Origin of the sequence: Paludibaculum fermentans (genome assembly GCF_051172195.1) — a bacterium.
Taxonomy (GTDB): Bacteria; Acidobacteriota; Terriglobia; order Bryobacterales; family Bryobacteraceae; genus Paludibaculum; species Paludibaculum fermentans_A.
In genome coordinates, this window is record NZ_JBPJAQ010000001.1 from 928325 (window position 1) to 1159010 (window position 230686).

Here is a 230686-nt window from a genome sequence, read left to right on the forward strand (position 1 = left end):
TGGGCGGCGACGAGGGCGGTGGGGTGTTCGGCTTTGGCGGAGGTGACGCGGCGCGCGGGGAAGGTGGCGTGGACGATGCAGGCGCCCTGCCAGATCTTCATGTTCTCGCGGCCGGTCTGCTGCTTCACATAGTTGCCGAGGTTGATATCGGGCAGGAAGAGAATGGGCTGGCTGGCCGGGATGGAGTTGACGACCTGCACGGCGTTGCGCGAGGTGCAGAGGATGTCGCTCTCGGCCTTCACCTCGACGGAGGTGTTGATGTAGCTGACGATGGCGTGGTCCGGGTGGCGGTGTTTCCAGGCTTTGAGCTGATCGGCGGGGCAGGAGTCGACCAGACTGCAGCCGGCCTCGCGGTCGGGTACGACGACGATGCGATCGGGGTTGAGGACCTTCGCCGTTTCGGCCATGAACCAGACGCCGCAGAAGGCGATGACGTCCCCTTCGAACTGTTGAGCCTTCCGGGCGAGTTCCAGGCTATCGCCGATGGAGTCGGCCAGTTCCTGGATTTCAGATTCCTGGTAGTGGTGCGCGAGGAGGATTGCCTTGCGGTCGCGCTTCAGATCCAGGATCTCTTCCGCAATGGTTTTGGTTGCCAGCATGGGCGTAATCTGACTTTATTGTATCAACGGGGCTGGCGGCGCACAGGGCAAGCGCCGGCGAGACAGGGCCGGTGTATACGCGAAATAAAACGATACGACATTTAGGAGAGATTCGGAGTGGTGCGCGTGCGCCGCTAAAGAGGACAGCGGTGTCCTAAGAGTGGGACATTCTGTCCGCATTGCCCGTGTCTAGATCGTGTGTCTGGCGAGTACTATACATATAAATCAATAACTTACACCAATCTTGAGATAGGCCAACATGGCCAGGAACGTGCGGTAATTCTGGCATGAGTGCCACTCCTTTGCGTGTCGTTGTGATTGCCCCGCATGCGGCCATGGCCTCGGAACTCCGCGCCCGATTTATAGAGGAGGTAGGATTCGAGGTGGTCACGGTCCTCGGGTCCTATCCGGGTGCGGAGAGGCTGCGGCTGACGCTGGATCATTTCCAGGCGGACTCTTTGTACATGCAATGTGATGATCTGCCGGCGTCGATGGCGTTGTTGCAGAGGCTGCAGGGGATTGAGTTCCGGGGACCGGTGGTGGCTTGCGCGATGAGGCACCAGCCGGACGCGGTGATCGATCTGCTGCGCAGCGGCGCTTTCGATTATCTGCACATGCCGTTGGACGAGTTTTCGTTTCGGGAAGTGGCGGCGCGGGTGGAAAGCCGATGTCCGCGCAATTCAGAGAGTTTTCTCCAGAGTGGCGCCCGGGTTGTGGGTTTTACGAGCAGTAAACCCGGCTCTGGCGCCACAACCCTTGCCACGCAGGCGGCGTTTGCGTTGCGGCGCGGCAGCGGGCGGCGGGTATTGTCGATCGACTTGAATGTTCTGTCGGGCACGACCTCGGGCTGGGCGGAGTCCATGGTGCATCCGTTTGATGTGGTGGACGCGGTGGCGGCGCTGCCGGCGGGCCGGCGGTGCTTCCGCGAAGTGATCCAGTTCAATGGGGTGAGCATGTTGCCGGCTCCGGCGATTCCGGAGGCGGACTCGGTGCCGGTGGACGCGTTGCGCTCGTTGTTGGAGATGGCGCGGCAGTGTTTCGATTGGGTGGTGGTGGATTTGCCGTGTGCGGCGTCGCCGGAGACGCTGGGGGCGGCGGCGCTGATGGATGACGTGGTGGTGGTGACGACTCCGGAGCTGGCAAGTTTGAATACGCTGCAGAGGAATACGCAGTTGCTGTATGGGGCGGGGGTGGAACCGGCCTCGCTGCATGTTGCCCTGAACCGGACTTCGAAGCGGGACCCGTTGCAGCCGGAGGCGATTTCAGCGGCTTTGAAGATGCACCTGTCGTGGGTACTGCCGAATGATTATTTCAGTTTGCAGGCAGCGGGCCAGTTGGGATTGACGGGGGAGAGTGCGCTGGCGCTGGCGGTGCGGAAGATGGCTACGGATTTCTGCGGGACGCCGAAGGTGCAGGGGATGGCGGGCGATGGGCTGGCTGGGGAAGTGAGTTTGGCTGTGGCGGGGTAGGGCTGCGGGTTTGGGGGTTTGGGTGGGGGAGTACGGTTGGGTATCCGCTCTCTTACGATCGCGGCTCCGTTTGCGGTGCGGCTCCGTTTGCGGTGCGGCTCCGTTTGCGGGTGGGGTTAGTGCTTTTCGATGTCGCGGTGGGCGACTTTGGTGGCGTAACCGGCTTTGGCCAGGCGCTTGTTGATATCCTCTGCCATCATCACCGACCGGTGCTGGCCTCCCGTACAACCTATTGAAATGGTCAGGTAGCTCTTGCCTTCGGCGGTGTAGTGGGGCATGAGGTAGAGCAGGAGGCTGGAGATGCGCTCCATGAACTCGACGGTCTGGGGAAAACTGCGGATGTAGCGGGCGACTCCGGCGTTTTTGCCGGTGAGGTTCTTGAACTCCGGGATGTAGTTGGGGTTCGGCAGGAACCGGACGTCGAAGACGAGATCGCTTTCCGGCGGAACACCGTGGCGGAAGCCGAAGCTCATGACGTAGACGCGGAGCTTGGCTTCTTCGGAGGCTCCGAAGTTCTCGATGATGCGTTTGCGGAGCTGGTGGACGTTGAGCTCAGTGGTGTTGATGACGTGATCGGCCAGGGCCCGGATGGGCTCCAGGGTACGGCGTTCGGAGCGCACGTTGCGGAGGACGCTGCGGTCACCGCCGAGGGGATGGGGGCGGCGGGTTTCGCTGTAGCGGCGGACGAGCGAGTCGTCATCGGCGTCGAGGAAGATGAGGCGCGTGGAGATGCTGCGCCGGATTTTTGCGAACACCTCGGGAAATTGCTGGAGTTGTTCGCGTTCCCGGATGTCGACGACGAGGGCGGCGCGCCGGATGTTGGGCGAGTCGCGGGTGAGTTCGGCGAATTTCGGTATGAGGCCGAGGGGGAGATTATCGACGGAATAGTAGCCGTGATCCTCCAGAGTTTTGAGGACAGTACCTTTGCCCGAGCCGCTGAGACCGGTGATGATCACCAGTTCGGGCTGTTGATCCCGTTTCGGTTTCTCTCCCACTCGTCCTTACTTAACCCCTTGTTTCTAAGGCCTAAGCCTCGACCAGGTCCACTTTTCCGTCGCGGCGGCGGATGAGGACGCTCACCTTGTCGGTCTCGGAGTCGCGATAGACCATGTAGTCGCGATCCTCTTCCATGGCGATCATTGCTTCGTCCACGGTCATGGGTTTGCCGCTGGATTTGCCGTTCGCCTTCACAATTTTAGAAGGCTTGGATTTCACCGGCTTGGCTTTGCTGACCTTGGCCAGCGGTTTGGCGGCCGCCGCGAGGACGAGCGGTTCAGCGATTTCGGCGGCGGTGCGTTTGGTGCCGTCGCGTTTGGTATCGCGCCATTTTTCGCGATTCTTGAGGGCCTGTTTCTCGACCTTATCCACAGCTTCCATGGTGGCCGTGAACTGATCGGTTGCCGCTCCGGCGCCGACCAGCGTGTGGTCATAGAAGTTGACACGTACCTCCGCGTGCTGCAAGTGGCGTTGGACGCTCAAGATGACTTGAGCTTCCTTTTCGCCACGGCGCTCCAAAAGCTTGGAGAGCCGTGAGAACGCCACGGCGAGCTTACGCTCCTGCGACGGATTCAGCTTGTCCTGCTTGCCAGTAAAAGTGATTTTCATGGCCGTGCCTTTCTCCTTCGCCCATTCATCGATCGCGGGAGGACGAAACTATAGGCTAGTTTCGGACCCGGCGATGGTGGGTGGAGGGAATCTTCATATCCTCGCGGTATTTGGCCACCGTACGGCGCGTAACCTGGATGCCCTGAGCCTGGAGCTTAGCGGCAATCTGGTCGTCGGTGAGAGGTTTGGCGGAGTCTTCTTCCTCAATCATTTTCTTCACCATGCGCTTTAAGGTCTGCAGCGGGATGCCGCCGCCCGAAGGACCCTGCACGGCCTCTGAAAAGAAGAATCTCAATTCAAAGACACCTTGCGGGGTGTGGGCGTACTTGCCGGCAACCGCCCGGCTGACCGTCGAGGGGTGGACGCCGATTTCTTCAGCGACGTCCTTGATCATCATGGGCCGCAGTTCGTCGATGCCTTCTTCGAGGAATTCGGACTGGCGGCGCACGATGCTCTGGCAGACCTTCAGGATGGTCTGCTTGCGTTGTTCGATATTGCGGATGAGCTGGAGAGCCGACTGGAAGCGCTCTTTGATGTAGTTGCGGGTATCCTTGTCGGGTTCCTGCTCGCGATCGAGGAGACGGCGGTAGCCGCCATTCAACCGCAATTGGGGGAGGTCTTCGTCGCTGATCTGGATGACGTAGTCGTCGCCATCCTTAAAGATATAGACGTCCGGTTCGACCTGGCGGGCGCCGGGGCCGGAGTAGCGGATGCCGGGCTTGGGGTCGAGGTGGCGGATGACCTCGAGGGCGATCTGGATGTGCTCGATGGGGCGGCCGAGGAGGCGGGCGAGTTCCTTGACGCTTTTGGACTCGACGAGCTTGAGGTGATCCTTGACGATCTGCCAGGCGACGCCGTCGCGGCCGTTGCGGCTTTCGATCTGGAGCAGGAGGCACTCCTGGAGGGAGCGCGCGGCGATGCCGGCGGGTTCCAGGCACTGGACTTCTTCGAGGGCGGCCTCGAGGCTGTCCATGGTGTAGCCTTCGGTCTCGGCGATTTCGTCGAGGGAGATGCAAAGGTAGCCGGTGTCGTCAAGATTCCCGATGATGGCGTCGGCGGCATCCCGGACTTCCGGATCCATGACGAGCAGGGCCAGTTGCTGGCGGAGGTGCTCCGTGAGGGTGACGGGGGAGGAGAGGAACGTCTCGAACGAGGGTTTGTCTGAGTCCTCGGAGGCGGGTGAGCGGAAGCCGGGATCCATCCACTCGTCGAAGTAGTTGCCGAAGTCGATCTGTTCGAAGGGATCGACGGCCTGGGCGGCGTCGGTGGAGACCTGGGTGTCGTAGTCGGAGGCGGCCTGGGCGGCGGGCTCGGCGCTTTCGGGGGCGTCGAAGCCGTCGGACTCGCCCTCGTAAGTGGCGGCGGCGGCGTCCTTGGTGACCTGGAGCACGGCCGCGTCGGACGGCGCCGGATCGCGTTCCAGTTCCAGCAGCGACTGTACTTCGGCAGGGGTCAGGTCTTCCCCGATCTCCCCTGTGTCTTCCAACACGGGGTTTTCGGCGATTTCCTGGGCGATCATTTCACGCAGTTCCAGCCGGTTCAACTGGAGTACCGTCACCATCTGGACAAGCCCAGGGGTGAGGATCTGTTTCTGCTTGACCGCGAGCTGAAGTCTCGGAGAGAGCAGGCTCATCTGAACCTCATCATAGCGCAGAGCCCCGGTATGTCCAGCCTTTTCGCCCGGCCGGGGAGGCGGCTAGGAGCCGAGCTCGAAGCCTTCGCCGAGGTAGATGCGGCGGACGTCGGGATCCATGGCAAGAGCGGAAGGGGTGCCGGCGCGGAAGATGCGGCCGTTGTTGATGATGTAGGCACGGTCAGTGACGGCCAGCGTTTCCCGTACGTTATGGTCAGTGATCAGGATGCCGATGCCGTTCCTGCGGAGGTCGGAGATGATGCGCTGGAGTTCGAGGACCTGGATGGGATCGATGCCGGAGAAAGGTTCGTCGAGGAGCAGAAATTGGGGATTGATGGCGAGGGAGCGGGCGATTTCGACGCGCCGCCGTTCGCCGCCGGAGAGCATGTAGCCCTTGTTCTTGCGGACGTGTTCGAGGCCCATCTGCTCCATGAGGAGTTCGAGGCGTTCGCGGCGTTCGCGGCCGGAGATGGGCAGGGTTTCGAGGATGGCGAGGAGGTTCTCCTCGACGGAGAGCTTGCGAAAGACGGAGGCTTCCTGGGGCAGGTAGCTGATGCCGACGCGCGCGCGCTCGTACATGGCGAGCGGCGTGATCTCCTGATTTTCCAGATAGATGCGGCCGGAGTCGGGGCTGACGAGGCCGACGATCATATAGAACGATGTCGTTTTGCCGGCGCCATTGGGACCCAGCAGGCCGACGACTTCGCCCATCTCCACGGAGACCGAGACGCTGTCGACGACCCGGCGGCCACGATAGGTTTTCGAGATCTCTTCGGTACGAAGCGTGCGGCGCAGGTCGCCGTTTCCGTTGATGCCCACTACCTGTATTATCCACGAAGGTCCGGCAAAAGACTCATCCCATTGACGAGTTGACGTTTGCGGCGAGCGGTTACTTCTTCTTTTCGTTGCGGTTGACGCGGCTGACGGACTGGCCGGAGCCGGTATTGTCGACGGTGAGTTTGTCCTGGCGGGAGTACCAGATGATTTCGTTGCCGCGCGTGGTGCCCTTTTTGGAGTCCACGACGACGGGGGCTCCGCCATTGAGGATGATTTTGTCCTCATCGAGGTAGTACTCGCCGTGCTCGCCATTGCCGGTGCGGGTGCGGCCGGGGCTGCGCTGGACCATCTCGACTTTCCCGTCAGCAAACATGTGGTCGAGCTTGGTCTCGTCGCCGCCGTCCTTCGAAGGCTCGACCTCGAACCAGGCGCGGAGCTGGCTGGATTTCACGTTAAGGTCGGGGCGATCGAGGGTGACTCCGCCGGTGTAGGTGGCGAGTTTGGTCTTGTCGTTGTAGACCATGGCGGGCGCCTTGACGACGGTGAAGACGTTGGCTTTCTTCTTTTTGGCGGCGGCCGCGGCGTCGGCTTCGCCGCGCTGGTCGGGCAGTTCGCTGATGACGTCGCCGGTGGCCTCGAGCGTTTTGGCGGTCTTATCGATGAAGATCTCCCTGGCCTGGAGGCGGCTGCTGGCCTGCCACATGATGGCGTTGCCGGAGTAGTGGATCTTCTGATTCTTCTCCTGGGTCGTCATTTTGGCGGCGCGGGCCTGCAGTGGTTCCTTGGCCGAGAGCATGCCTTCGCTGGTGTCCTTCTTATCAGGCAGGCGGGTGGAGGAGACGTTGCCGGTGGCGGTCATATCGCCGGATTTCTGGTCCAGCAGGATCTGGTCGGCGGCGGTGGAGCCGGTCTCGTCCCACATGCGGCCGCGTCCATCGAGGGTGATGAGCTCCTTGTCGGCATCCATGATGGCCTTGTCGGCGGTGGCGCGGCGGGTGCCTTCCTCGTACTCGAAGTTGTTCCACTGCTCGAGGCGGGACATCTGGCCGGTCTTGGGGTCGAATTCGGCCTGGAGATCCTGGCTCCTGGTCAGGGTGATGACGGGCTTCTTCAGTTTGTCGTTCGGCTTGGGATCGGACTCGGTGCGGGTGTTGACCTTGACGGAGCGGAATTTCTCGATGGCATTGTCGGGGCCGTAGTCGATCCAGATGCGCTCGCCATTCATGATGCGGTGGCGGTCGCCCTTCTTGGCGGCGAGGAACTCGACCTGGCCGGGCGCGAGGGTTTCCACCTTATCAATCTCCTTGCCGCCGGGCCGCATATTGAGATCGATTGCTTCGCTGGTGAGGATGCGGGCGCCGCGGGGTGGAGCTCCCGGCTTCTGGGCAGCCTGGGACTCGACACGAGCCCGGCCGCGCGCGAGGACGTGTTTGAGGGTGCTGCCGTCGTCCTGACTCTTGCTGCCTTCGCCCGGGACGTCGAAGTCCATGTCGAAGCGATTGGCGGTGACGGTGGTCTTGCCGTTGGGGCTGGTGGAGACGAGTTTGGCATTCTCCGAGGCATCGAGTTTCTGGAGCTCGGCCTTGGGTGTGAAGTACATGTTCAGGAAGTCGGCCTCGTACTCGACGAGGCGGGTGGGCATCTGGTCGCGGCCGACGGCGGACTTGGCTTCGACGTGGTCGAGGAGGCCCTGCTTGAGTTTGACGACGGTGTCCTTGGCGTCGAGGGTAAAGCCGGCGCGCTGGAGCTTGGCGTAGGGCGAGAGGAAGATGTCGGTGGTCACCTCGTTATAAGTGAGGGTGCCTGACTCGAGGTGCATAGGCGGCTTTTTGTCGTCCTTGCCGCGCCAGTCCAGTTTCACCTCGGACTTCATGAAGAGGATGCGATTGGAGGGGTCGTAGGTAGCACCGACGCATTCGCCGTTGCCCTGGTCGAATTCAAAGGTTGCCGCGCGTTCGGTATTGACCTTGGACGACTTGACGTCGAGGGTGACGCCGGAGGTGCGGATTTTGAGGAGGCGGCCGGAGGGGGCGCCATCGACGCCGATGTTCGTAGTGATTTCGACTTCGCCTTCGGAGTACATGAGGCCGCCCTGCTGATCGAGGGAGGCGCGTTTGCTTTTGACGAGGTCGTACTTGGCGCCGGTCTTGTCGTGGATCTCCATCTCGAGGTCTTCAAAGAGGATGGCCGGCGGGTCCTTGATCTGCTGCATGTGTTTGGAGCGGATTTTGAGGCGGGTTTTGTCGCCGGAGGTTTTCTCCCATTCCCAGGCTGGGGAATCGAAAGCGGTATTGGCGGGGAGGGGGGCGGAGGTGTGGGGGCGGTTCTTGCGGATCACCTTGCGCTGGGCGATGAAGATGAAGGAGACGACGCCGATGATGGAGACGATGGCGAGCAGGATCAGCCAGCGGGCTCGCCGGAGCATGCATTCAGCATAGCATTTTGGGGTTGGGGGGAACGGGCTGCGGGGCGAAGATCAGGATATTAGTGTACGACGCTAAGATTTTCTTCCAGCCGCTTCGCGTTATAGCCTCGATCAGTGTTTGCAATGGGTTGCGATGCAATTTTATTTGGTTTGTTTTCATATATTTACACAAAGTTATTGTCACTCTTCGGCGGATTGTGCTAATAATGGTCTCGGTGATCGATCCACCTTGGATCGGCAAATCCAATACTCCCCATTGAGTCGAAACCAACGGAGGTTTTGAGAGCTATGCAAATCCGTCCCCTCTATGACCGGCTGGTAGTGCGCCGGATTGAGAATCAGGAAACGGTGTTGAACGGGATTATCATCCCGGACTCGGCCAAAGAAAAGCCTCAGGAAGCGGAAGTCATGGCAGCTGGCCGTGGCAAGCGTCTGGAAGACGGCACAGTTGTGCCGTTGGACGTGAAGGTCGGCGACCGGATCCTCTTTGGCAAGTACTCCGGCAGCGACATCAAGATTGATGGCCAGGAATATCTGATCCTCCGCGAAGACGAAGTACTGGGCATTCTCGACCCGGTTGCGGTGACCGCGTAAGCGGTTCGCGAGTCTAGCTGGATTCACAGGGCAGACCTACAAGGAGATTAAAGAATGGCAGCGAAACAGGTTGTATATAGCGAGAATGCGCGCCAGGCGATCCTGCGCGGCGTCAACCAGTTGGCCGACGCAGTAAAGGTTACGCTCGGCCCGAAGGGCCGCAACGTGGTCCTGGAGAAGAAGTTCGGCGGGCCGACGATCACCAAGGACGGCGTGACCGTCGCGAAGGAGATCGAGCTCAAGGATCCGCTGGAGAACATGGGCGCCCAGATGGTGCGCGAAGTGGCGTCGAAGACGTCGGACGTGGCTGGTGACGGCACGACGACGGCGACGATTCTGGCGCAGTCGATCTTCCGGGAAGGCGTGAAGGCCGTGGCGGCCGGTGCGAACCCGATGGCGCTGAAGCGCGGCATTGAGAAGGCCGTGGAAGCGGTTGTGGCGCAGGTTCTGTCGCAGGCGAAGCCCATCTCGGGTGAGATGATCGCGCAGGTTGGCACGATTTCGGCGAACGGCGACACGGAAATCGGCGAAAAGATCGCGGAAGCGATGCAGAAGGTCGGCAAGGACGGCGTGATCACCGTCGAAGAGTCGAAGACGATGCACACGGAGTTGTTGACCGTGGACGGCATGCAGTTCGACCGCGGCTATCTGTCCCCTTACTTCATCACCGACCCGGAGCGCATGGAAGCTGTTCTCGAGGATCCGTTCATCCTGATCCACGAGAAGAAGATCAGCAACATGAAGGACCTGCTGCCCGTTCTGGAGCAGATTGCGCGCGGCGGCCGTCCGCTGATCATCATTGCGGAAGAAGTGGAAGGCGAAGCGCTGGCCACCCTCGTGGTGAACAAGCTCCGCGGCACCCTGAACGTTTGCGCAGTGAAGGCTCCTGGCTTCGGCGATCGCCGCAAGTCGATGTTGGAAGACATCGCGATCCTCACTGGCGGCAAGGCGATCATGGAAGAGACCGGCATCAAGCTGGAAGGCGTTCGTCTGGAAGACCTCGGCCGTGCGAAGCGCATCACCGTGGACAAGGACAACACGACCATCGTTGACGGCGCCGGCGACCAGAAGAGCATCGAAGGCCGGATCAAGCAGCTGCGTGCGCAGATCGAAGAGACCACGTCCGACTACGACCGCGAGAAGCTCCAGGAACGCCTGGCGAAGCTCGCAGGCGGCGTCGCTGTGATCAAGGTTGGCGCGGCGACTGAGACGGAAATGAAGGAAAAGAAGGCCCGTGTCGAGGACGCTCTCCACGCCACGCGCGCCGCTGTGGAAGAGGGCATTGTCGCCGGCGGCGGCGTGGCCCTGCTCCGTGCCGGCAAGGTCCTGGACAGCCTGAAGGGTGAGGGTGACGAGCAGATCGGCATCAACATCATTCGTCGTGCGACGGAAGAACCGGTCCGCCAGATCACCGGCAACGCCGGTTTTGAAGGCGCGATCGTGGTGGGCAAGATCAACTCGGTCAGCGATGTGAACTACGGCTTCAACGCCGCCACTGGTGAGTACCAGGATCTGGTGGAAGCCGGCGTCATCGACCCGGCGAAGGTCACGCGCACCGCTCTGCAGAACGCGGCGTCCGTCAGCGGCCTGATGCTGACGACGGAAGCCCTGATCTGCGAGATCCCCGAGAAGAAGGCTGCTCCGGCCCCCGGCGGCGGTCACGGCCCCGAGATGGACTACTAAAAAGTAGCCCGCTCTTCATCGAGCCTCAAAAGGCCCGCAGCTCCGTACGGAGACTGCGGGCTTTTTGTTTTCAGCAACATAGGGAGTGTGGCAGAACACCACGATCGGCTGATGGGTGTGTGGCGAACCTGGACAGTGCGAATGGGTATTAATGGTTTTCTATCGCCATTTCGGACTTTCCTATGATAAACTCCCTTACGGCTGATACTTTCCTTTTCCTGGAACGTTTAGCGGAAGGGAAGCTTAGTATGCTTTCAAACTCTCGCAAGAAGATCATCTTTTCCCTGGGCAGCGTAGTCCTCGTCGCCGCCGCCCTTTCCGCGGATCGCCCACAAGCGCTCCGCCCCACCGACAAGGCCTTCTACGCCGATCAGGCGATGGTAAACTTCGTCCGGCCTGGTTTCAACGTGGCCATCACGAAGGCGGAACTGGCCGCGGACGGCACGCTGAAGGCCTGGGTCAAACTGACCGACTCCAAGGGAGCCGGCCTGGATCGGGCGGGCCTGGTGACACCTGGCACGGTGAGTGTCAGTTTCCTATCCGGCTACATTCCAGCCGATCAGTCGCAATACACCTCTTACATCACGCGCACCCGCACGGGCGCGGCGGGCACGGTCACCCAGGCTACGGGTGAAAACAACGGCACGTGGACGCCGATTGCGGATGGTGAATATACCTACACATTCGCCAACAAGGTTCCGGCTTCGGCGGACCGTACGCTGACGCACACCGTGGGCGCTTATGGCTCGCGCAATCTGGACGAGTTTGAGATGGGCCGGTTCTATTCCGACGCCACGTACAACTTTGTGCCGGCGGGCGGGGCAGTTACGAAGGTTCGTGACGTCATCCGGACGGCGAGCTGCAACCGGTGCCACGATCCGCTGGGCTTGCATGGCGGCTCGCGGCGCAGTGTGGAAGTCTGCAACATGTGCCACACGCAGCAGACGCCGGACTCGGCGACGGGCAGGACGACGGACATGAAGGTGTTCATTCACAAGATTCACTACGCAGCGAATCTGCCGAGTGTGAAGACCGGCACTCCGTATGTTGTGGCGGGGCATGACTATTCGGACGTCGGTTTCCCGGCTCCGGCGATGGCGTGCAAAGTCTGCCACGAGCCCAAGAGCGTGGCGGGCGCCACGCAGGCAGACAACTGGTCGACGAAGCCTTCGCGGGCGGCGTGCGGATCGTGCCATGACGACGTGAATTTCGCCACGGGCGAGAACCACGTGGGGTTGCCGCAGTTCACGGACAACCAGTGCGCAACGTGCCACATCCAGAAGGGCGAGATCGACTTTGACGCCTCCATCACCGGTGCGCATATGATTCCGGTGGAATCCTCGCTGATCGCGGGCGTGGTGTTCTCGATTGATTCCGCGGCCGACGTGAAGCCGGGCAGCCACCCCACGGTGACTTTCACCTTGAAGGACAAGCAGGGTGCGCCGGTGGACATCAAGACGATGAGCAGCCTGCGCATTTACATGGGCGGGCCGACGTCGGATGTGACGGGCTACGTTCGGGAAGATGTGCTGAAGGCAGTTGGACCGGGCAACGGCGTCTATAACTGGACCTTCGCGGGCATCATTCCGGACACGGCCAAGGGCAGCTGGCAGTTCGGCATTGAGGGCTATCGCACGACGATCGTCCTGGCCGGCACGCAGAAGCAGCGGACGATCCGCGACTACGGCATGAACAAGATGTTCTATGCTTCGCTCGACGGTTCGGCGGCCACGCCGCGCCGCACGGTGGCGACCAGCGCCACCTGCAACCGTTGCCACTACTCGCTGGAATTCCACGGCGGGAACCGCAACGAACTGCAGATGTGCACGTTCTGCCACAACCCGAATCTGACCGAGGGGACGAATGCCGAGAGCTTCAACCTGACGAACATGGTTCACACGTTCCATGCCGAGAAGGTTCGTTATCCCGGCAACATCCGCGACTGCAACCAGTGCCATGTGGGCAACTCTCAGTTCCCCGCCCTGGACGAAGGCCTGCAGCCGGTGAAGAACGGCCTGGGCGCAGTGAATCCCGCGCCGCCGACGGCGAATGCGTGCAACTCGTGCCACAACACGACTGCCGCGTGGTCGCATACGCAAGCCAACACGACGGCTCTCGGCGAGAGCTGCTCAGTGTGCCATGGCGCAACGTCCGAGTTTTCTGTTAGCAAGGTGCACGCACAGTAGTCATAGCAGCGTACACCGCTCCTCCAGGCCCGCCTCCCCAAGCTCGGGGGGCGGGCCTTTTTTCGTGGCCGAGGGGTGGCCCAGCGGGACTCTAGAACATTTTGGACATTTTTTGTTTGCGGAACTGACGCAAAGCGCGTAGAATGGGGACGTTAGGTAGTACTTTACCGCTCTTTTCCGTTAATTCTCCTAGATAGGGGCCCACTCCGCCTCATCTTCTTCTAGCCGCCGGCCACTGCGCCAAACAGTGGCCGGCTCTTTTGTTTTTGGGCCTACACCAATCCCACGAGAGCTTCGACGTGAGCCGTTACGCCAGCCGCCAAGCCGGCCAGGCTATAGCCGCCTTCCAGGAGGCTCACCACGCGGCCGTGAGCGGACAAATCAGCGATCTCCAGGATGATGGAGGTGAGTTCGCGGAAGTCGTCGTCCTTGAGCAGGAAGCGGCCGAGGGGATCGCCTTTGCGCGAATCGAAGCCGGCGGAGATGAGGACGAGGTCGGGCTTGTAGGCGGCCATGGCGGGCAGAAGTTTGCGGCGGAAGGCGCCGACGATCTCAGCGTGCCCGGCGCCGGCGTGAAACGGGCAATTCATGGTGGTGCCTTTGCCGGAGCCGCTGCCGATCTCGTCGAAGGCTCCGGTGCCGGGATACCAGGGCGACTGGTGGGTGCTGAAAAAGAAGATGCCGGGATCCTCGTAGAAGATGTCCTGGGTGCCGTTGCCGTGGTGGACGTCCCAGTCGACGATGAGGACGCGATCGACGCCGTGGACTTTGCGGGCGTGGCGGGCGGCGAGGGCGACGTTATTAAAGATGCAAAAGCCCATGCCGCGCGAGGAGGTGGCATGGTGTCCAGGCGGGCGGACGGCGGCGAAGGCGTTGGAGACCTGGCCGGTCATCACGGCATCCACGGCGGCAAAGGCGGCGCCGGCGGCCAGCATCGCCACATCGAGTGACTTTTCAGAGAGACCGGTGTCGCCGGTACTGAGGGCTGGGGAGTGGCGAGCGATGTCGTGGCGGACGGTGGAGAGGTAGGCGCGGGTGTGACAGAGGAGCAAGTCCTCTTCCCCGGCCATGCGGCCAGGCAGGTGTTTCAGACGTCCGGCGAGTTCACCCTGCTGGAGGGCCTTCTTCAGGGCGCGGTAGCGGTCAGGTGATTCAGGGTGGGTGGGACCGGGGTCGTGCAGGAGGAAAGCGGAGTCGAACACCAGGCCGGTCGAGCGGGGCTCGCCGTGTCTCTGAAGAGGCATAACCCACATTCTCCCAGAACGGCGGGTTGCCGCAGGCGCATGATTGGTGATTCAATTGCGGATGTATAGGTCTGAATAAATCCTTTCCGCCGCCGGGAACAACCCGCCCACGCCGCTCGTATGAAAGACAGGAAGGCAGATTCGGCAGTGAGCGCAGTACTTGAACCCGAAGTGCAGGCAGCCATGGACAAGGCTGAGGCAAAACCCCGCAGGAGGCACCCGGGCCGGACGATGCATCCGGGCGAGTTTCTGGCCGATCTTGCGGCCCAGACCTTCGCCAACCTGCGCCGCAACAAGCTACGCAGTTTTCTCACCTTGTTCGGTATCGCGTGGGGCATAGCGTCGCTGGTGCTGATGTCCGCGCTGGGCGATGGGTTCCGCCAGGGCCAGCGCAAGAACATGGCGCAGATCGGCGACAACATTGTCTTCGTATACGGCGGGGTGACGGAAGAGCAGGCGGGCGGGCAGCGCGCGGGACGGCGGATTTCCCTGTATCAGCGCGATCTCGACATCCTGCGGGCGAACTGTCCGGCGGTGCAGGTGCTTTCCGCGGAACACAAAACCTACCAGGTGCCCGCGCGTACGTCGACGAACGCGGGCCGGTTCCTGTCGCTGGGCGTGAATCCGGACTATTTGAAGCTGCGCAATCTGCCGGTGGAAATCGGCCGGGCGGTGAGCCAGACGGATGTCGATGACGGGCGGCGGGTGGCGGTGCTGGGGTCGAGTGTACGGAAGCAGTTGTTCGAGAAGAACAAGGCTCCGCTGGGGGAGCGGTTCTATTTGAACAACTATCCGTACGAAGTGATCGGGGTGATGAGCGAGAAGGACCAGAACAGCTCGTATGACGGCTGGGACAACGACAAGATCCTGATCCCGACCAGTGCGCTGCTGCGGGACATGCCGCCGAGCCGCAAGGTGTATGCGGAAGGCCGCGTGGACGGGTTCCTGTACCGGCCGGTGGATGTGGCGCGGTGGGAAGAGGCGCAGGCGCAGGTGCGCGGCACGTTGGGGCGGTTGTATCACTTCGAGCCTACGGACAAGGGTGCGCTGCGGGTGTTCGATTCGATCGAGAGCGCGCAGATGTTCGATTCGATCTTCAATGCCGGTGAGATTTTCCTGGCCGTGGTTTCGCTGGTCACGCTGTCGCTGGGCGGCGTGGGTGTGATGAACACGATGATGATGGCGGTTTCGGAGCGGACGAACGAGATCGGCCTGAAGAAGGCGTTGGGCGCGACAAGCCAGCGGATCCTGCTGGATTTCTTCCTGGAGGGCCTGTTCCTGGCGATCCTGAGCGGGGTGGGCGGCCTGCTGCTGGTTTGGGGGCTGTCGAGCCTGGTGAATTCGCTGCCGATGCCGGCGATGTTCTCGGGGCTGCCGATTCACTGGCGTGTGCTGGCGTTTGCGACCCTGGCGCTGGGCCTGGTGGCGGTAGGCTCCTCGCTGCCTCCGGCGCGGCGGGCGGCGGCGATGACTCCAGTGGAAGCACTGCGCCACGAAAGGTAAGCCATGACCTGGCGATTCATCTTTACAGAAGCCTGGGCCGCTTTGCGCTTTCACCGCCAGCGGACGATGTTCACGACGCTGAGCCTGGCGTGGGGCGTTACGTGTTTCGTGATTCTGATCAGTTATGGCAAGGGCTTTGAGCAGGCGCTGGTGAAGGCGTTTCAGGCGGTGGGTCAGGATCTGGTGCTGACGATGGGCGGCCAGACGAGCGAGCAGGCGGGCGGGATGCGGACCGGGCGGCGGGTGCGGCTGGAACTGGCCGATGCGGCGCTGGTGAGAGAGGCCGTGCCGCTGGTGGAGAACCTGTCGCCGGAGATCATGCGCAATGGCGTCAAGGCGCAGTACCGCGGGCGGGAGAAGGAAGTGTCGATTCGCGCGGTGTGGCCCGAGTACGACATTGTCCGGAATATCAAGATCACCGACGGGCGCTGGCTGAATGAGGACGACCGACAACATCAATACCGCGTGGCGATACTTGGGGCCAAGGTGGCGACGGAGTTATTCGGCGGGGCTCCTGCGGTGAATGAGGATGTCATCCTCAATGGGATCCACTTCACCGTGATTGGCGTGATGGACAACAAGCTGCAGATCGCGAACTACAACCGCAGCGACAACCAGTGCATCTTCATTCCGTACGACAGTTTCAACGTATTCGGGGATACGAAGTATCCATGGTTCCTGGTGTGGAAGCCGGCGACTCCGGATTCGCGGGAGCGGGCGATCAAGATGGTGCGGGCCAAGCTGGCGGAGATCCACCGTTTCTCGCCCACCGATGAGAAAGCCGTGGAAATTCTGGCGTTCTCGAAGTTCATGTCCATTGTGACGGGCATGTCGCTGGCAGTGCAGCTGCTGCTGGGTTTTGTGGGGGCGCTGACGCTGGCGATTGGCGGGGTGGGTTTGGCAAACATCATGCTGGCCTCGGTGATCGACCGGACGCGGGAGATCGGGATGATCAAGGCGCTGGGTGGGTTGCGGTCGATGGTGTTGAAGCAGTTTCTGGTGGAGGCGTGCCTGATTGTGGCGGCGGGCGGAGCGTTGGGGATTGGCCTGGGGATCCTGGCGACGAGGTTGATCGGGTCGATGCCGTTCCTGGGCCCGGCGTTCAAGGACACGACGGGGGCGGGCGATATCTATCTCCACATCAGCGGTGCATCGATCCTGATCTCAACGGGCGTGCTGCTGGTGGTGGGCCTGATCGCCGGACTGGTGCCGGCGATCAAGGCCTCGAAGCTGGATCCAATTGAAGCGCTGCACTACGAGTAACGGCTAGTTGGGGAGCTTGGCGCTCTGGTGGGCGACGAGCTGCCAGTTGGCTCCGCGCTTTTGGAAGATGTGCAGGAATGACAGGTGGGCCGGGTTGTCCTTGCCGGCAGAGACTGTCAGGACCTGGGCGCGGCAGATGGTGATGGCGGTGTCCTTCGAGAGGACCTGGACCTTGAGTTGGTCGTGGTCGACCTTCACATACTTGGCTTCGCCGGTCTTCAGCTTGCCGATGTAGGTGGCCTTGGTGTCGACGGCTCCGGTGGAGTGGGTGTAGGTGAGATCGTCGCCAAGCGTCTTTTCGAGCAGGGCGTAATCGTTGGTGGTGACGCCTTTGGCCCAGGCGCGTTCGGCGGCTTCGACGGCCTTGGCTGCGTCGTCGGCGCAGAAGGCGGGCACGGCCAGCAGGACGAGGGAAATCAGGATCGTTTTCAGCATGTCGCCGATCATCATATCCGATTTCCGGTTAGCCAGCCGGTCCGTGCCCGCGCCTGTTTACAGCGGGATGGTCAGAGTGAGCAAGCCTCCATACTGGATGCCCCCACTCTTTTGCGGGCCGACGTTGCCCTGCAGGCCGATGGTGGCCTTTTTGGTCTGGTAGCTGGCGCCCAGGGTGCCGTTAACCGCGTTGTTCTGGTACATGGCGCCGACACCGATGTTGAACTTGCCGTTGGCGATGGTGCCGTCGTAGCCCAATTTGAGTCCCAGGTTTACCTCGTGGGTCTGGGGCTTGCCATTTCCGGTGAGGGTGACGCTGACCGGGCCGGACTTGACGACCGCGGAGCCTTCCACTTCCTGCACGAGCTGGCCTTTGGCGAGCACTCCGAGCTTGAGGTCGACGCTGACCTTCTCCCACTTCTTGCCGGCGGAGATGCGGGCGCCGAGGATGCGGGCGTCGGGCTGGAACTTCCAGAGGCCCGCTTTGAGGCTGAGGGAGCCGATCTGCAGGACCTCGAACTCTTTGCCCTGGAGAGGGTCGAGAGCCATGTTCACGACGGGGCCGCCGGTTTTGGTGATGTAGAGGACGCTGGCGGTGCCGACGATGAGGGCGGCTCCGACGACGTAGAGGATCTTCTTGTTTTTGTCGACCCAGACGCCGAGGGTGGACGATCCGGCGGCGGTCTTGAAGCCTTCGACTCCGGCTTCCAGTTTCTTGTACTCGGAGGTCTTCTTGATCTGTTCCAGCAGATTGTCGGCCGCGGCATCCTTAATACCGGTTCCGAGGGCTTCCAGCAGTTTCTGGCTGTCGGCTGGCGTGAGGGCAACGCCGCCGGAAGCCTGTTTGCCCTTGGCGAAATCGAGCAGGGTCTTTTTGATGGAGTCCTGCACCGGCGGACTTTGCAGGGCCTGTGCCAGTTGGGTGGGGAGTTTAGGTAGCTCGGCATCGACGAGGTCGAAGGCGAGAACGATTACCTGGTTGGCGGCATCAATGGGGTCAGATTTTCCATCTGCCATGGGTGTATTCCTCCAATGCGTACAGTCAGCAAAGAATGGGAAAGCGGCCGGCAAACGGGTCTGCGCCCGCAACTGCCTTCGAGGCCGCTCCCAACTGTACGAATGGTACACCGCGGGGGAGAAATCTCTAATTCGGTGTTTGTTCCCACCCTGGCGGCGGACGGCTAGTCTGTGAGCTTTTCGGGCATGTCGGCCAGGACGAAGCCGAGGACGGCGAGGGCGGCGATGTTCTGGCGGAACTCCTGGGGATCGATTTTGTCGAGGGTATCGGCGTCGGTATGGTGCCACTCGAAGTAGCGCTGGCCGCTGGAGCGATGGGCGATGCCGGGGACGCCGTCGCGCATGATGGGGCCGATGTCGGCTCCGCCGCCACCGCGGGTGATGCTATCCGCGCCGACGGGCTTGAGCAGGGCGCCGATCTGTTGCATGCGTTCCATGGCGCGCACCATGACCTCTTCACTGGCGCCCTGGATGGAGAGGCCGAAGCCGGCTGGCTTTTCGGCTCCGCCGTCCATCTCGATGGCCGCTACGTGGTTTTTGGCGGTGGCGCCGGCCCATTCGCGATAGGCCTGGCCGCCGCGGCTGCCGTTCTCCTCGTTGGTCCAGAGGCAAATGCGCAGGGTACGGCGGGGCTTGAGGCCTAACTGGTGGGCGAGCATGATGGCCTGCCAGCAGGCGACGCAGCCGCTGCCATCGTCCTGGGCGCCCTGGCCGACGTCCCAGGAGTCGATGTGGCCGCCCATTACGACGATCTCTTCCGGTTTCTCGCGTCCGGGGATTTCGCCGATGACATTAGCGGAGTCGGCATCGGGCAGGGTCCTGGCTTCCATCTTGAGCCGGACGCGGATTTTGACGCCCTGCTGGTAGAGGCGGTGCATGCGCAGCGCGTCCTCGACGGTGACGGAGGCGGTGGGGATCTTCGGGACGCCCTCGGTGTAGATCATCTGGCCGGTGTGGGGGGAGCGGAGGCTGACGGGGGTGACGCTGCGGACGAGGGCAGCGACGGCGCCGAGTTTCGCGGCGCGAGAGGCTCCAGCGGCGCGATAGGCGACGGAGCGGCCATAGCCCTGCCAGGCCTGGTTGTAGAGAACGATTTTGCCGCGGACCTTTTCCGCGCCGAGCTGCTCGAGCTCGTCGAAGGTGGAGACCACGACGACCTCGGCGGTGATGCCTTCGGGCGGGGTGGCGACGCTGCCGCCCAGGCCGAGCATGAAGAGCTTCGACTCCAGGGGCTCGATCATCCAGGCGCTCTCTTCGCCGCGGACCCAATGCGGGACCTTCACCAGGGGCGTTTTGATGTTCTGGAGGCCTTCGCGCTTCATTTCGGCGGCGCTCCACTCGATGGCGCGGGTGAGGGACGGGGATCCGGCCAGGCGGTTGCCGATGCGGTCACAGAGGTACATCATCTTCTTCCAGCCACCGTCGTCGGCCTGTGCCGCCGCAATGAGACGGGCCGCCGCACTGCCGTAGAGTTCGGTCAGGTTGGGGCGTCCCTGTGCGAAGGCAGCTATCGCCGGGGTGAGGGAAAGAAAGGTTCTTCTGTGCATGGGGAGAAAACACGCATTGTCGCACAACCTGTGCAGCGGTCCGGACTCTCAGGCATCCTAAGAGTGCGATGCCACAATACAACGCCATTCTTGTCCTCAGCTTCGGCGGGCCGGAAAAGCCGGAAGACGTCATGCCGTTCCTGGAGAATGTGCTGCGGGGGCGCAATGTGCCGCGGCCGCGGTTGCTGCAGGTGGCGGAGCACTACTACCACTTCGGCGGGCGCAGTCCGATCAACGATCAGTGCAGGGCGCTGATTGCGGCATTGCAGGGGGAACTGGACGCGCACGGGCCGAAGCTGCCCATCTACTGGGGCAATCGGAACTGGCATCCGATGCTGGAAGATACGATGCGGCAGATGGCGGAGGACGGGATCCAGAGGGCGATCGTCTTCATTACGTCGGCGTACAGCTCATATTCGGCGTGCCGCCAATATATGGAAGACATCGAGCGGGCGCGGCAGGCGGTGGGCGAGAAGGCTCCGGTGTTTGACAAGCTGCGGCATTTCCACAACCACCCGGGGTTCACAGGACCGAATGCGGAGAGCCTGCGGGCGGCGCTGGAACAATTGCCGGGGGCGCAGGTGTTGTTCACAGCTCATTCCATCCCGCTGGAGATGGCACGGACGTCGAAGTATGTCGCGCAATTGGAGGAGGCGGCCGGGCTGATTGCCGGGCAGGCTGGACATCCGGAGTGGCGACTGGTGTACCAGAGCCGCAGCGGCGCGCCGCACCAGCCGTGGCTGGAGCCCGACATCCTGGACGCGTTGAAGGAAGTGAAGGCGGCCGGGGCGGAGAGCGTGATCGTCGCGCCGATCGGGTTCATCTCCGATCACATGGAAGTTCTATACGACCTCGATTATGAAGCCAGGATGAGGGCGGATGAGCTGGGGCTACAGATGGTGCGGGCGGCGACGGTGGGTACGCATCCGGCCTTCATCGGAATGATCCGGGCGCTGATTGCGGAACGCGCGGAAGGTCGCCTGGAAGCGGACCCGTGCCGTCAAGATTGTTGTCCTGCACCGATCCGGGGCTCCGGTTTTACGGCGATTTCGGCTACGCCGTACTCTGGCGAGCCGACGCCGGCAGAGTCCGGTAAACGGCCTCCGCGCGGCTGAGCGCGGTCTCGACGTTCTCGCAGATATTCTCTTCGCCGACGTGGCGTTCAAACTCGGCGCGCTTGATCATGCGTTGGGGCTGCCAGGGGGCGCCGCAGAGGATGAGGACGCGGCCGCTGTCGTGCAGTTTATCGGCGAGCAACTCGAGGGCCTGGAGGCCGGTAGCGTCGATGGCGGTCATGTTCCGGAGACGGAGGATGACCACCGGCGGCAGGTCTTCAATGGGCGAGGTGACTTCATCCAGTTTGTCGGTGCTGCCGAAAAGGAACGGTCCGTGGATGCGGAAAATGGCGGCGTAGGAGGGGATCTCCTTGTCCTGGAGGATGTGCTGCCAGCCCTGTTTGAGATAGTCGGCGGTGACCTTCGAGACGGTAGTGGTGAGGGCGACGCGGCTGATGAAGACGAGGGCGGCGAGGATCATGCCGAACTCGACGGCGACGGTCAGGTCGGCAAAGACGGTCAGCAGGAATGTCAGGGCCCAGACGGAGACGTCACGTTTGCCGAGTTTGAGGATCTCCGGGATCTCGCCCCACTCGCCCATGTTGTAGGCAACGATGAACAGGATGGCGGCCAGGGCAGCCAGCGGGATGTTCTTGGCCAGCGGAGCGGCGACGAGGAGAACCATCAGCAGGGTGAGGGCGTGGATGATGCCGGCGACGGGGGTTTTGGCGCCGCTGCGGATGCTGGTGGCGGTGCGGGCGATGGCTCCGGTGGCGGGGAGGCCGCCGAAGAGCGGGGAGATGATGTTGGCGACACCCTGGGCGAAGAGTTCCGTGTTGGGGTTGTGCTTGTCCTTGGTCATGCGGTCAGCCACGACGGCGGAGAGCAGGCTCTCGATGGAGCCGAGCATGGCTACGGTGATGGCGGGGCTGAGGAGCTGCCGCACGTATTTCCAGTGAAACTCGGGGATCTGGAAGGTCGGCAGACCGCTGGGGATTCCGCCAAACCGCGTGCCGATAGTTTCCACGTTCAGATTGAGGAGGGAGACGGCGACGGTGGCTCCGAACAGGGCAACGATGGTGCCCGGAACCCGGGGAATGAACTTAACAAAAAAGAGAATCACGCACAGGGAGATGACGCCGATGGCGGTCTCCTGCACGGAGAAAGTGCTGGCGTGGGTGGCCAGCGCTTCCATTTTCTCGATGAACTCGCCGGGCACTTTGTCGAGCTTCAGGCCGAAGAAGTCCTTGATCTGGGTGCTGGCGATGAGCAGGGCGATGCCATTGGTGAAGCCGACGACGATGGGGCGGGGGATGAACTTGACCGCGGTGCCCATACCGGTGACGCCCAGGATGACCAGCAGGACTCCGGCCATCATGGTGCAGGTGAAGAGGCCGTCGACACCGTACTTCGCGACGATGCCGGCCACCACTACAACGAAGGCACCGGTGGGGCCACCAATCTGGGTGTTGGATCCGCCCAGGAAGGAGATGAGAAACCCGGTAACGACCGCGCAGTAAATTCCTGCCTGGGGGGATAATCCCGAGGCAATGGAGAACGCCATCGCCAGGGGCAAGGCTACCAATCCGACTGTCACACCGGCGATCAGGTCGGACGCGAACGTCTTAGCGTTGTAATCCTTCAGGCATTGAAAAGATCGAGGGAACCACGGCTGCACACTACCATTGTAGCAACCGGCTTATTCTTTACTAGTTTGTATTGTTTCATGGGCGGGAGCGGCGGGCCCGCAGGATCCTGATGGGGGGCTTGAGGGTCTGCCCTTCGGCGGGAGCCTGTTGGATTTTGCGGACAACTTCCATGCCGGAGACGACGCGGCCGAAGGCGGCGAAGCCCTGGCCGTCGGGGTTGCGCATGCCGCCGAAATCGAGGGCGGGCTGGTCGCCGAGGCAGAGGAAAAAGTCGGAGGTGGCGGTATCGGGGCGGTCGCGGGCCATGGAGATGGCGCCGTCGACGTGTTTCAGGCCTGACTGATTGGTACGTTCCAGCGGGATGGGTTTGGCCTGGGGGATGCGGCGGCCTGGCTGCGTGCCGCCCTGGATCACTTCGATGCGGATCTTATTGCCGGGCTGGTTGTCGAGGCGGACGGTGCGGTGGAAGAGGCCGCCATCGTAGGCGCCGGCGTCGACGTACTGGAGGAAGTTGGCGCTGGTGACGGGTGCGTTCTTCAGATCGAGCTGAACTTCGATGGTTCCGAGTTCGGTCTCGAGCACGACGCGCGCGGTTTGGGCGGGCAGCGTGGACGCCAGAAGGGCCAGGAATAGAAGGGTACGCACGCCGTTATTGTAGACCCGCCGCCAGCCCGCTACGCCTGAGTGCGACAATGAAGGCGTCCCATGCAAGACACATTCAACGTAAAATTCGAAACCACCAAGGGTGACTTTGTCATCCAGGTGAACAAGGAATGGGCTCCCCTCGGTGTGGAGCGGTTCCACTCACTCGTCACCTCCGGCTACTTCGACGGGGCCAAGTTCTTCCGCGTCCTGCCCGGCTTTGTGGTCCAGTTCGGTCTTGCGGCCGATCCGCAGGCGGCCAAGTCGATTCCCACCGCGAGCATCAAGGACGATCCGGTGCGTAGCTCCAACACGAAGGGCACGATCACCTTTGCGACCGCGGGGCCGAACACGCGCACGACGCAGGTGTTCATCAACCTGGGAGACAATCCGCGCCTGGACGGGATGGGATTTGCTCCGTTCGGGCAAGTGACCGAAGGAATGGATATTGTCGAGCAGCTCTACTCCGGCTATGGAGAAGGGGCGCCGCACGGCAATGGTCCGGACCAGGGCCGGGTGCGGATGTACGGCAACGAGTATCTGGACGCCAACTTCCCGAAGTTGGACGGCATCAAGAAGGCAACTGTCAGCGAGTAAGCAACCGACCCTGGGGAGGGACCGTGAAGCTGCACATCACCAATGGCGACAGTGTTGTTGGGACGTTGCAGGATTCATTTCCGGGCGACACGATCCTTCCCTGGCGGGACGTCCTGCACGATGGACCCGTCCCGGCAGGTCGTCCGCTCTCCGAATTCTCGGCCGTGCGAGCGCACTTTCTGGCGGCGGAGTCCGGACTGCCATATGCGCAGGTTCTGTCCGAATTCCAGGAGCGCGACGGGCTGCTGGCGCGATATGCGGAGTTTGACGAAACGGTCCTGTGGTTCGAGCACGATCTGTACGATCAGCTCCAACTCATCCAGATTCTCGACTGGTTCGCGACGCAGGCCGCTGATGCGCCGAACCTGCGGCTGATCCAGGCGGATGACTACCTGGGGCGCATGGAGCCCGCCCACTTCACCGAGCTCTATCCCGCCCGCCAGGCGGTTTCCGCGGCGCAGCTCAGCCTGGCATCGGCTGCCTGGCTGGCCGTTCGCTCAGCCGATCCGGCGGAGTTGGAGCCGTTGCTCGTGCCGAACACGGAGCTGCCGTTCCTGGCTGCCGCGCTCACGCGTCTTTGCGAAGAGTATCCCTGGACGACGGACGGCTTGTCGCGGACGCAGCGGACGATCCGCGAGTTGAAGAACCAGGGCATTACGGATCGCGCCGATCTCTTCACGGCCTTCACACGGCAGGAGGAAGCGATCTGGATGGGCGACTGGTCGTTCTTCCGGGTGCTGGACGGCGAGCCGCCGCGCGGCACCGGATGGCAGTGGAACGCTACTCTACGGCGTTTCGAATCTCACCCTTCATAAAGCAGCTGAACTTCTCAGAAGGCACGCGCAGGCCGATGCAGAACTCGCCGAACAGGGCGTAGACTGCGCTGACCTCATCGAAGCGCATCTCGTAGATGAGCTGCTTGAACGGGACGGGCGATTCCGCGAAGAGGTCGACGGCCCATTCCCAGTTGTCGAGGCCGATGGAGCCGGAGATGACCTGCTTGACGACACCGCCGTATTTGCGGCCGATCATGCCGTGCTCGTGCATCATCTTCTGACGGTCGGCGAACGGCACCTGATACCAGTTCTTGTCTTCGCCGCGCTTGCGGTCCATGGGATAGAAACAGAGGTAGCGCGATTCAGGGATCTCGGGCGCCAGGCGGCCGGCCATGGCCCTGCGCTGGCGGTCGAGCACTTCAGCCGAGGCGGACTCCCATTCGGGGGTGCCGGGCTCGATGCCGCGTTCCTTCAAATCGTCGTGGATCTTGCGGGTGGACTCGTAGAGGCCTAGTTCGACGATGCTGAGGTAAGAGTTCGAGACGTCAAGGAACTCGCTGAGCCGGAGGAGCTGCACCTGCGACTGCGCTTCCAGCAGTCCGACGAAATCCCTCCGGTAGTGGAGCAGCATCAGATCGCCCTTATGGCCCAGCAGGGCGTAGGCCGCCGACTGCTCGCCGCCTTCGGCGCCTTCCTGCATGGTCAGCCACTCTGACCACTCGTGCACGATGGCGGCGCGCGTCTGCCCGTCGAGAGCGCGCCACTCGTCCCAGCGCACATGGAACATCTGGTGCAGGACGGACGCGCCTTCCAGTGTGAAGGGGACGATGGGATTACTCATAGCTCTACCAGCTTACAGTGACCGGGAAATCGAGCCAAGGCGGCTATTCCACCAGGGCGGCGGCGATGCGGCGCTCGAGTTCGTCCTGGGGGATGGCGGTACTGACAAACAACTCCTGCCGGGCGCCGGCGGAGAGGGCAATGGCCTTCCAGCCGTTCTGGGTGGGGACGGTGACGCGAATCTTCACTGCGCCGCGAGCATCCCGGACGGGTTTGATGACGCCAGGGATGATGCTGCGGATGTCGTCGTGGGCGAGCAGGCGCTCGAGCACGGGCCGCAATCCATCGATAATGCTGTGCTCGATCTTGAGCTTGTTGTGGCTGGTACGCAGGCGCATCTGGACTACTTAAACCTCTTGCGGTAGAGGAAGTCCATGGCGAATGTTCCATTTTCATCCTTGACCGCGACCACGGACCATTGTTTGTTCAAATCCCACTCGACGCGCACGATCTGCTGCTGCGACCGGCTGAGGTTCGTGATGTAGGTGAGCGTGATGTCGCGTGAAATGGACTGTTCCACGGAGAGGCGCGCCTGCGGGAGGTTTTCGACACCGGTGAAGTTGGGGTCGATGCGGATACGGCTGGAGCCGAAGAAGCGCTCGACCCGGCTGGAGACGCCGGCACTCAAAGCGCCGCCCAGCAGGGAGTTGGGGGTGTTCTCCATGACGTTCTGGTTGCGGATGCTCTGGGAGGCGGTGACCGAACTGGAGGTGGATTCCGGCTGGCGGCCGACGGTGAGCAGGGCGACGATTTCCGAAGACTGCAGCGGCGGTTCAGAGCGGTAGGTGAAGTTGAGGCGGCTGAGCGGGCCGTTCACGTTGATGTAGACAGTGATGCCGCGGATGCGGGTTTCGAGGTCGAGATCGATCTGGGGCTGGACGACGGCGGTGTTGTAGAACAGGATTTCGCCGCGCGAGACGGTGTAGCGGTTGCCGAAGAACTGGATGCCGCCCTGGCTGGATTTCACGCTGCCCAAGAGGATGGGTTTGGCCGGGCTGCCGCGCAGGCGGAGGTCGGCTTCGGTCTGCAGATCCTGGGTATAGCTGCTCTGGAAGACCGCGTCGGGCGTGGTCCGGATGCGGACGTCGAACTGCAGATTGCGGAGGAAGTCGTGCTGCGACGCGGCCGAGGGGATGGGATTGCCTGAGCCGCCGACGATGCTGGCCAGGTCACTGCCGCTGCTGAAGCCGGAGCGTTGGATGGTGATGGAGCCGGCCAGCAGACTGCGGAAGGTGGAACCGGTGAGCGTCAAAGCCGCGTCCAGCGTGGTGCTCACGCCTTCGGGGTAGCGGACCCGGACATTGGTGGCTGTGGCCTGCAAGCGGTAAGTGAGTTCCTGCCCGGCGACACCGACGAAGCCGTTTACCGAAAACTTGCCGCCACCCGTCTGGCCGCTGAGCTGTTCAATATTGGCGCGGTTCTTTTCGAAGTAGACGGTGCCGGTGGCGTTCTCCACGCCGTTCGGCAGGTCCTTGAGGAAGAACGAGGCTTTCTGGATGGTCATGCGCCCGCTCAACTGGGGATCGGAAGCGGTGCCGCGGACGGAGGCATCGATTTCCGCCACTCCGGTTGAGACGAGATCGGGCCGGAAGCTGCCCAGGATTGCGAGATTGGCTGAGCCCTTGACGTTCAGGTTCCAGGGATTCTTGGCCGGGAAGTTGTAAGAACCGGAGAGCGCCAGGCTGGTATCCAGGGCCTTGACGACGGCCGATTTGAAACGGGCTGAGTTCCCATCCACTTCGATCACGAGCGGGCCGTCGTTGCGCAGCGTCAAGTCGTTGGTGTCGACCTGCGTCTCCAGGGACTGTGTTTCGCGCGGGCGCACCTGGAGGGTTTTGACTGTGAGGACAGCCGAGCCTTTGCGCGGATCAGCCAGCGGGGCCTGCCAGGCCATGGAGCCCTCAATGAAGCCGCGCGCGGGCCAGGGTTCATCCTTGGAGGGGTCGGGCGAAGTGGAGAGCAGATCCTTAATGAGGCGGAAGGGCAGGCGCGGGGAACGCAAGGCGCCTTTGGACGCGTAGTCGCCGGAGAGCTGGATGGTGGCATCGCCTTCCACTTTGCTGCCGGGCAGGTTCAGGCTGGCGGTGACGGTGAGTTGGCCGTTGGAGGTGGTGCCGTTGAGGATCAACTCGCCCAGTTGACGGCCGCCGATATGGAGTCCGCGCACGGCCAGTGCACCGTCGAGCGACCGCAGGAGGGGCGTTCCGTTTTCGAGACTCACCCGCGTCCGCAATTCCGACCGGACTTCGCCGTCGAGCCCGGGCCGCAGCGCCATGGCGTTTTCTGAGTCCCGCAACTGCAGCCCGCTGGTCTGCATCGTGAGGTTGAGCTCGCCGGCCCGGAAATTGGCGCTGGGGTGCTGGTACTGGCCGGCGAGCGAAAGGTGGATCTGATCGAAGTCCGCCGCGCCCTGCAGCGCACCACCAGGTTTCAATTGCAGGTTGCCGGCGATTCGGTCGAACTTTTCCACGCCCCAATTGAAGCCGGTCAAGGTGAAGTTCAGTGAGCCGACAGGCTGCCCCAGCGTACCGGTGAGCGTCACCGCGCCGGCCAGGCTGCCCTGTGGTTGCGCGGTGAGCTTGGCCAACTGCAGCAAATCCGCAAGGCTGGCGTTCTTGAGTTCCAGGCTGCTGTCGAGGGAGCTGCCGGAATCCGGCGTCCAGTTCCTGAGGCCCAAGGCCAGGCGACCGTTCGTCACAGCCTCGTTGCGCCGCAATTCCAGCCCGGTGAGTTCGAGGCGATCGCGGGAGAGCTGGAAGTCGGCACCTGCCTGCTGGAACAGGACCGACTCATAGACCACGTTGACCATGGATGCACGGCCCTGAATCCGCGGGTCGTTGAGGGGTCCGCTGACGAGTGCATTCACGCGCGCCTCACCATTCTGCAGGCTCAACGGCAGCCGGTAGCCATCCTCCCTCAGCAGCAAGCCGAGGATGGGATCCAGGTCGTGCAGTCGCGATGCAAAGAGCCCCACTTCCAGCCGTTCGCCCAGCGTGCCCTGGAAGTTGACGCGGGCGGACTGCGTTTCGAGGTGGGAGGCACCCAGGTCGAGTTTGCCACTATCCTGCGTCCAGGCGGCCTCAATGCGGCCTGATACGGGCAGGTCGCCCGCTTTCGGCTCGACGTCGAGTGCCGCTTTGGCCAGCACATGGGCCACACCGGTGCCGGTTATTTCGCCAGACACTTCGACGGGTCCGTGCAGGTTGCCGTTCCAGGCGTAGGGCTGATCGAGCACGGCCGACTGCACCAGATCCAGCGCCAGTTGGGTCAATTCGCCTTGCAGGCGGAAGCGCTTCCAATCGATTAGTTCGCCGGAGCCATTCCAGGCGCCATAAGGACTTCGGACGCCGAGGCCGGTGAGGGTGAGCCGGGCGGGGGTGAGTTCAAAATGGGACGCAGCACCGACGTTTCTGAGCCGGAGGCCCTTAGCCGTGTAGCCGGCTTGCTCCAGGCGGAGGTTGCCTTGCACCAGGGGGCTGCGGTCCGGGCCAAAGTACGCGATGCCCTCCGCCACCGCGAAGCCTTCCTGGATGGGATTATTTGGCACATCCCTCATCAGCACAGAGGTCTTGAACTTCAGCTCGCCCGAAAGCCGTTTGAAGTCCCTGAGCGGCCCGGAGGCTTCCAGCCAGGAGTCGCCCAGGCTGAGCCGGGCGTGTTCAATTTCCAGCTGATTGGCTTCCAGCAGGGCGGTGGCGTCCAGTTGGGGAGCCAGACCTTCGGGAAGCCGCAGCGCACGGGCCGAGAGTGCGACCTTGTAGCGCGGCTTCACCATGTCGTAGGTGAGCGTTGCGTTCAACCCTTCCGCTACAACCGAGAAGGGAATGGCCTTGGAGTCGAACTCCAGCAGCCCGTCGCGCACGTTCAGCTTCCCGATCTTGAGTGCGATGAGATCCTGGACCGCATTGCCGCCGGTCTTCTGCAATTTGGGCTCGGGCAGATTGGTGGTTCCATCCTGCGCGACGTAGATATGGATGCGGGGCTTTTCCACGGTCAAGTCGTTCAAGCGGACATCGCGGCCCAGCCAGGACAGGACAGTGAGTCCCAACTGAATGCGGTCGGCTTGGAAGAGCGGCGCCTGGTCCCTGGCTTCTTTCCCGCGCAGGACGAACTCGCCGGTGCGGGCCGTCATGGTGCCTAAATCAAAGTCGAACGAGGTGATCGTCGCGCGGCCGCCGGAGGCTCGTTCCACCTCTTCGATGATGGAAGCGCGCAGTTTCTCTCGCAACCAGTCGCTGCGCAGGATCAGCGCGACACCGCCGGCCAGCCCCACCAGCAGCAGGGCGACCGTCGCGAGGATCCACTTCCAGCGCCGTCTCATGGCTTGGACTCCGTGCCCAGGACGGGCTCGAAATAGCGTACTTTGACGGTCGCCCGCATCTGCGACAGCCACTGGTCGACTGCCTGGTTGGTCTTGCGCAGCATCAGCACCTGGGAGACCTGATCCCGCACGTCATCCAGCGGAGGCACGGGCGCATCGGGAGCCCGGCGGCGGAACTGCGGCACGAATTCATCGGTGTAGTACTTCTTGATCTCGTCGTCGCTGATCTGGATGCCGGGCGAGAACCGGAAGTCGATAAAGCGAGTGACACTGATGCGCCACAACACCTCTTCGGTAAAGTCGTCTTCGTTGAAGCCGTAGCGGGCCAAAAGGGCCTCGTACTGCGCCTGGGTCAGGTTCCGTTGCTTGATAAAGTCCTGGATTCGGGATTCGGCTTCGGCGCGGGTGGGTGCGGCATAGCGGCTGAGCTCGATTTCGCGGTGGATGAGAGCCTGATCGATGAGCCGGTCGGCCGCCTTGCGGCGTGCAGCGGGAGTGTCTTCCAGCGGGCTGTTGTCGGCCAGGGCCAGGATCCGCAGGTGCCGCCGGATGGCGCTGAGCGTGACCACCTGCTGGCCGGCAGCCGCGGCTACACGATCGAGCACCACCCGTTCAGCCCGCAGGCTGCCGGCCAGCACCAGAATCGCTAGGGTGCGTCTCAGCATGGCGTTAGAATGCCTGTCCGATGGAAAAATGCCATTGGAAGCGGCTCACTCGCTGCGGCACGTTGTATTGCCCCGTGCCATTGATCAGATCGTCGCGGCTGCCCGAAAATCCTACGAACTTGGGGGTGTTCGGAGCATACGCCAAATCCAGCCGCAGGGGCCCCACTGGCGTCTTGATGCGGAAGCCGAAGCCCATGGCCTGCACCGTATAGTCGAAGTCCTGCTGATTCTTCTGGCGGAAGCGGAACGAGATTTCGTCGAAGGACGAGAACACGTTGCCCATGTCGTGGAAGAGCACGCCGCTGACGTTGGTGCCGATGAGGGGGAAGCGCAATTCGTGCTGGAAGAAGAGAAACGCCGCTCCGCCGATGGGGTAGCCGGTGACGAGATCCCGCGGTCCGGCCTGATTGTCAGGGAAGCCGCGATGGGTGGAGGCGCCGCCGGCGTAGAAGTTTTCGGGCAGGGGCACGGGTTCGTTATCCAGGTTGTGGAGCCAGCCGAAGGAGGTGGTCCGGGCGATGACGACTTCGCGCCGTAAGGGGTGGTAAGTGGAGTTCTTCGCCACGAGGCGGAAGTAGTTCGTGCTGGTGGCGGAGAACGGGACGGCGTAGCCCGCGTCGAGCGTGTTGTAGAAGCCGCGGCGCGCGTCCAGCGGGTCGTCACGATGGTCCTGAATGAAGGACGCCGAGGCCGCGATGGTCTTGACGGGCTGAGAATAGATTGGGATCAGGGTCGGGTCAATCCGGAGCGAGTTTTTGTCAATGAAGACGAAGCGCGCCGTGGCGCGGTATTGCATCGTGATCCCGCGGCTGACCTTCTGGCCGAGCTGCACGGAGCTCTCAGAACGGTTGGAAGTGTAGGTGCGTACGTCGCGTGAACGGTCGACGAGCGAGCTGAAGGTGAGGTTGAAATTCTCGTTCCCGAGAAACTGCGGCGCCAGGTAACTGGCGAGCAGGCGCTGTTGGATGCTGGAGACGCGGATGGTGGCGCTGGCGGTGTGCGCCAGGCCGAAGATGTTCGAGCGGGTGAGACCGATCTGGCCGCGGGGCGAGAAGCCGGAAGCACCGGCCGGAGCATCGAAGCTGCTGCCACCGCCGATGCGGCCGAACTCCGCACCGAAGCCGAGGTTCAAGGAGTACTTCTTGGCTTCTTCCACCTGCAGCAGGACGTACTTGTCGCGCTCGCGTCCATCGGGGTTCTGGACGGCCACGTCGACTTTGGCGAAGATCCCGAGGTCGTACAACCGGCGCTGTGTTTCCACGATGCTGCCTTGCGACAACGGCTGCCCGGGGGCGACCGCCAGGCGGTGGTTGACGAGGTCGGGCCGGGTGGCCTTCAAGCCGCTGACCAGGATGTCCCGCACAAAATTGCGGCGGCCTTCCGTGACGGCGTATTTGAGCTTGATGCGGTTGGGTTCGTCGGCTACAACGACGGAGGCATCGAAGGTGGCATCCGGATAACCATTGTTGAAGTACCAGTTGAGGACGTTGTCGCGGTCGGCGGCCACGCTCGACACGGAATAGGGCTGGCCGGGTGTCGAGGAGAGAAAGGCCTTGATGACATCGAGGAGTTGGAGGTCGACACCCGTCAGCTCCAGGTCGGTGACGAACCACTGACTGCCTTCCGTGATGTCCAGGGAGACACCGAGATCGGTCGCTTTCCCCTTATATCCACGCTCGACGATCGCTTTGACTTCGGCGTCCCGGAAACCGTTGGAGCGGTAGAGATCCAGGATAGACGCTTCGTCCTGCTCCATCAGGTTCTGGCTGAACTGGCCGCGGCGATAGCGGGGGAAGCGGGCGGGCATCATCTGCAGCCGCTCGCGGATTGTCTGTTGATCGAAGTACTTATTCCCGCTGAGAGCCAGGTGCACCAGGCGGTAGCGCCGGCCCTTCTGGATCCGGAACTGGATGGTCTGGGCGCCATCGGGCGTGGGATCAGCCAGGGAATAGGTCACCTTGGCGTCGTAGAAGCCCTGAGCCTCAAAGTAGCGCTCCAGGTTCATCTGGCCTTCCAGCAGCAGTTCGCGGTCGACAGTACGCTCCTGATAGATGGGCAGCAGCCTGCGAAGCTGGCCCTTCGAGATCTTGGCGCCCTCGGTCTTGACGAAAACGCTTGGACCGGCATGGATGAGGAAGTGCGGAGTGACGGTGACGGATTTCGGATCGTAATCGACCGAGGCGATGCGGATGGTGGCCTGGAGGTGCTCGGTCTTCAGGTAGGCATCGCGCATCTTCTCCACGGCACGCTGGATGCGGCGGCCGTCCATGTCCTTCCAACCGCGTAGTCCATACCAGCGCTGGAAATTCGTCAGCCGGATCAGCTTCTTCTCGCTCATCGCCGGCTCGCCCTCGAAGATGGGCCTGGCCAGTTTGGCGCGGGGGCCGGGGTCGATGTAGAACCGGATGTCGGTCTCTTCTGTCTCTGGCCGCGAGGCGGTTTCGTGCCGGATGGTGGCGACATAGAAGCCGTTGTTGCGGAGGACCTCCTGCAGGCTGGTCTCCGCGCCGGGCAGCAGGCTGTCATCGAAGGGGTCGCCCAAGCCGAGTTTGGTAGCGTTGGTCAACTGCGCCGGGTTGGGTGGCTCAGGCACGCCCTCGACGGTGACCCGGCTGACGAAGAAAGCGGCGGTTGTGACAAAGGTAACCTGAACGCCGGCCCCCTTCGCCTCACCTTCGGCCACAATATCGACATACCGGCCACTGGTCCATAGGCGTTCGATAGCCTTACTCAGCGGCACTTCGGAGAGCGTATCGCCAGGCTTCAGGCTAATTAGCAGCGCAAGTTGTTCTTTGGTAAGAGGTTGCTTCTCTGGTTCGAATCGGATCGAATCAATCGTCTTGCCGTAAAATGCCGACAGGTCGTCGTTGCCCCACATTGGAGCCGCACCCGCCAACAGACACGTCAGCAATGCCGTCCAGAGCCCAGGCTGATTCACACACTGTCATCTTAACAGCCTTGGTTGCTAGGATTTTGAGTGATGACTGATTCCGAGCGCGACCGCTATAGCCGACAGATCCTGCTGCCCGGCATTGGCGCCCCAGGACAACAACTGCTGCTCGACGCCTGTGTCGCCGTGATTGGTTGCGGAGCCCTGGGCGCGTTTCACGCCGGAGCGCTGGCCCGGGCAGGTGTCGGCCGCATTCTGCTGGTCGATCGTGACTTCGTTGAACTCAGCAACCTGCAACGCCAGTGGCTTTACGAGGAGTCGGACGCCCGCGATGCGCTGCCGAAGGCGGTAGCCGCCGCGCGCGCGATTGGCCGCATCAATTCCGGCGTACGGGCCGAGCCCCTGGTGGATGACCTGACTGCCGGAAACATTCAGGACCTGTTACAGCCCGCGTCCCTGATCCTGGACGGCACGGACAACTTCGAGACCCGGTATCTGCTGAACGACTACGCCGTGGATCGCGGAATTCCGTGGATTTACGGTGGAGCCGTAGGGACCTACGGCCTGGCAATGCCAATCCTGCCTGGCCGCTCGGCGTGCTTCGAGTGCATCTATCCAGAGCCGCCGGCGGGGGCGCAACCGACCTGCGATACAGCGGGGGTGCTGAATACGATCACGAGCCTGGTGGCGTCATGGCAGGTCTCACTCGCCCTGCGCCTGCTCTGCGGGCTGGATGTAGAGCCGCGGATTTCGACCTTCGACGCCTGGACGGGCGTAGTCCGCCAAGTGTCGATGCCCGCGGCGGATCCCGCCTGTCCGGCCTGCGGCGGTGAACGGACCTGCCGCCATCTGCATGGGGAGGATCGGATCCCGATCAGCCTGTGCGGGCGGAACGCGGTGCAGATTCATGACCTCCGCCGCCCGCTGGACCTGGATGCCCTGGCCGCGAGCCTGGCGCCGCTGGGACAGGTCCGGTCGAATGGGTTCGCCTTGCGCTTTGTCGTGCCACCCTACGAGATGACGATCTTCCCGGATGGCCGGGCGATCATTAAGGGGACACAGGATCCGGGCCTGGCACGGAGCCTGTATTCCCGCTACATCGGCAACTGATTGGCCGGCAGGCAAGTACGAGGTAAGATAGAAACTGCGGGCGGTTAGCTCAGCTGGTTAGAGCGCCTGCCTTACAAGCAGGAAGTCGGGGGTTCAAGTCCCTCACCGCCCACCATACCTGATTGATTCCAGATTAGTTGCGTCTACCCAATACGAAATTTGCTTCGTGCCACGCCCCAATCGCGGTACGTGTAGTCAGGGTCCAACCGGCCACGGGTCTCAGCGCAGCCCGGCCCCTGCGCGTTCGTGGTGACATTGAAAGCCAGTTCCTGCACGCTGCACACCGCACTCCGCCGGCAGGCTGGTTTCGAGGATGTAAGGATCTCGTGTGAGAGGCCAGGAAGCCGCCCGATTCGCTACCGCCGCTTCGAGTTCCCGGCCAGTCAACACAAAGCCGTTCTGGTCGAGCGCGAGGTGGCCTCGCAACCAATCGGTGCGAGGAGATGCCCCCGCCATGACAAAGACGTGCTGGATCGGATGCCGGGACCTTCCGCCTGTAGCCTTGTCGGTCCATTCGACCCACTTCAGCCGGCTATCGCCGCCAAGGGCCGAGATCTCCGTCTCGAGGTGAACCTCAATGTCAGGATTCGAGGCGATCCGCTGAAGCAGATAACGGGACATATCCCACCACATTGCGCGCGATCATCACCTTCGCTCCGAATTCCTGTGCCCGGTGCCTGCGCTGTCCACGGAACGCCCCTGAGTCAATCTGCCGACTTTCCGCGGCTGCGGCTCGCCCTGCTCAGTGGCAGGCAGCTAGCGGGATCCAGGGGCCATTGCCACGCGGCGGATGAGCGGGATGAGGGCTTCGCCAAGCCGGCTCTTTTCCAGGATCGCCACCGCGCCGGCCTTCAGCGCTTCCAGTCCGGACCGGTCCAGCTCATAGGCAACGAGTCCAATGACGGGGATGCGCGCGGCATCGCGGGATAACTGTTGGATCAAACTGATGCCGGCCGTGCCGGGCGGATCGACGTCAATGAGCACAATGTCCGGAGGACTTGCCCCGATGAGGACCAGTCCCGCTTCCGACGTGGCGGCGGATCCGGCTAGCAGCATATCGGGCTGCGTGCGGATGAGTGCGGCAACTCCTTCGAGCAGTAACGCATTGCGGTCGACGATGAAGACGCGGATCAACTCACCCAATACTACCCGGCTGCCAACGGAATCGAACAGCCAGATTCCGGGAGTCTGCGATCCCCTGAAATCAGGTGTTGCGCAGCGTCATCGCAGATGAATGATGCCGCGCTGGGCTGCGACGATCGCGGCTGCTGTGCGGTCATTCACATTGAGCTTTGAGAGGATGTTCTTCATGTGGCCCTGTACGGTTTCTTCGCTGATCCCGAGCTCGGCGGCGATCTCTTTGTTGCGCATGCCCCCAGCTACCTGGCGAAGCACCTCCACTTCCCGCGGAGTCAGGGAGGACAGCGTCACACGGTCAGCGAGTTTCCGAGCCGTATCGGGCGGGATCGGGCGGCCACCGGCATGTACATCGCGAATGATGCGAAGCAATTCTGCTTCTGGCGTCTCTTTGGGGACGAACGTAACGGCGCCGAACTGGAGGGCGCGATAGACGTCCTCATCGCCACGGAGGGCGGAGTACACGATGATCCTGGCGGTGGGAAATTCTTTGCGGATGTCCTGAATGGTCTCGAGCCCGCCGGTTTCGCCCTCGAGGCCGAGATCCATCAGCGTGACATCCGGGCGCGAGGTCCGGAACGCTTCGACGGCTTCCTTGCGTGAACCGGCAGAGGCCACGACTTCCACGTCAGGCTCAGGGCTCAAAACGGCTTCCAAGCCTTTGCGAATAGCCGGATGATCGTCGACGACGAGAATGCGAATGAGTTCCGAAGACATCCCAGTGTTACGCGGTAGGCACCGCCGTTTCGATCATTGTCCCACGTCCGGGGCTGCTCGTCACGGTTGTGACGCCTCCCACCTGGGCGGCACGCTCGCGCATCGTGGCGAGGCCGAAATGACCGGGGCGTTCGCCCGCAGCGCCCTCGAATCCGCAACCGTTATCCGAAATGACAAGCCGGATGGCACGGCTTTCGAAGATCAGGCGGGCCTCGATCTCAGTCGCACGGGCATGTTGGGCGGCGTTGCTGATGCCTTCACGCGCGATGCGCAAAAGCTGCAGCGCGATCTGTTGCGATATGGGGCGCGGCGCGCCTTCGACCTCGAAATTGAATCGTGCCGACTTGCCGGCTGTGAGCTGCGCGCCCGATTCCCGGATGGATGCCGAGAGGTCCCCAATCTCGGCGTCGGCCGATCGCAGGTCCCAGACGGATTGTCGCGCCTCGCGCAGACAGAATTCCGCCTGCTCCTTTAGACTGGCGAGCCGCTCCCTGGCCGTCTCGGGCGCGGTGACGACCTTCGTCAGTCCACCGATCTGGAGGGACAATCCTGTGATGTTCTGGATGAGAGTATCGTGCAGTTCGCGCGCGACGCGGGTCCGCTCGCCCACACGCTCATCAATGAGGATGCGTGTCCGGTGCTCGATCACACGGAGCCGCCAGCCGTAGGCGCCCGCAAGTCCTGCCACCAGAACCAAGCCGGCAAATACCTCGAACCAGATTGTCTGATACCAGGCCGGCTGGATGTACACCTCGACGGTCGCGCTGTTTTCACTCCACAATTCGTCGGCTCCGGCGGCAAGACGAAATCGATACCAGCCTGGCGCAAGATTGGTGTAGACCGCCTCATGTGTGTCGGTGGGCTCACTCCAGGCACTGTCGAAGCCGTCCAATCGATACCGGAAGCGCAGCCGTTCAGGAGCGGGCAGATACACGCCGCCAAACTGAAATACGACACGACGCCGCTCAGGCAATACGCGAACGGAGGGAGCCAGCGGGATTTCCGATCCGTCGGCGGAGATCGCTTCGATGCGGGCTGAGGGCGGAATCGTCCGCTGGGCCAGGCGCGCAGGGTCGACTGCGAACAATCCGGCCACTGTTGAGATCCAGACCCTGCCGCTTGAATCGGTGGCAATCGATCGGTCCCGCGGGGTGACTTCCGTGGAAACAAGTCCATCCGCGGCTCCGTACTCGACTACGTCGCTATCATCCACTGAGTCGCTGGTCAGGCGCTCGCGGCGGATGCGGAGTACATGGTTCGCTGTAGCGATCCAAAGCCAGCCAAAACGGTCCTCGGTGATACCGAAGACACGATCCCGCAGGAGTCGCGGGACCGTTCGGAGCGGCCTGACAGAGCCCGCCCGAATCGCTACCGGACCGGCATCCGTACCGGCCCAGACAATGCCGCCTGAATCCTGGAACACACAGCGCACCGTGTTTGTGGGCAAGCCGTCTTTCGTGGTGAGCGTCCGCCAGCGGCCATTCGCAAAAGTGCTGAGGCCATCGGCGGTACTGAACCAGACTGTTCCGTCCGCACTCTCGGCGATGGAGGAGACGGAGTTCGACGCCAGTCCGTCCGCGACGGTGTAGTTCGTCAGGTGCCCGTTCGACAAGCGGCTCACGCCGGCGGTCAACGTGGCGGCCCAGACCGCATCGGTGCGGTCGACATGCAGGCCGAAGACGGTATTCTCCGGCAACCCATCGCGCGACGTCCACCACTGCGTCGTTCCTTCAGCACCGATGCGGGCCACTCCGCGGTCACGGGTTGCGACCCACAGCCCGGCACCCCGGGAGCTGATGGAGTACACCACAGCTTCGCGAACACCAGGTTGGGTGACTGGGGTCAGCCTGTCCTTGTCGATGCGCACCAGGCCGCCAGATAGAGGCGCGAACCAGGCGGCTCCAACCGGATCCGCGTAAATCGCGCCGCCCGGCAGGGGCAGTCGCATGCTGAAGATGCGCGGCGAGAGACGATCGAGTCCGCCCGTGCTGCCAACCCAGATGCTGCCATGGCGGTCCTCCCCCAGTGTTCGCACCCCGTGGATGGACGCATCAGCGTGAACCGTGCCGGAGGGATCGATTTGGAGGAGCATCCGGTCGGTGCCGATCCAGACGTTCGACTCCCGGTCCACCAGCAGCGCGGAGGCCTGAACCCGGGGCACCACCGTTTCGAAGGTTCCTCCGCTCCACCGGGCCACGCCCCTGTCGGTGGCGATCCAGAGACTCTTTCCGAGGACAGCGAGCGCATTTATACGCTGGCCCGGGAGTCCGGGACCGGCGGCGATAGCACGGCCGCGCTCGAGAAAGTGCAGCCCGGAATCGCGCGTCCCCACCCAGATGCGGCCGCCGGACTTCTGGGCGATGGCGATGATCGGGGAAGACGGCAGGTCAGCGGGCGCGGCGACCGTTGTGAAACTTCCCTTCTCAAAGCGCATCAGGCCATTCACGATGCCGGACATCAGCATCGTGCCGCCATTGCCCCGGGACATTGTGGTCACCGCCATTTCCCGGGGCCGGACGGAATACAGCGGCTGGTCGAACGCGCGGTGCCGCTGCTGCAGAAGGCGGCGATCGCGCAACAGCACCCAGATGTCTCCGCCTTCGTCAGATTGGAGGCCCAGCACCGTCCCAAGCTCCGCCAGGTCGCCAGGAGCGGCATAGACCGGCCGAAAGGTCATGCCATCGAAGCGGAACACACCCCTGCGCGTGCCGATCCAGAGCGAGCCGTCGCTGGCCTGTGCCACAGCCAGGACGTCCTGTTCCGGCAAGCCGCGGTCTGTGCCCCAATGCGTCCGGGAATAACCGGCGGCCAGCGAGCCGTCATCCTGGGCGGGCGCCGGCAGGATTCCAGTCAGCGCCAATACGGCTGACGCTGCGAGCCGTGGTCTCACGGAAAGAACTCGAATGATTCGATGACGACTTCGGCGCCGTGCTCGAGGCGAGTCGGGCCGCGCTGGAAGTCGTAGAAGTTGATCCTTAGTTTTTCATCTCCTGGGCGGGCCACGCCCGAGGTGAAAACACGGGTGAAGACCAGGGGGCCGTTCTCACCGCGGAGTGTGCGGAAAACCGCCTTGCCCGGAGTCCATTCCAGCAGGTGCGTCAAGACCCCGCCCGGCGCCGCGAACGTGACCGTATTGCTCTCAATCCATCCGGGCTGAAGCACGTAGCGCGCATTCGGCGCTCGGAGTTCGCCCCAACGGCTGATCTCAATGTCCATCTCGCGATGGTTCTGCTCCCCGGAAGCGGCTTCCCATGTGTACATGGCGAGCACGGCGGCAGGTTCCAGTTGGGAGATGTCGCGGACAACAAAACGGTAGGTCCCGTAGCCAAGGCTGCGCCTGAGAATGATCTGGGCGCAGGTGAAACTGCCCGGAGTCCCGGCGATCCGAAGGTGCAGAGCCTGTTTCTCGTCGGTAAAGGCGTTGGCGGGATCGTATAGATTCCGGCCTCCGCGGTCGTTGGGCGCGGCCCGGACATCCCAGTCGTAGCCGCCGAAATGGACCGTGTTGTGGACGGCCTGTTTGGAGCGGTCGCCGCCAATAGAGGCGATGGCAACAATCGACCCGCCCGCCACAGGCAGCGTCTCAAAGGACAACGGGGGACGGTAGTCGGGTGTCACCAGGGCGGCGGCATACTCGGTTCCGAGGTGTGTCGGGCTGACCCACGTATTGTCTTTGCGAATTGCGGTGAACGGGCGGTCGAACTCGGGCTGGACCCACCAGCCTTCGCTCTTGGCGAATAGCACGATCCGCTGCCCGGGTTGAGCGCCAGTGACGCGACCCTCAATGGTCAGCATCAGGTCTGGTCCCCCACGGTCAGCGGGCGGAACTCGTGTGAACTCGATGTGGGGCCGGTCCCCTCCAGTGTCCCTGGAGCATCCGTGGACAAACGCCGCCGCGGCTGTGACAAGGGCAGTCCGGCGCGTCAGCAGGTAATGCGCGCCCGTTGGAGACGGAACACTCCGCATTTTCAGATAGCGTAGCAGGATACGGCCAAAAGTGCACTAGTTAGTACGGTTTGCCGGCAGGCGGTCTGCGCGGGGTATGGTCAACCAGCGGCCAACGTCCGATGACCCGGTCCAAAGCCCGCGGCGCCGGCGGCGGGACGAGGCTGGCGGTGACTCCCCCGCTATCAGTGTGAATGTAGCCCCGCCGATCGGGTGGTCAAGATCCACCGGGAATGGGGTTGGTCCCGAACGGGATCGGCTCCAAACTGGCATTCAGAGAGAAACCAAACCAGTCCAATTGGACACGGAACAAGGAGGGATCAACCTGTGATGATGAATCCGACCATGCCGGGAAAATTACACGAGGAGATCGTTGGCCGTAGTCCAGCCTTTGTAAATGTGCTGAATCAGATCCCCATCATCGCCAAGAGCGATTCAGTGACATTGATTCAGGGCGAAACCGGAACTGGCAAGGAGGTCATCGCCGCGGCGATACACGACCAAAGTGCCCGCAGTAACGGACCGTTCGTCAAACTGAACTGTGCCGCTATTCCTGGCTCCCTGCTGGAGAGCGAGCTCTTCGGCCACGAACGAGGAGCCTTCACCGGCGCGGTCAATCAGAGCAAAGGACGCTTCCAACGTGCTGATCGGGGCACCCTCTTCCTGGATGAAATTGGCGACCTGCCGCTGGAGCTTCAACCCAAACTCCTGCGCGCTCTGCAGGAGCAGGAGGTCGAGCCCCTGGGCGGCGGCCGCACCGTTCGCGTGGACGTACGTGTGGTCGCTGCTACGAATCAGGATCTCGCGCGGCTAGTCTCCTTGAAGCAGTTCCGCGCGGATCTGTACTACCGGCTAAACGTAATCCCCATCTACCTGCCTGCTCTGCGCGAACGCTCCAGCGACATCCCGGAACTGGTGGAGTACTTTGTCACGAAGTTCTCGGCGCGTCTCAACAAACCCAAGCTCAGCGTCCCGGAGGAAGTGATGGAGCTTCTGAAGCATCACGAATGGCCGGGCAATATTCGCGAGTTACAGAATTTCGTCGAACGGGCCGTCGTCATGTCGTGCGGACCGGTGCTCCGGCCATCCCTGGCGGACCTGCAGCGGATGACACACGTGGAATCAGCGGCGGAGTGCCAGACACTGGCCGCTGCTGAGCGGGAGCACATCATGGACATTCTGAACCAGACAGGCTGGTTGGTCGGCGGACAGGGTGGGGCGGCCTCCCGGCTCGGCCTGCCCCGAACCACGCTCATTCACAAGATGCGCAAGTTGGGGATCGAAACGCGGCGCTCGCCATCGCCTCGACGGGTGCAGAATGATCCGCCCCCGGCCAGCCGGGCGATCGCAGTTGCGGCCGCCTCGATTCTCTAGCGGGCGCGGCCCGCTTTGCGGAGATGAGACGAGGAGGATCGCTCCTGGCCTCGTATTGTTCTAGCGCTGTCCAAGCGCTGCCAGGACAGCCTCCGGGCGAATCGGCGTATGCCGGATCCGAGCACCTGTGGCCGCAAAGATCGCATTTCCAATCGCAGGAGCAACGGCTGTCGTGGCGGGCTCGCCAAGCCCCACCGGGCCTTCTGTGCTGGGAAGAAACTCAATCTCGATCTCCGGCACCTCCCCGATTCGCAGCACTCGATAACTATCCAGATTGGTGTCTTTGGGTTCCCCCTTGGCGAACTCAGTCCCTTCATACAAAGCAAGTGTCAGCCCCCACAAGGCTGCGCCTTCTACTTGCGCCCGCGCGCTGTCAGGATGAATGATAGTGCCCGCATCAATCACAAGCGTCAGCTTTTCCACCTTGACGTGGCCGGTCGTCCGATTGACCCGCACCCGGGCGGCACAGGCAATCCATGTGGGCATGGTGCGTTCCTGTCCGAAGGTGGAAGCAATTCCCAGCCCCACATCCTTTGGCATCGCCGCACCCCAGCCCGCTTTCTGAGCACAACGCGTCAGCACTGCAGCCTGGCGGCGCGCCCCACCCACAGAATTTGGCGGCGACCCGGCGTTGCGGCCGGCACCGTCGAGTAATCCAAGTCGAAACGCTACAGAATCGACTCTGGCCTCATGAGCCGCCTCGTCCAGGAAGCTCTCGACAGCCCAACTGGTCCAGCCGGCGCCGACGGATCGCAGGTAGCCCGGGCGGAAGGTCCGGTCGGCGAGGTCATTGCGCAGGGCGCGAACGCGCTGTGCACCCACTGTGTACCAATGGTCGGCTCCAGAGATGGCGAAGAGATCGTAGGGGATGCCATTCGCATCTTTGGGCATGAAGGTGGGCGCGATGTGAGCCGTGGGCCATCCGGCAGCAGCCTGATGATCCATCGCTGCAATCCGGTTTCCGTCACCCCAGGCGATCCGTAGTACCTGCCTGGACGCCGATCGCGGACAGTCGAAGCGCATATCGTCGGCGCGCGTACACACCATCTTCAGCGGCTTTCCGAGGGCCTTGGCGGCGAGGGCCGCTGGAACCGCGTAGTCGCCATCCAGGCGGCGTCCGAAGGCTCCACCCAGGAGTGAGCTGCGCATCACAATCTTCTCTTCGCTGCGCCCCAGCGCCTTCGCCAGTACCGGCAGAATAGCCGTTTGCCATTGGTTGCCAGTGTGGATTTCAAAGAGGCCGTCCTTTTCAAACGCCAGGGCGTTCACCGGTTCCAGCGCGAAATGCATCACCGTCGCGGTCGTATAGGTCCGCTCCATCTTCCGTGCCGCCGACCTGAAAATCTCGTCCACTCCTGGATCGTGGACGAAGGCAGCTCCCTTCTTTGGATCGGCAATGAGTTCGGCCGCACGGTTCTGGAGATCCTGTTCTGAAACGTTCGTAGTGGTGCCTGATTGCCATTTCACTTTCACAAGATCGGCCGCACGGTTAGCCGCTGTGAAGCTGTCGGCACAAACCATGACCCATCCGGGCACAGTGCCTGACGGGTCATCCAAGGCGATACTCCGAAGGTAACCAGGCAAGTGTTTCGCGGCCGAATCGTCGATTGAGATGACTTTGGAGCCGTAACGAGTGGGCGGAACTTTCGGGCGGCCGAAGATCATGCCATCCACCGCGACATCGAGACCATAGATGCCTTTGCCGTTGACCTTGGATGGGACATCGAGCGCCAGCGTCTCTTTCCCGATCAAGCGGCGTTCGGCGGGCCGCTTCATGGGAATTGACTGTAGCTGTTCCTGCGTATACGTCCGGCTCAGATTCCCGCGCGCAACGATTTCGCCGTAGGAGATGGACCTTCCCGGGGCGTGCACCGCGCCATTCCGGGCGCTGCAGCGCTGCGGACTGACGCTCAGGAGTTTTGCCGCCTCTTCGACCAGGGCGATTCGGCCGGCCGCCCCCGCCCGGCTCAGCACGGGGAAACTCTGCCACACCGACCAACTCCCGCCGGTGATCATCGTGCCCCACTTCGGATCGGAATCAACGGTGACCACCTTAACTTTCTCCCAATCGGCTTCCAACTCGTCGGCCACAACGCGAGCGAGTGCTGTCCCAACGTGCTGGCCCATTTCGGCGCGCACAATGTTAACCGTCACTGTCCCATTGGGCTCGATTCCATACCAGATTGTGGGTTGAAACAGGTCGCTCGGCTTGCCTGCAACCGGAGCGGCCAGGTTCGACTGAGGGTAGCCCAGCATCGCACCCGCACCCAGCATGGTGATCAGGAAACCGCGCCGCGTAGGGTCGGCGGAGCCTCTCAGTCCGTGGGCAGACAGACTAATCATGAGTCGTGCCTCGCATTCTCGACGCTGCCAGCTTGATCGCGCTTCTAATCCGGACGTAGGTCATGCACCGGCAGACATTGCCGGCCATCACGGCGTTGATGTCGCGATCGGTGGGGTCGGGATAGTCCTTGAGCAGTGTGGCTGCCTGCATGATCTGGCCCGGTTGGCAATACCCGCATTGCGGAACCTGAAGTTCCAGCCAGGCCGTCTGGAGCGGATGCTGCCCCTGCGCATCGAGTCCTTCAATGGTCGTGACCTTCGCACCGGCCACCGCACTGAGTGGAGTGATGCAGGATCGTGTTGCGCGGCCTTCGACGTGAAGCGTGCAGGCGCCGCAAAAGCCGATCCCACATCCGAACTTCGTCCCCGTGAGGCCGAGCTCATCACGGACCACCCAGAGCAATGGTGTGTCGCCGGAGCTTTTCACCGAAACATTGCGGCCATTCAATTCGAACTTTGTCATGGACGGACAACTCCTTTCCTTCTGAGCGTCGTCACCGCAATTCGCGGCGAATCCTGGCAACCTTGCTTTCGACATCAGTCCACGGCGGCAGATTGGTCCGCGTGCGCCGGAGATAGAGCGCCAGCCTTGCGATCTGCACGTCACTGAGCGACGAATACGCCGGCATCACCAGGCCTGGGGCGCCTTCTGCGCTGCCAAACCCCCGGAGCACCGCCTGAATGAAGTTGGTAGGCTCGCTCAGCGTCAGAGCACTGTTGAGCGAGAGTTCCGGGCGTGCCGGCAACGGTATGGGACCACGGTTGTAGTGGCACGAAATGCAGGCGGAGGCATAGAGGTTCGCATCGTCGTCGTTTTCCTGCTCGCTACCCAGATGGGATGTTGCCAGCGCGTTTCGTGTGGTCGCTTCTATTGAGGCCCCGCGCACGCCGGCGTTATCCATCTCACTGAAGTAGACCGCGATCGCTCGAACATCGGAGTCCGGTACGATCGGCAGTTCGAGGCTGTCGCGGATGACAGAAGTCATCGTCGCACCCGTCGCCCCGTGGAGCTTGCTGGCGCCCGTCCGCAGGTAAGTGAAGAGCTCGTCCTCCGTCCAGGGAATGGGCGAAGGATTCGATGAGTTCAGCGCAGGCGCAATCCAGCCGTCGATGATATTGCCCGCATAGGGATAACGAGTCCTCTCCGCGCCAAGAGAGTTGCGTGGAGTATGGCATCCAGAGCAGTCCGCCAAGCCCTCGGCCAAATAGGCTCCGCGATTCCATTCCGCACTCTTCGATGCATCGGGTTGAAAGCGACCGCTCCGGAAAAACAGCATCTTCCAGCCTGCCTGGAATGCGCGAATCTTCAAGGGAAACGGAAGGGTGTTTGCCGGGGTTGTGGCGGCTACGGGGGGTCGAGTCATCAAATAGGCATAGAGCGCCGCGATGTCTTCGTCCGACAGCTTCGTATATGCGTAGTAAGGGAAAGCCGGAAAGAGATGAGATCCGTCGCGGCCAACCCCCTCGCGCATGGCTCGCGCAAAGGCCGCCTGCGACCAGCGTCCGATGCCGGTCTCTGCGTCCGGGGTGATGTTGGTGCCATAGATAAGACCGAACGGGGTGTTGACCGCATAGCCCCCCGCGTAGGCAGCACCGCCGGCCTTCGTGTGACAGGATGCGCAGTGGCCCGCTGCGGCCAGTGCCTGGCCTCGTGCGACGGTCGCAGCGGCAAAGTTCTCCAGCGGAGGGGGCTGAACTGCTGCGATGGCGGGACGCAGGGAGACGAGCCACATCGAGGCGACTCCCAGCAGCCCGATGACAAGCGCCGCAAGCGCAATCCGCCGCATCATTTTGGCCGTCCCTGGTTTCTGGGATCATCTGCTGGGTTGACATATTCGAGCCCAAGCGGACCGATGGCCGTCACTTGCGTGACGTACTCACCCGATCTTGCCCAGTGGAAATGAGAGGTATTGCCTGGCAGCACGACCACGCTGCCCGGTGGGTAGGCAAGCAGCGTGTCGGCGTCGAATTGATCGCCCAATCCGATATAGAAGACCCCGGAGACCACCGTGTACACTCGATCTTCCGGATGTCTGTGCGGCATCAGCTTTACGCCTGAAGGCACTTTGACCCTGATCACGTAGGGCGCCGGCGCCGACGGCACGCCCACTATGATGGCGAGCCGCACGGAAGGCGGAAATGCAGCAAACGGTTTCCAGTCGACCTGTTCCGATAGAACCGATGCAAAGGCAGCTTGTCCAGGCTGATGGGGTCGCACAGCATACTCAGTCGGCTGCACCGCCAAACGACCGTCTTTGGGTTGGGCCTGCTGGGCCAGGCCAGGCTGAATCAGAATGAGCGCTGTAATCACCAACGCCGCGATTGTGTGGTGTTTGACGTACATAACCCTCGTTTGCATCGGGCATTGCAGGTTTCCGGCCACAGTTATCGAGATGGAGATCCGTCGAGAATTGAGACGGTTAGGGTGCTTCAGATGGCGGAGCTGACGGCCCGTCGTCAGCTAACGGTGTCGATCGATGCGTTTTCGACAGTCTGGTGGCAGGGAGAGGCCGCCTGGCTTGGGCTCGCAAGGCATGCGGCAACCGGACGATCCCACGACGACGTGTTCCAGCCAGGAAATCGTCCTCGCGTCGGCAGTCGGACTCCGACTGCGGACACTGCACTGACACTCGGCTTGCGCCCATATGTGAATTCATCGCTTTAGCCCAGGCATCCAAGTTGCAACCAACAAGTTGGATGGGCGGCGGGCAAGACGGAGGAAGTCATGGTCACTACAAATGAGCACAATTCGCGGGCAGGCTCCGCGGAATGGCGGCTGCGGGAGTTGGCTATTCAGCTACCCACTCCCCCTGAACCGTTCGGGACGTACACGGAAGCGGTGCAGGTGGGTTCGCTCCTCTTCCTGAGCGGAACATTGCCGACCGAGGGGCGTACGGCCAGGTACGTCGGACGAGTGGGCAAGGAACTGGACACCGCGGCTGGCCGTGAGGCAGCGAAGCTCGCCGCGATGAATGCGGTGGCGATCGTGCGGCAACATCTCGGCTCCCTGGATCGTGTGAAGCGCATCGTGCGCCTCGGCGTGAGCATTGCGACGGAAGGAGATGTGCGCGACCAACCCAAAGTGGCTGATGGAGCATCCGACTTTCTTCAGGACGTGTTCGGCCCGGACATGAACCCGACTCGTCTGGTCTACGGAGTTGCGAGTCTTCCAATTGGAACACCCGTCGAATTGGAACTCATATTCGAAGTACAGGAATGACGGAGCAAACTAGGGCGATCACCATGGCAACATTCAGCGGATCAGAGGAAGTGGCGTCTGTCTCTAAACAGCCGGCGCAATACCCCACATACTACAGGACCGTCGCGATTGACGGTCTGTCGATCTTCTATCGTGAAGCGGGCCCCAAAGACGGCCCCACCATCCTGCTGCTACACGGGCTGCCGTCGTCCTCGCGCATGTTCGAGCCGCTGTTCCATCGCCTCGCCGATCGCTACCACCTGGTAGCGCCGGACTATCCCGGCTTCGGTCACAGCGACTGGCCGAATCCGAAGGAGTTCGCGTACACGTTCGACCGCTACGCAGAGATCGTGACCAGGTTCACCGAGGCGCTCGGCATACCCCGTTACACGCTGTACATGCAGGATTACGGTGGGCCAGTCGGCTTCAGGATGGTGCTGAATCATCCTGAGCGTGTCGAAGCGCTGATTGTGCAGGATGCGGTAGCGCACAATGAGGGGCTCGGAGACAATTGGAAGGCCCGCCGAGCGTTCTGGGCAGACCGCGCGGCCAACGAGAGCAACCTTCGAACAAACCTCCTCTCGCTGCCCACGACACGTACCCGGCATGTGGGTAACGATCCCAACACCGAGCGCTACGATCCCGACCTGTGGAGCGACGAGTTCGCCTTCCTCAGTCAGCCCGGCCAGGCGGACATTCAAAGTGATCTGTTCTACGACTACAGGACCAATGTGGAAGCGTACCCGAAGTGGCAGGCATGGATGCGGAAACAGAACCCCCGGCTACTCGTGATCTGGGGCAAGTACGATCTTTCGTTTGCTCCATCTGAGCCGGAGGCATATCGCCGCGATGTGCCAGATGCAGAAGTGCATGTCCTGGAGGCCGGCCACTTCGCGTTGGACACCGCCGCTAACGAAATCGCAGGGTTGGTGCGCGCTTTTGTCAGGTAGACGAACGAAGCCGACGCGCATGAGGAGAGAATAGTCGGGCGCCCATCATCGGGCGCCCTCATCTTTCCATCGCCTTGTCTATCGCTTCTTCGTGAACTCAACATCGAGGTCAATGGAGACCTCCTCGCCGGCCATAAGACTGCCGGCTTCCAGCACGACGTTCCATGTGAGCCCAAAGTCCTTGCGATTGATTTTGGCACTGGCGGACGCAGCGAAACGGACGTTGCCCCATGGGTCATTCGTCGCCTTCGATATATCAGAGACTTGGAGCGTGACGGGCCTGGTGACTTCGCGGATAGTCAACTCGCCCTCGACGACCGCAGCGTCGGCTGAAGATCGCACTACCTTCGTGGAGCGAAAGTGAATCAACGGGTAGTGCTCAACATCGAAGAAATCCGAATTGCGAAGATGGGCATCGCGCTGTGCCTCGCCGGAATTGACGGAGGCCGCGTCGATATCAATATCAATGCTGGTTTCCGCCGTGTTGTCCTCGCTCCATCGCAACGAGCCGTTCGAGATCCGAAAATCGCCTCGAACCCATGCAATGGCCATGTGACGCACCTTGAAATGAATCGCCGAGTGGGCCGGGTCAAGCGACCAGGCTGAGACGGCATTCTGTTGAAGAGTGTTTGTTGAAGTCATGTGCACCTCGCTGGATCCATCAGCAAGTGTGCTTCCACGTGGCTTGCACGTCGTATCTGAAGAATACGGGAGATTCAACCGAACTCTGACCGCCGCGGGTGTCGGGGCGTCGACCGAGGGCAGTTGTGAATAGCAGGCTGCCGAGGTGGTGAGTATGTACTCGTCCAGGCAAATCGCATCCACTCGTGTCGGCCGATCGAGACTGCTGGTGAACAGCTGGCTGTTTCGCGTCCGATAACGCGGTTTGCTTTCAATGCCCATGCGATGGCGTGGTGCTTGCACTTCAAGCAGTGCCTGCGCGGGGAAGCCGTTTTTGTAGCGATCACCGCGGGTAGAGAGCACAGGGCCGCGCCCAAGCAAGCTCCCGTGGATCGGAATGCGAGGACGTGCGTACTCGTTGCGTTCTCCCCACGACCACAGCGGCAGGATCGCCAGACAATTCCCGAGGTCATTCATCCCGGAGGGTGATGAAAGCTAGAGCGTCCTATGAACCAGATTGCCTCTAACATTGCGAAAGCCGGAGTCCTTACTCTCCTGGCTGTCTGGCCCCCTGCGTCCGCAGCCGCGCAGGAATTGATCGATACAAAGCTTGAGCGTGGGACGAACAGCCCCTACATGTTAGGAGACTGGAGTGGAGGGCGCACCCGGCTAGCCAACAAAGGCGTCACATTCAACCTCATCTACGTGGACGATGTGCTTTCAGACACGCGCAGGGATGTGGCCAACTGGAGTCGAGTCCGCGGAACGCTGGACATTGATTTCGAGAAAGCGGAAGTGGTGCGCGGCCTGAAGTTTCACATCACAGCAATGTGGCAGGCGGGCGGCAATCTCGGGGCGCACCTTGGCACGATCGCGAATCCCAGCAGCCTGGCCAGTGTCAACCTGATTCGTCTTGACTCCTGGTGGTTTGAAAAGGCATTCGTGCAGCATAAGCTGTTCGTTCGAGCAGGCCAGTTTGCCGGTCTCGATTCCTACGGAGTGCAACCGTACGGCGAGTCCTTCATCAACGAACCGCTTGGCTACGCGATGGGCAACCTCATCCAGGCGACCTATGAAACATTCGCTCCGGCCGCGACGCCGGCCTTCGAGGTTCGGTATGTCCCTTCCAGGCGCTTCTATGTAAAATCTGCCATCTTCTCAGGGAACCGCAATCCGTTCCACGACGACGAGAACGGCGTGCATTTCCGATTCAAGGACGCCCCGGTGATCGCCGCGGAGGCCGGATATTTCGTGAATCCTGGATTGTCACCGGGTGAGCAGGATTACTCAGGGCTGTACGCCTTCGGCACGACGATCAACACCGGTCCATTTCAGAACATCGCCACCGGCCAGCGGACCCGGACAAACTATCTCCTCTACTTCACAGCCAACCAGCAAGTCTGCTGCTCTCAAGCGCGCACCAGCAGGGCACTGGACGTAGCCTTCACTGTCGATTGGACTCCGGAGGATATGACCAGGAACTTCTCGCAACTAACAGGCGGCCTGCGCTATCGCGGTTTATTGCGCCGTCGCGAGCACGACACAGCCTCGCTGGGATTCGTTTACAGCCGCAGTAGTGGTGTGTTGAATCGGGCGCTCTCTCAGTATGGGATGGCGCCATACGCAGCCGAGAAACTGCTGGAGCTGAACTATGCGTTTCAACTAAACCGATGGCTCACCTTTCAGCCAGTCTTCCAGTATTACTTCGACACAGGGGGCGATCCGCGGCGGCGCAATAACGCTGTCGCCGGGTTCCGCACACTGTTTGTCCTCTAGGCCAACCGCCTGGACGGGCACTCTCTACATCGACACCAATGAACCATTACCGCTACACGAGGCTAGTTTCTTCGTACTCGGGAGTCGAAGCGATTCTGGTGTCGACCGGTTGAGTCGGCCCACGAACATTGGCTGATCGCTGCTCTTCCTGGTGCTCATATTTTCAGGGTGTTTGCGATGGCCGGAGGCGTGCATCTCTGAGTTAGCGTGCTGGACCCGACAGGAAGGATAACAACTATGAAAATACTGATGGTGCTCACATCTCACGATCAATTGGGCAACACCGGCCGGAAGACCGGCTTCTGGCTGGAGGAATTCGCCGCCCCCTATTTTGTGTTCAGGGACGCCGGCGCCGAGCTGACACTGGCCTCGCCAAAAGGAGGGCAGCCCCCCATCGATCCGAAGAGTGACATGCCAGAGAATCAGACTGATGCAATGGCAAGGTTCAAGCAGGATTCGGAGGCACAGAAGGCGCTATCCGAAACACGCAAGCTGTCCACCATGAAGTCGGAGGACTTCGACACCATATTTTACGTCGGAGGTCACGGCCCGATGTGGGACCTCGCCGATAATCCGGATTCCATTGCCCTCATCGAATCGTTCTACAACTCCGGCAAGCCGGTCGCCGCGGTTTGTCATTCGCCGGCCGTGTTCCATCGGGTGATGTACAACGGCACACCCCTGGTGAAGGGCAAGCGGGTGACGGGCTTCACCAACGGCGAAGAGGCGGCCGTTCAACTCACTCACGTCGTGCCATTCCTGGTTGAAGACGAGCTGAAACGAATCGGTGGGCTTTACGAGAAGGCGGCCGATTGGGAAAGCTTCGCTGTGGTCGACGGCCGGTTGATCACAGGCCAGAACCCTGCATCGTCAACGGCCGCCGCCAAGGCGCTGATTAAGGTGCTTGCCGAGTCAATGGCTGCGGCGTAGTTCCGGGCGATCCACCGCTCGCCACACAGCGCGTCGCCAGGCCCGCTCTCAAAGCTCGGGGCGGGCCCGGCCACAGTAAACGCTCTTCCATTGAGCCGCAGACAGGATTCTTGGAGATGGATCCTGTTTGGCGTGCGGTCACGCCTCTACTCAATGGCGATATTGACTCTGTTGCTGGAGAGCGTTTGCCCTGACAACCCGAGCAGTTCCAGCTGCACTGGGACGGCGTCGCCCCGGCTGGCCGCCGCCGGAATCCGGACCTGGATCACGCTCACTCCGGCAGCATCCGGGTCTGCGGCAATGTCCACGATCTCAGCAGGCACATCGCTTACCTTGACCGTCAATCCCGTCGGAGCGATGGACGTGGTGCCGAGACCCGTGACGCGGACCCCGATCACATCCTCCAGTCGAGCTGGTTCGCCAACGCCGCGGAAATCACGCACCACACACAGGCGCCCGGAATCCTGGCTGGTAACGAATCCGTAGTTTCCTGGCATGTTCCTGACAGTCAGGATCTCCGGGTTGGCTTCCCGCATCGTGGTATGAACGGGGAGCGCGGAGCCTGCGCCAGTTTCCAACACGACACTGAGTTCAGTTCCGGCAGCCATGGCTGGACAGAGGAATTCCACGCGCGTTTGGCTGGCAAGCAGCACCGGAACCGGAGTGCCGTTCACTTTGACAACGGTGCCACCCAGGCGGGTCGAGGCTCCGCTGGGATCGGAGAACTCTTCTCGCATCCGGCTCAGCCAACGGCCTTCCAGCGTCCCAATTCCCTGTGGGGCGCAAGCAGGCATTTTCGAGCCAGTGATGACCGGCGTATCGGATCCAACCACAATCCGGGTGGTGCGCGTCGCGGACGAACCACCTGAGTCGGCGGCGGCAAATGTGACTGCGTATGCCCCCGCCTGTCCGGAAGCCGGTGTCCACGCAAAGCTACCCGTTTCGGGGCTGAAGGTGGCGCCGGAGGGCAACTCGGCCGCCGAGAGTTGAACCGGCAGCTCCCTGCCGCTCCTGGCCGACACGATGAAGCGAACCAGCTCGCCCGGCCGGGCGAAGTACTCTCCAGGCGAGCTGACGACGGGCGCGGCGCGAGGAATCACAGTGATTGCAGCTGCTGCTTGACCGTCCGCGCCACCCATCGAGATTCGGACAGTGGACAAGGATGCACCCTCGTCCAAAAGCCCACGGAATGTCAGACCGAATGGATTGCCCCGCGCGCGGATCACGGCAGGCAGACGTACACTGCCGCTGCTGGCTTCGCTCCAGAGCGAGGCTTCTCCCACCATGGCTCGCCCGGTGCGTTGGAACTCACAGGAGAACTCCTCGCCGGCATGCACCACAGACGGGGAGCAGGTCAAAGAGTCGCCTGCAGGAACACGGGGGGTCGAGCCGGATACCTCTGTGATGGAGGCGGCCTCGGAGGCTCGGGAAGTCTCCGCCGGCGCAGCTTCGAAGATCACATCCACCCAATAGTTGGCTCCGTGATCGGATTCCGTGGGGAAGCCAGAACCGAAGGAATAGACGCCGCTTGCGCCAGGTTCTCCATCGGCGGAAACTTGGAGAGCACCGTTCTCCACCGGCGCTGCGGCCGATCCCATTGAACTGCGGGCAAAGTGACCGTACGGAGCCTGGTAGGAGACGATGTATGTTGAGCCGGCGGTGACAGGGACGGGATTCGGGAATTGCGCCACCTGCCACCCGAACTCAGTCTCGTTCTCGAACTGTGTGCTGGCCAGAATTGTGCCGCCATTCGCCCACAGATGACCGGTGTGAACGCCGGTATTCCCCGGCCCCTTGAAGAATCGCATACCCGTGAGGAATCCGGTCTTATTGCTACGGAACTTCGTGCCCACTTCCACCGCGGCGGTGGTCGCGGAACTCGCCTCCTCCGGTTCGGCATTGGGATCCCACAGGGAACAAGGGCAGGACGACTCAAGCGTAGCGGGTGATAACGCCACGGCCAATGCCTGAGTGGACTTCTGCGGAGCGGCCAGGGATGTGGATCCCAGTGCGGTCGGCGTGATCTCGATGGCACTGACCATCGGATTGTTGACTACAGGCGCGAATTGAATCAGGATCTGGCCTGAGGAGGTCACAGGGTAGTCGACGTCGACAGTCCTGAATGAACGGCCTGCTTCGGCGAAGACATCGAAGTTCTGGACGACAGCCGTGCCATTGATAAGGATATTGAACAGGCGCTGATTGGCTTGTGTGAACTGGATTTCCGCAAACTTCAGCCTCACATTGTAGGCTCCGGGAGGCGCGGCAAACTGGTACTGCAATGCGGCGTTCTGGGTGTAGCGGTACTTCTTGTAGAGCGCAAGGTCCAATCCGCCGGCAATCACAGCCGTCGTCTGGTAGACAAGGCCGGAGGCATTGCTATCGGCGGCCCAGATCTGCCCCAGGGAGTCGGTGTATTTCGGACCACCGACACTGACACGAGCCAGGGCCGTGGTAGCGACGCTGGGTTTGAGCCCGAGGGTGAAGCTCACTGATCCGCTGGGTAGTGCCGCACGGACGATGACGGAACTGCTGGCCGTCACTGCGCCGGCGGTGGCCGAGAAGACGGCCTGAGTCGCGCCGGCCGGCACAGTCACGGAAATAGGTATTGTCACAAGCGCGCTATCGTCGTACAACGGGATGGCTGCCCCTCCAGTTGGTGCGGCACGATTCAAGGTCACCTTGCAGTTGGAAGATCCCTTTGAAGTTAGAATGGCCGGCGAGCAACTGAGGCCGAGCGGTGCGAGGGGCATCACCAGATTCAACGGGAACCCCAGGGAACTCGCGCCCAGCACAGCGGTGAGGGTGGCTGTTGCGTCGACCGTTAGGCTATTAGCCTTAACGCTGAAGGCGCTGGTAGTCTTGCCCGCCAGGACCACGACCGACACCGGCGCCGTCAGTAGGGAACTGCTGTTGGTTACGGTTACCGAGGTTCCACCAGCGGGAGCAACCTGGCTCAAAGTGACCGTGCATGTGGTAGTGGCCCCGGGACTCAAGGTCGACAGGCTGCAGGTAAACTTCGTGAGGCTGGGGGAGTAACTCAGGGTCACGGTGAAGCTGACTGAAACCCCACCGAAGGCCGCCTTGACGGCCGCACTGCTTGTGCTGGTCAGGGTGGAAGCTGAAGCAGTGAACGCAGCCGAGGTGGCTCCCGCCGGGACAGTCACACTGGCCGGCACGGTCAATAACAGGCTGTCGTCGGACAGCGCAATGACGGCCCCACCAGTCGGCGCGGCCCGGTTGAGGGCCACTGTGCAGGTGGTCGAAGTGTTGGATGTCAGGGTGGCGGAACCGCAACTCAGGCTCGCCGGAACGGTGGGCGAAAGTAATGACAGCGGGTAGTTCAGGGTACTCCCTGACAGTGAGCCGCTAATCTTTGCCGTTGTGTCGGTGGTCACGGTCAGGGCCTTCACTGCAAAGGACGCTGAGGATTGCCCGGCCGCCACAAGCACCGAAGCCGGAACGGTCAATAGAAGTGAGTTGGTGCTGATGGCAACCGTGCTTCCACCTGTGGGCGCTGCCTTGGTGAGCGTGGCCGTGCAGTTAGCACTCGCGCCCGAGGCAAGGCTCGCGGCAGTACACGTCAGGCCAGACAACAGGGGCGGCGGAACCAGGCTCACCGCGTAGCTCGCGGAAGCACCTCCCAATGTTGCCTTTATGTTCGCAGTGCTGACTGAGGTGATGGCGGCGGCGGTAGCGGAGAAAGTCACCGTCTTGGAACCGGCTGGAACCGTGACAGAGGCCGGTATCGTCAAGCCAGGGTTGTCGTCGGATAAGGCGACGATCGTTCCACCGGAAGGCGCGGAGTAGTTCAAGGTCACTGTGCAGAGCGATGAACCTGCGCCGGTAATGCTCGCGGGAGTGCAGGTGAAAGAGGAGATGAGTATGGCGGGCGCTGTGATGGTGACGGTTCCACTCCCACCGGCGGAAGTCAGCAGCTGGCCAGCCAGGGAAGAAGCCATTGTGTCGGAGATTTGGACCAGCCGGGAAACACTCGTCCCCGACGCCGGGGTCAGAACGACAGAGGCAACAATGCCATTGGGAATCGTATTGCTGTTCAATCCCGCCAGCAGGCACGTGACGGTGCCGGATGAGGTGATGCAGGACAGTGTCTTGGATGAACTGGAGGCCGAAGGACCGTTCACCACGTTGAGTGATGAGAAATCCGAGGCCGAATACGAGAGGGTCCATTGAAGGCCCGCAGGTTGCTCACTTACGGCGGACAAAGTCAGATCGAGAGTGAGATTGCCACCTGCTTGCGTGGAACCGGACGACATCAGCAATGATACTTGCGGGGTCGAAGCGAAAGATGGCATCAGGATCAGCACAAACAGCGGCCCCCACCTTTTTGCCACGTCTTTGAATGTGCTAATCAGATCTTTCCTCACACTCATCGATCGGCGCAGACGCGAAGCCTCAATATAGAGAACTTACTCGGAACGGGATGAAGGAAAGACGTAGGTCTAACGTGTCCCACTCAACACGAACGTTGGTGGCTGCTGCCTTGCAGCGACAAGTTGATGCAGATCGCGGTGCGCCCTATGCTCCGTAAGTATCTGATCTTCCAGATCTTCCAGCCAGGCACAGTGGAGACCGTGGGAGACGGTCACCCCTGCAGCAGCCCCGAATGCCCCGGTCCAGGGCAACTACTGAGAATCGCGGCGGTGCACACCTGACCTTCTTTAAGTGTATTATTTTCCCTTCAGGATTGCAGTCCGTCCCCCGTGACGGGTGTCGCAGGAGCCCTTTGACATGGAAACGAAAGACTTCGGTGGCGGTGGGATTGCTCTCGCTCGAATACAAGATCTTCTCCTCCTGTTTCGATGCACCTAAGTAATGTGGCTTCGAGCGTCCAGACTTCACCCATTCAGACGCAACCTGGGCGGCGATGTAGCGCGGAGTGGGGCCAAATCCTACAGCGTCCGCGATCCACAAAGGCTTCACACCGCAAATTCAGCGCGTCGTAGTACAATCAGCCGTTGGCTCCAGACAAGACCTATGCGATGGAAGATGCTGCGGATTGTATCTCTGTTCCTCTTCTACGTCGCGGGTCAATGTGGAGAGTTGGCGCTTGATCCGGCCCGCACTTCGTCGGGCTCGATGGTCCCCCTTATTTTTAGATTTACATCTATCGGCAGTCCCGTGTCGGCACTTCAGTTTGACCTGGATTGCGATCTCGGCCTGACGTTGACGGCGAACGCCGGCACCGGGGCCCTCAGTGCGCAGAAGGACCTTTACACCTCGCTGCTATCGACTCGCAGGGTACGGTTCTTGGCGGCGGGCATGAATCAGAATCTCATCGGTGACGGTGTAGTCGTCACTGCTAATGCAATGGTGAGCTCCGGTACCGCGGCTGGAGTCTACCCCCTGCGGCTCAGGAACCTGATTGCTTCTGATCAGTTCGGCAACCCGGTGCCCTTGGAGAACAGAGATGGCAGCCTGACCATCAGTTCGAATGCGTCAGGACCGGTCTCCGGTGTTTTTCCGCAGGTAGCGACCGGCGGCGGGTGGAAGACGACGTTCTCGCTTCTGAATCTCGCCTCGGTCGCTCAATCGGCAAAGCTTACCATTTGGGACGGGGGTGGCTCACCACTCGCCGTGCCGCTGGCGTTCTCGCCGGAACTCGGCCTGGCCCCCACCAACTCAGCCTCCGTCGAGATGCAGATTCCAGCCAACGGGTTGGCGGTGGTGGAAACGGAGATCGCGCAGACGGATGGGCTAATGGCTGGTTGGGCGAGATTGCAGGCGCCGGTGGGAGTCGTGGGATCAGCTACATTCCGGTACAGGTTGCCCGACGGCCGGGAAAGTGAAGCAGTAACGGCCGTCGAGATGCGTAGCCCGGGCTCGTTTGTCCTCCCCTATGACCATACTGCCGGTTTTGCCTCGGGAATAGCCGTGGTGAACGATTCCGATGACCAGGCAGCAGAGGTGGCCGTTACGGTGCGGGATGCTTCGGGACGGGAAGTGCGGAATGACACCTTGAGGCTAGCGGTGAGAGGCCACTCGTACTTTGCCGTGACAGACCGGTACCCGGACCTCGCCGGGATCCGGGGCACCCTGGAGTTTCGGGAGGTAAACGGAGGCAAAATCGCACTCCTCGGCTTACGCTTCAACCCCTCCGGTTCATTCTCGTCGATTCCGGCAGAGAGTAAATAGGAAGGAACTGCACTGAACCAACAGAGTCACAGACCAATGGGAATGCCGTCTGGATGGAGGATTCCCGTCACCCCGCTGGAACTCTGGCTGGCAGCCATGTTGCGGCGTCCGGCTTTTGCGACGGCCCTTTGCATCGCGATCCTCGTTGGATTCGCGATTGCTGGCTTGTGGCCCTTCCGGCCGATTCACAATGACATCGCCTGGCTGCCGGATGGGCCGGGTATCCAGTTCGGGAGGCACGGAGTTCTGGTGGGCTCGGCCGCTTTGCCAGCATATGAGAGTGGCTCCTGCAGCATCGAGTTGTGGGTGCGGCCCACTGGCGGAGAAGAAGTCGCGACCCTTTTGTCCTTCTATGATTCGGGCCGCGGCCGCGACCTCGCGCTGTACCGGTCGATTTCCGATCTGCGCCTGGATCGGGAGACGGCCGGCGGCCGGCCGGACCAGGCCTATGTGAACGATGTCTTTTCCGACGGAAAACCGGTCTTTCTTACGGTAGTCACCAGCGCACGGGGCACCGCTGTCTACCTGGATGGCGTACTGGCCAGAAAACTATCGTCGCCTCGGGCCATCCGCGGAGACTGCTCTGGCCGGCTTGCCGTTGGTCAGCCCGCGAAAGGGCACACCAACTGGCAAGGAGACATCCGAGGACTCGCCATCTACCGCCGAGAACTGGCCCCGGAAGCTGTCCTGATGAGCTTCCAAGCCTGGAGATCAGGCGGGCGGCCCGGCAAGATTGACGGCGGGAAACCGGACATCTTGTACTTGTTTGACGAGAAGCGCGGCAGCACTGTGCGCGATCACGGCGCGCTTGGCGTGAATCTGAACATACCTGATACGTATCGGACCATTCACAGAACCTGGCTCGAATCGCCGCATACGGCCTTTGAGATCCACTACGGCTACTTCGAGGACATCGTCATCAACATTGCCGGTTTCGCTCCCTTCGGCTTTGCATTGAGTGCTTTGCTCGCCGCTTTCGGTCAAGTCAGGCGGGTGTGGGCGTGGGCGGTGGCGGGCGGGTTCCTGGTCAGTATGACCATAGAATTGCTGCAGGGCTACCTGCCCACACGGAATTCCGACCTCACGGATGTTCTGACAAATACGCTGGGTACTTGCATAGGCGCCACAATATACATGATCTGGATGAAAAGAATTGAAGGCGGACGGCAGCAGGCGGGGTTTTCTAGACTATAGGCCTTTTCTTCTGCTGCTGAGGGGAATAGCCTATGAGGAATGCTCATGGTTGGGTCGATGGAATAACTAGAAGTGCCATCCTGCGGAGCAAAACCGGCTTCGCTCCAGCAAGATGTTGCCGGATCGGAAGTCTGATCGGTCAGCAGGAGTCCAGGTAATGTATAGAAATCAGCGCACAATCCTCATGGTCGGCTTCCTGCTGTACACAGCCGCCGTATCAGCTCAAACAGCGCAACTCAACGCCTGCGATCTGAACGCTGACGGAGTGGTCAGCAAGGCTGACGTCGACTTGGCCGTCACGATGAGCCTCGGGCCGGCGTCGGCCTGCACGGCAAACGTCATGGGTGCCGGGGTTTGCAATGTCCTCGTCGTGCAGCGTGTGATCAACGCCGTAACAGGCACTTGCGTCACCGGCAATCCCCATTCGGTCACCTTGGATTGGGTGGCGTCCACCTCAACCGGGGTTGTTGGCTACATAGTGCATCGTGGAACGGTTCCTGGGGGCCCTTATACCCCTTTGTTCACAACGGCTGTCGCTGGGGTCACCTACACGGACACTTCGGTTCAGGCGGGACAAACCTATTATTATGTGGTGACCGCAATAGACGGCAGCAACACTGCGAGTATCTACTCGAACGAAGCGCCCGCGGTTGTGCCTTACCCGTAAAGCAGCACCCTGCCTGGCATTCCGTTCCAGATTCCACCCGTCAGTTGGCGCACTGCCACACCAGACATCGCTCTCTGCAAACCTCCGCTTCCAATTCGGAATCGTCTTAATTTTGGGGTAAAATCAGACGCTTGCCAGCCCAAGGCGAATGTCTATCAGTGTGATCGGGACCTTCGGGCGCACAAGTACAGTCGTTTGTAGTTTGTACCAGCAGTACCAGCCTCAGCAGAAGTCACAGGTTTTCGTCTGGACGTGCCATCTCGCGCGGGATTATAGTAGGCCATACGAATAGTTCGATCCTCTGTTACAGGTCGAACTTTCTTTCGGTCGTCCAGGCCCTAGAGGTGTTCCATTGATCAGCGCCCAGCAGACCCCGGCAGTGCTTCGCGGCAAGCCCGGAGTGACCCACGCCACTCCCCAAATGAATGAAATCCCAAGCCGCGGCTTCAGATCCGTGCTTCTATTGCTACTGGTGCTGGCCTCAATCCTGCTGGCGAGCTGCTCCAACGATCCCAATGCCCAGAAGCTCAAGTATCTGAGTAACGGCGACAAGGCCTACAAGTCCGGGAAATACCAGGAAGCCGTGATCCAGTTCCGAAATGCGGTGCAGCTGGACCCGAAATCGGGGGAAGCCCACTACCAGCTCGGGCTCACTTACCTGGCGTTGAACAATCCGGAGGCGGCATTCCGGGAGATGACGGACGCGGTTGCGCTCACTCCCGCGAATCTTGACGCCCAGTTGAAGTTGGCGAGCTTGCTTGTCGCGCGCCGTGAGTACGATAAGGCGACTGTCGTGCTCGCGAAGGTGATCAAGACCGACCCGAAGAACGGTATGGCGCACGCCGTACTTGGCCAGAAGCACGCGGCGAAGGGCGAGCTGCCGGATGCGGTCGCCGAACTGGAAAAAGCGATTGAGCTGGCCCCGAGAGAAGTTCAATTCTACAGCGCGCTAGGCACGATCCACTTTGCCTCCGGGAAGCCGGCTGAGGCGGAGGCGGTCTTCCGGCGGGCCGTGGGCGCGAATCCCAAGTCCCTGGTGGCGCATATGGACCTGGCGCAGTTCCTGATTTCCCAGCGCAAGCCGGAGGCTGAAACCGAGGCGTGGAATGCCGTGAATCTCGACAGGAAGGCGGTGCCGCCGCGCCTGTTGCTGGCTCGGGTGTACGCGATACTGGGCAAGCCGGAGGAATGCGAGAAGCAGTTGAAGGAACTGAAGTCGGTCGCACCGGACGTTCCCGTGGCCTACCTCTCCCTTGGCGCCTACTACGCCTCCAGCGGCCAGCGGGATAAGGCGATTGCCGAGTTCCAAAGCTTGATGGCCGCGAAACCGAAGGACGTCGTCGTCAAGCGGCACCTGATTGAGAACCTGATTGAGCAGAAGAGGTGGAAGGAAGCCGAGACCCTGAATCAGGGCATTCTGGAGGCGAATCCGAACGACCCGCTGTCGCACTACGCGCGGGGACGCATTCTACTGGCGCAGGGCCAGAACCAGGAAGCGGCGACCTCCCTGCAAAAGGCCGTGACCGCGCAACCGAAGGCGGCGCCGATTCACTATCTGCTGGGTACCGCCCAAGCAGCGCTGGGATTGACGAAACAAGCCCGGGACTCCTTCGCGAAGGCGTTGGAACTGGAGCCTCGGATGACGGACGCAGCGGTGGCGCTGGCAGGCATGGCGGTGGCGAGCGGAGATCAGGAGACGGCGCTCCGCCTGACAGCCAGCGTGTTGGAATCGAATCCGAATTCCGTTCCGGCGAGTGCCACGCGGGCCCAGTCCTTCCTGGCGAAGGGTGATTGGAAGCAGGCGGAAACGCTACTGCTGGACGGCCTGAAGCGAGATCCAGCCTCCCTGCCGCTGCTGAGCATCCTGTTGAGCCTCAGAATCGCCCAGGGGAAGAGCCTGGAGATGGTTCAGCGGATTCTGCCTCTGGTGCAGCAGCAGCCGCAGAATGCGGGCCTGCGGTTCGTCTACGCGCTGGCGACCTATGCGGCGGGCGACTTGCCGAAGGCGGAGGAGAGCATTCGCGAGGGTCTCAAGCTGGATGCCAAGTTGAAAGCCGGGCACCTGCTGCTGGCCTATGTGCTGCTGGCGAAGAAGGCCACCGAACCGGCGAAAGAGGAAGCTCGGAGATCGATCGAGGCCGAGCCCAAGAACCTGAATAGCTACCTGCTGCTGGGAACGCTCTACGAGCGGGAGCACAATTGGGAAGAGGCAAAGAAGGTCTATGAGCAAGGCCGGAAGGCGGATCCGGACTCCCCCATCCTGGCGAATCAACTCGCCTACATTTACCTGGAGCACGGTGGAGATGCGAACTCCGCCCTGGCGCTAGCCCAGGAAGCAAAGCAGAAGCTGCCGCGATCCCCAAACGTGGCGGATACGTTGGGATGGGCCTACTACAAGCGCGGGATGAACGATCTGGCGACCACGCAGTTCAAGCAGGCCGCCCAGCTTGCGCCGAAGAATCCGACCTACCACTACCACCTGGGTCTGGCTTACCTTGCGTCTCGGAACATGCGTAACGCCAAGGAATCACTACAGGTGGCGCTCAATGACCCGAACTTCCAGTATGCGGAACCGGCGAGAGAGGCCTTGAAGAAGGCCTCGAGTGGAGCCCGGTAGATCACAGGCGGCTTTCAGGTGCCGGCCCCGGTCGAATGTCGGGGAGTGCTGCCTGGGCTTGAGTAGGGGATGTGGCGCGGTTGTAAGCAATTCCGACAGCTCATGGATGCGCATCCTTGCCCTGTTCGTTGCAAACCCTTCTACACCTTCAGCTTGCATGCCGCCGTCTCAGGATTGATGGGGTGTAAGAAGAGCCGACGATCCGGGGCCGATACTTTTCCCAGACAAACCTTCGAAGCGGGGCTGGGTTGTTTGCAAAGATCATTCCAAGTCTTGAGGTTTCAATGCCTTGCGTCTGTTGCCTGCTGCCCGCTGCTCGAGGGGTAGGATCCCCTCCAGATGACCACTCCCGGCGCAATACCTCTGCAACCAATAGCTTACGAGGCATTTTTCGTTCTGGTCCTTTGATTGCCTAGAAGAGAGCGGAGGTTCTATGAAAAACTCAACACGAGTGCTTCTACTCGCCGTGTTCTGTTTCGTGTTTGGCTCGTTGGCGTACGCCGACACCTACAGTTTTGTGAGCAATTCGGAAAACTTGATCTTCGATGGAAGCAATGGCTTCCATTTTGGGGCCGTCGGTGTTGCAGACTCACACATTGTTGCCGCCGCCGCCGGGTTAGGTTCTCTGGTTGGTTTGCAGCAGGACATCGGCGGTAATTTCACTATCGGGGCGATCGACTCATCGGTTCCTAATCTGCAGACTGCGCCGGTGACTGGGTCGGGAACGTATACGATTTGGGCCACCCCATTAGACTTCCTTACTGGGACGATCAAGTGGATTGACATCAGTACCTATGGAACGAGTGGCAACCTGAACGTCAGCGGTATCCTCAATGTAGACTACGATAGTTACTCCGGCGCGAATGCGGGGCTTCAGTACCTCGCCAGCAAGGCCGGCTCCATTGTAGTCACTTTCCAATTTGTCCCTGCGAAGAATCTGACGTATCTGGCGGGTAATGCAGCCAGTACGGCCTTCAGCGGGAGTGCTACCGTCCCAGACGGTGGTACCACTCTCGTCCTCCTCGGAAGTGCCTTGATGGGCCTCACGACACTTCGCCGGAAGTTCCGCGCGTAACCTACCAATCCTGTTCCAGATCGCAAAAAAGGGCCGGATCACTCCGGCCCTTTTTGCTGTTTGCGCACGCCAACCTGGGGTCTTCGCCGAGCGAGAGGGTCAGCACGGCACTGAGGAGGTCCAGAACGAGTTTGAGTTGGCGCGGGCCTGTTGGGGGCTACACGACCGGGGCGGGAGACAGCGGTAGTTCCGGGCCAGCCAGGACAATGCTGCCGTCTTCTCTTTCGTAGCGCACAACGGCGAGTCCCAGTAGGGTCCAACGCGCCATGAGGTAGTCTACGATTTCGGCCGCGCCCCCAGGCAGCACGATGACCACTGTCCCACCCGCGTAAGGCGTGGGAATCAGTTCGCGGAGCGCATCCGGCGCGTCCGCAAAATCCCAAAGTTGCAGGTCAGTATCCGGCATGGCATTCCGATCAGGCGACGTGGCGGTATAGCAAAGAACCCAGCGCGTCTAGAGCGCGGTCGGGCAGATGGGTGCAGGCAGTGTGGATCCAGCGGGAGGTCCAGGTGGAACCGGCGGAGGTGACCGAGGACGGAGCACGCCAGTAGGAGATGGTGGATCGGGCGGCGCCCAGGTGCTCCTTGAACCGAATCAGGCCGGGGTTGTCGCAATCGGTGCGGCCCAGGTCGAGGAATTCGAGTCCGCGCTGGATGGCGTCCTGTATTGCGTGCCAGAAGAGGAAGGGCATGGCCCCGAGAGGGTGGAAGCGGGCATCGGAGGCTCCGTACTTGTAATAGAGGGTGTTCCCGTGAATTGCCGTGAAGATGGCAGCGACGGGTTGGCCGTCCTTGCAGGCCAGGCGAATGACCGCAGCCTCGCCGAGAGCGCCAGTGAGGTTCTGGAACCAGGCCAGCGGCTGTGGGGGGACGCCGTGCCGGCGGCGCGTCTGAAGCAGAAGACGGTGGAAGTGGCCGAGGTCGGCGGAAGTAGTTCCCTCGTTCAGGACGACGCCTTCCTGGGCAGCGCGGCGAATCTTGCGCTGAATGCAGTCCCTGTGGAGCTGGCGGTATACCGAATCGGCTCCCGCCCCGAGGTCGAGCACATGGTGGTAGAACGTCTGGCTGACCTGGAGGCCGGGCGGAGTGGCAGCGAGAGCGGTCAGCGGCCGGAGTTCGAGGTACTTGTGGTGCTCAGTTGCGGCCAGGTGCTGAAGGGCCGCGAAGAGGGGCGCCAAGTCCCCGCTTGTAGCGGCCAGAGGTTCACAGAAGTCGGAGAACGGGAGTGAGATCAGGCGGCGGCCCGTGAGCCAGCTATCGACGCGGCAAAAGACGAGGGCGTTTGCGAGAGGATCACCTGGTTTGGAGGTTGTGAGGACGGAGGGGGTGTAGCCGTAGGTGCTCCGAAGGGCGTCGAGCCAGCCACGGGAGTGAAAGACAGAGGCGGAGGGATGCTGGTTTACGAGCGCCGGCCAGCGCGGATCGGTGAGCGGATCGAGTTCGAGGACCGGGGGCAAGGGCACTTCAGGAGAACACTTCGGTGGTGAGGGAGTCGACGAGGGCCAGATACTCCTGCTTCCTCTTATCCCAGGAGTTCTCCTCGACGTATTGGAGTCCCGCTTTGGCGAGAGCCTCGCCGAGTGGGGGATTGCGGATGATGTCGAGTACGGCTTCGGCCATAGCCTGGCTGTCTCCGGAGGTGAAGAACCGGACGGTCCTGTCGTCGTGGTAGTAGGTGTCTATCCTGGTGCGGGAGGCCACGACGGGGATGCCCTGGGACATGAACTCCATGATCTTCGTGCTGCAGGCTTCATTGCCGAAGGAGTCGGCCCGTTTGGGGACGATGCCGAGATCGGCATTGGCGATGACCTGAGGGATCTCGTGCAGGGGGACGGTGCCGCAGAACTTGACGGAGCCGTTGAGGCCCAGGCGATCAGCGAGTTGAGAGAGGTGGGTGACCGCATCGGCACCGCCTCCGCCGCCGTAGAGATGAAGCTCGACGTGCGGAGCTGTCTCCCTGATTTTGGCCAAGGCCTCCACGGCGATCTCGAGTCCCTGATGCCACTGGAAGGTGCCGTGAAAGAGGAGGACGAACTTGGAGTCTGTGCGGGTGCGGGTGCGGCGGAAGAAGATAGCCGGATCCACATGGTTGAGGAAGACGCCGCATTTGGAGGAAGGCACGGAGCGGCCCGTGATCCTGTCGAACCAGATGTGATTGGCGATGATGACGTGATCGGCGAAGGCGGTGGATACCTTTTCGACGAACTTCAGGAGGCGGAAGTAGAGGGCACCAGAGCGGGCTTTGAACTTGTTTGCGAAGAGTTCGGGGACGATGTCGTGGATATCGAGGATGACCTTGACGCCGGTCCACTTGGGATACCAGGCGGCGAAGACCATGAAGTCGGGGATGTTGTGGATATGGATGAGGTCGTAGCGGAGTTGACGATGGCGGCGGAAGAGCAGAAGGGAAGCGGCCAGCAGGAAGCGCGCGAGGCGGAGAGCATAGGTCCACTTGCCGCGCTCGTCGTGGCGGCGGCGCTGGATGCGGAAGACCCGGACGCCATTGATTTCATCCTCACCGAGAGGGGTGTCGCCGGTGCTGAGGGAGATGACCTCGACCTGATCGCCGCGGCAGGCCAATGCTTCGGCATAGCGGCGGACCCGGTTGGCACTCTCATAGTTGCTGTAAGTGACCATACAGATCTTGCGGCGCGAGTTGCGGGCGCCCCGCGGCAGGGCAGAGGTGTAGAAGCGCGCGACATCGCGGGGCAGAGCGGACCAGACTGCGCCATCGTACCGGTCGCGGACGTAGCGCAGGAGGTCTTCGTAATGGGAGACGGGGAACTCATCCCAAGCCGGGGCCCCGTCAAATGACATGTAGTCGGGGTGGGTATTGAGAAGAGCCATGCCGCCACGGGCAGCGATCCAATCCAACTTACGCTTCCAGATGTCGATGCCTGGTTCGCGCAGAACAGTGAACAAGGTGTGGTCCTGGGCCAAGGTATAGGGCAGTTCCACGAAACCAGTGCCAGCAGGGCCCGCGACCCAGAAGGGGAAGATGGTGCTGACCCCGTCGGGTTCGGGCTCGAAGGGGTCGGTGTCGAAGGTGGACGAATCGTATTCGGCTCCGAGTTGGTGCAGCCACGCGAGGTTGTGCTGCATGAGAGGAGAGCGGAAGCCGGAGGCGTTCCACCTTTCCAGATAGCTGTGAATGCGGGCTGCTTTGGCCTGGAAGCCGGACTTGGAGAAATAGAGTTTGCCCTCGTGACCCAGGCCATGAACGCCAACCTCGAAGCCCGAGTCAGTGAGCTGCTGACGGAGCGCATCAGAGACTCGATACTCCTCTTCAGGAACGAAGTTGAAGGCGGAGCGGAAGCCGTAGCGGGCGTCGAGCTCCATGAGGCGCTGACAGCGTTCCAGCCCCTTGGTCCCTTCGACGTCGTGGGTGAGGACGAAGGCGAAGCGTTTGCCGTCCGGCCACCCGGGCCAGCCCGGGGGTGTGGCGCCGGCGTTCACGTCGATTGGCCATGCAGAAGAGTTTGCGGCGCGGAGGCGTGAGGACCACCAGCGACGGGCAGCGAGGCTGACACGACGTGGGATGACCGGTTTCAGGGTGTAGTAGACCCGGTTGAAGAGGGTTGTCATGAGGGGAGCCGCGAGGGAGGTGGTCCGTGCGGCTATTTGGAGCCGTAGTAGCTGGAGTATTTGTCGTAGAGCTTATTGAGGCCTTCGGCGGCGTTGAGGACAATGGCGGCGACGCGCTTGGGTCCGAGGAGGGCCAAGGCATCGTCGACGGCCGAGCAGGGGGTGCGACTGGCGCGGATGACGAGGAGAGTCGCGTCCACGTAGCGAGCCACGGACAAGGCATCGGTGAGAGGAGCCACTGGGGGAGTGTCGAAGAGGATCCAGTCGAAGTGAGGGGCGAGTTGTTCGAGGATCCCCGGGAAGGGGGCCGCCTGGAGCAGTTCAGTCGGGTTGGCCTCGGGCGTGCCAGCCTGGAGGAGATACCAGCCGAGGGGCTCGATGCGGGAGATTGCCGCGAGAGGGTTGAGGCCGCTCTCCAGGCATTCGGATAAGCCGGGACGGGCAGCGACACCGAGTGAATGGGCGAGGCTGGGGCGATGGAGGTCCGCTTCGACGAGGAGCACAGTGCGTTTGCCGCCCTCTGCCAGTGTGGTGGCGAGGTTGAGGGCGACGGTGGACTTGCCGTCCTGTGGCAGGGGGCTGGTGATGGCCAGGGTCTGAAGTTTGACCAGGCCGCGAAGTTCGCGGAGGCGCATGCGCAGGAGGCGGAAGCGGTCGGCCCCGGGGCTGCGCGGTTCGGAGAACATGACGATGCGGCTGGCGGGGAGGACCGTGATGGTCTCGACGGGGGCGGCAGCGAGGGGATCGGCGGGGGCGGCGGCCGGAAGTTCAACCGGCTCGGGCGCGGGGGGATCGCCGACGATGCGCTGGAGTTCCTCCAGGACTTCGCTGACATTCAGGTTAGGTTTCTGACTAGACACAGTTGACTCTTCTACTTTGACTCAATATCGACTCGGTGGGGCTGATGGCGCAAGCGGAGCCGGAGGTGTGGCCCATCTTCCCCGAGGGGCGGGTATTAGGCGGTGCAGACCGGGACTTCGAGGTTGCCCAAGAATAGGTTTGTTCCCGTCACAGTGGTGAAATGCTGTCTGAGTTGGCTTTGTTGCTACCGCAGGAGTGGAAAATCGCGGGATTGGCTTTGTTCCTGCCGTAGGAGTGGAATCTGGCTGGGCTGGCTTCGTTTCTGCCGCAGGAGCAGAATCCGGGTGCGTTGGCTTTGTTCCTACCGCAGGAGTGGAATCCGGCTGGACTGGCTTCGTTTCCACTGCAGGAACAGAATCCTGGTGCGTTGGCTTCGTTTCTGCCGCAGGAGTGGAATGTTGCTGGTTTGGCTTCGTTTCTGCCGCAGGAGTGGAATGTTGCTGGTTTGGCTTCGTTTCTACAGCAGGAGCGGAATTCGGCTGGATTGGCTCTGTTCCCCCAGCAGGAGCGGAATACGGCTGGGTTGGCTCCGTTCCCACAACACACGCGGCGCGTCTGGCGCTCCGCCTTCGGCCCGTGGCCGATCTGTTCGCGCTTCGCTTCCCTATCGTCATTACAATCATCTCCTGCGAGGAGTCTACTCGACGGGTGCAAGTCACTTTTGCCCATGAACGGCCTAATGTCTTTGTTTTCAAGCGCGAAATAATTCCAATTGCGTGTGACCGCCGTACGGGGAGGGACACCTTGGCTGATTTGCGGCCGCCGGCAATCATATATAAGGATGCGCTGGTGGGGCGGGGTTGCTTAACCGCGCAGATAGACGTAGTACTCGGCGGCGGCGACGATGGCGAACATGAACGAAGCAGCCACCCACTCGAAGGCCTTTCTGCGTTTGGCGGAGCGCTGCTCGATCGTGGTGCTGAGCACGGGAATTCCCACAATCAAGGGAGCCCCCAGATGGTGCTGCACTTCCTTCTCGGTATGATAAGAGCGGTTGCGGAGTTCCATCAGGAGAGCCAAGGCGAACCCGAAGCCCAATCCAGCGCCGGCACCACCAAGACTGATCTTGAGGCGCTTGGGGCTAGAAGGAATGGAAGGCAACGTGGGTGGATCGACGAGCTTGAAGTTCTGACCAGGTTGCTGCTCCTCCAAGTTGGCGGTCATCTGAGAACGAAGTTGTTTGTTCTGAAGGTCCGTGTAGTCCTGCTTGTACAGTTCGTAGTCCCGAAGCAGTCCGGCCAACTGTTGCTCCCGAACAGGTGACAACTTCAGGCGGCCCTGGTACGCAGCTATATCGGATCGCAGACGCTGCTCTTCCCGATTCAGATTCTGCGCTTCGCCCCAGTTAGCTTCGACTTGCCCTTTCAATTGGGCTACGAAGGGGTCCTCTATCACTGCTTGGTCCTGTGGCTTGGGCGTCCCAGACGAACCAGTTCTGAGGTGAGTCAGCAGAGCCTGGACTCTTTCTATCTCCTGGTCCTTCTTGAGGATTTCGGGATGCTTGTCGGTATAGCGCGTCAAAAGGGTGGACCTATCCGACTGGAGGCGAGCAAGATTTCCGTTCAGCGCTGTTTCCAGAGAGAGGCGTAATTGCTGCGCCCGGCTCTGGTTGGACATGGTGTTCTGCAACTGAATACGCAGGTCAGTGAGCATGCCCAGGTTGGCCTGGCTTTGTTCCGGCGAGTCACTGGCATACCTCGTCTTGAAGTCGGTGAGGAGCTTCTCCTGCTGGTCCAGGCGTTGCTTGGCGGCCGATAGTTGTTCAGCGAGGAATCTGGTGGTGGTGGAAGCTTGGCTCCCTCGCTCCTTCATGTTGACCTCAATGAAGAGGAAGGTGAGGCGACTGGTCACTTCCTGAGCCAAGCGGGGACTATCAGCAGTGTATGCGACCTTGAAGGCGGTGAATTCGCTGCGTCCCGCAATCTGGTCCAACGGCTCGATATCAACGTCTTTTCGCATCTGTTCGACGAGTTGATCCGGTGATCGGGTTGCCTTGAGCTTCGGGTACAGGCCGAAGGCATCGATGATCGACATCAATCTCGGACCAGAAAGAATCTCCCGCTTCATACCTCTAACGACATCCGCGCTACTGGTCGTATTCATGGGATCGACATAGCGTTGGGAAACCTGTTGCTGGACGACCACGAGCGCCGCTTCCGAGGTGTAGCGATCCGGGAGGAGGAAGGCTGCCGCGATGGCCGCGAGCGGGACGATGAAGGCGCTGGCAATAATCCACCAACGATACCTGGCGATCATGCCAAGGAGTGGGCCGATCAGTTCGTTCGGATTGTTTTCTTTTTCGCTAAATTTGTCGTCATCCATATTGTGATTTCCAGGGGTTGGACGCGCGGGTTGAGTATCTCAGTCGACAGTTTTTACTATCTAGTGATACCTGCGCGGTCGAACTGCGCGTTAAAGCAACTCTTGATTCCTATACAACCGCCAATACCTGCACTCAGCTAGATGGCCAAATGTCACATCCTGAATGCATGCCCTACATTGCAGTAGTTGAGAGGAATGATGGAGAGAATGTCGATTAAGCTGGTCCGTTCAAATAGGCGAAAGCATCCAGGATGCCTCGGGCTGCTTTATCGTAATTGAACTCCCTCACTGTTCGGTGGGCGCACTGAGAGAATACTTCCCACTTCGACAGGTTGGTGAGCAAATCGCTTGCAGCCGCAATCCAAGCGTTCACCTCGAGAGGTAGGACATAGCCATTGAGGTCGTGCAGGACCAGTTCGCCTGCAGCGGCGGTCCATTCCGTCGTGATCACGGGTGTGCCCGCAATCATCGCTTCGTTAATCACCACGCCCCAACAATCGGCCGAAGTGGGGAGAAGTAGGAGGCGGCTCTGGACATAGTAATCCGGCAGGGCAGCGTGTGGAATAAACCCGGCGAATTCGAAGGAGACGCCGTGTTGCCGAAAGATATGCTTCATGCGGGCTTTTAGGGCTTCCTCACCCTCTCCGATAATAAGCACGTGACATCTTCCCAATCGGGCTTTGATTCCCGCGCACACTTCAGCAAAGAAGATGGGATTCTTCACATCTACGATGCGGCCGGAGAACATGACATCGAAACTGCGGCCTATCTGTTGGCCTGCGAGCCGGGTTTCGAAATAGTCGTTGTCCGCCACCAAATGACTGAGAAAACACTGCTCGTTCCTGATGCCGCGGTTATAGTGCCTGAACATCGTCAGTGTCTGGAGGCTGGCGCCAACATAGGCGTCGCCAAACCTGTTGTAGACGATCCTCCGGGCCCATCGCTGGAGGCGACTGATATCCCGATCTCGCCCCTGCCACGTGTCGGCTAGAAGAGCCACTTTTGTTCCCAGCAACTGACACAGGGCCATGGCCACCCATGCGCTAGGATCTTTGATTGAGGCAGTAATCAGCACCACGCGCGGACGCCGTCGTACCAAGAAGGAAATAATCCCAGGGTTAAAAAAGCGCTCACCACCGCCTAGAGTGAGCCTAATCGCTTTTAGAATTGTCTTGGGATGGTTTCCCATTTTAAATGTCCAGAGACGGCGCGTCTCGTTGTTGTGAAAATACACGACCGGAACGCCACTCTCGAGTTGGTTGTTCACGCGTTCAAACACAGGTTCGCGCCAGGGTGTCGGGATGTCACTTATTATGAGACGGTCCATCTTCACGACCTAAGCCGATCATTACCACGGATGCCATCAACTAACCTTATTGAGGTTGGTGCTTGACGTGCTGTCACTTGATCGAAGATGGTGTCCATGATTCGGGCGGTCCGAAGGATCTCAGCCGATGGAATTGGGTCAGGTCCGCCTTCCCGAATTGCAGTATAGAAGAGTTCCATCAGCTTCCTCATTCCGTAGTCCATTTGAAACTCCTTTCGGGCAAATTGCCGCAGACTCACGAGAGTGTTGCGCGCTTGCTCTCGTGCCTGCGTCAAAGGCGCGAGGAAGTAACGCAGGTAGCTCTTGTGCTGAGAAGGACGAATGCGGAGCACCGTACGGTAAGTGTTGTCGAGCACCAAGGTGCCCGCTCTCCCGAAGAGTCGGAGTTCCTGCGAGGCAGCGCCAAACTGGGTGGTAAATAGGAAGAAGGCCGTCGTTCCACGTTCATCCCGAAGCACCACTCGCACTTCATCCAAGATGTCCGAGCAATTGTGTTGGACCAGGTATGGGCTGGAGAAGCCGAACGATAAGATCTCGGGCGAATTTCCGTCGAGGAATTCAGCCACTTTCGAAACCCCGTGGCTGATGAGATTCTGAAGCAACGAGCCAGGCAGACGACGCACCCAATGGGTTGGATCCGCGAGGACCGCTTTGCCATATGTCGGATCATCATGCGAGTAGCACTGGATGCACTCCACATGAACGGGCGGCCCACCGAGGAATCCCTCGTTGACGACTTGGCGGAAGCGCAATGTCTCCGGACTGAACTGGAGGTTGTGCCCCACCGTTACGCGCAATCGTGCATTGCTTGCCATTTCAAGCAATTCTTCAGCCTCGGTGGAGTTCACCGTAAATGGCTTTTCAAGATAGACATGGCATCCAGCATCCAAGCACATGCGCCCAAGCGAGAAATGGGACTGAGCTGGTGTGGTGATATGGACAGCATCAATCCCACCGGCACGAAGCATCTCAGCCGCATCGGTGTAGACGCGGGGGATGCGAAATCGCTCGGCCAGTTGCAACCCCATCAACTCGTCCGAGTCGCAGGCCGCGACCAGTTCGCAGCCCTTCAAGTATCGCAGTTGATCCGCATGCTGATCAGCGATCATGCCGCAGCCGATAATTGCAACTCGTGTCTTCATTGCTTCAGGCATTTCTTTGGTACTCGAAGTAGCGACTCAGTGCTTCCTTCATCGGCACTCGACATTGCCAGCCCAATCGCTCCTTGAGCTTCTGATTTGAGTAGTCGTGTCCTTTCCAGGCAAACGCACACATACGGCGGTTGAAGACGGGAGGCAATTGTCCCCGGGACTGCGTGGCATACGATTCCCACCAAGCACAGAGGGCGTACGCAACAGGGTACGGAATCGGCACCGACCAAAATCTTCTCACCTTCCGTTTATACTCGCTCAGGAAAGCCCGGCTAGTGGGCAGTTCGTCGTCCACAACGTTGAAAACTTCGCCTTCCACCCCGCACACTAAGCCCGCGAAGACGATGGCATCCGCGCAGTTCTCCACATAGGTCAGCGGGACGCGTCCCGCACCGCCCAAATGCATGAAGAAGCCGAATGTGTCCATGCCGACAAAGCCGGGAATTGCTCTCTTTCCAGGACCAAATACAATTCCTGGTCTCACAATAGTAAACGGAATCCCGAATCGGTCGCCGTAGGCCCGCACAAGTTCATCCTGCTTTATCTTCCCGTATGCATAGGCATCGTAACGTTTGCCAGTGTTGTCCTCAAGCGGGCAACTTTCATCCCACACCGATCCCCGCCTACTGCGAAATCTTGAGTAGACCGCGAATGAGCTAACGTTTACGAAGCGTTTGACCCGCCGGTGTTCGACCACCGCATCCAGGAGGTTCCGAGTCGTAATAGCCGATCCTTGGAAGCAAGACGGGTAAGACTTCCCACGCCCGGCGACGAGGTGGTAGACAACTTCAGCACCGGCAGTCGCTTTGCGACATTCATCCCGCGAAAGAAGGTTTGCCTCTATTACTTGGCAACGCTGCGAGAGATCCACTGGCATCGCCGCGTGCAGCAAGCTTAGATCACTAGAGGGCCTCACAGAACAAAGAATTCGTTCAAAACCAAAACGCAACAGTGAGGCAACTACTCTCGAGCCAACGAAGCCGGCGGCCCCGGTAACCAGGACAGGGGCCGTTCTGTCCACAATCCACTTTTCTTCGAAACTTCGCTCACAGGAGATGGCGGGCATTCTGAGTCCTAGTTGAGAGCTTTGTAAAATGCTGTTGCAAGCCTTGTGCGAAGCGGCAGTCAGCAGCGTCGCGCGCGAGCACGAGTACCTACGAGTACCTAAACGCCGCGTGGAATAGGTTTGGCCAGGACACCGGTGAGAGTCCAAGCCGAGCCGGGTTCGTCACCAGGAGAGGCTAATGAGTATCAATGCACCGTTGTCCGGAGACCGGTTGGCGGGATGACCCCACTGAGCGGAGAAGCTGAATTCGTCCCAAACTCGCTCGCCCCGATATCAGGGGCGGCACCTGCAAGGACTACAGCCCCATCAGATTTTTTGTAGAGCCAAATCTTCGCCCCATCAGCCCACGAAATTGGCGATGCCAGGGTTATTGTATTGGTTGCGTAGTTCACACCGGATATCTGAACTACATTCGACACGGTTCCGATGGCAATCCAGTCGGGGAAGAAGGTGACGCCACGCGCCAAGTCCGATCCCCAGGTACCGTCCTGGAAATACATCGCGTCCTGTACTACTAGCGTCCTGCTCGTTCCACCCGCGCCCACTGCCTGTGTTAAATTAGTCCCGGCGTCGATAGCCGGGGATGACGACTGTAAACCGAGATTGGGGAGGGTCGCGCTGGCGGGATCCGTCACATCGGGATTAATGAACTTTGGGTCACCAACTACAGCGCACGCTCCGGCTCGGGCTTCCGTGCAAGAGTTGGATGCGACGACGTTGTCGCTGTAGATCATTGCGGATCCACCTCCGAAATCTGCCGTGCCTCCGTGCATGAAGAAGATATTATTTTTGATCACGTTCCCAGCGCGGGCGTAGGAGCCGTACCACCGAAATCCCCACCCTTGCCAGTTCGCCGCGGTGTTGCGGTACCTTCCGACTTTGTATACGGTGTTGTTTACAAATCGATTATTGTCCGCTAACGACAAATATCCAGATTTAAACATAACACCGTTATTTTGGGAATTGTAAATTGCATTATATCGGATAAGGTTACGCGCGGCAGTAATTGTTAGCCCATCCCCCCCATCGTCATCGGGTGGCGGCCCGGAGGTACCAAATCGATTTTGCTCTATGAGATTGAATTTATCTTCACCGTAACCGTCGTATATCTGCAGATTTCTGTTTCCATATAACCCATTTGAATCTAGACCGAAAAGACAACCACCCACGGGAGGAGCCATGCTGCCTTCGAAGTGGAAAAAATTCCCGCGAATGACATTATACTTAGTGAAGGTTTCTAAATTGTGATGTCCTCCACTGAAGAATGTGTTATTCTCAATAGTGTTGTAGTTGGAATCCTTGTCGTGACCAGGAACACCCAACTGCATACCGCCTGTATCATCACACGTAGCATCCACTTTCCCGGTATTTTTTATGGTGCAGCCGTGAATCCAGTTATGGGTGACTGATGGCTGCACCCCGACGTCAGTGCTGTCCCCATCCCACATCTGAATGGTGCTAAAACCACCATTCCCATCCAGAGTGCAGTTGACAATTTCGTTGTAAGATGCGCCGTTCGTTATCATCATTAACCGTCCGCCGTTCATTGAAACGGTCACACCACTTACCTTGATATAGCTACGACCGATTAAGGCAATTCCGTGATAATAAGTGGCGTAGATAGTTCCCGTATTGTTGATGACTGGGATCTCTGTTCCGTGGGCCGCATAGGTGATTCGGTTGGCCGCGTCAGACCCGGAAAGACGCGGGAAGATATGGGTGTTGTAAATGCCGCCCCGTAAATAGACTGTATCTCCAGGCGACACCCCCGCATTTGCGGTCGCGAGGGAACAGGCGGAGGCACCAGCCATTGGGCTAGCGCTCCGGCAACTGGCCCAGACTGCCGCTCCGTTCGGGGCGACCCAATATGTGGCGGCGACGGCAGAGCACGGCAAGGTAAAGGCGGCACCGAGCAGAAGCAGAGTCCGGATGGTGGCAGGGGTCCCGGCGATGATCATTGGCGTCTCCTGTAGCATATCTTCACAACGATCCTTGCGCCTTGTGCCCAGTTCACTGGGTTCCTCACAGCCGACGCCTCAATCTTTTACTTCGGCGGCCGGCAGCGTTAGCGTAATAGGCGGATCAGCTTAGCTGGCACGGGGCAAAATGCTCACCGGTTGCGCAATGTAGCCTCACCCAGCCACACTCAATCACTAGAAGCAGATCTCAGTGATCACCAACCGCCATCCAGTCGGTGGCATCGAGCGTCGAACCCTTATCTCTGATGATATCGGCCGGACGATTCTCCTTCAGACCATTCCATGCGCCAATTCCGCTCTACTCACTAGGAACAAACGAACGTGCGTTCGCGTACCACACCGCTGGCGTCATGCGGCTACCCGAACGTTAAGCACTCCACAGAATGACTACCAACAGACCAAGAGCATTCACCTGAATTCATCATCACCTGATTCGGGAGGTCAAACGCAACACTGCAGGCCACAGACAATCGCGGCCAACGTTGCTGTCACGATACAGGCGTCGCTTACGTTGCCTCAAAGGCAGTCATACGGTTTCAGATTGTTCTCTCGAGCCGAACCATGCGCGATGAGGTCTTCCTACCGAGTTGCCCAGACGGCCCTTGACAACGGCTCGGCCCATATCATAGGGCACAGCGAATGCCGCAATGGTTATCACCGCAGTCGCGTGCCATGCCAATCGATTGAGAGTAGTCTCTGTGAAGTTGTAGACCACGATCACGAACACTAATGAGAGCGCCAAACTGGCCCAGTCGTAATCCTCTTCGAGCGCCCGATGTAGTTTTCGCACACAGGAGAGAAGCCAAATAGTAGCTAGAGCAAGCCCTACGAAACCCAATTCCAGCACAATGTCGAGATACCCGTTGTGCGCGTGAGGCACCGAAAAATACATCTCCCGTCGCTCGCCGGTCCAGAAACTCTGGAACCCCTGACCGAAGAGTGCATGCTTCCAGACCTCTGGCATCAATGCTTCCCAAATCCACGTCCTACCCGTGAACGTCTCATCACGTCCAAATGCTGACGTGAAGGTGGCGAGATTCGAACCTCCTAGGAAAGGAGTGGCAACTCCAAGACTGATCAAGAGGATAACCAGGGCCAGAAGTGCCCATTGAGGCAACCGCATCCGCACCTTCCTAGCCAAGCGCAGACCAAGGAAAGTCGCAATTCCTAAAACAAGGCAGCCAATAGAAGTGGCCGAGTAGCCGCGCCCTGGCCCCTTGAGCAGATAAAGAGCGATGAGAAGCACAGAAGCGTCGGCGCATGAAACAGAGCGCCCACCCAGCAAAGACGGCTCCCGCCAGCGGCGGAAGAGTGCCCAGAATAAAAACAAACTGCTGATCAGACAGAGGCAACCTAACGTGTTCTTGCTGGGCGTGACGCCGGACCACATCGTCATGCCGGACCAGCGCGCATAGTCGCGTCCGAGCGACGGGTAATACTTTAGAAGCATCAGTGAGTACGGTATAAGGATGTAAGCGGAACGGCGAAGCAAGCATTCGAGTGCCTGACGCGGATCCGCCTCCGATATTACGATCATCGCCATAATCACGACAATCGTCTCACGCATCCAGCGTTTGAGGGCGATTAAGGTCATGTCCGACCAGAGCGTGCTGATGAGCATGTAGAACAACAAGGCCAACAGCCAGCCGTGCTGACTCAATGCAGCCGCCCAACGAAGCCGGCGCTTGGCCAGCACAACACACCCCACAACGCCCAAACCAGTTAGGATCAGGCGGTCCAGCGGGCTGCCTGATTCGCCTTCGCCAGTTACGCCAGACCACAGGGCCAACGATTTGCTGCTGATAGATAACATCCAGAGTGTGGGAATCCAGAAGGCGCCGGAGACGTGCCGGCACGACAACAACTCCACGCGCAGGAGCACAAGCACAAAAGCCGTGCACATCACGAGGGCAATCAGGGGAGGCATTAATTTGCTTGACGGCTACCGTCTCACTTTCGGGTGAGGCTCAGGCAATCGGAGTAAGGTGTAAGGAATCCCAGTGACATTCCCTGCCCAGCGAAGCCTACTCTTTGTCTATTGGACGAAAGCTTCCCTAATCTAACCGCTACCCCATCAGTCCTTCCAAATCGACCATTAATTTATCAGCGATTATGTTCCAGTCATATGAGGCAACAACAAATTGCCTAGCGCTTGACGCAATCCTCATCCGCAACTCATTCTGCGTCAACAGCTTAATGCTCTGCTCGGCAAACCGCTTGCTGCCATCGGCCAATAGAATATGCTCACCATCAACTACGCCCAAACCCTCGCAGCCTATTGATGTTGAGACCACTGGCCTGCCAAAAGCCATGGCCTCAAGAACTTTCAACCGTGTTCCGCTGCCTGCTCGTAGCGGAACCACACAGACTTTCGCCTTTTTGTAATATGGCTCTACCTCCGGCACTCCTCCTGTGACGAATATGCCGTTACCCTCCAATCCTCTCACAGTTGCCCCAGCGTTAATCCCGACGATACGCGCCTTCGCATCGGCCACATCCTTTCGAATGAGTGGCAACACCTCTTTACAGAAGTACACCGCAGCATCTATGTTTGGCTGGTACGCCATGTTACCAATGAGAAGCATCTCATTGGAATCACCATTGCCTGGCAACGGGCGGCAATACTCTGTATCTACGCCGTTTGGTGACACCGCAACGCTGAGGTCAGCATTTGTCAACAAGAGCAACCGTCGATCAGCCTCAGACATCACCACACATGCACCAAAGCGGCTGGCGAACGCGGGCTGCCATCGTCGCATTGTCGCGGCGTGTACCCATGCGCGCGCCTTCGCTACCTTATCTTGCTCGATACGCGCAATTTGTTTGAATTTCTCGAAGTCAATATCATGCAATATCCAAACCGCTCGCTTGCGCAGATGCTCAGGTAATGCATCCACATACATTCCCATACTGCCGTGGTCAATTACAATGACGTCGAACTCTATCTGCTCGGCGAGTCTTCGAATCTCCTGCGCCAGCTCCTTACAAAACACCAATCTGAGCTCAGGGGGGTCGCCCTGCAATAGGGACGCGAAAGCGACGCCCAAATGCATTGAGTCTCTCAGGGTTTTGCGTTTGACCGTCACTACCTCCTGGCAGAATCTCCGTAAATGATCAGCCCCTTCAGGCTCGCTATCTGTATCTCTGAAGGCAGCCACATACACCTGATTCTTTCTGGCTATTCTACGAAGGATATTATAGACACGAAGTGTAGCGCCAGACATCGGCGGGTAAGGAACTTGGTTCGTAATATTCAGTATTCGCATTGATTGACAATGCCATGTCATCTACATCCAACAACTACATCGCAACGCTCTTTGGCAGCCATTATATCACGGAACAATAGGTTCTAAGCCAATCACCGACAAGGCCTTTCTTTCCTGCAGATCAATTACTTCACTCCCATACGGATTCGTGATCATTGCCAAACATCGCGCCATTTCGTATCACAGCATGATAATGCATTATCCCAGGATCTCTTCAGTGTCCATTTATACGTTTGCATTAAGAGCTGTGCTTGCCTGGCCGCAGGCCGGCCAAACAATTGCTGAATCCACGCATACTTCCAAGACACCTTCGGCTGGATCAGGCGTCCTCCTAATGTTGCCGCCAATTGCACTGCACGCTCATCCAAGTGTGGCTTCCCGAGATTGGAGGTCACTAGAGAGTCTTGTAAGAATTTCACGCATGCCGTGCGGACCCGAAGGCTATCTTCTAGTGATCGAGCATATCTAGTCTGTAATTCAATAGCGAGGAAACGCGACGACAGTTTTTCCCCGGAACACCCTAGATAACTCAGGGACGTTGGGCCAGTTCGACGGTAAAATACCTTCGCTTCAGGGACAAAGCGCGTGCCGCTACTCGCCATGAGAATACGACCGAAGTATTCACCGTCGTCATCTAACGTTAGGCGAGTGTCCCAAGGTCCGACTGCCTGCGTCAGTTCGCGGCTTACGAGCCAATTAGCGTTTGCCATGAATACGGAGTACTCCATCCGACGCAGAAACCACTCGAGGGGGGTTAGATCGCACCAGAGTGGGGTTGGAACGAAATTCGCTGCCTGCGGCCGGTACAAGAAATGCCCCCAGGCACAAGAGAGCACCGCCCGCGCGTCTACCCCCAGAGACATCGCGTACTCCAATTGTCGTGCGATCTTGTCAGGCGCCATCAGGTCGTCAGCGTCCAACCACTGTATATAATTCCCCCGGCTCCGAGACAGAGCAGTGTTTCTGGCCGCGGCAGCTCCTCTATTGGTCTGTGTGACAACGTGGATGGAGTCGGATTCAAACCTTCGCGCAATAGTCAAAGTGCAATCACTCGACCCGTCGTCGACGATTATGATTTCTTTTCGTGACCATGATTGCGCAATTGCTGATTTGATCGCATCAGCAATCCAAGCCTCCGCATTAAACGCAGGAATCAGTATCGAGACTAATGGTTTCATGAGTAAGCAGCCCGCTTGTTAGCGATCATTCACTGAGATTGGTGGAACTAGCAATCAACGCGAGGAGTAACTCTCTGTTGCGCTTTTCGGAACACGTAGTGGCTAGACCAGTGACTGTTGGATCAGCTACTTCATGATGGTGACTACCGCGCCACTTGTACTCGCCGTCGATACTGGCTGAAATCCGCCTCATCTGCCTGGCAAGCACTACAATCTGCTGTCGGAAATAGATTAACAAATTCTACTTGTAATGTTGGCGACTCTAACGTCCACTCGACGTCTGGCAATTACGGCGTTGCACACATCGAGGAACTTCGTCGTCACACAATCTCCCCGTAATTGATTCGCGAAGTCGGCACTCGGGCTGCACGTCCTAAGGGTTCCACTCTTGTAATGTTGGTAAAGCATGGCCAGCGCAGTGTGAGTTGCGGCGGCATCATAGCCAACGCGAATGACGTCACCTGAGCCCGCCAAGTCGGCCAAGAAGCCCCTTGCAGGGCTAAAGGCCAATACTGGCTTGCGAGCGGCAGAATAGTCGGCGAGCTTCGAGGGGAAGAAAATACCCTCCTCCACTGGGGCTTCGATCAAGACACAAACAGACGCGCCGGCAATATGACGCAAGCTCTCCTCGTAACTCACTTGGCCCACGTGTCGGATGTACTGAACGAGATCCATTGCACGAATCAGTTCTTCGTTCGTTGACTGCTTTCGTCCGACAATAACAAGCTTGGTATGTAGCCTAGCCTCGGGGACTGATCGAAGAAACTCTTTTAGCCCGAGCAGTAGAGTCTTCAACGAACGCCCACTGTCTCCATTGATGTCTCCTGCATGGACGATTCGAAATTCATCTTCGTCGCTCTGCTCGGTGCGCTTCGCTACGTATCCGATGTGGGGAATGATCTCCGCCGGATGATCAACGTGTGCCAACGCACGATGGAATTGATGCAACCTGTGACATGGGTACGTAATTACGTCGGCTTTGCGTAATGTACGCCTTAGCCAGAATAAGTGGCTATGTCGGCCCAAAGCAGAAGAGCTAGCCGTCGCGAGAGGGGGGGGGTTAAACGACTTCTCCCAGGGATCGTTGATGTTCGCTATCCAAGGTAGATTCATTTGCCTCGTGCACCAGAACCCCACAATGTGCGCCGACGACGGGAGACTACGACTATACACTAGATCAAATCTATTTAAGACATGCAACTGCTTCACTCTCTCTATGGCAGCAGAAATCCAACGAGCATAGCCAATCGTCTGGAACCTGATTGCTGATTTGATTGAACTCATTCGATTAGCCTGTAACAGCTGGGGTACATCGATTGTCATGCTCCGCAATGACTGCCACAGTGGTGAGGCATCTGTCTCCGTGGCCCAAAGATTGCTACTCGACAACACAGTGATCGAGACTCCATTGTCGTTGAGACATTGGACCAGTTTCGAAGCGCAAAATGCTTCGGCACTGACCGCTGGGGCAAAGAGCGGACTGATGCACAGGATGCGCAGGGGCGAGTTCTTCTGATGAGCGTTCATAAATGGAATCTAGACACTTCGGCAGGGTCACGGCGTAATTGTGTAGATGATCTGACGCATAGGGTGGTAAGGCCTCAATCGCCGGTACATCCCGAGTCTGCTGCGCAGTTCTTGCCAGTATGTCGGCCCCCACGCGACTGGAGCTCGAATCACCTTGGTGCGGACGGCCCCCACCTGCTTAAATGTGTCCCGATATAAGGTAGTGACGTGGCCACTTTCATTCATCGAAGTGATGTCTTTGCCACCTTGCCGTTCCTTGTAGGGTGTCATAACGTATAGGATTTGGCAATGCGAAAGTAAGCTGCGTGCAATGTCAACGTGGTTGACGAAATGTTCCAGTACATTAGAGCAGTAGATCACGTCCCAAGAGCCTTGGAGGTCCTCCCAGCCGGCCTGAAAGATGGTAGCAATCTTTCCATTTATTTCGCGGCATCGCTCGACGGAGGCCGGGACGTAGTCGCAGCCGTGGAGTTTGGCGCGCGAGTAATGTCTACGCCATACCGGAAGGGCATCGCCCAAAGCACAGCCAAGATCAAGAACGGAAAAATCGCCATGGAGCGGAATGTGAATGTGTCGGTGGAAGTATTCTGCAAATAGGCGAGTTTGCTTCCGTCCCTCGTTGAGCTCCCAACGCCCGCCGGGTTTGAAATCGGCCTGCCACTGTTCAGGGGTGTTTAGCATTTGTTGTTCCGTTTCGATGGTTCAACCGAGTCCAAAGATGTGCAGCCACTTTTGGTCGCACCGGCAGTCCTCACACGGAGGCTTGAACCGATGATGCGCGCCGCGTAGACGGTGGCCCACACAGCGTGAAGCGTGTACGCCGTTAACCTCGCGGTGGCAATTCCGAACGCTCCCAAATCGGCCAGCAACCAGGTGCCACCCAAAAAGACCGTAGCCCATCCGGCATTCATTACAAGGCCTGTCCACATCTTCCCGGACGCACTTATGACGTCGCCCACAGGCATTAGAATGGCGCATATCGCCGCTGTGAAGACCACCACGACCAGCGTTGAGCCCGCATGGCTGTAGGCGGGGCCGTACAGTTGCATGATGAGCGGGCTAGCGAGAGCGAGAGCGATTGCACCGGGGACCACGATGACGAGATTCAGGCGCATCATCGCTGAAAGGACCTTTGCGCCTGATTGCCTATCGCCAAGTCCAATACGTTCCGAAAGGACCGGCAGCAGCGCGCCACCGAGCGCCACTGGTAAGAACAGCAGCGCGCCGTACCAGGCGCTTGTCGCGTTGTAGATTCCCAATTCACGATAGCCATTGGGTTGCCTGGCCAGCATAGAGTTGCAGAGCCAGTTCACCGGTCCGACCATGGAGCCGGCAAGGAGTGCAGGTAAACTGAACTTCCAAAGTACACCCAACTCTTGCGTACATTGTGAATACTGGATGTTTATGCCGGCGCGCCGCGCCTGCGCCCGCAGAACCTGCCACCGAATTAAGCAGTCGAGCAGGCGCGTCCCAACCATACCGCAAAGCACACCGTTTAGGCCGCCTGCAAAATAGCCCGCGATCAGAAGGGGGACGTTGACCAAACCCACTAGAACTTCTATCTGCGCTGTAGTCCTGAAAGCCTCGAAGCCGTACAGAGCGCCCCTCTGCGCGCCGTTAATGGCAGACAACAATAACAACAGGCTGCTAATCCGGATGGAACTAGTTAGCTGGGGCGCGGCCAGACTGTGGCTAGCAAGCCATGGGGCCAGAAGGAATAACAATGCGGCAAACACCGTTCCGGTCAGGACAGCAGTCACGCTAGAAAGCGCGAGGATTCGGCCAGCGCGATCAGGGTCCTTCGTTCGAAACTCGGCCACATGCTTGTTGGCGGTGAGCCCCAGCCCGAATCCTGCGAAGACCATGAAGAGATCAATGCTGCTATTGATTATGCCAAGCTCGCCGTAGTGCGATGGCCCCATGTAACGGGCGAGCAGGATGGATACGGGAATCGAGAGTGCGCGCCCCGCAAGGGATCCAGCCAGAGTCCAGAAAGCTCCGCGAACGAGTCGCCGTACGATCGGGGTCCGGTTCAATCTTGCGGCGATCGTGTCAGGTAAGAAGGTAAAAAGCTCCACTGTCGCCTTGCTGATGCGCAAAATTAGCAACGGAGCCGCCTCGCAAGGAGGATGCTCCGCGTCGGTCCTCAGTTGTCAGGCGACGCTTGCATCAGAAGACCTAGGCGTGTTCTGAGGCAGTACTGCATTCAGCGCGAAATTGGCCTGCGGCAGGCCGGTGCGCAATGAGTCCAGAATAGCGAGTGTGGCGACACTGGTAAGCGCAAGTGAGCGGAGAGGAATAGGGGAGGGTTGTCCGTCTCGGATGACGTTCAGAAATGCCTCGACCTCCTGCTGGTGGCCCTTGCCGGGCAGCTTTAGTGTGCGGCGTGAACCGCCGGCGTAATGCTCGCCCAGCCTAAAATCATCGATGATAAAGGTCTGGCCGCCGCCGAAGATTTCAATCCGTTCCTTGTTGAGCGACTTATCACCACAGGAAAGATAGGTGATCTGTCCCGCGGAACCGTTCTGAAAGCGGAGGGCGATGACGACGTTATCCTGGTCGGGCATCTGGTCATTGCCAGCGTCAACGCACATCGCATAGACACCGACCGGCTCAGAACCGGTGAGAAACTGCATCAGGTCCACGAAGTGGCACACCTCGCCCAGAATTCGCCCACCTCCCTGCTCTGTCTGCGTCCAATGGTCCTTTGGTATGAAGCCGGCGTTGACGCGGTAGTTAATGAGAAGCGGACCGGCCACCTTCTGGAAGATTGCCCTGGCCCGGCAAGCCAGGGGGGAGAACCGCCGGTTGTATCCCACCATCAGCCGACATTCGTTACTCCGACCGGCAGATTCCAGAACCCCGGCAAGTTCCTCTTCACTTAGTGCGAGAGGCTTTTCGACAAATACGTTTTTCCCCGCCTCGAGGGCGGCAACCGCGAAAGCAGCATGGGTGTCGTGACGGGTAGCGATAAACACTGTATTTACGGCCGGATCTGAGAGAACTGCGAGCGCATCAGACGAATGAGTTCGAAAACCGAATTTCTCACCCACGCTCTTCGCCGTGATTCCGCGCGAGGTGGCCACGGAGATCAGATCACCGCCCTGCCCCGCGAAAGGGAGGAGGAACTTCTGGGCGAAACTGCCAGCCCCTACGAATCCAATGCCAGGCGTGGTACCGCTTACTGAAGGAGTCTGCGAGACTTCCAGCACGGGTTGCGCCTCGGACACTCCCGAGTACTTGAGAAGAATGCCCAAGTGGCGCTCCGGGGTCTTTCCAGTGACGATGTCATACGCCTTTTCGGCCTGCTCGATCTCAAAGACATGCGTCACGAGCGTTTGCACATCCAAACTTCGATGCTCGAGCAGTCTCACGAACGACTCCATATTGCGGTTTTCGGTCCACCGCACATAGCTGTAGGGGTAATCCTTGCCTTCCTCTTCGTAGCTGTGGTCGTATCGCCCCGGCCCGTAAGAACAGGAGATCTTGAGTTCCAATTCCTTCCTGTAGAAAAACGGTTCCCGTAGAATATTCATTGGTACGGCGCCGACTATGACAATTACGCCCTTTTGCCGCAAGATTGCTGTGGCTAGTTCGACAGGATCGGTGGATTGCGAAGCAGCTGTAATGATCACGGAGTCGAATCCATGCCCGCCAGTGAACGCGGCAAATGCCGACTCCAGCCCCACATCCGACCGCGTGCGCGCAGTGTGGCACGCCGTTTTTGCGGCAAGTGCGGTCATGGACTCTGATGTGTCTACTCCAAAGACCTGACATCCGTTAGCTCTCAAGATTTGCGCAGTGATCTGACCAAGGAGTCCCAGACCGATCACGCACACAAACTCCCCCAGCCGTGGATTGGCCTGGCGGACGCCCTGCATGGCGATTGCTCCCAGCGTGGTGAAAGCGGCGGCGTCCAGGCCCACTGAATCCGGCACTCTGACCACCAGATTCTGCGGCACTGTAACGATACCCGCATGCGAGGCGTAGCCACCTCCACCGCACGCGACACGGTCGCCGGGCTTGAATCGTCCCTGGGTATCCATTGAGACGAGGACTGTGCCGGCGGAACTGTAGCCTAGTTCCTTGAGAGTATCAAGTTTGGTGCGCACCCGCGTCAGCGTAGCGGCCAAACCGTCTTTCCGGAAGCTGTCGAGCACCTGCTTGACGAGATCCGGCCGTTGCCGGGCCTTGCCCAGCAGTGACGCTTGGGCAGTAGAGACGGTGGATCGCTCCGTGCCGGCGCTAATGAGCGAGAAGCAGTTCCTTACCAGCACGAACCCACGAGCTAGCGCCGGCGGTGGGACATCGGCCACTGAGAGCTCACCTGTTTTGAAATTCTGAATGACTTGCTTCATAACGAAAGAACCGCTTCTGCATCACCAGTTGGCCGTGCTGTCGACCCAACTGCCAGATCCCGCAATGCAGCCTCCCCGCTGCCGCAGATCTCGCAATCCAGCCGGAAGACCAACTCAATCACGCGCGTGCCTCAGCCTTGCCCACCGATCCAAGGGTGGCTTCCAGCAGCGCCGCTGCGGCCATAAGCATCCAGGCCTGGGACCATCTCATGTAGGACGTCCGGACGGTGCATGACCTCAGGACCCGATAGAAGAAGAAGCCCCGATCGTCCCACATATGGTTCAAGGCCCATTCGAGGACGGTGTGGGCCAACGAGAGACTGCCGGGGGCCAAGTCTTTCAGCGCCACCAGAGTGAGAACGCTCTGCGCCACGCAGTGAATATCGATGGGATAGTCTCGATCGTGAAAGTATCGGACCGCGCCGCTCTCGCGGAAGAACTGACGGCGGTAGAACTCGAATCCACGGCGTAGAATCGAATCGAACTCAGTTGTCCCTCCATAGCGAGAAATGGACTGCAGCGCACATAGGTTGTACCCAGTATGGAAATTGTCGATCCACCCCTGCGAGGAGGCTTCGCCGTAGGACCATGAGCCATCGGCTTGCTGCCTTGATGCAGAGTAGCGAGCAACTCGCAAGGCGGGGAACAGGAATGATTTTTCCTTACTGTGGCAGTAAGCGCGGCAGAGTAAGGCGGCCGCCAGGAAGTTTGCATTGTGGACCTGGTTTCGAACCGAGGGAAGAGGATAGCTGAAGCCTGCCACACTTCCGTCGGACCAGTACAGCTCATTCTCAACGTATTCGGCCGCGCTCGAGGCAGCAGCGAGGCAGTGCGAACCGTGGCCTTGCTCATAGGCATCGAATAACGCATTTGCGGCGAATGTTGTGGCGATGAGATTGGGCGCGCCCGAAGGCACCAGGATCGAACGTGTTTGCCAGGGAAAGCTGTACCCCCAACACCAGTATTCGGTCCCGGATGATCGAAGCGCAGTCAGGCAGCCAATCAATTGCTCGATGTCAGCCTGGTGGCCGGAGACACTTGCTCTTTCGAGCACGAGGAGTGAGGACAGAAAGAGTGCGATGGCTTTGGGATTCTGAGTCTTAGGGACCCGGAGTAAACCTCTTAGATCGAAGGGGCTGCGCTTGAGAAGCTGCGTGAGAACCAGCCTGGGAATGCGGGCATCCAGGAACGGCAAGGCCTGAAAGATGGGGCTGTTTAGCGCGTCGTAGGGGTCGTGACCGGCCCAGTCGTTGGCACGACAATAAGTGAGCAGTTTTGAGAGCACTCCATGAAGGTCAGCGCCGTGGATGCCCTCTGATTCGGCCGCCCAACTGCTTCTTGAATTAATCACTTATTAAACGCCCCACATCTGTGCTCAGTGTCCGCGATCTGCGTCTGCAATCGCTAGTGACAATGCACCAAATGCTCTTTCGCTCTAGTCGTTGCTGCGTGGACTAGGATTCTGGTTATTCGCTGAGCCGCTCTGCCATCCCAGTTCTCAGGAATAGACGAAGTCCGTTCTGATCTCCTCTGGAGGCGGATGGCGTCGCGGATCCCGGAACACTTCACGCCTGCGAGAATATTCGTACCTTCGGTTATGGTGACGGGCCTTTCGGTATTCTCCCTCACCGTTACACAGGGCACACCCAGGCAGGTCGTTTCCTCTTGGATCCCCCCCGAGTCCGTAATCACCAGCACTGCGTTCTTCATGAGGCACAGGAAGTCTAAATAGCCTAGCGGTTGTGTGAGCCAAATGCCACTCGGCAGGGTTGTGCTGTGCTGCATTTTGACCGCAGCCAGAGCGCGTGCATCGAGTCCCAATTCGTGGATTCGATTCAAGGTTCGAGGATGCACTGGAAAGATGATTGGAAGTTCTGCACTCAGCTCCTGCAGCCCATCCAAGATCTCCTGAAACGCTTGGCGGTTGTCCACATTTGCGGGCCGATGCAGGGTTAGCAACGCATAGGGAGTGACCCCTGGCTCGATGCCATCACGCGGTTCTCCGGCTCGGAATCCGAAGCTCTCCAGAATTCTAGACTTTTCTGCTTTCGCGGTTGAAGCCAGAAGTGAGTCGATCATAGTGTTGCCGACGAAGTGAACCCTTGCTGGGTCGATCCCCTCCCTGGCCAGGTTCCGTACTCCACTCTCCTCGGTCACGAAGAGCACATCAGAGAGTTGGTCAGTGAGGATTCGATTGATCTCTTCCGGCATTGATCTATCGAACGACCGCAGTCCTGCCTCGACATGGGCAACGAGGGGGCGCTTAGCTGAGGATGAGCCCGTGAATTTGGCCGCTACTAAGGCACAGGCTACGGTTGAATTGACATCCCCCACTACAATTAGAGCGTCCGGTTCCTCCCGCATAAGCACCTCCTCGAATTTCCTCATAATTTCAGAGGTTTGAGCGGCGTGCGATCCGGATCCAACACCTAAATGCACATCGGGGGCCGGCAGATTCAGATCTACAAAAAAGGCGCCGGACATGATTTGGTCGTAGTGTTGACCAGTATGCACCAGGACGTGCTCAATTGATGGGAGCAGGGAATGGCTATCCGCAACGACTTGGGCGTCGATCAAGTGGCGATTGTGTTCTTGTACGGCCACTATGATAGGAGCGACTTTCATGAAGTTGGGTCGCGCCCCAACCACACTCATGATCTTCATATAGTGAGGCTTTCTAAACTGCTACTGCTGCGAGCGGGTGACGGGACATCAGAGTTGCGGCCAAAGCTCGATCTCTGCGCTAGCAAAAGGCATCGACAGCTCTCGAGCAGAGTCCTCGGAGTCCGTTTGGAGCGCCGCTGTCGAGCACTAACCCTTCCCCACCTTATGAGTAGAACCAGAGCCAATTACTGTCGCGATGTGGTCGACAACACTCTTCAAGGCTCCCTTGGGTGGGATTTGGACTCCGGTCGCTCGATGCCGACGGCTGACATCCAGTTTCTCCCGCACATCCTTGATGCTAGTGAGCAGTACAAGCCGCCCAGTCTCGGACAGGTACCGGTCCACTGCCCCAATCGCGCCCCTGAAGATACTGTAGACAGGAACACCCAATGCCGCGGCCTCGCGGTTCATCGTGCCCCCACCGCTAATGACGAGATCGGAATGCCACATCAGGTTCAGCCCATCCACCGCACGTCCAGGGATTATCATTCGCCGATCTGAAAAGACCTTCGACCAGGAAGTTCGAATCGCGGAGGCTTGGCGCTCGTTTCGCGGCACAAGTACGATCTTGGTGTTTTCGGTGTGGGAAAGCAGGTCAATTACGGCGTCAAAGAGGGCTTCGCTCTCTGGGTTGTGATAGTGCGCCTCATTGGCCGGAGGGCGAACGGTAACAATGAGTTGACTGTCCGAGAGTCCCAACTCCGTGAGTATCGAGGGATCAGGCTCAAAGTTCGGAACGTAGACGTCTTCCTTAATCCCTGGGTACTTCAGAATCCTTCCGCCGCCGAAATGTACACTGGAGTTCGGTATGACCTCCGGCACCATGACCCAGGTTGGCGCGAATCCAGGAACGGGTTTGGCGAACTCGTAATCCACGATGACGATCGAGGGAATCCGCGCCATCGTAGCGGCAAGCAACTGAGATCGGGAGCCGTGAGAGACAGCCAAGTCGGGTTTTTCCCTCAGCGCCAGAGGCAACAGCTGGAAGGAGCGATATGTTGTCCCAAATGCCTTCATTATCTTATGCTTGCCGTAGTGTCGGCCCACTCGCAGATACTTGAAGTCAAAGAGATCCGCTAAGCCGCAGACTTGAAAACAGTCTCGGGCGGTAAGGAAGACGGAGTAGCCACGGCGCTCCAGCTCCGCCATGATGGGTGCGAAGAATGGGACATGCGGGGTATTGTCCAGATCGATCCAGATCTTCTTCCGCTTCGTCGAGGACGACGGATTATCAGCTTTCATCATTGGGGGGGTATTGCCGGCGCGTGGAAGCCGATTGATCTCGAGGTGGGTTTCACCCATTGCGGGGTCGGAGCTGGATCCAGCGCCTGTGCGCGAGAACGAACGGTCTTTTCAGGGCCGCGCTTGAGAGCGTAGTTGCCAGCCAAGCGGCCACAGTGGGATGTCTTCAGCTGGTGACTGCTACAGAAAGGTGGGTGATTGTTCCGCTCACAACCCGACTCTGCTGGCTCGCTGAGAGTTGCGGGAACATTGGCAGGGAGACGATCTGCGCGGCCACCCGCTCGGTGACTGGGAAGTCGCCCATTGCATAGCCGGATGAGTTGTACGCCTCCTGGAGGTGTAGCGGTACCGGGTAGTGGATGCCGGTTCCGATGCCTACGGCTCCTAACTGCTTCATCAGTTCATCCCGGTGCTGCACTCGCACCACGAAGAGGTGGTAGACCGCTTTGCTCCATTCCGGCTGGTGCGGGAGGATGACTCGGGCGCCGGTTTCGCCGAACAACTCGCGGTAACGGACCGCCGCGGCCTGGCGCTGCTGGGTCCATTCGGGCAGGTGCTTCAGCTTCACTCTTAGGATGCCAGCCTGGATCGCGTCCAGACGGCCGTTGTAGCCTTCTACCTGGTGGTAATACTTCTGGCTCTGGCCGTGGTCGCGCAACATGCGCATGCGGCGCGCCAGGCCTTCGTCATTCGTGGTGACCGCTCCGGCTTCGCCACAGGCTCCGAGGTTTTTGCCCGGGTAGAAACTGAAGGCGGCCGCCAGGCCCATTGAGCCGGCCTTGCACCAGCGGTTCTGCTTGCGGGAGAAGTACTCCGCCCCGTGGGCCTGGCAGGCGTCTTCGATCACGATCAGGTTGTATTGCCCTGCCAGCTCCAGGATCGGGTCCATGTCCGCCATCTGGCCGTAGAGATGAACGGGCGTGACCGCGGCTACGCGGAGGCCGGTGCGGCGGTCGGTGAGCTTGCGGGTTTCCTGGTTGTAGTCGCAGTCCGTTTCCAGATAGCGCTGCAGGAGGGCCGGGTCCAGGTTGTAGGTCGCTTCGTCGATGTCGACGAAGACAGGCCGGGCTCCGGACTGCGAGATGGCTTCGGTGGTGGCGATGAACGTATTGGGGACGGTGACGACGGCGTCTCCGGGGCCGATGCCGGCGGCCAGGAAGGCGAAGCGCAGGGCGTCCGTGCCGCTGCCGACTCCGACACAGTGGCTGGTTCCGCAGTAGGCCGCGAAGTCCTCCTCGAAGCCCTGGACCATCGGACCGCCGATGAAGCCGGCCGTGGAGAGGGCCGCGGTGAAGACGGCCGTGAGTTCTTCCTTTAGTTCCGCGTGGGGGGTGACGAGATCGAGAAAGGGGATATTGCTGGTTCCGGACATGGGGTGCTTCCTTGCCTAGGGGCGTGGATGGGTGGTTCGGGGGACTAGGGAATGGGGGGGGTGAGGTTTCTTTAAGGCGGGGCTGAAGCCCCTTGCAACATAAATGTCGCCCCACAACGTGAATGCCACCACACAAGATGAAGGCCGGCCCACAATTGGGGGCTTGCGGATTAGGGGTTTGCCACTTTGGCGGTTACTCCGTGGGTGGAGGGGACTTTGCGCAGGATTCGGGCCGGGTTGCCGGCGACTATGGTGTCCGCCGGGACGTCGTGGGTGACGACGCTACCGGCTCCGACAATGGCGTTCTCGCCTATGGTGACGTTGGCCAGGATGGTGGCTCCGGAGCCGATGGAGGCTCCCTTTTTCACGAGAGTCCGGTCGACGTGCCAGTCCTGCTCCGTCTGGAGGGCTCCGCCCGGGGCGGTCGCCCGGGGGTAGATGTCGTTGATGAAGACGACACCGTGGCCGATGAAGACGTTGTCCTCGATGGTGACGCCTTCGCAGATGAAGGAGTGGCTGGAGATCTTGCAGCGGGCGCCGATGGTGGCGTTCTTCTGGACTTCGACGAAGGTCCCGAGTTTGGTTTCGTCCCCGATGCGGCAGCCGTAGAGATTGACGAACTGGGCCAGTTTGACACCGGCACCGAGTTGGACGTCGGGTGCGATGGAGCGGAAGTCGTTCATGCGCAGACGGCCTCGCCTTTCCGTTTGAGGGAGGATTCGGCGGCTTCGAGCATGCGGACTACGCGGAGGCCGGATTGGCCGTCATTGAAGGGGCGCTTGCCGGATTCGACGCACTCGAGGAAGTAAGTGAGCTCGAGTTTGAGGGCTTCGGTGGCTTCGACCTTGGGCGAGTACATGTCACCGGAGCGGTAGCTGACCAGGGCATCGTAGACGCCTTCCTGGTTGGTGATTTTGACGCCGCGGTCGTAGATCTTGATCTTCTCGTCGACCTCCAGATCGTTCCAGACGAGCATTTTGTTCTCCCCGCCGATGAGGGTGGTGCGGACCTTGACGGGCGAGAGCCAGTTGACGTTGAGGTGGGCGATGACGCTGTCGGGGAAGTAGATGGTCATGTAGGCGACGTCGGCGTGGCCGTTGAGGTGGCCGGCTCCGGTAGCGATGACGGCTTCGGCTTCGCGTCCGATCAGGTAGTCGACGATGGAGAGGTCGTGGGGGGCGAGATCCCAGAGCACGTTGACGTCGTGCTGGAAGAGGCCGAGGTTGACCCGCATGGAGTCGTAGTAGTAGAGCTTGCCGAGGGTGTTGTTGTCGATCAGCTCGCGGATTTTGCGAACGGCCCCGGTGAAGAGGAAGGTGTGGTCCACCATGATGGTGAGGTGGTTCCGTTCGGCGAGTTCGATGAGCTCTTCGGCCTGGTGGGCGGTGGCGGTGAAGGGTTTCTCGATGAAGAGGTGTTTGCCGTTCTGGAGGGCGCGCCTGGCGAGGTCGAAGTGGGTCCAGACGGGGGTGACGACGGCGATGGCGTCGATGGTTGGATCGGTGAGGAGTTCCGAGGCGTCGGTGGTGACATGAACGTCCGGGTAGGCCTTTTTGACGCGGCCCAGGTTCTTCTCGCTCTTATCGCAAACGGCGGCCAGCATATCGGGGTTGATGCCGTTGATATTTCGGACGATATTGGGGCCCCAATATCCATATCCGATTACGCCAAAGCGGACCATAGGAGGACCTCCGAGGGGTGAGGGGTTACCGCGCGCCTTCTCCGCCGAAAACGGCGCGAGGCGTCTGCAGGATGATTTTGACGTCGAGCCAGAGCGACCAGGAACTGGCGTACTTCAGATCGAGACGGACCATGTCGTCGAAGCCGACGCGGCTGCGGCCTTTGACCTGCCAGAGTCCGGTGATGCCGGGCTTGGCGGCCAGGAGACGGCGGCGGTGCCAGATGCTGTAGACGTTGACTTCATAGGGGATGGGCGGGCGTGGGCCGACGAGGGACATGTCGCCGATGAGGACGTTGAAGAACTGAGGGAGCTCGTCGAGACTGGCTCGGCGGATGAACCGGCCGATGGGGGTGATACGGGGGTCGTCGGCGAGCTTGTATTGATTCGGATGCTCTTTGGACTGATTGGCGGGCGGTTTCCCTCCGGCGATCAGCTTTTTGACGAACTCTTCATGGATAGAAGAGTTGTTGTTGCACACCATGGAGCGGAACTTCCAGAAGCTGAACTGGCGGCCATAGCGGCCCACACGGAGCTGTTTAAAGAGTACGGGTCCCGGTGAGGTGATCTTGATGATTGCGGCGACGACGGCCATGACGGGCAACAGGAGAATCAGGGCTGTCAGGCTGCCGGCGACGTCGATGCCGCGTTTGACGGCGAGGGAGACCTTTCTCGGGGTCCGGACCTCGATGGGATCTGATTCCAGAAGCGATCCGCCGCCGCGGCCGGTGCCGCCGGCGACCCAGTCTTCCGGAAAGACGTGGAAAGAGATGGTGACCAGGTCGGCCAAGCCGGGGCCGAGGGCGGAGGAGAGAACGCCGCTCACCTTGGCATGGAGAGCACTGGTCACGGCAGGGAGTTCGGCGGAACCCAGTTCGGTGAAGATGATGCCCAGGACCGAGTCCTGCTTATACCAACCGGTAATGTCGGTGGCGCGAATGTTCTGGTCGAGGTTATCCAGGATGTGCTGCAGCGATTTCCTGGGGTTCCCGGCCGAGATGAGCTCGGCGCACTGCATGAGGAGAAGGACGAAGCGGCGGCCGGAGCGCTCAGTCCGCTTCTGTTCGATGTTGAGGACTTTCAGGAAGGGCTCTTCGTCCATGAGGTCGAGACCGGAGAGATCCTCGGGGACGTTGCGTGATTTCCAACTGGACAGAGAAAAGGTCGAGGCAGACATTGAGGCCCTCTCAGCTGGTGGACGTGCCATGCGCCAGTCCCGCGGTGAAGGCCGGGCCATGGCACTGATGGCGCGACCAAAGTGAACCCGCCGGAGAATATAGACAGCTCGGCCTACGGTGTTACAGAGGACGGGAAAACAGCAGCACTCAAAGGGGTTTGTCAGCAGCCTAAGCTGGGCAAACCAGGACAGGGGTCGAGCTCGTGAGGAGACTTAACTGGACGGCGGCCTCTTTTGGCCAAGCTACCGCCCTTTCTGTCCCAATCTCATCAGGTTGCATCCGGGCCTCCTAAGCGCTGACCTGCAACTTGTCCCGAATACGTTGGAAGCTTAGCATACGAACTCAGGGAAATCACCAATAAAATTTGGTAAATAGTACTTACCTCGGAGGGCTTCGGAAGGGCCCCCTACAAGAGTTTAGTGCGGGTTCCATCTTTGACCTCAAATGAGCGGAGGTTTGCATTAGCAGGTGCGCCAATATGGATCGACGTTGCCCAAATTAGGGGTACTACATCATAATTGGGGTACTGTCCTCCAAATCGGAGGCTTCCCTACGAAGCCGGAAAAAATGCTGCGTTCGGGCTGGTTCCTGTGTGCAACAACAAGTGGTTTATTCAGGAGACCTGGAATGGGGCTGTAGCGTGGACTGCCCTAGATTAGGGGATTCGAGCCCTCTCCGTGTGGAGCGAAGGATTTAACGGATCCACCATTCGGGAGGCCAGGATGGTGTTGGGATTGCTCCACACCTGGAGCTTTCGCACAGAGGGGCCGGCATCGGATCTCAGAAACCAGGTGATGCCTGATTGGATACTTCTATATTGGACACGAAGCTCAAGTTGCTTCCGGTAATGGTGTCGAATGAGGGGGCGGCCGGATTGCGGCGGCAAGGTTGAGCGGGTTTTTGGGCGTCGCTTCGCAGGACGATCAAACTTGAAACACTCAATAGTTTCTGCCTTATTTCGCCCACTGTGAATTGTGCGACGCCATCCAGGATCGCAACGGGCGGTGGGCCGCTTGCCGACAATTCGCAGGTCGTCCGGTTTCAACTGGAAGTGCGCCGGGAAAGAGAGGGGGCGAGATGAAATTGACGTGCCAGATTACTGGGTGGAGAAGTGGCTTGATGAAGCAGGACATGCTCCATTTTGGTGGAGCTATTTCACTCAAATAGGGGTACTGGAACTACTCTTTATGCCGGCTAGTGCCGAGTTGGGTTGACCCCAGTCCGGAACCACCGTACGCTACATTCGGCAGACTCTTCCGGCTTGCAGTATCTCTTGCCTCTTTAGTCTGTCGCTATCGATTCAGTAGTGGTTTGCGACAAAACTGGTCACGGGACTGGTCGCCCGGGTTGTGTCGGCAAATCTTCAAGGACGGGAACAACGTGATGAGATTCCTCGGTCGAGTGCTGGTCGTCCTCGGTGCGATGACACTCGGATCCATGCTGCGGGCGGATTCATTTGCCGATCGCCTGTACAACACAGGTGTAGACGGCAGCCACACCCTGATCACAACGAACGCGCTGCCGGATGCGCATTACTCCGTGGTGTACAATCCGCCCGCTGCGACTTCCGCGGCCTACGTGATGGTGGTGGGGTGGCCGGTTGGAACTGACTGGCTGGGGGCCGAAGGCAATAAGTCACGCTGGGTCCGGCCGACTGTGCCCACGGGGAGTGACCAGCCACTTCCGGTGGTGGACTTGGCTGGCGACTATCTTTTCGAAACCACTTTTAGCCTTTGGGGCTTTGACCCCGATACCGCCGTCATCGACGGTCAGTGGGCCTCGGACAATACAGGCACCAAGATCTTCATCAATGGCACAGAGGTGAAAGGCGGTTTTGGAACTGGATCTCCGAGTAACGGCTTTCGAAAGTGGACGCAGTTCAGCATCCTGGATGGATTTGTCGCCGGGATCAACAAGATTTCGTTCCTGGTGCACAATGATGTCCAGGCGACGGGAAATCCTGCCGGGCTGCGTGTTGAGTTCAAAACTGCGACCGCGGCTGTGAAGGTCCCGGAAGGCGCCAATACCCTCGGGTTGCTGCTGATGGCGGGAGGGCTTTTGTTCCTGGCCTCACGGCGGGAGCGAGCGCTTCGCTGGAAGTAGGCGACCCGCCCAGGCAGGCAGCGGAGTGTTCGAGGGTTCCGGCTTTCCATTGCGGTTCTAACGCAGAAGCTCACGGCAAAGCATCGTGAGCTTTTGTGCGTTCAAGTTCATAATTCTGTGCGGCTATAGGAGGCCGACGGAGATGCTGTCAATCTGAGTAGCGGTGCCGGTGAGCGCCCCGGGATTGATCTCCGGCGCCATACCGGCCAACGAGCGACGCGCTGGGAGGCGAGGAAACGCGCAAGCAGTACCAGACTCCACTCAAACAGATGAAGAAATCAAACATTTTGGGGTTCGTCCAGATTCTTTCCGTGGATAATAAACCTTAGCGTTCAAATAGTGTAGTTTTTTCACGACAGGAGACCCATGACGCCGCCCTCGGATCAAGAAAGCAGCCCCGCCCTCGGGAGCTACCCTTGGTTCGCGGTTCGCGTCCGCTCGAACCGGGAGCACACGGTCAGCCTGCAATTGCGGGAGCGAGGCTTCGAGCAGTTTAGTCCCTCCTACAAGGTGGACCACCAGTGGTCCGACCGGAAAAAGGTCACTGAGAAGTTCCTTTTCCCTGGTTACGTCTTCTGCCGGGTCAACCCCAATGATCGCCTGCCGTTGCTGATTGTACCGGGCGTTGTGGATCTGATCAGCTTTGGACACACGCCGGCGCCCATTCCGGACATTGAGATTGAGAGGGTGCGAATGATGGTTCGCTCCGGTTTGCCGGTAGCGCCCTGGCCGTATTTGCAATTAGGCGACCGTGTATTGATTGAGCGCGGCCCGTTGGCGGGGCTCGAAGGGATCCTGCAGAGGACAAAGGGGAAGTATCGGCTTGTGGTATCGCTGAATCTGCTGCAGCGATCGGTATCGGCGGAAGTCGAGCGGGATTGGATCCGGCCCATTCCGCATTCGTTGTCACAGAATCCAGATGGAGCCGGGCACTGATCAGGTTTTGTATTGAGGCAGAGGTTAATACGGAATGATAATGCTTCGGTCGGTCATGTTGGGGTTCGTGCTGATGCTGGGGGTAGGTGATCTAACGTGGGGCCAGCGGGCCCAGCGCCCGGCTGGTGGAGCAACGCAACCTTCCAGTCTCGATCAGATCTCCAACGCGGTGAGACCTGACTACACGATGGGGCCGGAGGATCAGATCCTAATTCGATCCGCCCAAGTGCCAGAAATCAATGAGCGTCCATTCCGGATCGACTCCGAGGGATTTGTGGAGTTGCCCATTGTCGGCAAGATCCGAGCCGGCGGGATGACGGTTCAGGCATTCGAGAAGGAACTGACGAGCCGGTTGCGCGAGTATGTCCGGGATCCGCAAGTCTTCATCAGCCTGGCGCAGTTTCGCGGCGAACCTGTGTTCTTTGTCGGCGCCTTCGGCGCTCCTGGCATTTACCCGCTCTCCGGACGGCGCACGCTGGTCGAAATGTTGACGGTCGTGGGCGGCATTTCGCCGAATGCGACGCGCCGGATCAAGATCACCAGGCGGACGGACTACGGTCCGATGCCGCTGCCCAATGCGGTGGAGAACCCCGAGAAGAAGATCAGCACGGTTGAGATTAGCTTGAGCAGTCTTTCCGAGAACATCAATCCGGAAGAGGACATCGTTCTTCAGCCTTATGACGTGATTAGTGCGGAACGCGCCGAACGGGTTTATGTGAGCGGAGAGGTCGGAAGGCCCGCCAGCATCGAACTGGGGGAGAGGAGTTCCATCTCCATCGCCCAGGCGCTGACGGAGGCCGGCGGCTTCACCCCGACAGCGAATCGGAGCCAGGTGAGGATCCTGCGACCCATCTCGGGTACAGACAGGCGAGCCGAGATCCTGATTGACGCAAAACGGGTATTTGAAGGAAAGGAGAGGGACTTCCCCCTCCTGCCCAACGATGTACTGTATGTACCAGGTTCGTCGGTGCAGGCATTGCTTGCAAGAACAGGGTCTGGATTACTGAGCTCCATTCCATACCTTGTGATTACGATACTGGCACGGAGGTAGTCCCATCGTGATTTCTCGCATGCCATCAGGGAAGAGTTGTGTGCGCATCGACCTAAGTAGAGAAGCCGGCCCTGAGGCCGGATCTCGGATCGGGGAAATGGCCTTGTCCTGTTCCAATTTCATAGTTGTTCTACTCTGTGCAGCCCTGCTTTCTCCTGCGCCCCTGGCTGCGCGCCAGCAGCCCGGCCAGCCGGCCAAGCCGGAGGCTGGAGTGCAGACCCAGGCGGCGGCGCCGGTTCCCGGGCAGCAAGTGGCTCCGGGTGGACTGCGCATCCTGGTACTGGAAGGTCAGAACGTTCACAACAGTTTGACGAGTAAATCCGCGATCAGCCCGGTGGTTCAGGTTCTGGATGCCGTTGATCAGCCGGTGCAAGGCGCCACAGTGACCTTTGAAGTCCCTCCGGCCGGACCGGGCGGCACCTTCGATGGCAAGCCAAGCGCTGTAACCAAAACTGATTCGGCAGGCCAGGCGACTGCGCCCCTGACGATCAACAACACGGCTGGCGCTTTCGCTATCCGGGTGACGGCCTCATTCGCGGGTCAGACTGGCGAGACGCGTATCCGCCAGGCTAACGATGCGAATGTCCAGGAGGCAATGGTCCCCGCGCCGCCCAAGCCGTGGTTCAAGAACTGGAAATGGTGGGCCGTGATCGGAGCGGGCGCAGGGGCGGGGGTTGCCACGGCGATGATCCTGTCCGGGCGCAACGACAAGACCACTATTACGATCGGCACGGGCTCGATTGGCATTGGAGGTCCGCAGTAGTTTATGTTCTCCAAGAAATGGCTGAGGTGGGCGGTACTCGGACTGGCGGTTTCGTGTGGAGCTCAGGATTTGCGCGTGGCTGGTCCGATCACAGGTTTGGTCTTTGACGGCCTTACTGGTTCATTGCGTCTGATCCTGGGTATGCCCGGTGCCGCGCGGCTGGACACGACACTGGTTTCCGAGGTGGACTGGGCTTCGGTCGCGCCGGATGGCCGGACTGCGATTATGGTTCGGCACGGCGAAACGCTCCGATTCTCTCGAGAGGAGACGAATGACGCCGCCACGGGTGTCGCCATTCCGGGCGCAATCGAGAAGCCGGATCAATCGGCCTGGTCGGCGGATTCCACCGCTGTGGCGCTGTATTCGGCGACGGCCCGCACAGTTCAGTGGATTCGGTTTGGCAGCGACGGAGCTCACGCCGAGACGGCAGTGCCTCTAACTGGGGTTGACGGTCCGGTTACGGCTCTCACCGGCGATTCCGCATCCACCCTGATTGTCATTGCAGTGGAGAACGCCGGGCTGTACCGGGTTAGTCCGGCTGATGGAACGACGCTGATCCTGCCAATTCTGGACGCATCCTCGATTGCGATGGAACCGGGCGGCCGGACCATCTGGGTGGGCGACAGGAGTACAGCGCAGGTAGTGGAGATTGCCCTGGATCAGGAGGGTGCTACCTCCAAAGTACTCTTCACTGACCCGGAGCACTTCGCGGACCTTTCCATGATCGGTTTGTCGCCAGACAAGAAGACTCTTTATCTCGCTGACCGTCCAACCAAGCGTCTGTACCTGGTCGACCGGTCCACGATGGCAATCCCGGAACCGATATCGCTGGATGCGCCGGCAACCATGCTCGCGCCGATCGGGCGTTCCAGCGTGTTGCTTTTGAGCCCGCGGGAGAAAGCGGACCAGCCGCTATACATACTGGATGCAAGCTCCAGCCCAACAGTATATTTTGTTCCAGTGGCCGAGGGGAGATAGCGTACGATGAGATCTCTCCTACTCGCCTCATCCCTTCTCTTTGCCTCGTGCTTCACTTCGCAAGGGCAGGTCTTAATCCGTGTGCTGCAGGGGAATATCGTGACCCCAGTGGCCAATGGCGGCAGTGTGTCTGTTGGGTCGTTGGGTATTGGCCAACCCAAATCGCTCTCCGTCACCATCACTTATATCGGTTCGACTACCCTGGCCTTCCCCCAGGCGCCCCAACTGCTTGGAGCTCAAGACTTTTCCGTCACCTCGGCTCCTCCGCTGAATGCAGTTCTCAACCCGAACGAAAGCCTGACGGTGCAGCTCACCTATCTCCCATCGAGCAGCCAATCGGCCGTCGCGGAACTAGATTACGGCTTCCTGCAGTCATCCGTTCAGACGACACCCACCGCAACGCAGCCAAATCCCGCGTTCATTCCCCCGCAACCAGGCATCGTTGCCATTGTCCTGAATGGAACGACACCGGAATTCTCCTTGAGCTACGTCCTGGCGCTCGACAACAATGTGGTTAACCTGCCACAGGACGGAGTTCTGCCCTTCACAGACACGCCCGTCAACGGCGCCACCCTGGCCACAATGCTGGTTGTGAACCGGGGCAGCGGCGGGGGCCAGGTTCTCTCGGCTTCAGTAACTGGGGACGCATTCTCGCTGGCCTCCCTGCCCTTGATCCCAGTCAACCTGGCGAGCGGCGCCAATCTGCAGTTCCTCGTGCGCTATCAACCTCGCCAAGTTGGAACAGACACAGGCACCTTAAATGTGGCCTTTGCCGGCGGCACCAGCTACAGCATCAATCTGAGGGGGCACGGAATCAGCTCTTACCTCAGCTACGAACTGCTTCCGCCCAGCGGCGACCCGCAAGTCTTCTTTCCCAACCAAGTAGTAGCGATGCCTGCCACTGCGGTCCTCGAGAAGAGTACTGTTTTCGTCAGAATTCGAAATTCCAGCCTCCTGGATATCACTGTGAACGGGATTGCCGTTAGCGGCATATCCTACCAGTTGCGAGACTTACCGTTCCTGCCGGTCACGCTTGCGCCAGGAGAACAGCGGACTTTCACCATAGTGTTCGCTCCGACTCAGGCCGGCAAACAACTGGGCAGACTTCAGGTCGGCAACGACAGTTTCGAACTGAGTGGTGAAGCGATCGGCCCGATTCTGACGTACTCCTACCGCAATCCGGCTGGTGTGACCTCTGTGCAGCCGCTAGGCGCACTGACCTTCCCTGGTGTGCAGGTGGGGCAAGTCTCACCGGTCGAATTCACTATCAAGAACACCGGGACCGCGCCGGCTCCCATCATCAATATCGGTATTGTCTCCGACGGAAAAGCCGTCTTCACGCTATCGAAGCTTCCCGCCTTGCCGACAGCCATCGAGCCGGATGCGTCGCTCACATTCACGATTCTGTTCACGCCGCTCGCTACAGGTCCCTCCTCGGCATCTTTGCGGATCAATACGGATGCGTTTACGTTGACGGGTATCGCAGCGGCACCGGAGCCATTCCCGGACTACACCATTTCGGGGTCAACCACCGTCCAGGCGTTCGAGCAGCCCACTGTGAGTCTCACACTGGCCGCGGCCTATTCGGTTGCCCTGACGGGCACCCTCACGCTAAGCAGCGAGTCCGACAGCTTTGTCAGTGATCCATCGGTGCTGTTTGTTACCGGTGGGAAAGTTGCCAGTTTCACCATCCCGGCCGGCACCACAAAGGCTGTCTTCTCAAACGGTTCAACTGAACTCCGGTACCAGACTGGGAGTGTCGCCGGCACGATTATCATCACGCCGGCCTTCGCGACCCAGGGCGGCCAGGACCTCACCCCCGAGAGTCCGAAGAGACTGCGCGCTTCACTCGCTGCAGTCCAGCCGAAGCTCTTCAGCCTGAGCGCTGATTCGCGAACGAACAACGGCTTCACGCTGCAGGCCGTGGGCTACACTACCACGAGATCCCTGACAAAGATCACTGTGTCTTTCAAGGTCAAACCAGGCTACAACTACAACCTGACTGAGATTACACAGGACATTACAGCCCGTTCATTCCTGTGGTTTAACTCGCAGGCATCCGCGGCGTTCGGCGGCCAATTTGTGGTGCAGATCCCAGTCACGCTATCCAGCAGTGACTCTTCAAGTTCAGCAGTGCCGCCCATTCAGACGATCGAATCCGTTTCGGTGACTGTGTCGAATGAGAAAGGCGCTTCCACCCCGGTGACCGTACTGCTTCAGTAGAGTGGAGCCGGGAAGATAGACAGACCGCTCTGCTCAAGAATTAGTCCTCATTTGGGTGGAGGAGCCATAAGCAGATAGCACGCGTACTGGATCTCATCCTGCTGTCGCATGGATGGTCGCACTACTTTTTGACCATTGCGCCATCCCTGCCTCGATAGGACATTGAGATTATGGGTAGTCTGCCAAATCAGGTCGAGTCCAGCCATCGCCTTATCTCGACCTCTACTCCGGGGGAACGCCGAGCCAGCCGCCGATTCCAGTTTGTACAGAATCTAGTATTCCAGCGGAAGAACGCCCGGAACATGGAGCCACCCCTTCCGGGAGTGACGCTGAACATGAGCAGCACAGGCATTCTATTTGAAACCAGCGCGCCCCTGATGCCGGGGGAGACCGTGAGAATGGCAATTCAGTGGCCTGCGCAGTTGGACCGGCGGTGCGCCATGAAGATACTGGTCGTGGCAAGAGTGGTCCGCCGTTCCCAGGATCAGGTGGCCGTCGAAATGCTGCAGCATTCGTTCAAGACCAGCGGGAAGAGCGGATTGAGCCTCTAACGGACCAATCGGGCGCCACCCCAGCCGTCCGGAGGCAGAGCCGGCTTCTGCTCAGGTAGAAACTCCTCTCCACTCTGTCTGGGAGAGGTGGGGGCTGCACGGCAATTGCCGCTCAGTTGCCCCGACGCAAGTCGACTTCCATCAGGACCTCCACGTCCACCGCCTCGCCATTCCGGATTGCAGGGGTCCACAGCCACTTCTCCAGCGTGTTCGCAAGTTCGAGAGCCTGTTCTGCGCCCAGGCCCTGGATAACATCCAGGGACATCAATTTCCCGCCTCGGCTCAGTTTCGCTTTGACCCAACACTTCCCCGTCGCTGGCAGGTGCGCCGCTGCCAGCAGGGTCGCTCCTGAGGCCAGGCGTGGCGGACGCATCACACTTCTGGTTCTGGCCGTATCGGAAGCCAGTTCTCCAAACCACAACACCCAGTCTGTATACCCGGTGAGTCCTGCAATCACGGTGCTATACACAGGGCGGCCAGTGAAGGCGCCCTCCACGGCGGGGGGTACACGGCGCGTATTCGGCCATTGAGGAATGGAAACCGACGGGGTGTCAAGGCGCGGCCGGTATGGCGCGGGCCGGGTTGGTGTCATTCCTGACGGGGCCCCTGACTCCGGCATATCGTTGCGTGCCGAAGAGACGACTGCACCACCTGCGCCGCCTCCGCGGACTGTCAGCCCTGGAATCACCAGATCCGCGGACCCGCCTCCAGCGCCTTTTCCTCTCCCCGCCTCACCGTCGGCCCCGCTTTCAATCTGTGCTTTCCGGTTTCCTTCAGGGCGAACCAGGCGGCCATCCGTCGTTGGGTTGGCCGAAAGGATTACGGCGGAAACGTCACTGGGGACTCCAGGCTGACCTCCGGAAGCCAGGAGACCGGGGTCCTCCAGTTGTGCGCCTGTCCCCGGCTTGCCCCCACCGCCAGCGCCGGACTGGGAGGGAGGCAGGACCAGCTTCCTCGCCTGGGGCTTGGCTGCAGTGGACAGACCATTGTCCAGAGACAGTTTGGGGGCATCCAGGGCGGTCCCGCCCTGCGGAACCCCAACCGGTTCCGCGAGCACTACCTGTCCGGGCTGCCGCTGCGTCTTCTCCTCAGGTGCAACGAACTTCCTTGCTGCAGGCTTTCCGGCACGCTGCAGGCTCTCCGGCAATGAAGATTGCTGGGCCTTTGCCAGTTCCGCCGCAGCTGCAATCTGGGGCTCTTCCAGCGAGGCAGTGCCCGGCTTCTTCCGTTGCTCAGGCGGAGGAACGAACGGCCGCGCCTCGCGTTTGGGTGGCGCAGGCGGCGCCACGAGGTCGGTCATCACGACATTGGGCGAAGGTAGCGCCTTCTGCTCGGCGATCTTTGGCTCCCGCAGATTGATGAATTGGTCCTTATGCTGAGCCCCGGGCGGAGCGACATGAATATACAGCCCCTGCCCTTTTACCTGCACTTTCCCGGGTTCGGAGGTTGTGGGACTCGGTGCGATGGTGGGCAGTTTCTGGTCGCGGCGATACCAGACAATCTTCGTATTGTTCCGGCGGGCTTCAGCGATGACAGATTGATTCCGACTTGGCCGAGCACCAAGATCAAAGTCCGGTAGCGGAGGCAGCCACCAGAGAATACCGAACACGGCGATGTGAATCGAGAGCGATACCCCGAAGGGTCTTCTCCGATCGGACTCAATTGTCCTTTCCTCACTGAACAGCACGTGTTCCAGTAATCTTATAACGAATCCCGCACCCATTCCCGAAGGGCAGTTGGAATTGCGGAATCAAAGCCTCCAGCCGGGATGACGACTCTTTTGCTGAACCCAAATGGATGATTGATTCGATCTCCGGACGACATGCTTCTTTGCGGTTTGCGGCGCGCCTGTTCTTTGCGCAGGGCGATGCCAAAGCGCCGCGGAGCGTTATCACTCCTCCCCTAGGAACTTCCGGAGGAAGACCGTTGCCTGCGGGTTGTCGTTATAGCGCTCACAATGGAGATATCCGCGTTTCCGGTACAAGGCAATCGCGACCTTGAGGTCGTCGTAGCTGTCCAGATAAATCCACCTCTTTCCATGACTCCTCGCAAACTCTTCGAGGGCATCCAACAGCTTGTCGGCGATGTGCCGTCCGCGAGCCGAGGGCCTGACATAGAGGCGTTTGCATTCAACGGCGCAGGGAACGGACGGGAGTCGCTTCAGCGCCACGCAGCCCACCGCCTCTTCATTAAGATAGGCCAGCCACAATCCGGAACTCGAGCCGTGGATCATCTTTTCGATGGATTCGTGGTCGTCGCGCTGCACCACTCCAACCGCCTCATAGTATTCATGCAAAAGGCGGAGCGCGTCGTCGTTCGATTCCGAAAGTCGGACCACCTTGACCGCCTCTCCACCCTCCCGACTGAGGATGGTGCGCACCTTCGAGAGGGACTGGACCAGGACTTCGCGGTCTTCCGGGCTGAGATCCGACAGCAATTCCTGGATCTGCAGCGAGGATTGTTCATCCAGACGCGCGACTGCCGCCTCGCCTGCCGCTGCCAGTGTCAGCAGCCTCTCTCGGCCGTCCAGCCTGGAAGCCGTCTGGCGAATCAGCTTCCGCTTCGTCAACAGCGCGAGCAGGCGGCTGATATAACCGGCGTCGAGCCCAAGCCTGCCGCGCAAAGTTGCCGCAGTGGTATTGGGCGTAGTCCCGACCTCGTAGAGAATCCGCGCTTCAGTGAGCGAAAACACGCCGTCGAGATGGCGCTTGCGAAGTAGCCCCAAGCGGGCCGTGTAGAAGCGATTGAAGTCCCGCACCACCGCAACCTGATCCACAACCTTGCCGGAAATGCCCGATTGCTTCATGCGCTCAGTCTAGCCAAAGTAGTTGCCAAAAGCAACCACTTCCCAGATAGGCGCCGACATAGAGGGAATAATCGCGGACTGGCGTCGTGCCTGGGAAGGCCGGCACGATCCACGGTGCGATAGGATGAGAATTCGCGGGTCATTCGAAAAACGAAAATCCGGATTTATTTCACGCACGTCCCATGCAAGTGGCCGGCATTTCGAGATTGCGGTGGCCCAAGTGGAGGTAATTGGAAAAATGCCTTGCCGGTACGGAAGGGTAGCCTTGTGGTGGCTGATGTCACTGACGGCCGTGCACGTCGCCGCGCCTGCCGCGCTCTTCGTGCCGGGCACGGGGCGGACGCTCTCCGTGCATACCGCCGGACTCGCGGCCTCGTTACAGCCGGGTGAAGTACGCCTGTTTGCCCGGGGCGCCCAAAGCCCTGTCAAACTCCGGTTTCCCGGTGCGCGGCCGGTTACTCCGCAGGGGCTCGAGCCGCAGACAGCGCGATTCCACTTCCTCCTGTCGCCGGACCAGCGTCAATGGCGCCGGAATGTACCGTCCTTCGCGCGTGCCCGGTACGCCTCGCTCTGGCCGGGTATCGACGCCATCTTCTACCTCCAGGGCAGTGACCTTGAGTACGACCTAGTGCTCCGGCCTGGAGCCGATCCGCGACGCATCCGGCTGCGCCTGGAAGGAGCGCCCACGCAACTGGAGAACGGAGCCTTGAACGCCCGGCTGGGCACGTCGATCCTTCGCCACGGCAAGCCCAGCGCCAGCCAGGACGGGCACCATGTGCCAGTCGACTATGTTGTCCTGCGGAATGGCGATATTGGACTCAAACTGGGCGCCTATGACCACACCCGCCCCCTGACGATTGATCCCGTCATCACTTACTCCACATTCCTGAGCGGAGGCATTGCTCCCAGCACTCATTACTACTACGGCTCCGACTACATCACGGCCATTGCGGTGGACCCGGCAGGCAATGCCTACGTCACGGGCAGGACGGAGACCGGCGATTTCCCGACTTCCGAAGGCGCTTACCAGCGCTCGCCATCCTCCTGTTTCCTCTCAAAGCTGGACCCCTCCGGCACCAGGCTGCTCTACTCCACTTATTTCATCGGCAGTTGTACCGCCATTGCCGTCGATGCCACGGGCAGCGCCTATGTGGCCGGATCCGACTACGAGCTAAAGTTCCCCCTCTCCCCGGGCGCTCCTTACCAGGGCGATCCCATGCGCAGCAACGGCTTTGTCGCCAAATTCGCGCCGGATGGCTCCCGGCTCCAATATGCGACCTATGTCTATGGGACGCCAACCTCCATCGCCGTCGACCCCGCCGGTTACGCCTACGTCGGAGGTTCCGTCGGCGGCATCGAGCGCTTTCTCGCAACGCCAGGCGCCTCCCAGATCTCGGTGCGCGGCGTCAGCGATGCCTATGTCGTTAAACTGAACCAGTCCGCCACCGCGTTCGTCTACTCAACACTCATCGGCGGCACCGGCGGCGAGTGGAGCCCGGCCATCGCGCTCGACACGTCCGGCAATGTCTACCTGGCCGGGAATACCGACTCAACGGATTTTCCGGTCACCCCGGGTGCGCCCCAGGCCAGCCTGAACACCCCTCCAGACGCCGATGCATTTCTTGCCAAACTCAATCCAACCGGCAGCGCGCTCATCTACGCCACCTACCTCGGAGGACCAGGCCCCGACGAAGCCAAAGCCGTTGCCGTGGACCCCACGGGAGCCGCCTACATCGGCGGATCCACCCAGTCGCTCGCCTTCCCTGTCACCCCCGGCGCCGTACAACCCCAACACATCTTTCACCCCGAGTACTACAGCCCTGACCTGGAAGGCTTCGCCGCCAAGATCAACCCGGCCGGCAACGCCTGGGTGTACTCCACCTATCTCGGAGGCGACGCGCAGGATGCAGTGAAGGGGATAGTTGCCAATGCCTCCGGCCAGGCATTCCTGGTGGGCAGCACCAGCAGCCGGAATTTCCCGGTCACCCCCGACGCCCTCCCCATGGGCGGCAACATCTACGACTACAACGATGCGTTCGTGGCGCGTCTCGATGCGCCGGGCACTTCGCTCCTCTTTTCCTCGCACTATGCCGGCAACGCCCCGGACGAGGGCAATGCCATTGCCATAGGCCCGAGCAACGACATCTTCATCGCCGGTTCCACGATCTCCTCCGACATGCCCATCACCTCCGGGACATACCAGCCTGCGCTTCAGAAGAACCTGAACCGGGGCGGCTTCCTGGCTCGCCTCGCCTTTGGCGATGTGGACCTCTGGCCGCGGAAGCTGCGATTCGACAACCTGACTCCTCACTCCGAGCCTGCTTTGCTTCGCCTCTACGCGAGCTCCGCCGCCGGCGCACGCACCTACCAACTCGGCACCGCCAGCGACGCAGGGTGGCTCGGCGTCGCCGATGAGATGGCCCTCACACTACGCGCCTCTCCGGGAGGTCTGCCGCCAGGCATCTATAGCGGAACAGCCTCCGTCAACTCGCCAGGCGTGCAGGTGCTCCCCTCCCTGCTGCAGGCAACCATGGTGATCTCCGAGTTCAAAGCCTCCCGAGATCGCCTTGATCTCACTCCGGACAGCGAGCCCGCACAGCTCAGCGTCACGGGCGGCACGGGACTCTACTACACTGCCGCTGCCGACGTATCCTGGCTCAGGCTGGATCACCCCGCCGGCGTGACGCCTTCCCTCCTGGCGTTGTCGGCGGACACCACCGGCCTAACAGCCGGAGTGTATGAAGGCATACTCCGGCTGACCCCCAAATCCGCACCCGGCGACACCTGCACCGTGCGCGTCACCCTGGTGGTGCCCTGAGATCACTTCACGAAGATCGTCACCATGGCGGGGTAGGCCCAAACTGTGTAGAGACCCGCCGCGGTGCCCTCCGGGATACGCAGGTTCACCTGCATCCGCCCGATTTCGCCCGGCACCATCCCGGTAAAGGCAGCCTCCAGGGTGCGCATCTGCCACCATCCGGCCAGGGTCTTGGGATCCACCAGCTTGAACTCGATCGGGACCGCGGGCCGCGGCAGCGGGTCCAGTGCAGCCTTACCATCCTCACCGGCCGGCACTGTCTCCCCCTCACCAGTAAGGAACACCGCAATCACACTTCCAGCGGCAGCAGGGTGCGCCTCGGAATTCTGCGTTCCATCCTCGTTCAAGGCGAAGGCGGGCGGGTTGGAGTTGCCGTTGGCGGCGGCCCCGCTGGTGAAGAACTTCAACGAGCGCGGCCAGATCTCCAGGCTGCCCGGTTGTGAGGCCACCCCGCGGTACTCTACCAGCACGGAGCCCGTTACCGCAGCATAGGGCAGCACCGCGGTCACAGCCTTGTTCTGAGCGGACACAAGAGGCGCCGCCACCCCATTCACCGCGACGCGCGTACCCGCCAGTTCCGTCGGGAACTGACCTGCTGCATCCGGAGTCGCCGTCACGCTGGTGCCGGGTCCCAGGTTGAACCCCGTGAACGTCACCCGCTTCCCGGGCGCTCCCGGCTCAGGCAGCAGGGGGCCCGGACTGAATTCGGGGATGGCGGGCGCGCTGCACCGGGAGAGATTCGCAATCTGGCGGATGCGCTGCCCGTCCATGAGATAAAGGCGATCCGCGGCATCCGCCCACAGCCCGGAAACGCTACGCAGCTTCGCCTGCTCAGGCGCCCCCTCATCGCCGCTGTCTCCAGCTTCGAAACCGCCGGCGAGCGTCCGCATCACCTCATCCGGCTCGACGCGCACCACACGAAAGCCCGTGGTCAGGTAGAGCTTCAGGGCCGCATCCACCGCCAGGCTTTGGCTCGCGTCAGAAGCGTAGCCCGGCGCACCGTACTGCGTCACTGTCCGCAGAATCCCATCGGGCCCGACAGTCCTGACACCGCTGGCATCGATGAACCAGAAAGTGCCCGCGCTGTCGAAGACGAACCGCTTCGGCGCATAGACCTGCGCCTCCCTAGCCGGGACGTCCGCCGCCGGTTGGTTCGAGTAGGGCTCCCCCGTGCCCGCAAACACGTGCACGATGCCATCCCCCGTCACCTTCCAGATGCGCGCGCCCGCGTAAATGGCGAAGTAGATGTTCCCCGCCGGATCGACAGTCAGCCCGTTCAGGTTGTATAGGTTGATCCCGGCCGCGGTATCGCCTTCGGCGATATCCAGCTTCGGACCCCCGCCCACTACCGTCTGGATTGTCCCGTCCCGGGTAATCCTGCGGATGCGCCACCCTTCACTGACATAGAGGTTGCCCTGACCGTCCCGCGCCAGCAGCCCCGGATACTCCAGGGCCACCGACGCGGCGGGCACTTCGTTCTCCCCGTGACCTTTGCCGCCCCCGGCCACGGTCCGGATCAGTCCATCCTGCCCCACCTCACGCACACGGTTCGTGCGCCCGTCGGAAAAATACAACCGGCCCGCCTCGTCCGTAATCACGCTCGTCGGGGCAATGGGAACCATCGTCGCGGGCACCCCATCGGCGGCCTCGTTGCCATCTCCTCCGGCAATCACCTCCAGCGCCCCGGAAGAACTCAATTTCCAGATCCGCCCATACTCCGACAGGTACAGACCCTCCGCTGGACCCGCCGCCAGTCCAGTCGCTCGAGCCGTACTGTGAGGCAATGCCGCCGTGCCGCCGGCGGTTGCGGCTCGCCATAGATTCGACCCCGAATAGGACAGGTCGGCGAAATAGACCGCGTTGGCCGCCCCATCCACAGCCAGCGCCTGAATCTCCCGGAATCCGCCCGTCACCATCGGCGGAGGAATGCCCGGCGCTCCGGAGGCCGTGCCCGCATAGGCATGAATCATTCCCTCGGCATCGATCATCCGGATCCGGTAGCCATCGATGAAATACGCCCGTCCCGCCGCGTCGATCCCGATATCCGATGGCTGACCGAGCTGTGCCGAGGCGGCCGGCCCTTCATCCCCCACCGGTCCATTCCCGCCGCCGACGCCCGCAATCGTCCGGATGATGCCATCCGTGGTCACCTTGCGGATCCGGTAGTTCTGCGTGTCGGAGATCAACACGTTCCCGAAGCTGTCGACCGCCAGGCGGCCGCTGGCCTGCACGCGCGCAGCCGCTGCCTGCCCGCCATCGCCCAGGAATCCCGCGCGGCCCGTCCCGGCAAAGGCGTGAATGATCCCATCCGGGCCAATCCTTCGCACCTGCGCGGCGTCGAACAGATACACCGATTCGTCAGGACCAATGGCAATGCCGCTGATCGAGGCGAAGCCCGCATCCCGCGCCGGACCCTCATTCCCCGTCGCTTCACCAGAGCCGCCAATCCCGGCAATCGGATAGAGCACCCCGTCCGAGATGCGATACACGGCGGACCGCGTGGCCACATACAGCGCCCCGCCTGGTCCCATCGCCATGCGCCCGTCTATTCTCTCCAGGATGGCCGGCCGCGGGTCGCCAGCCTTCAGCTCAATCCGGCCGGCTACCGTGCGGATCACACACTCGCCATCCGGCTCCGCCATAGCCCGCGACGCCAGACACGCCGCCAGGGCAAAACCCAAATACCTCGTTCGCTTCATCGCTGTAAATCCAGGATCGTCAGGAACGTGTCCGCAAAGCCGTTCCGAACCGCCTGCAGGGCGCCCGCCGTCGTATGCAGATCCGGCGAATTAGTGTCGCCCACGATGCAGGCCCGTCCCGCAGGCGAGATCGCCGCCGCCGTCGCAGTATCGCCCTGCAACCCGCCCAGGTACGACGAGGAGAACACCTTGCCGTCCGGATCGAAAATCGCGTAGAAGCCCATGCCAAGCTGCGTCGGCGGCCCTGTGCGCTGCACCGCATCGCCGCTGAGGGGCAGATCCGCCGAATTGGTGAAGCCCGCCACAATCGCCTGTCCCGACGCGTCGACCCCCAACCCCAAACCCTGCTCGGCCGAACTGCCGCCGAAATACTTCGCGTACTCCAGCCTCCGCCCATCGCTGCTCAGCTTCGCCAAAAACGCGTCGGAGCCGCCCCCAAAGCTGTTCTGTGCTCCGCGCAGATCGGGCGACTGTGTCGTTCCGGCCAGGTAGATGGCGCCCGCCCCGTCCAGTTCCACACGGTTCGCGCTGTCCGGCGCCACCCCGCCGAAAAACGTGGAGTAGAGCTCCGTGGTCCCGTCCGCGCTCAGCTTGGTCAGGAACGCGTCCGAGGGCCAGTTGCCGCTCACATACCAGACCCCCGGGTGTCCCACATCGAATTGAATATCGACGATGGACGCATTCGGCGGCATCGGGACAGGCGGTTCCCAGGTCACACCGCCATCGCGGCTACTCACAAATCCGGTCCCAGTCCTGAGGTACAGGGTCTTCCCGCCCGAAGGATCGAACATCATCCCTTGCACGTAACCACTCCGGACACTGGTCCAAGTCCCGCCACCGTCAGTACTCCGGGACAGTGAGGAGCCATTCGTGGCGTAGAGCACGCCGCGACTGCCCGGCTCGGCCAGCACGCCCGTAAAGTATGACTGGCTCACCCGTTTCCAGGTGACGCCCGCGTCTTCGCTCCGCAGCACCCCCTCCCTCGTCGCAATGTACAGCGTATTGTGATCCACTGTGTCGATCGCCGGCCTGGCAAACACTACGAGCCCCTGCATGCTCGAGGTAGTCCAGGTGTCACCTCCATCCCGGCTGTACTGCAGGCCGTAAGCGCCGGTAGCGTAGGCGTTCCGCGAATCCGCCGGATCGAACACAAAACCGCAGAATTCGGTGAGCGGCCGCTGCGTCCAGCTTGCCCCGGAGTCCCTACTGACAAAGGAGGAGCAACCGCCGGAAACGCTCGCAAATGCCACCAGATGTCCGGGATCCGACGGATCCACCACAACATTCGAAAGGCTCTTCGACGGGAATACGTTCGCCCAGGACGCACCTCCGTCCGCACTGCGGAATACACCGTGCTGCGTCGCTGCATAGAGAATGTTGGAATCGACGGGACTCACCGTGACGGTGCCCGGAATCACCAGGGTATTCTCCAATCCCGCGCCCAGCACCTCCCAGTGCTGCCCGCCATCCGTTGTCTTGTAGAAATTGCGCCCGGCATTCGAGCCCTGCAGCGCCTCCGGTCCGCGCTGGCTTGCATCCGTGCTGCCCCCGGCGACATAGATGTGCCCCTCCGGATCGAGTGTCAGGGCGTTGACCGTGTCCCGCACCTGGGGCCACTTCGCCACAAAGAAATATCGCGTGCCGGACTGGTTCAGCTTGATCAGGAAATTAGTCGTCGGGCGCTCCGCCTGCAAGGCGCCCAGCGTGGGCTGGAACGCATAATATTCCGTCGTGCCGGAAACAACGGCATTGCCCTCCAGGTCAACCCCAATCGCTTTGCCGGAATCCGTGGATGTGCCGCTTTCCCCCAGCATGGTCGAGTACAGAATCGCGTTCCCCGCCGCGTTCAGCTTCGAGACAAACGCTCTCCTGTACTGGGGCGCCGGGTAAACTGCCGGCACTCCCACCGCCCCTTCCGTCACCGGAAAGTCGCCGGACAGCGCGTACCCGGTGACGTAGGCATTCCCATACCGGTCCGCCGCGATCGCCGTCGCCCGGTCGTCCCCTGCGCCTCCCAGATAGGTGCAGTAGATCAGCTGGCCGCCTGAATCGAACTTCGCAACAAACGCATTCGCCACTCCACTCGCCACCGGCGCCGTCTCGGCATACGCGTCCGGCGACACCGGGAAATCCCCCGAAAACGTGTGGCCTGCCACGTAGAAATTGCCCAGCGCGTCTGTCACCACAGCCGCCGCGTGATCATTGGCGCCGCCGCCCAGGAATGTCGAATACCCCAGGGCCGCCGCCCGGATCCTGTCCCGCTCCCGCAGTGTCAACGCCACGCCGCGGCGCCAGGCCTTTGCATCCCGCCCCAGAAAGTAGTTGGCTGTCGCCTCTTCCTGCGCACCCAGCGCCGCACTGCCCGCTGCCAGCACGGCCGCCACCAGCATCACCGTTCGCTTCCTCATCATTGCGCCACCACCGAGATCAGGCACCAGTTGCTCTTCACACCGTCCAACGTCAGAACCAGCGGGTACTCGCTGGAGGGAAGCGGCGGGATCCGGATCTCCGCCTGTCCCAGCCCCACCTTCCCGGGCGTCACACCCAGATACTCCACGGTTCCTTCTTTCTTGCCCAGCTTCACACTCGACGCCAATACCGCTCGCGCCTTCTCCGCCGCCGCCGCGCCCGTGGCCGGTCCATTCTCCACCACGCCGAATCCTGTCAGATACAACGTGACCACCGACCCCACCCGCGCCGGATTGTCCGGCCCATTGGCGCTGCCATCCTCATTCACCGCCAGCGCCCGCAGCGATTCCGGATCCACCGCGATGTTCGGCGCCGCCCGGCTCACCACCAGCGCCGCCGGCAGGCTTTCACCCTGCGCTGTCCGGATCACCACCTGGCTCACCCGGCCCGGTTGCGTTTCGTAGGGTAGTTGGAAGTTCACACGCCCCGGGCTCACCATCATCAGCGGAGCCGCCAGCCCATCCACGGTCACGCTCGTCCCCACCAGTTCCAGCGGCAGCGGCGGCTCTTCGCTCACTGCGTCCTGCCCCGCCAGGCCCGCTCCAAACACCGCTACGATCGATCCCGGCGCCGCCCGCCGCGTCTTCATCGTGAAGGGATCCACCACTCCGCCCGCCGCCACTTCCGGCCGGCCTGTCCCCTCGCCGAAGCGCACCACCTCAAACAGCACGGCCCCGTCCTTCACCAGCGGGAAGGCCGCGGAACTCCGGCCAGTGCCCGTCAACAGCACATTGCCCATTCCATCGAGGACTAGCCCGGAAAACAATTGCTCGAAATACCCGCTGTATTCCACATAGGGCTGCCCGCCCGGAATGCGCACCAGAAACGACCCCGAGATCAGCTTCGGGTTTCCGCCCACAGGCACAGGCACGGCGCTGTCCGGCGTGAACGGGAATCCACCTGAGGATGTGGTGCCTGCCACGTACAATGCGCCCTGCGCATCCAGACCCAGTCCCGTCACATCATCCTGCTTCGCCCCGCCCAGGTAGGTGGAAAGCTGCAGCAGTTGGCCCGCGCTGTCCAGCTTCATCACAAAACCATCGGCCGCCATGCCGGAACCACTCCCGCTCCAGGCGTCTTCCGACTCGCTGAAGAGGCGCTGCGCCGCCGTTTCCGTCGTAGGCAGGTCGGTGGAATTTGTCGCCCCCGCCAGCCACACCCCCTGCCCGTCATCCACGGCGATCCCGCGGGCAAGCTCGGTGCCATTACCGCCGAAGTAACCGGAGTAGATCCACGCCGAACCATCGGCGCTCAACTTCGTCACGAACGCATCCGGCCGGAACACCGAGGCCGCATACAGGCGCGCCGGCGTCCCTGAGTCAAACCGGAGCCTCATACCTCCCGGCGCCACCCACTTCCTCTCCGTAACTTGCCCATGCTCCACCCTCAACCGGTACACCGCCGCGTCGAACCCCATATAGACCAGATGCGCATCCGCCGGATCTACCGCTCCAATCTGCACGTTGTATACCGGCACCCAGCTCTCACCGCCGTCTTCGCTCATATAGGTATCCGAACCCGTCAGATACAGGACATTCGGATCACTGGGTGCGATATACAGACTTGGGTTCGACGGACCGGCGTATTGACCGCGCGGTTCGCTCCAGTTCGTGCCGCCATCCCTGCTTCGCAGCAACTTCCGGTCGTAGGTCGTGACGTACAACACCTGCGTGTTCGTGGGATCCAGATGCACGGACCACACCTTGTTGCCGCCTGCATCCACGATCTCCCAGGTCGTTCCGCCATCCCGGCTGCGGCGCAGCACCCCACCGTCCGCCAGGTAGACCAGCGCGCTCCGCTCGTCCACGGCAACACCGCTGACGGAGTAGCTGAACAAACCTGCCGCCTTCCAGTTCGCTCCCCCATCGACCGTCCGGTACCACCCGGCCCTCGAGGCCAGAAAATAAGTGCCCGGGTTCTTCGCATCGAAGAACAGCCCAATTCCCTCGGTCGGAATCGGGCCCGCCGGCGTCCAACTCACTCCGGCGTCCGCCGACCGGTACAGCTCCTCACCATTGCCGTTCCTGCGGGGCACGCTCAACAGCAGTTGCGACCTGTCGTTCGGGTGGGTCGCCAGCAGCTTCGGCATCGACTCCGGCAGCCCCCGGCCCGCTTGCGTCCAATGCAGGCCCCTGTCGTCGCTCCACTTCACAGTCGGGCTGCCCGCCAGCGGCTGCCGTGCCCGCACAGCGGGGAAATCGGCCGACGCAGTGGAGCCCGTCACATACGCCTGCCCGGCTTTGTCCACCGCCACCGCGATGACCTGATCGTCTCCGCTGCCGCCCAGGTACGTCAGGTACTCCAACCGCACTCCGTCCGGATCCACCTTGGCGATGAATCCGTCCTGGCGCCCGCCGGACTTCGGCTGCGCCGCCTTGTCGTTGACCTTCAGGTCCGTCGCCAACGTGCGCCCCGCCACATACGCCGCGCCCTGGGCATCAATCGCCACACTCACCGGAGTCACGCCCGGCAGGCACATCTCATAGGCGGCGCTATCCCCGTTCGCGCCCAGCTTCATCACGAACCCGTCGCCGGCCTTGCCGCACGCCGCATAGGGCCCCAGTGAATAGGACGTCAGCGTTCCCGTCACAAACGCATGTCCCGCCTCATCCACCGCCAGGCCCTTGCTTTCTCCGGTGATGAAGGTGGTGAACAATACCATATCCCCACCAGGATTCAGCTTCGTCACATAGCCCGATCCTGGATCGTCCACCGAACTCTTATACGCACCCGGAGTCGCCGCCAGCGCGGTACTGTAGCGGTTCAGATAGCCCGCCACATACCCATTCCCGGCCGCATCGCGTCCAATGCCCACCGGCGTCGCACCCATCGCGGCAAAGGTCCCCGCAAACGTCACCACCGGGTCGATCACCAGCTTCCTTCGCCGGTCGTAATCCTTCACCGCGAAGGCGTACTCCTGGCGCCCGGTTCGCCGGTACTCCGCCTCCACCGGCCTTCTGACCCCGCCATACTCCTGGTACACCACCGGACGGTGCTGGATCAGTGCCCCGTCCGCGGTCCGCATCACCAGGTCGCCTGATTCCGACAACCGCGCCTCCGCCCCTTCGATGCGCAGCCGCACCTGACCGGGATCCGCGCCCGGCCGCAGGATCAGGTCGAACTCGAGATCGCGCTGGTTTCCGTAATACTCGAGATCAATACCCTCGTACACCCCGTGGTATCGCACGCGCCGCCACGTCGGCAGATTCGTCCGCCACTGTGAACGATCCGCACCCACCAGGTAGTTCACCTTGCCCGGCAATGGCTCAACCGCCTCGGGCCGCGCATCTCTGCGGGCACCTTGAAACCGGATCACCGCTGCCGCTCTGTCCCGCGGTCCCACCTCCAGCCCCCGGCTCGAGATGCGGATCACATGGCCGCCCGCTCTGGTGAGGAACCCCGTCTCCACACCGTCGCGGCCGGCCTCCGGCTCAAACGAGAGCGGCAGTGACGAGGGGAGGACCACTCCGGCAGCCGGCCCGGCGGCCCAGCCAAAACTCCCCACCAGGAGTCCGGATACCAGAGTATGAAAGCAAGACCCAATTCGCATTCCATCCCATAGTAATTCCTGTGAAGTTGGAAATACTTTGACGGATTCATGCGGCCGGCTCTTTCCGGAATCGCCTAACGTACCGTATCTGACAATTCCGCGGCGCGCTCGCGATCCACGGAAAATTCCGCCCGAACCCAGCGGTGCCGGGACATCCGCCAAGGCAGGCCGAGGAACCACCGCGGGCCGCCCAGCCGCAACCCCATCTGCCATGTAAGACCAGTTACATTGCCCGCGACTTCGACCGGAAAGTACCGGCAAAAAAAAGAGGGCCCCCGCTGGGACGGGAGCCCTGTTTGCCGGCCTGTTGAACCGGCTCTCACACGTAACTTCGTTCCGGGTCGGGCTTAGAAGCTGAACATGCCCGGCCTCAATACCATCATGAAGCCCGCAGTAATCATCGTCTGATGCTTCGACGCTCCCGGGATCTGCCCTACCTGGAAGAACGGCTGATCCGACCAGTCGCGCCGGTATTCAATCCTCGCGATGAAGCTGTCGTTGAACTTCCATTCGCCGGTGCCGGTGAACTCTTTGAACGCCTGCGGAGTCCCCGTCCAGAAGCCATCCTTGTCGCTGTAATACTCAATGCGTGGCGAAACCGCCAGGTGCTTGGTCAGTGCAAACCGAGCAGCCGACGCCATACCCCAGAACGTGCCGGAACCGCCGCCCACATACTTGCTGTTGCCAATGTCCAGGTTGTAGTAGGCCGAGATCTTGTCCGTCGCCGTCACCGTCACGGCCAGATCGTAGAAGTTCCTCCAGCCCTTGTTCGTGTTGGCATTTTCCGGCCCCGTGTAGTAGTTATTGGCGACCACAACCTTCTTGAGCGTATTCAGGCTCGTGAAGCCGAACGTCTTGCCTGAGTTCGTGTCCCTCATCAGGTTCCACCCGGTGACCGCCTGCCCGCCCACCGACCACGTCGGAGTCACCGGCACCGTCACACGCAGGCCCGTGTGATAGTAAGGTCCAAACGCAAACAACAGCGACCGTGAATAATTCCAGTTCAGATGCGATTCAGTCACTTCGGCGCCCGCCGAGGTGACAAACTTGCCGAAGTCCACCGTGACACCTTTCCAGCCCTTCGGCTTCAAAGTGACGTAGGCGTTAAGCAGGTGCCGCGACCAGTCAGTGTGCTTGGGCTCGCTCAGGAAGAATGAGTCGTATGTCCGGCCGTCGCCAACGTCCACCCGGAATCCCACCGGATTCGCGTCGTAGCTGAACGAGGCAGTCGCACTGTTCAGGCTGAACTTATTCGCCGTGATATTCAGTGCCTGCAGTTGCGAGAAGCGTGAGGACGGGTTGTTCTCATTCTGGTTGTAGTAAACATCCACATAGCCGCTGGCACTGAACCCCTTATAGGTCCAGGCGGTTGGAGGTGGAGCATCCGCCGGCGCCGCTGCCGGAGGCGTTGTCGGGGCCTGGGCGCCTTGGTCTTGAGCGAAGGCATAGGTGCTCAGGCAGAGTGTCAGTGAGCAGAGAATTCCGTAGTAGCGCATGGCTTTGTTGTTTCTTGATGTATTTGCGGATTGGTCCCACACCGGCATTCCTGACGAGGGAAATGAAGCCGTGCGCAGTCCCGGCTGTAACCGCGGCAGTGGGTCGTGGCCGCGCGAGAAACAGGAATCAACCGGGTTTTAGTGAGTATGTCGGCTTTCCACTCCGGTGACAAATCGAGACTTTTTATGAGTGCCATCAATGGTGTCGATTCATTCCCACGGTGTGGTTTCCCGAACGGCCCGGCCTGCTTCATTCCAATCTGCCCGCCCGGTGGCTGGTCCCGCCTCCGCGAATCACCCTTTCATGCTGCGCTTCAATACGTTAGGAAGTCATCAGGAACTCCTATGGGACCCATAAGAATGCAATCAGGTCGGTCCCAATCTCGGATTCCGTAACTTCCAGGAGCGGAATCTCCTGCTCGCACCACTACTTTCCAGAGCGGGCACATGCCCCTTTGACGTGGATGTTACAGATGAATCCGTTCACCCTTTCGCGCCTCCATGCCCGGCCCCTGGTCTCGGTGCTGGTGGCCAACTACAACTACGAGCGCTGGATCGGCCGCGCCCTGGAAAGCTTGCTGGCGCAGACTTATCCCCACTGGGAGGCCATCGTCTGCGACGACGGCTCTACCGATAGCTCACAAGAGATCGTTGCCTCCTATGCCAACCGGCATTCGCGCATTCAGCTCCGCACACAGCCCAATGCGGGCATGGCTTCGGCTTTGAATACCGCCTTCCGCGGCGCGCGCGGCGAACTTGTCGCCCTGCTCGACTCCGACGACGAATGGCTGCCCGGCCGCCTGCAGACTGTCGTCAACCGCTTCCATCGCACCCCGCAAACAGGCACGGTCACTCACTTTGTTCGCGCCGTTCATGCGGGCGGCCACACGTTGAAACCCATCCACCCACGACATCTCGACTCGGGCTGGCTCGCGCCCTCGATGCTGGCTGGCCGTGAGCCGGGCCTGCCTCCCTGCTCCGGCCTCACCTTCCACGCCGAGGTGGCACGCCGCATCTTTCCTTTGCCGGTCCAGTTCCGCCGTTGCGCCGACAAGATTGCCCAGGATCGCGCCGCCCTCATCGCCCCTGTATCCGCCATCCAACAGGCACTCTCGCTCTACCGTCTCCACGGCGCCAACCTCACCGGCCTCAACGGTCCTTGCACTCTCGCGGAGTTGGAGAGCAACTTCGTGTTCCTCGAGCAGCTTTGGGCCGATCGCCGTTCGTTCGTCCACGCCCAACACGGCTTTCTCCCCGATATTCGCCCCTGGCGTGACATCGAGTCCGCTCATCTGCAACTGGCGCGGCGCCTCTTCACGGGCGAGCCCCATTCCGCGGACTATCTCTCCGCGCTGACCTCGCCGTTGCAGCGTCAAATCTGGCGATTGCTGCTCGCCCTGCCCGCACCCGCCGCACAGGCCGCCCTGCGTTTGTGGTGGTCGGAGAATGCGTTCAAACGCCTCTTCCGCAACTCTTGGGACAGCCTCCGCCAGCCCGCCTGACCAGCCCATGCCGCCCATCGCCATTGCACAGGTCGTCGGCTGCATGCGCCGCGCCGGCATCGAAACCTGGCTCATGAATGTCGCGCGCCGCCTGGATCCGCGGCGCTTTGCCCTCACCTTCTGCGTCCATGCTGAGCAGGAAGCCGACTACGATCGCGAACTTCTGGACCTCGGCTGCCGCCTCGTCCGAATCGGCTGCTCAAAGCACTCATTCGCCTATCCGGCCGCTCTCGCCCACTGCCTTCGCAACGCCGGCCCCTTCGAGGTGCTCCATAGCCACGAGCACCAGATCAGCGGTGTCATCCTCGCCGTAGCTCGGCGCCTGGGCATACCGTCGCGCATCGCACACAGCCACAACGACACATCCTGCCACGACCGTCTCCCAAACCTGCCGCGCTTCACTTACCGTGCCGTCATGCGCGGCCTCATCCGCCGCCACGCTACCCACGGGCTCGCCTGCAGTGAACTTGCCGCCCCCTCCCTCTTCGGTACCTCGTGGCGCCGCGACCCGCGCTTCCACCTACTGCCCTACGGCTTCGACTTCGATCGATTTGCCGGCGTGCGGCTAAATCCCACCCTTCGCAGCGAACTGGGTATTCCTCCCGATCGATGGGTCATCGGCCACGTAGGCAGAATGGAGACCCAGAAAAACCACGGCTTTCTGATCGAAATCGCCGCGCACCTGAGAGTCCTCGACCCTCGCTGCCACTTTCTCTTCGTGGGCGATGGGACACTGCGGACGGCTGTTGAACTGGCGATCGCCAGCCATGGATTGGCTGATTGCACCACCATTCTGTCCAGCCGGCCCGACGTACCCGAGATCCTCACCAATGCCGTGGACTGCTTCCTCTTTCCCTCCTTGCATGAGGGCCTCCCCCTCGCCCTCATCGAAGCGCAGGCCGCCGCCCTGCCCTGCATCCTCTCCAGCAACATCTCACCCGAAGCGAACCTGTTTCCCGATTCCAACCTGGTCCTGCCGCTGGACCGCTCTCCGAAGGAATGGGCCGCCCGAATCCTGCAAATGCGCTGTCAGCCCGTCGGGGTGAACCCCATCCAGCGCGTTGCCCGGTTGAAATGCACTCCGCTGGCCATCGAGGAGAGCGTCCGCCGTCTCGAATCGCTCTATGGAGTCCCCCATGCCGCCGTTCACTGAGAAGCTGAACATCCTCCATATCACCGCCCGCTCTGATGCCGGCGGCGGTCCGGAAGTGATTCGCCAATTAATCGCAGGCGGTCCGCCGGATCTCCGCCATTTCGTGGCCAGCCCGGCGAACCCGCCCTACTGGGAGCGGTGGCGCTCATTGCTCCACGACGGGTCGCTGCAGGCGATCCCGGACCGCAGCTTCCAGCTCGGCGTCCTGCCCCGCCTCTCCCGCTTCGCCGAACAGGCGTCCATCCATCTCATTCACTCGCACGGCTTTGGGGCAGGCCTTTACGCCCGCCCGCTCGCCGCATGGCTGCACATCCCCTGCCTGCATACGTTTCACGGGTACTACCCGCGAGGTCTCTCCGGATTCGTCCGGCAGGGCCTGGAAAACCTACTTGCGCCCTTGACCACGGCCGGCATAGCTGTCTCTTCTTCCGAAGCAGCCCGCATTGGCTGCGGCGTGCCGCTGCTCCGCGGCCGGCTGACTGTGGTGCCCAATGGGGTGCCTGCCCCGGACGCCCCCATTCCCCACCACCCGGCGGGTTCCTTTCGCATCGTTGCCATCAATCGACTGGAGCCGCAGAAGAACCCGCTGGCCCTGGTCCGGATCGCGGCTCTCTGCGCCCGCCGCATGGGACACGCCAGCTTTCAGTTGCGCATCATCGGCGAGGGGCCCCTACGGCCCGCGGTCGAACGGGAGATCCTCCGCCAGGGCCTGACTTCTGAAGTCCGCCTGCTCGGCGCCCTGCCCGACTGCCGCCAGGAACTCGCGGCCGCCTCGCTCTTCCTCTCCACCGCCCGTTGGGAAGGCATGTCCCTAGCCTTGCTCGAAGCCATGTCACAGCATGTCGTACCCGTGGTCCCGCGCGTAATGGGCAACATTGATGTTGTGGAAGACAGCGTCAATGGCGTTCTCTTCCAGCCCGGGGATCTCGCCGGCGCCGCCGAATCCATCCGCCTCCTCGCACACGATGAAGCCAGGCGGACCCGCTTAGCCCTGGCAGCCGCGGCCTCCATAGCCCGGCGCTTCCCCGTCTCCGGCACCATCGGAGCGTACGCGGCGCTCTATCGGGCACTCGCCGCCGTGGAGCAGCGTGCGCCGCTGACGGCGGAGGTCCACCCATGAGGGTCGCCATCGTTCACGACTGGTCTGTCGGCTACGCCGGCTCGGAACGCGTCGTCGAGCAACTCATTGCTCTCTTCCCGCAAGCGGACCTCTACTTCGTGGCCGATTTCATACCCCCCACGCAGCGCGCGTTCCTGGCGGGCAGGACGCCGGCTACCACTTTCATTCAGCACCTGCCCTGGGCGCGCCGCTTCGTGCGCCACTACCTGCCGCTGATGCCCATGGCCGTCGAGACCATCGACCTCTCCGGCTACGACGTGATCCTCTCCAGTTCGCACGCAGTCGCCAAGGGAGTCCTCACCGCGCCCGGCCAGACCCATATCTGCTACTGCCACACTCCGCTGCGCTACGCCTGGGACCTGCAGCACGAATACCTCCGCGAAGCCGGCCTCACTCACGGTTTCCGCCGCGCTGCCGCCATCGGCCTGCTGCACTACCTCCGCATCTGGGATGTCCGCACCACTCATAGCGTCGACCTGTTCATCGCCAACTCCAACTTCATCGCGGCGCGCATCCGGCGCGTCTATGGCCGGGATTCCGTAGTTGTCTATCCCCCGGTAGATACGGAGTACTACACCCTCTCAGAGGAAAAGCGAAGCTATTACTTCACAGCCTCCCGCCTTGTTCCGTACAAGCGCATCGGCTTACTGCTCGACGCCTTTCGCCAGATGCCCGGCCGCCGCCTGCTCATTGCCGGCGCGGGTCCGGATCTCGCCCGCTACCGCCATGACGCTCCACCCAACGTGGAGTTGCTTGGCGCGGTACCCCAGTCGACCCTGCGCCAGTTGATGCAACACGCGCGGGCCTTCGTCTTCGCGGCCGAAGAAGACTTCGGCATCGTCCTGGCCGAAGCGCAAGCTTGTGGTACGCCCGCCATCTGCTACGGCCGCGGCGGCGCGCTCGACATCGTCGTCGAAGAAGAGACCGGTCTGTTCTTCCGCCAGCCTTCGCCGCTGTCCCTGTGCGAAGCCGTCGGCCGCTTGGAAGCCCGCACTGCCGGCTGGGATCCGCACCACATCCGCCGCAACGCACTCCGCTTCAGCGTCCAGTCCTTCCATTCAAACTTCCTGCGCGCATTCGAATCGGCCACACTCAATCCAGAAGTGCGCCACCTGCAGCAGGTGGGCTCATGAGCAGCACCGCCATCGCCGTCGGACAACCGGCCGCAGCACGCCGCTCCAGTTCCCTCTGGGCCGCGGACTGCACCATGGTCCTGCTCGATATAGGAGCCATCCTGTCCGCCACCACCCTGGCCGTCCTGTTGCGCTACTGGATCGCCGGCCCCTATGACCTCGGCTTCTATCTGAAGCTCATCCCCATGGCGCTGCTGCACCCGCTCTCGCTAGGAATGGCTGGCATGTACCCGGCGCGCGGCCTCAATCCCGTCGCCGAACTGCGCGGTCTTTGCCGGGCCGCCACATTCACCTTTCTTTGCCTGGCCGCGGCGACATTCTTCCAGCGCGATGCTGTCTCCTATTCCCGCCTCGCGCTGCTCCTCGCCTGGATCCTGACCATGCTGCTCAGCCCGTTTCTGCGCCAGTCGGCGCGCTACCTGTTGGGCAAGGCGGGTTGCTGGGGCGCCAGGGCCGTGATCCTGGGCTCCGGCGCAGCGGGCCGAAATCTGGCCATGGCCCTGGCCGGCCGCCCCTCCCTGGGTTTCGAAGTCGTGGCCGTGCTGGACGCTGGCCCGGAGACCCAGTCCAACGATCCATCTCAGGCCACCGGAGGATTGGAACAGGCGGCGCCCCTCGCCGCTGAGACCGGCGCCACTTATGCCATCCTGGCTATGCCACAGGTCTCCGGCTCCGAGCTCACGGCTCTCATCGAACGCCACCTCTGGCCATACCGCCACGTCCTGATTCTGCCCGGGCTCTTCGGCATCTCCAGTGTCGATGCCGCTACTTGTGATGTCGCCGGCGTGCTGGGCGTCGAATTCAGCCATCGCCTGATGTGCCCGGTGCCCCGGTTGGTGAAGCGCATCTGTGATCTGCTCCTCGCCGTCGCCGGCGGTCTCCTGGTCCTTCCCATGTTCGTCCTGATTCTGCTGGCCATCCGCCTCAGCACTCCGGGACCGGTCTTCTACGCCAGCCCGCGCGTAGGGGAGAATGGCCGCCGCTTCCTGGCCTGGAAATTCCGGACGATGGTGGTGGGTGCAACTGAGGTCCTGCGGCAGCACCTGGATCGGTCGCCCGAACTGCGAGCCGAATACGAGCGGGAGAGCAAGCTCAGGAACGACCCGCGCATTACCTGGATTGGCCGCTGGCTGCGCCGCTCCAGTCTCGACGAACTGCCCCAACTGTGGAATGTGATCCGAGGTGAGATGAGCCTGGTGGGCCCGCGCCCCATCCTCGATCACGAAGTGGCTCGCTATGGCGCGTGTTATCAGCTCTACAAACGGACCCGGCCCGGCCTCACCGGATTGTGGCAGGTCTCCGGGCGCAACAACACTACCTACGCGCAGAGGCTCGGCTATGTGGAGTACTACGCCCGCAACTGGTCGGTCTGGCTCGATCTCTACATTCTTTGCCGCACAGTCAAGGTCGTCCTCACCGGCGAAGGCGCCTACTGAGTGAACCGCACAGCGGTTTGCGGCGACAAGGCACGGAGCGATGGCCACCCGTGGAAGTGCCGGTCGCAATCCCGGCACCGATAGGGCCGCGCACCCAGTGCGCTGAAGACTTGATCCCGGGCCCCTCTGCGGTGCATCCGGCGTATATCCAAACCGCCGCACTGCGGGCAACACAACCTCATAATGCGCGCCAACCAAGCGGAAACCGGAACTGACAACATGACCGCAAACCCCTTCTAGTCGGTGGAGGTGGCGGCCAACACAACTACTGCGATCAGCAGCGAGGCGAAGGCCGGATTCTGATGCATGGGATAGTCGAGCAATCCGTGCACCAACACCACCAGCGCTCCAGCACCCCACAGCGACCGCATCAATCGCGGCGCCGCCATCCCAGTGAACCCGAGCATCGCCAACACCATGGGCACTCCGCCTTCGGCTGCCCATTGCAGCCAGTCCTGATGCGCGGTATTCACGATCAATCCGACATCCATATCGGCATATGCCGGGTAAGCATTGGGAAAACTGCCCAGGCCAAAGCCCGTGGCGGGCCGCTCGCGGATCATTGCCAGTGTCGACTTCCAGATGGGGAGCCGCAAATCCAGTCGCGGATCCAGTCCAGTCAACCGGTCCATCACGCCTGTCCACCCGGCCAGCAGTCCGCCCGACACCGCCAGCAGAGCCAGCGAAACCCCGGACCAGGCCAACGCTTTACCCCGCACTGCGCCGGAGAGGTAGGCCGCCGCCAGCAACAATCCGAGTTCCAGCAACCCCATCAGCAATCCCGAACGGGAAGCACTCGCCAGGATTCCGCCAAACAGCAGTGCCGCGGCGGCCAGCCACAGCAACGTCCGCCGCCTATCCTGCAGCGCCTGGAACAGGACAACCGGCAGAACCAGTTCGATAAACTGTGCGAATTTGTTGTGATAGACAAAAGGTCCGAAGACGCGTTCGGTGTACCCGCTGTCGAACAGCCAGTACACCCTTCCGTCCGACGTCCAGCACTGCAGCAACGCCTCCACCGCCAGCACCGTTCCAAAGGCCGCAAAAAGCAGCCGGAAACGGCGCGTTGCACCGGCCAGTTGCACGGCTACGAAGGCCACCGCGAAGTGGCCGGTCCAAATCAGGACAGATTCAGAGGTATTCCAAGGATCAACGCTCCAGCCCAGCGCTAACTGGCATAGGCCCCAGCACGGCACCGCCGCCAGCGGCCAAAGCACCGCATGCCAGCGCGGCCGCCGGCTTTCTTTCCAGCATTTGACCAGGCACACCGAGGCCAGCAGCAAGGCCAAAGTCTGGAATGAAGCTACCGCCCAGCGGTCGCGGACCCAGAGCGTCAGGATCCCCCAAGCCAAACAAACAAATAGAGCTGTGCTCATGGCAATGGCTCCGCGCGCAATTCCACGTGTCTCAGCGAAACATCGCCCTGCATTCGAATGCGTCCAGGCCGGCGGGACGCAACAAGGGCCAGTTTCACCAACCGGTCCCCTGGCGGCCCCTGGTAACGCAGCCGAGTCGTGCCCCAATCATCCCCTTGCAGGGGTGTCCGGTCGGCCTCGTACGGTAGCGATGTTTCGGCATCGACAATCCGCCAGTAGAGCGCAGAGTCCGTCGCATCAATACCTTGTGTGCAAGCATCCACGGTCAAGCTCCAGGCCTTACCCCCACGCAAGAATAGCCACTGCTGGAGCAGGACGGTCTCCTCAGGCTGGGAACCCGTCAAGGTGAAGCGCACGCCCTGGCCGCCGGTCAACGTGCGGCTCGAAACCCCATTGGCCGCCGGAACCTGCCAGTCAAATCCCGTCCCGAGAAACGGCGCGCGCAGGTCGGGATTCGTCACGGGAGTCTCCACGGACGGTGCGTTGTACCTGATTAAGTGCTGGCGGCACATGGACATCCAGACCTGGAATGCGTCCTCCGGCCGGCCGGCCCTGGCCAACCCGCCGATGGCATCGATCAGCACCGGCAGCGCTTCGCCGCGTTCGTCAGGCCGCGCGCATTCCACAATCGCCTGGGCGACCGGCAGGAGTTGGTCATCCACCGCCTGGCCGGCCAGATAGCGAAGGAGTGCCAGCCGCAGATCCAGCCGCGCCGGCAGCACTTCGCGTAGCAGGAAGGTGGCCGACCCACCTTGAGCCGAGCATTGGCGGAACATTGCGGTACGGTCCCAATAAGAACGGTCAAACGCTTGGGCAGTCCAATGCCAGAACTCCGGCTTCCGCCCTTGTCTTGCGTAAAACAGGGCCAGGCTCCAGCGCGGGAGCCAGAGCTGGTTGAGCTCCGCGCCACGCAGCAGCAGCCGCTCCGCCTCGCTCGAACGCCCCGCAGCTTCCAAGGAGAGGGCCGCGGCCATCGCAGCTTCGGCGTGGCGCGGATCCAATTCCAGGCTGCGCAGCCATAGCGGCAGCGCGTCGCCGCCCTGCTGTTCACGCAGCCGGGCCGCCGCCCGCCAGCAGTCCGGATTCCCTTCCACCAACCGGCAGGCCTGCTCCGCCCGCCCCGGCGACTCCGCCCGCCGCCACTGCCATTCCGCCCGGGCCCGCTGCAAGTTCATCTCCGCGGCGACGGCGAACACCATCAATAGCGCCAGGGGCGCAAATCGACTCACTTTGCTCATAGCCTGCCGATATGTGTAGTGGGCGCGGCTGAGAAAATCTTTCGCGGAAATCCACCACTTTGTGCAGGAAGGTTCGAACAAGTGAACTGGAAACGAGCATTTGGATTGGTCGGGATCTCGCTGCTTTTGGCGCTGGGCGCACTGGCGGCAGAGGCGGTGATCGGGCAGGCGATCTCTCAAGGCAGTATGGATGTTGACCATGCACTGGCGGCTGGGGTTGCCCCGCTTTCCAGCGGATCGGTCGTCAAAACGGCCGAAGCGCCAGGCCGAATCGTCTTGCAGAATGGCGTGCGCGGATCGCTGGGTCCGACCAGCCTGGCCGAGATTTTTGCGGACCGGATGGTCCTTCAATCGGGCCAGGCGGCAATCTCGTCAGGAGCCGGCTATCGCGTACAGGCCGCGGGCTACAGTGTGACACCAGCGGCGGGGGCACAGGCCAAGGTCGAGATCAGGCAGGGCCTGGTGGCCGTCGGAGCCACCAACGGTATCGTCTCCGTCGCCAACCGCGAGGGGATCCTCCTGGCGAGGATAAATCCGGGTACGGCTTTGTCATTCGAGCCGGCACCGCCCACGGAGTCCCTTTCGAAGGTGACCGGCAAGCTGGAACAGCGGGGCAACCAGTTCTTCCTCACCGATGAACTGACGCACGTGCAGGTCGAACTGGTGGGCAAGGGACTGGCCGCACAGGCAGGTCATCGCATCCGTGTGGCAGGGACGCCGAAGACTAGTGGGGATCATCCGGTATTGGATGTAACAGAAGCCATTCGCGAGGAGGGTGCTGCGGGATCGTCCACGACGGCCAAGGCAGCCTCGGGTGTCAGCCACGGCACGAAGATCGGTCTGGCCGTAGTAGGCGGAGCCGTAGCCGCGGCTGGAGTGAGCCTTGGCGCGATCAGCCGCTGAGATCACGTGAAGGTGGGGCGGGTGGCAGTTGCGGTAACGCAGCCAACCCCGCCTCTTCTACCGCACAATAGGCAGTGATGCCACGCGTACTGTTCGTCTTCACAGGCGGGACTATTTCCATGCGCTTCGACCCTGCTACGGGTGGAGCAGTTCCGGCACTGAGCGGCGAGGAGATCCTGGCGTACGACCCCGGGCTCCGCACCTTCGCCGATCTGGAGGTGATCGACTTCGGCCGCTTCCCCGGGCCGCATATGACACCGGAGCGGATGTGGGCCCTCTCCGAGCTCATCGCCAGGGAATTGGCGCGTCCTGAGATTGACGGCATCGTCGTCACTCATGGCACGGATACGCTGGAAGAGACCGCTTACCTGCTGGATTTGCGCCACACCAGCCCGAAGCCTGTGGCCTTTGTCGGCGCTATCCGGAACAGTTCGGAGCTCGGCTATGATGGCCCGGCCAACCTCCGCGCGGCGCTGCGCACCGTCATTCAACCGCAGGCCGGCAACCAGGGCGTTTTCGTGGTGTTGAACCAGATGATCCACGCCGCGTCCGAAGTCACCAAAACCAGCACGCAGCAGCTCGACACGTTCCAGAGCCCTCTCTTTGGTCCACTTGGCATGGTGGACGACGACCGGGTCCTGTTTGCGCGCCAATTGACCGCCCGTACCACCGTCGTGACTTCAGCCTGGGAAACACGCGTCGAGATCGTGGCCATGTACGCCGGTGCCGATAGCCGCTTCATCGACTACGCTCGTGAGCAGGGCGCCCAAGGCCTGGTGATCGAGGGAACGGGCCGGGGCAACGTGCCACCCGCCGCCGTGCCCGGCATCCAGCGAACCCTGGACGCGGGGCTCCCCATTGTCATAGCCTCGCGGTGCGCTCACGGCAGGATCCTCGACACCTACGCCTATGCCGGAAGCGGCCACGACCTGCGCCAGCGCGGAGTCCTGCTGGCTGGCACCCTACACCCGGCGAAAGCACGCATCAAGCTCATGCTCGCCCTGGGCCGCACACGCGACCCCGTCGAGCTCCGCAGCCTGATAGAGGCCGGCTCGTACTAAGCCGCGCAGCCGACCGCCCAGCGAGACGCCCGACTACTGCCCGCCCGCCGGCACATGCTGCCACAGATACCGGGCCAGCAAACTATACACGTGGTAAGACGTACCTTCTCCCTCGTAGATCCCATGCGACCGGTTCGGGTACGCCATCATGTCGAACGGCTTGCCCAACTGCACCAACCGGTTGATCAGGCGTTCCAAGCCCTGATAATGCACGTTGTCGTCCCCCGTACCGTGGACGATCAGCAGATTCCCCTTCAGCCCTTCGGCGAAGTAGATGGGCGACCCCCGCTCATAGCCTGGCTTGTTCGTCTGCGGCACACCCATATACCGCTCCTGGTAGATGGTGTCGTACAGCTCCTGGTCCGGAACAGGCGCCACGGACATGCCCGTCTTGTACACATCGGGCGAACGGAACATCAGGTTCAGCGTGTTGGAACCGCCGCCGCTCCAGCCCCACACCGCCGTCCGTTCCGGGTCGATATAAGGCCGCTCGGCCATCAGCGCACGCAACGCCGCGGTCTGGTCTTCCGCCGATGCCACGCCCACTTCGCCGTATACCACCTTGCGCCACGCGCGGCCCTTGGGCGCCGGGGTACCCCGGTTATCGAAGCTCACCACCAGGTAGCCGGCTTCAGCCAGGGCCCGGTGGAACATCTCCCGGTTCCCGCTCCACACATCATTCACCGTCGTGCCCGCCGGCTCGCCATACACGTGCACCAGCACTGGGTACTTCTTCGACGCATCGAAACCGCGCGGCTTGATCATCCAGCCGCTCATCGCGACACCGTTGGCGCCCTTCACTTCGAAGAATTCGGAGCGGTTCTCGAGCGTCGCGGCCACTGCCTTCCGCAGCTCGGCATTGTCCTCCAAGGTACGCACGGGCTTGTGCTCCGGCAGGCTGACCAGTTCCGTCAGCGGCGGCCGGTCGAACGACGACCATGTGTGGAACGCCCACCGTCCGTTCGGCGCGATGGAGTAACTATGCGTACCTGGCTGATTCGCCGGGGTCAGCCGCTCCGGCTTACCCTGGCCGTTCAGCCGCATCCGCCACAGATATCGCTGTGTCGCGTTGTCGGGTGACGCAATGTAATAAATCCACTGCTCCTGATCGTCCAACCGCAGGAACCGCACGACGTCCGCGCCCACGGGCGTCACCGCCCGGCTCGACTGTCCGTCCCGCGACACGATCCAGGCCTGCCGCCAGCCGCCGCGCTCGCTCAGCCACGTGAATTGTCCGCCTCCGTCCACCCAGTGGAAGTCATCGACAACATCCACCCACGCCTGATCTTCATCCCGAAACGCGCGCTGGGTTTGTCCCGTGGCCGCATCGGCCAGCAGCAGGTCGTTGCGGTTCTGCTGACGGTTCAGGTGCTGCAGCGCCACCTGTTTCGAATCCGGACTCCACTCGATGCGGGCGATATACTGCTCGCGCGAATCGCCAGGCACCTCCATCCATTTCGTCGGTCCGCCCTTGGCCGGCACCACACCTACGCGCACGGCCGAGTTCTTTGTGCCCGACTTCGGGTACGGAATGCGAATCAGCTTCGGGTATAGCCCATCGGTGTTGTTGATCAGCGTGAATTCCCCAACACCCGTGGTGTCGAACTGCCAGTAGGCGATCGACTTGCCGTCCGGACTCCAGCGGAAACCGTCGCGCACCGCGAACTCTTCCTCATACACCCAGTCCGACGTGCCGTTGATGGTCGTTGCCGACCCATCTGAAGTCAGTTGTGTGGCCGCGCCCGTGCGCAGGTCTTCCACATAAATGTTGTTGTCGTGGACATAGGCCACGCGCCCACCGTCGGGTGAAAATTTCGCGAACATCAGCGACGACGGAGCCACGGCGCCGCCCAGTTTCCTCAGCGCGCCGCTGCCCCGCTCCCACACCCAGTAGTCGCCCCGTGTATTCTGCCGCCAGACCCGCTTCGTATTCGTGAAGATCAACAGCCGTTGCCCGTCGGCCGACCATGTGTAGTCGCGGATCGAGAGCGGCGCCGCGTCTGCATCCACCTTCAGCGCAGAGGCTGCCACCAGGATGCTGCGCTGGCCCGTTGCCGTGTCATAGCGCACGATGTCCCTGGGCCCCGGCTTGCTGTCATCTTCTCCGCCCGCGCCTTCCAAGGTCGTATAGGCGGCTCCGCTCTCCACCCATCGGGCCTGCCGGAACGTCTTCGCATCGAAATCGTTCTTCAGGAAGATGCGCTTCAACTGGGCATCCAGCGCATCGGGCAGGCGCGGCGTGATCGCCTGGCTCCAAACCGGGGCGCACGCCAACACAACCAGCACGGCATATTTCATTGGGGTCCTCACTTCTCAGACGGCGATCCAGACGGCAAACGGATTGGACGTTACTCCCAGTCAGACGGCTCGGCCGGAACCAGTTCCAGCCAGCCCTGCGCCGGCGCTGCCTCCAGCGGCAGTCCGTCGCGCCAGAGCGACATCTGCAACTGGATCTTCTCGGCGGCCCGGCCACCCATGCTCAACAGGTCCACACTCATCTCAAAGATCTGCGAGTATGCGCAGGGCACTTCGGCGCCAAGCGTCCGCTTGCGCGTCGACCGCACGACCGTGCCTTTCGCCCCATTCTCCAGCAGCTTGGCGTGGAGTTCGCTCTCATGACGCACCGACTTCACAATCACACGGACTTCCAGCCCGGCCAGCGCGCCCGGCTTCTCCTGCTGCAGGTCCACGCGCAGGAACAGCTTCTGCCCATCGCTGCCATAGCGAACTTCGCGCACAGCCTGGTCGCGCCCGTGCATCGCGCCCTGGCGGTGATCGGGACTATAAATGCCAGAGCCCATCCACTCAAAGTAGGACGAGATCTCGCCGTCGATTAGTGGCGAGATCATGCCACATGGCTGCTGCTGGTAAGCCGGAGTGGCGACACGCAGAATCGTACGCGACAGATGCTCCGGCGGCGACAACTCCAGCGCGCGGTAGACGTGCGCCAGGTGGTCGCGGAACAGCTTGTCAAACTCGGGCCGGTTCTCCGAATGATGCTGCGGACCATACCACCAGCACCAGTCGCTGCCTTCCGCGATCAGCAGTTCTTCCAGCGCCAGAGCCTTGCTGGCTTCACTCAAGCCGGCGCCTTCGGGTCCGTTGACCACGCGGTCGTAAGTTTGCCGGGCGTCGAGCAGGTACTCCCACGCCTGGTTGTCTTCCTCGGCGCCGATCCAGATGTCGTAGTTTGCGTTGATCCACGAGCCCGGATGGATGCGCGGCAGTTCGGTAGCCGGGATCCGCTCCAGCGCTTCACTCACCGTCACGGCGGAGAGACCCGGATCCTCCGAGATCAACCGGTAAAGCTCCTTCAGAAACGGACGGCCATTGTGTTCAAAATGCTCCCAGGCATTCTCGCCATCCAGGATCACCGGGACCATCGCATCGCGTCCTTCGTTGTGCAGCACGCGCGCATTCTCCCGGATGCGGTCCAGGAAGTGATGCGCGGCCGAGCGGGCGTCCATGCGCGAATAAACGAAGCCAATCAGGTCGCTCAGGAAATGGTCGCGAAAGATCATCCGCATCTCGCGGCCATCCTGCTTCCAGACATAGGGCCGGTACGTCTCGCGAACCCCGGCCAGAGAACTCAACGTTGCGCCCAACACTCCGTTGTCGGTGGCCATCCAGCGGACGCCTTCGTCGTAAGCCAGCGCCAGTACCTCGTCGGAGACCGAACCTTCCGACGGCCACATGCCCTGCGGTCGGAAGCCTAGTTTTTCTTCGGCATAGTCCAGAGCCTTGTGCACCTGCAAACGCGCATCGCCCGGGTACTGGAAGCGCCGCGGCAGGGGTACGCCGGGGTGTGACTGCAGGGCGATGTTCGAATCGCAGAGCAGCGGCAGGATGGGATGGTAGTAAGGCGTGACAGACAGCTCCACCTGGCCCTTCAGCGACATGCGCCGGTAAGCCGGCAGCACGTGGCCAATAATCTCCAACTGCTTGCGGCCCATCAGAGCCTGGTCTTCCAGCGTGAAGTCGCGGCCCTTCTCGTTCAACTGCCGGACCTCGGGATCGTTCTCCTGGAAGATCTCATCAAACCACGCGAGCTGCGACAACACCTGCAAATCGCGCATGCCGGGTGCGCCCAGGCTGCGCCGCAATCGCTCCACATTGCCTTCCGCCGCGCGCCACGCATCGTACAGTTCACCGTAGCGGCTATAGCGGTAGACCATCCGCGACGGGTTGGCCTGGAAGAAGTACTTGAGGATGAACTCCTGCTCAGTATCTGTCAGTTCCTCGGCCGGCTTCAGCGCACGATGCAGGAAGGGATCCAGCGCCTCGCCCTTGGCGTACTCCTCGATCTGCACCATCATCGACGGCACCAGGTTGAAGGTCTGGCGGATCGAGGGGAACTCCTCCAACATCTCCACCATGCCGTAATAGTCTTTCAGAGCATGCATGCGCGTCCACGGCAACTGGTATTCGCCCGTCACCAGATCCTTGTAGAAAGGCTGGTGCATGTGCCAGACGAAGACGAGGTAGGTATGCGGCATCTCTACTCCCAAAACAGCTAGGGGTTGCGTTCTTCCAGGTTGTGGCGGGGTGCCACGGCTCCATAGGCCGCGGTGTCCGGCGACGCCAGGAACGGAGCACGCATCACCGGCCCACCGGCGTCGTGCATCGTCATCGGCACCATGCCCAGTACGGCCTCGACGGAGCGCAGCACCGACATCGAGTTGTACATCGTCGAGTCCTTGCCACGGTTGCGCGTGTAGGGTGAGATGACGAATGCCGGAGCGCGGTGCCGATCGATATGATCCGGGCCGCCCTGCGTCGACGTCTCGACGACGAAGATCACGGTCGATGCCCAGAACCGGCTGCGGCTGACGGCCGCCACCAGTTCCCCCAACGCCGCATCGTTATCGGCCACAGCGGCTTTCGGTGTCGGCATTTTCCGCGCAGAACCCGAGGTGCGGTCGTTGTTCAAACGCAGCAGCATCAGTTCCGGCAGCTTGCCAGTGGACTCGGACTCGGCGAGATCTTTCAGGAAGACTTTGACGCGTTCGGTGTCGCGGTAGGCAGGGTCAGCTCCGCGATAGGCGCGGTTGGTGACCTGATTTAACGAAGGCTCCTTCACGCCGGAGACCTGCGGCCCGCTAACCGGCGCCGGCTCAATGTTGATCACCGACAGTCCGTAGTTGCGCAGCGAAAGGTGCCGTTGCAGAGCATTCGACCAGAGGTACCCGGCGGGCGGCTGGGCAGCGCGTTCGCCGCCTTCCAGTGCGTCCAACTTGCGCCGTCCCGCGTCCACTCCGGGCGCCAGCAGTTGCAGGAACGGCGGAGCCAGTGCAGCGGTGCTCCAGCTCAAACCCGCGGCAGCGCTGTCACCCGTCACATAGAAGTTGTCCAGCAGGGCGTATTCCCGCGCCAGTTTGTGATGGTTGGGCGTCACCTCTTCTCCATACACTGCATTGGCCGCATTGCCTTTGCCGGCATCGACATCGCCCAGGATTTCGTCGTAGGTGCGGCCCTCTTTCAGCACATAAATCACGTGCTGGATGGGCGGCTTGACCGTTTCGTTGCGAAACAGCGCATGGCCCATGGGCAGCGGATTCCTGAACTCGTCCTGCACGTGATAGGCGGAAGACTCCAGCGCCGTCTTGCCGTAATCCTCCATCTGCTCCGGCGTGGGGTCGGAAATGATGGAGGCACTGCCGCCGCCGCGCGGGGCACGCCCATTCAGCACCAGCAGGCTCCTGTCTGTCAGCGCACGCACCGAGGTCGGATAATCACCCGCCGGCAGGAACCCTTCCACCATCCCGCGCTTGCCCGCGATGGCCACCTGCGCCACTACGTTGGCGTCTGAACAGACGATGTAGAGTCGGTCCTCATTGCCGGAGACAGCCAGGGCGCTGGGCGTCATGCCGATGGGCTGATTATTGGGCGCCAGGGCGGCATAGATGGAGTCCACCCGGAACATCGTCTTGCTCTCGGTGACCCCGAAAACGGCTACACTGTTCGAGCCCGCCAGCGCTACGAAGAGGCGCGACTTGAACTGCGGCGGCTCCTCACCCGGCTCCACTTCCGGCGCCTTGTCGCGCCATGCCATATCCATGGGTTGCGGGCCGACCGGGTAGCGCGCCAGGATCTCGCCGCTCTGCGCATTGTGATGATAGATTGAGCCGTCGCCCCAGCCCGACACGTAGAACGATTGGCCGTCGGGATGAAACAGGATGCGGTATGGCCGCTGGCCCGTTTTCCATTCCTCAATCACCATTCCGGACTGCGGATTGATCACAAAGATCGAGTTGCGCAGCACCGCGGCGGCATAGATCAGGCGGCCATTCGGCGAGAGTGTGACGTCGCCGATCAGGTCGGTCGCTTTCCGCTTGTCCTCGGGCACCAGTGCGAACTGACGCCGCATCTCGAGCTTCGCCGTCGGGCTGATCCCAATCTCGAAGACCTTGGCGGTGGAGCCGCCGCTGACGTAGAAGACATCGCTGGTGGGTGAAAAACTGAGGCCCAACCAGGCATCGGGCAGCGGCAGGCGGTCGAGTTCGCGCAGTGTGGCGGGATCGTGCAGGCTCACGGAAGGCGGCTGGGCGCCGGCTTGCAGGATGACGAGAAACTTGCCGCTGGGCGACACTGCCGACGCCATGGGCAGGGTCTGGAGCGGCACCTGCCGGCCGGCCGGCTTCAGCAGCCAACCGGTGTTCAGGAGGTAGCCCCCATTCATGGTGGGGCCCACGCGGCGCGGCTCGCTGGTCTGCGAGATCAGCGCTCCGGCGGCAGCCAGCGCACCCGCGAACACAACGCTGCGGATCGGCATTCTCATTCGAAAAACCTCTGTGCGATGGGGAACCGGCGGCCAATGCCGAACGCCTTCGACGTCACCCTCAGCCCCGGCGCGGCCTGCTGCCGCTTGTATTCGTTGCGATCAACTTTGTTTACGATTTCCCGTACCAGCTCCATCGGCACGTTCTGCTCAGAGGCGATCAGCGCCGGAGGCTTCAGCTCTTCGACATAGGCCTTCAGGATCCGGTCCAGCACGTCGTACTCCGGCAGCGAATCGGAGTCCTTCTGGTCTGGACGCAGTTCCGCGGACGGTGGCTTTGTGAAGACGCTCTCGGGAATCACCGGGCCCTTGCGCCGGTTCACCTCGCGGCAGAGCTCGTACACCATTGTCTTGGGCACATCGCTGATCACGGCCAGGCCGCCGCACATGTCGCCATAAAGCGTGCAGTAGCCAACGGCGATCTCGCTCTTGTTGCCGGTGGTCAGCACCAGCGCGCCCCACTTGTTCGACAGAGCCATGAGAGTGAGACCGCGCAGGCGGGCCTGGACGTTCTCTTCCGTCACATCCCGGCGCGCACCCTGGAAAATGGGGGCGAGCGAACGCAGCACCTCGTCGTAAGCGCTGGTGATGGGCGCCATCTCGAAGCGGATGCCCAGGTTCACGGCCAGATCGCGGGCATCCTTCACGCTGTGGTCTGAGGAGTAGGGGCCCGGCATGCCCACACCCACCACGTTCTCCTGCCCCACTGCATCGGCCGCGACGCAGGCGACCAACGTGGAATCGATGCCGCCGCTCAAGCCCAGCAGCACGCTCTTGAAGCCGCATTTGCGCAGGTAATCGCGCGTGCCCAGGACCAGGGCGTCATAGACGGCCGCAGTCTCACTCTCGTGGGAATCGTGCAGTTCGCCGGTGCAGGCCTCGCTCTCGAAGAGCACCATGTCTTCCTCGAACGACTTCAGCGACGAGATCACCGCCCCGGCCGAGTCCATCGCAAAGCTGGAGCCGTCGAAGACCAGTTGATCATTGCCGCCCACCATGTTCACGTAGACGTGCGGCAGGCCGTAGCGCAAGGCCATCGCTGAAAACATCTGGCGGCGCACGGCGCGTTTGGCCGTGTCATAGGGCGAGCCGTTGATCGAAATAACGATCTGCGCACCCTGCCGGACAAGGGCCTCGACCGGGTCGTTCTTATACAGCGGACGCTCCCAGAACTGCTTGTCGTTCCACGCATCCTCGCAGATGGTAAGGGCGATCCGCGTACCGCGAAACTCGACGATCTCCTGCTTCTCGGCAGGCTGGAAGTTGCGCCATTCGTCGAACACATCGTATGTGGGCAGGAGCATCTTCGTCTGCCGGAAATGCACACGGCCGCCTTCGATGAGCGCGGCGGAATTGGTGGCGCGGCGGGCTGAGCCGGCCGGCGCACGCCCCACATAGCCCACAATCAGGCCCAGCGGCAGGTGGCGCGTGGCGTCGACGAGTTCCGTCAGGGCTTCCGCCGTACGGTCGAGAAACGAAGGTTTCTCCACCAGATCGCGAGGCGGATAGCCGGTGAGGGCGAGTTCCGGGAAGACGGCCAATTCAGCGCCCGCCTCGGCAGCCTGCCGGGCGAATCGCTGGATCAGCGCCGAGTTGCCAGCAAGATCACCGACGGTGTTATTGATCTGGCAGAGAGCAATACGCATAGGAGATGGAGGAATCTCCATTGTAGCGGGCGCTCCGGTTCTATTCGTGACGCAGCGAAGAGATGGGGTCGGTGCGAACCGCCCGGCGCGCCGGCAGCAGGCAGGCCAGCGACGCTGCCGACAATGCCACCGCACAGCCAGCCGCGTAGACCAGGGGGTTACCGGGCTGCACGCCGTAGAGCAAGGAACCCAGCGCGCTGCTGAGGGCGTAAGCCGCGCCCAGCCCAAGGGTTAGGCCGAGAACCGCCAGCCTCAGGCCGCGCCACATGGTCAGCGAGAAGATGTCCGCCGGCCGTGCGCCCAACGCAATCCGCAGTCCGATCTCCTGGCGGCGCTGGGTCACGTCGCCCGCCAGCAGTCCATAGATTCCGACGCAGGCAAGCAGCAGGGCGGCCAGTGCGAAACCGCCAATCAGCGAGGCGCGCGTCTTCTGGCTGGAGACCGAACGGTCAATGCCTTCGTCCATGGTGCGGATGGCCGAAGGAATGAAGGTTGGATCCACGGCTTGGATCCCCTCGCGGACTGCCCGCGTCAGCGCGGTCGGATCCCCTTGTGCGCGCAGCGCATAGCGGGCCATTGGCCAGTAGACCGTGGACATGTCGGCGTAGACCTCGGCGTCAGCGCTCTTTTCTACCGACTTCCGCGTATCGCCCACAACACCGGTCACTTCCAGCCACTTCGGATTCTTCCTGTCGAACGTGACGTGCTGTCCCACGGGATTGGTGCCCGCCAGATAGCGCTCGGCGAAGGTGCGGTTGATCAGAACCTGATCCTTGCGGACCGGCCAGGAGCCCTGCAACAGGGGAATGTTCATGGCCTGGAAATAGTCGCCGCCGTAGGCACGCCGCCCGGCCGCGGCGGACTCCAGCGCGGGCGGCAGGGTCCGTCCCTGGATCTGAACCGGTCCGGTCTGCGAGCCGCCCTCCAACGGCAGACGGTCGGCGAAGCCAGCGGTCCGGACTCCGGGAATCGCGCGAAAACGCTCCAGCAGGGCGCTCTGGAAGCGGTCGAGCTCCGGCTTGGCGGTATTCCAAGGCTGCTCGACCATCACGACAAGCACCTGCTGCGGCCGGAACCCCAGCGGGGTCTGCCGCAGTTTCTGGAAGGTGATGGCGAGCAAAGCCGCACCCACCACCAGTACGACAGACAGGGCGACCTGGACCACGACCAGCAAACCTCGAAACCAGGAATCTCGGCGCACGGCGGTGGCGCCGGATCCGCCTTCCTTCAGGCCGGCGGCAAAGTTGATGCGCGAGGCGCGCCAGGCCGGGGCGAGTCCGAAGAACAGGGCGCAGGAGAGGGCCAGCAGGGCGGTGAAGACGAGCACCCGAACGTCCAGCGATGCGCTGCCGAGGCGTGGTAAGTCCTGTGGCAACAGCGACTTGAGCAGATCGATCCCAAAGAGGGCGGCCAGCAGGGAAAGACCCGCCCCGGCTAAGGCGAGCAGCCCGCTTTCGAGTAGGAACAGCCGCACGAGCCCGCCCCGGCCGGCACCCAGGGCGGCACGGATGGAGGCTTCCCGGGCACGCTCCCCGGCCCGCGCCAGCAACAAACTGGTCAGATTGACGCAGGTGAGCAGCAGCACGCATCCGGCGGCGCCCAGCAGGACCAGCAGAGGCGTGCGCGCCTCGCCGGCCACCTCTTCCTGCAAGGGCACGACCCGGGCGTGCAGTGCCCGGTCGGTTGCCGGATACTGCTGCCGCAGCCGGGCGGCCACGGTTTCCACCGTCGTTTGAGCCAGTTGCAGGGAGACGCCCGGCTTCAGCCGCCCAATGGTATCGAGAAATCCCGCCTGCCGGCTGGCATTTTGTACGTCGGCGGGCCCCGGAGACCAGACATCGGCCTCCTCCGGATACTGGAGGCTGGGCGGCATCACGCCGATGATGGTAAACGCCGTGCCGCTCAGCACGATGGAGCGCTGCATCATCCTGGGGTCGGCGCTGAAGTGCCGGCGCCAGGCCGCGTCGCTCAGCAGGACCACCGGAGCACCCAGGCCCCTGGTTTCCGCGGCCGTGAAAGCACGGCCCAAAGCCGGCGCGACGGCCAGCACAGGAAAGATGTCGCCGAAGGTACGGACCATCTGAAGACGCACCGGGCCGCCGTTCGACCGCCAGATCACGCTTTCGCCGTAGAAGGCGGCCGCAGCCAAGAAAGCGTCCACCTGCGTGGCCCAGTCGCGCAGCCGCTGCGGGTTGCCGCCAGAACTTTCCGAGCCTTTGAACTCCTTCACCATCACCAGCCGGCCGGAATCAGGAATGGGCAGCGGCCGCAGCAAGGCCGCATCCACCACACTGAAAATGGCGCTATTCGCTCCTATGCCCAGGGCAAGGGAAGCCAAGGCGGTGGCCACAAACGCCGGCCGGCGGCGCAGGCTGCGCGCGGCGTGGCGCAGATCGCGCAGCAGCGTGTCCAGCCAGACGAACAGATCGGCGTCGCGGGTCTCGTCCCGCAGGCGGAGTTTCTGGCGGGTCATGCTAGAGCCTAGATGACTAGGTAATTTACCGAGATGTAGTATTTTCGCCAGCTTCGGCCGGTAGACTGGAAAGATGGCCCAGGGGTCCAATTCACTGTGGCGCGACATCCGCGACGCCGTAGCCGGCGCGGAACGCGACTATACGAGCGAACCCCTTTCGCGCGCTATTCTCCTGCTGGCCGTGCCCATGGTGCTGGAGATGTGCATGGAGTCGCTCTTCGGCATCGTGAACATCTTCTGGGTGGCGCGCCTGGGCGAACACGCGGTGGCCGGCGTCGGACTCACCGAGACCATGCTCACCGTGCTCTACGCCGTGGCCATGGGCGTGGGTATGGCGACCACCGCCATGGTGGCCCGGCGCACCGGTGAAAAGGACCCCGACGGGGCAGCCGTGGCCGCGGTCCAGTCGATCATTCTCGGTTTGTTCCTCTCACTGCTGACTGCGGTGCCGGCCATTCTCTACTCCGGCGGCTTGCTGCGATTGATTGGTGGCGAACCGTCCGTTGTCGATTCCACCCATCGCTATACAGCGATCATGCTGGGCTCCTCACCGAGCATCATGCTGCTGTTCCTGATGAATGCCATCTTCCGCGGAGCGGGCGATGCCGCCATCGCGATGCGCGTTCTCTGGGCGGCGAACCTGCTGAACATGGTGCTGGATCCCTGCCTCATCTATGGGTTGGGGCCGTTTCCGGAGTTGGGCATAACGGGGGCCGGGGTGGCGACCTCCATCAGCCGGTCGTTCGGCGTCGTACTGCAACTGATCGTACTGTTCCGGGGACGCGGCCGGGTGGCGGTGTCCTGGGCACAGGTGCGGGTGGATTTCACCATTCTGCGGCGCTTGTCCCGCATCTCGGCGACGGGCATGCTGCAATTCCTCATCGCCCATGCGAGTTGGGTGGGGTTGGTAACGGTCATCGCGAAATCGGGCAGCGCGGCCCTCGCCGGGTATACGATCGCCATCCGCGTGATCATCTTCACGCTGCTGCCGTCATGGGGCCTGGCCAATGCGGCGGCGACACTGGTCGGCCAGAATCTGGGTGCGCGGGAACCGGGCCGGGCGGAACAGGCGGTGTGGCGCACCGGCCTCTACAACATGTGCTTTCTCGGACTGATGGGCTTGGCCTGCATCCTCTTCCCTGAGCCGATGATCCGTTTTTTTTCAACGGAACCGGATGTGGTGCGCTATGGCGCACAGTGCCTGCGCATCATCAGTTACGGGTACGTCTTCTATGCCTACGGAATGGTGATGGTCCAGGCGCTGAACGGAGCTGGCGATACAGTGACGCCCACCATCGTGAACCTGGGCTGCTACTGGATGTTCCAGATCCCGCTGGCCTGGTTCCTGGCGATCCATCTGAAATACGGAGCCATAGGAGCCTTCTGGGCCGTACCAGCGGCGGAATCTGTCCTGGCCGTGGTCGGGGTACTGGTGTTCCGGCGCGGTAGTTGGAAGAAGCAGACCATCTGAGCCGGGGAGAATGGCAGTGCCACTGCGACATTGCCATTCGATCAGCTCCGCCTGTCTAACCGGCCGCCGCCAGGATCTTCTCCAGCTGCCAGTCAACCAGATCCCCAATCCGCTCTAGCGACACATCCGCCGCCTCATACTGAGCATTGGCCTTCTGGTCCAGCGCATAGTGACCCTGCCTGACAAACACAGTCGTCACCCTGGGCCCCCAGATCCGCTTGATCGCCGCCAGGATCCGCAGCTTGTCGTCCACCACCACATAGTGCTCGGCCGGATACCGCTCCTCGACATCCGCCAGCTCTAACTCCTTGTGGACGTAGATCAGCACGTTCTTATCGAACGCTTCGTACAACCCGGACCGGAAGACCTTCTGCGGCTGGAATACCACGTCCCCATCCGTCAGGATCACCGCCGTGCCCCACTGCTGCACATGCGTCACCGCATCCATCGATCCCGGAAACAGCCGGTTCGCGAACGGGTAGCCCGACAGATAGTAAGACACCGCCAGCAGATTCGGTTCGTGCGGGTACTCGATGCGGTACCGCTGTAGGGCGCCCAGGTAATCCGCATACCCCAACTCCGCCCTGATCTCTTCGAACAGCTGCCAGTACCGCCGCGCCCGCTCCGGGCCGATGGTCCCGTCCAGGTGCCGCCGCAGGTCGGCGGACACCCGGTCGTGGTTCAGCAGCGTATTGTCGACGTCAAAGAGAAAGACCACTTTAGCGGCTGCCATACGGGACCTCCGGCTCTTACGCCACCGTGATCGAGCTGTCCAGATACACGTCCTGGATCGTGTTCAGCAGCTCCACGCCTTCCTTCATCGGCCGCTGGAACGCTTTGCGACCCGAAATCAGGCCCGTGCCGCCGGCGCGTTTGTTGATCACTGCGGTCGCCACGGCCTCGGCGAAATCGTTGGCGCCCGACGCGCCGCCGCTGTTGATCAGCCCCGCGCGGCCCATGTAGCAGTTCGCCACCTGGTAACGAGTCAGGTCGATCGGATGGTCGCTGGTCAGTTCGCTGTAGATGCGCTTGTCCAGTTTGCCGTAGCTCGAGTCGCCCGCGTTCAGCGCCAGATACCCGCCATTGTTCTCCGGCAGCTTCTGCTTGATGATGTCCGCCTCAATCGTCACACCCAGGTGATTCGCCTGGCCCGTCAGGTCGGCCGACACGTGATAGTCCTTGTCCTTCTTGAACGCGTTGTTGCGCAGGTAGCACCACAGCACCGTCGCCATGCCGTATTCGTGCGCCAGCGCGAACGCCTGGCTCACTTCCACAATCTGCCGCGAGCTCTGGTCGGACCCGAAGTAGATCGTTGCGCCAATCGCCGCCGCGCCCATGTCGTAGGCCTGCTTCACCGTGCCGAACATGATCTGGTCAGCCTTGTTCGGATAGGTCAACAGCTCGTTGTGGTTCACTTTCACGATGAACGGGATCTTGTGCGCGTACTTCCGGGACACAATCCCCAACACTCCGTAGGTGGAAGCCACGGCATTGCAGCCGCCGTAGATCGCCAGCTTCACGATATTCTCGGCATCAAAATAGTCCGGATTCTTCGCGAAGCTCGCACCGCCGGAATGCTCGATCCCCTGGTCGACGGGCAGAATCGACAGGTAACCGGTGCCGGCCAGGCGGCCCGCCTGGAACATCCACTGCAGGTTCCCCAGCACTCGGTTGTTCCGGTCGGAGTGGACGTAAATACGATCGACAAAATCCGGCCCGGGTACGTGCAGCCGTTCTTTCGAAATCTTCGGTTCAGAGAAGCCCAGCAGCGATTCGGCGTGGCTACCCAGCAATTCAACAATCTTGGTAGAGCTCATTTCTTCTCCTTGAGGGAAGGTGGTGCGTCTCCGGTGATCGGCCGGCCGCGGATTCCCATAAATCCGCCATGCGCCGCAGCAGGCATCCCTGTCCTGGATCGGCGCGTACCCCTCTATTCGCTCAGCATGACACACTCCGCCCGGGCCACGAATCCCCCATTTGAGAATTGCCCTGCCCATCCCGGCCCGTCCTGGTGTACATTGGCCTTGACTTCCTAGGCCGGACACCGCAGTGGAGCCCGGCCGGTGCAGTACTTGAAAAGGAGCTCCCGTATGACCCGCCGCGAACTCTTCGCCCTTCCTGCCGCAGCCGCCCTGGGCCTCGCCAAGCCGGCCCCCGCCTCCACTGTGGCCATCGCCCGCGCACGGGCTTACGACGCCAAAATCTACGACACGCTCCGCACCATGTTCGACCAGGTGGGCGGCCTCGCCCCCATCGTTCGCAATAAGACCGTTGCCCTGAAGCTGAACCTCACCGGCAATCCCGCGCGCTTCCCCGTCAAAGCCGAGATGCCCTACCGCACCGATCCGGCCAGTGTCCTGGCCACCTGCCAGTTGATGGCCCGTGCCGGAGCCAAACGCATCCGCATCCTCGAAAGCTTCTTCCCCGCCAAGTCCGACCGCGAACTCTGGGCGCGCTACGGCCTCGATATCCAGGCCATTGAAAACTGCGGCGCCAAGGTCGAGTGGGAGAATACGAATAATCTCGGCCTCGCCACCCAGTACACCCGCCTGAAGGTGCCCGGCGGCGGCCGCATCTTCCCCTCCTACGACCTCAACCACTCCTTCGCCGACTGCGACGCCTACGTCTCCATGTCCAAGCTCAAGAACCACTGGCTGGCCGGCGTCACCATGACCATGAAGAACAACTTCGGCCTCACGCCCTGCTCGCTCTACGGCGGCGATGCCGGGCCCAGCGGCAATGAGGATCCAAAGCAGGAGCGGGGTCCGGTCGGCCACAATGGCACACGCACTCCGCCCAAGGGCGTCCCGCAGGAAATTGATCTTAGCACTCCGCGCGAACCGGGCTTCCGCATTCCGCGCATCGTCGTCGATCTCTGTTCCATCCGCCCCGTCGACCTGTCCATCGTCGATGGCATCGAGACCATCCGAGGTGGCGAAGGTGAATGGAATCAGGGTGTTGAGATCATGAAACCGGGCCTGCTGCTGGTCGGCCGCAACATGGTCTGCACCGACACCGTCTGCACCGCCGTGATGGGTTACGACCCGCGCGCCACTCGCGGCCAGAGCGCCTTCATCCGCGGGGACAATACCCTGCTGCTGGCCGAGGAGGCAGGGCTCGGCTCCGCCCGCCTGGAGAACATCGAAATCGCCGGCCTGAAGCTCAAAGACGCCAAGGTAGACTTCGGCCCCGGCGCCATCGGCAAACGCGTCTTCGCTGCCTGAGCGGGAGTGTTATTGCTGGACGACCGGCGGCTGCGCCTGGGCCGAGTCCGTCCGACCTTGCGCATAGTAACCCGGCCGCGCATGCACTTCCGCCTTCGGGTAGCGGCGGCGTGTGTCGGCGCTCAATTCCACCTGCAGCTTGCGGAATGTTCCCTCCGGAGCCGCGGTCGCCGTAATGCCCAGGCTGTAGCGATTGCGGATTCTCTCCAGCATCTCCTGGAAGCGCGCCCCGGCCTTGTCTGCCCGCAGTACCTCCCCTCCCGTATCTTCCGCCAACCGGAAGACGTTCGCCGGGGTGAAGTCCGTATTCACATCCGCCCCCTTTGGCAGCGCTGGAGGCGGCTTCGTGCCCGGCGCGACAATCGCATTCAGTACGGTGTCGTTCTCGGAAAGCGCCCGCACCACCTTCTCGTCCGGAAGCTGGTAGTGCACTCCGCCGTTATCCGTCAGGATGATCAGCGCCCGGCGGCCAGCGAAGGGCGGTTGCTGCTTCAGGTAGTCGGTCACCTGCAGGATGGAATCATTGATGGCCGTACCCGCCCCCAGGTTGTGATCCATCGGAGCGTCCTGCAAAGCCACCACGGCCAGCCGTTTCTCGCCGGTCAACTCCTGGGTGAACTCTACGCGCCTCGAGAACAGAGCGACCGCGATCTGGTCTTCCGGCTTCAGGCTCGACAACGCCTCCTGCGCCACCATCGCCATCTCCCTCAGCAGCTTACCCATGCTCCCGGAAACGTCCAGCAGCAGCAGCACCTGCAGCGGCTCCGACTCCTGCCCGAAATACTCGATTTGCCTCTCCACCCCCTCCTCTTTCAGGACGAAGTCGGAAGATTTCAGCCCGGGGAGCGGCTGTTTGTTGTTCACCACCTGGACGTCCACCCGCACCAGCGTTGTACCGGCTTTGAAAGTGGGGGTGTCAGCGCCTTCGACCGGTTTGCCGGCTTCGGCTGCCTTGGGCGTGGCCTCCAAGGGTGGCTGGGCAGGCTTGGGCGTCTCCACTTTGCGCCATCCTCCGCCCGTGGGCCGAGGCGGTTGCGGAGCGGGTGATTGCGCCGCTGCCGCCATCGCGGCGAACATAAGTACGAACACCGGCCTCATGAAGAATATTATCGTCGGCACGGCGGGCCATATCGACCATGGCAAGACAACATTGGTGCGCGCGCTCACCGGCATCGATACAGACCGCCTGGAGGAAGAGAAGCGCCGCGGCATTACCATCGACCTCGGCTTTGCCCATCTGGAGCACGCCGGCATCCGCTTCGGCTTCGTCGATGTGCCCGGCCATGAACGGTTTGTGAAGAATATGCTGGCCGGCGCCGGCGGTATCGACATGGTGTTGCTCGTCATCGGCGCCGACGAATCGATCAAACCGCAGACTCGTGAACATTTCGACATCTGCAGGCTGCTGGACATCCGCCAGGGACTGGTCGTGCTGACGAAATCCGACGCCGTCGATGAAGAAGTGTTGGAACTGGCTCGCATGGAGGCCGCCGAGTTCGTGGCCGGGTCCTTTCTGGATGGTGCGCCCATTGTGTCCGTAAGCGGTGTGACGGGCGCCGGCCTCCCCGCGTTGCGTGAGGCCATGGCGGCCATCGCCGGGCGTACGAAGGGCCGCGACACCACCGCCCCATTCCGCCTGCCCATCGACAGGTCGTTCACTTTGAAGGGTTTCGGCACCGTGGTGACCGGCACCCTCACCGCCGGCCAGTTGAATGTGGAGCAGGAGGTAGAGGTTCACCCGGGCGGCCGACGGCTGCGCGTTCGCGGAGTGCAAGTCCATGGCGGAGCAGTGGATAAGGCTTATGCCGGGCAACGCACGGCCGTCAACCTGGCCGGAGTCGAGGCCTCCGAGCTGACTCGCGGCCTGGTACTGACCCCGCCCGACCTTTTCCATTCCACCCAAGCCCTCGATTGCTCTTTTACACTGCTGCCGGGTGCCCAGCCGTTGAAACATCGCGCACCCATCCACTTTCACGCTGGCACGGCGGAGGTGGAGGCCCAGGTTCGTATGTTGCGCGGGACAGAGCCGCTCCAACCAGGCACCACGGGGTTCGTCCGGTTGCTGCTGAACGAGCCGCTGCTGCTGCTGCCGGGCGACCGGTTCATCGCCCGTATGTTCTCACCCGTCATCACGATAGGCGGCGGCGTGGTGCTGGACAACGCTCCGCCGCCGCGGATGAAGAAGCCGTTGGTGCTGGACCGTCTCGCTCAGTTGGAAGGTGCGTCGCTGCCGGTTCGGATGAGCTTGTTCGCCCAGGAAGATCCAGCAGGCTGTACTGTCGCCGCCCTGGCCGCTCGCGTTGGCGCTACACCCGATGCCCTCCTGGCCGCCGCCGCCCTGGCCGGGTTGGTGCCCGTCCGCGCCGCGGAACCGCGCCTGGTCGCCCACACCGCGCTGGATGCCTATGCCGCCGGACTGCGGCTCGCCCTGGCCGAGTTCCATCGCCAGAATCCGCTGCTGCGCGGCATGCCCCGCGCCTCGGCGCCCGTGCCCGCCTTCCTGCTCGATACCCTATTGGCTTCAACGAAGGACGTGGCAGCGGAGGAAGACCTGCTGCGCCTCGGCTCCCATCGTCTTCAATTCAAAGGAGAAGAGGACGAGGCGATTGGCCGCATGGAGGCGCTCTTCCGCGAGGCCGGCCTCAGCGTCCCGGCCGTCAATGAGGTGCTGGCCAAATCCGGAGTGGACGCCAACCGCGCACGGACCCTCCTTCAGATCCTTTTGAAAGATAAGAAGTTAGTCCGTATCTCGACCGACCTCATCTATCACGGTGATGCGATCGCTCAGCTGCGGGCGCTGCTCGCCGCCCGCAAGGGAATCCGGTTCGGGGTCGCCGACTTCAAGGATTGGACCGGCGTCTCCCGCAAATACGCTATCCCGCTACTGGAGTTTCTAGATCGGGAACGCGTCACCCGCCGCGACGGTGACCAGCGCTTGATTCTGTAATACTCGCCCCCGCCTCTCCGATGAGTCTCTTGGAGGCTCGCGTCTTGAGAAGCGTTCACATCGGAATTCTGGCGGCTGCGGTTCTGTTCGCCCTGCCGGCCCATGCCCAGACACTGAAGGCGACGCCGGTCAGCCTGAGTTATTCGTATACGTTGGGATCCACAACGTTTCCGGCCGCCCAGACGCTGGCCGTCGCACCTGCCAGCGGAGCGGCGTTGTCCTTCAGCGCCGTCATTGTCGGAGGTCCGTGGGTGACCGTCACCCCGGATAGCGGCAAGACGAATGCCAGCCTGAAGGTGTCGGTGAATCCAACCAGCTTGCCTGTCGGAACTTACACGGCCAATATCATGCTCACCCCGGTGGGCGGAACGACGTTGAACGTGCCCGTCACGCTGTCTGTCAAGGCGCCGCCCGCCACCCTGGTGGTGACCCCCAGTCCTGTGACCCTTTCCTACACGCGGGGCGATCCGACCCCCGATCCAGTGGCCATTAATCTCAGCGGAGGGGGCGCGCTGCTGTCGTTCACAGTGACCGTTTCCGGTGCTGCCTGGCTTTCCGCCACCCCGAAGAGCGGCATCATCTTCCCTGCCTTCAGCTCACAGGTGGCCCTACTGGTGGATCCAACTGGCCTCACGCCAGGAACTTACAAGGGGTCCATCAAGATAGACGCCCCGTCCGCGGCGAACAAGACCCAGACGGTCAGTTTCGACCTGACCGTGAACCCGGGCACTCCGGTCTTGAACTCCATCTTCCCCACCGGAGCTACGCAAGGCTCGGCCGCCACCACGATCACACTGACAGGAAGCAATTTCTACTCAGGTTCGGCCGTCACGGCCAAAGGCCAAACTCTTGCCTCGACGCTTCTGGGACCAACGGTCCTTCAGGCAACGATTCCTTCGTCCCTCATGGCAACGGCCGCCAACCTGAATGTTCTGGTGACGAATCCGAATCCCGGCGGCGGATCGTCAGCAGACCAGACGTTCACGGTCTTCTCGCCCGGCCCTCGTATTACCGGCATCACCAACGGGGCCAGCTTCCAGTCGGGTTCCATCGCCCCCGGTGAGTTTGTGAGCATCTTCGGAACCGGACTGGGGCCAGACGCAATCGTCACCTTCCAGCCGCCGGCAGGTTCGGTGCCGATAGCCGATACGCTGGCCGGGGTGCAGGTGTACTTTGGACCCACGCCGGCACCGCTGATCTTCGTCTCGTCCACCCAGATCGCCGCCATGGTGCCGTATGGGGTCCTTGGGCCGGGCATCAACGTGTCAGTGGACTACAACGGGACATCCTCATGGGTCTATCCCGTTTCGGTCGCACCCACGGCCCCCGGCTTGTTCGCGCTGGGGTCTTCCGGCGCAGGTGCGGGCGCGGTCTTCAACGAGAATGCTTCGACCGGAGAACTGACCCTCAACACCGAGACCAATGCGGCCGTGAAGGGCTCCACCATCTGGCTGTATGCGACGGGGATCGGGGTTACCACTCCGACCGGCTTCGATGGCCTGATCAGCACCTTGGAGTCAAACCTCACAGCACCCGCGGCGACTCTGAATATCGGGGGTTCCGACGTCACGCCGGCCTACTTCGGACCAGCGCCCGGACTAGTCTCGGGGTTGACCTTGATCAAGGCTGCTGTGCCCGCGGGCATCACAGCCGCCAAAGCAGTGCCTGTTTTGTTGACGTTAGGCTCAGTCACCAGCCAGGTGGGCGTGACGATTACAGTGAAGTGATCTGCGGCAGCGGTTCGCCCGTCAACAAGGCCAGAATCTCGAGCGCCGATTGTTTACTGCGCGCTCCGGTTTCTCCAGCCGGACCAACACAACTCGGGCAACCGCTTTCGCAACCACAGCCCTGAATCAGTTGGCGCGCACCGTTCAACACCTCGGTGGTCATCTTGAACAACGGTGCGCTCTGGCCGATGCCGCCCGGGAAATTGTCGTAAAGGTGCAGATTCGGCTCGAAGCCGCGCACGTCGGCCGAGAGCTCCTCAGTCAGCGTCACGCCCAGGTCGCGCGGGTCGCACATCAGCAGCAACGAAGCCACCGTCCGCAGCGCGTTGCCTAAGCCGCTGAGCGCATTCAGTTTGTCGGTAGGCGTCAGGTTGGGGAACTTGTCCAGGAATTCCACCGGGAAGTGCAGCCAGAACGAGGTGGTGTGCATCTCCTGCTCTGGCAGCGACAGCGTACCTGCGCCCACGTTCTCATTGGTGTAGAACTTCACCTTCTTGAAGCCGACGATCTGCCGGTTGACCCGCACTTCGCCATGGGCTGACTTTGCCGCATCCACGGGCGCCGAGTCAAACTCTTCCAGCACTTTGACTTGCGTGTAGTCGATGGCGTCGGTGAAGTAGTCGCATTCCACCTGGCGGACGTAGGCTTTGCGACCCTCGTAATCCATCTTCTCCACTTGATACTGCCGAGCCTCGTGCAGATAGATCGCCTTCTCGTGGAGCTCTACTAAGGCCGCGGGGAACGCTACTTCGGCAATCAGGCGCTCTTCGTTGGTGATGTCGATCACCACGAAGTTGTCGCTGGTGACCGACCGCAAGCTGATTGCATCGGCCGGATAGCTGTCCGAAGTCCAGTGCCAGGCGCCGCCGCTGTGATGCACCACTCGCAGCTCCTCCAGGAAGCTGCACAGCTCGGCCGTCTCATGGGGCCCGAATTTGCTGCCATCCCGGATGGGCAACTCGAAGGCCGCGCACTTCAGATGGTTGATGAGAATTTCCAGATTGTCCGGGTTGATCTGGGCGTGCTCAGGCGAACCTTCGAAGAAATACTCCGGGTGCTCAACCACATACTGGTCCAGGGGTGCGCTGGAGGCGACCATCAGTGCGAGGGATGTCCCCAGCCGGCGTCCAGCGCGGCCCGACCGCTGCCAGGTGGAGGCGATGGAACCGGGATAGCCGGCCATGACCACCACATCCAGGGAGCCGATATCGATGCCGAGTTCCAGCGCGTTCGTAGCGACCACGGCCCGGATCGTGCCTTCCCGCAGGCCACGCTCGATCTCGCGCCGCTCCCGGGGTAGATAACCGCCCCGATAGCCGCGGATCGTCCCGGCCTGGCCCGGCTTCTCACAGGCATCCTTGAGATAGGTGAGCAGGACTTCAGTGGCCAGCCGGTTGTTGGCAAAGACCAGAGTCTGCTGGCCGCGCTGGATCAGGTCCGACGCAATCCGCCGGGTCTCGTTCAGATAGCCACGGCGGATGCCGAGCTGCCGGTTCACCACTGGCGGATTATAGAAAACAAAGTACTTCTCGCCGGTCGGCGCGCCGCTCTGGTCGACCAGTCGGAAATCCGCGCCGGTCAGGGTTTCGGCCAGGGACTTCGGATTGGCGATGGTTGCCGAGCAGCAGATGAACTGGGGCTTCGACCCGTAGAACTCGCAGATGCGGGCCAGGCGCCGCAGCACGTTGGCCAGGTGACTGCCGTAAACCCCGCGGTAGTAGTGGAGTTCGTCGATGACGATGTAGCGCAGGTTCTCGAAAAGCTTGCCCCACTTCGTGTGGTGCGGCAGGATTCCGGCATGGAGCATATCCGGATTGGTCAGCACGACATTGGCGCGCTCCCGGATCTGCTTACGGGCGTCCTGTGGCGTATCGCCATCGTAGGTGAATGCGCGCACACCGGAGCCCATGGCTTCGACGATGGAGTGGAATTCGTGGAGTTGGTCTTCCGCTAGGGCCTTGGTAGGGAAGAGGTAAAGAGCCCTGGCCTCGGGATCGGCGGCCAGACGGTGCAGAATCGGCAAATTGTAACAGAGCGTTTTGCCGCTGGCCGTGGGCGTCACGACGACGGGATTGCCGCCGTCCTGCAAAGTCTCGAAGCACGCCGCCTGGTGTGTGTAGAGCTGGGTGATCCCCTTATCTTCCAGGACTTTGCGTAAGGCAGCCGGAACTCCGGCCGGCATCGGCACAAACTGGCCCGGTTTGGCGGACTGGTGCCGGATGGCCCGGATGGGCGAGTTCGGCTCCTCCATCCAGGCGCGCAGGCGGGCAATGGTCATCGCCAGATCGGCCCGTCGGGTCAATCCGAGCGAATCCTCTTGCGAGCCTTCGCGATGGGGATCGGGAAAATCGAGACTCAGGTTCATCCGCGCGGCTTCGCCTTTTCTTTGCTAAGCGTACACGAATAGAACACAATTAACAACTGGCGCTTTGCCACGTAGCAGATGGCTTAAGCGGTTGCGGAATTCACCCGGACGAACTCGTAGCGTTCCAGGGTGGCAGCCAGAGCCTGGCTATCGTCGTCACGGCGGACGACCTTGCCCATGCACCGGATGCGAACGTCGCCCATCGACTTGCCGGTGGGCAGGCTGATCATATATTCAATGGGCTGGCCCAATTCGATGGGTTCAGCCGGGTCATTGAAGAGGACTCCTCCAGAACTAACGTTCCTGGTCTCCCCAATATGTGAAATCCGCCGGGAACCAGCACGTACCAGTTCCAATGGCAGCTTCAGTTCAAATCGTCTGGATCTTCTTTGCTCTGACACTGTAGTTCTATCTAAGAGGTTTTTCCTAGGATGGTCAACCCCTTTTCGCCCCTCGTAATGGGGAGAACTACCTAGTACCACCCAAACTCGGACAGCAGCAAAAGCGGGCCCGGCCCGTTTGTTCGCCTTGGGCACAGTACAACAGCGGCCATTCCAGGACCCCTCCGGCTGTGAAGGGGCTTGCGCGCCGCGGACCCTTGATGGCCTTTCCGGCGGCCATCGTGAAGCATCGAGCTGGCAGGTGTGTCAGCGCGTGCCGTTGCCTCGGGCCGTGGGCGTGGAGCTTCTCCGGAATGGCAGCAACCTACTAATAATCAATGGCTTAGATTGCAACTAGTGCGCCCATACGCATGCGGATTCGAGAGTCTCGGGCACCGCGCCAGCCGGAAACTACTGGGGAGTGCCACCACTGGCCGGGGCTCACCGCTTGTGCGGCTCAAGCGGGATCCAGGCCGGGAGAGGCAACCAGCCCCGCTGATTCGTCTGAAAGTTCCCGACAATTGGCATTGGCTTTGCTTCGCCTCGTCATTCGGAACCAGGCTAGAAACGTCAGATTTCCACAGGTACTAAGGTGAGTGCCTGGAAGCCGCCCGGCGGCCAAACTACTAATCCGCACGATCTATGTCAGATTGAAACGCCGGTTGCGCACTGTCTAGGCCCGGGGATGGGCCTTGTCATAGACCCGCATCAGGTCTGTCAGCGAAAGCTGGGTGTACTTCTGAGTAGTGGAAAGCGAGGCATGGCCCAGCAGTTCCTGGATGGCGCGGAGGTCGGCTCCGGCGCTCAGCAGATGGGTTGCGTAGGCGTGACGCAGGGAATGTGGGTGGAGCGAGGAGTCGGCCGAGAGGGCGATGGAGTACATCTTGACGATCCCCCGGGCGCCGCGATCGGTCAGCCGCTGGCCGCGGTGATTCAGGAAAACGGCCATCTCGCCTTCTGCCGGGTGCCGTGCCGCCAGGCAGGCCCGCAGGGCGGCCATGGCCTTGCCTGGGATGGGTACCTGCCGTTCTTTCTTGCGTTTACCGCGTACACGCACCCAGCCTTCTGACAGGTCAAAGTCGCTGGTATCCAGCCCGACCAGCTCGCTGATACGCAAACCGCAGCCGTAAAGGAGCTCGAACAGGGCCAGGTCGCGTTGGGGCGAGGGGCGCTCCAGCTTGCCCTTGGCGATGTCGTCGATCAGGGTGTTGGTCTGCTCCTCGGTGGGGACGTCGGGCAGCGTCTTGGGCATGCGCGGCGTGGTGAGGAGTTTGGCCCGGTTCAAGGTAATGACGCCTTGGCGCAGGCAATGGTCGAACAGGCTGCGCACGGCGGCGAGCTTGCGTCGAATGGTGGTGCGGGCCAAGTCCTGGCCGTATAGGTCGGCCAGCCATTCGCGTAGCATGAGCTGGTCGAAGTCCTTGGGCTCCGGCGGGTTCAGCCCGTTTCGCGAGAAGTAATCGACAAACTGTTCCAGATCAGTCTGATAGTTACGCACGGTGTGGACTGACGAGTTGATCCGTGTGAGCTCGGCCAGGTAGGAGTTGATCCAGAGCTGCAGGTCAGACATACGTGGACATGGCCTCGATGGCGCGGCGGCAGACCTCGGCATGGCGCGCCTTCTTGTCGCGTTTCAAGCGCTGGCGCGCCGCCTCATCCAGCGCCGGCAGCAGGTCGAAGGCAATGTTGGCGGGTTGGTAGTGTTTCGGATTGGCGTTGGTGATGTAGTAGGTCAGGGACCCCAAAGCGGTCTCGCGCGGCACCGGAAGGGGCGTCTCGCCCAGGGCCAGGGCGGCGGCAAAGCGGCCGGCCAGCAGGCCCGTCGCGATGGACTCCACATAGCCTTCGACTCCGGAGATCTGGCCGGCGAAGAAGATGCGCGGATCACTCTTCAGCTGCAATGTGGCGGTGAGCAGTTCCGGCCCGTTGATGTAGGTATTACGATGGATCTGGCCGAAGCGCAGGAACTCGGCGTTTTCCAGTCCGGGGATGAGCCGGAACACGCGCTTCTGCTCCGGGAACTTCATATAGTTCTGAAAACCAACGAGATTGTAGCTGCCGGCGCGCTGATCTTCCTGGCGCAACTGGACCACGGCGTAGGGCCAGCGGCCGGTTTTCGGATCGTCCAATCCGACGGGCTTCATGGGGCCGAAGCGGAGGGTGTCGCGCCCGCGCCGGGCGATCTCCTCGATGGGCAAGCACGACTCGAAGAAGGCGACTTTGCCGTTGTGGATGGCGCGATCTTCATCGATGTGGGCACCGGCGCTTTCGGCCGTGAGCACTGCGTCGACGAAGGTCTCGTACTCCTGCCTGTTGAACGGGCAGTTTAAGTAGTCGTCGCCGCCGTCCAATGACTTACCGTAGCGGGAGGCCGCGAAGACCTTCTCGCGGTCGATGGTCTCGGCGTCGATGATGGGGCTGATGGAGTCGTAGAAGTAGAGCCGCTCGCTGCCAGTGAGACGGGCAATATCGGCCGCCAGCGGACCGGAAGTGAGTGGACCGGTGGCCACAACCACGATGCCGTCGGCTGGAATTTCCGTGACTTCCTCACGGACTACCTGGATCAGGGGATGGTCTTCGATAGCCTTGGTTAAGGCGGCGGCGAAGAGATCGCGGTCGACCGTGAGCGCGTGGCCGCCAGGAACACGGCATTCTTCGGCCGCGCGCATGGCGAGAGAGCCCAACTGCCGCAGTTCGCGCTTCAGCAGCCAGGGGGCGGTGTTTTCGGAGTCACTTTTCAACGAGTTGGAGCAGACCAGCTCGCCGAAATCGCCCGTCTTGTGGGCAGGAGTTTGCCGCAGCGGCCGCATTTCATATAGGATGCAGGAGATCCCTTTGTCCGCGATCTGCCACGCCGCCTCGCTGCCGGCCAGCCCCGCGCCGAGCACGTGAATGGTAACCTTTTTCGTCAAGCTCCTACCATTTTAGGTCTTAGCCCAATGCGCACCATATTTCTTTCACTCGTTCTCTCGATTTCCGTTTTCGCCCAGGCTCCTGTGCGGTACACGCTTAAGTTTCCGGCTGCTCACACGCACTATGTGGAGGTGACGGCGGAAATCCCGGCCGGCCAGCCGGCGGTGGAACTGTACATGCCCGTATGGACTCCCGGCTCCTATCTGGTGCGGGAGTATGCCCGCAATGTGGAGAACTTCAAGGCGCAGGACAGCCAGGGCCACGAGTTGACCTGGAGCAAAACCCGCAAGAACCGCTGGAAGGTGGACGCAAAGGGTGCGGCCGCTATCTCTTTGAATTATAAGGTCTATGCCCACGAGATGAGCGTGCAGGGCAACTGGGTGGACGCCGGCTTCGCCATGATGAACGGCGCCGCGAACTTCATGACCCTGGTGGGCGCCGACAAACGGCCCTATGAGGTGAAGCTGGAGCTGCCTTCCGGTTGGACCCGCAGCATCAGCGGGATGAAGGAGGGCCCGGCGCCGCACACGTATCTGGCCGTCGATTGGGACCAGTTGCTGGACAGCCCCATCTACGCCGGCAACGGGCCGATCCACGAGTTCGAGGTCGACGGGAAGAAGCACTATCTGGTGAATGAAGGGGAAGGGCCGATGTGGGACGGACCGGCTTCGGCGCGGGACGTGGCCAAGATCGTGGCGGAATACAGTCGCCAATGGGGCGGGCTGCCGTACGACAAGTACGTCTTTTTCAATATGATCACGGAGTCCGGTGGTGGACTGGAGCACAAGAACTCCACCTGGATGGGGACTAGCCGCTGGGCCTATGGCAATACCCAGGATCCGCCGGAGATCCCGGGCGGCGCGCCCGCCGGGGCCGGCAACCGTCGGCCGAACCGTGTTGGCTGGCTGGGGTTGGTAAGCCACGAGTACTTCCATCTCTGGAACGTGAAGCGGCTGCGGCCGGTGGAACTGGGTCCATTCGACTATGAGAATGAAACGTACACGCGGAGCCTATGGCTTGCGGAGGGCGTGACGTCCTATTACGGTCCTCTGGCGCTGCGGCGGTCGGGCCTATCGACCCAGCCGCAATTGCTGCGGGCGATGTCGGGGGCGATTGGGCAGTTGCAGACGACGCCGGGCCGTCTGGTCACGCCGGCGGAATCGGCCTCGTACAATGCCTGGATCCAGCTCTACCGGCCGAACGAGAACACGTCGAATACGGCGATCAGCTACTACACCAAGGGCCAGGTGATCGGGTTTATCCTGGATGCGAAAGTTCGGAAAGCTACCAATGGAGCAAAGTCGCTGGATGATGTACTGAAGCTGGCGTTTGAACGATACAGCGGAGCCAAGGGCTATACGCCGGAGCAGTTCCGGGCGGTCGCCAGCGAAGTGGCTGGAGTTGACCTGAAGTCCTTCTTCAAGAATGCTTTGGAGACGACGGAGGAGCTGGATTACACGGAAGCGCTGGACTGGTATGGGCTGCGGTTCCGGCCCCAGGCAGGACGCAACGGCCCGCCGCGGATCGTGACTGGCGTAACGACGGGCACGGCCGCCGGCCGTATCGTAGTTTCGCGGCTGCAGCGCGGGACGGCCGCTTATGATGCGGGGTTGAACGTGGACGACGAGATCCTGGCCGTGAACGGCTACCGGGTGCGGGCCGAGCAGTGGCCGTCGCGGCTGGACAACTACAAACCTGGCGATACGGTGGATCTGCTGGTGGCCCGGCGCGACAAGCTGATGACCTTCAAGCTGCCAATTGTGACGGACGAAGCCAAAACGTGGGCGCTGGAAGTGAAGGCCGACGCCAGCGACGAGCAGAAGGCGCACCTGAAAAGCTGGTTGATGCAATAGGCGCAGGCACGAGGGACCGGATTGCGGACAAGTCTCTTTGATCTCTTCAAGATCGGCATCGGTCCCTCGAGTTCCCACACCGTGGGACCCATGCGGGCGGCCTACACGTTTGTCCGGCAGTTGGACGACCGTGGACTGCTGCCGGCGGTGCGGCGAATCCGGGCGGAGTTGTACGGTTCACTCGCGCTGACCGGACGCGGCCATGGCACCGACCGGGGCATCCTGCTGGGCTGGCTGGGCGAGCAACCGGATGGCGTGGACCCTGAATCGATCGGGCCACGGCTGGCGCAACTGGAGCAGGACGGTCGGTTGGCGCTGTTGGGCCGGCACGAAGTGAAGTTCTCCGCTGCCAGCGACCTCATCTTCCATATGGATATGGTGCTACCGGGCCACCCCAATGCGGTGCGGTTCTCGGTGTTGGGCAGCCACGGCGAAGTGGTCGACAGCCGGGTGTACTACTCAGTGGGCGGCGGATTCATCCGGGAAGAGGGGCAGGCGGCGGCCGAGTCGGCCCGTCCGGCGGTTCCCTATCCTTTCCAGAGCGGCGCCGAGCTGTTGGAACGGGCGAACGCCAACTCGCTGACAATCGCGGAACTGATGCTGGCCAACGAGTTAGCGTGGCGCGGCGAGACGGAAGTACGAGACGGGATCCGGCGGATCTGGAATGCCATGCAGCAGTGTACCCAGCGCGGGCTGGAGACCGAAGGCGTGCTGCCGGGCGGTTTGAACGTGACACGGCGGGCGGCTTCGCTGGTGAACCGGCTGGCTGGCAGCGACGCGAACGATCCGCTGGCTCCGCTGGACTGGGTGAACGTATGGGCGCTGGCGGTGAACGAGGAGAATGCGGCCGGCGGACGGGTGGTGACGGCGCCGACAAATGGCGCGGCGGGCATCATTCCGGCGGTAGGGCATTACTACATGCGTTTCCAAGAAGGTTCCAGCGAAGGCATGGAGCGGTATCTGCTGGCCGCGGCGGCGATTGGGGTCCTCTACAAAGAAAATGCCTCGATCTCCGGGGCCGAAGTGGGCTGCCAGGGCGAAGTGGGCGTGGCGTGTTCGATGGCGGCTGCCGGCCTGGTGTCGGCGCTGGGCGGCGCGAACGACCAGGTGGAGCATGCCGCCGAGATCGGGATGGAGCACAACCTGGGGATGACCTGCGACCCCATCGCGGGACTGGTGCAGATCCCGTGCATCGAGCGGAACGCATTTGGAGCCATCAAGGCGGTGAATGCGGCCCGCATGGCGATGCAGAACACGACAGGCCACCGGGTGACGCTGGACCAGGTGATCAAGACCATGTACGACACGGGCATGGACATGCAGAGCCGGTACAAGGAGACGTCGCTGGGCGGATTGGCTTTGAACGTAATCGAGTGCTGAATTAAGCGGTTTCCGGTGAGCGGCGGCTGCGCAGCACCTGCACGATGACCGGGACCACGGAGACCAGCACGATGAGGATGACGACTTTCTCGAAATGCGCCCGGATGATGGGAAAGCTGCCGAGTTTGTAGCCCAGCAGGGTCATCGAGATCACCCACCCTACGCTGCCGAAGATATTGAACGACAGGAAGCGCGGCAGGCCCATGCCGGCCACACCGGCCACGAAGGCGGCGAAGGTGCGGATGATGGGCACGAACTGGGCGTAAATGATAGTCTTGCCGCCGTGCTTCTCGTAGAAGGCGTGGGTGCGGTCGAGGTGTTCGCGGCGGAAGATCTTCGAGTTGGGGTTGGCGAACAGGCGGACACCGATGAAGCGGCCCAGGAAGTAGCCGCAGGAATTCCCCAGCAAGGCAGCGATGATCAGGGTGATGATGATGCCGGCGAGATCGAGTTGACCCGCGCCGGCGACCACACCAACCGTGAACAGAAGTGAGTCGCCTGGAAGGAAGAACCCGACGAGCAGGCCGGTTTCAGCGAACACGATGCCGAAGAGCATCGCGTAGCTCCACCATCCCGTGAAGACGGTGGTGAGCAACCGGATGAGCGCGTCCGGGTCCTTCAGGGCCAGGACAAAGTCAATAAACTCGCGCAACATCTAGCCGCCGTAGGACGCGACCAGCTTCTTGATGTTGTCGTCGTAGATCTTCACCCGCTTCTGCTTGATGAGAGCCTGGACGACGCCGTCGCCGAAGAGTTCGCGGCGCTCGCTGGCGCGGCGGGACTTCAGCTCCTGGATGAGGGCGGTGCGATTGGCGACGATCGCCGTCAGGTCGGCCGCTTCCTTCTCGAGGACCTTGCAGTAGAAGGTGCCATTGGGCGTCGGGACCGGACCGAAGACATCGCCGACGTTGCGGGTATAGCCTTCACCCACGGTGCTGGCGGAGCCGAGGCCGGTGATGGCGGCATCGCGGTTTACCAGTTCCGAGGTCTTGAGGTCGGCGCCGAACTGCTTGGCGAGGGAGGCGAGATCGCCGTTCGCCGACTTGAGCTTGGCGGTGGCTTCCTTCACAGCGTTCTGCATGGCTTCCTGGGCGCGCTGGCCGAGGAGGGCATCGCGCACCTGCGCCTGGACATCGGCGAACTCGGCCGGATGGGCCGGGATGATCTCAGTGACCTGGGCAACGGCCAGCTTGTTCTGGCCAACCTGGACGACCGGGGTGACGCCATTCTTGGCGAGGCCGGCGGCTGCGTCAGCAAATTGGGGATTGATGCCAATTTCCTGGATGGGATCGCCGGGGCCCACGCGCTCCGCGCGAACCGGGGTAATGCCGTTGGCGGCAGCGAGCTTCTCGGCCTCGGCGGGCGACTTGATGAGAGCCGCGCGGAGCTGGTCCGAGAGGGTCTGCATCTTGTCGAACACCATGGCGCGGGTGGCTTCGCGAGCGATCTCATCGCGGACTTCCGCGAAGGTGCGGAGGTGGGCGGATTCGTGCGCATCCACCTTAATAATGTGGAAGCCGTACTCCGTTTTGATCAGGCCGCTGACCGTACCGGCCGGAGTAGAGAAAGTAGCCTTCTCAAACTCGGCCACCATCTGGCCGCGAACAACCCAGCCCAACTCGCCACCCTTGGCAGCGGAAGCGCCGGGGGCATTGTCTTCGGAGTTCTTCTTGGCGAGTTCGGCGAAATTGGCGCCGCCCTTGATCTGCTTCAGCAGGTCTTCGGCTTTTTTCTGGATCGCGGCCACTTCGGCTGGCGACTTGTCGGTCGTTTTCAGCAGGATGTGGCTGGCCTTGACCCGCTCTGGCGTGCGGAAGGATTCCTGATTCTGCGTGTAGAGCTTCTGCAGCGTGGCGTCATCCACCTTGATGCCGGCGGCGATGGTGGCTTCGTCCACGGGGAAGATGAGGTAGCTGCGGCGCTCCGGCGACTGGTAGAGAGTGCGGTTCTTGTCGAAGAACGCCTTCACCTCTTCGGGCGTGACGTTGACCTTGCCCTTGAAGAGTTCCGGCCCGATGCCGAAGTAGGCGATCTTGATCTTGTCGTGGCGATGCTTGTACTCGCCTTCGATGTCGCCCGGCGTCACGACGGTGCCTTCCAGGGCGAGTGTTTCGAGGCGCGTTTCCAGGGCGGCCATGCGCACATTATCTTCAAACTGCTGGATGGTGAAGTTCTGCTGGCCGAGGAACGCGGCGTAGGCTTCGTTGCCGACAAACTTACCATTTTCAAAGAGTTGAGGCAGGATGGAGCGGACCGTATTGGCAAGGTCCTCATCGCTGACCTTCATACCCATGCGGCTGGCCTGATAAGCCACTGCGCGCTGGGCGACCATCTGCTGGACGGCCAGCGGCACGTAGAACTGCTCCATGCCCTTCTGGATCGCACTGCGTTCGCGGGCCATGAACTGGCGGACATCCTGGGCTGTCACCTTCTGGTCGCCGATTTCCGCGAGGATATTCGGGTCGCCGCTGTTGCCGCCGCTGCCCCATCCGCCACCGTAGCCGGGGACCAGGGTGATCACCATCGAAAGAGCAACCAGCGTCAAAAGCGCACCGAGCAGGTAACGCACAGACTTCTCACGGCTGCGGAACAGGTCAAACATGGGAAGAAACTCCTAGCTGAAGCGAAACTACTATTATAAACCCGCCAGCCCGCCCGGAAAGTAGGGGGCCGGATGCGCTGCTAATTGCCCAGGCCACATTCGGCATGGACGGCGCGAACGGCTTTTTCGATACCGTCCTTGCGGACCACAATGCCGATGGTGAGCTCGGAGGAGCCCTGGGCGATGGCGATAATGTTGACCATCTCACGAGAGATGGCCGTGAAAATCCGTCCGGCCAGGCCGGGGTGGCCCTTCATCCCCTCGCCGACGATGGCGAGCAGGCCGACGTCGAGTTCAACGTCGATGGGGTTCAGGTAACCGTGGGTGAGTTCAATCGAGAAGGTCGCCTCCAGGCGTTCGATGACGGCGGGCAACTCGGCCGTGCGGATGAGGAAGCAGAAATTCTGGCGGTAGCTGGAACTGGTTAGGGCGAGGACTTCGGCATTGGCGGCGGCGAGGGCCTCGAGCGAGCGGGCCATGATCTTGGTGCCGCTGAGCAGGGCGCTGGCGGGATCGAGCGTGACCAGCGCAACATTCGTCATGGAGGTGACGGCGCGGGGCCCGATGGGACCTTCCCTGGTTTCGGGCACGATGCGGGTACCGGGGGCGGTGAGGTTGAAGCTGTTCTTGCTCCAGACCGGGATGTCCTTCTCCATCAGGGGCACCAGGGTACGAGGATGTAGCACTTTGGCGCCGTTGTAGGCCAGCTCAGCCGCTTCGCGGTAAGTGATTTCGTCCAGCACCTTGGCATTGGGGACGAGGCGGGGGTCGGCCGACATGATGCCGTCGACATCGCTCCAGATCCAAAGTTCCGAGGCATCGAGGACGGAGGCCAGGATGGAGGCGGAGAAGTCGCTGCCGCCACGGCCTAGTGTGGTGGCCCGGCCGTCCATGGTGGCTCCATTAAACCCGGTGATGACGGGGAGTTTGCGCTGCTCGAGGGCCGGTTTGAGCTGATTGACGGCCTTTTCGCGGGTTTGATCCATCAGCGGACTGGCATTGCCGAAGACGGCGTCGGTCACGACGAGATCGCGGGCATTGACGGCGAAGGCTTCGACGCCCCGGCTGCGCATGTAAGCGGCAATGAGGTTGGAGGAGAGGCGCTCGCCGACAGCGATGGCTTCGTCGACTGAGCGCGGCGGGCGTTCGCCCAGCATCAGGACGCCGCGCGCGATGCGTGAAAACTCCAGCAGGATGTCATCGAGAAGGGACTGGGTGGTGTTGCGGGCGGCGAGGTCCTGCAGCAGGTCGGCACAGCAATCGCGGTGTTTCGCATCGAGGGCAGCCAGATTGGCGTCGACCCCGCGTTCATCACCGCCTTCGGCGTGGCGCAGGGTCTCCAGCAGCATATCGGTGACTTTCGACATGGCGGAGACCACGACAACTGTAGGCCGTTGGGCGTGCGCGTCTTCGCACAGAGCGGCAGCCGATTTGATCCGCTCGGCGGTGCCCATGCTGGTGCCGCCGAACTTCATCACGAGCAAATTCTTCAACGATGAACTTCCTTTCCATTGCTGGTGCGTTCGCGCACGATGCGCAGCAGCGCTTCTTCCACCTGGCCGGCATCCATGTGACTGGAATCGAGGTAGGTGGCGTCAGGAGCCTGCCGCAGGGGCGAGTCGGGGCGAGTGGAGTCGCGCTCATCCCGTTGTTTCATTTCGCGGAGGACTTCATCGAAGTCGGCCGGGATACCGCGGGACTGGAGATCAGAGACGCGGCGTTGCGCGCGCACTTCGGGGGTGGCGTCGAGGAACACCTTCACTTCGGCGTTGGGGAAGACGACCGTGCCGATGTCGCGCCCTTCCATCACGGCGGAGTGGATCTCGCCCATTTCCTGCTGTTTAGCGACCAGGGCACGGCGCACGCCGGAGACGGCGGAGACGATGGAGGCGCCTTGGGAGATGTCGGGCTCGCGAATGGCTGAGCTGACGTCCTCACCGTTCAGCAGGACGCGGCCGTCGCGCTCCAGGCGGATCTCCGCCTCGCGGGCGAGTTGCTCCAGGCCCTGGAGGTCGTTCCATTCCACGCCCGTGCGGCGGGCCCAGAGGGCGACAGCGCGGTACATGGCTCCGGTGTCGATATAAATGAAAGAAAGGCGGGCTGCCACCCGTTTGGCGAGGGTGCTTTTGCCGGCGCCGGCCGGTCCGTCGATGGCTACGATGATGCGTTTCGTCAAGGCTAACACTCCAGTTTATCGCGCTAGACTGGAAATTATGCTGGGAAAGACAGTTTTGATGACTCTGGCGGCCGCGATCTGCCTGTTCGCCGCCAATCCGAAGGTGACTCAGGCGGAGGCCAAAGTGAAAGCGGGCAAATTCGAGGAGGCGTTCGCGCTGCTCGACCCGCTCTACAAGGCGAACGCCAAGGATGCTGAAGTGAACAAAGCGCTGGCGGATGCGCACTTGAAGTATGCCGACAGCTTCATGAACAACGAGGCCCTGCCGCCGCGGCAGAAGTACCGTCCGGCACTGAAGCAGTATCGCGAGGTGCTGACTTACGATCCGGCCAATAAAGATGCGAAGGCGAAGATCAACCTGATCGAGGGGATCTACAAGCAGATGGGGATGCCTGTCCCACAGTAAACCAGCCGGCCCGGCAGGCGGAGTTCACTCCTCCGCCTGGGCCAGCGGATCGCGCGCGAAGACGAATTCCTCGACGGGCTGTCCGCCAATCAGGTGTTCCTGGATGATGCGTTCGATGACGGCAGGCGTAGCGTTGCGGTACCAGACTCCATCCGGATAGACGACCGCGATGGGGCCCTGCTCGCAGATACGCAGGCAGTTGGCCTTGGTGCGGTAGATCTCCTTGTGGTTCAACTCCTTGAGCCGTGACTTGAGGTAGTCCCAGGACTCGAGACCCTGCTCCTTCGAACAGCACTTTGGGTTCGTCTGGTCGGCGCACAGGAAGATGTGGCGCCGAAGGGAGCCGATGCCGTAGGCGGAGGCAACTTTCTGGATTCGCTCGTCGTCCTGTTCGCTCATTGTGATCCTTTCCCTCGATCCCGCATCTACACTTAAGGCTAACGTATGACTCCGCTGGAGTTCGACCAACTCGTCGAAGAGTGCATGCATGTCATTCCTCCGCGCTTCCGGCGGCAGCTGCAGAATCTGGTGTTCCTGGTCGAGCAGGAGCCTGCCACGCCGGGGTTGCTGGGACTCTACGAGGGCCGCCCCCTCACGGAACGTAGCACCGTCCACTCCTTCTCGATGCCAGACCGCATCACTCTCTATCAGGGCCCTCACGAACGAGAGGCCCGCACTCCGGCCGAACTGCGACGCCTGGTCGAGGAGACGATCTGGCACGAGGTGGCCCATTATTTCGGCCTGGACGAGCGCGAGGTGCTACGAGCTGAGCGGGTAAGGCGCAACCGGTTGCGGCGGCTTCGAGATCTGTAGGACCGGCCGCTATACTTGTGAGTTGCACCCTATGCCTGCGCAAGACCATACGACCGGCGCGCGCGCGCTGGCCGGAGTGGCCGCGGTGGCTGTGGTGGCGCTCTTCGGCGCACTACAGCAGTACGGCCTATCTGACCAGTATGCCTCGCAGTTCCACGACCCCTTCCACGTGATGGCCCAACAGGAGCGGCTCCAGCCCGTGCTGGCGCGCATCCCTGTCACCGAAAAGGTAGGCTATTTCTCCGATCTGCCGGATAGCGACCTGGCGGAGCAGGCGGCGTTTGCCTACACGCAATACGCCGTCGCGCCGCGAGTGCTGGTGCCCTGGACGGCCAAGGTGAAGCCGGTCTGGTGGATCGGCGCCCTGTCCGCGAATGATGCCAACCTGGCGGCGCAGGGCCGCGACCGTGGCATGGTGCTGGTGGAGAATCTCGGCAATTCCGTGGGGCTGTACCGCCGGGAGGGCCGTTAGCGTGATAGGCATTGGCTCGCTACTGTTGGCGTGGGCGATTGGCTGGCCGTGGGTGCGCGCCTCGCGGGCCTGCGACGGGCTGCGGCCACGTTGGATGGCCTGGATCCTCGAAGCGCTGCTGGCGCTGCCGGTGGGCCTGGCGGCTACCGCTGCCCTGTCGTTTGCCCTGCTCTGGGCCGGACTGGGTGCGCAGACTGCCGTCCATGCAGCCGATGGTTTGCTGGCACTGTGCGGCATCGCCGGTTGGTTTCTCCGGCGCGGTTCCATTGCTGGACAGGAGGAGACTCCGGCGCCCCCTGGATTCAAGTGGACCTGGCTGCCGGCCATGGCCTTCGCAGTCGGCATGGTGCTGTTCGCGGCCGGATTCTTCGCCTTCACCAATGGCAATCCGCAGGGGAATTGGGATGCCTGGTCGAGTTGGAATCTGCGGGCCAAGTTCCTGACGGACGCTTCGACCTGGCGCCTCGCAATCACCGCGGAGAACGGACTGGCGAACGCCGACGCGCCGTTGTTGTGGCCCTCCGTGGTGGCGCGCGGTTGGGTCTACGGCGGCGCGACGGGTGATCCCCGTGTGCCCATCGCGGCATCGTTTCTCTTCAGCGCGGCCATCCCCCTGCTGCTTGGGTTCGCCCTGGCGCTGCTGCGCTCTCCGGCGCTGGGCTGGCTGGGCGGGGTGATTCTGCTGACGTCGACACCATTGTGGCGGCAGGCTCCGGGCCAGTATGCCGACATGCCCGTAGGCTGCCTGATGCTGGCGTCGCTGATCGTCGCGGCCCTGGCTGAGCGCAGGAAGTGGGATCCCGGCGTGCTCGCGCTGAGCGGCTTGCTGGCCGCGCTGGCCGCGTCGGCGAAGAACGAGGGCGCTGTGTTCTTCGTCTTACTGGCCGCGGCACTGGCCTGGCAGGCGCGGGTCAAAACGGCTGCCTGGCTGGGAGGATCGCTGCCGGCCCTGCTGCTGGCGGTGGGCTTCCCTCTGCTGCTGGCTCCGAAAACGGCTGGCCTCTCCTTTAGCCTGCTGGCGGACGTAAGCCGTGGCGGCGCCGTGCTGAGGAACTTCCTGGATTCGCTGCTGCAGTTGGGCGAGTTCCCGGCACACCCGGTGCTGCTCTTCGCGGCGTTGGCATTCGTGCTGAAGCTGCGGGCGCCGCGCGCACCGTGGTGGCCCGTCATCGTACCGGCCGTGCTGCTGCTGGCTGACCTGCTGGTGCTGTGGATCACCCCACCCACCGTGGGCTGGCAGATCGACACCGCGCTCGACCGCAAGATGGTGCAGTTGATCGCGCCGCTGCTGTTTGCAGGCCTGCTGTTGATCAGGGTTCCTGAAACCCTGCCAGAGCCCGCCGAACCACAGGATCGTTCCGAAGCTCGATCTCGTCGCCGATCGCAACGCTGATCGACTGATTCAGAATCTCCTGCTTGAGGCGGCGGCGGATGTACTCGCGCTCAGCCGACCATTCGGACAGCCCGGGCCGGATGTTGCGCTTCGATAGCCAGAGCTGGAACTCATCCAGCATGGGGCCGGTGATCTCCATGTCGCGGCTGGAGTCGGCGCGGTGGCCGGCGAGCCATTCCGTGGCATATCCGGCGAAAGCGGCTGAAGTCTCCAGGACATAGCGAAAACGGCCCGGACGTTCAGGGAAGACCACGAAGTCGGGTTCGATCCCGCCGCCGCCGCGCACCGTACGTCCGCCCACGGTTTTGAACTCGGGCCGGGTGGTTGCGGTAGCCGCGGCCAGTTCGTTGTCCTTCAACGGCTTCTGGATACTACGGCCGCTGGGCGTGTAGTAGAACGCCGTGGTCAGCGCCAGCCCGGCGTTGTCGCTGAGCGGGAAGACGCGCTGCACCAGGCCCTTCCCGTACGACGTTTCGCCGATGACCATGCCGCGATCGTTATCCTGGATGGCCCCGGCCACGATCTCCGATGCACTGGCCGTCTTTGAATTCACCAGCACGGCGAGCTTGAAGTCGTAGGGCTTTGCTTCCTTGGGCACCTCGATGTTCTCGGTCTCGGTGCTGCGGCCGCGCGCGCTGAGGATACGAGTGCCGGGCTTCAAGAACAGCGCCGCCGTGGCGAGGCCGGCCTGCAGGACGCCGCCGGGATTCTCGCGCAGGTCCAGCACCAGCCCTTTGAGTTTCGCGCCGCCCAGGCCTTCGATGGCTTCCTGGATGAGCGTGGCGGTATTCGTGTCGAAACTGGTGGCGCGGACGTAACCGATGCCGGGTTCCAACAGGAACGAGCGGTCGACGCTGGGCGACTGCAGTTCTTCCGGCGTCAGGGTGAAGAACATCAGGCGCGCCGTCCCCTGGCGCCGCACGACGATCTGCGCCTGTTGCTGGCGGGTCATCGAAAGCACTTGTACCAACTGATCCAGGTCGAGATTCGCGAAGGGAATATTGTTGACGCCGACAATCTCGTCGCCCGGCGAAAGGCCGGACTTCTGCGACGGCGTGCCGGGCAGGGTCTGCAGGACGATGACACGTCCGGGCAGCACGCTCACCACGCTGCCAAAGCCCTTGGTGACGCTGCGCTCCATCTCCTGCAACTGCTGGAACTGTTCCTTGTCGAAGAAAACGGAGTGTGGATCGAGGCGGCGCAGCATGCCGGGGATGGCTCCGCCATAGAAGGCGGCGTCGGGACTGACCGGGTCGGCCGCATTGTCGCTGGCAATGAGATACACGTCCAGAACGCGCTTCAGCTCGCGCTCCAGCTCCTCCGTATTCGGGAGGGGCCGGTTCGGATTCGCGGGCGGCTTCGGCTGTGCGGCCAGCGGCAGGCACGCCGCCAGCAGGAGTACGGCCAGCGTTCTCATCGTTCGTAGCGCAGGGCCCGGCGCAGGCTGTGACGTTCCAGCGCCAGGCTGATGAGCATGCCCACCAGCATCTCGAACGGGCAGCCGGCATGCTCCCACATCTTCGGGTACATGCTGATGGAGGTGAAGCCCGGGATGGTGTTGATCTCGTTGATGTAAATGTTGCCCGTGGCTTTCTCAATCAGGAAATCGACGCGGGCCATACCGCTGCAGTCCATGGCCTGGAAACACGCGATGGCCAGGCGCTGGACCTCTTCGATCTTTTCCTCGCTCAGGTTCGGCGGGATGACTGTCCGCGCCTGGTCGAGCAGGTATTTGTCGTCGTAGTCGTAAAACTCCTTCGACGGCAGGATCTCGCACGGCGTGGAGGCCTGCGGGCGGTAGTTGCCCAGGACGGCGCACTCCACTTCCTGGCCGACGATGGCACGTTCGACGATCACCTTCAGGTCGTAGCGGGCCGCGTCCAGGATCGCCGCCTGCAGCTCTTCCACCGTATGCGCCTTGGAGACGCCCACGGACGAGCCCAGATTGCAGGGCTTCACGAAGACGGGCAGGCCGAAACGCTCGACGATCTGGTTCAGCGTGGTTTCCCAGTCGATAGCCTTGTGTGGATTGCCGGTTTGGACGATGGCGTACTCGACGACAGGGAGACCGCGCTCCACGCTGAGGCGCTTGAAATGTTCCTTATCCATCGACGCGGCGGAGCCGAAGACGCCGGGCCCGACATACGCCAGGTCGGCCATCTCGAACAGCCCCTGGATGGTGCCGTCCTCGCCGAAAGTACCGTGAAGCACGGGGAAGACGACGTCGATGCCGTCATTGGCGCCGGGCTCAGGCAGAATCGGTTTGGGATCCCACTTGCCATCTTTGCCGATGAGATAGGGGATGATTTCGTAGTTCTCGGTGTTCAGAGCGGCCATGATGGCCTGGGCCGAGCGGATGGAGACTTCGTGCTCGCCGCTGCGGCCGCCGTACACAACTGCGACGCGGAGTTTACTCATAAATGCCTTGTTAGAGGATCCTTTTACCCATGGCCGACATCACCAGTTCGACGCCCAGCAAGGCGGTCCGGTTAGCAGTGTCGAGCACCGGATTTACTTCCACCACTTCCATGGAACGCACGCGGCGCGAGTCGCTGAGGATCTCCATCGCCAGGTGGGCCTCGCGGTAGGAGAAGCCGCCGCGCACAGGCGTACCAACACCCGGCGCCTCATCGGGATCCACGCCGTCCATGTCCAGTGAGAGGTGGATGCCGGCCGTACCTTCCGAGGCGATCATCACCGCCTCTTCCATCACCGAGCGCAGTCCGCGCTCATCGATATCGCGCATGGTGAAGACACGCACGCCGCTCTGCTTCACAATGGGGCGCTCCGACAGGTCGACATCGCGGATCCCCACCAACACGACGTTCTTCGGGTCCACCTTGGGAGCGTAGCCGTAGAGGTGCGTCAACGGCTTGGGGCCGTACCCCACCAGGCACGCCAGCGGCATGCCGTGCACGTTGCCGCTGGGCGACGAGTCCGGCGTGTTCATGTCGGTATGCGCGTCCAGCCAGATGATGCCCAGCTTCTGCTTCTTCTTCAGGAAATGGTGGGCCATGCCGCTGACTGTGCCGACCGCCACTGAGTGATCGCCGCCCAGCACCAGCGGGAACTTGCCCTGCCCGGCCGCACGCTCCACTTTATGCGCCAACTCGACACAGGTTTCGGCGATCGGTTTCAGGTAGCGGGCGTGGGCGGCGCCGATTCGGGAGCTCTCCTGCTGGCTGGCGAACACGTTGCCCAAATCCTCGACCTTGTAGCCGAGGGAGACGAGCTTCGCATTCAGATTCGCCACGCGCAGGGCCGAGGGGCCCATGTCCACCCCGCGGCGTCCGGCGCCGAGGTCGAGGGGAGCTCCGAGAATCGCGATTGTTTGCGCCATATGCTCCTAGGGCCGCGTGCGGTACAGCATGCGCGGGAAGGCGATGGTTTCGCGGATGTGTTCCAGGCCGCAGATCCACGCCACGGCGCGCTCAATGCCCATGCCGAAACCCCCATGCGGCACGCTGCCGAAGCGGCGCAGGTCCAGATACCACTGGAACGCCTCGGGCGGCAGGTTGTGATCCTTGATGCGCTGCACCAGCAGGTCGTAGTCGTGGACGCGCTGGCCGCCGCCGATGACTTCGCCGTAGCCTTCGCTGGCCAGGACATCGACGCCCAGTGCGACTTCAGGCCGCTCCGGTGCGGGTTGGAAGTAGAAGGCCTTCACCGCGGCGGGATAGCGATCGACCATCACGGGCCGGTCGAACTCCTCGCTGAGCAGGGTTTCGTCGGTACCGCCGAAGTCGCCACCCCATTCAATCTCGCTGCCCTTGCGCTTGAGGATCTCAACGGCTTCGTCGTAGCTGATGCGCGGGAACGGCGGCTTGATGGCTTCCAGCTTGGTAATGTCGCGTTCCAGCGTGGCCAGTTCGGTTTTACGATTCTCCAGGACGCGGCCCACCATGAAGACGATCAGTTCCTCGGCGACGCGTTTCACATCTTCCAGGTCGGCGTAGGCCATCTCGGGCTCCACCATCCAGAACTCGGTGAGGTGGCGGCGGGTCTTGGACTTCTCGGCCCGGAAGGTCGGGCCGAAGCAGTAGGTCTTGCCGAACGCGGCGGCCGTGGCTTCGTTGTAGAGCTGGCCGGACTGCGTGAGGTAGACCTTCTCATCCTCGAAGTAGTCGACTTCGAACAGCGTCGTCGTGCCTTCGCAGGCGGCCGGCGTAAAGATGGGGCAGTCGACCAGGGTGAAACCGTTGGAGTCGAAGTAGTCGCGGACGGCCTTGATGATCTCGTGGCGGATCTTGAGAATGGCGTGCTGGCGGCGGCTGCGCAGGTGCAGATGGCGCTGGTCGAAGAGGAACTCGACACCATGCTCCTTGGGCGTGATGGGGTAAGGATGCTCCTCACTGACGCGCTGCACGATCTCAGCGCCTTCGATATCCATCTCAAAGCCGCCCTGGGCTCGCGCCTCGGCGCGCATCCGGCCGCGAATGATGACGGAGGATTCCTGGGTCAGGTTCTTCAGGGCTTCAAAGACATCCTCGGGCAACTGGGCTTTCACGCCCACGCACTGGATGGTCCCGCTGCCATCGCGGATGATCGGAAAGATGATCTTCCCCGACTTGCGCAGGTTGTAGAGCCAGCCGGCAATTTCGACGGGTTCGCCGGTATGCTGGCCCGCGCTGGCAATGGTGATTCGACGGTAGTCAGACATCAAAGGTTCTCCAATCGGTCAAAGGCCTGCCGGGCCGCATCAATGGGATTCGGGAAGGCGGGTGAGTCCTTGACCTCCAACAGGAGCGGATACTGCGACTCCCGGGTGCGTAGCAGATCCATGGTCTGCTTCCAGGGAATGGTGCCGCCCTCGGCCAGCAGCGGAAAGAGATGTTTGTCATCCTTGCCGTCGTTGTCGTGGACGTGTGTGGACCGCAGCCGGTCCTGCAGCAGGGCGAAGGTGGGTGCAATGCCTTCCATCATGTGGGCGTGACCCAGGTCCAGGCAGAATTTCAGGTCAAGGTGGGTGATGCCGCTGAAGTAGAGCAGGCGTTCGGCGCTGCTCAGGCGGTTGGGGATGTTTTCGATGAGGATCTCCACGCCGCGGTGTTTGGCGAAGAGCTGCAAATCCTCCAGCGCGGTGAAGGCGGCATCCAGTTTCTCGTCGCTATACTCTTCACCCGAGACACCGAAGTGCTGGATGAGGTACTTGAAGGGGAACTTCTCGGCCACCTCGATGGCGCGCTTGATCTCCTCGACGGATTGCAGGCGGCGCGGCTTGGAAGTGTCGGTGAGCGTGACGACAGAGGATGGCCCGCTGCGGCCCCAGCAATCGTCGTTGAACATGGGCGAATGCAGCGAGTGGCACTGTAACTGCGCGTCGCGGAACCAGTAGCCCAGCTCATTCACCTGCGACATGTCGCGGTAGTCGAAGTGCTGCCTGGCGCAGAAGATCTCCACTTTGGGGATGCCGGCATTCCATATCCGGTCGAGCCAGACTGTGTTGAGCCGGTGATTGACGAGAACGTGGGTGGAGAGTGCGTGTTCCATACGATTTCAGTAACCGGCCGCTTTGCCGGAAGAGCGTCCATTCTGCGCTCCTGCGATCCAGGTGATGCGCGACATCCAGGTATCTTTACTGCTGTTCGAACGCGAACGGACCGCGGTGGCTCCGTCCGCCACCACCCCGCCCCGCGAGGCTTGGGCGGCTTTGGGCCGTTCCACCATGATCGCTTCGACGCTGGCGACGCCCGAGGTGCCGGCCACTTTATAGCCCATCTTCTCCAGCGCGGCACGGGTGTCCGGCGAGAATCCAGGCTCGAGGTAGAGCGTGTCCGGCAGCCACTGATGATGAAAGCGTGGTTGATCAATCGCCTGCTGCACGTCCATGCCGAAATCGATGACATAGAGCAGCACCTGGGTGACGGCGTTGATGATGCGCGAGCCGCCCGGCGCGCCCAGCAGCAGGAACGGCTGGTTGTCCTTCGTCACAATGGTGGGGGTCATGGACGACAGCGGCGCCTTGCGCGGCTGGATCGAATTCGCCTCACCTTCCACCGTGCCAAACATGTTGGCCTCGCCCGGCTTGGTGGTGAAATCGTCCATCTCGTTGTTGAGCAGGAAGCCCAGGCGCGGCACGGTGACCCCGTTGCCGTAGAGGCCGTTAATCGTATAAGTGAGCGCGACGGCGTTGCCCTGCTCGTCGATCACGTTGAAGTGCGTGGTCTCGGACGATTCATAAGGCGCCGGATCGCCCGCCTGGATGGCGCCGCTGGGTGTGGCCTTGTCGGGCTCGACATTCGCCCAGAGCTTCCTGGTGTAGGTGCGGTTGATCAGGCCACTGACCGGAATCTTAACGAAGTCGGGGTCGCCCACATAGCGCGCGCGGTCGGCGTAGGCGCGGCGCATGGCCTCGGCCATGAAGTGGGTGGCGCTGGCGGATCCGGCACCGGCCTTTTCATAACCCGTGCCTTCAAGCATGCCCAGCATCTGGAACATGGCGATTCCGCCGGAAGACGGGGGCGGCGCGGTGATGATCTGGTAGCCCTTATACTCGCCGATGAGTGGCTTGCGCTCGTGCACCTGGTAGGCCTTGAGGTCTTCCAGCGTAATCTCACCGCCGGCCTTTTTCGATTCCTCGGCAAAAACGCGAGCCGTTTCGCCCTCGTAGAAGTCCTTCGCGCCTAACTTGGCGATGCGCCCAATCACTTGGGCCAGTTCGGGCTGGACCAGCTTCTCGCCGGGTTCGAAACAGGCTCCGCCCTTCAGGAAGATGCGCTTGGATTCGGCGAAGGGCTCCATGACTTCGCGGTTGCCGCAGAGATTGCGGGCTTCGGCGTAGGTGAGTGTGACGCCCTGTGAGGCGAAGTCGATGGCGGGCTTCAGCAGGCTGGCCCAGGGCTTCGTGCCGTACTTCTTGTGGGCGTATTCGAGACCGCGGGCAGTTCCGGGCACTCCGGCCGCGCGCCAGCCTACCTGGGTGTCCTTGGTGAGCTTGCCATCCTTGTCCAGGTACATCGTGCGAGTGGCGCTGAGCGGAGCGCGCTCCCGGAAGTCGATGAACGTGCTGGTCCCGTTGGCCAGGCGGATGAGCATGAAACCGCCGCCGCCCAGGTTGCCGGCCCTGGGATGGGTGACGGCCAGGGTCATGGCGACGGTGATGGCTGCGTCGACGGCATTGCCGCCAGCCTTGAGCACAGCAACACCTGCATCGGTAGCGTTGGGTTCCTGCGAGACCACCATGGCCTTGCGGGTACGCACCGGTTCTCGCGCCGGGGCGGGGATCGTCAGGGCGCAGACCAGCGCCAGGGCGGCGAAAACTCGCGGGTTTCGCATGAAAACCAATTGTACTACCGCGATCGTGCCGCCCTGGACACGGAGTATGGACTAGACGGGCTTTGTCGCGCGGATGAAGGCGCTCATGAACTTCTCATCGACCAGCGGCGCGATGGCTTCTACATCAATGCCCTGGCCGTCGAGGAACTCGCGGGCCTGCTCGACTTTGTAGACGCGGGTGGGTTCGAAACCGATGTTCTCAAAGCCGGCCTTGGCGAGCCGGGCATGATAATCCTGTTCGTCCAGCGCGCCGGCGATGCAGCCCACCCAGAGCTCGACGCTGCGCCGCACATCGGCCGGGATTTCCCCACGGGTGACTACGTCGGAGACCGCGAAGCGGCCGCCCGGCTTCAGCACCCGGAAAGCCTCGCTCAGGACCATGTCCTTATCGGCCGAGAGGTTGATCACACAGTTGGAAATGATGACGTCGACCGAGTTGTCCGGCAGCGGGATGCGCTCGATCTCGCCCTTCAGGAACTCGACATTCGCCAGGCCGGACTTCTCCTTGTTCGAGTTGGCCAGGGCGAGCATTTCATCGGTCATGTCCAGACCGTAGGCTTTGCCGGTAGGGCCCACGCGGCGGGCCGAAAGCAGCACATCGATGCCGCCGCCGGAGCCGAGATCCAACACGGTTTCACCTTCGTGCAGCTGGGCCAAGGCTGTAGGGTTGCCGCAGCCGAGCGAGGCGAGTACCGCGGTCTCGGGGATCTGGGCTGCCTGGTCGTCTGTGTAGAGATTGGCGGTGATGGGGTCGTTCGCACCCAAGGCCACGGCCTTCTTTGATCCGCAGCAGCAGGAAGCTTCGCCTTCCACCACACGCAGGGCAGCCTTTCCATAGCGATCCTGCACTGCTTGTTTTACATCTGTCGTGCTCATAGTAATCTCCTGTTCCTGCAATGGGGTGACTGGAGTTGCCACGGCATTGCTACGGCTTGTTTCTATAATTCTACTATAGTGGAATTATAGAAGAAGGCAAGCGGCAATTGAAGGAATCTTCGATTTTGCTATTCGCGGGGTAGCAGTTTGATGAGGGAGAGGTTGACGCTCAGCAAGCGGCCCTCGCCGGGTTTCTGGTTTGGTTCGGTGATGACGGGGGAGCCCAGGATCTCCACCTGATACTCGGGCGCCTCATCCAGCGGAGCCTCCAGGATGAACAGGCCCGGCCGGTCCAGTTTCCATTGCCCGATGGACTGGCCATTGGCGCGCAGTTCGACCTTCGCCACCGACGGCGCGTAGCCCTGCACGCGCAGCAGGGGCGCTCCGGCCCGCATGCGGACGAGTTTGACCACGGCGCGGGCGCCGATCCAGCGGTACTTGCTGCCGAAGTCGCCTTCCAGTTCGTAGAAGCCTTCGACGAGCCCTTCCTCGTGGCCCGGTTTGGAGAAGTCCAATGTATCCGCGCGGTTACCGGGATAGAGCTCCGCTTTGAGACTGGTGCTCAACAGATTGTAGACATTCGATTCGTTCACCGCCTGATAGGCGCACTGGGGGCAGGCCATCAGCTCAGTCGTCTGGAACGGAAGCGGGGCGCCGCAGTCGGGACAGGCCAGCGCCTCCGTGAGCGGAAGCTCCGCCGGCAGCCGCCCGGGCTTGCGGCAAAAGGCGGCGAGTGTCGCGCCCAGGCAGTCAGCGATGCGCGCCTCGGCATTGCCCGGCATGCGGCGCAGCATCCACTGGACCATCTGGTTCGCCCAGCCGCGCTGGCGCGGGAAGGTGACGAAGCGGCACTCCTCGAAGTACTTATGGAGCAGTTCCGACCATTCGCGCAGGCCGAAGCGGTGGTTCTGGCGGATGCCGAAGGACTCTTCCTGGTCGGCCCCGATCACGTCCATCGCCATAAAATCGAGCAGCCCGCTGTCGTAGAGGCGCTTCTCGAACGGCTTCATTCGCTCGGGGTAAGGTGCGCGGTAGACCCGCATCGTCAACTTGCGGCGGACCGGCTCCTCGGCAAAGTAGTAGACGCCGCCGGGGGCCAGCACGCGGTGCACTTCGCGAATGACGCTCTCGATGTCGAGAAACTGGGAAAGCGTCTGAAACGACATGACAAACGCCAGCGAGTTGTCGCGGAACGGCAGACGGGTGGCGTCGCCGGCGGTGAGGATCGGCGAGCGTTCCAGATTCCAGGCAGTCCGCAGAAACTGGCCGTAGCGGAGCGCGTCGGCCGAAATGTCCAGCGCGAAACCGTCGGCCTGAAACTCATTGGCCAGTAAGTAAGAGGTGTGCCCGGCGTTGGCGCCCACTTCCAGGAACGGGGTCAGCGATGGGATGAAGTCCCGATGAGCTTTCAGGATGGAGCCGCGCCGGAAATTCTCGTCGGCATAGGCAGCCAGCGCCCGTTCCGGTTCGCCCAGCGACGCGAAGTTGTGGAAGTCCACCTGCGCGCGTTTGACCGAGATCGACTGGGCTGGATCTGACATCTTTGCCCCTAAGTTGTACCGCAGGCCAGTATTCACTGGCAACCAATGGCGCGGCTCCGCAGGCTGGCCAGGGACTCCTCATCTTCCCTGGTGGACGAGGGTCCGGCGACGATCGCCGTGAATATACGCAGGGCCTCGCGGGTGGCCGCCTCGTCGCAGCGCTTGTTCCCGATGGAATAGGCGGCTAGGCGGGAGTACCAGGCATAGCCCAGATCACGCGATGATTCGACGTTTGTAGTGTCTGACTCCGCCAGACGCTTCAGAATGGCGATGCCGCGGTCGCAATCGGCCAGCGCGCCGGGCACGTCGCCGGCCCGGGCTTGCGCCTCCGCTTTCATGACAAGCTCGTCGGCCTGATCGCGCAGCAGGGCTGGCTCGCCCGGTTGGAGTTCGGTCAATTTCTGCAAGTAGGCCAGCGCGCGAACGTGACTTTGGAGGCCCTCGGCCGGTTGACCATGCGTGGCGAGGTGGTTGCCGATCCGTTGTTCTACAACTGCAAGAGATCGTAATAGAGCCGGATCGTTGGAGGCCACCGGGGCGAGCCGCTCGCCCAGTGTTCGTGCTTCCGTGAGGCGGGCCAGGCCTTCGGCCGGGGCACCGCCGCTGCGCAGAGTGGCATCGCCCCAGGCGCTGAGCGCGGAGACGAGTAGCACCTGATCTGCTCTCTGCTGCGTGGCGCCAAACAGGGAGACCGACTCCTGCAAGTGTCGTAGAGAGTCCGGCCAGCGGAACAACCGGCTCTCCAACTGGCCGCGCCGCTGCAACACCGTACCCAGGGCACGCCGGCTGCGATCACGATCCGCGTTGGCCACCACCTGCCTCGCCCACTTCTCCGCTTCCTGGTAGCTGCGCAGTGCTTCCGCCGGATTGCCACGGTTGGCGCTCCATGGCCGGCCCTGTGCGTCACCTAACCGCAGCCACGCGGTGGAGATGTCTAGGCTAATGTCTTTCAGTGACTTATCTGACTGTGCGTCGCGGTCCAGTTTCTGCAGGTAGTTGAGCGCGTCACTGGCGATGCGCTCGCGCAGCGCGGTGGAGCCGGGCAGGCGGGCGACGCGGTCGTGGTAATCGAAGAGCAGGTTCAGGGCGAGTCTATGGAGGTCTTCCAGATGGGCTCGGGCCTGGTTTTCGGCCCGGCGCGTCTGGCCCCACTGCCAGGAGAACAGTCCGACCGCCACGACCGTGGACAGGATCGCCGCAGCCAAGATCGTGGTCGCACGGCGGTTGCGGCGGACGAACTTGGAGAGCCGGTAGGAAACCGTATCCGGGCGGGCGGTGACGGGGCGTCCTTCCAGGTAGCGCAGGAGATCCTCAGCCAAACTTCGGGCAGAGGGATAGCGGCGGTCCGGTTCGCGGTGCGTGGAAAGCCGGACGATCGAATCCAGATCACGGTCGACGGCCGGGTTGACGCTGCTGGGTGCGGGCAGATCCTCCCCCGCCGCCGCCTTGGGGCGCTCACCGGTCAGCAACTCGAACGTGATCAGGCCGAGGGAGAAGATATCGGAGGCTGTGGTGACCGGCAGGCCGGCGAGTTGTTCCGGGCTGGCATAGCCGGGCGTATAGAAACCGGTCGCGGCCCCGCTTTCCTCCTCCGGATGTAGTAGTTTGGCGACACCGAAATCCAGCAGTTGGACGCGGCCGCCGGAATCCACCAGGATGTTGGCCGGCTTGAGGTCGCGGTGCACGATCAGCCGCTGATGCGCGAAGTGGACCGCCAGGCAGATGTCGGCCAGGATTCTGACCCGTTCGGGGAGGGACAACTGGCGCTGCCGGGCATAGGTCAGCAGCGGCTGGCCGTCGACGTATTCCATTACAAAATAAGGGACTCCGGGGCCGACGGAGCCACCGTCCAGCAACCGGGCGATATGCGGGTGTTGCAGTTGGGCAAGGATCCGCCTCTCCGATCGCAGACGCTGCTCGGCGGCCGCGGTCACCAGCCCGGTGCGGCTGAACTTGATGGCGACCTGTTGGGCGAACGAGCCGTCCGCCCGCTCGGCCAGCCAGACCGCGCCCATGCCGCCCGAACCCAGTTCGCGGACCAGGCGGTACGACCCGACCACCGCACCTTCCTCCGGGCGAAAGAGCACGGTCGAGAACTCGGGCAGGGGGTCGTGCTCCAGAAAGGTGTTGGCTGACTGGTCGGCCGCGAGCATACGGTCCACCTCAGCGCGGATCGCTGCGTCCGGGGGACAGGATCCGTCGAGGAAGTGTCCGCGCGCCTCAGGCTCCACCTCGACGGCCGCTTCAAAGATCTGGGCGACCTGCCGCCATTGTTCCGGAGTCAGCGCGGGTTGCATGGGTTCAGGTGGACAACCGGGCAAACAACCAGGCCCGAGCGGTGCGCCAATGGCGCTGGACGGTACGCTCGGTGATGCCTAGCACCTCGGCCACCTCTTCGAAGTTGAGGCCGCCGAAGTATTTCATCTCGACGATTCTGGCACATTCCGGATGGAACTGTGCGAGCTGGTCCAGAGCCTGGTCCAGCGCCAGTAAGTCTACCGTGGACGTAGGTTTAGAGGCGGGATCTGAGGAGTCTGGCTCGTCGATGGACATGCGCAGGGCGCCGCCGCCCCGCTTGAGGGCGACATGGGCGCAGGCATAGTTCACCAGGATGCGGCGCATCATCGACGCGGCGAGACCAATGAGCTGGGCACGGTTCGACCAGCCGGTTTCGCGCTGCTCCAGCAGGCGCAGGTAAGCCTCGTGGACGAGGGAGGTTGGCTGGAGGGTGTGGTCCGTGCGCTCGCGGCGCAGGTAGGACGCGGCGAGCCGGCGCAACTCCTCGTAGACCAGCGGGAGTTGGTCGTCGAGGGTGTTGCGCGGCTCGGCGGTATCAGACATAACCGAATGAAACAGTTTAACTTAGCGCAGGGAGGACGCGACGATCTGCTTCCCGGACTTGTGTGTGCGGACCACGATGCCGTGCAACTCGTCGACGACGTAGTCCGGCTCACGGTCGTTAAACACGACTTCCTGCTCGGTTTCGCCGCTGTCGAGGTTCACGCCGACGATGCCCGGCGCACCCTTGTTGTCCATCTCCACGTCGGTGAGCATGTAAGCGTAGTTGAACGTGGCGTTGGCTGCACTAAAGCGCTTGGACCATGCTCCGAACATGCCCGAGATGTTGTCCTGGCGCATGTTGTTGGCCAGGGTGTTGCTGGACGTGCCAAGTTGCGTATTGAGCGCGGTGCCGGTGTTCATGTAGTAGGCCATGGCGAAGGCCGCCGTGGTGGCCAGTTTCTGCCAGCCGGGTAGCCCAGGTGCTTTGTATTCAACGCCCCAGGCGATCTCGCGGGTCGCCGGCTTGAAAGACAACAGGTGTTGTTTAGCGCGAACGACCACCGTGCCGTTCTGGCGCGGCACCAGGGCGAGCGGAAAATCTTCCTCACTGTTGTCCTTGCGGGCCATGGCGCGCACTCCGCCCAGGGCGAACTTGCCGGCCATTTTGGCGGCCTTCTTGCCTCCGCTCGACTTGGCTTTGAACTCCAGCGGGACGCGGAAGGCCTCCTTGGCTCCGCCGGCGGCGTCCGCCTTCAGGCCAACCAGCGCGCGGGCGTCGGCGATCATAACCGTGTTCGATGGGGCGTCGTAGACCATGTTGGTAGTCGATTCCTTGGCGCCGTCGTAGCGCCACTTCAACTGGCCGGAGCCGGAGTCGAGCGCCACGATGCCCAGCGGCTTCTTCAGTTCAAACTCGCGCTTGCTGGAATCGAAGTAGGTGCCGCCCATGCGGGCGATAACCAGGTTGTTGCGGACCAGGATCTCGGGAATGGCCGCACCGAAGTCGGACGAGGTCCACTTGAGGGTGCCGTTGGCCTTGTCGAAGGCGCGGACGATGCCCTTGGCCGAGCTGTAGACGAGCCCGCCGTCGACAACCGGTGACGAATTCGTACGTTTGTAGTGGCCCTCGGTGACGTCGAAGGGAGCGCCCCACAGGACGTTACCGGTCTTCGTGTCGATCTTGTGGAGGCCGGCGTAGGCGAGATACATGGCACCGTCTTCGAAGGTGGGTTGAGCGTGCCCGTCGAGGTCGACGCGCGGCATGAATTTGCCACTCTTTTCATTGATATACAGGTCGGCCTTGTCCTTGATGGCGCCTTCGAACCGTACCTGGCCGGTAGCCATGTCGAAGCCCATGTAGCGGACCGGCACCTTATTGCCGGCAAACTCGCAGGAGAGGGCAACCACCAGGTTCTCGGCGCGGTGCCCGACCAGGTCGATCAGGACGCCTTTCATCTTCTCGGTCTTCCAGACATCCTCGCCGGTCTCGAGGCTGATGGCGACAAGGCTCGAGTTGTTCGAGAAACGGCTGCTGTTTTCGGCGATGAAGAGCAGCGGGATGCCCGCCACTTCTTCGATGTTGAATTCCAGGAGTTTGCCCAGGTCGGCCCGGGTCCAGAGCAGTTTGCCGGATTCCGTATCGATAGCATGCAGCCCCTTATCCGTGGAAAAGAGGTAGGTGCCGCCCAGGATGACGCGCGACCACTTCACCGAGGCAGGTGCTTCCAGTGCCCATTTCTCCTGAGCAGTCAAAGACATAGCCAACCCACAGACCAGCGCAAGCGTAGTTCCGAGATGTTTTTTCATGGTTCTTCCCAGCAGTTGTTTGGGGGGCGGAAAGGACGCTCTCCTCCGTGAACTGGACGCGGCGTATGACCCGGATCAGGATGATGACGCTACACCAAATCAGGCGTCCCTGACAGCCCCTGCCACACTACGCAGCATCCGCGGGGAAAAGCCGACAGCAATCGAGAAAAAAGTAAACAGATTGACAGGACTGTGAATAGTGGTAGATCTTCGACCACCTGTGGCAGTAGACTCTCTACCACATGGAGAAACCGCGGAAGCTCGAAATGCTGCAAGGGACCCTGGATCTGCTGATTCTGCAGACGCTGCAGTGGGGACCGCAGCACGGGCACGGAATCGGACAGGTGATCCGGGCCAAGTCCGATGAATTACTACAAGTGGAGCATGGGAGCCTGTATCCGGCTCTGCACCGCCTGAGGCGTGAAGGCTGGATCGAATCGGAGTGGGGCATGACGGAGAACAAGCAGCGTGCCCGGTTCTACCGGTTGACCGAGGCCGGCAAGCAGCAACTGATCGAGGAAGAGACGAAGTGGAAGCTGTTCGTGAAGACCATGGCGCGGGTGATGCGCCCACAGGAGTAGACCATGCTCGGCTGGATCCGTTGGTGGCGGCGCCGGAATCAGGAAGAGATTGAGCTGGAGGAAGAGCTGCGAGCGCATCTGGCGATCGAAGTCCAGGAACGTGTAGCGGCCGGGGAAGATCCGGCGGAGGCGGAACGCGCGGCGCGGCGGGCGTTCGGCAATCTGACTTTGATCCAGGAGGAGTCGCGAGAGACCTGGGGGCTGTCTGGCGTCCAGCGTTTTCTGGAAGATGCGCGCTACGGACTGCGGATGCTGCGCCGGACCCCGGTGTGGACCGGCGTGATCTGCGCCACCTTAGCCTTGGGGATTGGGCTGAGTACGGCCATCTTCAGTGTGGTCTACGGGGTGTTGCTGCAGCCGCTGCCCTACCCGCAACAGGAACAACTGGTTGCCCTTTGGCCCACGTGGACGAAGACGGGCAACGGGCGATTAAACGTGAACGCGATGCTGTGGCTGCGCTGGCGGCCCGGCCTGACCCAGATGCAGGACGTGGGGCTGACGCGCCCCATCGCGAACTTCAATCTCACGGGAGATGGCTCTCCGGAGCGATTGCAGGGTGCGCGTACTTCCTACAACGTGCCACGCGTGCTGGGCATGAACCCCATGCTGGGCCGCGTTTTCACCGAGGAGGAGCAACGGGCCGATGCCAAAGTGGCTATTCTGAGCCACGGCTTCTGGCGGCGCCGGTTTGGCGGGGATCCCAGCGTCGTTGGGCGCAAGATCCAGCTCAACGGCCAGCCTTTCGAAGTGATTGGCGTGATGCCGCCCGCCTATGCCTACCCCACCAAGGACTTCGAGCTTTGGACGCCGCTCTACATCCCCCCGGATGAGCAGCAGGCCGATTTGAACTACCAGTACAGGGCGGTGGGCCGGTTGAAGCCGGGCGTGCGGATGCAGCAGGCGCAGGCGGAACTGGACGCGCTGATGCACAGGCTGGCGATCGCTAACCCATTGAGTTTCAAGGGAGACCAGGCGGAGCTTGGGGCGATTGTCGAGCCGCTGGCGGAGAGCGACGCGCTGCAGGTACGCGGCACGTTGTACGTCCTACTGGCAGCGGTGGGCTGCCTGCTGCTGATTGGAGCGATGAACCTGGGCGTCCTCCTGATCGCCAGGGCCAGCGCCCGGTCGCGGGAGATTGCGGTGCGAGTGGCCCTAGGCGCGACGGGCGACCGGCTGCGCCGCCAACTGCTGGCCGAGGTACTGCCGCTGGCGATGGTCGGCATTGCCGGCGGAACCTTGTTGGCGTTGTGGCTGCTACGGGTGTTAATCCCATACCTACCTACAGATACGCCCCGCATCGAGTCGATTGGATTGCATGGTCCAGTGCTGCTCTTCGCCATCGGGGTCGCGCTGCTGGTGGTCCTGTTCGCGGGACTGCTGCCCGCACGGATGGCCGCGCGGGAGTCGCCCTCGGCCGGGCTGCGAGCGAATACGCGTTCGGTGGCCGGCGGCGGCCGGTCCAGGAACATTCTGGTCGTGGCCCAGGTGGCGGTGACGGTGGTGCTGCTCTTTGGCGGAGCCCTGTTCCTGAGGAGCTTCTCGGAACTACTGCGGGTGCAGCCCGGCTTTACGGCGGAGCGCGTGCTGACACTGCATCTGGCCGTGACCAGGGCCCGGTTTCCTGAAGACGAGCAGGTGTCGGATTACTACAACCGATTGATTCAACGGGTGATGTCCGTGCCGGGGGTGACGGCCGCGGGGTTGGTGAACCGGCTGCCGATGAGCGGTATTGCGCAGACCGGCGGCATTGAGTTTGAAGGGCGGACGGACCGCTTTACGACCGATTGGCGTTCAGCCACGCCGGGCTATTTTGAGGCAATGGGTATCCCATTGAAACGAGGTAGGCTACTACTGGAGAGCGACCGGGCCCACACGGCAGCCGTGGGTTTGATCGATGAAAAGCTGGCCCGGACTGTCTTTGGGGCGGAGAGTCCCGTCGGCAAGCGGTTCCGCATCGGCGGCCCGTCGTTCAAGGGGCCGTGGGCGGAGATCGTCGGTGTCGTGGGGCATATCCGGAACGACTCGCCGGAGAAGGACGAGCGTTCGCAGGTCTATTGGCCGGAAAGCCAGCGGACGCAGGACCGCGGCGCGCTGGCGGTGCGGACGACCGGGCCTCCAGAGTTGCTGGCGCAAGCGGTGATCGAGCAGATCCACCGCGAGAATCCGGAGCAGCCGGTCTATGATGTGCGGACGATGGACGAGTGGGTGCAGAGGGTCATGAAGGGGCGCGGCATGATGACGGGGCTGGTCTCCCTGTTTGGGTTTGCTTCGCTGCTGCTGGCCTGTCTCGGACTGTATGGGGTGGTTTCGTATACGGCGGATTTGCGGCTGCGGGAGTTCGGCATCCGCATGGCCCTGGGGGCGGACAGCGGGCACGTGCGCGGGATTGTCTTGCGGCACGCGGGCAAGTTGGCTGCTGCCGGCGCCGTGCTGGGACTGGTGCTGGCCTGGCCGGCGGGACAGGCCCTGCGGAGCCTGCTGTTCGGGGTGAGCAGCAGTGATCTGGTGTCGTGGATATTGGCTCCGGCAGTATTGATTCTAGTGGCTTTACTGTCTGGATTGGGGCCAGCCAGACGCGCCGGCCGGGCTGATCCGGCGGTCACGCTGCGGGCGGAATAGCTCAGCCATTCAGGTCGAGCGTCTGGACGGTTGGCGCCTGGCCATCGTAGAAACGCAGCTCGGGATCTTCCGCCCAGAGCTGGTTGCGGTAGCGGTGCAGCCAGAAGGCAACCAGGGCAAGCAGCGTGTAGACGACCGCAAATGCGACCGGGCTGGCGCCGAGATGCAGCTCCACCCTGATCGCTACCCAGGTATAGAAGATAAAGATCAGGAACCAGATGAAGAGGGAATAAGTAACGTTCCACTTAGCCGCACCGAAGGTGCAGGTGAACGGGATCTTCTGGTACCCGACGAAGAGCGCTTCGCCGAGGACGATGGCCAATAGTCCGCAGTAGCCGGAGTGGAGGATGGCGTCGCTGACGGGCAGCAGCAGGAAGTTGATGGGCGTGGTGAGCAGGATGACGAAGGCCAGCATCAGCACATGGAAGGTAACCGGCCGGGCGGGAGCGGCGATGCGGAACAGCCAGTGGGCCGGCAGGTCGGCCGGGATCTCATAGAGGAACCGGAAGCCGGTTAGCAGGAAGAAGCTGACAATGAGTGGTGCGGAGAGGACGATGTCGGTTTCACGGCTGGTGGTGAGCACCATGGTGAGAACATCGTTCAAAATCACAGCGTTAGCGAGAGCCAGAAAGACTCCGAAAAGCAGGCGGTGAGTGTGGCTGCGGAGGAAGGTCTGCAGGACGAACAGCAGCAGGCCGGCGCGACGGCGGTCCTTGCGAAGGCGGCCGGCCAGCCATTCCAGCCGGTCCCAGACCGGCGCGGCGAAGGACGAACCGCGTTCCAGGGTTTCCGGGATGCGGCGGAAGTGGCGGCGGTAGCTGAGGGCATAGGTGGCCACGGCGGTGAAGCAGCAGACGGCCAGAGCCTGGAGGGCCGTGACAGCGAGGGCGCGGTAGGCGGCATCTGCTTTGCCTAGCAGGACTTCATAGAGACCCAGGAACCAGAAGGGCGGAAGCCACTCGGCCTGGGGCAGGGTGTGGAGTTTTCTGGCCAGGTTGCTGAGCGACGGGCAGAGCAGAAAGAGCGTGAGCAGCGCGGTAAGAATGGAGAACTGGATAGCGGCCGAGACGCCGCGGAAGCGCTCCAACCCCAATGTAGTCAGTCCGATGCCCTGCAATGCGATGAGGAACGTGCAGGCGCAAAGCGACAGCGCCATGGTGGCCAGGAAGTGGGCGCCGACGTACCGGATGGCATCCCATAGCGTGCCGGTATCACCCAGGACAACCAAGGGAAAAAGAATGGTGGCTCCGGCATTCACCGCCAGAGCGAACAGGGCCACGAACGAACCCAGCGCCGCGGCTTTCGCGAGCAGAATGCGGGAGAGGCGCAGCGGCATGGGCGCGAGGATGGCGTGGTCGAGCCGGGTGGGAAAGATGGAATCCCACTTGAGGAGCATGGCGAGCGCCGGGATCACGAGGGCGAGCGTGAGATAGATGATCTTATCGGACCAGGTGGCGGCGTCGCGATCGACGACACGCTCCATGCGAATGAAGGCAATCAGGGACGAGTACTTGCCCATCATCCAAAGCGGGAGGATCAGGCCCGGCATGGCCACGAATCCGAGAATGCCGGTGACGCCGGAGCGGAGTTCGCCCTGGGGGGCGACGAGGTCGTTTTCGAAGAACTGCGCGAGGAAGTGCCGGTAGAGGATTTTATACATCGACTGGCTCCTCTACTCCGTGCGGTCCGTGATGGTATTCAGGATGGCGCGAGCGGTGTGGCCGGAGTCGTCCTGGTGGACGAGTTGGGTGAAGATCTGCTCCAGCGAGGGGAGAGTCATCATGGAGCGCAGGTCATCGACGCTGCCGTCCGCGACGATGCGGCCCTTGTGCAGGATGATGACGCGGGTGGCGACGCGTTCAACGACTTCCAGCACATGTGAGGAGTAGAGGATGATCTTGCCTGCCTGGGCGAGGTCCTTCAGGAGGGCTTTGAGTACCTGTGAGGTGGTGACGTCGAGGCCGGAGAACGGCTCGTCAAGCACGATGAGGTCAGGGTTGTGCAGCAGGGCGCCAGCAAGCAGGATCTTCTGGCGCATGCCTTTGGAGTAGGAGGCGAGGGCGGAGTAGCGAGCGGCGGAGAGTCCGAAAAGTTCGAGGAGGGAATCGATGCGGCGGTTCAGCGCGGGCTGGGGCAGTTCCCGCAGGCGCCCGGCGAGCTGGAGGTATTCGCGTCCCGAAAGAAACGAGTAAAGCTGTGGTTCTTCAGGGACATAGCCGAGACGCCGTTTGTAGGTAATGGGGTCGCCATCGAGCGAGATGCCATCCAGCAGGATCTGTCCGTGGGACGGTTGCAACAGACCCGTGACCATCTTCACCGTGGTGCTTTTGCCCGAACCATTAGGACCAAGGTAGCCCAGGATCTCTCCGGGGGCGATGGTGAAGGAGATGCCTTCCACGGCTGGAACTCCGGAGTAATGCTTGGCCAGATTGCGTGCTTCCAGCATGTCTATCGTTAGACTCCGACGGACCACCGTAAGGTTAGTACCAAGTTCAAAGTAGAGGAGGACTTTTTTCCTGGGATGCCAGGAGGAGGGTGAGTGTGCTGGGGCGGGAGGGGGCTGCCAAAGAAAAACCGGAGCCCTTGGAGGGGCTCCGGTATTGCGTCGCCGGCTGGAATGGAGGCGGGCGCTCGTCGATAAAAGTGTTAGCGGGCAGCGAGCAGGGCGCGCAGGTGGCGGGCGCGTTCCGGAGAGCGAAGCTGGCGGAGGGCCTTGGCTTCGATCTGGCGGATGCGTTCGCGGGTGACGTCGAACTGCTGGCCGATCTCTTCGAGAGTGTGCTCGCGCTCGCAGCCGATGCCGAAGCGGAGCCGGATCACCTTCTCCTCTTTCGGGGAGAGTGTTTTCAGAATGTTAGCGGTCTCGTCGCGCACGTTCGAATCGATGACGGCGTCGACGGGAGAGCCCACCCAACGGTCCTCGATGAGGTCGCCGAGGGCCGATTCGCCATCGCGGCCAACGGGCGTTTCGAGTGACACGGGATCGCGGGAGATGGTCTTGAGCTTCTGGACCTTCTCCACCGGGATGTCCATGCGGCGGCTGATCTCTTCGTTTGTGGGCGCGCGGCCAAGTTCCTTTTCCAACTCGCGGGTAGCGCGCAGGAACTTGTTCATGGACTCGTTCATGTGCACCGGGATGCGGATGGTGCGGGACTGGTCGGCGATGGCGCGCGTGATGGCCTGGCGGATCCACCAGGTGGCGTACGTGGAGAACTTATAACCGCGGCGATATTCGAACTTATCGGCTGCGCGCATCAGGCCGATGTTGCCTTCCTGGATCAAATCCAGAAGGTGCAGGCCGCGATTGACATACTTTTTGGCGACGGAAACGACCAGGCGGAGGTTGGCCTCGACCAGGTCTTTCTTGGCGCGTTCCGCTTCGTGTTCGCCATGGCGAATGACAGTGAGCGTGTGGCGCAGGTCAGAAAGGGTGGCGCCCGCGGTGGTTTCGCGCTTCTTGAGCTCACGCTTGAGCTCACGGATCTTCGACTGGTTATCGTTCTTATTCGATTCCAGCCGCTTTACTTCGCCTTCAAGCTGAGCCATCTCCTCGGCTGCCTTTTCAATGGCGCTCGAGAAGATCCGCCACTTGGGCAACAGCCAGGGGGTATGGCGGATGGCGCGGGAGGTTTCCACCCGCGACCGGTTGAACTTCATGATCGCCTTGCGCCGGCCCTTTTTATTGTTGGAGGCGGTGGCGTCGAGTTTTTCGTGGGCCAACTCCTGCTTTTTGTAGAGGTTGACGAGTTCAGCAAACTGCTCGCGAAGCTCTTTGGCGCGCTTCTCGAAAGCGGAGGTAGCTTCTTCGGCATCGCCGAGGTCTACGTAGTCGTCGAGGTCGGCGGCTTCCTTGCGGATGAGTTCAGCGATCTCGACAACCTGGAGTTGAACCAGGACTGAGCGGCTGATCGCTTTCTGCATGCGAAGCTTGCCGCGTTCCATTTTGCGAGCCAAGTCCACTTCACCCTCGCGGGTGAGCAGCGGCACGGCGCCCATTTCGCGCAGGTAGACGCGAACGGGGTCGTCGGTGTAGATTGATTCCTCGACGGGCTGGGAGGCAGCGAACTCCTCTTCCTGCACGTCTTCCGGGTGGAAGTAATTCGTTTCCTCGTCGAAGGGTAAACCAAGAGGATCCGTCGAGTCGGCTAGAAACTGATCTTCAAAATTGTCCACTTGTGGCAAGCCTCCAGGTTCAGACCTCAAAAGCGCATTCCTTCAACAGCCTGAGGCCCGGCGAACCGGTGAATCGGGGCGTAAGCAAACGGGGTTCGAAACTGAGCCACTGGGCTGGTACACGACAAAGAAGATTCCATAAAGTCAAGCGATAGCAATAGCCTGTTCGGACTCCTTGCCGACAGCCGAGGGTGCTCAAAGTTCGTTCGGTGGCAGACCTCCCAATGACCGGGCCCGCAGACAGACCGACCGGGCACCCACGAAATTGGAAGTTGGTATGGGACGGCTAGACGCTCCGAACTAGGATAGCATGGTTTCAACCGCTTGTTAAGTTCCTATTGTTAGGATGCTTGTGGCCGAAAATAGTTACAGGCATCGTCACAAACGGGGTGGAGGTAAAGGCAGGAAATGTGGCCGTTCAGCCACGCTTCTGACGCATTAAGTCCTTCAATTCACTGAGGAAAGCCTCCACGTCCTGGAAGTCCCGGTATACTGACGCAAATCGTACATAAGCGATCTTATCCAGCGGGATCAACTGCCTCATGAGGAGTTCTCCTATTTCTGTAGTAGAAATCTCCCGTTCGCCTTTGTCCGCCAGCCTTCCTTCCACCTCATCGACCAACTCAGCCAGCTTCGTCATGCTAATTGGCCGTTTCTCGCAGGCTTTCAGGAGGCCGCCGAGGACCTTCTGGCGGTCGAACTTCTCGCGCCGGCCGTCCTTTTTGACGACCATGTAAGGCACTTCGTCAATTCTTTCATATGTAGTAAAACGACGGACGCATTGCAGGCACTCCCTGCGGCGGCGAATGGTGTCGCCTTCCTTGCTTTCACGGCTGTCGATTACACGGTCTTCTTTGAAGCCGCAAAACGGGCAATTCATATGGACGCCTCTCGCTCTACTTCGCGCAATTTACGCCAGCTCAAGCCTTCCCGGAAAGCCAGGATGACCCCAAGCGGCACGATCCCGATGAGGGTGATCGCCCAGGTGACCAGGGCGATGCCGGTGGCTCGCTCGATACCGATATGGAAAAACTCCGTCAAAACGAGGACTGCCACGATCTGGACACCGCCGCCGATGCCTGGAATCTGGACCAGGCCGCCAAAGGCCACAAATCCAATGTAGACGAGGGTACTGGTGACGCCCAGATTTGCGGTGGCGGGAAAGGCGAGGAACAGAGCGTGGTAGCAGAGATAGATAATCAGCCACTCCAGGGCGGAATAGCCATAGAGCAAGGCCATGGACTTGGCGCTACGGGTGGAGCGCAAGCCGTCCATGGCAGCGGAGATGACGGGCAGGAGCCGCTCCTGATGATGCTCCTTGAGAATGGTCAGGGCCGCTTTGAGGCGCTCCTCCAACCGGTCTGAATAGCGCTGCAGGCCGATGAGCACTGCCATGCAGAGGGTGCAGGTGATGCCGGTGAACCAACCGCCGGTCTGAAGCACCCATTGGAGAGTAGGGCCGACCTTCTGGCCGGACTGGACGACGGCGGCCAGGGCGTAACCGAATATGGCGAGCACGATGAGCGTGTCGTAAATGCGCTCGAGCAGCCACGCGGCCAGTTGAGACGGAACAGAGACGTGGGCGGCGCGGGCGATGAGGTAGGGGCGTACGAACTCGCCGGGCCGCCCGAGGAGAACAACGGCCGAAAACCCGATGGCAGTGGCGGTGAAGATGTCCATGCTGCGGGCGAGCGGGGCGATGGGGCGAAGCATGACCATCCACCGCAGGACGCGGCCATAGTAGCTGGCGATGGCCAGCACCCAACCGGCGACGAGCCAGCGCCAGTCGGCGTGGGCCATGGTCGTCAGGAAGACCCTGGAGTCAAAGCCGTTATCGGCCGCACGGCGCACCAGAAACCAGCAGCCGGCGGCCGTGACCGCCAGCATAATCCAGATGCCCAACCGCCAGTGTCCTTCCGCCGCAGGGGAGGTTGCCGCTTGGTTGCTTGGAATGTCGTCCTCGCTTCTCCCCCACGTGGGGGATTCGGGCACTGCTGGAGGTTCTGGCTGCAAGGAATTGAACTAGAATAAGAGATCCGACAGCCGGCTCCTGCAGATTGAGCGAACTTCTCATGATAAATCCTCGTTTCTCAAACTGGAAGGCAACGGACGGACTTACCGGCGCGGAACCAGTCCCAAATTTGGTGAAGACTCCGTTTTCAGTTGTCCCTTCCGTGAGAAAGGGAAGAAGGCATGGCTGCGGTACCTCAAGCAATCGTCTCCGGGATCGGCACCAGCGCGACGCCGCTGGCGATGGTCCCCGGTTCGGGCTTGGGGAACACCTGGGGCCGCCCCACCGTGAGTGATCTCGATCTCGACGCACAACTCGTGGAACGTTGCCTCCAAGGCGACGAGGGTGCCTGGGAAGACCTGGTCAAGGCGCATACGCGGCGTGTGTATGCGATCTGCTACCGCTTTACCGGCAAGGACAGCGAAGCGCAGGACCTGACACAGGACGTTTTTCTCCGTGTTTTCAAATCGGTAAAGAGTTTCCGGGCTGGTGAGGGTTCATTCGCAGTATGGTTGACGCGGCTGACGCGCAACCTGCTGATCGACCACTACCGGCGAACCAAGATGGAACGGGCGACGGATTCCATTGAAGAGCAGTTGCCCATGCTGGAGGAAAAGACGGCTTTGGAATCGCGCACGGATGCGATCCTGGCCGGACGCGAGGCGAGCGAGGCATTGCAGTCGGCTTTGGCGAAGCTGTCGCCGGAGTTGAGGGAGACTGTGATTCTGCGCGACTTGCAGGAGTTGGAGTACCGCGAGGTCGCCACCATTCTGGGGGTGCCGGAGGGAACGGTGAAATCGCGATTGAACCGCGGACGGGCTGAACTGGCCCGCATCCTGCGACGGCAGAAGGTGGTCGTATGAAGTGCATCGATCTCGAGGCTCTGCTTTGCGACTATGTCGACGGCGTTCTGGCGGCGCCCGAGAAGGCTACGGTGGAACTGCACCTGTCCACTTGTGAGGCCTGCCGGGAGCTGGTTGAGGATTCGCGTGCGGCGGTAGAGTTCATGGAAAAGGCGGCGGACGTGGAACCGCCGCCGGCCCTGATCAACACGATCTTGTTTGAAGTCCGGAACGGGAAAACCGCTCCGGTAAAGAAGGCCGGCGCGAAGAACTGGATCGGGCGGTTGTTGGAGCCGGTGCTCCAGCCGAAATTCGCCATGGGGATGGCGATGACGATTCTGAGTTTTTCGATGCTGGGGCGATTTGCGGGTATCCCGATCAGGCAGTTGAAGCCGTCGGATCTGGAACCGGCAAGGATCTGGTCGACCTTGGAAGACAAGGCGTACCACTCCTGGGATCGCGCGAAGAAGTATTACGAGAGTCTGCGGCTTGTGTATGAAGTGCAGCAGACGTTGCGGGACTGGAACGAGACCGACGATTCCCAGGCGACGAAGAAGGGTGGAGGGGCAGTAGCACCTGCCTCGGGGAAGACTGAATCCTCGCCAATGGAAGGGCCGATCGAGACGAAGCCCCAGGGGGAACAGCAAGGGAACAAGCAGGACGGGAGGGCGAGACAATGACGGCTCCTAGTGAGAATGTGAAACCCGTGACGGCGTATTGCCGTTCATGCGGAAAGCCGTTAACCGAAGACACGGCGAAAGTGGCGCATGGTACGGTCTATTGCGAAGACCATCTGCCACAGGAAGCCCAGGAACAAGTACCGCCGCAAGCACAGGCGGCCAACCCCTACTCGTCGCCGTACGGCGCGGGGCGGGCAGTCCCGAATCCGGGGGTTTCACCCGGCCTGGCATTCCTGCTGGGCCTGATCCCCGGCGTAGGCGCCATCTACAACGGGCAATACGCCAAGGGTTTGGTGCATGTCCTGGTGCTGGGTCTGATGATCAGCATCAATTCGACGGATGCGGCCGGCGGCCTGGAACCACTGTTCGTGATGTTGACGTCGGTTTTCTGGTTCTACATGGCATTCGAGGCGTACCACACGGCGCGGCGGCGGATGCTGGGCGAACCGGTGGATGAGTTCTCGTCGCTGGTGCAGATCCGCAACTCTCCGGGCTCGGTGCCGGTAGTGCCGGTGGCTCTCATCGGTTTGGGCGTATTGTTCCTGTTGAATAACCTGGAACTGCTGCGGCTGCGTGTGGTGCTGCGATACTGGCCGGCGCTGCTGATTCTGGCTGGTGTGTGGATGCTGTATTCGAGGATGAGCGGTCCGGCGCCGGAGACTCCGGCCGAGCCCTTCAACTCGAATGTGAATCCGCCCACGGGTCCGGGAGGTGTATTGTGAACACCTCTTATATGCTGGTTCGCGCGGTACGGGGGCCGATCCTGCTGATCGCCCTGGGCAGCCTGATGGCGCTGCACAAGTTTCAGGACATCAGTTTCACCAAGACTTGGCCGGTACTGCTGATTCTACTGGGTTTAATGAAGTTATTCGAGCGGATGGCGCTGAGTGCCAGCGCCACTCCGGCAAGCGGCCCGTATGTGGGCCCGGACGGGCAATTGTAAGGAAGGGAGGACAAGGCCATGAGAAGAGGTTCGTTGGTTGGTCCGCTGGTCCTGATTGTGATCGGCGTCGTCTTCCTGCTCAAGAACATTCGTCCGGATTTGCCTTTGTTTGAGCTCTTCATGAGCTACTGGCCGTTCCTTCTGATCGCCTGGGGCGGTCTGCGGCTGGTAGAAATCCTGGTGAGCTACTTCCGGGGCGCCAAACTGCCGACCAGTGGCATTTCGGGCGGCGAGTGGGCTTTGGTGATTATCCTGTCCGTCGTCGGGTCGTCGGTGTGGGGTGTGCAGCAGTTCACACGCAACGGCCTGGGGCGGTTTCCCATCGGCGGGGTGGAAGTATTCGGCGAGAGCTTCGACTATTCAGTTGCGGCCCAGGACGTGAAGTCCGGCAAGACCCCCCGCATCGTGGTCGACAATGTCCGCGGCAATACGCGCATCATCGCCGCCGATACCGAGCAGGTGAGCGTGTCCGGCCGCAAATCGATCCGGGCCCTGAGCCGGATTGAGGCCGACAAGGCGGATTCACTGACCAAAGTGCAGTGCAACGCCGCCGGCACAACGGTGACCATATCCGGGAACCAGGACCGGGCGGACGGGCAGCGGGTTTCCACCGATCTGGAAATCACAGTGCCGAAGGGCTCTTCGATTGAGACGCGAGGCCGCTACGGTGACTTTGAAATCTCCGATGTGACCGGCGACGTGACCATCAATAGCGACAACGCGGGCGTCAGGCTGCAGAATATCGGCGGTCGAGTGAAGGTGGATACGCGGAAGAGCGACATCATTCGAGCAGTCGATCTGAAGGGTGACCTGGAACTGAAGGGTCGCGGCCGGGACGTGGAACTGGAAAATATCGCCGGGCAGGTGACGATCAATGGGTCGTACTCCGGTGAAACGACACTGCGGAAGCTGGCCAAGACCGTGCGCTTTGAGAGTGCGGTAACGGATTTCCGGGTGGAGCGGATTCCCGGGGAACTGCAGCTGAGCCTGTCGACGCTGACGGCGAACAATGTGGTGGGTCCGATGACGGTGCGGGCCAAATCGAAGGATATCCGGTTGACAGATGTGTCGGATACCATCGACCTGAACATCGACAACGGCAACGTGGAGATTCTGCAATCGAAGCTGCCGCTGGCCAAAATGAACGTAAAGGTTCACTCCGGGGCGATTGAACTGGCGCTGCCCAAGGATGGCCGGTTCTCGTTGGACGCTTCCACGCAGCGCGGCGAAATCACGAACGATTTCGACGACAGGCTGAAGGAAACCAGCGAGCAGCGCGGCGCGAGATTGCGCGGGACACTGGGATCGGGTCCGGAAATCCAACTTTCCACTTCGCGTGGCGAAGTGACGTTACGGAAGATGGGTATGGGCGAGGTTTCGACGCAGGAACTGCCTGCTCCGCCCAAGACCCCGAAGCCGCCGGCGCCGCCGGCCCGCGCGGACAATCAATAGCTGATTAACTAATTAGTTCCGAATCAATAAAATACCGGCCGGCGCCAAGCCAGCCGGTATTTTTGTTTGCGCTGTAGGACCACAGGTCCAGGCTCACTGGCAATCCCCCTAGAAGAGCTAGGTAGCACTGCCCACCCGAGATGGGTGCTCCGCTTGCTGTTATTCCCACGGTGAATCCCACAGAATAAACCTTCAATTCTATCGAGAACATCGGATCCTTTCGGCGAGGAAGTATGAGCGGCGGGGGGACCAGATTGAATTGGATGCCCAGGAGGCAACCGGCCCGTAGAGGCTGGAACCGGGCTCCAATGGGTGGTCGAGCAGTTGTGATCAGGTCGTATCCAAACTAGTGGGTATAAATCAGACTCGAAAGCCACGGACTGCCTGCGCGGTCACGCCCCCGGATCACAGGTGTGCTCAGCGTTGAGATTGGGCTGGAAGAAACATGGCTGAAGCGGAACTAGCGAATAAGCACGTGCGACTGCGGGAAGCCGTCGCCGCGGCAAAACTGGGCCATAAGAGTATGGCGCGCCGGTTGTTCCGCGAACTGGTGGACAGCGATCCGCAGAACGAGGAGGCATGGCTATGGAATGCCGCGCTGGCGGAAACGCCAGACGAAGCGCACCGCAGCCTGGTCAAAGTCCTCGACATCAATCCCAACAATCACCATGCGTTGAACGCCCTGGCGCTACAGAGGTTGCGCGAGGCGGCGCTACGGCAACAGCGGGCCGAGGCGGCATTGGGCCAGAAGCAGCAGGCGGCGGCAGCGGCTTCCTCAGGTGAAATCCAGCCCGCGCCGGTCATCGTGCAGAAGCCGCCGGTGCCCTTCCCTACCCCGGCGACGCAGGTTTGGCCCTGCCCGCTATGCATGGCCGAGTCGACGCATCCGATCGAGCGTTGCGAACGCTGTGGCGCCCTGCTGACGCTGGCGAGCCTGGACGACCTGGCGGCCAGCCGCGACGTGGACGAGAATGCACTCAGCGAGGCCATCCAGCGCCTGCTGAAGGAGATGCGGACGCATCCGACCTTCGAGGGCCATCTGAACCTGGCTCGGGCTTACCTGAACCTCAACCATTCGGCTGAGGCGCTGCCGCATCTGGAGAAGGCCAGCCAACTGAAACCGGGCGAAGCGACGGTGAAGCAGGCATTGGAGAAGCTGCGCAACCGGCGGCTGATTCTGGCCGTGGACGACAGCACGACGGTGCGCAAGATCGTGGCGGTGACGCTGGAGCGCTACGGCTACCGCGTGCTCACGGCTATGGACGGCATGCAGGCGCTGGCCAAGCTGGACGAGCAGCGCCCCGACCTGATCCTGCTGGACATTACGATGCCGCGCATGGATGGCTACCAGGTCTGCAAGACGATCAAGCAGAACGCATATACCAAGCCGATACCAGTGCTGATGCTCTCGGGCAAGGACGGGTTTTTCGACAAGGTGAAGGGCAAACTGGCCGGAGCGACCGACTACCTGACGAAACCGTTCCAGGAAGAGGCGCTCGTCAAGGCAGTGGAGAAACATCTGAAGCCGCGGTCCTAGGGGCCGCAGCTCAAGCGAGGGAAGGATTATGGCAAGAACCATTCTTGTGGTGGACGACAGTCCAGCTCACCTGAAACTGATGCAGTCGGCGATTGAGGGGCGAGGCTATGAGATCCTCACCGCGGCCGATGGGGAAGAGGCGCTGCACCACGCGCAGGCCTACCACCCGGACGTCATCCTGCTGGACGTTGTGCTGCCCAAGAAGAACGGTTACCAGGTGTGCAGGCAACTGAAGGCGGCCGGCGACACCAAGGCGATCAAGATCATCATGGTGAGCAGCAAGTCGCAGGACTCGGACCGTTACTGGGGCCTGAAGCAGGGCGCCGACGGCTATGTCACCAAGCCCTTTGAGCCGGCCGACCTGCTGGCCGCGGTGGAGAGCGCGCTGTAGTTCGCAGGCGAGGTACGCACCATGAGCGGCTCCGAACGCGACGATCTCTTTCTTGGATTCGATGACAGGACCCCGGTCGAGGGCGGCGATCTGCCCATGGACGGGCTGCTGGCGGAGCTGCTGGGCAACTGGCAGGATGTGGAGTCGAGTGAACTGGAAGCCGGGCCTGACCGGCTGTACGAGCCGGCGGCGGATGAACCCGTCTCCGTTTCGGCGCTGATGGACCGGCTGCTGCTCGACGACTCAGAAGCAACGGCAGAGGCGCGCGTCGCCCAGCCCGAAACAACGGTAACGGAGCCCCTGCCAGAGACTTTCGTCGATCTGGAGTCGCTATCGATTGTGCTGCCTGGCGAGGAGCCCGGTACTGCGCTGCCGGCCGGGCCTGTAGCCGACAGCCAGGTGACAGAGCCGCAGCCGCTGGGCTGGAAGCACGCTGCGGAGGAAGTGAGTTTCCTGGCGGACCTGCGTCCGGTGCTGCCCGCCGTACCCAGGGAGGGGCTGCCCACAGTCGAGAGGGTGGAACCGGTGGAAGCCGGGCACGCGGAGGCCCCGTCCACAGGTACCGCAACGGAAACCGAGCGTGACGACGGCGCACTGCGGCTGCTGCTGGGCGCCATGAAGCGCGAACTCGCGGAGAGCGTCCGGCCCAGGCTGCCCGAGCCGCCGCCGGGCGCGGGCCGAGTGACGGAGCGGTTCCTGGCCTTTCAACTGGCGGGCGAGAGCTACGCCGTCCCGCTGACTCGCGTGATGGAAACGGAGCGCATGCCGAAGGTGACGACCGTTCCGGGCCTGCCTGCCTTCGTGATTGGAGTGGCGAACCTGCGCGGCGCGGTGCTGCCGCTGGTGGACCTGGCGATGCTGCTGGAGCTGGAGAGCCCCGGCCGTCCGCACGATGCCCGAATTCTGGTGGTGCGGCCGTCGCCCGACGATTCGCCTGTAGCCCTGGTGGTGGATGCGCTGCAGGGCGTGGCGATGCTGGCGAGGGAAGAGCTACATCGCACACCGCATTGGCTGGACGGCCGCACGACCCCGTTTCTGGAGGGGATCGGGTCGCACAAAGGGCGGCTGTTGAGTGTGTTGGATCTCGATAGGGTATTTGCCGCATCAGAGCTGCGCGAACAGCCAGCGGCTTTTTGATCACGATCGGCTCCGGCACGGGGCTGGAGCGGGAGTTGAACGGTTTGGAGAGGTAAGGAGAGTTCGGTCACCATGAAGAATCTGAAGATCTGGCAGAAGCTGATGGTCCTGGCCCTGCTAGGCGCCACACCCATCATCGTATTGATGTTCCTGTTCGTCACCAGCCGGAACGAGCAGATTGCGAAGTCGCGCGCTGAAATTGCCGGACTCGAATCGCTGCAACCGGTGCGGCGGCTGTTGGAACACCTCGCGCAGCATCGCGCGCTGACCAATGTTTATCTCAACGGTGACCTTTCGGTGCAGAACGAACTGGTCAGGTTGCAGGGCAACGTGGCCAGCGATATGCAAGAAATTGCGGCCGATACAGGCAAGCAAAAGGAATACGGCAAACAGTGGGACCAGATCACTGCCACCTGGAACATCCTCAAGGAGCGCGTGCTGACCATGGCCCCGAAGGATGCGTTCTCACTGCACACGGCCGCCATCCAGAATACCCTGACGCTGATCCGCCAGATTGGCGACTCCAGCGGCCTGACGATGGATCCGGATGTTGAGTCGTTCTATCTCGCGGACAACCTGCTGGTGCAGGTGGTCCAGACGGCCGAGGCGCTGGAGGAGTTGCGCGCCCAGGGCGCGGGCAGCACCAGCAAGGGAAAATTGTCGGCGGAAGATACGGCGCAGATGATCTTTCTGTCGCGGCAGATCGAGAACACCAGCGCGGTTGTGGAGCGCAACGCGGACATGGCCATGTCGAAGGACAAGGCGATGCGCGAGTCGCTGGAACCGAAGGTGCGCGCGGCGCGTGAAACGGCGGGGTACTACTCGAAGCTGACGCGCTTCCAGTTCATTGAAGGAATCCCGTCGGTGACGGCAAAAACGTATTACGAAGACGGCTCCAAAGCCGTGGCCGCGTACTTCGCCGTGTGGGACGCCAGCAGTTCGGCCATCGCCGGATTAGTGGAAGCGCGCATCGCGGAACTGAACAGCCAGAAGTGGGTGCAACTCGGCTTTGTTATCTGCATCCTGCTGCTGGCCGCGTTCGCGACGCTACGCATCCAACGCGGCATTACGGGCCAGGTGAGCCACATCATGGCCCTGCTCAAGCAGATTGATGCCGGCAACTTCCAGGCGCGCGCCGAGGTGCGGTCGAGCGACGAACTGGGCAGCATCGCGGTGGGGCTGAACAGCACGCTGGACAATACGCTGAGCCTGATGCAGTCCCGCGAAGAGCGCGACCAGATCCAGCACAGCATTTCGCGGCTGCTGGACGAAGTAAGCGGCGTGGCCGAAGGCGACCTGCGGAAGGAAGCCGAGGTGACGGCCGACATCACCGGCGCCATTGCGGATTCGTTCAATTACATGATGGCTGAGCTGCGCACGATCATTTCGACGGTGCAGAAGACGACGTTTGCGGTAAACAATTCGGCCAACCAGGTGCAGACCACGACCGAGGTGCTGGCACGCGGCAGTGAAGAGCAGTCGGTGCAGATCATCCAGGCCTCGTCGGCCATTGAGCAGATGGCGGGCAGCATCCAGCAGGTGTCGAAGACGGCATCGAGCGCCGCGGTGGTTGCGCAGGAAGCGTTAGGCAGCGCGCAGCAGGGCGCGCAATCGGTGCGTAAGACGATCGAGGGGATGAACGCCATCCGCGGCCAGGTGCAGGAGACATCCAAGCGCATCAAGCGGCTGGGCGAGAGCTCGCAGGAGATTGGCGAGATCGTCGAGCTGATTGGCGACATCGCGGACCGCACGAGTATTCTGGCGTTGAACGCGTCGATCCAGGCGGCCATGGCGGGCGAAGCGGGTAAGGGCTTCGCAGTGGTCGCGGACGAAGTGGAACGGCTGGCGGAACGCGCGACGGAAGCGACGAAGCGCATCGGCGCCCTGATCAAGTCGGTGCAGGGCGACATGACCGAAGCCATTTCGGCCATGGAAGAGACGACGCGCGAAGTGGTGGGCGGGTCGCAACTGGCCAACGAAGCCGGCCAACGGCTGTCGCAGATCGAGGCGGTATCTAAGCATATTGCGGATTTGGTGTCGCAGATCTCGCAGGCAGCGCAGCAGCAGGCCGCGGGCTCGGAGTCGGTCGCCCGCAACGTGACGGGGATCTCTGACGTAACGCAACAGACGGCCGATGGCGCGAGGCAAGCTGCTTCCTCGATTCGTCAACTGGCGGCCCTGGCAGAGGAGCTCAACCGCTCTGTCAGCCGCTTCAAACTGCCGGTGAGTGAGACAAGGACTCCTCTCGCCGCTTAGGCGGCAGAGGCGGAAGTGACAAGGAGCGAGCTATGAGCAATGCGCTCGATCCCGAGGTGCTGCGCGGCTTTCTGGAAGAGGCGCGCAGCTACCTGCCCGGCATGGATCGCTGTCTGGCGTCCCTGCGGGCCATCCCCGGCGATCAGAAGGCCGCCGAGGAACTACACCGGTTGTCGCACTGCGTCAGCGGCGCCAGCCGTGTCATCGGCATGAGCGAATTGGGCGAGGCGGCTCGCGTGGTGGAGACTCTGCTGGATCCGGTGGTGCTGGACGAACAGCCGCTGGATCCGGCCGCCCTCGAACCGATGTCGGCAGGCGTGCGGCGCATGGCGCAACTGTTGGCCGACATCCCGGAACCGGAGGCTCCGGTCGAGCTGCCCGAGCCCCGCTTTGACCGCATTCCGGCCGACCTGCTGGCAGGCTTCCTGGAGGAAGCGGACGAGCATCTGCAAAGCACCGGTATCCAGTTTCGTGATCTGAGTTCGAGAACTTCGGACCGTGGTCCGGTGTTGCGCGAAATCCGCCGGTCGATCCATACCATCAAGGGCGCGGCAGCGATGGTGGGCCTGGAGACGTTCAGCCGTCTCGCGCACCGCATGGAGGATTTGCTCGACCTGCTGTATGAAGGCCGGTTGGAATACTCGCCGGACCGTCATGAGTTGCTGGTGGCAACGTACGATACGCTCAGCGATCTGGTGCGGCAGAAGGGCCGGGTGGGTCCGCTTTCCCACCAGATTCGGGAACTGTTGCAGGTTTTCGACCTGGCGGTGGCCGATCTGGAAGAGCCCAGTGGGATGGAGGCGGAGCCGGCGGCCGCATTCCCGATGGAGCCGGCACCGGTGCCGATTCCAGAAGCGGAAACGGCGGATTCCAGCCGCATGGTGCGCGCCCCGCTGGAACGGCTGGACGACCTGGTCCGCCTGGTGGGCGAGCTGTTCGTGAACCGCTCGGGGTTTGAGCGCCATCTGGCGTCCTACGCGCGGGAGGTGGAAGAGCTCAACCTCAGCCTGCAGCGCATCCGCCGCCTGACGGCCCAGTTTGATTCGGAGCACCTGGAACTGCCCTCGGGCAACCGCTTGGCGGCGCCTTCGGACAAGGGCGATTCCGCGCCTGAGTTCGATGCGCTGGAGTTCGACCGCTACACGCAGCTCCATTTGCTTTCCCGCGAACTGACGGAAACGACCAGCGATCTGGCAACGGCTACCTCGCAGTTGAAGCAGTTGATTGGCTCGTTCGACAGCTATGTGAGCATGCAGGGCCGTCTGACGAGCGAAGTCCAGGACAAGCTGGTGCGGCTGCGCATGGTGCCGTTGAACCTGCTGGCCAACCGCCTGCACCGCACGGTGCGCGTGGCTTCCCAGAAGAGTGGAAAGCTGGCGGAATTGGAAGTCGAGGGCATGACGGCCGAACTCGACAAAAGTGTAGTGGAGCAGTTGGCCGCGCCGCTGGATCACCTGCTGCGCAATGCTGTCGATCACGGCATCGAGTTGCCGGAAGTGCGGCGCGCCGCCGGGAAGCCGGAGCAGGGCCGTGTGCGCCTGCGGGCCACGCAGGAAGGCACCGAAGTGGTGATCCGCCTCAGCGATGATGGGGCCGGCGTGGATCCTGAAAAGATTCGGGAGACCGCGGCCAGCCATGGTTTCCTGACGGAGAGCGAAGCGGCCCAGGCTACTCGGCAGCAGCTTTTTTCGTTGATCTTCGAGCCGGGCTTCAGTACCTCGGCCACGGTGAGCGAGATCTCGGGCCGCGGTGTTGGACTGGACGTGGTCAAGAGTGCGGTGGAAGCGCTGAAGGGCAGCGTCACACTGGAATCGCCGGTCGGGTCGGGCGCCACGTTTACAGTGCGCATGCCTACAACGCTGGCGATCACGAAGGTCCTGTTTGTGGAAGACCAGCAGGAGACGTATGCCCTGCCCCTGGCCGCCATCTCGCAGGTGGCGCGGCTGGAGCCGTCCCAGTTGGAGTATGTGAGCCACAAGCCGGTGGTGCGGCTGGGGTCCAGCCTGCTACCGCTGCTGTACTTGTCCGAAGCACTGAATCTACCGCGAGCCGAAGCTGGTCCTTCTCCGCGGCAGCCGCTGCTGGTACTGCGGTCGGGCAATGAGGAGTTCGCGCTGGCAGTGGATCACATCTCGGGCGCCCGAGAGGTGATGGTGAAGCCGCTGGCCGGCATCATGCGCCGCTCGGCCAGCATCGGCGGAGCTACGCTGACGGGCGACGGGAACGTGGTGCTGATCCTGAATCCAGTGGCGTTGTCGCCGGGCTTCCAGCAGACGCAGAAGGTGCGGGCCGGTGCAGCTCGTGCGGTGGCGGTGCAGCGCCGTCCGCTGAATGTGCTGATTGTCGACGATTCGCTGAGCGTGCGGCGCGTGGTGGCCAATCTGGTCAAAAACAATGGCTGGACTCCGCTGCAGGCCAAGGACGGGCTGGAAGCGCTGGAGATGCTGCAGCACATCGACCACAAGCCCGACGTGATCCTGATGGACATCGAGATGCCGCGCATGGACGGCTTCGAACTCACGGCCACGCTCCGCTCGCAGGCCGATTACCGCAAGACGCCGATCGTGATGCTGACTTCGCGCGCCGGTGAGAAGCACCGCACGAAGGCGCTGTCACTGGGCGCGACCCACTACCTGGTGAAGCCCTATCAGGAAGAGATGCTGCTTTCCATCCTGAGGAATAGCGCCGACGGCGGCTCGAATACGACGAGGGTAGCCTGATGCCGGAACATGTGCTGCAGGTGCTGATGTGCGACCGGCACGGCCAATCGTTCGCAGTGGGCGTGGAAGAGATCGCCTCGATCGAGCGGGACCGTTCGGCCCTGTACCGGACGCTGCTGGTGGATCGCGCCACCGGAGAGCGCATCGCGGTGGACCGCGTGGGTGGCGTGACCGAAATCGAGCGGGCGTCCATCTGCCAGCCGCCGGAACGGCTGGGGCTGGCCGGCCAGGGGCTGCTGGGCGTGGTCGAAATCGATGGCGCCTCAGTGCCTCTGGTGAAGACCGCGTTTCTGGCCACGTCAGAGCCTATCCGGATGCAGCCTGCGCTGATTGCTCGGGCCACACCTGGACGGATCGCTCCCGCCGTGGAAGAGCCGCAGATCCTGGTTACTACCCTACGGCTGGCTCGATCGAATACGCTGCGCCCGGAAGTGGTGGTGGGCATCCCGCTGGAACAGGTGCTGGATGTGTCGGAACCCCTGCCCTGGATCCCTTTGCAGGTGGAGGGTGGCTGGCTGCGGGGCATCTTGGCCTGGCGCGGCCAGACTGCGCAACTGGTGGATCTGGCACGCTGCTTCGGCCTGGAACCGCAACTGGGTGCGGCCGAGGAGCGCTTGGTGGTCGTACGCGGTACGGGTCGTCACGAGCCCATCGCGTTTATGGCATCGTCCGCGCTGCAACGCGTCAATCCCAGCCAGTCGACCGCAATCCATCCCGAGGACGTGGGACTTCGCACCGAGGCGATACGCGGCGTATTCCGCTGGACGGGCCGCCTGCTGGTGGTCCCGGACATCGATGCGCTCCTATAGTTTAGTTTTTGTAATACTACGGCGCTTCGCTATTACACAACTCTTACAGAACTAAAGACAAACCCCTGTTAGCTTGGGATCAGAGATTCCTCACTGGGCAATCTATCCCTGAACAACCCATGACTGCTGACCTTGTCACACTGACCAACCGCCGGCGGATGAACTGGATTACCATCGTCGTGCTGGTGCTGTTCCACATTGGGGCCGTAGCGGCCCTGTTTATGTTCAGCTGGCGGAACCTGCTGGTAGCCGCCGGCCTCTACTACCTGGCGATCGGCCTTGGCATCAGCATGGGTTATCATCGCCTCCACACGCACCGGTCGTACAAGGTGCCGCTGTTCCTGGAGTACTTTTTCGCGGTTTGCGGCGCCCTGACGCTGGAGGGTGGCCCCATTTTCTGGGTGGCCACGCACCGCATCCACCACCAGAAGTCCGACCAGCCCGGCGATCCGCATTCGCCGCGCGACGGCGCGTGGTGGTCGCATGTCGGCTGGATCATCTTTGGTGAGGCCAACCACAACAATACAAAGATGATGGCCAAGTACGCTCCGGACCTGGCGAAGCACAAGTTCTACCTCTGGCTGAACAACTGGCACTGGATTCCGATGGTCGCACTGGGCTTGATCCTGCTGGCCGTGGGCGGTCTACCGCTGATGCTGTGGGGCATCTGCCTGCGCGTCGTCGTCGGCCTGCATGCTACCTGGCTGGTGAACTCCGCCACTCACATGTGGGGCGGCCGCCGGTTCAACACCCGTGACGATTCCCGCAACAACTGGTGGGTCGCGCTGATGACGTTTGGCGAAGGCTGGCACAACAACCACCACGCCCATCCCACTTCAGCCCGGCATGGCCTGGCTTGGTATGAGTTCGACCCGTCCTGGATTCAGATCAAGGTTCTCAAGGCGCTGGGCATCGCCAAAGCGATTCGTGTCGCGTCCATCACCTCCACCGTGGCTGACCGCGAAGCCGCCTAGTATCAAACTATTCTCCATCGCCCCGCTGCCCGGCTGAAAAGGCTGGCAGCGGGGCGATTCCATTTCTCCCCAAACATCTTCATGACCTCCTTCGCTCTGGCATACCCTAGAGGTATGGTTGTCGCCGGACGCCGCAAGTCGATCGCCTTCTTTATCGCCCTGGGCGTCGGCTTGATTGCCGTCACGGTTCTGCTTTACGTCGGCTGGGTCCTGCTCAGCTGGCGCACGGGCATTCTGCTGGCCCTGGGCGTGGTGCTGCTGGCGCTGATCATCAGTGGTGTTGTTCTCAACACGATCTTCCTGGTGCGCGAGATCCGCCGGAATGAGCAGCACGACGCGTTCATCAATGCCGTCACCCACGAACTGAAGACTCCGGTCGCCTCTATCCGCCTGTATCTGGAGACCTTACAAACCAGGCAGGTGGACGAGCCGAAGCGTCACGAGTTCTACCGGATCATGCTGGAAGACAGCGACCGGCTGCTCAGCACGGTGGAACAGGTGCTGCGCGCCGGACGCATCGGAGCTTCCGGCAAGCGATTGACTGTATTGCCCATCGACTTGGATGCCATGGTGACCGAGTGCCTGAACCGGGCGCGGACCCTCCATCGGGTTCCGGTGGAGTCGCTGAAGCATATCCCGAGTTCACCCCTGCAGGTACTGGGGGATCCAGAAGAGGTGCGGGCCGCCATCTCAAACCTGATCGACAACGCGGTGAAGTACTCGGGCAAAGAGGTCGATGTTACGGTGGAAACGACGCGATCGGACGAGAAGTTCGCGGTGGTGCGGGTCATCGACCATGGCCCGGGCATCGCCAAGTCGGAGCTCAAGTCGATCTTCAAGCGGTTCTACCGGGTGCCGGGTCCGGTGGCCGCGCGGGTGAAGGGCACCGGGTTGGGTCTGTTTATTGTGCGCTCGGTGGCCAAGCGGCACGGCGGCCGGGTTTGGGCTGAGAGTGAGGGGCCGGGCCGCGGCAGCACGTTTGTTTTGCAGCTTCCCATCGCATTATGAGCCGTATTCTTGTTGTCGAGGACGAGCAGCACCTGGCCGAGGGGCTGCGCTTCAACCTGGAGGCGGAAGGCTACCAGGTAGAGGTCGTCGACAATGGTGAAGCGGCGCTGGCTTTGCTGGCGCCGGAGATTCCTTCCCCGCAATCGGCCGCCTTCGACGTGGTCGTGCTGGACGTGATGCTGCCGGGCAAGGACGGGTTCACTGTGATCTCGGAACTCCGTCAAAGCGGGCAGTTTATCCCCACCCTGATGCTGACCGCGCGCGGCCATCCGGAGGACGTGTTGCGCGGGTTCTCCGCCGGCGCCGATGATTACCTGACCAAACCGTTCGATTTGGGGATCCTGATTGCGCGGCTACGGGGTTTGCTGCGGCGGAGAGAGTGGCTGCAGTCGTCCATCTCCAGCGCGGTGGCGACACCTCCGGAACCGAAGGACACCTATACCTTTGGCGACAAATCAGTGAACTTCGACCGGCTGGAGTTGGTCGTCCGTGGCGAAGCATTCCCGCTCACCCTGATGGAGGCGAACCTGCTGCGGCATCTGATCCAGCACGAGGGCACTCCGGTGTCGCGCAAAACCATGCTGGAAGAGGTATGGGGCCTGCGTGAAGATACGGATACGCGGGCGATTGACAACTTCATTGTCCGGCTCCGCCGCTATATAGAAGACGTGCCCACACGGCCGCGGCACCTGTTGACAGTGCGTGGAGTGGGGTACCGGTTTGTGGCCGATCCCCCCGCTTCGAAGTGAGCTAGACCAGTTCCTGCACTTTGCTGAGCATCAGGGTGACGACATCCGAGGCATGGTAGCGGCTGCCGTCATCGTGCATAAAGCGTTTAATTTCAGGAAGATCGTCGCCGCTGGTGATGACACCGGCCTCCAGGTATTTACCGTTGCGGATCTGCGGTTGGCCGACGGTGGCCATCAGGGCATTGCAGACGCATTTGCGACCCACGGTCTCGGCAATGTCGCCGCCTTTGGAGACGAAGATGGACACAGGCTCTGAGGCGCACCGGAAATCGATCTGGCCTTCCGAGGTGCGGTAGGCTTCGCGCAGATAGCCCAGGTCGCAGATGCGCGGGCGGGCGTCGTACACCGTGGCATCGGAAACGGTACCGGCCGTTTGCACGACTTTGAACGGGAAACCCGTGGGCGAGGCCAGGCGGTCGGTGAAGACGGTGGCTTCGCCGTCGCGGACGAGTTGCAGCACCTGCTGTTTGTAGTCGTCGCGCAGCCCGGATTCGTCGGAGTAAGCGAAAGCGGTGCCCACCTGGACTCCGGCGGCGCCGGCGTCGATCGCCTCGGCCAGCATCTCGGGGGAACCGTAGCCGCCGGCCAGCCAGAACGGCAGGCCGAGTTCGCACATTTTGGGCAGATCGACCTTGTCACGCTCGCCGTAGACCGGCTCGTTCTTCTCATTCAAAAGGAGTTTGCCGCGCGGCGGAGCGTTGTGGCCACCAGCCGTGGGGCCTTCGATGACGAATCCGTCCACTTTGCCGTTGGCCTTCTTAACGAGGGTCACCGCAAGGGTGTTGGAGGCAATAATCGCCAGGAACATGGGCCGCTTCAACGGCGGCAGGCTGTGTTCGCGGAACTCGCGCGGGTCGAACACCATAGTGGTGTCGTCGCCGGGCTGGGCTCCGGCCACGTAGAGCGGATAGGTGGCGGACTCGTGATTCACGAAGCGGTCGAGCACGCCCGGGATCTTCATGGGGATACCAGCGCCCATAAGGACATAGTCCACACCGGCCAGCATCGCACCGTAAATGGAGGCCAAGTGGGGCGGCTGGATCTTTTCCAAGTAGTTGATACCGACTGGGTTAGAGTGGCCCACCTTGGCCAGGAAGATCTCCACGAAGTTGGCTGCGACGCATAGCTCGGCCACTTCACGCGGCATGACCTTGTCGTGGAGCGGAGCATTCCGATAGGCGGTCTTCTCTTCCTTGCCGCCCTCGATGTAGTACTTGGCGAGGATCGACGCGGAGATCTCGGGGAAAGGGAAAGCGTCCAGCGCCTGGCGCATGTGGCCGCCGGGATCACCGTCCTGCAGCCGCCGGATCAGAACCCGATCCAGGGCCGTACCGGAGACGACGCCAAGCTGGCCCAAACTGGAGACTGTGCGGGCGAGCCGCCAATTCGAAACACCGACGCCCATCCCGCCCTGAATGATCTTGGGGAGGGTAAAACTGGAAGAGTTGCCCATCTATAGAGCATCATCCTATACGCGCAGGGGCTGGATTGTCAGAGTTTTGTAATAACAGATCCAAAAGACCGAATAGCCCTGATTCGGCTAGTCACGTGCTAGGGTTCCGGCGAGCAGGCGGACGCCGGTTTTGCGATCCCAGGGGCGCCCCGTGCAGTGACACACCATGGCCCTTGAATAGATCGCCTTGGACGGAACGGCACACCACAGAATGGTTCCGACGTCCCACTTGTGCTGAGACCGGAACCCCAAACCGTCGCCGGAGACGTCCGACACCACACCGCGCAGCTGCCAGGTTCCCTGTGAACCCTCGCCAAAAAAGTAGATGCTGCAATCTTCGGTTTGGCGCGCCGAGGCCCGGCGGTCTTGTTCATTCGCCATATCTCAAGGAGACCCTATCTACTGCAAACAAACAAGATGGAGTGACACACGAATGGGTGTGAATGGTACTACGTGACGCCAGGTACTACTTTCACTAAAACAGCCGGAGAAAGCCGGCCGGCCAATCGGGAGACGTGAAGATTGCGCCATACCCCAAGGTTCGGACACACCCCATCGGGGGTAGCTGATCTGTGCTCAATGCCGCAGAATCGGGGCAGTGATGGCATTCTCCAGCTCCCTGGAATTGCCTGAACGCGGGTGGATGCCGCCTGTGAAGCATTCCACCGAAGGCATTCCCGCTTCCGGTGCCGAATCCGCCTCTTCGCAGTGCGGCTCCACCCGTGAAGAATCGTCCGAAGCAGGTCCAACGGCCGGCAGTCCAGACTCCAGGCTCGTTGATCCACTAATCAGATGACCCCCTCGACTGTCACCCAACCCGCAAAAGAGCCGGCTAAGGCAGACGAACTGCCGTTGCTGGCCGCGCTGCTGCTGCTCACGTTCAGCACAGGCCTGATCGATGCTGTTAGCGTTCTGGGGCTTGGTCGGGTCTTCACCGCAAACATGACGGGCAACATCGTGTTCCTCGGATTTGCGGTCGCCGGGACCCCCGGGCTGTCGGTTACCCGTTCGCTGGCGTCCCTGGGAATGTTCATCGCTGGAGCAATTGGCGGCGGCCGGCTCGCAAAGGCCATGGCGTCACATTCGACTCCGCAGTGGCTGGTCACAGCGGTGCTGACGGAAGGTGGATTCCTGCTGGCTGCGGCACTGGCCGCAATTGGGTTCGACGCCTCCGCAGAGAACCATTCCGCCGTCCTGTATGCCGCAATTGCCCTGACCGCAGTGGCCATGGGCCTGAGGAACGCCACGGTCCGGCGGCTGGGAGTGCCGGATTTGACCACCACCGTACTCACTCTTACGCTGACCGGGATTGCCGCCGATTCGTCGCTGGCCGGGGGCACCAATCTCCGGATATCACGGCGCCTGGCCTCGGTCTGCCTGATGTTCACCGGGGCCGCCCTGGGCGCGCTGCTGCTCCGGTTTGGGCTGGCAGTGCCTTTGGCTGTCTCAGGCGCAGTCGCCCTGATCTCGGCAGCCCTGCTTTCCACCACCTCACCAGCAAGATAGAGCACGGGCTCGGTCGTTGGCGCCCCCCCCAACCGTTACAGGCATACGACAGCCTCCGCTGGGCGGACATTGCCCATCAGGCGATGGCAATCCTCCCCGGATAAGTCAATTTAAGTACAGTCAAATTTGTTAAGAATAGCGCTCTAAGGCTTGGCGCGTGCGCCTGCAATTTCTGGATTTTGTTTGCATGCCGGATACGCCGCCTGCCCTACTCTCCACGTACCTAAACCTATAGATTCACGCGTCGTCCCAGCGAAGCCTGCCCGGCTTTACTGATAAACATTACATCGCGCTTCGCCGATGCTAAGCGAGTGTAAAGTACTGTAAATAGCGGATTGAGCACGAAACCGCCTGCTTCCGGCGCGCTTCTATACGTTGACCAGGTCAATTCCGAGGTTATGTTTATGAATCGAATTCTTCTAATGCTATTCGTGTGTCTATACCCCGCCAGCGCCTGGGCCCAATCGGTTGTGGGCTCTGGTGTCGTCCGCGGACGAGTCGTAGATCAGCAGGGTGTCGGCATGCCGGGAGCCGAATTGAGCCTGGAAAACCCTGGCATGGGCGTGACGCGGAGCTTCCTGAGCACTGACGACGGCGTGTTCGAGATTACCGGCCTACCCCCTGCCACGGGTTACCGGTTGCACGCCACCCACCAGCGCTACCTCGACTGGGACAGTAAGGAATTCGAAGTACTGGCCGGTAAGCAGTCGTCTTTCGACATTTCCATGCGGCCGCAGGACTCAGCCACAAGCAGTTCCGATACCCCGGCCGACGTGCAGCTGGACAACTCATTGCTGCCTGTCGGCGTGGCCCTGAGCCAGCGTCAACTGCAGCTTCTACCCACACAGCAGCGCCGCTGGGACAGTCTCGTATTGCTGTCTCCGGTCACCAGCATCGACTACACGCAGAATGCACCCGCCATCCGCGGCGACTCCTCCGGCAACGCTTATTTCACAGACGGGATTCTCACGACCAATACCTACTCGGCGCGCCGCACAGTGGCAGCCGGTCCGGTGTCGCAGGATGCAGTCCAGGGCATAGAAGTCCTGGCGGCAGCAGCCCCCGTGGAGTTTGGACACGGCAAAGGCGGGGCCGTCAATGTAGTTACTCGCGCCGGCAGCAGCCAATTGCACGGCGGGCTGTATGAATACTTCAGCAACAACAGCCTGAATGCCACAGACCGCTATGCCCTGGGCAACCAGCTCTTCGGCAAGCGGAATCAGTTCGGCTTCAACCTGGGCGGCAACGTGCCCAGAACCAAACTGTTCTATTTCACCAATCTGGAGATTGCCGACGGTCACGGGCAGCGGCTGAACCGCATCACCAATCCGCTTCTCACCGACAGCACCGGCATGACCGTCGACTCTTCCACCTGTACCGCCACCGCGGTGCAGTGCGCGGCGGCCACCAGGTTCATTCAGAACCAGATGAATGTTCTCGTACCGCGATCGGAGCGTACCATCTCGGGCATCGCCAGGCTCGACTACCGCCGCAGCGACCGCAACACCTTCAACCTCTCCGTGTTCGCGACGCAGGCCCGCTCTCCTCTCGGTCTGCAAGGCCAGGCCGTCAGTGCCAATGGAGGCTTGCTGGACAACGGCAACACCAAGCAGGACACGCAGTACGCCAGGCTTGAGTGGATTAGCGCTCCGACGGCCAGTTCCACCAATGAGATGCGGCTGGGCGTGTTCCAGGATCGCATTGCCACCCTCCCCACCACCTCAACGCTTTCCACTGGCGGCATCGGAATTAATCTTCTGGGCAGCTCCATCGGTGCAAACAACCAGGACAGCGGGATCATGCGCGAGCGGCGCTATCAGTTTGTCGACAACTTTCGTGTGAGCGTCGGCGCCCATACGATCATGGTCGGCGCGGATATAACCAGAACGCGCGACTGGATCGACATGCTGCCCAATGCGAAGGGCACGTATTACTACAATTCGCTGACGTCGTTCGCCCAGGATCTGGCGAGCAGTGCGGGCAAGAACTACACGGAGTTCACGCAATCGCGCGGCCTGTCGCTGAGGAGACTGCCCAGTTCCGAGATCGGTATGTATGCCCAGGACGTCTGGAAGGTTACTCCGAACTTCCAGGTGACGGCAGGACTCCGCTACAGCAAGCAGTACATTCCAAAGCCCACGGCCTGGGACGCCAGTTACTACCAGACACGCCAGATCAAGTCACCCTCGTACAACGCGGATCCCCGAATCGGATTCGCTTTGAAAGCGAACGAGCGCACGGTAGTCCGCGCCAGCTTCGGTCTCTTTCACTCAATGCAGAGCGGCGAGTTGCTCGACGCCCTATTCACAGGCAATGGCGCTTACCAACCCAGCATCCTGGCCTACCCCACCCAGACCGGGTCGCCGTACTTTCCCAATAGCCTCACGGCGAGGACGGCGCCAAGCGGCACCGGCAACCTCATGTACGAATCCGGCAAGCCAAGCAACCCTTACACGCGGCAGGCGACCCTCTCGCTGGAGAAAGCACTGGGCTCCGGTTTCACCATGAACCTCGGCTATGTCGGCAGCCGCGGCTTGAAACTGCGGACCGCGGAAGAGGTGAACATCGCCACGACGACAAAGAAGGTCACGTACACGATCCTGGACGAAGATGGCAGCAAAGACGGAACGTATTCGACTTACTTCTATCGCTATCGCCAGGACACCACTCGGGCCCATGTCTACCAGGTCACGAATGGCGGATCCTCGTGGTACAACGCCCTGGTGGCGGAGCTCAGCAAAAAGATGACACATGGCTTCACCGCACACATCGCCTACACCTGGTCCCATGCCATCGACGACATCGGCAGCCCACTGATTGTTGGAGGCTTGCCGGTGGGTAGTTCAGCGAACGACTTCCGCGCCGACCAGGGAAACTCTGGTAACGACCAGCGCCATCGGGCCGTCATCGATTGGACATGGCAGCCCAGGATCATCAAGAGCGAATCTGCCGCGTCGCGGTTCCTGCTGAACGGCTGGGAACTCTCCTCTGTCACCACCCTCGCATCGCCGCTGCCGGCCACGGCCATGGCCATCGTGCTGGGACAGCAGTTCTCGGGCGTACCTTCCGCATTTGCAAATTCCCTGACAGGAGGAGGCGGGTGGCAACGAGTGCCTTTCCTGCCCGTGAACAGCCTTCGCGGAGACAACGAGTACAGCGTGAACGCCCGGCTAGCCCGTCCGCTCCCGTTCACTGAGCGCTTCACCGGACGGTTGGTCTTCGAAGCCTACAACCTGCTCAATTCGCAGTTCAACACCAGCGTGAACACGGCCGCCTACACCGTAACCAACGGCATTTTCACACCCCTGGCCACTGCCGGCACGGGCAATGGAAGCCGCGGTTACATCACCGGATCCAATGCCAGAAGCCTCCAGGTTTCATTCCGCCTGAACTTCTAGCCGGATCGCTATCCCCTGAACACGACAAACGGGGCGGCCTCTCAGCAGGTCGCCCCGTTTTTCCAGCTGCGAACTGCCCGGCTAGCGGGGGTCAGACGTGGAAGACCGGGGCCAGCGTCGAGACTTTGGCCTTCAACTCCGCCAGTTCCGTACCTGTCAACACTGGCAGGGGCGCCGACGCGAGTTCCAAAGCAAGGTCAAAGATCCGTTCGTCGCCCGGCGGCACTGCCGCTGTGAGGTCCTGATTCAGTGTGAACCGCAGGGCCTGGCGCGCCATCTCCCGGTCGTCGATCGGCTGATACCAGCACTTCGGATACTTGCGATCGCTCTCCTTCAGGGTCTTTGGCCACATGCCGAAGGCCAGCGCCTTGAGAGCCATCCTCGCCATCCCCTTGGACTTTGCCTTGGCCAGGATCTGCGGACCGAAGCCGCCATGCTCCCAGGCGTTGACATTCACCGGAAACAAGACGCTATCCAATGGCAGTGCATCCATCAGGCGGATGGCCGCCGGAGCGTCGTGCGCCGAAAAGCCGAGATGCCGCACCTTGCCTTCCTTGCGGGCGGCCATGAAGGTCTCCGCCGCGCCTCCAGGTGCGAGGATCTTGTCTACGTCGTCCATCGAACCGACGGCGTGGAACTGATAGAGATCCACATGATCGGTGTGAAACCGCTTGAGTGTTTGCTCCAGCTCCTGGCGCGCGCCCTTGGCATCGCGCCGCGTGGTCTTTTCAGCCAGGAAGACCTTGTTACGGTATGGCTGTAAGGCCTCGCCGAGCTTGATCTCCGCCTCTCCATCGAAGTAGGACGGGGCGCAGTCGAAATAGTTCACACCACGGTCAAAGGCTTGGGCCACGCGCCGGTTGGCCTCATCCTGGCCCAGACGACAGACGACGATGCCACCGAAAGCAATGATGGAAAGGTCGATGCCCGGTTTGTACTCGCGGCGCGGCAGGGAGGCTGCCGCCCCGTGCGCGGCCGTGGTCGTTCCCGCTACTGCGGTACCTAGAAACTCACGACGATCCATATAGCAGTGCTCCTTGCCCCATTGTAGAGCGCGGGTCTGCTTCTATGGCTTGCCGGGGAGGCACTCCAGGATCAGCGCCTCGTTCACCACCTTGGCTCCGACAGCAGTCACTACGCTGTACTTGTCGCGGCGGCTGCCCGCGGCGATCGTTCGTAGCGCCGATTTCGCCACGCCATTTTCCTTCCAGCGCTGGGTGATCTGGAGTGGACAGCCGCCTGCCGGCGGTGCTGCTTCGAGACTGAGCCGGATGTCGTCCAGCGCGAGTCCCCTGAAGCTGAACCGAACATAGACTTCGCGCGACCCTGGGGCGTCGACGTGGCGGTCAACCTCCGGCCAGCGGATCGTGCGATCGATCACGCTGCCATCTTTCCATGAAAAGGCCGGGGCGTAACTCCAGATCGTCTGAAAGGGCCCCGTGGGTGAGGTGCTCCAGGCAATGGCAGCGGCCGCTCCCTTCGAATCGAAGGCAGGCACGGAGCGGACCTCGGCAGTCAGCTTGTCCGGCGCCAACCCGCGGCTGAGGTCGAGAAAGCGGCCGCCCACGTTGAATCCGGAAAGTGGTGCTCCATCCTGCGCCGCAAGCCGAAAGACGAATTCGGCGGGACCGGCCCCATCCGGCAGCCAGTAGCCCTGGCCGCCGCTGGAAACAAATCTCGCCCCGGAGTGACTGACGGCATTTTCACCAGCCGTCGTGACCTCGATGGGTGCGGCCACCTGCAGCAGCGGCGGCTCGGAGGCAAAGACCAGTTGATTTTGCCCGGGCGCAAGCGCCGGAAGATTTCGTGGATTGTGCTGGAAGTGGGTGGACAAAGTCATCGAACGGGCCTGCGCGCCTCCGCTCAATTTGAGCCTAACGAGGTAGCTGTAGCGGCCGCTGACGGCGGTCCGGCGGCCATGCGCGGAACTCTGCAGGACAGCGGGCTCTGCCTTCCAGGCGCCCGTAAAGGGGCCGCGGCGCAGGCCGGCCGGCAACCACGAGCGGCCGCCATCCACTGAGGTTTCCAGCTCAATGACCGCGGACTGCCCCGGTAGCGCGACCTCAAGCTTGAATTCGCTGTCGATGATGACGAAGGGACTGCGCACCGCGATCGCCTGCGATGGCGCGTTATCCAGCACAGGCGTGTACTCCAGCCTGCCCGTACCCCAATTCCGATCGTCCTTCTGGGATCGTGGACCATCACTGGTCCGGATGGCGTATTGGGCCACTTCGCGCGGGAACTCCGTCCAGGACTTCCCGTCAAATCGGTAGGGCAGATAGAAGCGACCCGGGCGTTCCGGGTGGAAGTAACGGATCATGCGCTCGTTGGGGCGAAGAACGAAGCCGGGGTGGTAGCCCGCCGGGGCACGCTCGAACGCAAAGACGGAGTTGTCGGCGCTGGTGGAGAAGAGCTCGGCCAGGCCGTCGATGGCGCCCGCGCGAAGGTCCGCCGGGTACCAGGGTTGATCCACAAGCGCCGGGTCTACTTCCTTCGGGCCCTTGAGCTTCGAAAGGAGGATGGATGGATCGGTCTCAAGTTGCCGGACGGAAGCGACCACCGATTGGCCGGCCGCACCCCGGCCGACTGTGGTGTAGCCCAGCATGTCGGAATCGTAGTGGTGGTAGGCTCCGTCGTAGAAGACCTCCGCAACGGTGTGGCCGGTGAGGAACCACACCCGGGCATCTTCCAGTCCAGCGGCCTTCCACGTGGCGGCCAGCACCGGCGCCAGTTGGTAGCAAAGACCAAAGCCATAGCTATTGATCAGCTTCAGCGGATCCAGGATCTCGCCCATCGGCTCTTCGTAGGCCCACCCCGCGATGTGATACCAGGCGCCGGGCGCTACGAAACGTCCATCCGTTAGGAAGTAGCGCCAGATCGCCTCCGCACGGGCGCGCGGAGTGACAGCCTTTGCTCGAGCACAGATGCCGTTGGCGAAACGGGTGAGGTCGGACGGATCGGGCTGCCCCTGCAACAGCACGCGGGGCGAGTAGACTTGCGCCTGCGTCGAGACGGCCATGACCAGCAGCAGCACGATGACCCGCATCAGTGGGTGTCCTCCTTCACGCCGCACCACTGGCAAACGAAGAGCAGTAAAGCCTGCGTCGCGGCCACGACGGAGTCGATCTCAACAGACTCATCCGGACCGTGCGCATTTCTCCCGCAGGCGCCCCAAAGAACAGCGGGGATCCCGAATTCGTGGAAGATGTATAGATCGCAGGGTCCTTCAATCCCTGTCACGGACGGCGCTGATGGCAGCACCTTCCCCGCACAAGCCTGCAATTCGCGAACGACCGGCTGACTCGCGGGAATGGCAGATCCGGGCAGCCAGCGGATGGGATACTCCAGGGAAGGACGGCGCAGGTACAGGTTGGAGGCGGAGGACAGAACGTCCTCAAACCATGCCTGAAACTGGCTCTCGACCGCGGCCTGTTCCTCGCCTGGCATCAATTGCCAGAAGACCTCGAGCCGGCATTCCTGGGGGACAGTGATCGGCTCGGAATTGCCCCAGGGGCCGGTGAAGATCTTGGTGACGGAGACCGGCACTGCATCTTCGCAACCGGCATACAGCGGATGGATGGCGGCTGTGCGGCGAATGGCCGCGAATTCGCGCAATGCGACCAGAAAATGCGTCACCTGCCCCACGACATCACCGGGAGAATGGAAGGTGATCTGCGCCGTCCGGCCTCCGCGCTGACCGGCACAGACACGCAGTGCCGACGGTTCACTCACGATTGCGGCGTCGGCCGTGATACCGGCCACCCGCGCGGCCAACGTCCCGTTCACACCTCCGAATTCTTCGTCGACGACCGATTCAATACTCAGGTCGCCGCGAAGCTCGATGCCGAGTTCGGAGAGCGCCTGGGCGACGAAGAGATTCGAGGCAATCCCGGCTTTCATGTCATTCGAGCCCCGGCCGTAGAGCAGGTTCCCGTCGACGCGGCCGGAGAAGGGGTCGGCGCTCCAATTCTGTGTACCGCGGGGGACCGTGTCGATGTGCCCCGAGAGAATGAGGGATCGGCCTCCGCCTGCACCGCGGCGTCGCGCGACCAGGTTGGGGCGTCCGGAATAGTCGCGGCCAGGGTAGTAGAGGGGATGAGTGAGCAGGCCCGGAACTGCCTCGAGTGCGTACAGCTCAGGCTCGTATCCGGACCGCTGCAGCGCATCGAACAGATAGCGTTGACAAGCCCCCTCCTGGCCGGTCGGCGGTGTGTTTTCCGATGGGCAGCGAACCAGGTCGGAGACCAGGCCCACCAACGCCTCGCGGTTCCGGCTGACATAGGCAATGAGTTGTTGTTCGAGTTCAGGGGTCATGGCAATTCACCGGCGGCAAGGCTGTTCATGGAGCGCGGCGACAGCCGGAAGCCGCGCGTCAGGACGGCAAGGTAAATAAGTCCGCAGGCCAGCCAGCCGAAGCCGGCCAATTGCGCTTTGGTACTGAGATTCAGCCAGATGTAGGTACAGAAGCCCGCGCCGAGTAGTGGAAAGACCAAGCTCCCCAACACCGCAAGCCCCGTGCGCTGATGCTGGCGCAGATAGAAATGGCGGATGACGCTCAGATTCACCAGGATGAAGCCGGCAAAGGCGCCAAAATTCAGCAACTCGACGACCAACTGAAATCGCAGCAGCAGCGAGCCCAGCAGCGAGACCACACCCATGAAATAGATGCCGCGCACCGGGGTGGAGTACCTCGGATCGACATGGGCAAAGATACGAGGCGAAATCACACCATCGCGACCCATGCCCAGAAGGAGCCTTGATGCGCCGGCCTGGCCGGTCAAGGCGCTGGCGAGGGCGGCCACCAGCAGGATGAAGGTCATGAATCCCAACATCCAGGGCCCGCCAGCCAGCGCCCCGATGTCGAGAATCACGGTTTCCGGATCCTTGTAGCTTTGGTAATCCGGCCAGACCAAAGCGGCCATGTAAACAGTGAGAACGCAGAGGAGCGTTTGAACGACGCACACCAGGATGGTGGCAATCGAGATGTCGCGCTCCGGACGAATGGTGTCTTCGGCCAGCGCGGAAATCGCATCGAAACCGATGTAGGAGAGGCTGGCGATCGAGGCGCCCAGCACCAGCGGGCGCATAGAGAACTCGGCCGGGTTGTAGATGTTGCGGAACTGAACCAGTCCGGCCCAGCCGTGGTGGCTGACGGTGTGCCAGCCCGCGAGAATCACGAACAGCGCCGCGCAGACGCACATCAGAGCCATCATGACGTTGCCCGCGCGGGCCGTGACGCGCAGTCCGCGCACATTCACCAGCGTGATGGCGAGCGTGAAGAGGATCGCCCAGACGGCATAGGGCACCTGGGGCAGAGTGCGGCTGGCGGTGAGCGCGGCATACACCACGCTCAGCAGTGGGATGAGGAAGTAATCCAACAGCATGGCCCATCCGGCCAGGAAGCCGACGTGGGTGTTCAGCGCCCGGTTTGTGTAGGTATATGTGGATCCAGCGGACGGGAACGCGCTCGACATCTTGCCATAACTGGCGGCCGTGAACAGCATCGCTGTCATGGCGATCAGATAGGCGAAGACCGCATGGCCGTGCGAGGTCTGCTGGACAATCCCATATACCGGATACGCCGCCGTGGGCCCCAGCAGAACCAGCCCATAGAGAATCAGGTCGCGCCTAGTAAGAATACGCTTCAGCTCGTGGGGTGGTGCCTGTGCTTGGGACATCGTCTGGTTTACTCCGGAATCGCGTTTTTGGGGGCTTCCACGTTCAAATCGAGCCATTGAAATGCGCCAGGCTCGCCGGGGAGCGCATGGGCCGCGGCGTAGGCATTGCGCACATTCAGCAGGGACTCCACCCACCGGCCCATGGGCAGCGCGAGCTCACGCTGGACCAGATAGCTCATATCGACCGTGCGGTCGGGCACATGATCCTTCACGTCATCGAGTTCGTGCAGGTAAGTTCTGCCATTCGCCGCGGCAGTGCGCGGGAACCAGCTCTTCTGCCACGTCGACACCGTATCGCGGAGCGTCCGGTTGCGCCGTTGCTGGATGCCGCGAGCCAGCCGCAAGGTGCGATCCAGTGCCTCTACGGCTTCGCGAGGCTTCTGATTCCGGGCCGCGTCCCGGGCGCCCTGGAGTTGTGTGGAAATACGCCCGAGGTCGAGCAGCAGTTCTAAGTTCTGCCGGCAGAGACTCGCCACGGAAATCGACACTTCGAGGTTGTACCGGTTGAACGCCACGCTGGCCGTGTTCTCGTGCAGCAGCGCCAGCAGTTCGTCGTTCTCGCCAAGGAATCCGGCAGCCAGCTCCAGGCGGCGGGCATTGGCTTTGTTCCAGTCGCCCAGGTCGAGGTCGAGATTGGCGGCAGGAACCGGCGGCAATTCCAGCGTCTGGTCCTTCACAGGCTGGCGGGGATGGAAGATCTCATCGGAATCCCCGAACAGGGGTTTGCGCGCCGCAGGACCCCATTCCCAACTGTCGGAATAGAACCGGGCCTGCTGGCTCAGCAGTTGATAGACGCGGCTCATGTTTCTTGCCCCGTCCCCGTAGAAGTTCCGGTAGAACGCGGTCATCGACTCCTGCACGGCGGGCGTTCCCGGCTGCCAGGCGGCGGCGGAGATGGCGGCGTAGCCCAGCCAGAACGTCTCCGGATGGAGCCCTGCATCCGCCCAGCCGGCTACAACCGATCCGATGAGCTGGGCCTGGCCGCGGGCCGGCTGCGATGAGATCTCGCGAAATCCTTCGCTCACACGCTCACTCTGCGACGCAGCGGGGTGCAGCAGCCGGGCATTCGGCATAGTGAAGTAATTCGGGAAAAGGCGCTCTTCGCCCTGCGTGGAGGTGTACAGCATCTGGCGGATGCCTCGCTGCCGGAAGACTGGGTCATACCGTGGACCGTACACTTCGCCGTTCACCAGGTGACTGGGCAAAGCTGCGATATCTTCGGGCTTCAGCGGGTATTCGCCCCAGAAAATCACCGTGCGGCCCTGGGCATGAAGCGGATCCGCCACCCGGCCAATGAACTCCGCCAGCAGCCGGCCTACGCTGCCGGCCTTCGCAGCCGCTGTCTTTTCCTGGCAATGGGCGCTGTCCGCCAACCCGATGTAGTAGGGTTCATCGGTCGAAAGGTAGACATACCGGCCACCCCGATTGGCGTTGATCAGGTCCTGGAACATGCCGGACAGCAGTTTCACCGCACCCGGGTTCACCGCACAAAGCTCGTAGTTGCTGTCGGGGAACGATCGGAAGGGGGCGTACTCCGGGTGCTTGAGGAGAAAAGCGAGATGAGCCGGGCCGTCCAGAAATGGAATCAGCTGAACCTCGTGACGCAGCGCATAATCGGTGAGCTCCTGGTATTCGGCCGGGGTCATCGCGTAGGGCTCCACCACAGCCGGCGCGGAGGCGAATTGGAAATGTCCCTCCAACTTCAACGCGAAGCCGTTGATTTTGAAGAAGGCCGCCTGGCGGACTGCTCTCTTCAATTCGGACAGCCGCTCCAGATGGTGGGCATCGTCCCAGTAAATGTGCCGCCTGTGCAGGTCCGGCCAGTCCGTGATCCGGCCCGAGGGCAGCCACAGCCCACCATTCCGCCACTGCAGCAGTTGGACCAGGGTCTGCACTGCATAGAACAAGCCGGCCGGGGCGTTCGCCAGCAGGTGTACGCCACTCGGCCCGATCACCAGCGAGTAGGCCTGTTCCGCGATCGCCGCACGGTCGGAATCTTCCGTTCGGCCCGCCGTCACGGCGCCGGGGCGGAGTTCCAGGCGGATGACCGTGCCGCCGGACACAGCCGGGCTCAGGTGGAACCGCTCAGCCAGGTGCTCCCGCAGACTGGCCAACGCCTCCATCCCGGCAGCACCAGCGCCGTTCTGGACCGAAAATGTGGGGCCGAACCGCAGATCGGCCGGCTCGAGCTGAACCTGCTGGGGTAGCGGAAGTACATGGTAGCCCCGCTCCGCCAACGCGGAAAGGGATTGCGCCGAACAGGCGGAGGCCAGGAAGACAGCCACCACCCCAGCGAGCCAAGCGAACCTGGCCGGGAGTGCCCTATGGTCGATGTAGCGTATTCTACTCATATGTTTCGCATTGAACCCTGTTGGCGAAAGCAAATTCTATCGTATGGTACATGTTTGCTTTTGTTTGGTATTGCTTGTACCGCTCAGGAACTGCTGCTGCTGCCCGAGCATATGCGTCCGGACCCCTTCGGCAGTGTAGTCGCAGCGGACCGGACGGCTGGTTTCACACCGGCCAAAGCCCTGACCCTGGAGGGTGCGCGGGCGTCTTTTGTTTCCTGTCATTTGCTTGTCAGCATAGCGAAGCAGGGCGACTACCGCCTGGAGGTGGCCGCCTTCCCGGCTTCCAGCGGCCTGCAGGTGGAACAATTCCGCGAATGGTATCACTACCTCCCGAAGTCGAAGGAGTACTTCCCGGACGCCTTGGCGCCCGTTGCCCTGGCCGTTCAATCGAAACTCCCCACGCCCGACAACCGGATCGCCGCCCAGACCGGGCAGGGCTACTGGCTGGATATCTGGATTCCCGCCAACGCGGTCCCGGGCACCTACGAGACAAGAGCCACCCTTGAGGTAAACGGTCGTAAGTCCTCGGCGGACCTGAAGGTGCGCGTGCTGGCGGCTACGGTGCCGGCCGAAGATGCCGTGACCATGGATCACAACACTTACGGAACCTCCTGGCTGGCTGGCGACTATCCCACTCTCGCCCGCCAGGGGGGCGGAGAGTTCTACCTCAGCGACCGGTTCTTTGGGCTGATTCACGCCTACCACCGCATCTTCTATGACCACCGGGGCACGTTCCATCAGTTGGGCTACGGACATGGAGGCAAGGTGGGACCCGAGTTCGCGCCCGAACTGGCCGGCACCGGCCGCAACAAACGCATCGCGGACTGGACGCTGTTCGACCGCCACTATGGGCCGCTGCTCGACGGAACTGCTTTCGCCAATACGCATCTTGGGCCTAGGCCGACTAAGTTAGTTTACCTTCCTATCAATCCGGAATGGCCAGCCTCCTACCTGTGGTGGGGCGAACCCGGCTATCAGCAGGAGTTCGTCAACGTCGTCTCCGCCATGGAGCAGCATTTCCGCGAGAAGGGTTGGACGAACACCCGCTTCGAGATGTTCTTCAATCACAAGAAGCGCTACAAAGCCTTCGCCTGGGATGGCGACGAGGCCCGGTTTCTCAACGACTTCCCTTATCTGCGGGAGTACGACCGCCTGCTGAAGCTCGCGGTGAAGCGCGATTCACCGGTCAAGTTCGTGTTCCGCGCGGACGTGAGTTGGATGCTCGAGCGGGAGATCGAGGAGTTCGCGGGCATCATCAACATGTGGATCTGCTCCCACAGTGATATGTCCTACCTGCCGGATGCTCCCAAGCGGCTGAAGGACAGGGGCGACATCGTGTGGACATACGGCGGAACCCCGGAAGTGACAAAGCCCTCCTCACATGTCACCCGGGAAGTCCTGTGGCCGTGGATCTGGGGCACCGATGGGTTTGTTCACTGGCTGGCGACCGCGCCGGGACCGGATCCGTGGTTCCATTTCGAGGGCGGCGGCGAAACGTTGATCTACCCGGGCGACCGGTTTGGGATCAATGAACCGATTCCCTCCATCCGGCTGAAAATTCAGCGCAATGCCGTGCAGGACGTGACCCTGCTGAACGAGTTCGCCAAAACGAAGCCAATCGACCAGCTTCGCACCGAGGCGGCCAGGCGGTTCAATGGCACGGAAATGAAAGACTGGCGCTCACCGCGTCCAGCCTATGCGGACAAGGATCCGCTGGATCGAACCAACGCGGATGTGGGGCCCGAGCGAAGTCCCAAGTTCGACGCCGGGTTGGACTCGGGCGCCTGGCAGAGGGTTCGCGAGTACGTTCTGGAACTCGTCAAAGGGGGACAACGATGAACTGGAAACTGCCGGCGGTATGCATGATATGGACCCTCGCAACGGCGCAAGCCCAGGATCTTGCCCAGGCACTCGACAGCGTTGCGCGCACAGCCACGGTGATGGTCGACGGCGATCTCTGCCTGCGCATCCAGACCGATCGTTCCCGCGGCTTCATGATGAAGACGGATCCCCGGGACCCCTACCTGGCAAGTGACAACTACGACGTCGATCACGAGGCCTTTACTCGCACCAAAAAGACGCTGATGCGCCTGGGACGGCTCTGCCCGACGGCTTGCGATGTCAACCTGTGGCTGCCGCTCGATGCGGGCAGGACACGGGTGCAGGTCATGATTCGGAATGTTCACGAAATGAGTTCGTTCTGGAAGTGGGGCGACCTGCATCAACCCATGCCGCCGCAGATGAAGCGCGTGCTCGACAGCGGTGAGCGCGTAACGGTGACTGGTCCGGGTGGCAAAGTCTCCGTCCTGGCCCCCGTGCGGAACAGCCTGGATGACGTAGTCGGAATCATCGAAGTCGTCGCCCAGCAGAAGGTGGATCCACAGGAGAACGTGAAGTGAGAGGACTGTTCTGCGCGTTGATCCTGACTAGCGCCCTCGCTTCGGCCCAGGCTCCTCCCTCCGTCCGGGTCGAGGAAGGTTCGCTGGTGATCCCCACTTACGAACACTCGGGGCGGGAAGTGGAACCGGCCCTCTTCCCTACCTCCACCGTCACTGGTTTGTATCCCTTCCCCACCTACCTGATGCCTTTCAAGGAAGGCGGCCCGCAGCCGAAGCGCTACCAGGCGCTCTACGTCGAGAACGAATACTTAAAGCTGACGTACATCCCGGAATTCGGCGGGCGGCTGTTTTCGCTCTACGACAAACTGCGCGGACGGGAAGTGCTCTACCGCAACGATGTCATCAAGCCGGCCTCTTACAATCCTCGAAACAGTTGGCCGCAGTCGGGCCTGGAACTCACCGGACCCCACGATCTCCACATGCTCACACTGCATTCTGAGCCCTACTGGTCTCACCTGGTGGTCCGGAATGCCGATGGCAGTGTGACACTGGCCCTGGGCGAGACGGATCCCATCTATGGGATGGAGGTGCAACTCTCGGCGACCCTGCATCCCGGCGTCGCCGCCCTGGAGCTTGGAATTCGCTGTTACAACGGGCGCTCCTCGCGGATGCCGCAGATGCTCTGGATCAATACTGCGATCCGGGCCACGCCCAAGACTCGCTTCCTCTATCCCATGAGCCGCACCGTCGGCCACACCACGGCCGATATCGCGGATTGGCCGCTGTATAACGGCCTCGACTACAGTTGGGATCGCAACAACACCCACATGCTCGGCGTGTTCGGAATCGATAGCTACGACAACTACCAGGGCGCCTATCAGTTCGACTTGGACTATGGCATCTTCCGCTACGCCGACCGGCGCGTCGTGCAAGGCATGAAATTGTGGACCTTCGGCTACGGGGACAGCGGCTCCAGCCATGAGGCGGGGTATACCGACCACGCCGGACCATATGTCGAACTCCAAAGTGGACGCTACGTTTGGGACGGCCACTACGAATGGGTGCAGCCTCACAAAACCGAGAGTTGGAGCGAATGGTGGGTGCCGGTGGCAGGGACGAAGGGACTCACCAGCCTCAGCTCCGACATCGCGCTCAATCTGGAGATTCCTCAACCGGCCGGCGCGAAGGCATCGCTCACCCTGGCCGCCACACGCAAGCTGAGCGGCGCCAAAATCACCGTGCGCAGCCAGGCCGGGGCGTTGTTCAGTGCGAAGGCCGACCTGGATCCCGCACGGGTCTACCGCGCGGACATTCCTTTGCCAGGTGACGCCAGGGGCGTGATAGTCACGGTGGAAGAGGCCGGTGGACGCGCGGTGTTTGAGTACCGCCGGCCCGATAGTCCGCCCGGGCGCAAGGAGTACACGCCCTTCACCCTACCGTTGGAACGTCCGCGTAAAACCTCAGCCCAGATGAGCGTGGAAGAACTGGTCCTGGCCGGCGAATACCGCCTCAAGGAGTTGGATGACGCCGGCGCCGCAGCCCTGTTTCAGCAGGCGCTCGATCGGGATCCGGGCGATTCACGGGCGCACCGCCAACTGGGGATCCAGGCCTATCAGCATGCCCGCTTCGAAACAGCCGTGGAACACCTGGAAAAATCTGTCGATCGGGATCCGTACGCGTCCGAAAGCCACTACTACCTGGCTCTCTCCAGATTGGCGCTGGGCCAGGAGCCGGAGGCCGAAAGGGCGCTCTACTTCATCGGGACCGATAGCGGCTATTTCGGCGCACGGGAATACCAATTGGGAAGGCTTGCGCTGAGACGAAAAGAGCTGGGGGCAGCGGTCCGTCATCTGGAAGCCGCCCTCGGTGCGAACGCAGGCGATCTCTCCGCGCGGATCGCGCTTGCCCTGGCTTTGAACGATATGGGGAAACGAACCCAGGCGAGCGGCGAGTTACTCGCGGCCGCGAAGTTGCAGCCCTCCAGCCGGCTGGCGCCCGCCGCACGGTTCCTGCTGATCGGCGATCCCCAGGCAAAAACAGAGCTCCTGGCCCTACTGGGCCGCCAGAGCCAGGAAGCCATGACTGTGGCGCAGTTCTTCACTGACCTGCTGCGGTGGACCGATGCGGTGCGATTGCTGCGCCTGGTGGAAGAGAACAATGGGGATCCATACGGGACTCCCAGCGAGTTTTACTACACGCTGGCCTTTTGCCAGCGGCGCGCTGGTGATGTTGCGGGCGCCGGCGTTTCCCTGCGAAAGGGTGCTGCGGCCAGCGCCAGGATCGACCGCTTCCCCTCAAGAAGAGAGAGCCTGGCTCCGCTGGAAGAAGCGGTGGCCCAGGCTCCCAACGACGGTCAGGCTCACTTTCTGCTCGCTTGTCTGCTCTACCATCTCGGCCAGCCCGCGGAAGCCATCCAGCATTGGCGGGCCTCTGTGGAGAGCCGGCCCCGCGATTTCTCCACCAGGCGCGCCCTGGGGCTCGCCCTCGCCGAAAATGGAGATGCAGATCGCGCCGCCGCTGAACTCCAACAGGCCGTCGAACTCAATCCCGCGCATATCCGCACGCTGAACGACCTCAGCAATCTCTACGCGCGCGCCGGGCGGTTCGACGATCAACTCACCCTGCTGCGGAAAGCCCTGGCTGCCCGGCCCGGAGATGACGACCTGGCCGAAGGCGTACTCACCTCGTTTCTGATGAAAGGGCTGTATCCGGACGCCGAACGCCTGATCGCGCAACACCGCTTCAGCCCGCGCCACCGCAGTTATGGCCTGCGCGACAAGTTCCGGCTGATGCGGTTTGCCCAGGGCTCGGCCGCCCTGAACCAGGGCAACGCCGCTGAAGCAGTACGGTTGTTCGAGGATGCCCGGCGGCCCCCAGCCAGCCTGGGCATCGATGACTTCGCCTCGCAAAGCTCGCCCCGCCAGTTGTACTACCTGGGCCGAGCCTACGAGGCCTTAGGGCGGAAAGCCGAGGCCAAGTCCGCCTTTGAACGGGCCAGTGAAGGCTACGAGCGGCTGTCTGGCGACAGGGATAGCTGGAGCAGTGAGAACTACTTCATCGTCCTGGCAATGGACCGTCTCGGCCGCCGCGAGGAGGCCACAGCGCTTCAGAACCGTTTCGTCAACTTTGGACAATCCGAAGTGAACGACAAGGCGCGGGACCGTAGCGCCGAAGCGCGCTACCTCCTGGCCCTGGTCAGCAAACGGGAAGGCAAGCCGGCTGAGGCGCTGGCGCTGCTTCAAAAAACAGTCGAAGCCCGGCCGGACTTCCTGGCTGCACGCATCGAGCTCCGGGGAGAGGCGCCCGATCCGTTGAAGCCGGGGGATCCGCGCTAAGCGGCGTCTTCCGGTTCCAATTCAGGTGACGTGTGAAAACTGTGATTAACAGGGTTGACACAACGGCAGGCTTATCGTAACTTTGTCTAGGTTCGGAAAGTTAACTTACTATCCGCAGCCGCCGAGTAGCGGTCTCGACGAATAGGTTACCTGGCCTTGCCTTGTCATCAAAGGTGGGAGAGTCGGGTTTGGCTCGTTGTTTCCATACACTTGGCATGGCCGAAGGCCGGACAGTTTCCGGTGGCCACTGGTGCTGTGCCCTGCCGCTGCTCCTGATGAGCGCCGCGACTGGCGCCACAGCACAGCCTTATCAGGACCTGACCCACGACTCCAAGGTCTTTGGCGAGAAACGACACTACCGCCTGTTCCTGCCCCAAGGTTACGAGACTTCCACCAGGCGCTACCCTGTCATCTTCTACTTCCACGGGCATAGCGACCGCTACACCCTGGAAAAGTACGACGACGGCAAGGATACTGTCCCGAAGATCGCCGCCTTCACCGCCGCCCACGAGGTCATCGTCGTGGCGGCTGACGGCTACATAGCCGGCGACTACACCGGGTTCTACGGCGGAGCGCCCTACGCTGTCAAACGCGACGGCGGCCAGTACGACTACGGCGAATACTTCCTCGAACTTCTGCGCCACATCGATGCGTCCCTCCGCACCCTGCCCGGCAGGCGCTATCACGCCACGGCGGGCCTGAGCATGGGCGGCTTTGCCAGTCTCTACCTCAGCGCCCGGTACCCGGATCTCATCGGCAGCGCCTCCGCCTTCAATCCCGGTCCGGAATTCTGGGTGGGCGAAACCGGCCGGCGTTCCCTGTGGCGGCCGAAGGATCACACCTCCAGCCATGCCCAATCGATGGTTCGACTGGTTCGGGCAAGCGGCGACTACATCAGCCAGTATCACGAGGAGACGCGTGCCGCCTATGCGGCCAACCCTCGAGTGGACTTCGAGTTCCGGCAGGACGAGTATCACCGTCACTGGGCCACCTCCATCGCGGAAACCTTCGAATTTCACGTGCGCGCTTTCCAGAACCCCGCCTTGGAGACCGCTCCGAAGCAGTGGGACTACACCAGCGCCCAGCGCCAGTTTGGCGTATACGGCTACTCCGTTTCGTCCGACATCGATGGACCTGGCTTCACCCTGCTGGAGCACGTATCGCCAGGCGGGTTCGGCCTGAGAACACGGCGTTGGGCGCCCGACGGACCCCCATCGGTTTGTTCGTCGCTCACCGTCCTCACTGCGCCCAAGTACCGCCCCGGAGCCCCCTATCAGGTAGCTGATTACGGGTCAGCGGGCCGCAAGATCTCCAGAACGGAGGCGATCGCTGACCCCGCTGGCCGGCTGCTTCTCAAACTGGACTGTGGGATCCACGAAATCTCGCTCACCGGACCGGGCACGGACCCACAGGCGCCTTCGCTCCTGCCCTTAACTGAGCGCGGTCCCTTCCGGCCGCCGCCGGGCGCGCCCGTCCAACTTCCCATTCGCCTCCTGAATCCCAGGACCACCGCGCTATCGAAACTGCGGGCGGAACTCACTTCCAGCTATCCGACTGTCAAGATCCTGAAGGGCGCGGCCGTTAGGCCAACACTGGCGGCTGGCGAAGTGGCGGATCTCAGCGGCGATCTGCTGGTGCAATTCACGGCCGGGGCCGGCGACTTTGCCCGCACCCGGCTGGAGCTGACGGTCACTTTCGAAGGTGGTAAGGCGGTCGAGACATTCGACGTCATGGTGCCGCCGGATCCGCTGCCTCCTCCTACAGAAGTCGTGGTTCTCGATGGTGTGACGCGCACCTTCCCTGTCTTCCATCAGGCGGGCAATCAGGGTGGAGGGGCCAGCATCCAGCGCACCGTGACGGAAGGCGCCGGCAATGGCAATGGCCGCCTCGAACCGGGTGAAACGGCGACGGTTTGGGTGCGGCTCCCGCAAGGCCTCGACCCCTTCGACAAGAACAACTGGTGCCGGGCGAAGGTCTATTCCGATTCGCCCTGGCTCACCGAAGACAACGACATCCAGGAAGATAAACAGCGCGAATGGACCGGTGCACAGAACCGGACCAGTCTCATCCGACTGTCCCGCAATACCCCAGTCGAAGACAGGATCCCGTTGATCCTCGACTGCGAGAGTTGGAGTTTCGGCTTTACCCCGGACGTACGGTTCGGCGCAGAACCGCTTTATCAGGCATTCCAGTTCCACAAACATCACCTGTTTGGGTGGAGCTGGGCAACGAAATAGACCTAGCTTATCGATTTAAAGGAGTAGTCCCGAATGCGAGAGAAAATGCTCAGAAGCTTTGCTGTCCTGCTCTGCATGGCATTCCTGAACCTGTCCAATGCTCAGTCGTTTAACGCCACAATCAAAGGAACGGTGGTAGACGCCCAGGGCGGCGTCCTGCCCAAGGCCGATGTGGAAGTGAGCAATGCGGCCACGGGCGAACGCCGCAAAGGGCAAGTTTCTGCGGTGGGCGCCTATGTCTTCAATGCTTTACCGCCAGGCAACTATGCCGTCAAGGTCAGCGCGGTCGGCTTCGCCGAATGGAACGGCCAATTGACCTTGCGCGTCGCGCAGGAGGCCGTTGTCGATGTGATGATGCAGACGGCGACGGTGCAGACCACGGTGGAGGTAGCCGACGTCACACCGGTAATCAACCCGGAAACCTCCTCCCTCGCCGACGTCAAGGAAGCTTCCCGCATCGAGACTCTGCCGTTGCAGACCAGGAGCTTCCTCGGCATCCTCAACTTCACGCCCGGAGTCGTGGCCAACAGTTTTGCCGGCCAGGGCCAGGGCTTCACCCGCGTCAATGGAATCCCGGGCGGCTCCATCGACTTCCTGGTGGATGGCGCCACCGCCTCTGAGCGCTACACGAATGAACTCCAGCGGCTGCCGCAGTCCCTGCCGACGATTCAGGAGATTCGGGTCAACACCGCGAACACCAACGCCGAATACAGCCGCCCGGGGGTGGTGGAGGTCGTGACCAAGTCCGGTTCGAACTCCTTCCACGGACAGGTCTTCGAACTGAATCAGAACAACCACTTTGCCGCCAACAGTTTCCATCAGCAGACGGTGAGCTTCCTCACACGCAACGAGTACGGCTTCAACCTGGGTGGACCCGTCCTGCTGCCGAAGCTGTATAACGGCCGCAACAAGACCTTCTTCTTCTTCGACTACGAGCAGATCCACCAGCGGTCGGCCGCCAGCCAGAATTTCTACACGGTGCCGGAGGCGCCCTGGAAAGCCGGCGACTTCTCGACGTTCAAGGACGGCACCGGCGTGCCCATCACGATCTACGATCCGCTTTCCACGGCGAAGAACTCAGCCACCGGCAGCTACACCCGCACCCCCTACGTGGGGAACAAACTTCCGGCCAGTGCCATGAACCCCATCGGGCAGAAGATCGCCAGCTACCTGCCGGATCCGAACATGAGCACAAAATGGTACGACGGCCCCAACTGGCAGGATCCCAACGGGAAACTGAAGGACGACCGCGCGATGCTGACTGCCAAGGTCGACCAACTGCTAGGGAACAACCGGCTTTCCGGGCGCTATACCTATACTGACCAAAGTCAGGTGGCGCCCCGCTACTTCCTGAACCCGAACGTCCGCTCCTACGGCGGACACAATGCGAGCCTGGCGTACACGCAGTTGATCAATCCAGCCATGGTGAACGAGATCCGCGGCGGGCTGCAGCGCTTCCACGCCTATAGGGGCCCTGTGCCGATTACTCCTGCGGTCACGGACACGTTGGGACTGCCCACCTATCCAGGCACCATCGCCTGGCCCGGCATCTACTTCGTCGACTATAGCTCCTCCTGGCTGACGAACTACTTCGACGGCATCGACCGCGACAATCCCCAGGATGCGCCCGGCCTGACGTTCACCGTGGCCGACAACTTCTCCTGGAACCGCGGCAAGCACGAGATGAAGTTCGGCTTCATCTTCCAGCGCAACATCGTCAACACCTTCGAGACCGGCCAGCCCGGCGGCGACTACTCCTTCTCAGGCGGCTTTACCGCGATGATGGATCCCGCCACCGTAGGCAGCGGGATCGACGGCGCGGCTCCGCTCGCGAACACCGGCGCAGGTCTGGCTGACATGTTGATGGGCTACACGGACTATGCCGGTCTGAACACCTACCCCAGGTTCTACACGAGACAGAACGATCTCGCCTTTTACGGACAGGACAATTGGAAAGTAAGCCGCAAGCTGACCATCAACTTCGGTCTGCGCTACGAGATTTGGTCGCCGTTCCAGGACAAGCGGAACCAGGCAACCACGCTCAACCTGAGCGCCGCCGGCAGTCCCACGGTTGTCTTTGCAGGTGGTTCTGACATCACCAGCCAGGGTTTCCCGGCCAATGTGGTGGCCGCCTATCAGGCAGCGGGCATGAAGTTCCAGTCATCGAGTTCCGCCGGCCTGCCGTCCAGCCTGTGGAAGATGCAGAAGAACAATCTGGCGCCGCGCATCGGAGCGGCCTATCAACTGACTCCCAAAACCGTATTGCGCGGAGCCTACGGCCTGTACTACTGGGTGATGCCGCTCGTCCAGTATCACCAGCAGACACGCAAAAACGCGCCGTTCTCCTATGGCGCCCAGAGCGTCGTCGACAATAACTTCCCCGGCGGCTACGGTATCGTCCCGCCCGAACTCACCTGGCCGGTCGGGCCCAGCAACTATGCCAACCAGGCCCTCGGCTCCCGGACCCTGGGGCAGGACTTCCTGAAACCCAGCGCCCTCTCCGTCTGCCAGTGCGGCGGTTGGAACATTTCTCCCTGGGATAGCAACTTCAAAACCCAGTTGGCGCACGAGTGGAACTTCACGATTGAACGGGAACTGCCGGGCCGCTTCGGCTCTCGCGCTTCCTACGTCGGCACCCACGGCGGCAACCTGGTGCAATTCGACCCCATCAACGCCCTCGTGCCGCGCGCCCTGGCGCCCGGTGCGAGCGTGGCCCAACGCCGCGCCTATCCCGACTACAACACTTCCAGCACCAGCACGATGGACCTGATTCGCACCAACGGCTACTCCAACTCTCACCAGTTGCAGACCGAGGTCAAACGCAACTTCTCGAATGGGTTTGTCCTGCAGGGGTTCTACACCTT

171 protein-coding genes and 1 tRNA gene (2 of these 172 cut by a window edge) are annotated in these 230686 nt (G+C 61.7%); 73 read left to right on the forward strand and 99 right to left on the reverse strand.

All coding sequences use genetic code 11. The features are described from left to right. Nucleotides 1-599, reverse strand: partial view of a quinolinate synthase NadA gene (nadA, locus tag ACR9Y2_RS03855; protein WP_435039738.1) — the 5' portion only. It extends 331 nt beyond the left edge of the window; the window shows 599 of its 930 coding nt (coding positions 1-599); it begins with the start codon at nucleotides 597-599; its stop codon lies beyond the left edge, outside the window. Between the two features lie 287 nt (nucleotides 600-886). Here nadA and ACR9Y2_RS03860 point away from each other — a divergent pair, with 287 nt between their 5' ends. Continuing rightward, nucleotides 887-2068, forward strand: coding sequence for an AAA family ATPase (locus tag ACR9Y2_RS03860; protein ID WP_435039739.1), 1182 nt, complete (start codon nucleotides 887-889; stop codon nucleotides 2066-2068). 116 nt (nucleotides 2069-2184) lie between these two features. Here ACR9Y2_RS03860 and rapZ read toward each other — a convergent pair whose 3' ends face one another. The 5 genes from rapZ to lptC form a co-directional block, all read right to left on the reverse strand. After that, on the reverse strand, nucleotides 2185-3063 hold the full coding sequence (rapZ, locus tag ACR9Y2_RS03865) for an RNase adapter RapZ (protein ID WP_435039740.1): 879 nt from the start codon (nucleotides 3061-3063) through the stop codon (nucleotides 2185-2187). Nucleotides 3064-3094: 31 nt separating this feature from the next. Further along, nucleotides 3095-3673: a ribosome hibernation promotion factor gene (locus ACR9Y2_RS03870; protein WP_435039741.1), complete on the reverse strand. Its 579-nt coding sequence runs from the start codon at nucleotides 3671-3673 to the stop codon at nucleotides 3095-3097. Nucleotides 3674-3728: 55 nt separating this feature from the next. After that, complete coding sequence (rpoN, locus tag ACR9Y2_RS03875; protein WP_435039742.1) at nucleotides 3729-5306, reverse strand: RNA polymerase factor sigma-54; 1578 nt, start codon at nucleotides 5304-5306, stop codon at nucleotides 3729-3731. Between the two features lie 63 nt (nucleotides 5307-5369). Next, on the reverse strand, nucleotides 5370-6125 hold the full coding sequence (gene lptB / locus ACR9Y2_RS03880) for an LPS export ABC transporter ATP-binding protein (RefSeq protein WP_435039743.1): 756 nt from the start codon (nucleotides 6123-6125) through the stop codon (nucleotides 5370-5372). A gap of 70 nt (nucleotides 6126-6195) precedes the next feature. After that, nucleotides 6196-8508 (reverse strand): LPS export ABC transporter periplasmic protein LptC, encoded by a 2313-nt coding sequence (gene lptC / locus ACR9Y2_RS03885; protein WP_435039744.1) that lies wholly within the window; start codon nucleotides 8506-8508, stop codon nucleotides 6196-6198. Nucleotides 8509-8796: 288 nt separating this feature from the next. Between lptC and ACR9Y2_RS03890 the strand changes: the two genes are divergently transcribed. From ACR9Y2_RS03890 to ACR9Y2_RS03900, 3 genes are all read left to right on the forward strand, one after another. Then, a complete protein-coding gene (locus ACR9Y2_RS03890; RefSeq protein WP_194447747.1) occupies nucleotides 8797-9102 on the forward strand; it encodes a co-chaperone GroES in 306 nt (101 codons plus the stop codon). A gap of 54 nt (nucleotides 9103-9156) precedes the next feature. Beyond that, nucleotides 9157-10785, forward strand: a complete 1629-nt coding sequence (gene groL, locus ACR9Y2_RS03895) for a chaperonin GroEL (RefSeq protein WP_435039745.1) — start codon at nucleotides 9157-9159, stop codon at nucleotides 10783-10785. 248 nt (nucleotides 10786-11033) lie between these two features. After that, nucleotides 11034-12971: an OmcA/MtrC family decaheme c-type cytochrome gene (locus ACR9Y2_RS03900; RefSeq protein WP_435039746.1), complete on the forward strand. Its 1938-nt coding sequence runs from the start codon at nucleotides 11034-11036 to the stop codon at nucleotides 12969-12971. A gap of 272 nt (nucleotides 12972-13243) precedes the next feature. Here the strand turns inward: ACR9Y2_RS03900 and ACR9Y2_RS03905 are convergent, their stop codons facing one another. Then, nucleotides 13244-14215 carry a histone deacetylase family protein gene (locus ACR9Y2_RS03905; RefSeq protein WP_435039747.1) on the reverse strand — a complete coding sequence of 324 codons (972 nt, stop codon included), beginning with the start codon at nucleotides 14213-14215 and terminating at the stop codon, nucleotides 13244-13246. Between the two features lie 147 nt (nucleotides 14216-14362). Between ACR9Y2_RS03905 and ACR9Y2_RS03910 the strand changes: the two genes are divergently transcribed. Together ACR9Y2_RS03910 and ACR9Y2_RS03915 are read left to right on the forward strand one after the other, a co-directional pair. Beyond that, nucleotides 14363-15718, forward strand: a complete 1356-nt coding sequence (locus tag ACR9Y2_RS03910) for an ABC transporter permease (RefSeq protein WP_435039748.1) — start codon at nucleotides 14363-14365, stop codon at nucleotides 15716-15718. Nucleotides 15719-15721: 3 nt separating this feature from the next. Further along, entirely contained in the window at nucleotides 15722-16981 is a 1260-nt protein-coding gene (locus ACR9Y2_RS03915) for an ABC transporter permease (RefSeq protein WP_435039749.1), read from the forward strand. A 3-nt stretch (nucleotides 16982-16984) separates the two neighbouring features. Here the strand turns inward: ACR9Y2_RS03915 and ACR9Y2_RS03920 are convergent, their stop codons facing one another. The 3 genes from ACR9Y2_RS03920 to ACR9Y2_RS03930 form a co-directional block, all read right to left on the reverse strand. Then, nucleotides 16985-17416: a nuclear transport factor 2 family protein gene (locus ACR9Y2_RS03920; protein WP_435039750.1), complete on the reverse strand. Its 432-nt coding sequence runs from the start codon at nucleotides 17414-17416 to the stop codon at nucleotides 16985-16987. A 57-nt stretch (nucleotides 17417-17473) separates the two neighbouring features. After that, nucleotides 17474-18433: a hypothetical protein gene (locus ACR9Y2_RS03925; RefSeq protein WP_435039751.1), complete on the reverse strand. Its 960-nt coding sequence runs from the start codon at nucleotides 18431-18433 to the stop codon at nucleotides 17474-17476. 164 nt (nucleotides 18434-18597) lie between these two features. After that, nucleotides 18598-19980 (reverse strand): M20/M25/M40 family metallo-hydrolase, encoded by a 1383-nt coding sequence (locus tag ACR9Y2_RS03930; RefSeq protein ID WP_435039752.1) that lies wholly within the window; start codon nucleotides 19978-19980, stop codon nucleotides 18598-18600. Nucleotides 19981-20048: 68 nt separating this feature from the next. Between ACR9Y2_RS03930 and ACR9Y2_RS03935 the strand changes: the two genes are divergently transcribed. Continuing rightward, nucleotides 20049-21095, forward strand: a complete 1047-nt coding sequence (locus ACR9Y2_RS03935; RefSeq protein ID WP_435039753.1) for a ferrochelatase — start codon at nucleotides 20049-20051, stop codon at nucleotides 21093-21095. Here the strand turns inward: ACR9Y2_RS03935 and ACR9Y2_RS03940 are convergent. Then, a complete protein-coding gene (locus ACR9Y2_RS03940) occupies nucleotides 21034-22713 on the reverse strand; it encodes a SulP family inorganic anion transporter (protein ID WP_435039754.1) in 1680 nt (559 codons plus the stop codon). The two genes, ACR9Y2_RS03935 and ACR9Y2_RS03940, sit on opposite strands and share 62 nt — an antisense overlap. A 46-nt stretch (nucleotides 22714-22759) precedes the next feature. Further along, nucleotides 22760-23329, reverse strand: coding sequence for a peptidylprolyl isomerase (locus tag ACR9Y2_RS03945; RefSeq protein WP_435039755.1), 570 nt, complete (start codon nucleotides 23327-23329; stop codon nucleotides 22760-22762). A gap of 60 nt (nucleotides 23330-23389) precedes the next feature. Here ACR9Y2_RS03945 and ACR9Y2_RS03950 point away from each other — a divergent pair, with 60 nt between their 5' ends. Next, complete coding sequence (locus ACR9Y2_RS03950; RefSeq protein ID WP_435039756.1) at nucleotides 23390-23923, forward strand: peptidylprolyl isomerase; 534 nt, start codon at nucleotides 23390-23392, stop codon at nucleotides 23921-23923. Between the two features lie 23 nt (nucleotides 23924-23946). Next, nucleotides 23947-24738: a hypothetical protein gene (locus ACR9Y2_RS03955; RefSeq protein ID WP_435039757.1), complete on the forward strand. Its 792-nt coding sequence runs from the start codon at nucleotides 23947-23949 to the stop codon at nucleotides 24736-24738. On the opposite strand, the gene hemQ is transcribed toward ACR9Y2_RS03955, so the two are convergent. From hemQ to bamA, 5 genes are read right to left on the reverse strand one after another with little or no spacing between them, the layout of a single operon-like run. After that, entirely contained in the window at nucleotides 24704-25540 is an 837-nt protein-coding gene (gene hemQ, locus ACR9Y2_RS03960) for a hydrogen peroxide-dependent heme synthase (protein ID WP_435039758.1), read from the reverse strand. The genes ACR9Y2_RS03955 and hemQ overlap by 35 nt on opposite strands. Nucleotides 25541-25583: 43 nt before the next feature. Then, complete coding sequence (locus ACR9Y2_RS03965) at nucleotides 25584-25877, reverse strand: DUF2103 domain-containing protein (protein ID WP_435039759.1); 294 nt, start codon at nucleotides 25875-25877, stop codon at nucleotides 25584-25586. 5 nt (nucleotides 25878-25882) lie between these two features. Next, nucleotides 25883-29860 (reverse strand): translocation/assembly module TamB domain-containing protein, encoded by a 3978-nt coding sequence (locus ACR9Y2_RS03970; RefSeq protein ID WP_435039760.1) that lies wholly within the window; start codon nucleotides 29858-29860, stop codon nucleotides 25883-25885. After that, nucleotides 29857-30525 carry a hypothetical protein gene (locus ACR9Y2_RS03975; protein ID WP_435039761.1) on the reverse strand — a complete coding sequence of 223 codons (669 nt, stop codon included), beginning with the start codon at nucleotides 30523-30525 and terminating at the stop codon, nucleotides 29857-29859. The genes ACR9Y2_RS03970 and ACR9Y2_RS03975 overlap by 4 nt, the downstream gene beginning before the upstream one ends. A 4-nt stretch (nucleotides 30526-30529) precedes the next feature. After that, nucleotides 30530-33463 carry an outer membrane protein assembly factor BamA gene (gene bamA, locus ACR9Y2_RS03980; protein WP_435039762.1) on the reverse strand — a complete coding sequence of 978 codons (2934 nt, stop codon included), beginning with the start codon at nucleotides 33461-33463 and terminating at the stop codon, nucleotides 30530-30532. A 42-nt stretch (nucleotides 33464-33505) separates the two neighbouring features. On the opposite strand from bamA, the gene ACR9Y2_RS03985 reads away from it, so the two are divergent. Both ACR9Y2_RS03985 and ACR9Y2_RS03990 read left to right on the forward strand, forming a co-directional pair. Next, nucleotides 33506-34525 (forward strand): ThiF family adenylyltransferase, encoded by a 1020-nt coding sequence (locus tag ACR9Y2_RS03985; RefSeq protein WP_435039763.1) that lies wholly within the window; start codon nucleotides 33506-33508, stop codon nucleotides 34523-34525. A 38-nt stretch (nucleotides 34526-34563) separates the two neighbouring features. Further along, nucleotides 34564-34640 (forward strand) — tRNA-Val (locus ACR9Y2_RS03990). 104 nt (nucleotides 34641-34744) lie between these two features. Here ACR9Y2_RS03990 and ACR9Y2_RS03995 read toward each other — a convergent pair. The 5 genes from ACR9Y2_RS03995 to ACR9Y2_RS04015 all read right to left on the reverse strand — a co-directional run bounded on the left by ACR9Y2_RS03995 (nucleotide 34745) and on the right by ACR9Y2_RS04015 (nucleotide 40174). After that, nucleotides 34745-35146 carry a hypothetical protein gene (locus tag ACR9Y2_RS03995; RefSeq protein ID WP_435039764.1) on the reverse strand — a complete coding sequence of 134 codons (402 nt, stop codon included), beginning with the start codon at nucleotides 35144-35146 and terminating at the stop codon, nucleotides 34745-34747. 135 nt (nucleotides 35147-35281) lie between these two features. Next, nucleotides 35282-35668 carry a response regulator gene (locus tag ACR9Y2_RS04000; protein ID WP_435039765.1) on the reverse strand — a complete coding sequence of 129 codons (387 nt, stop codon included), beginning with the start codon at nucleotides 35666-35668 and terminating at the stop codon, nucleotides 35282-35284. A 78-nt stretch (nucleotides 35669-35746) separates the two neighbouring features. After that, the gene (locus ACR9Y2_RS04005; RefSeq protein WP_435039766.1) at nucleotides 35747-36379 is read right to left on the reverse strand and encodes a response regulator; all 633 of its coding nucleotides are present in this window, start codon (nucleotides 36377-36379) and stop codon (nucleotides 35747-35749) included. A 7-nt stretch (nucleotides 36380-36386) separates the two neighbouring features. Next, nucleotides 36387-39269 carry a sensor histidine kinase gene (locus ACR9Y2_RS04010; RefSeq protein WP_435039767.1) on the reverse strand — a complete coding sequence of 961 codons (2883 nt, stop codon included), beginning with the start codon at nucleotides 39267-39269 and terminating at the stop codon, nucleotides 36387-36389. After that, nucleotides 39266-40174 (reverse strand): hypothetical protein, encoded by a 909-nt coding sequence (locus ACR9Y2_RS04015; protein WP_435039768.1) that lies wholly within the window; start codon nucleotides 40172-40174, stop codon nucleotides 39266-39268. Before ACR9Y2_RS04015 ends, ACR9Y2_RS04010 begins: the two co-directional genes overlap by 4 nt. A 495-nt stretch (nucleotides 40175-40669) precedes the next feature. Between ACR9Y2_RS04015 and ACR9Y2_RS04020 the strand changes: the two genes are divergently transcribed. Continuing rightward, a complete protein-coding gene (locus tag ACR9Y2_RS04020) occupies nucleotides 40670-41698 on the forward strand; it encodes a sigma-54 interaction domain-containing protein (RefSeq protein ID WP_435039769.1) in 1029 nt (342 codons plus the stop codon). Nucleotides 41699-41758: 60 nt separating this feature from the next. On the opposite strand, the gene ACR9Y2_RS04025 is transcribed toward ACR9Y2_RS04020, so the two are convergent. From ACR9Y2_RS04025 to ACR9Y2_RS04040, 4 genes are read right to left on the reverse strand one after another with little or no spacing between them, the layout of a single operon-like run. Next, nucleotides 41759-44041: a molybdopterin cofactor-binding domain-containing protein gene (locus ACR9Y2_RS04025; RefSeq protein ID WP_435039770.1), complete on the reverse strand. Its 2283-nt coding sequence runs from the start codon at nucleotides 44039-44041 to the stop codon at nucleotides 41759-41761. After that, the gene (locus ACR9Y2_RS04030) at nucleotides 44034-44504 is read right to left on the reverse strand and encodes a (2Fe-2S)-binding protein (RefSeq protein ID WP_435039771.1); all 471 of its coding nucleotides are present in this window, start codon (nucleotides 44502-44504) and stop codon (nucleotides 44034-44036) included. The genes ACR9Y2_RS04025 and ACR9Y2_RS04030 overlap by 8 nt, the downstream gene beginning before the upstream one ends. A 31-nt stretch (nucleotides 44505-44535) precedes the next feature. Continuing rightward, entirely contained in the window at nucleotides 44536-45831 is a 1296-nt protein-coding gene (locus ACR9Y2_RS04035) for a cytochrome c (protein WP_435039772.1), read from the reverse strand. After that, complete coding sequence (locus tag ACR9Y2_RS04040) at nucleotides 45828-46259, reverse strand: cupin domain-containing protein (RefSeq protein WP_435044815.1); 432 nt, start codon at nucleotides 46257-46259, stop codon at nucleotides 45828-45830. The genes ACR9Y2_RS04035 and ACR9Y2_RS04040 overlap by 4 nt, the downstream gene beginning before the upstream one ends. A 507-nt stretch (nucleotides 46260-46766) precedes the next feature. On the opposite strand from ACR9Y2_RS04040, the gene ACR9Y2_RS04045 reads away from it, so the two are divergent. Together ACR9Y2_RS04045 and ACR9Y2_RS04050 are read left to right on the forward strand one after the other, a co-directional pair. Further along, nucleotides 46767-47261 (forward strand): RidA family protein, encoded by a 495-nt coding sequence (locus tag ACR9Y2_RS04045; RefSeq protein ID WP_435039773.1) that lies wholly within the window; start codon nucleotides 46767-46769, stop codon nucleotides 47259-47261. Between the two features lie 23 nt (nucleotides 47262-47284). Further along, entirely contained in the window at nucleotides 47285-48190 is a 906-nt protein-coding gene (locus tag ACR9Y2_RS04050) for an alpha/beta fold hydrolase (RefSeq protein WP_435044816.1), read from the forward strand. 78 nt (nucleotides 48191-48268) lie between these two features. On the opposite strand, the gene ACR9Y2_RS04055 is transcribed toward ACR9Y2_RS04050, so the two are convergent. Then, complete coding sequence (locus ACR9Y2_RS04055; protein ID WP_435039774.1) at nucleotides 48269-49288, reverse strand: YceI family protein; 1020 nt, start codon at nucleotides 49286-49288, stop codon at nucleotides 48269-48271. A 30-nt stretch (nucleotides 49289-49318) separates the two neighbouring features. On the opposite strand from ACR9Y2_RS04055, the gene ACR9Y2_RS04060 reads away from it, so the two are divergent. Both ACR9Y2_RS04060 and ACR9Y2_RS04065 read left to right on the forward strand, forming a co-directional pair. Then, on the forward strand, nucleotides 49319-50587 hold the full coding sequence (locus tag ACR9Y2_RS04060) for a carbohydrate porin (protein WP_435039775.1): 1269 nt from the start codon (nucleotides 49319-49321) through the stop codon (nucleotides 50585-50587). Nucleotides 50588-50824: 237 nt separating this feature from the next. Then, nucleotides 50825-51517, forward strand: a complete 693-nt coding sequence (locus ACR9Y2_RS04065; protein WP_435044817.1) for a type 1 glutamine amidotransferase domain-containing protein — start codon at nucleotides 50825-50827, stop codon at nucleotides 51515-51517. Between the two features lie 146 nt (nucleotides 51518-51663). Here the strand turns inward: ACR9Y2_RS04065 and ACR9Y2_RS04070 are convergent, their stop codons facing one another. After that, the gene (locus ACR9Y2_RS04070) at nucleotides 51664-54132 is read right to left on the reverse strand and encodes a DUF4082 domain-containing protein (RefSeq protein WP_435039776.1); all 2469 of its coding nucleotides are present in this window, start codon (nucleotides 54130-54132) and stop codon (nucleotides 51664-51666) included. Between the two features lie 97 nt (nucleotides 54133-54229). Here ACR9Y2_RS04070 and ACR9Y2_RS04075 point away from each other — a divergent pair, with 97 nt between their 5' ends. From ACR9Y2_RS04075 to ACR9Y2_RS04115, 9 genes are all read left to right on the forward strand, one after another. Further along, nucleotides 54230-54556: a hypothetical protein gene (locus ACR9Y2_RS04075; RefSeq protein ID WP_435039777.1), complete on the forward strand. Its 327-nt coding sequence runs from the start codon at nucleotides 54230-54232 to the stop codon at nucleotides 54554-54556. Between the two features lie 12 nt (nucleotides 54557-54568). Next, nucleotides 54569-54859, forward strand: coding sequence for a hypothetical protein (locus ACR9Y2_RS04080; protein ID WP_435039778.1), 291 nt, complete (start codon nucleotides 54569-54571; stop codon nucleotides 54857-54859). A 315-nt stretch (nucleotides 54860-55174) separates the two neighbouring features. After that, nucleotides 55175-55327 carry a hypothetical protein gene (locus ACR9Y2_RS04085; RefSeq protein WP_435039779.1) on the forward strand — a complete coding sequence of 51 codons (153 nt, stop codon included), beginning with the start codon at nucleotides 55175-55177 and terminating at the stop codon, nucleotides 55325-55327. A gap of 12 nt (nucleotides 55328-55339) precedes the next feature. Further along, nucleotides 55340-55711: a hypothetical protein gene (locus tag ACR9Y2_RS04090; protein WP_435039780.1), complete on the forward strand. Its 372-nt coding sequence runs from the start codon at nucleotides 55340-55342 to the stop codon at nucleotides 55709-55711. A gap of 948 nt (nucleotides 55712-56659) precedes the next feature. Next, on the forward strand, nucleotides 56660-57673 hold the full coding sequence (locus ACR9Y2_RS04095; protein ID WP_435039781.1) for a hypothetical protein: 1014 nt from the start codon (nucleotides 56660-56662) through the stop codon (nucleotides 57671-57673). Nucleotides 57674-57715: 42 nt separating this feature from the next. After that, nucleotides 57716-58867, forward strand: a complete 1152-nt coding sequence (locus tag ACR9Y2_RS04100; protein WP_435039782.1) for a VanZ family protein — start codon at nucleotides 57716-57718, stop codon at nucleotides 58865-58867. A gap of 157 nt (nucleotides 58868-59024) precedes the next feature. Next, entirely contained in the window at nucleotides 59025-59534 is a 510-nt protein-coding gene (locus ACR9Y2_RS04105; protein WP_435039783.1) for a hypothetical protein, read from the forward strand. A gap of 454 nt (nucleotides 59535-59988) precedes the next feature. Next, nucleotides 59989-62151: a tetratricopeptide repeat protein gene (locus ACR9Y2_RS04110; protein ID WP_435039784.1), complete on the forward strand. Its 2163-nt coding sequence runs from the start codon at nucleotides 59989-59991 to the stop codon at nucleotides 62149-62151. Between the two features lie 433 nt (nucleotides 62152-62584). Further along, complete coding sequence (locus ACR9Y2_RS04115) at nucleotides 62585-63226, forward strand: VPDSG-CTERM sorting domain-containing protein (RefSeq protein WP_435039785.1); 642 nt, start codon at nucleotides 62585-62587, stop codon at nucleotides 63224-63226. A 157-nt stretch (nucleotides 63227-63383) separates the two neighbouring features. On the opposite strand, the gene ACR9Y2_RS04120 is transcribed toward ACR9Y2_RS04115, so the two are convergent. The 23 genes from ACR9Y2_RS04120 to ACR9Y2_RS04230 all read right to left on the reverse strand — a co-directional run bounded on the left by ACR9Y2_RS04120 (nucleotide 63384) and on the right by ACR9Y2_RS04230 (nucleotide 93979). Then, nucleotides 63384-63632, reverse strand: a complete 249-nt coding sequence (locus tag ACR9Y2_RS04120; RefSeq protein ID WP_435039786.1) for a hypothetical protein — start codon at nucleotides 63630-63632, stop codon at nucleotides 63384-63386. A 10-nt stretch (nucleotides 63633-63642) separates the two neighbouring features. After that, on the reverse strand, nucleotides 63643-64683 hold the full coding sequence (locus ACR9Y2_RS04125) for a lipid II:glycine glycyltransferase FemX (RefSeq protein ID WP_435039787.1): 1041 nt from the start codon (nucleotides 64681-64683) through the stop codon (nucleotides 63643-63645). Nucleotides 64684-64690: 7 nt separating this feature from the next. Further along, a complete protein-coding gene (locus ACR9Y2_RS04130; protein ID WP_435039788.1) occupies nucleotides 64691-66811 on the reverse strand; it encodes a glycosyltransferase in 2121 nt (706 codons plus the stop codon). Nucleotides 66812-66843: 32 nt separating this feature from the next. Then, on the reverse strand, nucleotides 66844-67671 hold the full coding sequence (locus ACR9Y2_RS04135; protein WP_435039789.1) for a CpsD/CapB family tyrosine-protein kinase: 828 nt from the start codon (nucleotides 67669-67671) through the stop codon (nucleotides 66844-66846). A gap of 805 nt (nucleotides 67672-68476) precedes the next feature. Next, complete coding sequence (locus ACR9Y2_RS04140; protein WP_435039790.1) at nucleotides 68477-69994, reverse strand: Wzz/FepE/Etk N-terminal domain-containing protein; 1518 nt, start codon at nucleotides 69992-69994, stop codon at nucleotides 68477-68479. 214 nt (nucleotides 69995-70208) lie between these two features. Continuing rightward, nucleotides 70209-71321 carry a glycosyltransferase family 4 protein gene (locus tag ACR9Y2_RS04145; protein ID WP_435044818.1) on the reverse strand — a complete coding sequence of 371 codons (1113 nt, stop codon included), beginning with the start codon at nucleotides 71319-71321 and terminating at the stop codon, nucleotides 70209-70211. Nucleotides 71322-71323: 2 nt separating this feature from the next. Continuing rightward, a complete protein-coding gene (locus tag ACR9Y2_RS04150; RefSeq protein WP_435039791.1) occupies nucleotides 71324-72463 on the reverse strand; it encodes a Gfo/Idh/MocA family protein in 1140 nt (379 codons plus the stop codon). Between the two features lie 4 nt (nucleotides 72464-72467). Then, nucleotides 72468-73538 carry an NAD-dependent epimerase/dehydratase family protein gene (locus ACR9Y2_RS04155; RefSeq protein ID WP_435039792.1) on the reverse strand — a complete coding sequence of 357 codons (1071 nt, stop codon included), beginning with the start codon at nucleotides 73536-73538 and terminating at the stop codon, nucleotides 72468-72470. 185 nt (nucleotides 73539-73723) lie between these two features. Then, nucleotides 73724-75496 carry a hypothetical protein gene (locus ACR9Y2_RS04160; protein WP_435039793.1) on the reverse strand — a complete coding sequence of 591 codons (1773 nt, stop codon included), beginning with the start codon at nucleotides 75494-75496 and terminating at the stop codon, nucleotides 73724-73726. A gap of 547 nt (nucleotides 75497-76043) precedes the next feature. Continuing rightward, nucleotides 76044-77444, reverse strand: coding sequence for an O-antigen ligase family protein (locus tag ACR9Y2_RS04165; protein ID WP_435039794.1), 1401 nt, complete (start codon nucleotides 77442-77444; stop codon nucleotides 76044-76046). 139 nt (nucleotides 77445-77583) lie between these two features. Then, complete coding sequence (locus ACR9Y2_RS04170; protein WP_435039795.1) at nucleotides 77584-78804, reverse strand: glycosyltransferase family 4 protein; 1221 nt, start codon at nucleotides 78802-78804, stop codon at nucleotides 77584-77586. Between the two features lie 131 nt (nucleotides 78805-78935). Next, nucleotides 78936-79961, reverse strand: coding sequence for a glycosyltransferase family 2 protein (locus tag ACR9Y2_RS04175; RefSeq protein WP_435039796.1), 1026 nt, complete (start codon nucleotides 79959-79961; stop codon nucleotides 78936-78938). Nucleotides 79962-80192: 231 nt separating this feature from the next. Beyond that, complete coding sequence (locus ACR9Y2_RS04180) at nucleotides 80193-81488, reverse strand: glycosyltransferase (RefSeq protein WP_435039797.1); 1296 nt, start codon at nucleotides 81486-81488, stop codon at nucleotides 80193-80195. Nucleotides 81489-81515: 27 nt separating this feature from the next. Then, nucleotides 81516-82007, reverse strand: a complete 492-nt coding sequence (locus ACR9Y2_RS04185) for a class I SAM-dependent methyltransferase (RefSeq protein WP_435044820.1) — start codon at nucleotides 82005-82007, stop codon at nucleotides 81516-81518. A 155-nt stretch (nucleotides 82008-82162) separates the two neighbouring features. Next, the gene (locus tag ACR9Y2_RS04190) at nucleotides 82163-83587 is read right to left on the reverse strand and encodes an oligosaccharide flippase family protein (protein ID WP_435039798.1); all 1425 of its coding nucleotides are present in this window, start codon (nucleotides 83585-83587) and stop codon (nucleotides 82163-82165) included. A gap of 54 nt (nucleotides 83588-83641) precedes the next feature. Beyond that, nucleotides 83642-85846 (reverse strand): bi-domain-containing oxidoreductase, encoded by a 2205-nt coding sequence (locus tag ACR9Y2_RS04195; RefSeq protein WP_435039799.1) that lies wholly within the window; start codon nucleotides 85844-85846, stop codon nucleotides 83642-83644. Nucleotides 85847-85964: 118 nt separating this feature from the next. Beyond that, nucleotides 85965-87041, reverse strand: a complete 1077-nt coding sequence (locus ACR9Y2_RS04200; RefSeq protein ID WP_435039800.1) for a hypothetical protein — start codon at nucleotides 87039-87041, stop codon at nucleotides 85965-85967. 209 nt (nucleotides 87042-87250) lie between these two features. Beyond that, nucleotides 87251-88510, reverse strand: a complete 1260-nt coding sequence (wecB, locus tag ACR9Y2_RS04205; protein ID WP_435039801.1) for a non-hydrolyzing UDP-N-acetylglucosamine 2-epimerase — start codon at nucleotides 88508-88510, stop codon at nucleotides 87251-87253. A 147-nt stretch (nucleotides 88511-88657) separates the two neighbouring features. After that, nucleotides 88658-89755 (reverse strand): DUF354 domain-containing protein, encoded by a 1098-nt coding sequence (locus tag ACR9Y2_RS04210; RefSeq protein WP_435039802.1) that lies wholly within the window; start codon nucleotides 89753-89755, stop codon nucleotides 88658-88660. A gap of 163 nt (nucleotides 89756-89918) precedes the next feature. After that, complete coding sequence (locus ACR9Y2_RS04215) at nucleotides 89919-91124, reverse strand: DegT/DnrJ/EryC1/StrS family aminotransferase (RefSeq protein WP_435039803.1); 1206 nt, start codon at nucleotides 91122-91124, stop codon at nucleotides 89919-89921. Between the two features lie 170 nt (nucleotides 91125-91294). After that, nucleotides 91295-91807 (reverse strand): acyltransferase, encoded by a 513-nt coding sequence (locus ACR9Y2_RS04220; protein ID WP_435039804.1) that lies wholly within the window; start codon nucleotides 91805-91807, stop codon nucleotides 91295-91297. Continuing rightward, nucleotides 91804-92805 (reverse strand): Gfo/Idh/MocA family protein, encoded by a 1002-nt coding sequence (locus ACR9Y2_RS04225; protein ID WP_435039805.1) that lies wholly within the window; start codon nucleotides 92803-92805, stop codon nucleotides 91804-91806. Before ACR9Y2_RS04225 ends, ACR9Y2_RS04220 begins: the two co-directional genes overlap by 4 nt. A gap of 25 nt (nucleotides 92806-92830) precedes the next feature. Continuing rightward, entirely contained in the window at nucleotides 92831-93979 is a 1149-nt protein-coding gene (locus tag ACR9Y2_RS04230; RefSeq protein WP_435039806.1) for a sugar transferase, read from the reverse strand. A 1384-nt stretch (nucleotides 93980-95363) separates the two neighbouring features. Here ACR9Y2_RS04230 and ACR9Y2_RS04235 point away from each other — a divergent pair. The 7 genes from ACR9Y2_RS04235 to ACR9Y2_RS04265 all read left to right on the forward strand — a co-directional run bounded on the left by ACR9Y2_RS04235 (nucleotide 95364) and on the right by ACR9Y2_RS04265 (nucleotide 102585). Then, entirely contained in the window at nucleotides 95364-96083 is a 720-nt protein-coding gene (locus ACR9Y2_RS04235) for a hypothetical protein (RefSeq protein WP_435039807.1), read from the forward strand. Between the two features lie 366 nt (nucleotides 96084-96449). Next, on the forward strand, nucleotides 96450-97019 hold the full coding sequence (gene nusG / locus ACR9Y2_RS04240; protein ID WP_435039808.1) for a transcription termination/antitermination protein NusG: 570 nt from the start codon (nucleotides 96450-96452) through the stop codon (nucleotides 97017-97019). A 40-nt stretch (nucleotides 97020-97059) separates the two neighbouring features. Further along, complete coding sequence (locus ACR9Y2_RS04245; protein WP_435039809.1) at nucleotides 97060-98070, forward strand: polysaccharide biosynthesis/export family protein; 1011 nt, start codon at nucleotides 97060-97062, stop codon at nucleotides 98068-98070. 97 nt (nucleotides 98071-98167) lie between these two features. Beyond that, entirely contained in the window at nucleotides 98168-98833 is a 666-nt protein-coding gene (locus ACR9Y2_RS04250; protein WP_435039810.1) for a hypothetical protein, read from the forward strand. Between the two features lie 75 nt (nucleotides 98834-98908). Beyond that, complete coding sequence (locus ACR9Y2_RS04255) at nucleotides 98909-99811, forward strand: hypothetical protein (protein WP_435039811.1); 903 nt, start codon at nucleotides 98909-98911, stop codon at nucleotides 99809-99811. 6 nt (nucleotides 99812-99817) lie between these two features. After that, a complete protein-coding gene (locus ACR9Y2_RS04260; RefSeq protein WP_435039812.1) occupies nucleotides 99818-102034 on the forward strand; it encodes a choice-of-anchor D domain-containing protein in 2217 nt (738 codons plus the stop codon). Between the two features lie 170 nt (nucleotides 102035-102204). Continuing rightward, the gene (locus ACR9Y2_RS04265; protein WP_435039813.1) at nucleotides 102205-102585 is read left to right on the forward strand and encodes a PilZ domain-containing protein; all 381 of its coding nucleotides are present in this window, start codon (nucleotides 102205-102207) and stop codon (nucleotides 102583-102585) included. A gap of 112 nt (nucleotides 102586-102697) precedes the next feature. Here the strand turns inward: ACR9Y2_RS04265 and ACR9Y2_RS04270 are convergent, their stop codons facing one another. Together ACR9Y2_RS04270 and ACR9Y2_RS04275 are read right to left on the reverse strand one after the other, a co-directional pair. Then, nucleotides 102698-104194: a hypothetical protein gene (locus ACR9Y2_RS04270; protein ID WP_435039814.1), complete on the reverse strand. Its 1497-nt coding sequence runs from the start codon at nucleotides 104192-104194 to the stop codon at nucleotides 102698-102700. 282 nt (nucleotides 104195-104476) lie between these two features. Continuing rightward, nucleotides 104477-105391 carry a GNAT family N-acetyltransferase gene (locus ACR9Y2_RS04275; RefSeq protein ID WP_435039815.1) on the reverse strand — a complete coding sequence of 305 codons (915 nt, stop codon included), beginning with the start codon at nucleotides 105389-105391 and terminating at the stop codon, nucleotides 104477-104479. Between the two features lie 277 nt (nucleotides 105392-105668). Between ACR9Y2_RS04275 and ACR9Y2_RS04280 the strand changes: the two genes are divergently transcribed. Next, nucleotides 105669-108209, forward strand: coding sequence for an SBBP repeat-containing protein (locus ACR9Y2_RS04280; protein ID WP_435039816.1), 2541 nt, complete (start codon nucleotides 105669-105671; stop codon nucleotides 108207-108209). Nucleotides 108210-108211: 2 nt separating this feature from the next. Here ACR9Y2_RS04280 and ACR9Y2_RS04285 read toward each other — a convergent pair whose 3' ends face one another. The 4 genes from ACR9Y2_RS04285 to ACR9Y2_RS04300 all read right to left on the reverse strand — a co-directional run bounded on the left by ACR9Y2_RS04285 (nucleotide 108212) and on the right by ACR9Y2_RS04300 (nucleotide 118423). Continuing rightward, nucleotides 108212-110908: a hypothetical protein gene (locus ACR9Y2_RS04285; RefSeq protein WP_435039817.1), complete on the reverse strand. Its 2697-nt coding sequence runs from the start codon at nucleotides 110906-110908 to the stop codon at nucleotides 108212-108214. Continuing rightward, complete coding sequence (locus ACR9Y2_RS04290) at nucleotides 110905-113319, reverse strand: SBBP repeat-containing protein (RefSeq protein ID WP_435039818.1); 2415 nt, start codon at nucleotides 113317-113319, stop codon at nucleotides 110905-110907. The genes ACR9Y2_RS04285 and ACR9Y2_RS04290 overlap by 4 nt, the downstream gene beginning before the upstream one ends. Beyond that, nucleotides 113316-116927 carry an SBBP repeat-containing protein gene (locus ACR9Y2_RS04295; RefSeq protein WP_435039819.1) on the reverse strand — a complete coding sequence of 1204 codons (3612 nt, stop codon included), beginning with the start codon at nucleotides 116925-116927 and terminating at the stop codon, nucleotides 113316-113318. The genes ACR9Y2_RS04290 and ACR9Y2_RS04295 overlap by 4 nt, the downstream gene beginning before the upstream one ends. 347 nt (nucleotides 116928-117274) lie before the next feature. Then, the gene (locus tag ACR9Y2_RS04300) at nucleotides 117275-118423 is read right to left on the reverse strand and encodes a porin (RefSeq protein WP_435039820.1); all 1149 of its coding nucleotides are present in this window, start codon (nucleotides 118421-118423) and stop codon (nucleotides 117275-117277) included. A 473-nt stretch (nucleotides 118424-118896) separates the two neighbouring features. Here ACR9Y2_RS04300 and ACR9Y2_RS04305 point away from each other — a divergent pair, with 473 nt between their 5' ends. The 5 genes from ACR9Y2_RS04305 to wbaP are packed head-to-tail and all read left to right on the forward strand — an operon-like array spanning nucleotide 118897 to nucleotide 124767. Next, nucleotides 118897-119925 (forward strand): glycosyltransferase family 2 protein, encoded by a 1029-nt coding sequence (locus tag ACR9Y2_RS04305; protein ID WP_435039821.1) that lies wholly within the window; start codon nucleotides 118897-118899, stop codon nucleotides 119923-119925. Next, on the forward strand, nucleotides 119870-121078 hold the full coding sequence (locus tag ACR9Y2_RS04310; RefSeq protein ID WP_435039822.1) for a glycosyltransferase: 1209 nt from the start codon (nucleotides 119870-119872) through the stop codon (nucleotides 121076-121078). Before ACR9Y2_RS04305 ends, ACR9Y2_RS04310 begins: the two co-directional genes overlap by 56 nt. Then, nucleotides 121062-122198, forward strand: a complete 1137-nt coding sequence (locus tag ACR9Y2_RS04315; protein WP_435039823.1) for a glycosyltransferase — start codon at nucleotides 121062-121064, stop codon at nucleotides 122196-122198. Before ACR9Y2_RS04310 ends, ACR9Y2_RS04315 begins: the two co-directional genes overlap by 17 nt. Continuing rightward, a complete protein-coding gene (locus ACR9Y2_RS04320) occupies nucleotides 122195-123331 on the forward strand; it encodes a glycosyltransferase (protein ID WP_435039824.1) in 1137 nt (378 codons plus the stop codon). The genes ACR9Y2_RS04315 and ACR9Y2_RS04320 overlap by 4 nt, the downstream gene beginning before the upstream one ends. After that, entirely contained in the window at nucleotides 123328-124767 is a 1440-nt protein-coding gene (gene wbaP, locus ACR9Y2_RS04325) for an undecaprenyl-phosphate galactose phosphotransferase WbaP (protein ID WP_435039825.1), read from the forward strand. The genes ACR9Y2_RS04320 and wbaP overlap by 4 nt, the downstream gene beginning before the upstream one ends. A 236-nt stretch (nucleotides 124768-125003) precedes the next feature. Here the strand turns inward: wbaP and ACR9Y2_RS04330 are convergent, their stop codons facing one another. Both ACR9Y2_RS04330 and ACR9Y2_RS04335 read right to left on the reverse strand, forming a co-directional pair. After that, nucleotides 125004-126143: an O-antigen ligase family protein gene (locus tag ACR9Y2_RS04330; RefSeq protein WP_435039826.1), complete on the reverse strand. Its 1140-nt coding sequence runs from the start codon at nucleotides 126141-126143 to the stop codon at nucleotides 125004-125006. Further along, nucleotides 126140-127381, reverse strand: coding sequence for a hypothetical protein (locus ACR9Y2_RS04335; protein WP_435039827.1), 1242 nt, complete (start codon nucleotides 127379-127381; stop codon nucleotides 126140-126142). The genes ACR9Y2_RS04330 and ACR9Y2_RS04335 overlap by 4 nt, the downstream gene beginning before the upstream one ends. Nucleotides 127382-127462: 81 nt before the next feature. Here ACR9Y2_RS04335 and ACR9Y2_RS04340 point away from each other — a divergent pair, with 81 nt between their 5' ends. Continuing rightward, the gene (locus ACR9Y2_RS04340) at nucleotides 127463-128284 is read left to right on the forward strand and encodes a hypothetical protein (RefSeq protein ID WP_435039828.1); all 822 of its coding nucleotides are present in this window, start codon (nucleotides 127463-127465) and stop codon (nucleotides 128282-128284) included. A gap of 77 nt (nucleotides 128285-128361) precedes the next feature. Further along, entirely contained in the window at nucleotides 128362-129345 is a 984-nt protein-coding gene (locus ACR9Y2_RS04345) for an asparaginase (protein WP_435039829.1), read from the forward strand. Between the two features lie 33 nt (nucleotides 129346-129378). On the opposite strand, the gene ACR9Y2_RS04350 is transcribed toward ACR9Y2_RS04345, so the two are convergent. From ACR9Y2_RS04350 to ACR9Y2_RS04370, 5 genes are read right to left on the reverse strand one after another with little or no spacing between them, the layout of a single operon-like run. Beyond that, nucleotides 129379-131643: a S9 family peptidase gene (locus ACR9Y2_RS04350; RefSeq protein WP_435039830.1), complete on the reverse strand. Its 2265-nt coding sequence runs from the start codon at nucleotides 131641-131643 to the stop codon at nucleotides 129379-129381. Nucleotides 131644-131693: 50 nt separating this feature from the next. Further along, on the reverse strand, nucleotides 131694-133841 hold the full coding sequence (locus tag ACR9Y2_RS04355) for a glycoside hydrolase family 57 protein (protein ID WP_435039831.1): 2148 nt from the start codon (nucleotides 133839-133841) through the stop codon (nucleotides 131694-131696). 17 nt (nucleotides 133842-133858) lie between these two features. Beyond that, a complete protein-coding gene (locus tag ACR9Y2_RS04360; protein ID WP_435039832.1) occupies nucleotides 133859-136123 on the reverse strand; it encodes a bifunctional YncE family protein/alkaline phosphatase family protein in 2265 nt (754 codons plus the stop codon). Next, nucleotides 136120-137769 carry an NAD+ synthase gene (locus ACR9Y2_RS04365; protein ID WP_435039833.1) on the reverse strand — a complete coding sequence of 550 codons (1650 nt, stop codon included), beginning with the start codon at nucleotides 137767-137769 and terminating at the stop codon, nucleotides 136120-136122. The genes ACR9Y2_RS04360 and ACR9Y2_RS04365 overlap by 4 nt, the downstream gene beginning before the upstream one ends. Before the next feature lie 40 nt (nucleotides 137770-137809). Beyond that, nucleotides 137810-140242: an ABC transporter permease gene (locus ACR9Y2_RS04370; protein ID WP_435039834.1), complete on the reverse strand. Its 2433-nt coding sequence runs from the start codon at nucleotides 140240-140242 to the stop codon at nucleotides 137810-137812. A gap of 73 nt (nucleotides 140243-140315) precedes the next feature. Here ACR9Y2_RS04370 and ACR9Y2_RS04375 point away from each other — a divergent pair, with 73 nt between their 5' ends. Then, nucleotides 140316-141713, forward strand: a complete 1398-nt coding sequence (locus ACR9Y2_RS04375) for an MATE family efflux transporter (protein ID WP_435039835.1) — start codon at nucleotides 140316-140318, stop codon at nucleotides 141711-141713. 55 nt (nucleotides 141714-141768) lie between these two features. Here the strand turns inward: ACR9Y2_RS04375 and ACR9Y2_RS04380 are convergent, their stop codons facing one another. Both ACR9Y2_RS04380 and ACR9Y2_RS04385 read right to left on the reverse strand, forming a co-directional pair. Further along, nucleotides 141769-142446 (reverse strand): HAD family hydrolase, encoded by a 678-nt coding sequence (locus ACR9Y2_RS04380; RefSeq protein WP_435039836.1) that lies wholly within the window; start codon nucleotides 142444-142446, stop codon nucleotides 141769-141771. Nucleotides 142447-142462: 16 nt separating this feature from the next. Continuing rightward, nucleotides 142463-143530 (reverse strand): class I fructose-bisphosphate aldolase, encoded by a 1068-nt coding sequence (locus ACR9Y2_RS04385; protein WP_435039837.1) that lies wholly within the window; start codon nucleotides 143528-143530, stop codon nucleotides 142463-142465. Nucleotides 143531-143803: 273 nt separating this feature from the next. Between ACR9Y2_RS04385 and ACR9Y2_RS04390 the strand changes: the two genes are divergently transcribed. Next, complete coding sequence (locus ACR9Y2_RS04390) at nucleotides 143804-144937, forward strand: DUF362 domain-containing protein (protein WP_435039838.1); 1134 nt, start codon at nucleotides 143804-143806, stop codon at nucleotides 144935-144937. Nucleotides 144938-144946: 9 nt separating this feature from the next. Here ACR9Y2_RS04390 and ACR9Y2_RS04395 read toward each other — a convergent pair whose 3' ends face one another. Further along, entirely contained in the window at nucleotides 144947-146035 is a 1089-nt protein-coding gene (locus ACR9Y2_RS04395; protein ID WP_435039839.1) for a VWA domain-containing protein, read from the reverse strand. Between ACR9Y2_RS04395 and selB the strand changes: the two genes are divergently transcribed. Both selB and ACR9Y2_RS04405 read left to right on the forward strand, forming a co-directional pair. Then, nucleotides 146034-147884: a selenocysteine-specific translation elongation factor gene (selB, locus tag ACR9Y2_RS04400; RefSeq protein WP_435039840.1), complete on the forward strand. Its 1851-nt coding sequence runs from the start codon at nucleotides 146034-146036 to the stop codon at nucleotides 147882-147884. The genes ACR9Y2_RS04395 and selB overlap by 2 nt on opposite strands. Before the next feature lie 44 nt (nucleotides 147885-147928). Beyond that, the gene (locus ACR9Y2_RS04405) at nucleotides 147929-149611 is read left to right on the forward strand and encodes a BACON domain-containing protein (protein ID WP_435039841.1); all 1683 of its coding nucleotides are present in this window, start codon (nucleotides 147929-147931) and stop codon (nucleotides 149609-149611) included. Here the strand turns inward: ACR9Y2_RS04405 and ACR9Y2_RS04410 are convergent. From ACR9Y2_RS04410 to trmFO, 4 genes are all read right to left on the reverse strand, one after another. Continuing rightward, on the reverse strand, nucleotides 149598-151913 hold the full coding sequence (locus ACR9Y2_RS04410) for a DEAD/DEAH box helicase (RefSeq protein WP_435039842.1): 2316 nt from the start codon (nucleotides 151911-151913) through the stop codon (nucleotides 149598-149600). The two genes, ACR9Y2_RS04405 and ACR9Y2_RS04410, sit on opposite strands and share 14 nt — an antisense overlap. A gap of 146 nt (nucleotides 151914-152059) precedes the next feature. After that, on the reverse strand, nucleotides 152060-152512 hold the full coding sequence (locus ACR9Y2_RS04415) for a PilZ domain-containing protein (RefSeq protein WP_435039843.1): 453 nt from the start codon (nucleotides 152510-152512) through the stop codon (nucleotides 152060-152062). Between the two features lie 517 nt (nucleotides 152513-153029). Beyond that, complete coding sequence (locus ACR9Y2_RS04420; RefSeq protein WP_435039844.1) at nucleotides 153030-153926, reverse strand: tyrosine-type recombinase/integrase; 897 nt, start codon at nucleotides 153924-153926, stop codon at nucleotides 153030-153032. Continuing rightward, complete coding sequence (trmFO, locus tag ACR9Y2_RS04425) at nucleotides 153919-155268, reverse strand: methylenetetrahydrofolate--tRNA-(uracil(54)-C(5))-methyltransferase (FADH(2)-oxidizing) TrmFO (RefSeq protein ID WP_435039845.1); 1350 nt, start codon at nucleotides 155266-155268, stop codon at nucleotides 153919-153921. Before trmFO ends, ACR9Y2_RS04420 begins: the two co-directional genes overlap by 8 nt. A gap of 27 nt (nucleotides 155269-155295) precedes the next feature. Here trmFO and ACR9Y2_RS04430 point away from each other — a divergent pair, with 27 nt between their 5' ends. Both ACR9Y2_RS04430 and ACR9Y2_RS04435 read left to right on the forward strand, forming a co-directional pair. Next, the gene (locus tag ACR9Y2_RS04430) at nucleotides 155296-157122 is read left to right on the forward strand and encodes a M61 family metallopeptidase (protein ID WP_435039846.1); all 1827 of its coding nucleotides are present in this window, start codon (nucleotides 155296-155298) and stop codon (nucleotides 157120-157122) included. Between the two features lie 21 nt (nucleotides 157123-157143). Then, nucleotides 157144-158502, forward strand: a complete 1359-nt coding sequence (locus ACR9Y2_RS04435) for an L-serine ammonia-lyase (RefSeq protein WP_435039847.1) — start codon at nucleotides 157144-157146, stop codon at nucleotides 158500-158502. A gap of 1 nt (nucleotide 158503) precedes the next feature. Here the strand turns inward: ACR9Y2_RS04435 and ACR9Y2_RS04440 are convergent, their stop codons facing one another. The 4 genes from ACR9Y2_RS04440 to cmk all read right to left on the reverse strand — a co-directional run bounded on the left by ACR9Y2_RS04440 (nucleotide 158504) and on the right by cmk (nucleotide 163280). Then, nucleotides 158504-159157 (reverse strand): VTT domain-containing protein, encoded by a 654-nt coding sequence (locus ACR9Y2_RS04440; RefSeq protein ID WP_435039848.1) that lies wholly within the window; start codon nucleotides 159155-159157, stop codon nucleotides 158504-158506. Further along, on the reverse strand, nucleotides 159158-161104 hold the full coding sequence (locus ACR9Y2_RS04445) for a peptidylprolyl isomerase (RefSeq protein WP_435039849.1): 1947 nt from the start codon (nucleotides 161102-161104) through the stop codon (nucleotides 159158-159160). It lies immediately after the preceding gene. Between the two features lie 80 nt (nucleotides 161105-161184). Beyond that, complete coding sequence (locus ACR9Y2_RS04450) at nucleotides 161185-162597, reverse strand: aspartate kinase (RefSeq protein ID WP_435039850.1); 1413 nt, start codon at nucleotides 162595-162597, stop codon at nucleotides 161185-161187. Beyond that, nucleotides 162594-163280, reverse strand: a complete 687-nt coding sequence (gene cmk / locus ACR9Y2_RS04455; protein WP_435039851.1) for a (d)CMP kinase — start codon at nucleotides 163278-163280, stop codon at nucleotides 162594-162596. The genes ACR9Y2_RS04450 and cmk overlap by 4 nt, the downstream gene beginning before the upstream one ends. Between cmk and ACR9Y2_RS04460 the strand changes: the two genes are divergently transcribed. Next, a complete protein-coding gene (locus ACR9Y2_RS04460; RefSeq protein WP_435039852.1) occupies nucleotides 163264-163686 on the forward strand; it encodes a hypothetical protein in 423 nt (140 codons plus the stop codon). The two genes, cmk and ACR9Y2_RS04460, sit on opposite strands and share 17 nt — an antisense overlap. A 24-nt stretch (nucleotides 163687-163710) precedes the next feature. On the opposite strand, the gene ACR9Y2_RS04465 is transcribed toward ACR9Y2_RS04460, so the two are convergent. Further along, nucleotides 163711-164085 carry a (2Fe-2S) ferredoxin domain-containing protein gene (locus ACR9Y2_RS04465; RefSeq protein ID WP_435039853.1) on the reverse strand — a complete coding sequence of 125 codons (375 nt, stop codon included), beginning with the start codon at nucleotides 164083-164085 and terminating at the stop codon, nucleotides 163711-163713. Between the two features lie 45 nt (nucleotides 164086-164130). On the opposite strand from ACR9Y2_RS04465, the gene ACR9Y2_RS04470 reads away from it, so the two are divergent. The 3 genes from ACR9Y2_RS04470 to ACR9Y2_RS04480 are packed head-to-tail and all read left to right on the forward strand — an operon-like array spanning nucleotide 164131 to nucleotide 166364. After that, the gene (locus ACR9Y2_RS04470) at nucleotides 164131-164499 is read left to right on the forward strand and encodes a metallopeptidase family protein (protein ID WP_435039854.1); all 369 of its coding nucleotides are present in this window, start codon (nucleotides 164131-164133) and stop codon (nucleotides 164497-164499) included. 31 nt (nucleotides 164500-164530) lie between these two features. After that, a complete protein-coding gene (locus ACR9Y2_RS04475) occupies nucleotides 164531-164971 on the forward strand; it encodes a hypothetical protein (RefSeq protein WP_435039855.1) in 441 nt (146 codons plus the stop codon). A gap of 1 nt (nucleotide 164972) precedes the next feature. Continuing rightward, the gene (locus ACR9Y2_RS04480) at nucleotides 164973-166364 is read left to right on the forward strand and encodes a hypothetical protein (protein WP_435039856.1); all 1392 of its coding nucleotides are present in this window, start codon (nucleotides 164973-164975) and stop codon (nucleotides 166362-166364) included. On the opposite strand, the gene ACR9Y2_RS04485 is transcribed toward ACR9Y2_RS04480, so the two are convergent. The 11 genes from ACR9Y2_RS04485 to ACR9Y2_RS04535 form a co-directional block, all read right to left on the reverse strand. Continuing rightward, nucleotides 166282-167781: a S41 family peptidase gene (locus ACR9Y2_RS04485; protein WP_435039857.1), complete on the reverse strand. Its 1500-nt coding sequence runs from the start codon at nucleotides 167779-167781 to the stop codon at nucleotides 166282-166284. The genes ACR9Y2_RS04480 and ACR9Y2_RS04485 overlap by 83 nt on opposite strands. Beyond that, on the reverse strand, nucleotides 167778-168782 hold the full coding sequence (locus tag ACR9Y2_RS04490; RefSeq protein ID WP_435039858.1) for a D-alanine--D-alanine ligase family protein: 1005 nt from the start codon (nucleotides 168780-168782) through the stop codon (nucleotides 167778-167780). The genes ACR9Y2_RS04485 and ACR9Y2_RS04490 overlap by 4 nt, the downstream gene beginning before the upstream one ends. A gap of 10 nt (nucleotides 168783-168792) precedes the next feature. Continuing rightward, the gene (rocF, locus tag ACR9Y2_RS04495; RefSeq protein ID WP_435039859.1) at nucleotides 168793-169704 is read right to left on the reverse strand and encodes an arginase; all 912 of its coding nucleotides are present in this window, start codon (nucleotides 169702-169704) and stop codon (nucleotides 168793-168795) included. Nucleotides 169705-169710: 6 nt separating this feature from the next. Next, a complete protein-coding gene (asnS, locus tag ACR9Y2_RS04500; protein WP_435039860.1) occupies nucleotides 169711-171024 on the reverse strand; it encodes an asparagine--tRNA ligase in 1314 nt (437 codons plus the stop codon). Then, nucleotides 171024-171854 (reverse strand): sugar phosphate isomerase/epimerase family protein, encoded by an 831-nt coding sequence (locus ACR9Y2_RS04505; protein ID WP_435039861.1) that lies wholly within the window; start codon nucleotides 171852-171854, stop codon nucleotides 171024-171026. Before ACR9Y2_RS04505 ends, asnS begins: the two co-directional genes overlap by 1 nt. 6 nt (nucleotides 171855-171860) lie before the next feature. After that, the gene (gene ggt, locus ACR9Y2_RS04510) at nucleotides 171861-173639 is read right to left on the reverse strand and encodes a gamma-glutamyltransferase (RefSeq protein WP_435039862.1); all 1779 of its coding nucleotides are present in this window, start codon (nucleotides 173637-173639) and stop codon (nucleotides 171861-171863) included. 51 nt (nucleotides 173640-173690) lie between these two features. After that, nucleotides 173691-174515 (reverse strand): arsenite methyltransferase, encoded by an 825-nt coding sequence (locus tag ACR9Y2_RS04515; RefSeq protein WP_435039863.1) that lies wholly within the window; start codon nucleotides 174513-174515, stop codon nucleotides 173691-173693. 128 nt (nucleotides 174516-174643) lie between these two features. Beyond that, nucleotides 174644-176056 (reverse strand): methyltransferase domain-containing protein, encoded by a 1413-nt coding sequence (locus ACR9Y2_RS04520; RefSeq protein ID WP_435039864.1) that lies wholly within the window; start codon nucleotides 176054-176056, stop codon nucleotides 174644-174646. Between the two features lie 32 nt (nucleotides 176057-176088). Continuing rightward, the gene (locus tag ACR9Y2_RS04525; RefSeq protein ID WP_435039865.1) at nucleotides 176089-178353 is read right to left on the reverse strand and encodes a protein kinase domain-containing protein; all 2265 of its coding nucleotides are present in this window, start codon (nucleotides 178351-178353) and stop codon (nucleotides 176089-176091) included. A 4-nt stretch (nucleotides 178354-178357) separates the two neighbouring features. Next, complete coding sequence (locus ACR9Y2_RS04530) at nucleotides 178358-178897, reverse strand: ECF-type sigma factor (protein ID WP_435039866.1); 540 nt, start codon at nucleotides 178895-178897, stop codon at nucleotides 178358-178360. Between the two features lie 21 nt (nucleotides 178898-178918). Further along, on the reverse strand, nucleotides 178919-180595 hold the full coding sequence (locus tag ACR9Y2_RS04535) for a PQQ-binding-like beta-propeller repeat protein (RefSeq protein ID WP_435039867.1): 1677 nt from the start codon (nucleotides 180593-180595) through the stop codon (nucleotides 178919-178921). Between the two features lie 290 nt (nucleotides 180596-180885). Here ACR9Y2_RS04535 and ACR9Y2_RS04540 point away from each other — a divergent pair, with 290 nt between their 5' ends. Together ACR9Y2_RS04540 and ACR9Y2_RS04545 are read left to right on the forward strand one after the other, a co-directional pair. Then, nucleotides 180886-181224 (forward strand): PadR family transcriptional regulator, encoded by a 339-nt coding sequence (locus ACR9Y2_RS04540; protein ID WP_435039868.1) that lies wholly within the window; start codon nucleotides 180886-180888, stop codon nucleotides 181222-181224. Nucleotides 181225-181227: 3 nt separating this feature from the next. Further along, entirely contained in the window at nucleotides 181228-183843 is a 2616-nt protein-coding gene (locus tag ACR9Y2_RS04545) for an ABC transporter permease (RefSeq protein WP_435039869.1), read from the forward strand. Between the two features lies 1 nt (nucleotide 183844). Here ACR9Y2_RS04545 and ACR9Y2_RS04550 read toward each other — a convergent pair whose 3' ends face one another. The 5 genes from ACR9Y2_RS04550 to ACR9Y2_RS04570 form a co-directional block, all read right to left on the reverse strand. Further along, on the reverse strand, nucleotides 183845-185503 hold the full coding sequence (locus ACR9Y2_RS04550) for a hypothetical protein (RefSeq protein ID WP_435039870.1): 1659 nt from the start codon (nucleotides 185501-185503) through the stop codon (nucleotides 183845-183847). A 12-nt stretch (nucleotides 185504-185515) separates the two neighbouring features. Further along, nucleotides 185516-186289: an ABC transporter ATP-binding protein gene (locus tag ACR9Y2_RS04555; protein ID WP_435039871.1), complete on the reverse strand. Its 774-nt coding sequence runs from the start codon at nucleotides 186287-186289 to the stop codon at nucleotides 185516-185518. A gap of 200 nt (nucleotides 186290-186489) precedes the next feature. Next, nucleotides 186490-188016, reverse strand: coding sequence for an RNA polymerase sigma factor RpoD (gene rpoD / locus ACR9Y2_RS04560; RefSeq protein WP_435039872.1), 1527 nt, complete (start codon nucleotides 188014-188016; stop codon nucleotides 186490-186492). A gap of 418 nt (nucleotides 188017-188434) precedes the next feature. Next, nucleotides 188435-188896: a transcriptional regulator NrdR gene (gene nrdR, locus ACR9Y2_RS04565; protein WP_435039873.1), complete on the reverse strand. Its 462-nt coding sequence runs from the start codon at nucleotides 188894-188896 to the stop codon at nucleotides 188435-188437. Next, a complete protein-coding gene (locus ACR9Y2_RS04570; protein WP_435039874.1) occupies nucleotides 188893-189918 on the reverse strand; it encodes a lysylphosphatidylglycerol synthase transmembrane domain-containing protein in 1026 nt (341 codons plus the stop codon). Before ACR9Y2_RS04570 ends, nrdR begins: the two co-directional genes overlap by 4 nt. A 291-nt stretch (nucleotides 189919-190209) precedes the next feature. Between ACR9Y2_RS04570 and ACR9Y2_RS04575 the strand changes: the two genes are divergently transcribed. From ACR9Y2_RS04575 to ACR9Y2_RS04640, 14 genes are all read left to right on the forward strand, one after another. Continuing rightward, complete coding sequence (locus ACR9Y2_RS04575; protein WP_435039875.1) at nucleotides 190210-190890, forward strand: RNA polymerase sigma factor; 681 nt, start codon at nucleotides 190210-190212, stop codon at nucleotides 190888-190890. Next, nucleotides 190887-191549 carry an anti-sigma factor family protein gene (locus ACR9Y2_RS04580; protein WP_435039876.1) on the forward strand — a complete coding sequence of 221 codons (663 nt, stop codon included), beginning with the start codon at nucleotides 190887-190889 and terminating at the stop codon, nucleotides 191547-191549. The genes ACR9Y2_RS04575 and ACR9Y2_RS04580 overlap by 4 nt, the downstream gene beginning before the upstream one ends. Further along, entirely contained in the window at nucleotides 191546-192271 is a 726-nt protein-coding gene (locus tag ACR9Y2_RS04585; RefSeq protein WP_435039877.1) for a LiaI-LiaF-like domain-containing protein, read from the forward strand. The genes ACR9Y2_RS04580 and ACR9Y2_RS04585 overlap by 4 nt, the downstream gene beginning before the upstream one ends. Next, nucleotides 192268-192492, forward strand: a complete 225-nt coding sequence (locus ACR9Y2_RS04590) for a LiaI-LiaF-like domain-containing protein (RefSeq protein WP_435039878.1) — start codon at nucleotides 192268-192270, stop codon at nucleotides 192490-192492. Before ACR9Y2_RS04585 ends, ACR9Y2_RS04590 begins: the two co-directional genes overlap by 4 nt. A gap of 18 nt (nucleotides 192493-192510) precedes the next feature. After that, nucleotides 192511-193944 (forward strand): DUF4097 family beta strand repeat-containing protein, encoded by a 1434-nt coding sequence (locus ACR9Y2_RS04595; RefSeq protein ID WP_435039879.1) that lies wholly within the window; start codon nucleotides 192511-192513, stop codon nucleotides 193942-193944. 445 nt (nucleotides 193945-194389) lie between these two features. After that, nucleotides 194390-195481, forward strand: a complete 1092-nt coding sequence (locus tag ACR9Y2_RS04600) for a response regulator (protein ID WP_435039880.1) — start codon at nucleotides 194390-194392, stop codon at nucleotides 195479-195481. A 28-nt stretch (nucleotides 195482-195509) separates the two neighbouring features. Further along, complete coding sequence (locus ACR9Y2_RS04605) at nucleotides 195510-195872, forward strand: response regulator transcription factor (RefSeq protein WP_435039881.1); 363 nt, start codon at nucleotides 195510-195512, stop codon at nucleotides 195870-195872. A gap of 21 nt (nucleotides 195873-195893) precedes the next feature. Then, nucleotides 195894-197009, forward strand: coding sequence for a chemotaxis protein CheW (locus ACR9Y2_RS04610; protein ID WP_435039882.1), 1116 nt, complete (start codon nucleotides 195894-195896; stop codon nucleotides 197007-197009). Nucleotides 197010-197081: 72 nt separating this feature from the next. Further along, a complete protein-coding gene (locus ACR9Y2_RS04615) occupies nucleotides 197082-199265 on the forward strand; it encodes a methyl-accepting chemotaxis protein (RefSeq protein ID WP_435039883.1) in 2184 nt (727 codons plus the stop codon). A 32-nt stretch (nucleotides 199266-199297) separates the two neighbouring features. Then, nucleotides 199298-201985: a hybrid sensor histidine kinase/response regulator gene (locus ACR9Y2_RS04620; RefSeq protein ID WP_435039884.1), complete on the forward strand. Its 2688-nt coding sequence runs from the start codon at nucleotides 199298-199300 to the stop codon at nucleotides 201983-201985. Continuing rightward, nucleotides 201985-202794 (forward strand): chemotaxis protein CheW, encoded by an 810-nt coding sequence (locus ACR9Y2_RS04625; protein ID WP_435039885.1) that lies wholly within the window; start codon nucleotides 201985-201987, stop codon nucleotides 202792-202794. Before ACR9Y2_RS04620 ends, ACR9Y2_RS04625 begins: the two co-directional genes overlap by 1 nt. A 119-nt stretch (nucleotides 202795-202913) precedes the next feature. Beyond that, nucleotides 202914-203768 (forward strand): acyl-CoA desaturase, encoded by an 855-nt coding sequence (locus ACR9Y2_RS04630; RefSeq protein WP_435039886.1) that lies wholly within the window; start codon nucleotides 202914-202916, stop codon nucleotides 203766-203768. 114 nt (nucleotides 203769-203882) lie between these two features. Next, a complete protein-coding gene (locus tag ACR9Y2_RS04635) occupies nucleotides 203883-204776 on the forward strand; it encodes a sensor histidine kinase (RefSeq protein ID WP_435039887.1) in 894 nt (297 codons plus the stop codon). Next, on the forward strand, nucleotides 204773-205525 hold the full coding sequence (locus ACR9Y2_RS04640; protein ID WP_435039888.1) for a response regulator transcription factor: 753 nt from the start codon (nucleotides 204773-204775) through the stop codon (nucleotides 205523-205525). The genes ACR9Y2_RS04635 and ACR9Y2_RS04640 overlap by 4 nt, the downstream gene beginning before the upstream one ends. Nucleotide 205526: 1 nt before the next feature. On the opposite strand, the gene ACR9Y2_RS04645 is transcribed toward ACR9Y2_RS04640, so the two are convergent. Further along, nucleotides 205527-206978, reverse strand: a complete 1452-nt coding sequence (locus tag ACR9Y2_RS04645; RefSeq protein WP_435039889.1) for a nitronate monooxygenase — start codon at nucleotides 206976-206978, stop codon at nucleotides 205527-205529. A gap of 87 nt (nucleotides 206979-207065) precedes the next feature. Then, entirely contained in the window at nucleotides 207066-207359 is a 294-nt protein-coding gene (locus tag ACR9Y2_RS04650; protein WP_435039890.1) for a PilZ domain-containing protein, read from the reverse strand. 411 nt (nucleotides 207360-207770) lie between these two features. Between ACR9Y2_RS04650 and ACR9Y2_RS04655 the strand changes: the two genes are divergently transcribed. Further along, complete coding sequence (locus tag ACR9Y2_RS04655; RefSeq protein WP_435039891.1) at nucleotides 207771-208484, forward strand: YoaK family protein; 714 nt, start codon at nucleotides 207771-207773, stop codon at nucleotides 208482-208484. A gap of 404 nt (nucleotides 208485-208888) precedes the next feature. After that, on the forward strand, nucleotides 208889-211882 hold the full coding sequence (locus ACR9Y2_RS04660; protein WP_435039892.1) for a carboxypeptidase regulatory-like domain-containing protein: 2994 nt from the start codon (nucleotides 208889-208891) through the stop codon (nucleotides 211880-211882). 91 nt (nucleotides 211883-211973) lie between these two features. On the opposite strand, the gene ACR9Y2_RS04665 is transcribed toward ACR9Y2_RS04660, so the two are convergent. Genes ACR9Y2_RS04665 through ACR9Y2_RS04685 form a run of 5 tightly spaced genes read right to left on the reverse strand, consistent with a single transcriptional unit; the run spans nucleotide 211974 to nucleotide 219911 of the window. Then, nucleotides 211974-212906, reverse strand: a complete 933-nt coding sequence (locus ACR9Y2_RS04665; protein ID WP_435039893.1) for an aldo/keto reductase — start codon at nucleotides 212904-212906, stop codon at nucleotides 211974-211976. 42 nt (nucleotides 212907-212948) lie between these two features. Beyond that, complete coding sequence (locus tag ACR9Y2_RS04670) at nucleotides 212949-214928, reverse strand: hypothetical protein (protein ID WP_435039894.1); 1980 nt, start codon at nucleotides 214926-214928, stop codon at nucleotides 212949-212951. Next, complete coding sequence (locus tag ACR9Y2_RS04675; protein ID WP_435039895.1) at nucleotides 214928-216196, reverse strand: M20 family metallopeptidase; 1269 nt, start codon at nucleotides 216194-216196, stop codon at nucleotides 214928-214930. The genes ACR9Y2_RS04670 and ACR9Y2_RS04675 overlap by 1 nt, the downstream gene beginning before the upstream one ends. Beyond that, on the reverse strand, nucleotides 216193-217560 hold the full coding sequence (locus tag ACR9Y2_RS04680; RefSeq protein ID WP_435039896.1) for an APC family permease: 1368 nt from the start codon (nucleotides 217558-217560) through the stop codon (nucleotides 216193-216195). The genes ACR9Y2_RS04675 and ACR9Y2_RS04680 overlap by 4 nt, the downstream gene beginning before the upstream one ends. Nucleotides 217561-217568: 8 nt before the next feature. Next, on the reverse strand, nucleotides 217569-219911 hold the full coding sequence (locus ACR9Y2_RS04685; protein ID WP_435039897.1) for a glycoside hydrolase family 20 zincin-like fold domain-containing protein: 2343 nt from the start codon (nucleotides 219909-219911) through the stop codon (nucleotides 217569-217571). A 54-nt stretch (nucleotides 219912-219965) separates the two neighbouring features. Here ACR9Y2_RS04685 and ACR9Y2_RS04690 point away from each other — a divergent pair, with 54 nt between their 5' ends. The 5 genes from ACR9Y2_RS04690 to ACR9Y2_RS04710 form a co-directional block, all read left to right on the forward strand. After that, complete coding sequence (locus ACR9Y2_RS04690; protein ID WP_435039898.1) at nucleotides 219966-221750, forward strand: hypothetical protein; 1785 nt, start codon at nucleotides 219966-219968, stop codon at nucleotides 221748-221750. Continuing rightward, entirely contained in the window at nucleotides 221747-222310 is a 564-nt protein-coding gene (locus tag ACR9Y2_RS04695) for a hypothetical protein (RefSeq protein ID WP_435039899.1), read from the forward strand. The genes ACR9Y2_RS04690 and ACR9Y2_RS04695 overlap by 4 nt, the downstream gene beginning before the upstream one ends. Beyond that, nucleotides 222307-225585 (forward strand): DUF5107 domain-containing protein, encoded by a 3279-nt coding sequence (locus ACR9Y2_RS04700; protein WP_435039900.1) that lies wholly within the window; start codon nucleotides 222307-222309, stop codon nucleotides 225583-225585. Before ACR9Y2_RS04695 ends, ACR9Y2_RS04700 begins: the two co-directional genes overlap by 4 nt. Nucleotides 225586-225773: 188 nt before the next feature. Further along, nucleotides 225774-227822 carry an alpha/beta hydrolase gene (locus tag ACR9Y2_RS04705; protein ID WP_435039901.1) on the forward strand — a complete coding sequence of 683 codons (2049 nt, stop codon included), beginning with the start codon at nucleotides 225774-225776 and terminating at the stop codon, nucleotides 227820-227822. 33 nt (nucleotides 227823-227855) lie between these two features. Further along, a protein-coding gene (locus tag ACR9Y2_RS04710) for a TonB-dependent receptor (protein WP_435039902.1) crosses the window boundary here: on the forward strand, nucleotides 227856-230686 show its 5' portion. It continues 694 nt past the right edge of the window; only the first 2831 of its 3525 coding nucleotides appear in the window; its start codon is at nucleotides 227856-227858; its stop codon lies beyond the right edge, outside the window.

Excerpts from the sequence above, each read along its gene's own strand:
- ACR9Y2_RS03860 (WP_435039739.1), top strand. The coding sequence starts at position 887 with ATGAGTGCCACTCCTTTGCGTGTCGTTGTGATTGCCCCGCATGCGGCC.
- ACR9Y2_RS03870 (WP_435039741.1), bottom strand. The coding sequence starts at position 3,673 with ATGAAAATCACTTTTACTGGCAAGCAGGACAAGCTGAATCCGTCGCAG.
- rpoN (WP_435039742.1), bottom strand. The coding sequence starts at position 5,306 with ATGAGCCTGCTCTCTCCGAGACTTCAGCTCGCGGTCAAGCAGAAACAG.
- lptC (WP_435039744.1), bottom strand. The coding sequence starts at position 8,508 with ATGCTCCGGCGAGCCCGCTGGCTGATCCTGCTCGCCATCGTCTCCATC.
- ACR9Y2_RS03890 (WP_194447747.1), top strand. The coding sequence starts at position 8,797 with ATGCAAATCCGTCCCCTCTATGACCGGCTGGTAGTGCGCCGGATTGAG.
- groL (WP_435039745.1), top strand. The coding sequence starts at position 9,157 with ATGGCAGCGAAACAGGTTGTATATAGCGAGAATGCGCGCCAGGCGATC.
- ACR9Y2_RS03900 (WP_435039746.1), top strand. The coding sequence starts at position 11,034 with ATGCTTTCAAACTCTCGCAAGAAGATCATCTTTTCCCTGGGCAGCGTA.
- ACR9Y2_RS03905 (WP_435039747.1), bottom strand. The coding sequence starts at position 14,215 with ATGCCTCTTCAGAGACACGGCGAGCCCCGCTCGACCGGCCTGGTGTTC.
- ACR9Y2_RS03915 (WP_435039749.1), top strand. The coding sequence starts at position 15,722 with ATGACCTGGCGATTCATCTTTACAGAAGCCTGGGCCGCTTTGCGCTTT.
- ACR9Y2_RS03920 (WP_435039750.1), bottom strand. The coding sequence starts at position 17,416 with ATGCTGAAAACGATCCTGATTTCCCTCGTCCTGCTGGCCGTGCCCGCC.
- ACR9Y2_RS03925 (WP_435039751.1), bottom strand. The coding sequence starts at position 18,433 with ATGGCAGATGGAAAATCTGACCCCATTGATGCCGCCAACCAGGTAATC.
- ACR9Y2_RS03930 (WP_435039752.1), bottom strand. The coding sequence starts at position 19,980 with ATGCACAGAAGAACCTTTCTTTCCCTCACCCCGGCGATAGCTGCCTTC.
- ACR9Y2_RS03935 (WP_435039753.1), top strand. The coding sequence starts at position 20,049 with ATGCCACAATACAACGCCATTCTTGTCCTCAGCTTCGGCGGGCCGGAA.
- ACR9Y2_RS03950 (WP_435039756.1), top strand. The coding sequence starts at position 23,390 with ATGCAAGACACATTCAACGTAAAATTCGAAACCACCAAGGGTGACTTT.
- hemQ (WP_435039758.1), bottom strand. The coding sequence starts at position 25,540 with ATGAGTAATCCCATCGTCCCCTTCACACTGGAAGGCGCGTCCGTCCTG.
- ACR9Y2_RS03965 (WP_435039759.1), bottom strand. The coding sequence starts at position 25,877 with ATGCGCCTGCGTACCAGCCACAACAAGCTCAAGATCGAGCACAGCATT.
- ACR9Y2_RS03970 (WP_435039760.1), bottom strand. The coding sequence starts at position 29,860 with ATGAGACGGCGCTGGAAGTGGATCCTCGCGACGGTCGCCCTGCTGCTG.
- ACR9Y2_RS03975 (WP_435039761.1), bottom strand. The coding sequence starts at position 30,525 with ATGCTGAGACGCACCCTAGCGATTCTGGTGCTGGCCGGCAGCCTGCGG.
- ACR9Y2_RS03985 (WP_435039763.1), top strand. The coding sequence starts at position 33,506 with ATGACTGATTCCGAGCGCGACCGCTATAGCCGACAGATCCTGCTGCCC.
- ACR9Y2_RS03995 (WP_435039764.1), bottom strand. The coding sequence starts at position 35,146 with ATGTCCCGTTATCTGCTTCAGCGGATCGCCTCGAATCCTGACATTGAG.
- ACR9Y2_RS04005 (WP_435039766.1), bottom strand. The coding sequence starts at position 36,379 with ATGTCTTCGGAACTCATTCGCATTCTCGTCGTCGACGATCATCCGGCT.
- ACR9Y2_RS04015 (WP_435039768.1), bottom strand. The coding sequence starts at position 40,174 with ATGCTGACCATTGAGGGTCGCGTCACTGGCGCTCAACCCGGGCAGCGG.
- ACR9Y2_RS04020 (WP_435039769.1), top strand. The coding sequence starts at position 40,670 with ATGCCGGGAAAATTACACGAGGAGATCGTTGGCCGTAGTCCAGCCTTT.
- ACR9Y2_RS04025 (WP_435039770.1), bottom strand. The coding sequence starts at position 44,041 with ATGATTAGTCTGTCTGCCCACGGACTGAGAGGCTCCGCCGACCCTACG.
- ACR9Y2_RS04030 (WP_435039771.1), bottom strand. The coding sequence starts at position 44,504 with ATGACAAAGTTCGAATTGAATGGCCGCAATGTTTCGGTGAAAAGCTCC.
- ACR9Y2_RS04035 (WP_435039772.1), bottom strand. The coding sequence starts at position 45,831 with ATGATGCGGCGGATTGCGCTTGCGGCGCTTGTCATCGGGCTGCTGGGA.
- ACR9Y2_RS04045 (WP_435039773.1), top strand. The coding sequence starts at position 46,767 with ATGGTCACTACAAATGAGCACAATTCGCGGGCAGGCTCCGCGGAATGG.
- ACR9Y2_RS04050 (WP_435044816.1), top strand. The coding sequence starts at position 47,285 with ATGGCAACATTCAGCGGATCAGAGGAAGTGGCGTCTGTCTCTAAACAG.
- ACR9Y2_RS04055 (WP_435039774.1), bottom strand. The coding sequence starts at position 49,288 with ATGAATGACCTCGGGAATTGTCTGGCGATCCTGCCGCTGTGGTCGTGG.
- ACR9Y2_RS04060 (WP_435039775.1), top strand. The coding sequence starts at position 49,319 with ATGAACCAGATTGCCTCTAACATTGCGAAAGCCGGAGTCCTTACTCTC.
- ACR9Y2_RS04065 (WP_435044817.1), top strand. The coding sequence starts at position 50,825 with ATGAAAATACTGATGGTGCTCACATCTCACGATCAATTGGGCAACACC.
- ACR9Y2_RS04075 (WP_435039777.1), top strand. The coding sequence starts at position 54,230 with ATGGCCGGCGAGCAACTGAGGCCGAGCGGTGCGAGGGGCATCACCAGA.
- ACR9Y2_RS04085 (WP_435039779.1), top strand. The coding sequence starts at position 55,175 with ATGTTCGCAGTGCTGACTGAGGTGATGGCGGCGGCGGTAGCGGAGAAA.
- ACR9Y2_RS04100 (WP_435039782.1), top strand. The coding sequence starts at position 57,716 with ATGCCGTCTGGATGGAGGATTCCCGTCACCCCGCTGGAACTCTGGCTG.
- ACR9Y2_RS04105 (WP_435039783.1), top strand. The coding sequence starts at position 59,025 with ATGTATAGAAATCAGCGCACAATCCTCATGGTCGGCTTCCTGCTGTAC.
- ACR9Y2_RS04115 (WP_435039785.1), top strand. The coding sequence starts at position 62,585 with ATGAAAAACTCAACACGAGTGCTTCTACTCGCCGTGTTCTGTTTCGTG.
- ACR9Y2_RS04120 (WP_435039786.1), bottom strand. The coding sequence starts at position 63,632 with ATGCCGGATACTGACCTGCAACTTTGGGATTTTGCGGACGCGCCGGAT.
- ACR9Y2_RS04130 (WP_435039788.1), bottom strand. The coding sequence starts at position 66,811 with ATGACAACCCTCTTCAACCGGGTCTACTACACCCTGAAACCGGTCATC.
- ACR9Y2_RS04140 (WP_435039790.1), bottom strand. The coding sequence starts at position 69,994 with ATGGATGACGACAAATTTAGCGAAAAAGAAAACAATCCGAACGAACTG.
- ACR9Y2_RS04145 (WP_435044818.1), bottom strand. The coding sequence starts at position 71,321 with ATGGACCGTCTCATAATAAGTGACATCCCGACACCCTGGCGCGAACCT.
- ACR9Y2_RS04150 (WP_435039791.1), bottom strand. The coding sequence starts at position 72,463 with ATGAAGACACGAGTTGCAATTATCGGCTGCGGCATGATCGCTGATCAG.
- ACR9Y2_RS04155 (WP_435039792.1), bottom strand. The coding sequence starts at position 73,538 with ATGCCCGCCATCTCCTGTGAGCGAAGTTTCGAAGAAAAGTGGATTGTG.
- ACR9Y2_RS04160 (WP_435039793.1), bottom strand. The coding sequence starts at position 75,496 with ATGATCATCGCCGGGACCCCTGCCACCATCCGGACTCTGCTTCTGCTC.
- ACR9Y2_RS04165 (WP_435039794.1), bottom strand. The coding sequence starts at position 77,444 with ATGCCTCCCCTGATTGCCCTCGTGATGTGCACGGCTTTTGTGCTTGTG.
- ACR9Y2_RS04170 (WP_435039795.1), bottom strand. The coding sequence starts at position 78,804 with ATGACATGGCATTGTCAATCAATGCGAATACTGAATATTACGAACCAA.
- ACR9Y2_RS04175 (WP_435039796.1), bottom strand. The coding sequence starts at position 79,961 with ATGAAACCATTAGTCTCGATACTGATTCCTGCGTTTAATGCGGAGGCT.
- ACR9Y2_RS04180 (WP_435039797.1), bottom strand. The coding sequence starts at position 81,488 with ATGAACGCTCATCAGAAGAACTCGCCCCTGCGCATCCTGTGCATCAGT.
- ACR9Y2_RS04195 (WP_435039799.1), bottom strand. The coding sequence starts at position 85,846 with ATGAAGCAAGTCATTCAGAATTTCAAAACAGGTGAGCTCTCAGTGGCC.
- wecB (WP_435039801.1), bottom strand. The coding sequence starts at position 88,510 with ATGAAGATCATGAGTGTGGTTGGGGCGCGACCCAACTTCATGAAAGTC.
- ACR9Y2_RS04210 (WP_435039802.1), bottom strand. The coding sequence starts at position 89,755 with ATGATGAAAGCTGATAATCCGTCGTCCTCGACGAAGCGGAAGAAGATC.
- ACR9Y2_RS04215 (WP_435039803.1), bottom strand. The coding sequence starts at position 91,124 with ATGTCCGGAACCAGCAATATCCCCTTTCTCGATCTCGTCACCCCCCAC.
- ACR9Y2_RS04220 (WP_435039804.1), bottom strand. The coding sequence starts at position 91,807 with ATGAACGACTTCCGCTCCATCGCACCCGACGTCCAACTCGGTGCCGGT.
- ACR9Y2_RS04225 (WP_435039805.1), bottom strand. The coding sequence starts at position 92,805 with ATGGTCCGCTTTGGCGTAATCGGATATGGATATTGGGGCCCCAATATC.
- ACR9Y2_RS04230 (WP_435039806.1), bottom strand. The coding sequence starts at position 93,979 with ATGTCTGCCTCGACCTTTTCTCTGTCCAGTTGGAAATCACGCAACGTC.
- ACR9Y2_RS04235 (WP_435039807.1), top strand. The coding sequence starts at position 95,364 with ATGAGATTCCTCGGTCGAGTGCTGGTCGTCCTCGGTGCGATGACACTC.
- nusG (WP_435039808.1), top strand. The coding sequence starts at position 96,450 with ATGACGCCGCCCTCGGATCAAGAAAGCAGCCCCGCCCTCGGGAGCTAC.
- ACR9Y2_RS04245 (WP_435039809.1), top strand. The coding sequence starts at position 97,060 with ATGCTTCGGTCGGTCATGTTGGGGTTCGTGCTGATGCTGGGGGTAGGT.
- ACR9Y2_RS04250 (WP_435039810.1), top strand. The coding sequence starts at position 98,168 with ATGGCCTTGTCCTGTTCCAATTTCATAGTTGTTCTACTCTGTGCAGCC.
- ACR9Y2_RS04260 (WP_435039812.1), top strand. The coding sequence starts at position 99,818 with ATGAGATCTCTCCTACTCGCCTCATCCCTTCTCTTTGCCTCGTGCTTC.
- ACR9Y2_RS04265 (WP_435039813.1), top strand. The coding sequence starts at position 102,205 with ATGGGTAGTCTGCCAAATCAGGTCGAGTCCAGCCATCGCCTTATCTCG.
- ACR9Y2_RS04275 (WP_435039815.1), bottom strand. The coding sequence starts at position 105,391 with ATGAAGCAATCGGGCATTTCCGGCAAGGTTGTGGATCAGGTTGCGGTG.
- ACR9Y2_RS04280 (WP_435039816.1), top strand. The coding sequence starts at position 105,669 with ATGTCACTGACGGCCGTGCACGTCGCCGCGCCTGCCGCGCTCTTCGTG.
- ACR9Y2_RS04285 (WP_435039817.1), bottom strand. The coding sequence starts at position 110,908 with ATGAAGCGAACGAGGTATTTGGGTTTTGCCCTGGCGGCGTGTCTGGCG.
- ACR9Y2_RS04290 (WP_435039818.1), bottom strand. The coding sequence starts at position 113,319 with ATGATGAGGAAGCGAACGGTGATGCTGGTGGCGGCCGTGCTGGCAGCG.
- ACR9Y2_RS04295 (WP_435039819.1), bottom strand. The coding sequence starts at position 116,927 with ATGCGAATTGGGTCTTGCTTTCATACTCTGGTATCCGGACTCCTGGTG.
- ACR9Y2_RS04300 (WP_435039820.1), bottom strand. The coding sequence starts at position 118,423 with ATGCGCTACTACGGAATTCTCTGCTCACTGACACTCTGCCTGAGCACC.
- ACR9Y2_RS04305 (WP_435039821.1), top strand. The coding sequence starts at position 118,897 with ATGAATCCGTTCACCCTTTCGCGCCTCCATGCCCGGCCCCTGGTCTCG.
- ACR9Y2_RS04310 (WP_435039822.1), top strand. The coding sequence starts at position 119,870 with ATGCGTTCAAACGCCTCTTCCGCAACTCTTGGGACAGCCTCCGCCAGC.
- ACR9Y2_RS04315 (WP_435039823.1), top strand. The coding sequence starts at position 121,062 with ATGCCGCCGTTCACTGAGAAGCTGAACATCCTCCATATCACCGCCCGC.
- ACR9Y2_RS04320 (WP_435039824.1), top strand. The coding sequence starts at position 122,195 with ATGAGGGTCGCCATCGTTCACGACTGGTCTGTCGGCTACGCCGGCTCG.
- wbaP (WP_435039825.1), top strand. The coding sequence starts at position 123,328 with ATGAGCAGCACCGCCATCGCCGTCGGACAACCGGCCGCAGCACGCCGC.
- ACR9Y2_RS04330 (WP_435039826.1), bottom strand. The coding sequence starts at position 126,143 with ATGAGCACAGCTCTATTTGTTTGTTTGGCTTGGGGGATCCTGACGCTC.
- ACR9Y2_RS04335 (WP_435039827.1), bottom strand. The coding sequence starts at position 127,381 with ATGAGCAAAGTGAGTCGATTTGCGCCCCTGGCGCTATTGATGGTGTTC.
- ACR9Y2_RS04345 (WP_435039829.1), top strand. The coding sequence starts at position 128,362 with ATGCCACGCGTACTGTTCGTCTTCACAGGCGGGACTATTTCCATGCGC.
- ACR9Y2_RS04350 (WP_435039830.1), bottom strand. The coding sequence starts at position 131,643 with ATGAAATATGCCGTGCTGGTTGTGTTGGCGTGCGCCCCGGTTTGGAGC.
- ACR9Y2_RS04355 (WP_435039831.1), bottom strand. The coding sequence starts at position 133,841 with ATGCCGCATACCTACCTCGTCTTCGTCTGGCACATGCACCAGCCTTTC.
- ACR9Y2_RS04360 (WP_435039832.1), bottom strand. The coding sequence starts at position 136,123 with ATGAGAATGCCGATCCGCAGCGTTGTGTTCGCGGGTGCGCTGGCTGCC.
- ACR9Y2_RS04365 (WP_435039833.1), bottom strand. The coding sequence starts at position 137,769 with ATGCGTATTGCTCTCTGCCAGATCAATAACACCGTCGGTGATCTTGCT.
- ACR9Y2_RS04370 (WP_435039834.1), bottom strand. The coding sequence starts at position 140,242 with ATGACCCGCCAGAAACTCCGCCTGCGGGACGAGACCCGCGACGCCGAT.
- ACR9Y2_RS04375 (WP_435039835.1), top strand. The coding sequence starts at position 140,316 with ATGGCCCAGGGGTCCAATTCACTGTGGCGCGACATCCGCGACGCCGTA.
- ACR9Y2_RS04380 (WP_435039836.1), bottom strand. The coding sequence starts at position 142,446 with ATGGCAGCCGCTAAAGTGGTCTTTCTCTTTGACGTCGACAATACGCTG.
- ACR9Y2_RS04385 (WP_435039837.1), bottom strand. The coding sequence starts at position 143,530 with ATGAGCTCTACCAAGATTGTTGAATTGCTGGGTAGCCACGCCGAATCG.
- ACR9Y2_RS04390 (WP_435039838.1), top strand. The coding sequence starts at position 143,804 with ATGACCCGCCGCGAACTCTTCGCCCTTCCTGCCGCAGCCGCCCTGGGC.
- selB (WP_435039840.1), top strand. The coding sequence starts at position 146,034 with ATGAAGAATATTATCGTCGGCACGGCGGGCCATATCGACCATGGCAAG.
- ACR9Y2_RS04395 (WP_435039839.1), bottom strand. The coding sequence starts at position 146,035 with ATGAGGCCGGTGTTCGTACTTATGTTCGCCGCGATGGCGGCAGCGGCG.
- ACR9Y2_RS04420 (WP_435039844.1), bottom strand. The coding sequence starts at position 153,926 with ATGTCTGACCTGCAGCTCTGGATCAACTCCTACCTGGCCGAGCTCACA.
- ACR9Y2_RS04430 (WP_435039846.1), top strand. The coding sequence starts at position 155,296 with ATGCGCACCATATTTCTTTCACTCGTTCTCTCGATTTCCGTTTTCGCC.
- ACR9Y2_RS04440 (WP_435039848.1), bottom strand. The coding sequence starts at position 159,157 with ATGTTGCGCGAGTTTATTGACTTTGTCCTGGCCCTGAAGGACCCGGAC.
- ACR9Y2_RS04445 (WP_435039849.1), bottom strand. The coding sequence starts at position 161,104 with ATGTTTGACCTGTTCCGCAGCCGTGAGAAGTCTGTGCGTTACCTGCTC.
- ACR9Y2_RS04460 (WP_435039852.1), top strand. The coding sequence starts at position 163,264 with ATGATGCGTTTCGTCAAGGCTAACACTCCAGTTTATCGCGCTAGACTG.
- ACR9Y2_RS04465 (WP_435039853.1), bottom strand. The coding sequence starts at position 164,085 with ATGAGCGAACAGGACGACGAGCGAATCCAGAAAGTTGCCTCCGCCTAC.
- ACR9Y2_RS04470 (WP_435039854.1), top strand. The coding sequence starts at position 164,131 with ATGACTCCGCTGGAGTTCGACCAACTCGTCGAAGAGTGCATGCATGTC.
- ACR9Y2_RS04475 (WP_435039855.1), top strand. The coding sequence starts at position 164,531 with ATGCCTGCGCAAGACCATACGACCGGCGCGCGCGCGCTGGCCGGAGTG.
- ACR9Y2_RS04485 (WP_435039857.1), bottom strand. The coding sequence starts at position 167,781 with ATGAGAACGCTGGCCGTACTCCTGCTGGCGGCGTGCCTGCCGCTGGCC.
- ACR9Y2_RS04490 (WP_435039858.1), bottom strand. The coding sequence starts at position 168,782 with ATGAGTAAACTCCGCGTCGCAGTTGTGTACGGCGGCCGCAGCGGCGAG.
- rocF (WP_435039859.1), bottom strand. The coding sequence starts at position 169,704 with ATGGCGCAAACAATCGCGATTCTCGGAGCTCCCCTCGACCTCGGCGCC.
- asnS (WP_435039860.1), bottom strand. The coding sequence starts at position 171,024 with ATGTCTGACTACCGTCGAATCACCATTGCCAGCGCGGGCCAGCATACC.
- ACR9Y2_RS04505 (WP_435039861.1), bottom strand. The coding sequence starts at position 171,854 with ATGGAACACGCACTCTCCACCCACGTTCTCGTCAATCACCGGCTCAAC.
- ggt (WP_435039862.1), bottom strand. The coding sequence starts at position 173,639 with ATGCGAAACCCGCGAGTTTTCGCCGCCCTGGCGCTGGTCTGCGCCCTG.
- ACR9Y2_RS04515 (WP_435039863.1), bottom strand. The coding sequence starts at position 174,515 with ATGAGCACGACAGATGTAAAACAAGCAGTGCAGGATCGCTATGGAAAG.
- ACR9Y2_RS04520 (WP_435039864.1), bottom strand. The coding sequence starts at position 176,056 with ATGTCAGATCCAGCCCAGTCGATCTCGGTCAAACGCGCGCAGGTGGAC.
- ACR9Y2_RS04525 (WP_435039865.1), bottom strand. The coding sequence starts at position 178,353 with ATGCAACCCGCGCTGACTCCGGAACAATGGCGGCAGGTCGCCCAGATC.
- ACR9Y2_RS04530 (WP_435039866.1), bottom strand. The coding sequence starts at position 178,897 with ATGTCTGATACCGCCGAGCCGCGCAACACCCTCGACGACCAACTCCCG.
- ACR9Y2_RS04535 (WP_435039867.1), bottom strand. The coding sequence starts at position 180,595 with ATGTCTTTGACTGCTCAGGAGAAATGGGCACTGGAAGCACCTGCCTCG.
- ACR9Y2_RS04540 (WP_435039868.1), top strand. The coding sequence starts at position 180,886 with ATGGAGAAACCGCGGAAGCTCGAAATGCTGCAAGGGACCCTGGATCTG.
- ACR9Y2_RS04545 (WP_435039869.1), top strand. The coding sequence starts at position 181,228 with ATGCTCGGCTGGATCCGTTGGTGGCGGCGCCGGAATCAGGAAGAGATT.
- ACR9Y2_RS04550 (WP_435039870.1), bottom strand. The coding sequence starts at position 185,503 with ATGTATAAAATCCTCTACCGGCACTTCCTCGCGCAGTTCTTCGAAAAC.
- ACR9Y2_RS04555 (WP_435039871.1), bottom strand. The coding sequence starts at position 186,289 with ATGCTGGAAGCACGCAATCTGGCCAAGCATTACTCCGGAGTTCCAGCC.
- nrdR (WP_435039873.1), bottom strand. The coding sequence starts at position 188,896 with ATGAATTGCCCGTTTTGCGGCTTCAAAGAAGACCGTGTAATCGACAGC.
- ACR9Y2_RS04575 (WP_435039875.1), top strand. The coding sequence starts at position 190,210 with ATGGCTGCGGTACCTCAAGCAATCGTCTCCGGGATCGGCACCAGCGCG.
- ACR9Y2_RS04580 (WP_435039876.1), top strand. The coding sequence starts at position 190,887 with ATGAAGTGCATCGATCTCGAGGCTCTGCTTTGCGACTATGTCGACGGC.
- ACR9Y2_RS04585 (WP_435039877.1), top strand. The coding sequence starts at position 191,546 with ATGACGGCTCCTAGTGAGAATGTGAAACCCGTGACGGCGTATTGCCGT.
- ACR9Y2_RS04595 (WP_435039879.1), top strand. The coding sequence starts at position 192,511 with ATGAGAAGAGGTTCGTTGGTTGGTCCGCTGGTCCTGATTGTGATCGGC.
- ACR9Y2_RS04600 (WP_435039880.1), top strand. The coding sequence starts at position 194,390 with ATGGCTGAAGCGGAACTAGCGAATAAGCACGTGCGACTGCGGGAAGCC.
- ACR9Y2_RS04605 (WP_435039881.1), top strand. The coding sequence starts at position 195,510 with ATGGCAAGAACCATTCTTGTGGTGGACGACAGTCCAGCTCACCTGAAA.
- ACR9Y2_RS04610 (WP_435039882.1), top strand. The coding sequence starts at position 195,894 with ATGAGCGGCTCCGAACGCGACGATCTCTTTCTTGGATTCGATGACAGG.
- ACR9Y2_RS04615 (WP_435039883.1), top strand. The coding sequence starts at position 197,082 with ATGAAGAATCTGAAGATCTGGCAGAAGCTGATGGTCCTGGCCCTGCTA.
- ACR9Y2_RS04620 (WP_435039884.1), top strand. The coding sequence starts at position 199,298 with ATGAGCAATGCGCTCGATCCCGAGGTGCTGCGCGGCTTTCTGGAAGAG.
- ACR9Y2_RS04625 (WP_435039885.1), top strand. The coding sequence starts at position 201,985 with ATGCCGGAACATGTGCTGCAGGTGCTGATGTGCGACCGGCACGGCCAA.
- ACR9Y2_RS04630 (WP_435039886.1), top strand. The coding sequence starts at position 202,914 with ATGACTGCTGACCTTGTCACACTGACCAACCGCCGGCGGATGAACTGG.
- ACR9Y2_RS04635 (WP_435039887.1), top strand. The coding sequence starts at position 203,883 with ATGGTTGTCGCCGGACGCCGCAAGTCGATCGCCTTCTTTATCGCCCTG.
- ACR9Y2_RS04640 (WP_435039888.1), top strand. The coding sequence starts at position 204,773 with ATGAGCCGTATTCTTGTTGTCGAGGACGAGCAGCACCTGGCCGAGGGG.
- ACR9Y2_RS04645 (WP_435039889.1), bottom strand. The coding sequence starts at position 206,978 with ATGGGCAACTCTTCCAGTTTTACCCTCCCCAAGATCATTCAGGGCGGG.
- ACR9Y2_RS04650 (WP_435039890.1), bottom strand. The coding sequence starts at position 207,359 with ATGGCGAATGAACAAGACCGCCGGGCCTCGGCGCGCCAAACCGAAGAT.
- ACR9Y2_RS04655 (WP_435039891.1), top strand. The coding sequence starts at position 207,771 with ATGACCCCCTCGACTGTCACCCAACCCGCAAAAGAGCCGGCTAAGGCA.
- ACR9Y2_RS04660 (WP_435039892.1), top strand. The coding sequence starts at position 208,889 with ATGAATCGAATTCTTCTAATGCTATTCGTGTGTCTATACCCCGCCAGC.
- ACR9Y2_RS04665 (WP_435039893.1), bottom strand. The coding sequence starts at position 212,906 with ATGGATCGTCGTGAGTTTCTAGGTACCGCAGTAGCGGGAACGACCACG.
- ACR9Y2_RS04670 (WP_435039894.1), bottom strand. The coding sequence starts at position 214,928 with ATGCGGGTCATCGTGCTGCTGCTGGTCATGGCCGTCTCGACGCAGGCG.
- ACR9Y2_RS04675 (WP_435039895.1), bottom strand. The coding sequence starts at position 216,196 with ATGACCCCTGAACTCGAACAACAACTCATTGCCTATGTCAGCCGGAAC.
- ACR9Y2_RS04680 (WP_435039896.1), bottom strand. The coding sequence starts at position 217,560 with ATGTCCCAAGCACAGGCACCACCCCACGAGCTGAAGCGTATTCTTACT.
- ACR9Y2_RS04685 (WP_435039897.1), bottom strand. The coding sequence starts at position 219,911 with ATGAGTAGAATACGCTACATCGACCATAGGGCACTCCCGGCCAGGTTC.
- ACR9Y2_RS04695 (WP_435039899.1), top strand. The coding sequence starts at position 221,747 with ATGAACTGGAAACTGCCGGCGGTATGCATGATATGGACCCTCGCAACG.